At 70.8% G+C, this 228898-nt stretch carries 200 protein-coding genes and 1 pseudogene (2 of these 201 only partly in view); 112 read left to right on the top strand and 89 right to left on the bottom strand.

Annotation, left to right across the window (positions count from 1 at the left end):
* Nucleotides 1–222, bottom strand: partial view of an alcohol dehydrogenase catalytic domain-containing protein gene (locus tag ACFQVD_RS21195; RefSeq protein ID WP_343966492.1) — the 5' portion only. Its footprint begins 882 nt before the window's first position; 222 of the gene's 1104 nt are visible here — the first part of the coding sequence; it begins with the start codon at nt 220–222; its stop codon lies off the left edge, out of view.
* 270 nt (nt 223–492) lie between these two features.
* On the opposite strand from ACFQVD_RS21195, the gene ACFQVD_RS21190 reads away from it, so the two are divergent.
* The 7 genes from ACFQVD_RS21190 (at nt 493) to ACFQVD_RS21160 (ending at nt 10841) form a co-directional block, all read left to right on the top strand.
* Complete coding sequence (locus ACFQVD_RS21190) at nt 493–1749, top strand: ABC transporter substrate-binding protein (RefSeq protein WP_343966489.1); 1257 nt, start codon at nt 493–495, stop codon at nt 1747–1749.
* 198 nt (nt 1750–1947) lie between these two features.
* Nucleotides 1948–4659 carry an ABC transporter permease subunit gene (locus tag ACFQVD_RS21185; protein ID WP_343966487.1) on the top strand — a complete coding sequence of 904 codons (2712 nt, stop codon included), beginning with the start codon at nt 1948–1950 and terminating at the stop codon, nt 4657–4659.
* 1 nt (nt 4660) lies between these two features.
* Nucleotides 4661–5428, top strand: a complete 768-nt coding sequence (locus ACFQVD_RS21180; RefSeq protein ID WP_343966484.1) for an ABC transporter ATP-binding protein — start codon at nt 4661–4663, stop codon at nt 5426–5428.
* 348 nt (nt 5429–5776) lie between these two features.
* Complete coding sequence (locus tag ACFQVD_RS21175; protein ID WP_343966481.1) at nt 5777–7510, top strand: serine protease; 1734 nt, start codon at nt 5777–5779, stop codon at nt 7508–7510.
* A gap of 289 nt (nt 7511–7799) precedes the next feature.
* Entirely contained in the window at nt 7800–8945 is a 1146-nt protein-coding gene (locus ACFQVD_RS21170) for an acyl-CoA dehydrogenase family protein (RefSeq protein ID WP_343966477.1), read from the top strand.
* Nucleotides 8942–9940 carry an acyl-CoA dehydrogenase family protein gene (locus ACFQVD_RS21165; RefSeq protein WP_343966474.1) on the top strand — a complete coding sequence of 333 codons (999 nt, stop codon included), beginning with the start codon at nt 8942–8944 and terminating at the stop codon, nt 9938–9940. Before ACFQVD_RS21170 ends, ACFQVD_RS21165 begins: the two co-directional genes overlap by 4 nt.
* A gap of 79 nt (nt 9941–10019) precedes the next feature.
* Nucleotides 10020–10841, top strand: coding sequence for a TIGR03619 family F420-dependent LLM class oxidoreductase (locus ACFQVD_RS21160; RefSeq protein WP_343966470.1), 822 nt, complete (start codon nt 10020–10022; stop codon nt 10839–10841).
* A 13-nt stretch (nt 10842–10854) separates the two neighbouring features.
* On the opposite strand, the gene ACFQVD_RS21155 is transcribed toward ACFQVD_RS21160, so the two are convergent.
* Nucleotides 10855–12378: a CHAP domain-containing protein gene (locus ACFQVD_RS21155; protein WP_386271836.1), complete on the bottom strand. Its 1524-nt coding sequence runs from the start codon at nt 12376–12378 to the stop codon at nt 10855–10857.
* Between the two features lie 528 nt (nt 12379–12906).
* On the opposite strand from ACFQVD_RS21155, the gene ACFQVD_RS21150 reads away from it, so the two are divergent.
* Nucleotides 12907–13116 (top strand): DUF5999 family protein, encoded by a 210-nt coding sequence (locus tag ACFQVD_RS21150; RefSeq protein WP_343966462.1) that lies wholly within the window; start codon nt 12907–12909, stop codon nt 13114–13116.
* Nucleotides 13113–13661, top strand: coding sequence for an ATP-binding protein (locus ACFQVD_RS21145; RefSeq protein ID WP_343966460.1), 549 nt, complete (start codon nt 13113–13115; stop codon nt 13659–13661). Before ACFQVD_RS21150 ends, ACFQVD_RS21145 begins: the two co-directional genes overlap by 4 nt.
* 157 nt (nt 13662–13818) lie before the next feature.
* Here the strand turns inward: ACFQVD_RS21145 and ACFQVD_RS21140 are convergent, their stop codons facing one another.
* From ACFQVD_RS21140 to ACFQVD_RS21110, 7 genes are all read right to left on the bottom strand, one after another.
* Nucleotides 13819–16215 carry an ATP-binding protein gene (locus ACFQVD_RS21140; protein ID WP_343966458.1) on the bottom strand — a complete coding sequence of 799 codons (2397 nt, stop codon included), beginning with the start codon at nt 16213–16215 and terminating at the stop codon, nt 13819–13821.
* 128 nt (nt 16216–16343) lie between these two features.
* A complete protein-coding gene (locus ACFQVD_RS21135; protein WP_343966456.1) occupies nt 16344–17093 on the bottom strand; it encodes a glucose 1-dehydrogenase in 750 nt (249 codons plus the stop codon).
* A gap of 1 nt (nt 17094) precedes the next feature.
* On the bottom strand, nt 17095–19296 hold the full coding sequence (locus ACFQVD_RS21130) for an acetate--CoA ligase family protein (protein WP_343966454.1): 2202 nt from the start codon (nt 19294–19296) through the stop codon (nt 17095–17097).
* Nucleotides 19293–20882 (bottom strand): class I adenylate-forming enzyme family protein, encoded by a 1590-nt coding sequence (locus ACFQVD_RS21125; protein ID WP_343966451.1) that lies wholly within the window; start codon nt 20880–20882, stop codon nt 19293–19295. Before ACFQVD_RS21125 ends, ACFQVD_RS21130 begins: the two co-directional genes overlap by 4 nt.
* Nucleotides 20883–20908: 26 nt before the next feature.
* Complete coding sequence (locus tag ACFQVD_RS21120; protein WP_343966449.1) at nt 20909–21250, bottom strand: VOC family protein; 342 nt, start codon at nt 21248–21250, stop codon at nt 20909–20911.
* Entirely contained in the window at nt 21247–21621 is a 375-nt protein-coding gene (locus tag ACFQVD_RS21115) for a Zn-ribbon domain-containing OB-fold protein (RefSeq protein WP_030904339.1), read from the bottom strand. The genes ACFQVD_RS21120 and ACFQVD_RS21115 overlap by 4 nt, the downstream gene beginning before the upstream one ends.
* A 31-nt stretch (nt 21622–21652) precedes the next feature.
* Nucleotides 21653–23761 (bottom strand): serine/threonine-protein kinase, encoded by a 2109-nt coding sequence (locus ACFQVD_RS21110; RefSeq protein WP_343966445.1) that lies wholly within the window; start codon nt 23759–23761, stop codon nt 21653–21655.
* A gap of 175 nt (nt 23762–23936) precedes the next feature.
* Between ACFQVD_RS21110 and ACFQVD_RS21105 the strand changes: the two genes are divergently transcribed.
* Both ACFQVD_RS21105 and ACFQVD_RS21100 read left to right on the top strand, forming a co-directional pair.
* Nucleotides 23937–24557 carry an isochorismatase family protein gene (locus ACFQVD_RS21105; protein WP_343966442.1) on the top strand — a complete coding sequence of 207 codons (621 nt, stop codon included), beginning with the start codon at nt 23937–23939 and terminating at the stop codon, nt 24555–24557.
* The gene (locus ACFQVD_RS21100) at nt 24557–25348 is read left to right on the top strand and encodes an SDR family NAD(P)-dependent oxidoreductase (RefSeq protein ID WP_343966550.1); all 792 of its coding nucleotides are present in this window, start codon (nt 24557–24559) and stop codon (nt 25346–25348) included. Before ACFQVD_RS21105 ends, ACFQVD_RS21100 begins: the two co-directional genes overlap by 1 nt.
* Before the next feature lie 125 nt (nt 25349–25473).
* Here the strand turns inward: ACFQVD_RS21100 and ACFQVD_RS21095 are convergent, their stop codons facing one another.
* The gene (locus tag ACFQVD_RS21095) at nt 25474–26832 is read right to left on the bottom strand and encodes a serine hydrolase domain-containing protein (RefSeq protein WP_386271827.1); all 1359 of its coding nucleotides are present in this window, start codon (nt 26830–26832) and stop codon (nt 25474–25476) included.
* A gap of 36 nt (nt 26833–26868) precedes the next feature.
* Here ACFQVD_RS21095 and ACFQVD_RS21090 point away from each other — a divergent pair, with 36 nt between their 5' ends.
* The 3 genes from ACFQVD_RS21090 (at nt 26869) to ACFQVD_RS21080 (ending at nt 30984) form a co-directional block, all read left to right on the top strand.
* Nucleotides 26869–27792, top strand: coding sequence for a cyclase family protein (locus ACFQVD_RS21090; protein WP_343980426.1), 924 nt, complete (start codon nt 26869–26871; stop codon nt 27790–27792).
* Between the two features lie 94 nt (nt 27793–27886).
* Complete coding sequence (locus ACFQVD_RS21085; RefSeq protein WP_343980429.1) at nt 27887–29500, top strand: carboxylesterase/lipase family protein; 1614 nt, start codon at nt 27887–27889, stop codon at nt 29498–29500.
* A 254-nt stretch (nt 29501–29754) separates the two neighbouring features.
* Complete coding sequence (locus tag ACFQVD_RS21080; RefSeq protein ID WP_343980433.1) at nt 29755–30984, top strand: ROK family transcriptional regulator; 1230 nt, start codon at nt 29755–29757, stop codon at nt 30982–30984.
* Nucleotides 30985–31157: 173 nt separating this feature from the next.
* On the opposite strand, the gene ACFQVD_RS21075 is transcribed toward ACFQVD_RS21080, so the two are convergent.
* The 3 genes from ACFQVD_RS21075 to ACFQVD_RS21065 all read right to left on the bottom strand — a co-directional run bounded on the left by ACFQVD_RS21075 (nt 31158) and on the right by ACFQVD_RS21065 (nt 35463).
* On the bottom strand, nt 31158–32543 hold the full coding sequence (locus ACFQVD_RS21075; RefSeq protein WP_343980436.1) for a GH1 family beta-glucosidase: 1386 nt from the start codon (nt 32541–32543) through the stop codon (nt 31158–31160).
* 270 nt (nt 32544–32813) lie between these two features.
* Nucleotides 32814–34331: an AMP-binding protein gene (locus ACFQVD_RS21070; RefSeq protein ID WP_343980439.1), complete on the bottom strand. Its 1518-nt coding sequence runs from the start codon at nt 34329–34331 to the stop codon at nt 32814–32816.
* Between the two features lie 73 nt (nt 34332–34404).
* Nucleotides 34405–35463 carry an LLM class flavin-dependent oxidoreductase gene (locus ACFQVD_RS21065; protein ID WP_343980442.1) on the bottom strand — a complete coding sequence of 353 codons (1059 nt, stop codon included), beginning with the start codon at nt 35461–35463 and terminating at the stop codon, nt 34405–34407.
* 167 nt (nt 35464–35630) lie between these two features.
* Between ACFQVD_RS21065 and ACFQVD_RS21060 the strand changes: the two genes are divergently transcribed.
* Nucleotides 35631–36890: an alpha/beta fold hydrolase gene (locus tag ACFQVD_RS21060; protein ID WP_343980446.1), complete on the top strand. Its 1260-nt coding sequence runs from the start codon at nt 35631–35633 to the stop codon at nt 36888–36890.
* Between the two features lie 33 nt (nt 36891–36923).
* On the opposite strand, the gene ACFQVD_RS21055 is transcribed toward ACFQVD_RS21060, so the two are convergent.
* From ACFQVD_RS21055 to glnII, 4 genes are all read right to left on the bottom strand, one after another.
* Nucleotides 36924–38345, bottom strand: a complete 1422-nt coding sequence (locus ACFQVD_RS21055) for an ATP-binding protein (RefSeq protein WP_343980449.1) — start codon at nt 38343–38345, stop codon at nt 36924–36926.
* 16 nt (nt 38346–38361) lie between these two features.
* Nucleotides 38362–40008, bottom strand: a complete 1647-nt coding sequence (locus ACFQVD_RS21050) for an FAD-dependent oxidoreductase (protein WP_343980452.1) — start codon at nt 40006–40008, stop codon at nt 38362–38364.
* Between the two features lie 87 nt (nt 40009–40095).
* Nucleotides 40096–41004 (bottom strand): TrmB family transcriptional regulator, encoded by a 909-nt coding sequence (locus ACFQVD_RS21045; protein ID WP_343980455.1) that lies wholly within the window; start codon nt 41002–41004, stop codon nt 40096–40098.
* 395 nt (nt 41005–41399) lie between these two features.
* On the bottom strand, nt 41400–42413 hold the full coding sequence (gene glnII / locus ACFQVD_RS21040; protein WP_343980458.1) for a glutamine synthetase: 1014 nt from the start codon (nt 42411–42413) through the stop codon (nt 41400–41402).
* Between the two features lie 446 nt (nt 42414–42859).
* On the opposite strand from glnII, the gene ACFQVD_RS21035 reads away from it, so the two are divergent.
* The gene (locus ACFQVD_RS21035; protein ID WP_343980461.1) at nt 42860–43942 is read left to right on the top strand and encodes a thiolase C-terminal domain-containing protein; all 1083 of its coding nucleotides are present in this window, start codon (nt 42860–42862) and stop codon (nt 43940–43942) included.
* A 55-nt stretch (nt 43943–43997) separates the two neighbouring features.
* On the opposite strand, the gene ACFQVD_RS21030 is transcribed toward ACFQVD_RS21035, so the two are convergent.
* Nucleotides 43998–44366: a hypothetical protein gene (locus ACFQVD_RS21030; protein ID WP_343980463.1), complete on the bottom strand. Its 369-nt coding sequence runs from the start codon at nt 44364–44366 to the stop codon at nt 43998–44000.
* Nucleotides 44367–44555: 189 nt separating this feature from the next.
* Between ACFQVD_RS21030 and ACFQVD_RS21025 the strand changes: the two genes are divergently transcribed.
* The 5 genes from ACFQVD_RS21025 (at nt 44556) to ACFQVD_RS21005 (ending at nt 49595) form a co-directional block, all read left to right on the top strand.
* Nucleotides 44556–45440, top strand: a complete 885-nt coding sequence (locus ACFQVD_RS21025) for a MurR/RpiR family transcriptional regulator (protein WP_343980466.1) — start codon at nt 44556–44558, stop codon at nt 45438–45440.
* A gap of 2 nt (nt 45441–45442) precedes the next feature.
* Nucleotides 45443–46207: an SIS domain-containing protein gene (locus ACFQVD_RS21020; RefSeq protein ID WP_343980469.1), complete on the top strand. Its 765-nt coding sequence runs from the start codon at nt 45443–45445 to the stop codon at nt 46205–46207.
* Nucleotides 46208–46246: 39 nt separating this feature from the next.
* Nucleotides 46247–47656, top strand: a complete 1410-nt coding sequence (gene ngcE / locus ACFQVD_RS21015) for an N-acetylglucosamine/diacetylchitobiose ABC transporter substrate-binding protein (protein ID WP_343980472.1) — start codon at nt 46247–46249, stop codon at nt 47654–47656.
* 125 nt (nt 47657–47781) lie between these two features.
* Nucleotides 47782–48684, top strand: coding sequence for a carbohydrate ABC transporter permease (locus ACFQVD_RS21010; RefSeq protein WP_343980474.1), 903 nt, complete (start codon nt 47782–47784; stop codon nt 48682–48684).
* On the top strand, nt 48684–49595 hold the full coding sequence (locus ACFQVD_RS21005) for a carbohydrate ABC transporter permease (protein ID WP_386368610.1): 912 nt from the start codon (nt 48684–48686) through the stop codon (nt 49593–49595). The genes ACFQVD_RS21010 and ACFQVD_RS21005 overlap by 1 nt, the downstream gene beginning before the upstream one ends.
* Nucleotides 49596–49774: 179 nt before the next feature.
* Here the strand turns inward: ACFQVD_RS21005 and ACFQVD_RS21000 are convergent, their stop codons facing one another.
* Nucleotides 49775–50458, bottom strand: a complete 684-nt coding sequence (locus ACFQVD_RS21000) for a DNA alkylation repair protein (protein WP_343980481.1) — start codon at nt 50456–50458, stop codon at nt 49775–49777.
* A gap of 84 nt (nt 50459–50542) precedes the next feature.
* On the bottom strand, nt 50543–51232 hold the full coding sequence (locus ACFQVD_RS20995) for a TetR/AcrR family transcriptional regulator (protein WP_343980484.1): 690 nt from the start codon (nt 51230–51232) through the stop codon (nt 50543–50545).
* 123 nt (nt 51233–51355) lie between these two features.
* On the opposite strand from ACFQVD_RS20995, the gene ACFQVD_RS20990 reads away from it, so the two are divergent.
* On the top strand, nt 51356–52507 hold the full coding sequence (locus ACFQVD_RS20990) for an acetyl-CoA C-acetyltransferase (RefSeq protein ID WP_343980487.1): 1152 nt from the start codon (nt 51356–51358) through the stop codon (nt 52505–52507).
* A gap of 66 nt (nt 52508–52573) precedes the next feature.
* On the opposite strand, the gene ACFQVD_RS20985 is transcribed toward ACFQVD_RS20990, so the two are convergent.
* Nucleotides 52574–53254 (bottom strand): hemerythrin domain-containing protein, encoded by a 681-nt coding sequence (locus ACFQVD_RS20985; RefSeq protein WP_343980491.1) that lies wholly within the window; start codon nt 53252–53254, stop codon nt 52574–52576.
* Between the two features lie 111 nt (nt 53255–53365).
* Between ACFQVD_RS20985 and ACFQVD_RS20980 the strand changes: the two genes are divergently transcribed.
* From ACFQVD_RS20980 to ACFQVD_RS20970, 3 genes are all read left to right on the top strand, one after another.
* The gene (locus tag ACFQVD_RS20980; RefSeq protein ID WP_343980494.1) at nt 53366–54460 is read left to right on the top strand and encodes a helix-turn-helix transcriptional regulator; all 1095 of its coding nucleotides are present in this window, start codon (nt 53366–53368) and stop codon (nt 54458–54460) included.
* A 332-nt stretch (nt 54461–54792) separates the two neighbouring features.
* Nucleotides 54793–56313, top strand: coding sequence for a glycoside hydrolase family 3 protein (locus ACFQVD_RS20975; protein ID WP_364149330.1), 1521 nt, complete (start codon nt 54793–54795; stop codon nt 56311–56313).
* Nucleotides 56314–56391: 78 nt separating this feature from the next.
* Nucleotides 56392–57093 carry a pentapeptide repeat-containing protein gene (locus ACFQVD_RS20970; protein ID WP_343972237.1) on the top strand — a complete coding sequence of 234 codons (702 nt, stop codon included), beginning with the start codon at nt 56392–56394 and terminating at the stop codon, nt 57091–57093.
* Nucleotides 57094–57105: 12 nt separating this feature from the next.
* On the opposite strand, the gene ACFQVD_RS20965 is transcribed toward ACFQVD_RS20970, so the two are convergent.
* From ACFQVD_RS20965 to ACFQVD_RS20950, 4 genes are all read right to left on the bottom strand, one after another.
* Complete coding sequence (locus ACFQVD_RS20965) at nt 57106–58248, bottom strand: NAD(P)H-dependent flavin oxidoreductase (protein ID WP_343972234.1); 1143 nt, start codon at nt 58246–58248, stop codon at nt 57106–57108.
* 74 nt (nt 58249–58322) lie between these two features.
* Nucleotides 58323–59087, bottom strand: coding sequence for a CoA-transferase subunit beta (locus ACFQVD_RS20960; RefSeq protein ID WP_343972231.1), 765 nt, complete (start codon nt 59085–59087; stop codon nt 58323–58325).
* Entirely contained in the window at nt 59084–59929 is an 846-nt protein-coding gene (locus ACFQVD_RS20955; RefSeq protein WP_343972246.1) for a CoA transferase subunit A, read from the bottom strand. The genes ACFQVD_RS20960 and ACFQVD_RS20955 overlap by 4 nt, the downstream gene beginning before the upstream one ends.
* Before the next feature lie 82 nt (nt 59930–60011).
* Nucleotides 60012–60779, bottom strand: coding sequence for an enoyl-CoA hydratase family protein (locus ACFQVD_RS20950; protein WP_343972228.1), 768 nt, complete (start codon nt 60777–60779; stop codon nt 60012–60014).
* Between the two features lie 172 nt (nt 60780–60951).
* On the opposite strand from ACFQVD_RS20950, the gene ACFQVD_RS20945 reads away from it, so the two are divergent.
* The 7 genes from ACFQVD_RS20945 (at nt 60952) to ACFQVD_RS20915 (ending at nt 67299) form a co-directional block, all read left to right on the top strand.
* A complete protein-coding gene (locus ACFQVD_RS20945; RefSeq protein WP_386271813.1) occupies nt 60952–61791 on the top strand; it encodes an SDR family oxidoreductase in 840 nt (279 codons plus the stop codon).
* Between the two features lie 44 nt (nt 61792–61835).
* The gene (locus ACFQVD_RS20940) at nt 61836–62741 is read left to right on the top strand and encodes an SDR family oxidoreductase (protein ID WP_343972225.1); all 906 of its coding nucleotides are present in this window, start codon (nt 61836–61838) and stop codon (nt 62739–62741) included.
* A gap of 447 nt (nt 62742–63188) precedes the next feature.
* Complete coding sequence (locus tag ACFQVD_RS20935) at nt 63189–63728, top strand: hypothetical protein (protein WP_343972223.1); 540 nt, start codon at nt 63189–63191, stop codon at nt 63726–63728.
* 135 nt (nt 63729–63863) lie between these two features.
* On the top strand, nt 63864–64232 hold the full coding sequence (locus ACFQVD_RS20930) for a YciI family protein (RefSeq protein WP_343972221.1): 369 nt from the start codon (nt 63864–63866) through the stop codon (nt 64230–64232).
* Between the two features lie 7 nt (nt 64233–64239).
* Entirely contained in the window at nt 64240–64578 is a 339-nt protein-coding gene (locus ACFQVD_RS20925) for a YciI family protein (protein WP_343972219.1), read from the top strand.
* Nucleotides 64575–65831, top strand: coding sequence for an RNA polymerase sigma factor (locus ACFQVD_RS20920; protein ID WP_343972217.1), 1257 nt, complete (start codon nt 64575–64577; stop codon nt 65829–65831). Before ACFQVD_RS20925 ends, ACFQVD_RS20920 begins: the two co-directional genes overlap by 4 nt.
* Before the next feature lie 103 nt (nt 65832–65934).
* A complete protein-coding gene (locus tag ACFQVD_RS20915) occupies nt 65935–67299 on the top strand; it encodes an MFS transporter (RefSeq protein ID WP_343972215.1) in 1365 nt (454 codons plus the stop codon).
* 158 nt (nt 67300–67457) lie between these two features.
* Here ACFQVD_RS20915 and ACFQVD_RS20910 read toward each other — a convergent pair whose 3' ends face one another.
* Nucleotides 67458–67955, bottom strand: a complete 498-nt coding sequence (locus tag ACFQVD_RS20910) for an ATP-binding protein (RefSeq protein WP_343972212.1) — start codon at nt 67953–67955, stop codon at nt 67458–67460.
* A complete protein-coding gene (locus tag ACFQVD_RS20905; RefSeq protein WP_343972209.1) occupies nt 67952–68239 on the bottom strand; it encodes a hypothetical protein in 288 nt (95 codons plus the stop codon). Before ACFQVD_RS20905 ends, ACFQVD_RS20910 begins: the two co-directional genes overlap by 4 nt.
* Nucleotides 68240–68518: 279 nt before the next feature.
* Between ACFQVD_RS20905 and ACFQVD_RS20900 the strand changes: the two genes are divergently transcribed.
* The 4 genes from ACFQVD_RS20900 (at nt 68519) to ACFQVD_RS20885 (ending at nt 70148) form a co-directional block, all read left to right on the top strand.
* Nucleotides 68519–69379, top strand: a complete 861-nt coding sequence (locus tag ACFQVD_RS20900; protein WP_343972205.1) for a helix-turn-helix domain-containing protein — start codon at nt 68519–68521, stop codon at nt 69377–69379.
* A gap of 28 nt (nt 69380–69407) precedes the next feature.
* On the top strand, nt 69408–69641 hold the full coding sequence (locus ACFQVD_RS20895; protein ID WP_343972202.1) for a DUF397 domain-containing protein: 234 nt from the start codon (nt 69408–69410) through the stop codon (nt 69639–69641).
* Between the two features lie 70 nt (nt 69642–69711).
* Nucleotides 69712–69921, top strand: a complete 210-nt coding sequence (locus ACFQVD_RS20890) for a DUF397 domain-containing protein (RefSeq protein WP_343972199.1) — start codon at nt 69712–69714, stop codon at nt 69919–69921.
* A 92-nt stretch (nt 69922–70013) separates the two neighbouring features.
* Nucleotides 70014–70148 (top strand): hypothetical protein, encoded by a 135-nt coding sequence (locus ACFQVD_RS20885; RefSeq protein ID WP_343972196.1) that lies wholly within the window; start codon nt 70014–70016, stop codon nt 70146–70148.
* A gap of 428 nt (nt 70149–70576) precedes the next feature.
* On the opposite strand, the gene ACFQVD_RS20880 is transcribed toward ACFQVD_RS20885, so the two are convergent.
* Entirely contained in the window at nt 70577–71482 is a 906-nt protein-coding gene (locus ACFQVD_RS20880) for a hypothetical protein (RefSeq protein WP_343972193.1), read from the bottom strand.
* A gap of 325 nt (nt 71483–71807) precedes the next feature.
* Between ACFQVD_RS20880 and ACFQVD_RS20875 the strand changes: the two genes are divergently transcribed.
* Together ACFQVD_RS20875 and ACFQVD_RS20870 are read left to right on the top strand one after the other, a co-directional pair.
* Nucleotides 71808–71993, top strand: a complete 186-nt coding sequence (locus ACFQVD_RS20875; protein WP_343972189.1) for a Scr1 family TA system antitoxin-like transcriptional regulator — start codon at nt 71808–71810, stop codon at nt 71991–71993.
* Nucleotides 71990–72214 (top strand): DUF397 domain-containing protein, encoded by a 225-nt coding sequence (locus ACFQVD_RS20870; RefSeq protein WP_343972186.1) that lies wholly within the window; start codon nt 71990–71992, stop codon nt 72212–72214. Before ACFQVD_RS20875 ends, ACFQVD_RS20870 begins: the two co-directional genes overlap by 4 nt.
* 84 nt (nt 72215–72298) lie before the next feature.
* Here ACFQVD_RS20870 and ACFQVD_RS20865 read toward each other — a convergent pair whose 3' ends face one another.
* Both ACFQVD_RS20865 and ACFQVD_RS20860 read right to left on the bottom strand, forming a co-directional pair.
* Complete coding sequence (locus ACFQVD_RS20865) at nt 72299–72856, bottom strand: hypothetical protein (RefSeq protein WP_343972183.1); 558 nt, start codon at nt 72854–72856, stop codon at nt 72299–72301.
* A gap of 565 nt (nt 72857–73421) precedes the next feature.
* A complete protein-coding gene (locus ACFQVD_RS20860; protein ID WP_343972180.1) occupies nt 73422–74084 on the bottom strand; it encodes a TetR/AcrR family transcriptional regulator C-terminal domain-containing protein in 663 nt (220 codons plus the stop codon).
* 60 nt (nt 74085–74144) lie between these two features.
* Here ACFQVD_RS20860 and ACFQVD_RS20855 point away from each other — a divergent pair, with 60 nt between their 5' ends.
* On the top strand, nt 74145–74876 hold the full coding sequence (locus ACFQVD_RS20855) for a DUF998 domain-containing protein (RefSeq protein ID WP_343972177.1): 732 nt from the start codon (nt 74145–74147) through the stop codon (nt 74874–74876).
* Between the two features lie 26 nt (nt 74877–74902).
* Nucleotides 74903–75736, top strand: a complete 834-nt coding sequence (locus ACFQVD_RS20850; protein ID WP_343972174.1) for an ATP-grasp domain-containing protein — start codon at nt 74903–74905, stop codon at nt 75734–75736.
* A gap of 77 nt (nt 75737–75813) precedes the next feature.
* Here the strand turns inward: ACFQVD_RS20850 and ACFQVD_RS20845 are convergent, their stop codons facing one another.
* Together ACFQVD_RS20845 and ACFQVD_RS20840 are read right to left on the bottom strand one after the other, a co-directional pair.
* Nucleotides 75814–78345, bottom strand: coding sequence for a M14 family zinc carboxypeptidase (locus ACFQVD_RS20845; RefSeq protein ID WP_343972171.1), 2532 nt, complete (start codon nt 78343–78345; stop codon nt 75814–75816).
* Nucleotides 78346–78476: 131 nt separating this feature from the next.
* On the bottom strand, nt 78477–79238 hold the full coding sequence (locus ACFQVD_RS20840; protein ID WP_343972168.1) for an SDR family oxidoreductase: 762 nt from the start codon (nt 79236–79238) through the stop codon (nt 78477–78479).
* 242 nt (nt 79239–79480) lie between these two features.
* Here ACFQVD_RS20840 and ACFQVD_RS20835 point away from each other — a divergent pair, with 242 nt between their 5' ends.
* From ACFQVD_RS20835 to ACFQVD_RS20815, 5 genes are read left to right on the top strand one after another with little or no spacing between them, the layout of a single operon-like run.
* Nucleotides 79481–81340 carry an ABC transporter substrate-binding protein gene (locus ACFQVD_RS20835; RefSeq protein WP_343972165.1) on the top strand — a complete coding sequence of 620 codons (1860 nt, stop codon included), beginning with the start codon at nt 79481–79483 and terminating at the stop codon, nt 81338–81340.
* A 6-nt stretch (nt 81341–81346) separates the two neighbouring features.
* Nucleotides 81347–82381, top strand: coding sequence for an ABC transporter permease (locus tag ACFQVD_RS20830; protein WP_343972162.1), 1035 nt, complete (start codon nt 81347–81349; stop codon nt 82379–82381).
* Between the two features lie 5 nt (nt 82382–82386).
* Nucleotides 82387–83259: an ABC transporter permease gene (locus tag ACFQVD_RS20825; RefSeq protein ID WP_343972240.1), complete on the top strand. Its 873-nt coding sequence runs from the start codon at nt 82387–82389 to the stop codon at nt 83257–83259.
* Nucleotides 83256–84236, top strand: coding sequence for an ABC transporter ATP-binding protein (locus ACFQVD_RS20820; RefSeq protein ID WP_343972159.1), 981 nt, complete (start codon nt 83256–83258; stop codon nt 84234–84236). Before ACFQVD_RS20825 ends, ACFQVD_RS20820 begins: the two co-directional genes overlap by 4 nt.
* On the top strand, nt 84233–85231 hold the full coding sequence (locus ACFQVD_RS20815) for an ABC transporter ATP-binding protein (RefSeq protein ID WP_343972156.1): 999 nt from the start codon (nt 84233–84235) through the stop codon (nt 85229–85231). The genes ACFQVD_RS20820 and ACFQVD_RS20815 overlap by 4 nt, the downstream gene beginning before the upstream one ends.
* Nucleotides 85232–85300: 69 nt before the next feature.
* Here ACFQVD_RS20815 and ACFQVD_RS20810 read toward each other — a convergent pair whose 3' ends face one another.
* On the bottom strand, nt 85301–86599 hold the full coding sequence (locus ACFQVD_RS20810; protein WP_343972153.1) for a DUF2252 domain-containing protein: 1299 nt from the start codon (nt 86597–86599) through the stop codon (nt 85301–85303).
* Between the two features lie 172 nt (nt 86600–86771).
* Between ACFQVD_RS20810 and ACFQVD_RS20805 the strand changes: the two genes are divergently transcribed.
* Complete coding sequence (locus tag ACFQVD_RS20805) at nt 86772–87515, top strand: glucose 1-dehydrogenase (RefSeq protein WP_343972150.1); 744 nt, start codon at nt 86772–86774, stop codon at nt 87513–87515.
* A 300-nt stretch (nt 87516–87815) separates the two neighbouring features.
* On the top strand, nt 87816–90383 hold the full coding sequence (locus ACFQVD_RS20800; RefSeq protein ID WP_343972148.1) for a glycosyl hydrolase family 18 protein: 2568 nt from the start codon (nt 87816–87818) through the stop codon (nt 90381–90383).
* 204 nt (nt 90384–90587) lie between these two features.
* Here ACFQVD_RS20800 and ACFQVD_RS20795 read toward each other — a convergent pair whose 3' ends face one another.
* The 6 genes from ACFQVD_RS20795 to ACFQVD_RS20770 all read right to left on the bottom strand — a co-directional run bounded on the left by ACFQVD_RS20795 (nt 90588) and on the right by ACFQVD_RS20770 (nt 96475).
* Entirely contained in the window at nt 90588–92327 is a 1740-nt protein-coding gene (locus ACFQVD_RS20795; RefSeq protein WP_343972145.1) for an ABC-three component system protein, read from the bottom strand.
* The gene (locus ACFQVD_RS20790) at nt 92317–92577 is read right to left on the bottom strand and encodes an ABC-three component system middle component 6 (RefSeq protein ID WP_343972142.1); all 261 of its coding nucleotides are present in this window, start codon (nt 92575–92577) and stop codon (nt 92317–92319) included. The genes ACFQVD_RS20795 and ACFQVD_RS20790 overlap by 11 nt, the downstream gene beginning before the upstream one ends.
* The gene (locus ACFQVD_RS20785) at nt 92574–93614 is read right to left on the bottom strand and encodes an ABC-three component system protein (protein WP_343972139.1); all 1041 of its coding nucleotides are present in this window, start codon (nt 93612–93614) and stop codon (nt 92574–92576) included. Before ACFQVD_RS20785 ends, ACFQVD_RS20790 begins: the two co-directional genes overlap by 4 nt.
* 272 nt (nt 93615–93886) lie before the next feature.
* A complete protein-coding gene (locus ACFQVD_RS20780; RefSeq protein ID WP_343972136.1) occupies nt 93887–94666 on the bottom strand; it encodes an SDR family oxidoreductase in 780 nt (259 codons plus the stop codon).
* Between the two features lie 26 nt (nt 94667–94692).
* A complete protein-coding gene (locus tag ACFQVD_RS20775) occupies nt 94693–95838 on the bottom strand; it encodes an acyl-CoA dehydrogenase family protein (RefSeq protein ID WP_343972133.1) in 1146 nt (381 codons plus the stop codon).
* Nucleotides 95839–95854: 16 nt separating this feature from the next.
* Nucleotides 95855–96475 (bottom strand): flavin reductase family protein, encoded by a 621-nt coding sequence (locus ACFQVD_RS20770; RefSeq protein ID WP_343972130.1) that lies wholly within the window; start codon nt 96473–96475, stop codon nt 95855–95857.
* Between the two features lie 226 nt (nt 96476–96701).
* Between ACFQVD_RS20770 and ACFQVD_RS20765 the strand changes: the two genes are divergently transcribed.
* On the top strand, nt 96702–97859 hold the full coding sequence (locus ACFQVD_RS20765; RefSeq protein ID WP_343972127.1) for a thiolase C-terminal domain-containing protein: 1158 nt from the start codon (nt 96702–96704) through the stop codon (nt 97857–97859).
* Between the two features lie 3 nt (nt 97860–97862).
* Nucleotides 97863–98249, top strand: coding sequence for a Zn-ribbon domain-containing OB-fold protein (locus ACFQVD_RS20760; protein WP_343972124.1), 387 nt, complete (start codon nt 97863–97865; stop codon nt 98247–98249).
* A gap of 185 nt (nt 98250–98434) precedes the next feature.
* Here the strand turns inward: ACFQVD_RS20760 and ACFQVD_RS20755 are convergent, their stop codons facing one another.
* Nucleotides 98435–98788 (bottom strand): hypothetical protein, encoded by a 354-nt coding sequence (locus ACFQVD_RS20755; protein WP_343972121.1) that lies wholly within the window; start codon nt 98786–98788, stop codon nt 98435–98437.
* A 136-nt stretch (nt 98789–98924) separates the two neighbouring features.
* On the opposite strand from ACFQVD_RS20755, the gene ACFQVD_RS20750 reads away from it, so the two are divergent.
* The 3 genes from ACFQVD_RS20750 (at nt 98925) to ACFQVD_RS20740 (ending at nt 101285) form a co-directional block, all read left to right on the top strand.
* Nucleotides 98925–99671, top strand: a complete 747-nt coding sequence (locus tag ACFQVD_RS20750; protein ID WP_343972118.1) for a GntR family transcriptional regulator — start codon at nt 98925–98927, stop codon at nt 99669–99671.
* Nucleotides 99672–99985: 314 nt separating this feature from the next.
* Nucleotides 99986–100567, top strand: coding sequence for a GNAT family N-acetyltransferase (locus ACFQVD_RS20745; protein WP_343972115.1), 582 nt, complete (start codon nt 99986–99988; stop codon nt 100565–100567).
* Between the two features lie 43 nt (nt 100568–100610).
* Nucleotides 100611–101285 (top strand): copper homeostasis protein CutC, encoded by a 675-nt coding sequence (locus ACFQVD_RS20740; protein WP_343972111.1) that lies wholly within the window; start codon nt 100611–100613, stop codon nt 101283–101285.
* A 55-nt stretch (nt 101286–101340) separates the two neighbouring features.
* Here the strand turns inward: ACFQVD_RS20740 and ACFQVD_RS20735 are convergent, their stop codons facing one another.
* Entirely contained in the window at nt 101341–102528 is a 1188-nt protein-coding gene (locus ACFQVD_RS20735) for a DUF6986 family protein (protein WP_343972108.1), read from the bottom strand.
* A gap of 194 nt (nt 102529–102722) precedes the next feature.
* Here ACFQVD_RS20735 and ACFQVD_RS20730 point away from each other — a divergent pair, with 194 nt between their 5' ends.
* Nucleotides 102723–103229 carry a hypothetical protein gene (locus ACFQVD_RS20730; RefSeq protein WP_343972105.1) on the top strand — a complete coding sequence of 169 codons (507 nt, stop codon included), beginning with the start codon at nt 102723–102725 and terminating at the stop codon, nt 103227–103229.
* Between the two features lie 50 nt (nt 103230–103279).
* Here the strand turns inward: ACFQVD_RS20730 and ACFQVD_RS20725 are convergent, their stop codons facing one another.
* The 5 genes from ACFQVD_RS20725 to ACFQVD_RS20705 form a co-directional block, all read right to left on the bottom strand.
* Nucleotides 103280–104608, bottom strand: a complete 1329-nt coding sequence (locus tag ACFQVD_RS20725) for an FAD-dependent oxidoreductase (RefSeq protein WP_343972102.1) — start codon at nt 104606–104608, stop codon at nt 103280–103282.
* 290 nt (nt 104609–104898) lie between these two features.
* Nucleotides 104899–106488: an AMP-binding protein gene (locus ACFQVD_RS20720; RefSeq protein ID WP_343972099.1), complete on the bottom strand. Its 1590-nt coding sequence runs from the start codon at nt 106486–106488 to the stop codon at nt 104899–104901.
* A 21-nt stretch (nt 106489–106509) separates the two neighbouring features.
* Nucleotides 106510–107658 (bottom strand): hypothetical protein, encoded by a 1149-nt coding sequence (locus tag ACFQVD_RS20715; RefSeq protein WP_364149260.1) that lies wholly within the window; start codon nt 107656–107658, stop codon nt 106510–106512.
* Nucleotides 107655–108722 (bottom strand): LLM class flavin-dependent oxidoreductase, encoded by a 1068-nt coding sequence (locus ACFQVD_RS20710; protein WP_343968942.1) that lies wholly within the window; start codon nt 108720–108722, stop codon nt 107655–107657. The genes ACFQVD_RS20715 and ACFQVD_RS20710 overlap by 4 nt, the downstream gene beginning before the upstream one ends.
* Before the next feature lie 121 nt (nt 108723–108843).
* The gene (locus ACFQVD_RS20705) at nt 108844–109839 is read right to left on the bottom strand and encodes an acyl-CoA dehydrogenase family protein (RefSeq protein WP_343968944.1); all 996 of its coding nucleotides are present in this window, start codon (nt 109837–109839) and stop codon (nt 108844–108846) included.
* Nucleotides 109840–110026: 187 nt separating this feature from the next.
* Between ACFQVD_RS20705 and ACFQVD_RS20700 the strand changes: the two genes are divergently transcribed.
* Both ACFQVD_RS20700 and ACFQVD_RS20695 read left to right on the top strand, forming a co-directional pair.
* Entirely contained in the window at nt 110027–110593 is a 567-nt protein-coding gene (locus ACFQVD_RS20700; protein WP_343968946.1) for a hypothetical protein, read from the top strand.
* A 77-nt stretch (nt 110594–110670) separates the two neighbouring features.
* Nucleotides 110671–112416, top strand: coding sequence for a proline--tRNA ligase (locus ACFQVD_RS20695; protein ID WP_343968948.1), 1746 nt, complete (start codon nt 110671–110673; stop codon nt 112414–112416).
* An 88-nt stretch (nt 112417–112504) separates the two neighbouring features.
* Here ACFQVD_RS20695 and ACFQVD_RS20690 read toward each other — a convergent pair whose 3' ends face one another.
* The 4 genes from ACFQVD_RS20690 to ACFQVD_RS20675 form a co-directional block, all read right to left on the bottom strand.
* Nucleotides 112505–112708, bottom strand: a complete 204-nt coding sequence (locus tag ACFQVD_RS20690; RefSeq protein ID WP_343968950.1) for a DUF4236 domain-containing protein — start codon at nt 112706–112708, stop codon at nt 112505–112507.
* 73 nt (nt 112709–112781) lie between these two features.
* The gene (locus tag ACFQVD_RS20685; RefSeq protein WP_343968952.1) at nt 112782–112976 is read right to left on the bottom strand and encodes a DUF4236 domain-containing protein; all 195 of its coding nucleotides are present in this window, start codon (nt 112974–112976) and stop codon (nt 112782–112784) included.
* A 174-nt stretch (nt 112977–113150) separates the two neighbouring features.
* Nucleotides 113151–113621 carry a ferritin-like domain-containing protein gene (locus ACFQVD_RS20680; RefSeq protein WP_343968954.1) on the bottom strand — a complete coding sequence of 157 codons (471 nt, stop codon included), beginning with the start codon at nt 113619–113621 and terminating at the stop codon, nt 113151–113153.
* Nucleotides 113618–114100, bottom strand: a complete 483-nt coding sequence (locus ACFQVD_RS20675; protein WP_343968956.1) for a hypothetical protein — start codon at nt 114098–114100, stop codon at nt 113618–113620. The genes ACFQVD_RS20680 and ACFQVD_RS20675 overlap by 4 nt, the downstream gene beginning before the upstream one ends.
* A gap of 192 nt (nt 114101–114292) precedes the next feature.
* Here ACFQVD_RS20675 and rimP point away from each other — a divergent pair, with 192 nt between their 5' ends.
* The 15 genes from rimP to ACFQVD_RS20600 all read left to right on the top strand — a co-directional run bounded on the left by rimP (nt 114293) and on the right by ACFQVD_RS20600 (nt 129485).
* Nucleotides 114293–114793: a ribosome maturation factor RimP gene (rimP, locus tag ACFQVD_RS20670; protein WP_343968958.1), complete on the top strand. Its 501-nt coding sequence runs from the start codon at nt 114293–114295 to the stop codon at nt 114791–114793.
* Between the two features lie 11 nt (nt 114794–114804).
* Nucleotides 114805–115812 carry a transcription termination factor NusA gene (gene nusA, locus ACFQVD_RS20665; RefSeq protein ID WP_343968960.1) on the top strand — a complete coding sequence of 336 codons (1008 nt, stop codon included), beginning with the start codon at nt 114805–114807 and terminating at the stop codon, nt 115810–115812.
* On the top strand, nt 115796–116098 hold the full coding sequence (locus tag ACFQVD_RS20660) for a YlxR family protein (RefSeq protein ID WP_343968962.1): 303 nt from the start codon (nt 115796–115798) through the stop codon (nt 116096–116098). Before nusA ends, ACFQVD_RS20660 begins: the two co-directional genes overlap by 17 nt.
* Before the next feature lie 143 nt (nt 116099–116241).
* Nucleotides 116242–119394 carry a translation initiation factor IF-2 gene (gene infB / locus ACFQVD_RS20655; protein WP_386271791.1) on the top strand — a complete coding sequence of 1051 codons (3153 nt, stop codon included), beginning with the start codon at nt 116242–116244 and terminating at the stop codon, nt 119392–119394.
* A 108-nt stretch (nt 119395–119502) separates the two neighbouring features.
* Nucleotides 119503–119802: a DUF503 domain-containing protein gene (locus tag ACFQVD_RS20650; RefSeq protein WP_030904200.1), complete on the top strand. Its 300-nt coding sequence runs from the start codon at nt 119503–119505 to the stop codon at nt 119800–119802.
* Nucleotides 119803–119869: 67 nt separating this feature from the next.
* Complete coding sequence (gene rbfA / locus ACFQVD_RS20645) at nt 119870–120352, top strand: 30S ribosome-binding factor RbfA (protein WP_030904199.1); 483 nt, start codon at nt 119870–119872, stop codon at nt 120350–120352.
* Entirely contained in the window at nt 120349–121347 is a 999-nt protein-coding gene (locus tag ACFQVD_RS20640) for a DHH family phosphoesterase (RefSeq protein ID WP_343973853.1), read from the top strand. The genes rbfA and ACFQVD_RS20640 overlap by 4 nt, the downstream gene beginning before the upstream one ends.
* A gap of 33 nt (nt 121348–121380) precedes the next feature.
* Nucleotides 121381–122280 carry a tRNA pseudouridine(55) synthase TruB gene (gene truB / locus ACFQVD_RS20635; RefSeq protein ID WP_343973850.1) on the top strand — a complete coding sequence of 300 codons (900 nt, stop codon included), beginning with the start codon at nt 121381–121383 and terminating at the stop codon, nt 122278–122280.
* 136 nt (nt 122281–122416) lie between these two features.
* Nucleotides 122417–123370 (top strand): bifunctional riboflavin kinase/FAD synthetase, encoded by a 954-nt coding sequence (locus ACFQVD_RS20630; RefSeq protein WP_343973847.1) that lies wholly within the window; start codon nt 122417–122419, stop codon nt 123368–123370.
* 258 nt (nt 123371–123628) lie between these two features.
* Nucleotides 123629–123898, top strand: coding sequence for a 30S ribosomal protein S15 (gene rpsO, locus ACFQVD_RS20625; RefSeq protein WP_030904195.1), 270 nt, complete (start codon nt 123629–123631; stop codon nt 123896–123898).
* A gap of 318 nt (nt 123899–124216) precedes the next feature.
* Complete coding sequence (locus ACFQVD_RS20620) at nt 124217–126541, top strand: polyribonucleotide nucleotidyltransferase (protein ID WP_343973843.1); 2325 nt, start codon at nt 124217–124219, stop codon at nt 126539–126541.
* A complete protein-coding gene (locus ACFQVD_RS20615) occupies nt 126541–127854 on the top strand; it encodes a M16 family metallopeptidase (RefSeq protein WP_343973866.1) in 1314 nt (437 codons plus the stop codon). The genes ACFQVD_RS20620 and ACFQVD_RS20615 overlap by 1 nt, the downstream gene beginning before the upstream one ends.
* Nucleotides 127855–128007: 153 nt before the next feature.
* Complete coding sequence (dapB, locus tag ACFQVD_RS20610; RefSeq protein WP_343973840.1) at nt 128008–128745, top strand: 4-hydroxy-tetrahydrodipicolinate reductase; 738 nt, start codon at nt 128008–128010, stop codon at nt 128743–128745.
* Nucleotides 128746–128824: 79 nt separating this feature from the next.
* The gene (locus ACFQVD_RS20605; RefSeq protein ID WP_343973837.1) at nt 128825–129007 is read left to right on the top strand and encodes a hypothetical protein; all 183 of its coding nucleotides are present in this window, start codon (nt 128825–128827) and stop codon (nt 129005–129007) included.
* Nucleotides 128976–129485, top strand: coding sequence for a GNAT family N-acetyltransferase (locus ACFQVD_RS20600; RefSeq protein WP_386271787.1), 510 nt, complete (start codon nt 128976–128978; stop codon nt 129483–129485). Before ACFQVD_RS20605 ends, ACFQVD_RS20600 begins: the two co-directional genes overlap by 32 nt.
* A 48-nt stretch (nt 129486–129533) precedes the next feature.
* On the opposite strand, the gene ACFQVD_RS20595 is transcribed toward ACFQVD_RS20600, so the two are convergent.
* From ACFQVD_RS20595 to ACFQVD_RS20580, 4 genes are all read right to left on the bottom strand, one after another.
* Nucleotides 129534–130403: a 1,4-dihydroxy-2-naphthoate polyprenyltransferase gene (locus ACFQVD_RS20595; RefSeq protein WP_343973831.1), complete on the bottom strand. Its 870-nt coding sequence runs from the start codon at nt 130401–130403 to the stop codon at nt 129534–129536.
* Nucleotides 130404–130428: 25 nt separating this feature from the next.
* Nucleotides 130429–131040: a GNAT family N-acetyltransferase gene (locus ACFQVD_RS20590; RefSeq protein WP_030904184.1), complete on the bottom strand. Its 612-nt coding sequence runs from the start codon at nt 131038–131040 to the stop codon at nt 130429–130431.
* A 132-nt stretch (nt 131041–131172) separates the two neighbouring features.
* A complete protein-coding gene (locus tag ACFQVD_RS20585) occupies nt 131173–131730 on the bottom strand; it encodes a CGNR zinc finger domain-containing protein (RefSeq protein WP_343973828.1) in 558 nt (185 codons plus the stop codon).
* A gap of 224 nt (nt 131731–131954) precedes the next feature.
* Nucleotides 131955–133352: an aminotransferase-like domain-containing protein gene (locus tag ACFQVD_RS20580; protein WP_343973825.1), complete on the bottom strand. Its 1398-nt coding sequence runs from the start codon at nt 133350–133352 to the stop codon at nt 131955–131957.
* Between ACFQVD_RS20580 and ACFQVD_RS20575 the strand changes: the two genes are divergently transcribed.
* The gene (locus ACFQVD_RS20575; protein ID WP_343973821.1) at nt 133351–134325 is read left to right on the top strand and encodes a DMT family transporter; all 975 of its coding nucleotides are present in this window, start codon (nt 133351–133353) and stop codon (nt 134323–134325) included. The two genes, ACFQVD_RS20580 and ACFQVD_RS20575, sit on opposite strands and share 2 nt — an antisense overlap.
* Nucleotides 134326–134471: 146 nt before the next feature.
* Nucleotides 134472–134942 carry a peroxiredoxin gene (locus ACFQVD_RS20570; protein WP_343973863.1) on the top strand — a complete coding sequence of 157 codons (471 nt, stop codon included), beginning with the start codon at nt 134472–134474 and terminating at the stop codon, nt 134940–134942.
* A 51-nt stretch (nt 134943–134993) separates the two neighbouring features.
* Here the strand turns inward: ACFQVD_RS20570 and ACFQVD_RS20565 are convergent, their stop codons facing one another.
* Nucleotides 134994–135719, bottom strand: coding sequence for a GntR family transcriptional regulator (locus tag ACFQVD_RS20565; protein ID WP_343973818.1), 726 nt, complete (start codon nt 135717–135719; stop codon nt 134994–134996).
* 540 nt (nt 135720–136259) lie between these two features.
* Between ACFQVD_RS20565 and dapA the strand changes: the two genes are divergently transcribed.
* The 6 genes from dapA (at nt 136260) to ACFQVD_RS20535 (ending at nt 142135) form a co-directional block, all read left to right on the top strand.
* Nucleotides 136260–137186 (top strand): 4-hydroxy-tetrahydrodipicolinate synthase, encoded by a 927-nt coding sequence (gene dapA / locus ACFQVD_RS20560; protein WP_343973815.1) that lies wholly within the window; start codon nt 136260–136262, stop codon nt 137184–137186.
* Between the two features lie 164 nt (nt 137187–137350).
* Nucleotides 137351–139036, top strand: coding sequence for a ribonuclease J (locus ACFQVD_RS20555; protein WP_343973813.1), 1686 nt, complete (start codon nt 137351–137353; stop codon nt 139034–139036).
* A gap of 459 nt (nt 139037–139495) precedes the next feature.
* Nucleotides 139496–140308 carry a 5-dehydro-4-deoxy-D-glucuronate isomerase gene (kduI, locus tag ACFQVD_RS20550; protein ID WP_343973810.1) on the top strand — a complete coding sequence of 271 codons (813 nt, stop codon included), beginning with the start codon at nt 139496–139498 and terminating at the stop codon, nt 140306–140308.
* The gene (locus ACFQVD_RS20545; protein ID WP_343973807.1) at nt 140308–141045 is read left to right on the top strand and encodes an SDR family oxidoreductase; all 738 of its coding nucleotides are present in this window, start codon (nt 140308–140310) and stop codon (nt 141043–141045) included. Before kduI ends, ACFQVD_RS20545 begins: the two co-directional genes overlap by 1 nt.
* Nucleotides 141046–141062: 17 nt before the next feature.
* On the top strand, nt 141063–141830 hold the full coding sequence (locus ACFQVD_RS20540) for an IclR family transcriptional regulator (RefSeq protein ID WP_343973804.1): 768 nt from the start codon (nt 141063–141065) through the stop codon (nt 141828–141830).
* 86 nt (nt 141831–141916) lie between these two features.
* Nucleotides 141917–142135: a tautomerase family protein gene (locus ACFQVD_RS20535; RefSeq protein ID WP_343973801.1), complete on the top strand. Its 219-nt coding sequence runs from the start codon at nt 141917–141919 to the stop codon at nt 142133–142135.
* A 115-nt stretch (nt 142136–142250) separates the two neighbouring features.
* Here ACFQVD_RS20535 and ACFQVD_RS20530 read toward each other — a convergent pair whose 3' ends face one another.
* On the bottom strand, nt 142251–143747 hold the full coding sequence (locus ACFQVD_RS20530) for a sodium:solute symporter family protein (protein WP_343973798.1): 1497 nt from the start codon (nt 143745–143747) through the stop codon (nt 142251–142253).
* A 219-nt stretch (nt 143748–143966) separates the two neighbouring features.
* Between ACFQVD_RS20530 and ACFQVD_RS20525 the strand changes: the two genes are divergently transcribed.
* From ACFQVD_RS20525 to ACFQVD_RS20500, 6 genes are all read left to right on the top strand, one after another.
* Nucleotides 143967–146495, top strand: coding sequence for a DNA translocase FtsK (locus ACFQVD_RS20525; RefSeq protein ID WP_343973795.1), 2529 nt, complete (start codon nt 143967–143969; stop codon nt 146493–146495).
* Complete coding sequence (locus ACFQVD_RS20520; RefSeq protein ID WP_343973792.1) at nt 146492–147349, top strand: helix-turn-helix domain-containing protein; 858 nt, start codon at nt 146492–146494, stop codon at nt 147347–147349. The genes ACFQVD_RS20525 and ACFQVD_RS20520 overlap by 4 nt, the downstream gene beginning before the upstream one ends.
* 216 nt (nt 147350–147565) lie before the next feature.
* Nucleotides 147566–148975, top strand: a complete 1410-nt coding sequence (gene rimO / locus ACFQVD_RS20515; RefSeq protein WP_343973789.1) for a 30S ribosomal protein S12 methylthiotransferase RimO — start codon at nt 147566–147568, stop codon at nt 148973–148975.
* 25 nt (nt 148976–149000) lie between these two features.
* Complete coding sequence (gene pgsA / locus ACFQVD_RS20510; RefSeq protein ID WP_343973786.1) at nt 149001–149606, top strand: CDP-diacylglycerol--glycerol-3-phosphate 3-phosphatidyltransferase; 606 nt, start codon at nt 149001–149003, stop codon at nt 149604–149606.
* Nucleotides 149603–150106: a CinA family protein gene (locus ACFQVD_RS20505; RefSeq protein ID WP_343973783.1), complete on the top strand. Its 504-nt coding sequence runs from the start codon at nt 149603–149605 to the stop codon at nt 150104–150106. The genes pgsA and ACFQVD_RS20505 overlap by 4 nt, the downstream gene beginning before the upstream one ends.
* A 207-nt stretch (nt 150107–150313) precedes the next feature.
* Nucleotides 150314–150661 carry a helix-turn-helix domain-containing protein gene (locus ACFQVD_RS20500; protein WP_030904158.1) on the top strand — a complete coding sequence of 116 codons (348 nt, stop codon included), beginning with the start codon at nt 150314–150316 and terminating at the stop codon, nt 150659–150661.
* Here ACFQVD_RS20500 and ACFQVD_RS20495 read toward each other — a convergent pair.
* The 3 genes from ACFQVD_RS20495 to ACFQVD_RS20485 all read right to left on the bottom strand — a co-directional run bounded on the left by ACFQVD_RS20495 (nt 150658) and on the right by ACFQVD_RS20485 (nt 153665).
* Nucleotides 150658–151452 carry a DNA-formamidopyrimidine glycosylase family protein gene (locus tag ACFQVD_RS20495; protein WP_343973777.1) on the bottom strand — a complete coding sequence of 265 codons (795 nt, stop codon included), beginning with the start codon at nt 151450–151452 and terminating at the stop codon, nt 150658–150660. The two genes, ACFQVD_RS20500 and ACFQVD_RS20495, sit on opposite strands and share 4 nt — an antisense overlap.
* Nucleotides 151453–151530: 78 nt before the next feature.
* Nucleotides 151531–151980, bottom strand: coding sequence for an RrF2 family transcriptional regulator (locus ACFQVD_RS20490; RefSeq protein WP_326637143.1), 450 nt, complete (start codon nt 151978–151980; stop codon nt 151531–151533).
* Nucleotides 151981–152000: 20 nt separating this feature from the next.
* Nucleotides 152001–153665: a condensation domain-containing protein gene (locus tag ACFQVD_RS20485; RefSeq protein WP_343973767.1), complete on the bottom strand. Its 1665-nt coding sequence runs from the start codon at nt 153663–153665 to the stop codon at nt 152001–152003.
* A 347-nt stretch (nt 153666–154012) separates the two neighbouring features.
* Between ACFQVD_RS20485 and ACFQVD_RS20480 the strand changes: the two genes are divergently transcribed.
* Nucleotides 154013–155191 carry an ROK family transcriptional regulator gene (locus tag ACFQVD_RS20480; protein WP_343973764.1) on the top strand — a complete coding sequence of 393 codons (1179 nt, stop codon included), beginning with the start codon at nt 154013–154015 and terminating at the stop codon, nt 155189–155191.
* A gap of 114 nt (nt 155192–155305) precedes the next feature.
* Here ACFQVD_RS20480 and ACFQVD_RS20475 read toward each other — a convergent pair whose 3' ends face one another.
* On the bottom strand, nt 155306–156817 hold the full coding sequence (locus ACFQVD_RS20475) for a glycoside hydrolase family 3 protein (RefSeq protein WP_364149222.1): 1512 nt from the start codon (nt 156815–156817) through the stop codon (nt 155306–155308).
* A gap of 169 nt (nt 156818–156986) precedes the next feature.
* Between ACFQVD_RS20475 and ACFQVD_RS20470 the strand changes: the two genes are divergently transcribed.
* Nucleotides 156987–158108 (top strand): condensation domain-containing protein, encoded by a 1122-nt coding sequence (locus tag ACFQVD_RS20470; RefSeq protein WP_343982549.1) that lies wholly within the window; start codon nt 156987–156989, stop codon nt 158106–158108.
* Between the two features lie 16 nt (nt 158109–158124).
* Here the strand turns inward: ACFQVD_RS20470 and ACFQVD_RS20465 are convergent, their stop codons facing one another.
* From ACFQVD_RS20465 to ACFQVD_RS20450, 4 genes and pseudogenes are all read right to left on the bottom strand, one after another.
* Nucleotides 158125–159579 carry a glycoside hydrolase family 3 protein gene (locus ACFQVD_RS20465; RefSeq protein WP_343982546.1) on the bottom strand — a complete coding sequence of 485 codons (1455 nt, stop codon included), beginning with the start codon at nt 159577–159579 and terminating at the stop codon, nt 158125–158127.
* A gap of 108 nt (nt 159580–159687) precedes the next feature.
* Nucleotides 159688–160568 (bottom strand): annotated as a pseudogene (locus tag ACFQVD_RS20460) (carbohydrate ABC transporter permease).
* Nucleotides 160565–161578: a carbohydrate ABC transporter permease gene (locus ACFQVD_RS20455; RefSeq protein WP_343982541.1), complete on the bottom strand. Its 1014-nt coding sequence runs from the start codon at nt 161576–161578 to the stop codon at nt 160565–160567. Before ACFQVD_RS20455 ends, ACFQVD_RS20460 begins: the two are co-directional and overlap by 4 nt.
* Nucleotides 161579–161580: 2 nt before the next feature.
* A complete protein-coding gene (locus ACFQVD_RS20450) occupies nt 161581–162918 on the bottom strand; it encodes an extracellular solute-binding protein (RefSeq protein ID WP_343982538.1) in 1338 nt (445 codons plus the stop codon).
* A gap of 207 nt (nt 162919–163125) precedes the next feature.
* On the opposite strand from ACFQVD_RS20450, the gene ACFQVD_RS20445 reads away from it, so the two are divergent.
* Together ACFQVD_RS20445 and ACFQVD_RS20440 are read left to right on the top strand one after the other, a co-directional pair.
* Complete coding sequence (locus tag ACFQVD_RS20445) at nt 163126–164298, top strand: ROK family transcriptional regulator (RefSeq protein ID WP_343982535.1); 1173 nt, start codon at nt 163126–163128, stop codon at nt 164296–164298.
* Nucleotides 164299–164469: 171 nt separating this feature from the next.
* Entirely contained in the window at nt 164470–165114 is a 645-nt protein-coding gene (locus ACFQVD_RS20440) for a M15 family metallopeptidase (RefSeq protein WP_343982532.1), read from the top strand.
* Nucleotides 165115–165177: 63 nt separating this feature from the next.
* On the opposite strand, the gene ACFQVD_RS20435 is transcribed toward ACFQVD_RS20440, so the two are convergent.
* From ACFQVD_RS20435 to ACFQVD_RS20415, 5 genes are all read right to left on the bottom strand, one after another.
* The gene (locus tag ACFQVD_RS20435; protein WP_343982529.1) at nt 165178–167016 is read right to left on the bottom strand and encodes a N,N-dimethylformamidase beta subunit family domain-containing protein; all 1839 of its coding nucleotides are present in this window, start codon (nt 167014–167016) and stop codon (nt 165178–165180) included.
* Between the two features lie 112 nt (nt 167017–167128).
* A complete protein-coding gene (locus ACFQVD_RS20430) occupies nt 167129–168487 on the bottom strand; it encodes a condensation domain-containing protein (RefSeq protein ID WP_343982526.1) in 1359 nt (452 codons plus the stop codon).
* A gap of 29 nt (nt 168488–168516) precedes the next feature.
* Nucleotides 168517–168813, bottom strand: coding sequence for an acyl carrier protein (locus ACFQVD_RS20425; protein ID WP_343982523.1), 297 nt, complete (start codon nt 168811–168813; stop codon nt 168517–168519).
* 2 nt (nt 168814–168815) lie between these two features.
* Nucleotides 168816–168989 carry an MbtH family protein gene (locus tag ACFQVD_RS20420; protein ID WP_343982520.1) on the bottom strand — a complete coding sequence of 58 codons (174 nt, stop codon included), beginning with the start codon at nt 168987–168989 and terminating at the stop codon, nt 168816–168818.
* 1 nt (nt 168990) lies between these two features.
* Nucleotides 168991–175245 carry an amino acid adenylation domain-containing protein gene (locus ACFQVD_RS20415; RefSeq protein WP_343982517.1) on the bottom strand — a complete coding sequence of 2085 codons (6255 nt, stop codon included), beginning with the start codon at nt 175243–175245 and terminating at the stop codon, nt 168991–168993.
* Between the two features lie 366 nt (nt 175246–175611).
* Here ACFQVD_RS20415 and ACFQVD_RS20410 point away from each other — a divergent pair, with 366 nt between their 5' ends.
* Genes ACFQVD_RS20410 through ACFQVD_RS20380 form a run of 7 tightly spaced genes read left to right on the top strand, consistent with a single transcriptional unit; the run spans nt 175612 to nt 187282 of the window.
* Nucleotides 175612–177078: a class I adenylate-forming enzyme family protein gene (locus ACFQVD_RS20410; protein ID WP_343982514.1), complete on the top strand. Its 1467-nt coding sequence runs from the start codon at nt 175612–175614 to the stop codon at nt 177076–177078.
* On the top strand, nt 177078–178367 hold the full coding sequence (locus ACFQVD_RS20405) for a condensation domain-containing protein (RefSeq protein WP_343982510.1): 1290 nt from the start codon (nt 177078–177080) through the stop codon (nt 178365–178367). The genes ACFQVD_RS20410 and ACFQVD_RS20405 overlap by 1 nt, the downstream gene beginning before the upstream one ends.
* Nucleotides 178346–178585, top strand: a complete 240-nt coding sequence (locus ACFQVD_RS20400; RefSeq protein ID WP_343982507.1) for a phosphopantetheine-binding protein — start codon at nt 178346–178348, stop codon at nt 178583–178585. Before ACFQVD_RS20405 ends, ACFQVD_RS20400 begins: the two co-directional genes overlap by 22 nt.
* Entirely contained in the window at nt 178578–179501 is a 924-nt protein-coding gene (locus tag ACFQVD_RS20395; protein ID WP_343982504.1) for a thiamine pyrophosphate-dependent dehydrogenase E1 component subunit alpha, read from the top strand. The genes ACFQVD_RS20400 and ACFQVD_RS20395 overlap by 8 nt, the downstream gene beginning before the upstream one ends.
* A complete protein-coding gene (locus ACFQVD_RS20390; protein ID WP_343982501.1) occupies nt 179492–180475 on the top strand; it encodes an alpha-ketoacid dehydrogenase subunit beta in 984 nt (327 codons plus the stop codon). Before ACFQVD_RS20395 ends, ACFQVD_RS20390 begins: the two co-directional genes overlap by 10 nt.
* Nucleotides 180468–181610 carry a 2-oxo acid dehydrogenase subunit E2 gene (locus ACFQVD_RS20385; RefSeq protein WP_343982498.1) on the top strand — a complete coding sequence of 381 codons (1143 nt, stop codon included), beginning with the start codon at nt 180468–180470 and terminating at the stop codon, nt 181608–181610. Before ACFQVD_RS20390 ends, ACFQVD_RS20385 begins: the two co-directional genes overlap by 8 nt.
* Nucleotides 181607–187282 carry a non-ribosomal peptide synthetase/MFS transporter gene (locus ACFQVD_RS20380; RefSeq protein WP_343982494.1) on the top strand — a complete coding sequence of 1892 codons (5676 nt, stop codon included), beginning with the start codon at nt 181607–181609 and terminating at the stop codon, nt 187280–187282. The genes ACFQVD_RS20385 and ACFQVD_RS20380 overlap by 4 nt, the downstream gene beginning before the upstream one ends.
* A gap of 191 nt (nt 187283–187473) precedes the next feature.
* On the opposite strand, the gene ACFQVD_RS20375 is transcribed toward ACFQVD_RS20380, so the two are convergent.
* Both ACFQVD_RS20375 and ACFQVD_RS20370 read right to left on the bottom strand, forming a co-directional pair.
* Nucleotides 187474–187623 carry a hypothetical protein gene (locus tag ACFQVD_RS20375; protein ID WP_343982491.1) on the bottom strand — a complete coding sequence of 50 codons (150 nt, stop codon included), beginning with the start codon at nt 187621–187623 and terminating at the stop codon, nt 187474–187476.
* A gap of 178 nt (nt 187624–187801) precedes the next feature.
* Nucleotides 187802–192844 (bottom strand): ATP-dependent helicase, encoded by a 5043-nt coding sequence (locus ACFQVD_RS20370; RefSeq protein WP_386271775.1) that lies wholly within the window; start codon nt 192842–192844, stop codon nt 187802–187804.
* Nucleotides 192845–193106: 262 nt separating this feature from the next.
* On the opposite strand from ACFQVD_RS20370, the gene ACFQVD_RS20365 reads away from it, so the two are divergent.
* Both ACFQVD_RS20365 and ACFQVD_RS20360 read left to right on the top strand, forming a co-directional pair.
* The gene (locus ACFQVD_RS20365) at nt 193107–193595 is read left to right on the top strand and encodes a VOC family protein (RefSeq protein ID WP_343980012.1); all 489 of its coding nucleotides are present in this window, start codon (nt 193107–193109) and stop codon (nt 193593–193595) included.
* Between the two features lie 164 nt (nt 193596–193759).
* Nucleotides 193760–193954, top strand: a complete 195-nt coding sequence (locus tag ACFQVD_RS20360; protein ID WP_030904097.1) for a DUF3046 domain-containing protein — start codon at nt 193760–193762, stop codon at nt 193952–193954.
* Nucleotides 193955–193969: 15 nt separating this feature from the next.
* Here the strand turns inward: ACFQVD_RS20360 and ACFQVD_RS20355 are convergent, their stop codons facing one another.
* Nucleotides 193970–194248 (bottom strand): hypothetical protein, encoded by a 279-nt coding sequence (locus ACFQVD_RS20355; RefSeq protein WP_343980007.1) that lies wholly within the window; start codon nt 194246–194248, stop codon nt 193970–193972.
* A 325-nt stretch (nt 194249–194573) separates the two neighbouring features.
* Between ACFQVD_RS20355 and recA the strand changes: the two genes are divergently transcribed.
* The 3 genes from recA to rny all read left to right on the top strand — a co-directional run bounded on the left by recA (nt 194574) and on the right by rny (nt 198422).
* Nucleotides 194574–195698, top strand: a complete 1125-nt coding sequence (recA, locus tag ACFQVD_RS20350; RefSeq protein ID WP_343980004.1) for a recombinase RecA — start codon at nt 194574–194576, stop codon at nt 195696–195698.
* 13 nt (nt 195699–195711) lie between these two features.
* On the top strand, nt 195712–196527 hold the full coding sequence (recX, locus tag ACFQVD_RS20345) for a recombination regulator RecX (protein WP_343980001.1): 816 nt from the start codon (nt 195712–195714) through the stop codon (nt 196525–196527).
* 284 nt (nt 196528–196811) lie between these two features.
* Nucleotides 196812–198422 carry a ribonuclease Y gene (gene rny / locus ACFQVD_RS20340; RefSeq protein ID WP_343979998.1) on the top strand — a complete coding sequence of 537 codons (1611 nt, stop codon included), beginning with the start codon at nt 196812–196814 and terminating at the stop codon, nt 198420–198422.
* A gap of 70 nt (nt 198423–198492) precedes the next feature.
* Here rny and ACFQVD_RS20335 read toward each other — a convergent pair whose 3' ends face one another.
* From ACFQVD_RS20335 to ACFQVD_RS20315, 5 genes are all read right to left on the bottom strand, one after another.
* On the bottom strand, nt 198493–200382 hold the full coding sequence (locus ACFQVD_RS20335; RefSeq protein ID WP_343979994.1) for a S9 family peptidase: 1890 nt from the start codon (nt 200380–200382) through the stop codon (nt 198493–198495).
* Nucleotides 200383–200645: 263 nt separating this feature from the next.
* Entirely contained in the window at nt 200646–201590 is a 945-nt protein-coding gene (locus ACFQVD_RS20330) for an amino acid ABC transporter permease (protein WP_343979991.1), read from the bottom strand.
* Nucleotides 201587–202255, bottom strand: coding sequence for an amino acid ABC transporter permease (locus ACFQVD_RS20325; protein ID WP_343979988.1), 669 nt, complete (start codon nt 202253–202255; stop codon nt 201587–201589). Before ACFQVD_RS20325 ends, ACFQVD_RS20330 begins: the two co-directional genes overlap by 4 nt.
* Nucleotides 202256–202314: 59 nt before the next feature.
* A complete protein-coding gene (locus tag ACFQVD_RS20320) occupies nt 202315–203133 on the bottom strand; it encodes a glutamate ABC transporter substrate-binding protein (RefSeq protein WP_386271766.1) in 819 nt (272 codons plus the stop codon).
* 39 nt (nt 203134–203172) lie between these two features.
* The gene (locus tag ACFQVD_RS20315; RefSeq protein ID WP_343979982.1) at nt 203173–203928 is read right to left on the bottom strand and encodes an amino acid ABC transporter ATP-binding protein; all 756 of its coding nucleotides are present in this window, start codon (nt 203926–203928) and stop codon (nt 203173–203175) included.
* 172 nt (nt 203929–204100) lie between these two features.
* Here ACFQVD_RS20315 and miaB point away from each other — a divergent pair, with 172 nt between their 5' ends.
* The 4 genes from miaB (at nt 204101) to ACFQVD_RS20295 (ending at nt 207883) form a co-directional block, all read left to right on the top strand.
* Nucleotides 204101–205594 carry a tRNA (N6-isopentenyl adenosine(37)-C2)-methylthiotransferase MiaB gene (gene miaB / locus ACFQVD_RS20310; RefSeq protein WP_343979979.1) on the top strand — a complete coding sequence of 498 codons (1494 nt, stop codon included), beginning with the start codon at nt 204101–204103 and terminating at the stop codon, nt 205592–205594.
* Between the two features lie 324 nt (nt 205595–205918).
* Nucleotides 205919–206464, top strand: a complete 546-nt coding sequence (locus ACFQVD_RS20305; RefSeq protein WP_343979976.1) for a hypothetical protein — start codon at nt 205919–205921, stop codon at nt 206462–206464.
* Nucleotides 206465–206579: 115 nt separating this feature from the next.
* A complete protein-coding gene (locus tag ACFQVD_RS20300) occupies nt 206580–207269 on the top strand; it encodes a hypothetical protein (RefSeq protein WP_343979972.1) in 690 nt (229 codons plus the stop codon).
* Between the two features lie 98 nt (nt 207270–207367).
* Nucleotides 207368–207883, top strand: a complete 516-nt coding sequence (locus tag ACFQVD_RS20295; RefSeq protein WP_343979969.1) for a methylated-DNA--[protein]-cysteine S-methyltransferase — start codon at nt 207368–207370, stop codon at nt 207881–207883.
* Between the two features lie 36 nt (nt 207884–207919).
* Here ACFQVD_RS20295 and ACFQVD_RS20290 read toward each other — a convergent pair whose 3' ends face one another.
* Complete coding sequence (locus ACFQVD_RS20290; RefSeq protein ID WP_343979966.1) at nt 207920–208195, bottom strand: antitoxin; 276 nt, start codon at nt 208193–208195, stop codon at nt 207920–207922.
* Between the two features lie 74 nt (nt 208196–208269).
* Between ACFQVD_RS20290 and miaA the strand changes: the two genes are divergently transcribed.
* The 4 genes from miaA (at nt 208270) to ACFQVD_RS20270 (ending at nt 213560) form a co-directional block, all read left to right on the top strand.
* The gene (gene miaA, locus ACFQVD_RS20285; RefSeq protein ID WP_343979963.1) at nt 208270–209175 is read left to right on the top strand and encodes a tRNA (adenosine(37)-N6)-dimethylallyltransferase MiaA; all 906 of its coding nucleotides are present in this window, start codon (nt 208270–208272) and stop codon (nt 209173–209175) included.
* A 165-nt stretch (nt 209176–209340) separates the two neighbouring features.
* A complete protein-coding gene (gene dapF, locus ACFQVD_RS20280; RefSeq protein ID WP_343979960.1) occupies nt 209341–210147 on the top strand; it encodes a diaminopimelate epimerase in 807 nt (268 codons plus the stop codon).
* A gap of 222 nt (nt 210148–210369) precedes the next feature.
* Nucleotides 210370–212646: a tetratricopeptide repeat protein gene (locus ACFQVD_RS20275; protein ID WP_386271764.1), complete on the top strand. Its 2277-nt coding sequence runs from the start codon at nt 210370–210372 to the stop codon at nt 212644–212646.
* A 155-nt stretch (nt 212647–212801) separates the two neighbouring features.
* Nucleotides 212802–213560 carry an SDR family NAD(P)-dependent oxidoreductase gene (locus ACFQVD_RS20270; RefSeq protein ID WP_343979957.1) on the top strand — a complete coding sequence of 253 codons (759 nt, stop codon included), beginning with the start codon at nt 212802–212804 and terminating at the stop codon, nt 213558–213560.
* A 77-nt stretch (nt 213561–213637) separates the two neighbouring features.
* Here ACFQVD_RS20270 and ACFQVD_RS20265 read toward each other — a convergent pair whose 3' ends face one another.
* Nucleotides 213638–214087 (bottom strand): peptidase inhibitor family I36 protein, encoded by a 450-nt coding sequence (locus ACFQVD_RS20265; RefSeq protein ID WP_343979954.1) that lies wholly within the window; start codon nt 214085–214087, stop codon nt 213638–213640.
* 296 nt (nt 214088–214383) lie between these two features.
* Here ACFQVD_RS20265 and ACFQVD_RS20260 point away from each other — a divergent pair, with 296 nt between their 5' ends.
* Nucleotides 214384–215058, top strand: coding sequence for an HNH endonuclease family protein (locus ACFQVD_RS20260; protein ID WP_343979951.1), 675 nt, complete (start codon nt 214384–214386; stop codon nt 215056–215058).
* Here the strand turns inward: ACFQVD_RS20260 and ACFQVD_RS20255 are convergent, their stop codons facing one another.
* The 3 genes from ACFQVD_RS20255 to ACFQVD_RS20245 all read right to left on the bottom strand — a co-directional run bounded on the left by ACFQVD_RS20255 (nt 215059) and on the right by ACFQVD_RS20245 (nt 217590).
* Nucleotides 215059–215397 carry a PepSY domain-containing protein gene (locus tag ACFQVD_RS20255; RefSeq protein ID WP_343979947.1) on the bottom strand — a complete coding sequence of 113 codons (339 nt, stop codon included), beginning with the start codon at nt 215395–215397 and terminating at the stop codon, nt 215059–215061. It lies immediately after the preceding gene.
* A gap of 253 nt (nt 215398–215650) precedes the next feature.
* Complete coding sequence (locus ACFQVD_RS20250) at nt 215651–216910, bottom strand: sensor histidine kinase (RefSeq protein ID WP_343979943.1); 1260 nt, start codon at nt 216908–216910, stop codon at nt 215651–215653.
* Nucleotides 216907–217590: a response regulator transcription factor gene (locus ACFQVD_RS20245; protein WP_343979941.1), complete on the bottom strand. Its 684-nt coding sequence runs from the start codon at nt 217588–217590 to the stop codon at nt 216907–216909. The genes ACFQVD_RS20250 and ACFQVD_RS20245 overlap by 4 nt, the downstream gene beginning before the upstream one ends.
* Nucleotides 217591–217683: 93 nt before the next feature.
* On the opposite strand from ACFQVD_RS20245, the gene ACFQVD_RS20240 reads away from it, so the two are divergent.
* On the top strand, nt 217684–218178 hold the full coding sequence (locus ACFQVD_RS20240; RefSeq protein WP_343979938.1) for a hypothetical protein: 495 nt from the start codon (nt 217684–217686) through the stop codon (nt 218176–218178).
* A gap of 133 nt (nt 218179–218311) precedes the next feature.
* Here ACFQVD_RS20240 and ACFQVD_RS20235 read toward each other — a convergent pair whose 3' ends face one another.
* The 6 genes from ACFQVD_RS20235 to aceB form a co-directional block, all read right to left on the bottom strand.
* Nucleotides 218312–219082, bottom strand: a complete 771-nt coding sequence (locus ACFQVD_RS20235; protein WP_343979935.1) for an IclR family transcriptional regulator — start codon at nt 219080–219082, stop codon at nt 218312–218314.
* A gap of 61 nt (nt 219083–219143) precedes the next feature.
* Complete coding sequence (locus tag ACFQVD_RS20230) at nt 219144–220391, bottom strand: (Fe-S)-binding protein (protein WP_343979931.1); 1248 nt, start codon at nt 220389–220391, stop codon at nt 219144–219146.
* Nucleotide 220392: 1 nt separating this feature from the next.
* Complete coding sequence (locus tag ACFQVD_RS20225) at nt 220393–221631, bottom strand: FAD-binding oxidoreductase (protein ID WP_343979928.1); 1239 nt, start codon at nt 221629–221631, stop codon at nt 220393–220395.
* Complete coding sequence (locus ACFQVD_RS20220) at nt 221631–223088, bottom strand: FAD-binding oxidoreductase (protein ID WP_343979925.1); 1458 nt, start codon at nt 223086–223088, stop codon at nt 221631–221633. The genes ACFQVD_RS20225 and ACFQVD_RS20220 overlap by 1 nt, the downstream gene beginning before the upstream one ends.
* Nucleotides 223089–223182: 94 nt before the next feature.
* Nucleotides 223183–223797 (bottom strand): DUF1016 N-terminal domain-containing protein, encoded by a 615-nt coding sequence (locus ACFQVD_RS20215; protein WP_343979922.1) that lies wholly within the window; start codon nt 223795–223797, stop codon nt 223183–223185.
* 109 nt (nt 223798–223906) lie between these two features.
* Nucleotides 223907–225493, bottom strand: coding sequence for a malate synthase A (gene aceB, locus ACFQVD_RS20210; RefSeq protein WP_343979918.1), 1587 nt, complete (start codon nt 225491–225493; stop codon nt 223907–223909).
* Between the two features lie 232 nt (nt 225494–225725).
* On the opposite strand from aceB, the gene ACFQVD_RS20205 reads away from it, so the two are divergent.
* Together ACFQVD_RS20205 and hflX are read left to right on the top strand one after the other, a co-directional pair.
* Nucleotides 225726–226415 carry a DUF4097 family beta strand repeat-containing protein gene (locus ACFQVD_RS20205; protein WP_343979915.1) on the top strand — a complete coding sequence of 230 codons (690 nt, stop codon included), beginning with the start codon at nt 225726–225728 and terminating at the stop codon, nt 226413–226415.
* A 232-nt stretch (nt 226416–226647) separates the two neighbouring features.
* Nucleotides 226648–228015: a GTPase HflX gene (hflX, locus tag ACFQVD_RS20200; protein WP_343980030.1), complete on the top strand. Its 1368-nt coding sequence runs from the start codon at nt 226648–226650 to the stop codon at nt 228013–228015.
* 51 nt (nt 228016–228066) lie between these two features.
* Here the strand turns inward: hflX and ACFQVD_RS20195 are convergent, their stop codons facing one another.
* On the bottom strand, nt 228067–228898 hold the 3' portion of the coding sequence (locus ACFQVD_RS20195) for a fused response regulator/phosphatase (RefSeq protein WP_343979912.1). The gene runs 746 nt beyond the window's last position; only the last 832 of its 1578 coding nucleotides appear in the window; its start codon lies off the right edge, out of view — the gene reads right to left on this strand; its stop codon occupies nt 228067–228069.

Here is a 228898-nt window from a genome sequence, read left to right as displayed (position 1 = left end):
GGCTCCGGTGCTCTCCACGATCCCGGCGCTCTCGTGGCCGAGTACGAAGGGGAGTCGTCGCACCACCGGGCTCTTGCCGTCCAGCGCCTTGATGTCGGACCCGCAGACGCCGGACGCCTTGATCCGTACCCGTACCTCGCCGGGTCCCGGATCGGCGATCTCGACATCACGTACCTCCAGCGCCGTGCCGAACCCGGTGAGTACGGCCGCACGCATCAACATGTCCGCTCCCGTCGAGCCGAGGGCCCCGTGCGCTCCGCGCGTTGGCCCGGAGCGGCATTATAAGCAAGCAATTGCTTGGTTATCTACCGTGCCGGGACGCCGCCGCCCGCCTCTTCCCGTCTTCCGGGGGGTGTGTGGCCCGTGTGGAGGGTGTGGTGATCTTCCATTGACACCCCCGGATGCCAAATCTACGCTGACGAAACCAAGCGAGCGCTAGGCCAAATTGTGTCGGGCGCGCGCCGCACGGCACGGCACGGCAGGGAGCGACCTATGAGACGGCAGGCAGTGCGACTCATCGGCCTGGTGGCCGCGGCGGCGCTCGCCGCAGGCGGCTGCGCGGCCGAGCAGAAGGCCGCGGGGGGCGGTGGCTCCGAGGGGGCGGCGGGAGTGACCGCCACGACGGTCAAGGTGGGCGGAGTGCTCACCAAGACCAGCGCGAGCGGCTACTCCACCAAGGACGCGGAGATCGGGGCCAGGGCCAGGTTCCAGCGCGCGAACGAGGCCGGTGGCGTGCACGGACGCACCATCGAGTTCATCGGGGCCGAGGACGACAACCAGGACGCGGCCAAGGGCGACGCGGCGGCCAAGAAGCTGGTTCAGAAGGACAGGGTGTTCGCACTGGTCCCCGTGCACGCGCCCAACTTCGGCGGCGCGACCTTCCTGGAGCAGCAGGGCGTGCCGTGGTTCGGCTGGGCCACCGGGCCGCAGTGGTGCGGCACGAAGACGGGCTTCGGCTACAACGGCTGCCTGGCGCCGCAGCCGGGCGCGGGCTCGCAGACCTGGTGGGGCAACCAGATGGCCGAGCTCATCGGCGGCTCGGCGGGCAAGAGCGTCTACGTCCAGACGAGTGACTCCAGCGGCAGCAAGTACGGGGGCAAGACCATCTCGCAGTCCTTCGAGGCCGCCGGCTTCGAGCTGGTCGGCCTCAACTCGGGTCTGCCCGCCGCGGCCCCGCCGCCCGACTGGCTCCCGTACGTCAACAAGATCATGACCTCCGACGACGGCGGGCCGCCGGACCTGGTGGTCTCGATCATCGCCGGCACCAAGTTCAACGTCGGCCTGTACGGCGCGCTGAAGAAGGCGGGCTACAAGGGGCTGATCTCCGACGCGACCAGCTACGACGCCGCGATCCTGGCGGACCCGGCGATCGCCCAGGCGCTCGAAGGCGTGATCGCGGCCCCCATGTTCGAGCCCTTCGAGTCGCAGGCCCCGGAGATCGCGCAGCTCAGGGCGGACGTGGAGAAGGCCGCACCGGGGACCCGGCTCACCCAGCATCTGGCCATCGGCTACTGGGCGGCCGACATCTTCCTCAAGATCCTGGAGCAGACCGGTAAGGAGCTGACCAGGGAGAGATTCCTGGCCGCGGCCAACGGCTCCTTCGACTACGAGAATCCTGGCTTCGGCCGGATCCGCTACCCCAAGGACCACACCGAGCCCAACGGCTGCGGCGCCCTGGTCAAGCTGGAGGGGGGCGCCTTCAAGGTGGCCAAGAACATGAAGTGCTTCGACAACGTCCCGCTGAGATAGCGGGCGCGGGCTTGCCGCTCACGCGTCTGGCGGGCCACGTGAGCGGCGAGCCGGGGGCACCCCCGCCATCCGGCCGTCGTCCTCTTCGGGGAGCGGCCCCGGCCCGCGCGAAGGCCGGCCTCACCGGTCCCGCAGGCGAACGGGTCACACCCGTGAGCAGTCAGCAACCAGGCGCGAAATTCCGGGGTGAAGGCCCTTATGTCCGAGCTTGTTGGTTACATTCTCAGCGGCCTCGTCACCGGAGCCGTCTTCGCGGTCATGGCCTCGGGGCTGACCCTGTCCTACGCGGCGACGGGCGTGTTCAACTTCGCTCACGGGGCCATCGGGTTCCTGGCCGCGCTGCTGTACTTCGAACTCAACGTGGGTCTCGGGCTGCCCGCCTGGGCGGCCGGGACGGTCGCGGTGGCGCTCTTCGCGCCGCTGCTCGGCTACCTGCTGCACAGGGTCATGTTCCGGGGCCTCGCCCAGGCGGGGGAGACGGCGCAGATCGTCGGGACCATCGGCCTGACGATCGCGCTCCCGGCGCTCGGGCTGCTGGTCGTCGACCTGGTCGCCGAGCCGCTCGGGCTGCCACGTGCCGACGCGACCTCGCTGCCGCGCGGCCTGGGCCCCTACCCGGCGGTCACTTACGCCTTCGGCGGCGTCCATCTCGATTCCGACCAGCTCATCACCTTCGCCTTCGCGGTACTGGCCGCCGCGGGGCTGTGGGTCTTCATGCGGCACACGCCGTACGGCCTGAGGATGCGCGCCTCGGTGGACTGTCGCGGGCTGGCCACCCTGCGCGGGATAGACGTCGACGCCTCCTCGGCCATGGCCTGGACGCTCAGCTCGACACTCGCCGGGCTCGCCGGGGTGCTGGCGGTCTCGACCCTGGGCCTGGACTCCACCGCGTTCACCGTGATGCTGTTCGTCTCGGCGACGGCCGCGGTGTTCGGCCGGCTCAGGTCGATCCCGTGGACGTTCGCGGCCGGGCTCGGGCTCGGCGTGGTGCAGAACCTGGTCGCGGGGTACGCGGACTTCGCCGAGGACGTCACCGGACTGCGCACGGCGGTACCGGTGATCCTGCTGTTCGTCGGGCTGATCCTGCTCAACCGGTCCAGGGACCGCATCGCGGGGTCCGCCGCCGAGGACGCCCCGCCCCCCGACCACCTGGCCGACCTGCCGCCGTGGCGGCGGCGCCTGCCGTGGGCGCTCGGCCTGGTCGCGTTGCTGGCCTGGACCCTCACCCGCCCGGCCGACGACTTCTACGTGAGCGTGGTGGCCCAGGGGCTCGTCCTCGCGCTGATCTTCTGCTCGTTCGTGGTCGTCACCGGCATCGGCGGCATGGTCAACCTCGCGCAGGCGTCCTTCGCCTCGATGGCCGCGCTCACCTGCGGCTGGGCGTTCTCCTCCGGTCTGCCCCTGCCGGTGGCGATCCTGCTGGGGGTACTCGGTGCGACGGCGGTCGGCGTGCTCGTCGCGTTGCCCGCCCTCCGGCTGGGCGGCCGGATCCTCACCCTGGCCACGCTCGCCCTCGCCCTCCTCGCCGACCAGGTGCTCTTCCAGATCGACGAGTTCAGCAACGGCACGATCGGCTGGCCGCTGCCCGCCATCGGACTGGGGCTCGCCGACACCACCGACCCTCGGGTACGGGTCCTGCTGCTGCTGGCCCTGATCGGGCTGGTCGGGCTCCTGGTTCGGAACCTGGAGCGGTCGGCCTCGGGCCGGGCGGTCCTGGCCGTCCGCTCCGCGCCCGCCGCCGCGACCACCTCCGGCATCTCGGCGCCCCGCACCAAGATCATGCTCTTTGCCCTGGCCTCCGGGATCGCGGGGCTGGGCGGAGTGCTGTTCGCGATCTCCAAGGGGTCGGTGACGGCCACCGACCTGCCGGCCTTCTCGGGTTTCGTCTGGCTGGCCGTGGTGGTCCTGCAGGGCGTCCGCAGGATCGGCGGCGCGGTGCTCGGCGGGCTGATCGCCGCGATCTTCCCCGAGCTGCTGGCCGGGTGGCACGTCTCCGCGCACGTCGGGGCGATCCTCTTCGGGGCCGGCGGGATGATCCTGGCCAGGCATCCGGACGGGGTGCTCGCCCAGCTGGGCGAGGCCCGCCACCGCCGCCGCACCCGCGGCGACCGCGCCGCGGCCCTCCGGCGCGAGACACCCGCCCGCGAGGGGGGCGCTCCGGCGGTGAAGGCGACGAACGGGACCGGCCGCCCCACGGTCACCGCGCCGCCGCGGACACCGGCCGTCGAGGACGCGCTGTTCCGGCTGGAGGGCGTGGTCGCCGGGTACGGGGACGTCACGGTGCTGCGCGGGGTGGACCTCGCGGTACGGCCGGGAGAGGTGGTGGCGCTGCTCGGCGCGAACGGCGCGGGCAAGTCCACCACCTGCGCGGTCGCCGCGGGGGATCTCCGGGTGACGGCGGGGCGGGTGGTCCTGGACGGGACCGACGTGACCTCCTGGCCCGCCCACCGCCGCGCGCGGGAAGGCGTGCTGCTCGCACCCGAGGGGCGCGGTGTCTTCCCCGGGCTGACCGTGGACGAGAACCTGCGGACCTGGCTCGCCGATCCCGGTCCCGTCTACGAGCGGCTGCCGCAACTCGCCAGGCGCCGGGGGCTTGCCGCCGGGGCACTCTCCGGTGGCGAGCAGCAACTGCTCACCCTGGCTCCCGCCCTGGTCAGGCCGCCTCGGGTACTGATCGCCGACGAACCCTCGCTCGGCCTGGCGCCGCTCGTCGTCGAGCAGCTCTTCGAGGTCTTCGCCGAGCTGCGCGAGCGCGGCGTCGCGCTGCTCCTGGTGGAGGAGAAGGCCACCTCGGTGCTCGAACTCGCCGACACCGTCGCGTTCATGCGCCTGGGCAGGGTCACCTGGACCGGCCCCCGGGCCGAGGTGGACGACGCCAGGCTCACCGCCGCCTATCTGGGGGTGTCGTGACATGGGAGACGGAGTGGTGATGAGCGCGGCGTTGCGGGTCGAGGCCGTATCGGTCTCCTTCGGGGGCGTCCACGCGCTCACCGACGTCTCCTTCGAGGTGCCGGCGGGCCAGGTCTGCGGGGTGATCGGGCCCAACGGGGCGGGTAAGACCACGCTGTTCGACGTGATCTCCGGACTGCGCCGGCCGACCTCGGGCTCCGTCTCGGTGACGGGCCGCGAGAGCACGGGGACTTCGGCGGTGCGGCGGGCGCGTGCCGGGCTGCGCCGCACCTTCCAGCGGACCCAGGTGTTCGGCCGGCTGACCGTGGCGGACAACGTGCTGGCCGCGATGGAGTGGAGAGGCGGGGGAGGCGGGCTCCCTGCCGACCTGGTCGGCTGGCGGGGACGCCGGAGGCTGGAGCGGGCACGAGGGGAGCGGGTGGACGAGGTACTGGAGCTCTGCGGGCTGAACGGGCTGCGCGACGCCTACGCGGCGGCACTGCCCGCCGGGGCGCGACGCCTGGTCGAGCTGGCCCGCGCCCTCGCGGACGCGCCGTCCCTGCTGCTGCTCGACGAGCCCACGTCCGGTCTCGACGCCGACCAGACCGCTCGCATCGAGGAGGTCATCGGGGCGTTGGAGACGACGATCCTGCTGGTGGAACATGACATGGGATTCGTGATGGGCACCTGCGACCGTCTCGTCGTCCTCGACCTCGGCCACGTCATCGCCTCGGGCGCCCCCGCCGAGATCCGCGAGGATCCCGTGGTCCGTGCCGCCTACCTCGGCTGACAGTGAGGATGCGGATGAACGTCCGGCCGACCGCGGCGCCTTCGACGGGATCCGCCGGCCTCGGCCGGGAGGTGTTCGTCCGCACTCGTCGGGCGCGGCGCGGGTGGGATTCCGGGGTGATCGGGGGCCGCGCGCCGCATCCGGATTCGGCACTCGCCGTTGTGGGCATATACTCACCCATACCTTGATCGCTTACCGGCGCGGGGCCGTCCCGCCCTTTTGCGCGCCGGGAGGGTTCCAGCACGTCGTCGGACGCTCCCGGCGATCTACCAGTGGCTTCCAAGTACTCCCCAAGTGGTCCCCGTCATGCTCTCGCCTCGGGAAGCAAGTTTTGGGGAGAGTACGAAGATGTGGGGAAGAATCAGCGCCGTCGCGGGCCTGGTGCTGGCGAGCACACTGGCACTGCCGGGTACAGCGGTGGCCAAACCCAAAGAGGTCGACGTCCCCGTCGGGACGTGGCTGGCCGCCAGGACGCACCCGTCCGTCCAGCTGACCTCGGTGTCCTACACGGCGGACGTGGCCGTGCCGACGCCCGAGGCGAACCTGGAGGCGATCAGGACCCTGACCCAGCAGGGGATCAACGCCGTGCAGAGCGGCAAGATCTCCTCCGACGAGAACAGCATCTACCGCTGGGTCGTGCAACAGATGGCCAAGGACCCGGGTCGCTACTTCTCGCCCGGCGGGCAGGAGCGGGTCGTCGAGGCGACGGCGGGCGGGCTGTGCACCGGCTGGTGGGTCACGCCGGACGGCTACATGGTGACCGCGGCGCACTGCGTCGGCCAGGAGGACACCGAGCTGGCCCAGACCTTCGCGGCCCAGGCGCTGACGAAGATCAATGAGAAGGACGCCGCGGACCTGGTCGCCAGCCTCGGCGACATCGCCTCCGACGAGGAGATCCTCCGGACCGCGACGAAGATCTTCCAGGTCTGGAACGCGGACAACATCAAGATCCGCAATGTCCAGAGCTCGCTTTCGCTGCTGCAGAGCCTGCCGGGCGGCGGTGTCGACAAGACCACCAAGACGGTGCCGATCGAGCTGGTCGCCAAGGGCACGGTCTACCCGGGCAAGGACGTCGCGATCCTCAAGGCCAACGGGCAGAACAACCTGCCGACCGTGCCGCTGGGCGAGGACTCGGACGTGCGCGTCGGCGACACCCTCTACATCAGCGGGTTCCCCGGCACCGTGACGCAGACCTCGATCTTCAACCTTGAGTCCAAGCTCGACCCGGCGTTCACCGAGGGCCCCTACAACGCCAGCCGCCAGACCCCCGAGGGGGTGCCGTACATCCAGACCCAGGCGCCCTCCTATCCGGGCAACTCCGGCGGTCCGGTGTTCAGCAAGGACGGCAAGGTCATCGGCATCCTGGTCGGCGGCCTGATCCAGCAGGACGGCGGTTCCACCGAGGGTGAGAGCTTCGTGCTGCCGGTCAGCATCGTCAAGGAGAAGCTGAACGAGAAGAACATCAAGCCGGCCGAGTCGACGACCACGAAGGCCTACAACGAGGCGCTCGACCTGTTCTTCCAGAACAGATATTCCGACGCGCTGCCCAAGTTCCGCGAGGTGCAGGCACTGCAGCCGAACCACCCGTACGTCGCCAAGTACATCAGCGACTCCCAGCAGGCCATCACCGCGGGCAAGGACGAGAGCGGCACCCCGATCCTGCCGTGGCTGCTCTGGGGCGGCGGCGGCCTGGTCGCCGCGTTCGTGATCGGCACGATCGTCGCGGTCGCCAGGGGCAAGCGCCGTAGCGGGGGACCGGCCTCCTTCCCGCCCGCTCCGTACGGGGGGCAGCCCGGCTACCCGGCGCAGTTGCAGGGCGGCCAGCCACCGTACGGCCAGCCGCAGTACGGCCAGCAGGGGCAGCCGTACGGTGCGCCGCAGCAGTACCAGCAGCGGCCGCCCTACCCGCTCCCGGCGGGGCAGGGGGAGACCCGGGCGGTCCGCCCGCAGTCGCCGTACGGCCAGCCGCAGCCCCAGCAGGGGGCTCAGGGACCCGGGGCGAACACCCGGATCGCAGGTCTGGAGGCGGAGCTGGAGCAGCTGCGCCGGAACATGGGGCAGCGCCCGCCCGAGCAGCGCTGAGTACGTCCGCCCGGGTGGAGCCGCATCCCTGGGGAGCGCCGGCGGCGCTCGCCCGGGCGGAATCGGGGTCACCTGCCCGAACGCGCCGGACGGTCGTCCGGCCAACGGCGTCCGGACAACGGCGTCCAGGCGGCGGCGTTCGGACGGGTGACGCCGGGCGATCACCCGAATGCCGCCCTTCGGGCGAGGGGCGGCGTTCGGGTGCCGAGGCCCGGAGCGGACCACCGCTCCGGGCCTTTCGCGGTACGGCCCGCTGTACGCCTACCCAAGCGTGCGCTAGGTTGGTGTAGTGGATCTGGACTTCACTCCCGCGGAGCGGGAATTCCGGGCCGAGGTGCGGGACTGGCTGGCCAGGCATGTCCCGGCCGCCCCGCTGCCCTCGATGGACACGAGGGAGGGCTTCGAGGCGCATCGCGAGTGGGAGCGCCTGCTCGCGGCCGACAGGCTGTCGGTGGTCTCCTGGCCCGTCGAGTACGGCGGGCGGGGGGCGAGCCTGGTCGAGTGGCTGATCTTCGAGGAGGAGTACTGGGCGGCGGGCGCCCCCGGCAGGGTCGGCCAGAACGGCATCTTCCTGCTGGCCCCCACGATCTTCTCGTACGGCACGGCGGAGCAGCGGGAGCGTTTCCTGCCCGCGATGGCCAGGGCCGACGAGGTCTGGGCGCAGGCCTGGTCCGAGCCCGAGGCGGGCAGTGACCTGGCCGCCCTGCGGTCCCGCGCGGAGCGGGTGGAGGGCGGCTGGCGGCTGTACGGGCAGAAGACCTGGAGCTCCCGGGCCTGCTACGCGGGCTGGGGCTTCGGCCTGTTCCGGACCGATCCCGCCTCGGCCAGGCACCGGGGCCTGACCTACTTCATGTTCCCGCTGGCCGATGTCACCGTACGGCCCATCGCCCAGCTCGACGGCGAGCACGGGTTCGCCGAACTGTTCTTCGACGGCGTCGAGGTCCCCGACGACCTGGTGCTCGGTGCCCCCGGCGAGGGCTGGCGGATCGCGATGGCGACCACCTCCTCGGAGCGGGGCCTCACCCTGCGCAGCCCCGGCCGGTTCACGGCCACGGCCGACCGGCTGGTCCGGCTGGCCCGCTCGGGTGGCGTCGATCCCGCCCTGGCCGATCAGGTCGCCCGCGCCTGGCTGGACGCCGAGGCCTACCGCCTGCACACCTTCGGCACCGCCCGCCGTCTGGCGGCCGGGGAGGAGATCGGCTCCGCCTCCAGCATGGGCAAGGTCTTCTGGTCCGAACTGGACGTGCGCATGCACACCCTCGCCCTGCGGCTACTCGGCGAGCGCGGCCTTCTGGACGGCGCTGCCCCCGAGGCCGAGGACGGCGGGCGCTGGCTGGACGGCTTCCTGTTCTCCCTGGCCGGACCGATCTACGCGGGCACCAACGAGATCCAGCGCAACATCATCGCCGAACGCGTCCTGGGGCTTCCACGATGAACTTCGCCTTCACCGATGACCAGCTCGCACTGGCCGCCACGGTCAGGGAGGTACTCGCCGCGCACTGCCCGGCTCGGGCCGCGCGGACGGAGCGGACCCCCGCCTGGTCACGACTCGCCGAGATCGGACTGTTCGGGCTGCTGGTCCCCGAGGAACACGACGGCCTCGGGCTGGGACTCCTCGACGCGGTGCTCGCCTTCGAGGAGACGGGCAGGGTCGCGCTCCCCGGCCCGGTGGCCGAGACGGCGGTGGCGGCCCCCGTGCTGCTGGCCGGCGACCCGGTGCTGGGCAAGCTCGCCGCGGGCTCGCTGCGGGTGAGCGTGCGCATCGGCGACCAGGTCTACTCTCCCGACGCGGACCTGGCGGACCTGCTGGTCGTCGAGCGCGACGGTGTCCCGTACGCGGTGACGCCGGGGCGGGCGCGGCTCACGCCCCAGCCGGGGGTCGATCGGAGCAGAAGGCTGTTCGCGGTGGACTTCGACGCGGAATCCGGTGTGGGGTCCGACGGTGTGACCCGGCTCACGGCCCCGGTGGCCCCCGCGGTCCGCGCGGTCACCGTGGCGGTCGCCGCCCAGCTGGTCGGGGCGGCCAGGCATCTGCTGGAGACGAGCGTCGGCCACGCGCTGACCCGCAGGCAGTTCGGTGTCCGGATCGGGTCCTTCCAGGCGGTCAAGCACCTGCTCGCCGACGTGGCGGTGGCCGTCGAGTTCGCCGCGCCGCTGGTCTACGCCGCGGCCTTCGCGGTGGACAGGGAGCTGCCGACCGCCGGCCGGGACGTCGCCGCGGCCAAGGCCGCCGCGGGAGAGGCCGCCGAGCTGGCCGCCAGGACCGCGCTTCAGGTGCACGGCGCGATCGGCTACACCGAGGAGCTCGACCTGCACCTGTGGCTCGCCCGGGTGTGGTCCCTCTCCGCCGCCTACGGCGGCATCGCTCTGCACCGCTCCCGGCTGAGAGCCGAGATCCTCGGTTCCGCCGGACCGGTGAGGTGGCCGTGAGCAGGGAAGTCCCGGCCGGTCACGGGCGGCGCCGGTCACCCGGGAGCGCGCCTCCCCCACGGCCACCGAGGGAGGCGTCGTGAGGTTCGGGGTCCCGCTGGGGCTGATCCATCCGGACGCGTGGCGGGACGTCGCGGTCGCCGCCGACGAACTGGGGTTCGAGTCGGTCTGGCTGCCCGAGCACCTGGTGTTCACCACCGACCTGTCGCTGGCCGTCTATCCGGGAACCGACAGGCCTGGCATCTCCCCGGCCACCCCGCTCTTCGACGCCCCCGCCTACCTGTGCTGGCTGGCCGGGCTGACCTCGCGGATACGGCTCGGCACCGCCGTGCACCTCTACGCGCTGCGGCATCCCTTCGCCGCCGCCCGCGCCTTCGCCACCCTGGACAGGGTCTCGGGAGGGCGGGCGATCTGCGGGGTCGGCGCCGGTTGGTACGAGGGGGAGTGGCTGGCGGCCGGGGTGGACTTCGCGACCCGGGGCCCGCGCCTGGACGAGGCGATCGAGGTGACCCGGCGGCTCTGGTCCGAGCCGGTCGTCGCGCACTCGGGACGCTTCTACCACTTCCCCGAGGTCGCGTTCGAGCCCAAACCGGTCCAGGAGCGGCTGCCGATCCTCGCCGGGGGCGAGTCGGGCGCGGCCCTGCGGCGGGCCGCCCGGCTCTGCGACGGCTGGATCAGCATGCCGCACTCCCTGGAGACGATCCGCCCGCAGCTCGACAGGCTCGCCGCGCTCCGCGACGACCGCCCCTTCTCGGTCACCGCGCACGCCTACGAGCTCGGCGGTCCCGCCGAGATCCCGCGCTGGGAGAGGCTCGGCGTGGACCGCATGATCGTCCGCCCCTGGCGACGTAGCCGCGACGCCGTGGCCGCGCTGGCCGCCTTCGCCGCCGACCATCTCTAGACCCATCGGGTCCCTAGGCCGGCACCCCTGTCCTGCGGCGGCGTCCCCGGTAGCCGCTGTGCACCAGGACGTCGCCTGGTTCGGCGGGTGAGGTGAGGGGGCCGGCCAGGGTGGCGGTCCCGCCCTGGCCGCTCCGGGCGCTCCGGACCACGGGGAGAGAGGCGGAGACGGTGGCCGTTCTCGGGCCGGTGGCCAGGTGCGCGGGCATGGTGGAGCGGGCGGGACGGGCGGAGTGGGCCGGGGTGGCCGGGATGGTGGTGGTGATCACGGAGTCGGCCCGGCGGTGGCGGCGGCCCCGCAGCGGGGCGTCCTGCACGAAGGTGGACGACTCCACCACGGGACGCTCGTGCAACCGACGCCTGCCCCGGTAGGGCGCGCTGGAACGGCCGGCGGCGCCGGTCCGGGCGGGGGTAGCGGTCCGCCCTGGGGCGCGGCGGCGGCCCGGAGCCCTGCGGGACGGGGTGACCGGCGCGGTGCGCTCGGCGGCAGGCGCGAGCCGTACCCTCGACTGCTTGGCCCTGGCGTGCGCGATGATCGCCGCCGCGGCGAGCAGCACCGGCGCGAGCACGGCGGGGCTGCCGAGCTCCGGGGGATGCACGGTGAGGTCACGGACGGTGGCGGTCGGCGAGACGGCGAGCGCGCTGGTGTCGGCGGTGGCGGGCTTGGCGTGCTTGCCCGGCGAGGTACGGGGCCGGGCCTGACCGGGCGTTCCGGCGGCCGCCCGGTCACCGTCCGAGGTGTTCGCGGTGCCGCTCTGCCGCGACGCGGCGGCCCCGTCGCCGTTCCCCGATATGGTCCTGCCGTCGTTTCCCGAGGCGGTCTCGCCGCGGCTCCCCGAGGTGGACTCCCGGCCGTTTCCGGCGGTCGGCCCGGTGGCGTGCCCGGGGGTCTGCCCGGTCTTGCCGGGGCCCGCGGACGCCGGGGTCTTTCTCGCGGGGACGGGGACGGGGGCGGGGACCAGGTCGAGCAGGTCGGGCCCCGGATCGATCGCCACCAGGTTTCCCCCGCCGCCCCCACCCCCGCCGCTCGCGGTGGCGGCGGCGGGATCGAGAACCGTCTGCTTCTCGGTGGCCTCCCGGTCCAGCCGGGCCTTGATCTTCTCCGGGTACCCGTAGCCGACGACCTTGCCGGTGTCGCGCTCCTTGCGCTTGGCGATCCCCCCGTCGATGTTGCCCTCGATCGTGTGGATCCTGTTCCCCTCGACCCGGGTGACGATCCCCACGTGGTCGATGCCGTCGATCCTCTTCGAACCGCTCCAGTCGAAGAAGACGATGGCTCCGGGCTTGGGAGTGGTGCCCCAGGCGTCCTGCTGGCGGAACCACCGGGCGTGGTAGACGGTGTAGGCGAACTGGCCGATCCACTCCTCGTAGCCCAGCTCGGCGGCCGCCCAGGAGAGGTACATGTCGCACCAGGGGGCGGCGGTGTAGTCGGCGTCGAACTCGACGGTCCTGCCGTACCAGTCGCCGAACTTGGTGTAGCCGCCGCTCTTCTCGGAGTATCCGAGCTGGCTCTCCAGCAGCTTGATGAACTTCTGCATCTCAGGGGTCATATGAGGTTTCAGGGGGACCCCCGGCGGCCATGCGGGCATGGTCGCTCCGCCTTGCGACCTGGCTGCCGGGAGACGGGGTTGAGCGACGGCGCGTTCACGCGAGCTTCCCGGGGGACGGGCGAGACGCGTGCGGCGGCACCACTGGCCGGTTGTCTTCCGTGACGAGGGAGGTTACCCGGCCTCAAGGATAGGTCACGACAGTCTAAAGCGCGCGCAAAGTCACTCGACGTCGTATACCTAGACAAAAGGCGACGTCAGGGGGCTTTCATGCGATCTTTCGCGGGTAAACCGTCTGGCGAAAAGATCTACGGGGCGTCCGCAACCGGCGCCGGGAGCGCCTGTCTCCGTGCGGATCGGCCCCGTTGACCATCCTCCCTGCCGAGGGCCGACCTCTTTACCATCGGCGAAATGGGTATGGATATGGGTATTTATCCCGATATGACGGGATCGGCGCTGAGGGATGCTCGTCACATCGAAGGCTCAACTGCAACCAATGAAGGATCAAAGGTACGAGCCATGTGTCAGCATCAACCGCGATGTCCTCTCGCAAGCGCCCCCGATCACGAAGCCGCGTCCCTCGTGGCCTTCCACCCCGAGCAGGGGTGGGGTCTGCTCTGCAACGGCGTCGTGGTCTTCGATGACACCGGGGCGCTCCTGCCGGACGGGCGGAGCACCCCCGTCCACGACATGCCCGCTCACCGCGTTCCGATGAGGCAGGCGGCATGAGTCCGGTCCGCGTTCCCACCGACCAGGGACCGGGGACGCCACTCCAGCAGGTCACCCAGCCGTGGCCGGTCGCCTTCGGCGACGACCACGTGTGCGGGCCGCACCCGGTCGAGGTGGCGCCCATGGCCCCCCTCCCCGAGGGGCCGGACGCGAAGGAGACGTCGTTCTCCTTCACGCCCGAGTCGTCGTCCGTGCCCCGGGCCCGCCGGATGACCCGCGCCTGCCTGGCGGACTGGGGCCTGCGGGAGGAGCACAGCACGGTCGCCGAGCTGCTCGTCAGCGAGCTGGTCACCAACGCGCTGCACCACTCGCGGGGGACCATCAGGCTCGCCCTCTCCTTCGAGGACGGCCTGCTGCGCTGCGAGGTCGAGGACGCGGACACGGACCCCTCCCCGATCCGGGTGTACCAGGCGCGCGAGGACGACGAGCGGGGCCGCGGGCTGTACCTGATCGACCTGCTCTCCTGCTGCTGGGGTAGCGACCGCACCTGTGACGGCAAGGCCGTCTGGTTCGAGCTCCCCGCGCACGCCGCCGCCGAGCGCTGACCGCGGGCCCGCCGTACGCGCCGGTCGCCCCCGCCGGGAGCCGAACCCACATACCACCTCCGAAGAGCGGAGGGCGAGTCCCCCGACTCGCCCTCCGCCCTCCGCCGGAGCCGACGAGATCGCCGCACTCGTCGGCTCCGGCGTCCCCCTCCGCCCGTCAGGTGCCGGGAGGGTGGCTTCCGTCCGTGTCGCGGTTGCGCTCGCCGATCCAGACGGCGATCTGGGCCCGGGAGTGGAAGCCCAGTTTGGTCATGATGTGTTCGATGTGCCCCTCCGCGGTGCGCTGGGCGATCGTCAACGAGGCCGCGATCTCCTTGTTGCTCAGTCCCCGGGCGACGAGCTGGGCGATCTCGGTCTCCCTGCGGGTCAGCGGGGACGGCGACGGCGACGGCTCGGCCCTGCCGGGATGCCTGCCGGGGCGGGTGCCCTCGTCCAGGGCGAAGGCCAGCGCCTCGTCGCAGGGCAGCTTCGCGCCCCGCCTGACGGTCGTGTCGAAGGCCGCCTTCCCGAGGGCCTCACGCGTACGTGCCTCGCACTCGTCGTGGTAGTGCATGAGGTGTCCGAACCCGGACATCGGTGCCCCGACCGCCTGCCAGATCGGCTCCAGGATCCCCAGCAGTACGGCCGCCCGCCGGTGGTCTCCCTCCGCGGCGGCGATCCAGGCCAGCACCTCCAGGTTGACGCCGATGCCCAGCAGATCGTCGAGCGAGCGGTTGAACCTCAGGCTCTCCTTCTCCAGCTCGATCGCGCGCCGGACGTCGCCCCGGGACCAGACCCCGATGCCGAGCGCCATCATCGCGTAGGCCCGGTGCCAGCCCTCCCCGTGGGCTTCGCAGAGCGCGAGGCACTCCTCGCCCGCGGAGACGGAACTCTCCCAGTCGCCCAGGAAGGAGTGGGCGAGGCAGAGCCGGATGAGCGTCAGGGCCAGGCCCGTCGGGTCGTCGTCGGCCCGGTGACGTGCCGCCGCCTCCCGGTAGAGCTCGATCGCGGCTCCGATGTCCCCCCGGAACATGGCGATCATCCCCGAGTAGAGCGCGACATAGCCCAGGATCGGCTCGTGTCCGGGCCGGTCTCCCAGCGCCCGGGCCTCCTCCAGCATCGCCGCGGCGGCGGTGACGTCGGCCTGGATGATGGCCAGCCAGCTGTCGGACCACAGCGCGCGGCCCCGGATCTCGTCGGGCCCGGTGACGGCCGGCAGGCTCCGGTCCAGCCAGTGGCGTCCCTCGCTGAGATAGTGGCTCGTGATCCAGTGGTAGAGCAGGTCGGTGGCCATGCCCAGGGCGGTGTGGATCCCCTCGGGGTCGGTGAAGCAGTACTCCAGCGCGGTGCGCAGGTTGGCGTGTTCGAGATTCAACCTGCCGAACCAGGCCACCTGGAACGGGCCGAACCGCTGCGCGTACGCCTCCGCGGACAGCCGCCGGTAGTGGTCGCGGTGCAGCCGCCGGAGCGCGGTCTCCTGTCCCAGGTCCACGAGCCGCTCCCGGCCGTACTGCCGGATCGTCTCCAGCAGCCGGTAGCGGGTCACCGAGGGGGTGGCGGGGGAATCCTCCTTGATCAGGACGGACTTGCCCACCAGCCCGATCACCAGGTCGATCACCTCCTCGCGATCGATGCCGTCCCCCGAGCAGACCGCCTCGGCCGCCTCGAGGTCCAGGCCGTCGGCGAACACCGAGACGCGCGCCCACAGCAGCTGCTCCTTCTCCGTGCAGAGGGCGTAGCTCCAGTCGATCAGCGCGCGCAGTGTCTGCTGGCGGGGCAGCGTGGTGGGCGAACCACCGGTGAGCAGCCGGAACCGGTCGTCCAGCCTGGCCAGCAACTCCTCGGGAGAGAGCGCGCGCAACCGCGCGGCCGCCAGCTCGATCGCCAGCGGGATGCCGTCCAGCCTGCGGCAGATCTGCTCCACGGCGGGCCGGTTGGCCTCGGTGACCGTGAAATCCGGTAGGACGGCGCAGGCCCGCTCGGTGAACAGCCGTACCGCCTCGGACTGCGTGGCGGGCTCGGCGGGCAGCCTCGGACGGTCGGAGTCGGGTGCCGGCGGCGGCAACGGCAGCGTCGGCACGGCCAGTGTCTGCTCGGCGGCGATGCCCAGCGCCTGCCGGCTGGTGGTGAGGATCTGCAGGGCGGGGGCCGAGCGCACCAGGATCTCCACCAGCACGGCGCAGTCCCGCAGGAGGTGCTCGCAGTTGTCGAGGATCAGCAGCGCGTGCTTCTTCCTGAGGTGCTCGACGACCACCTCCACCGGAGGGCGGGTCGAGGTGTCCCTGATCGCCAGGGCCTCGCCCACCGATGTGCCGAGCAGTTCGGGGTCCTTCAGCCCGGCGAGCTCGACCAGCCACACCCCGTCGGGAAAGGCCCGCTGGACGTCGGCCGCGACGCGCAGGGCCAGCCGGGTCTTGCCTACGCCGCCGGGGCCGGTGAGGGTCACCACGCGGGCTCTGGACAGCAGGCGCTTGACCTCGGCCACCTCATGCCGACGTCCTACGAAACTGGTCACCTCGGGTGGCAGCCCCGGTGTCCGCCACCGTTTCGGGGTGGCCGGTGCCACCTCATCCATCAGCGCCTCACGCCGGCCTCGGCAGGTGAACCGTCACAGGTTCGGGTCCGGCCGGCACCATCCACACTATGCGCAGGGGGGGTCGCCCCCGTACGCGCCGTGACCGTGACCGGATGGGCGCCGGTGGATCAGTAGCCCGCGCCGGTCAGCAGGCCGCCGTCCACCGTGAACTCGCTGCCGGTGCAGTAGCTCGCCCGGTCGGAGGAGAGAAAGGCCACCACGTGGGACACCTCGACAGGCTTGGCGAAACGCTTGATGACCATGGACTTCATGAACGCCTCCGCGTCCACCTTGGCGATGATCTCCGGATCCAGCACCATGGAGGTGTTGATCGCGCCGGGGTGCACGGAGTTCACCCGGATCTTGAACTGGGCGAGTTCGCGGGCCGCGGCCTTGGTCACCCCGCGTACGCCGAACTTGGAGGCGGAGTAGGCGGACATGCCCTCGGCGCCGATGAAGCCCTCGACCGAGGAGATGTTCACGATCGAGCCCCGGCCGGCGGCCCTCATCGGCTCGATGACGGACTTGACGCCGAGCCAGGTGCCCTTGAGGTTGACGTCGAGGACGCGCTCGAATTCCTCCAGCGCCATATCCTCGATCCGACGAAATTTGAGGATTCCGGCGTTGTTGACCAGGACATCGAGCTTGCCGTAGGTGTCGACGGCGGCGCCGACCGCGCGCTCCCAGTCCTCGGGTCTGGTCACGTCCTGGTGGACGAAGAGCGCCCCGGTCTCCTCCGCGAGCGCCTTGCCCTCCTCGTCGAGCACGTCGCCGAAGACGACCCGCGCCCCCTCCTGCAGGAACAGCCGTACATGGGACTCGCCCATGCCCCTGGCGCCACCGGTGACCAGCGCGACCTTGCCGTCCAGAAGACCCATGTCAAGCTCCTCGGATGAAACGTGCGGCGGCGGCGACGGCCACGGCGGCCGCCTCCATCGAGCGGTAGACGGGGATTCCCGCACCGGCGGCGATCGCGCGGACCTCGTCCTCGACCCCGGGCGGCGCGCACTCGCCGTTCCTGGTGACCAGGGTGATCCTGGTTCCCGGCAGGTCCCGCTGCGCCCGGGCGAGGTTGTGCGCGTACGCGTAGAGCGGGTCGGCGGAGGTTCCGAAGGTGAAGAAGCTCTGCACGTTCACGTGCGCCACGACGTCGGGGTACGGCCGGCGCGCCACGATCGCCCCGATGACCTCCCTGACCAGTTCCGGCCGGCCTCGCGGACCCACCGGGACCTCCAGCGGATTGGCCGGAGAGGTACCGGCGGCCCCCGCGCCCAGGGCCTTCAGCACCTCCCGCGTCTCGTCGGGCAGCGCCGCCAGCGCCAGCCCCGCCGCGTCGAGGACGTCCGCCGCCAGCACGCTCGCTCCGCCGCTCGGGCCGATCACCAGTACGGCGGGAAGGCCGTCCCCGTCGCGGCCCGTCCGCGGCCCCCGCGCGGCCCCCGGAAGGGGTGGCCCCGCGACGGGGGGGATGATCCTGGAGGCGTGGGACTGGAAGAAGGACAGGGCGCCGATCAGGTCGTCCTGGCTGCCGACCAGGACGGCGCCGGTCTGGTCGGCCAGGGCCCGCCAGACGCGGCCGTCACCGACCATGCCGCCGGTGTGCGAGGCGGCCGCCCTGCGCCCCTGGCCGCTCCGGCCGCCCACCAGCAGGACGACCGGGAGCCGTCCGCGTACGGCCATCAGGGCCTCGAAGAGGGCGTGGCCGTCCCGGGGGTCCTCCAGGTACATGCCGACGACCGAGGTGTGCTCGTCACCGCCGAGCCAGCCGAGCAACTCGGCGGGGGTCACGTCGGCGGAGTTGCCGACCGTGGCCACGCGGCTGAACGCCAGCCCGCGCCGCTCGCCCACCCTGACCACCTCTCCGGCCAGGCCGCCGCTCTGCGAGATCAGCGCCACGTGACCCGGAGGCCCCGGCTCGCCGCCGATGAAGGTCTGCCCGCCGCGCGGGCTGTAGACGCCCATGCAGTTCGGCCCGAGCAGCCGGGCCCCCGCCTCCCGTGCCGCCCTGACCAGGTCGGTCTCCAGCCCGGCGGCTCCGGCCTCGCCGAACCCGCCGCTCATCACCTGGACGAACGAGACGCCCTTCGCCTGGCGTACGACCTCCGCGCAGCGGTCGGCCGGTACGGCGACCAGCGCGTAGTCGGCGTCCGCCTCCGCGAGGGACGGCACCGTGGGCACACCGTTGATCTCGTCCGCCTCCGGGTGCACCGCGACCAGCGGCACGCCGGTGGCCTTGTAGAACTCCAGGAACATGTTCCCGAAGTTCGGCCTGCTCGCGGACGCGCCCACCACGGCCACCGCCCTGGGCTCGAACAGCGCGGTGAAGTCCTGCCCGGACCCGTCCCGTCCCGGGGTTCCCGGCCCCGGCCCGGTGGGCTCCGCCGTGCCGGGAAGGTAGCGCGCGTCCACCGCGACCACGCCCTCCTCGGTGGCGATCACCGGGTTGAGTTCGAACTCGCCGAGATCCAGCCGTTCCCACAGCCCTTCGGACCCGCCGATCGCGAGCAGCAGCCCGACCAGGGCCTCCGAGTCCACGGCGGGCCGGCCGCGGTGGCCGTGCAGCAGCGGCGCGCCGCGCAGCGAGGCGAGCATCCGCCGGGCGTCGGCCTCGGAGGCGGGGCAGAGGCAGAGCGCGGTGTCGCGCATGACCTCGGTCCACACGCCACCGAGCCCGGCGAGCAGGACGGGGCCGAACCCCGGGTCGCGCACCACGCCGATGATCAGTTCGACCCCCGGCGGAGCCTGCTCCTCCACCAGGAACCCGTCGGGGGCGATGCCCTGGGAGAGGAGTCCGGCCAGCATCTCGGCGGCGGCGGACTCCGCCTCGGCCGGTCCGGACAGCCCCAGCCGTACCGCCCCCGCGTCCGACTTGTGCACCAGGCCGGGGCCGTGGGCCTTGAGCACCAGGGGAGGCGCCAGTCCCCGGGCCGCCGCGGCGACCTCGGCGGGGGAGGTGGCCGTGGCGCCTCGAGGCACCGCCACCCCCCACTCCCGCAGCAGGGCCTTGACCTCGTGCTCCGCGAAGTGCGCGGGGGCGGGCTCCCGCGATGTCCCGGAGGGGCCGCCGACGGGTGCGGTCACGCCTCGTCCATCCGGCTCTGGTACCTCTCCCGGATCTCCCGCCTCAGCAGCTTGCCGGGTCCGCCGGAGGCGTCCTGGAAGTGCGGGAGTTCGGCGGCGACGACGACGTGGTCGGGGCGCTGGTGCGCGGGCAGTGTCTCGGCCAGGGCGAGGGCGATCTTGGCCGGGTCGGCCGGGTGGCCCGCCCTGGCCACCACGGCGAGCAGGACCCGCTGCTCGACCGCCTCCTGCCCCTCGGCCTGGGCGGGCACGCCGACCGCCCCGGCCTCCGCCACGCCGTCCAGCGCGACCGCGGCCTCCTCGATCACCGAGGGCTGGGACCAGACGCCGCCCTTGAACACGGACTCCTCGCGGCGGCCGAGCACCGTGAGGTTTCCGTCCTCCGACAGGACGCCCAGGTCGCCGCCGACGTACCACTCGCCGCGCAGCACCTCGGCGGTCTTCTCCGGCAGGCCGTCGTACCCGGTCATCCGGTGCGGCCCGGCGAGGTTGATCTCACCGACCTCGCCGGCCGGCCGGGCGCCCGAGGGGCCGGTGATCCGCACGGCGTTGCCGGTCCGCGCCCTGCCCGAGGAGCCGAGCGGCGTGCTGCCGTCGTCGACCCGGCCGAAGCAGGTGTAGGGGGCCTCCGTCTGGCCGTAGTAGCAGTAGACACCGGCGTCGGGCAGCCGCTTCTTCATCCTGGCCAGCAGGGCCGCGGGGAGCGGCTCACCGCCCAGCATGATGACCCGCAGGGACGACAGATCGGCGCCCGCGTGGTCGTCGGAGCCCAGCAGCGCCGCGTAGAAGGAGGGGATCTGCGAGACGTGGGTGACCTTCTCCCGGGGGACCACCCTCAGGAAGTTCGCCGGTCCCCAGTCCTGTTCGAGCACCAGCCGCATGCCCGCGTAGAGCGCCGGGCCGACGAGGGCGGGGAAGCCGATGCCCCAGATGATCGCCCCGGTGCCGAGCACCGAGTCCTCGGTGCGCGGCACGTCGAGCCAGATCTGCGCGGTGGCCAGCGACGAGGCGTGCGTGTGGACCACCGCCTTGGGCAGGCCCGTCGTCCCGGAGGTGTAGTAGAGCGCCAGCGGATCGTCCCAGCAGCCGCCGAGGGCGGGCTCGTCCTCGGCGGCGTCCGAGGTGAGCGCGTCCAGGTCCACGGCGTTCTCGCCGGGGCCGCCGACCCTGATCCAGCGGGTGATCTCCGGCAGCCGGGGGCGGATCTCCGCGACGGCGGCCTCCACCGTGGAGTCGTACACGAACGCGGTGGCGCCGGAGTGCGCGACGACCGCGGCCAGGGTGTCGGCGGGCCAGTACGGGTTGAGCGCCGCGGTGACGGCGCCGAGCTTCGCCGCGGCCAGGTAGACCTCGGCCACGTGCAGGGTCTCGTTGAGCAGCGCGGCCACCCGCTGCCCGGGGGCGACTCCGGCCTCCGCCAGCGCGTGGGCGCGCCTGTTGACGAGCCGGTCGAGTTCCGCGTAGGTGAAGCTCTGCTCACCGCAGTAGGTCAGCGCGACCCGGTCGGGGGTGCGCATGGCGTTGGCGGTGAGAATGGCGTGGGCGTAGTTGCCGTACGGGGTGCCTGCCGGGGTCGGGCGCGCCATCTCTGGCCTCCGTTCGGAGCGGGGGATCAGTGTGAGGAGTAGAGGACGAAGACGTTTCCTGACGGGTCGCGCAGTACGGCTCTGATCTCGTGCGGCCCGGCCTCCGGCTCCCGTACGAGCTCGGCTCCGGCCCCCGTCAGCTCGCCGGCGGTCCGTGCGACGTCGTCCACCCGGTACGAGGGCGCGGTGACCTCGCCCGCCACCCGCTCCTCGGCCGCGACCAGCGCGACCGTGGCGCCCCCGCCGTCCAGGGCGGCGAACCGGTCGCCGTCGCGGAACCTGACCGCCAGCCCGAGCGTCCCCGAGTAGAAGGCGATCGCCGTCTCCAGGTCGTCCACGGGGATCAGGACGTTGCCGAGCTTGCTCACGCGGGCCTCCACTGGGGCAGGTCGTCGACGAAGGTCACGCGCACCGGCATGCCGATCCGCACCAGGTCCGGCGGGCACTCCACGACCTGCCCGAACGCCCGTACCCCTTCGGGAAGGTCGATCCAGGCCAGCACGTACGGCTCCCGCCCCCGGAACTCGGGCACGAACGAGCGGTGCACGACCGTGAAGGTGTGCACCGTGCCGTCGCCGGAGACGGGTTCGTAGGGAAGGTCGGTGCCGCCGCAGCCGGGGCACTCGGGGGCGGGCAGGTGCACCCGCCGGGCGCAGGCGGCGCAGCGTTGGACGACCAGCTCGCCGCGACGGCAGGCGTCCCAGTAGGCGAGCGTGTCGCCGGTCATCGATCCGGTCATCGATCGCCAAGCTAGCGCACGCTTGGTTACCTCACAAGATGCCGTCCACGCCGGTTCGCCCGGGGCCGGGCCCGTCCACGGTGGGCCGCTCGGAGTCCTGCGGTCTCTCCGGGGCAGGGTCCGGGGTCGCGCTGGAGGTGGGAGCGCAGGAGGGCAGATCGATCCGGACGGTCCGGGAGGGCATGTCGCCCGCGGGGACCGTACTGACCGTCACCAGCCGGGTGACGCGCTCCCCGCAGCGGGGCAGCTCGGCGAACTCCCCCCGCACCTCCCGCGTGTACTCGGTGGCGCCGGACAGCTCCAGCTCCCGGGTGCCGCCGGTCACCGCGCCGTCGAGCCGCTGGGCGAACCCGAGCCGCACGGTCACCGGCGCGGTGCCCGAGGTCCTGACCAGGAAGCCGACGGTGGTGCCGTCGAAGGCGGTGATGGAGACCGAGGGCGGCGGACACGGCTCGCCGTGGACCTCCTGGGTGCGGACGGCGGTCCCGCCCGAGGAGCGGGGCGAGGTTTCGGCCGTGACCCGGCGGTAGAGGGTCTGCCCGCAGGCCGGAACCGTGAAGGCGTGCGGGACGGTGTACGAGTAGGCCGCGGACCCGTCGAGGACGGAGGTGCGCGGGGGCGCCTGGACGAGCCGGTCGCGCTCCGGCCCCTCGGCGAACGTGACGGTCACCGCGACGCCCGCCGCGGTGGAGGCGCGGAAGGCGACCGTGGTGCCGTTCGCGTCGATTCCCACGATCCGCAGCCCGCCGACCGTGTGCGCGGGCTCCGGCGGCGTCACCGTCACGGTCGGCGCGGGTGTCGGGGGGCGCGTGGCGGTGGGCGTCGGCGGCCTCGGCGTGGGGGTCGGTGTGGCTTTCGGCGTGGCCTTCGGTGTGGGCTTCGGGGTGGGCTTCGGCCGGGAGGTGGAGGACGCGGGGTCCACGGTCCGGCTCGGCATCGGCGAGGGGAACGTGACGGGGGCCGTGTTCTCCGCGGGGGGCACGGGCCGCCCGACGGCGGCGCTTCGCGAGGGGCTCGGCCCGACGGACGGCTCCGGCGGCTCCGGCGCCCTGCTCCGTCCCGCCGGGGTCTCCTCGGTGACCACCGAACCGGGCGGCGGGGTGAAGATCGTGTCGGCGGAGAGCCGGTCATGCGGCCGGTTGGCCGCGACCACACCGGCGGCCATCGCCACGGTGACCACCCCGAGCCCGGCCAGCGTCCTGGGGCCCAGCCGGGGACGGCGCACCCGCCCCATCCGGCCGAGCACGGTCTGGGCCACCGAGGAACTCGCCCCCGGCGCGGGCTTGGCCAGCGGGAACGCCAGTGCCAGCAGCGTGGCGAGCTCGGCCAGGTGCCGCCGCCCGCGCTGCTCCCACTCCGGCCCGTACGCCGACAGCGCCGCGGTCTCCAGCTCCTCCAGGAACGCCCGCGCGCTCTGCGGCCGGTCGTCCGGGTTCTTGGCCATGCCCCGCATGACCAGGGCGCGGACCGAGCCGGGCACCTCCGTCACCGGGATCGGCGCGGTCAGGTGCCCGTGCATCAGCGCCGCGCGGTGATCCGCCAGGTACGGCCTGTGCCCGGTGAGGCACTCGAAGAAGACGCAGGTGGCCGCGTAGACGTCGGTCGCGGCACTCGCCGCGGCTCCCTCCCACTGCTCGGGAGCCATGTAGGCGGGGGTGCCGGCGGTGATGCCGGTCTCCCCGACATGGGCGGCGATGCCGAAGTCCGCCAGCTTGCTGCCGCCGTCGGCCTGGACCAGCACGTTCTCCGGCTTGTAGTCGCGGTGCACGACCCCGGCCGCGTGCGCGAAGGCCAGGCCGAGCAGCGAGCCCTTGAGCACGGTCAGCGCCGCCTCCGGGCTGGTGCTGCCGTGCTCGGCCAGGATCCGCCTGAGCGCGACCCCGTCGACCAGCTCCATCACGATCGCGGCTTCGAGCACGTCCTCGTAGTACTCGTACAACTGGACCACGTTCGGGTCCTGCAGCTCCACCATGACGCGCGCCTCCGCACGGAAGCGCGCCAGGAAGCGGTGGTCGTCCTTGAGCGTCGCGTTGAGATATTTGATGGCCACGTAGGCACCGGTGGCGGCGTACGTGGCCAGTACCACGCGCCCGCCCCCGCCGACGCCGAGTTCCCGAATCTCGCGGTATCCCGGAACCATCCAGCTCCCTTCCGAGTGCCGTCGACTTGTTCGACGGTCTCACCCATGGGGTTGGTTGTCACGGTTGGTCAACTTTTGCGAAGGGTAACGATCGGGATCGTGCTCGGTGGTCGATCCGGTCGCGTGTTAGGCTCCGATCGTTAACCAAGCAAGCGCTCGGGTTAGTGGAGGTCGCATGGCCGTCGATCTGGGCGCGCTCGCCGCGCCGGACCGCAGCGCGGTGCTGGTGATGGAGATGCAGCGCGGCGTCGCCGGAGATCTCGCGAGGTTCCCGGACCTGGTGGAGGTGTGCGCCCGGCGCGACGTGGTGGCCAACGCCGCCGCGGTCCTGGCCGCGGCCCGCGCGGCCGGGGTGCCGGTGATCCACTGCACCGCGGCCTTCCGTGCCGACCGCGCCGGATCGCACACCGCGAACAGCCCCTTCATCGCGGCCCTGCTCAAGGACCCCGCGCACATGCTGGAGGGCAGCGGGGCGGTCGAGGTGCTGCCCGGCCTGCGCGATCCCGGCGACCTGGAGTCGCGCCGCCACCACGGCTTCTCGCCCTTCACCGGGACGTCGCTGGACATGACCCTGCGCTCGCTCGGCGTCTCGACGGTCGTCGCCGTGGGGTTCTCCCTCAACCTCGGCATCCCCGGGCTCGCCCTGGAGGCGGTCAACCTCGGCTACCGGGTGGCGGTGGTGACCGACGCCGTGGCGGGAGTCCCCGACGACTACGCGCAGGCGGTGCTGAGGCACACCGTGAGCCTGCTCGCCGCGCGGGTGCGGGCCGCCGACATCGTGGAGGTCTGGAAGTGATCGACGGCCTGAGGCTGGACGGACGCACGGCGGTGGTGACCGGGGGAGCCGGGGCGATCGGCGCCGCGGTCTGCCGCGACCTCGCCGCGCTCGGGGCCGGGGTCGTGGTGGCCGACGTGGACGAGTCCGGCGCCGCGGCGGTCGCCGACGAGCTGAACAGCGAGTCGATCGGCCTGGGCCCCGGGGCCGGGGTGCCGAGGGGGCCGAGGGCCCCGGCCACGGCCCTGCGGGTCGACCTGGCGGACCCGGCGTCCATCGAGGACTTCTGCGGGCGGGCCGGGCCGGTGGACATCCTGGTCAACAACGCCGGGGTGTCGATCGTCGAGCCGTTCGTCACCGGCGACCCCGAAGGCTGGGAGCTGATGTGGCGGGTCAACCTGCGCGCCCCGATGCTGCTCACCCGCCTCCTGCTGCCCGGGATGATCGAGCGCGGCTGGGGCCGCCTGGTCTTCGTCTCCTCGGACGGGGCGCGGGCCGGCTCCGGCGGCGAGGGCGCGTACGCCGCGACCAAGGCGGGACTGTTCGGCCTGGCCAAGACCCTGGCGAGGGAGGCGGCCCGGGGGAACGTCACCTCCAACGTGGTCTGCCCGGGGCCCACCGACACCCCGATGCTCCGCCGGGTGGACGCGGAGAGGCCGGGACTGGTCGACAGGATCGCCAGGGGCATCCCGCTGCGCCGTCTGGGCGCCCCCGAGGACGTCGCCGGGATGGTCGCCTACCTCTGCACCGACAGGGCCGCCTACGTCACGGGCCAGACCCTGTCGGTCAGCGGCGGCGTCACGATGCATTGACACCCCGGACGAGGGGCCGACGGCGGCACCCGGGAACCGGTCCCGCCGACCGGCGGGAGCGTCGCGACACGGCCCTCCCGCCGGGGGCGCCGCCGGAGTCCTCCCCGGAGGCGTCCCCGCGGGGTTCAGCGCGTGGGGCGGCCCTGGGGGAGCGACTCGTAGACGGCCTCGGCCAGGCGGTAGGCGCGGAGGCTGCCGGAGACGGCGCCCGCCATCCTGTTCATCGTGTACGCCATGCCCAGGCCGTGCTCGGCGTCGCCGAGGCCCAGCGACCCGCCGAGACCGGTGTGGCCGAAGGCGGTCTCCGCGCCGCCGGCGGGGGTGAGGAAGGTCATCGCCGGACGCATGTAGCCCAGCCCGAAGGAACTGTCGATGAACATCACCCTGTCCGGGCCGTGCACCCTCCTGCGCGTCGCGTCGCGCAGGGTCTCCGGGCCCACGATCCGCCCCGCCACCAGGTCGCGGTAGAACCCGGCCAGTCCCCGGGCGCTGGTGACGGCGCCCATCGCGGGCCAGCCGGCCCGCAGGACGACCGGATTGTTGGCGCCGCCGGGCAGCCGGTGGATCGGCGGGTTGCCCAGCGCCCGGTTCATCAGGCTGTTCCTGTCGAGCGAGGCCCTGGCCATCTCGTAGACCGGGTCCCCGGGTCCGTGTCCCGGCAACTCCGCCGCCGTGGAGACCGTCGCGGGACCGCCTGCCGCGCCGTCACCGGCCCGCCCGTCCGCCGCGGCCCGCGCGGTGCCGGTGACCTGTCCGGCCTGATCCGCCGCGCCCGCCGGCGCGGATTCGGCGGATGCCGGGGCGGAGGGCCTCGCGCGCTCCCGGGCGGACAGCCGGGCCGCCCGCTCGACCGCGTCGTCACCGGCGCCAACCTGGAGCTCCAGATCGAGCGGCCCGGAGATCTCCGCGGCCACCAGCTCGCCCACGGAGCCGCCCGACACCCTGCGGACCACCTCGCCGACCAGGAACCCGTACGTCAGCGCGTGGTAGCCGTGCGCGGTGCCCGGCTCCCAGATCGGCGCCTGGCCGGCCAGCCGGTCGGCGATGGCGGCCTGGTCGCCGAACTCCTCCACCGGGACCTGCTCCTCGATCACGGGCAGCCCCGCCTGGTGGGTGAGCAGGTGCTCGACGGTGACGCGCTCCTTGCCGTGCCGCGCGAACTCCGGCCAGACGTCCGCGACCGGGGCGGCGACGTCGAGCAGCCCGCGCTCGGCCAGCAGCAGCGCGACCGTCGCGGTCACCGCCTTGGTGCACGAGTACGCCAGCACGGGGGTGTCACGCTCCCAGGGCCGCCCGCTGTGGCGGTCGGCGACCCCGCCCCACAGGTCCACGACGGGTTCGCCGTCCAGGAAGACCGCGAACGCCGCGCCCAGTTCCTCGCCGCCGGCGAAGTGCGCGTCGAACACCTCCCGCACCCGGGAGAACCGGGGATCGCAGTGCCCGTACGTGTCCGCCCGACCCTCGATCACACCGTCCGCAGTCATCGTCCGTCCCCGCATCTTTAGAAAGTGAGCACTTGCTTGGTAGCCGAGCCTAACAACTGGGGCCGATTCGGCCCAGGAGACCAGCGTGGCACCCTCAACCTACTGACCCCCGGCACGGTCCTGGCCGCCCTCGCCTCCGCCGTCACCGGCCAGGTGATCAGCCTGGCCATGCCCATCAGGGGCGCCACCTCCTCGCCCGCCCCCACGACGGTCCCGCACCTGCGGGGCCGCCCGCTGCCGCAGCACTTCATGTCCGTGGACGGCGGCGACTACGCGGCCGGCACCCGCCCGATCGGGGCCGGGCTGCGGATGGCCGACGACGCCCTGATGGTCACCCAGCACGGCACCACGACCCATATGGACGCGCTCTGCCACATGTGGGCGGGGGAGGAGCTCTACAACGGGCACCCCGCCGCCAGGGTCAGGTCCTACGGGGCCACCCGCTGCGGCATCGAGACCGCGGGCGGGGTCGTCGCCCGGGGGGTGCTCTTCGACGTCCCCCGCCATCTCGGCCTCGACCACCTGCCGGTGGACTTTCGCGTCTCCGGCGACCTGCTGGCGGAGATCCACGACGATGTGCGCCCCGGCGACGTGGCGGTGGTCCGCACCGGATGGCCGCTGGTCTGGGAGGGGTCGCCGCAGGACTACTGGGCGGGCCAGCCGGGCCTGTCCGCGGACGGCGGCAGGTGGCTCGCCGCCCGCGACGTCGCCGTGGTCGCCTCGGACAACGCCGCCATCGGGGGCCTCAACGCCCGCCAGCTCGCCGACGAGGACCTGGCGGACGATCTGCACCTGATCCTGCTCTGGCGGCACGGCATCCACCTGGCCGAGATGCTCTCGCTGGAGGAACTGGGCGCGGCCTGCGCCGGCCGCGGCGGCGGGGAGTTCGTCTTCGTCGCGGCCCCGCTGAGGATCGAGGGGGGCACGGGAAGCCCGATCAACCCGCTGGCGATCCTCTGAGGGGGCCGTTTCCCGGGCACCGGGACATTTGTCGTCGAGCATTCCGTACCGATGGATCTGCCCGGTCCGGCCGGCCCTTGACAGCGTGGAGGGCATGACAGGAAAACTGACGGCCGCCCTGGTGGCGGCGGTCCTGCTCTCGGCGTGCGGGGGCGCACCGAGGGCGGGGACGCCGGAGAAGGACGGCGGGAACGGCGGGAACAACGGCGGGAACACGGTGCGGACCGATGCCGGAGCCGTGCGGGGTACGGTGACCGCCGAACACCGGATCTTCCAGGGCATCCCCTACGCGGCCCCGCCGGTCGGCGAACTGAGGTGGAGTTCTCCCCGGCCGGTCGCCCCCTGGCCGGGAATCAGGGACGCCACCCGGCCGGGCGGCAGGTGCCCCCAGGTCGGGAGCGACTACGCGAAGGTCGCCGGCTCCGACGAGGACTGCCTGTTCCTCAACGTGACGGCGCCGCGCACCCCGGCCCCCTCGGGCGAGGGCAGGCCGGTCATGGTGTGGATCCACGGGGACGGGGCCCTGGGCTCGGGAGACCTCACCGACGTGCGGGCCATGGTCACCAGGGGGGACGTGGTGGTCGTCACGATCAACTACCGGCTCGGGGTGTTCGGCGGGTTCGGCTACCCGGGGCTCGCGGGTTCCGGCACCTACGGGCTGCAGGACCAGCAGGCGGCCCTGCGCTGGGTACGCCGCAACGCCGCCGCGTTCGGCGGGGATCCGGGGAACGTGACGGTGTTCGGCGTCTCGTGGGGCGCGCTGAGCATCGGCGGGCACCTGACCTCGCCGGGGGCCGAAGGGCTGTTCGACCGGGCCGTCCTGCAGAGCGGCGAGGGGATGATGGACATGCTCGCCGGGAGCATGGGCGAGGGCGTGCCCGGCTACCCGGCCTTTGCCTGGCGCACCGCCGGAGAGGTCGAGGAGATGGGCGGGTACGTGGCCCCGATGCTCGGCTGCGAGGACCTCCGGTGTCTGCGCGCCCTGCCGGTGGAGCGGATCCTCAAGGTCCCGCAGATCATGAACATGTTCCAGAGCTACGCGTACGGGAACGAGACGCTGCCCCGGTTGCCGTCCGCGGAACTGCGGGCGGGTCGCGGGCACCCGGTCCCGGTGATCTCCGGGGCGACCCGCGATGAGCATCGGCTCTTCGTCGGCATGCGGTACGACCTGGCGGGCAGGCCGATCACCGCCAGGGGTTACGGCAGGTTGCTGCGCACCGCCTTCGGCGCGGACGCGGCGCGGGTGGCCGCGGAGTACCCGCCCGCCGGGTACGGCTCGCCGTCGCTGGCCTGGGCCGCCGTGATCACCGACAGGATGTGGGCTCGCGCGACCTTCGAGCAGAACAGGCTGCTCAGCCGGAAGGCCCCCCTCTACGCCTACCGGTTCGCCGACCGGCGGGCCCCGATGTTCCTGCCGCTGAGGACGGACTTCCCCTTCGGCGCCTTTCACGCGGCTGACCTGCCGTACCTGTTCGCCGAGCGGAACGTCACACTGACCCCGGCGCAGCGGAGGCTGTCCGACCAGATGATCGCCTACTGGACCAACTTCGCCCGCACCGGCGATCCCAACGGCGCGGGACTGCCCCGCTGGGAGCGTTTCGACGGCGCCGCGCGCGTCCCGTACACCCAGTCACTGGAGCCGGGCGCGGTGTGGCCCGTCGACTACGCCGCCGACCACAACCTCGCCTTCTGGCCGTCACCGTCCTGACCGTCACCGTCCTGACCGTCACCGTCCTGACCGGATCAGGCCGGGAGGGCGGCGGGCGGAGCGGTGCCTTCGAGACGGTTCCACGGGTCTGTGCCGGACGTGGCGATTCCCCGTGCGACCTGGGAAACTCTCCTCGCGTCCGGCGCGGGTGCGGCGCGCCCCCGCCGGGCAGGAGTGTGCTCGGTGGGCATTGTCCGCGAGTGGCTAGAGTAGTAGTTGTACTAACATTTGAAATTACTTCCCCGGGGAGAAGCATGAGCCGTCCACAGCGGGGGACCCTCCGTGATGTGCGGAAGGGCAACCGGTCCGTGGTCCTGTGGACGTTGTATTTCGCCAACGAGCTGAGCAGGCACGACCTGGCCCAGGCCACTGGTCTCAGCGCCGCGACGGTCAGCAACGTGATCGGCGGCCTCATCGCGGACGGCATCGTGGTCGAGACCGGTTCCGTCGACTCCGACGGCGGGCGGCCGCGGATCATGCTCAGGGTCGACCCCTCGTACGGGTACGTGGTCGGGGTGGGGGTCGGGGAGACCCGCGTCCGCGTCGAGCTGTACGACCTGGCGATGCGGGAGCGGGCGAGGAAGGAGTTCGCCCTCGACCCGAGCCACCACGAGCCCGCCGTGGTGGCCCGTCACATCCTCGACGGGCTGGAGGCGGTCCTGTCGGAGGCGGGGGCGGACGAGTCCGAGGTGCTCGGCATGGGGCTGGGCGTCCCGGGTGTCGCCGAGCAGGGGCCGGACCTGCTCATCCACGCCCGCGCGTTCGGCTGGGACGGCGTACCGCTGGGCGCGCTGCTGCGCGAGGGCACCTCGATCCCGGTCTTCGCCGACAACGGGGTCAAGACCACCGGCCAGGCCGAGCTCTGGTTCGGGGCGGGCAAGGGCGCCCAGCACCTGGTCATGACCTTCATCGGCACCGGCGCCGGGGCGAGCGTCATCAACGGCGGCGTCACCTACCGGGGAACGGCGAACGGCGCGGGGGAGTGGGGCCATACGAAGATCGTCCTCGATGGGCGCCCCTGCCGCTGCGGCAGCCAGGGCTGCCTGGAGGCGTACGTCGGCGCCGAGGCGATCCTCGCCGGCGCGGGCAGGGAACTGGGGGACGACGACGAGGAGAGCGTCTTCGCCGCGCTTCTCGCCGACCCGCTGGCCAGGCCCGCGTTCGAGGAGGCCGTCCGCTGTCTCGGGGCGGGGCTGGCCGACCTCATCAACCTGTTCAATCCCGAGCGCGTCATCCTCGGCGGCTGGGCCGGGTCCCTGCTCGGGCGGGAGTTCCTCACCGAGATCCGTGCCGCCGCCGCCAGGTACGCCCTGCCCCTGCCCTTCTCGCAGGCGTCGATCGAGCTGGGCCGGCTCGGCCCCGAGGCGGTCGCCCTGGGCGCGGCCACCCTGGTCGTCGAGGACTTCCTGCTGCGCAGCCACGCGGTGCGCCCCGCGGGGCGGGACGAGACCCCGGCGCGGGCGGCCGGGCCCGCGCACGGCTGACCGGTCTCCGCGCCGGGTGCCGCGACCGTCGACCCCGCCCGGTACTTTTCCGGCGGCGATCACCGGTCCGCGGACCTGCGGCACCCACCGAGTACGAGCCCACCCGGGGCCCGACGCGGTGTCCCCGGGTTCCCCGGGCCTCTCCCGGGGACGGAGACGCGGGGAACGTCGCCTCAGATCCCGTTCCTGCCGATGACACCGCTGTACCACAGGGCGCTGTCCTTGGGGATGCGGCGTTGGGTGTCGTAGTCGACGCGGACCAGCCCGAACCGCTTCTCGTAGCCGTACGCCCACTCGAAGTTGTCCATCAGCGACCAGGCCAGGTAACCGCGCAGATCGGCTCCCTCGCCGATCGCCCGGTGGGCGGCGAGCAGATGGGTGCGCAGGTAGTCGACGCGCTCGGCGTCGGCCACCCGGCCGTCCTCGGCGGAGTCGTGGTAGGCCGCCCCGTTCTCGGTGATCATCAGCGGGGTGGCGGGATAGTCCCGCGCCAGCCGCACGAGGAGCCTGCGCAGGCCGTCGGCCTCGACGGGCCAGCCCATGGCGGTCACCGGCAGGCCGGGGTCGAGGTGTTCGACGCCTTCGGTGCCGGGGAAGCGGTCCGAGGAGGGCGTGCCCACCTTCGCCGCGACGAGGGTCGGCGCGTAGTAGTTGACTCCCAGCAGGTCGATCGGGGCGCCGATCAGCTCCTCGTCGCCGTCGGCGATGTGCTCCAGAGTGGTGAAGCGGGCCATGTGCTCCAGCATGTCGGCGGGGTAGCGGCCGTTGAGGATCGGGTCGAGGAAGATCCGGTTGTGCAGGCCGTCGACGAGCCCGGCCGCCGCGACGTCGTGCCGGTCCTGCGGGTCGCGGGGGGACACCGGGGTGAGGTTGACCGTGATCGAGATCTCCCGGGCTCCCGCCGCGCGCAGGGCGCGGGCCGCCAGACCGTGGCCGAGCAGCAGGTGGTGCGCCGCACGGAAGGCCGCGTCCGGCTCGGTCCTGCCGGGCGCCTGATCGCCGGTGGCGTACCCGAGGAAGGCCGAGCACCACGGCTCGTTGAGCGTGGTCCAGGTCCTGACCCGGTCTCCGAGCCGGTCGTACACCGCTCCGGCGTACTCGGCGAAGTGGTGGGCGGTCTCCCGCACGGTCCAGCCACCCCGGTCCTCCAGGCACTGTGGCAGGTCCCAGTGGTACAGGGTGACCATGGGCGCGATGCCGGCGGCCAGCAGGGTGTCCGTCAGCCGGTCGTAGAAGTCCAGGCCGAGGGGATTGACCGGCCCCGTGCCGTCGGGCCTGATCCGGGGCCAGGAGACGGAGAAGCGGTAGGTGTCGATGCCGAGGTCCCGCATGAGGGCCACGTCGTCGGCGTAGCGGTGGTAGTGGTCGCAGGCGATGTCGCCGGTCTGCCCGAGGTGCACCCGGCCGGGGGTCCTGGCGAAGGTGTCCCAGATGGAGGGGGTGCGGCCGTCCTCCGCGGCGGCGCCCTCGATCTGGTAGGCCGCGGTGGCGACCCCCCAGCGGAAACCGGGGGGGAACAGGGCCAGGCCGGTGCCGGTCCGGTCGTCGGTCTGGGTCATCCTTTGACTGCTCCTTGCGTGGTCACGCGGATGGGGCGCCTGTCGGGCGGCGTCGGGTCGACGATCGACGGCAGGGGTGCCGTTCCACCCTCCCGCGCTCTTCGGGCGCCCGAGGGGAGTGGTGGCCGCTCAACTTTGAATCTTAATTCATAATGAAATTTAAGTGGAAAAGCTCCGTCCGCGTCAAGACGGAGTCGCCGAGTCGTGCCGGAACGGCCGACGAGAGCCGGCTCCGGGGAGCCGGCTCTCGTCGCGGACCGCGCGGGACCGTCAGGTGCCGGGGTAGCCGCCCCCGCCGTGGGCGGCGTCGAGGGCGTCGTAGTCGGGGGTGAAGCCTTTCTTGGGAATGGCCGCCACGAAGTCCACCTGCCGTGGCTTCTTGTACGAGGCGAGGCCGCCCCGCACATGCTCGACGAGTTCCTCGGCGGAGGCGTCGGCCCCGTCCCGGAGGACCACGACGGCCTTCACCGCCTGCCGCCACCGCTCGTCGGGGACACCGATGACCGCGGCGTCGGCGACGGCGGGATGGGTTTTCAGCACCCGCTCGACCTCGGCCGGGTAGATGTTCTCGTTGCCGGACTTGATCATGCGGAGCCGGGGGCCGATGAAGGTGATCGTGCCGTCGGCCTCGCGGCGGCCGAGGTCGCCGGTGTGGTGCCAGCCCCCGCGGCTCTTCGCCTCATTGAGCTCAGGTCTGTTGAAATATCCGGAAAAAAGGGACTTGCCGCGGGCGCAGATCTCGCCCACCTCTCCCGCGGGCACCTCGTCGCCGTCAGGGGCGAGGATGCGCACCTGGACCAGCGGTGACGGCCGTCCGGCGAACCCCGAGGCACCCGGGGCGAGACCCAGGAAGGTCAGCATCCCGGCCACCTCCGTCTGCCCGTAGCCGCCCATCTTCGACCGGCACCAGGGGGAGTCGTCCACGCTCGTCATGGCGTCCCACTCGGCCGAGTGGGAGACGAAGCGGAGCGACGTCAGGTCGTACTTGCCGCCCTCGTTGGCCTTCACCACCGCGTCGATCATCTGCCCGAACAGGAACGCCTGGGTGACCTTCTCCGCGTCGACGAGGCGGCAGACCTCCTCGGCGTCGAAAGCCGGCGTGAACACGTTCGTCCCGCCGATCTGGAGTGTGGCCAGGCAGAACATCATCGTGCCCACGTGGAACAGCGGGCCGCTGTTCAGGAAGGTGAAGCCCGGCTCCATCTGCCGCACCACCAGCAGCGAGGTGCTGTGCGCGACCAGGGCGGCGCTGCTGAGCAGCGCCGCGTTGGGGCGGCCGTCGAAGGCGGCGGTGTAGAGCGCGAGCACCGGCGCAGTGTCGTCGGCGTCGTCGGCGTCGTCGGCGCCGTCGGCGAACCCGTCCGGCACGGCGTCCGGGGACCCGCCGGCCAGGAACGCCTCGTAGCCCGCCCCCGCGAGGATCCAGTCCTCGCCGCTCAGCGGGGCGGCGACCTCGGACTCCTCCCAGACGACGACCTTCGGAGCGAGGTCGGAAAGGACGAAGGAGAGCTCTTCGGCCGACTGCCGCCAGTTGGCCGGGCAGAGGATCGCGCCGAGCCTGGACGAGGCGAGCAGCAGTTCGAGCACCGCGTGGTCGTTCCTGCCCAGCCAGAGCACCCGCTCCCCGGCCGTCACGCCCCGCGCGGCCAGCGCGCCCGCCAGGCGGGTGACCCGCGCGTCCAGTTCGGGATAGGTGAGCCGCAGCTCGCCGTCCACCACCGCGGTCACCCCGGGGCGGCTGCGGGCGTGTTCGGCGAGGACGTCGGACAGGGTCAACTGGTGGATCATCGCGCCTCCTGGTGGGGGTGGCGTACGGCCCGCGCCCTCCCGCCTCGGCCGGTGCGAGCCGTACGGGGACGGATCATTTGAAGGCCGGCATGACCTCGGCGGCGAAGAACCGCATGACCTTCTTCATCTTCTCCAGCGGCATCGGCCTGGTGCTGCCGAAGTCACAGAGCAGGTTGGCGAATCCGGCGTCCCGCAGCAGCCGGATCTGGCCGATCACCCGCTCGGGGTCGCCGATGACCTCCAGCTGCTCCCAGCGGAAGTCGTTGGAGACCGAGCCGCCCTTGAGGTAGCGGTCCTGGTAGTACTCGAAGCCCTGTGCGGCCTTGCCGGTCCTGGGGTCGATCGGGGCGCTCTTCTCGTTGAAGATCCGGCTTCGGTCGAACCCCGCCTCGAACCTGGCCTGGTCCTCGCGGGCCGCCTCCGCCGTGGCGGCGACGTAGACGCTGCGCGCGACCACCAGCTCGTGCCCGGTCACGTCGTGCCCGGCCAGTTCCGCGGTCGTCCGCCAGGTCTCCGCCGCCTTGACCACCTTGCGGAACGGCGCCGCCGGGTCGGCCAGGATGGGCAGGCCGCGCTCGGCGTACATGGTCACGGTCTCCGGGGACACGGCGGCCACATGGATCGGCGGGGACGGGGTCTGGAGCGGCCGGGGGACGAGTTCGACCTCGGTGCCGGTCCGGTAGAACTTGCCCTCGTGCCGGAAGGCGGGGCTGCCCCAGAGGCCGAGGACGACCTCCAGCGCCTCGTTGAACCGGTCGCGGGCCTCGGCCAGGTCGATGCCGAAGCCCTCGAACTCGAAGCTCTGGTAGCCGCGCCCGATGCCCAGCTCCAGCCGCCCGCCGGAGAGCACGTCCACCATGGCCGCCTCCTCGGCGACGTGGATCGGGTTGTGCAGCGGCAGCACCACGATGCCGGTGCCCAGCCGGAGCCGCTCGGTGCGCGCGGCCATGTTGGCCAGCATGGTGAACAGGTTCGGGACCACTCCGTAGTCGCGGAAGTGGTGCTCGGCCAGCCGTACGCCGTGGAAGCCCAGCTCCTCGGCCAGCTCGACCAGTTCGAGATGGTAGTCGTAGACATCCTTGAAGCTCTGGCCGTCGAACCGGTGGAAGAGATGGAAGGTCGAGAACTTCATCGGCTTGTCCCCTGGCGGTCGTCTCCGGCTGTCCCGTTCCGCGGTCTCGGTCGCGGCAGGCCGCGCGAAACCAAGCGCTCGCTTGGGAAGCGTATCAGTTCTCCGCCTCCGGGGAAGTGCCGCGCCCGCCAGGAAACGACGGCCACGGGGTCGGGTAGTTTTCCGGGGTGACTGTCCTTCTGCCCGGTGTGGCGCTCACCGACCACGTGTTCACCGTTCCCCTCGACCACGCCGACCCCGGTGGCGAGACGATCGAGGTCTTCGCCCGGGAGGCGGTGGACCCGGCCAGGCGGCGGGATGACCTGCCGTGGCTGCTCTTCCTGCAGGGCGGTCCCGGCGGCAAGTCGCCGCGCCCGACCGCCGCGGAGGGGTGGCTGGGGCAGGCGCTGAAGACCCATCGCGTCCTCCTGCTCGACCAGCGGGGGACCGGCCGCAGCACCCCCGTCACCGCGAAGACGGTGCGCGGCACGGACGCCGAGCTCGCCGCCCGCCTCGGGCACTTCCGCGCCGACTCGATCGTGGCCGACGCCGAGCTGATCCGGCGAGAGCTCGCCGGTGACCGGCCGTGGGAGACCCTCGGCCAGAGCTACGGTGGCTTCATCACGCTGACCTACCTCTCGCTGGCCCCCGAGGGCCTGGCGACCTGCTACGTGACCGGCGGCCTGGCCGGGCTCGACGCCACCGCCGACGACGTCTACTCCCGCACCTACCCGCGGGTCCTGGACAAGGTGCGCCGCTACTTCGCCCGTTACCCGCAGGACTCGGGCCGCCTGGACGCGATAGCCGCCCACCTGCGCCTGCACGAGGTCTCGCTCCCCGACGGCGACGTGCTGACCGTACGCCGCCTGCAGACCCTCGGCATGTGCCTGGGGATGAGCGACGGCGCCGAATACCTGCACTGGTTGCTGGAGGAGGCCTGGACCGGCGGCAGGCTCTCCGACCTCTTCCGGTACGAGGTCATGATGGCCACCGGTTTCGTCGGCAACCCGCTCTACGCGGTCCTGCACGAGTCGATCTACGCCCAGGGCGCCGCCACGGACTGGGCCGCGCACCGGCTGCTGCCCGAGGAGTTCCACGAGGACGCGGGACCGACGCTCCCCACCGGGGAGATGATCTACCCCTGGATGTTCGACGAGATCGCCGCGCTCCGCCCCTTCAGGGGCGCCGCCGAGATCCTCGCCACCGTCTCCGGCTGGCCCGCCCTCTACGACCCGGCCCGGCTGGCCGCCAACCGGGTCCCGGTGGTCGCCGCCGTCTACTACGACGACATGTACGTCGACGAGGGGCTGTCCATGCGCACCGCGCGCGCGGTGGGCAACGTGCGGACCTGGGTGACCAACGAGTGGGAGCACGACGGCGTCCGGGTCTCCGGCGGCAAGGTCCTCGCCCGCCTGATGGACATCGCGGGCGGCGTCCACGGCTCCTGAGGCCCGGCGACCCCGGCGCCCGGCGGTGCCGGATCAGGCCGGGACGGACGTCTCGGTGACGGGGAGGCGCACCTGGAAGCGGGTGTCGCCGGGCTTCGACTCCACGCGCAGGTCGCCGCCGTGACGACCGGCGACGATGCGGAAGGAGATGTCCAGGCCGAGCCCGGTGCCCTCGCCCACCGACTTCGTGGTGAAGAACGGCTCGAAGATCCGCTCGCGCAGGGCCTCGGGGACGCCGGGGCCGGTGTCGCAGATCTCGATCAGCGCGATCGTGTCGTGTTCGAGGCGGGTGCGGACGGTCAGGACACCGCTGCCGGTCATCGCGTCCAGCGCGTTGTGGATCAGGTTGGTCCACACCTGGTTGAGTTCCCCCGCGTAGGCGGGGATGGGCGGCAGCCCGGGGTCGTAGTCGGTGGCGATGGTGATCCCCGGCGGGATCTTGCCGCGGAACATGGTGAGGGTGCTGTCGAGCAGCTCCCGCACGTCCACCGTCTGGTAGGGCGCCCGGTCCATCTGGGAGTACTGCTTGGCGGAGGCGATCAGCGAGGAGATCCGCTCGGTCGCGTCCGTCACCTCGTTCAGCATCTGGGAGATCTCGGTGGCCTCCGACAGCCAGTGCATCGCCGCGTCCAGGTGCCGGTCGCCGATCGCCTCGCGGACGGCGTCGAGCCTGCCGACCTCGAACCCGGCCGCCACCAGCGCCGGCGCGATCTCCCAGGCGTCCGAGACCCCGGCCTCCTCCAGCGCCTCGGACAGCTCGTCCTCGGCGTCGGAGGTCTCCAGCGGCGAGCGGGGCGGCGCCTTCGAGGTGCTGTCGGCGCACGCCTCCTGCAGGTCGACCAACTCGCGCAGCCGCTCGGGCTCGATGCCCTCCTCCGCCAGTGCGGCCAGCCGCCTGCGCGAACTCCGTACCTTCACCCGCAGGTCGTCCACGGCCCGTACCGCCGCCGCGGCCGGGTTGTTGAGCTCGTGGGTGAGCCCGGCGGTGATCGTGCCGAGCGCGGTCAGCCGCTGCCGCCGGTCGATGAGCTCCCGCTGCGCCAGCCCGCCCAGACGGGCCCCGTCCAGCAGATGCACCGCCATCGGGAACCACTCGGCCATGATCATGCCGTACTTCCTGGCCGGGAGCATGAACATGCGGGTCGGTTTGGTGGCGCGCAGCGAGTGGGCGTAGGTGGCCGGGGCGCGGTCGCCCAGGTAGGCCAGGACCGCGCCGGCGTAGACGCCGGGCTGCGAGGTCGGGGTCATCGTGACCGGTCCGGCGGGGGTCTCGGTGACCATCATCACCTCGCCGTCGATGAGCACGGCGAAGCAGTCGGCCGGATCACCCTGCCTGACGATCGGCTCGCCCGCCCCGTACTCCTCCTCGGTCCCGTGTTCGGCGAGCCAGCGGAGCTTGTCCTCGTCGAGCCTCTCGAAGAGGAACAGCCCGCGGAGCACATCCGTGTCGATCATGTGACCTCCTTGCCGATCAGGTCTTCTCCAGGTAGCGGTGGACGAGGGCCACGGCCATCGCGCCCTCGCCGACCGCGGAGGCGACCCGCTTGATCGAGTCGGCCCGGACGTCGCCGGCGGCGAACACCCCGGGAACGTTCGTCTCCAGGTGGTACGGCTCCCGCCGGAGCGGCCAGTTGCGCGGCCTGCTCTCGTCGGCGGTCAGGTCGGGGCCGGTCAGCACGAAGCCCCTGGCGTCGCGCTCGACGGTCTCGCCGAGCCAGTCGGTGAACGGCTCGGCGCCGATGAAGACGAACAGCCACTCGGCCCCGACCGTGCGCTCGCCGTCCGGGCCCTTCAGCGTGATCCGCTCCAGGTGCCCCTCGCCCTCGGCGCCGACCACCTCGGTCTCGGTGAGCACCTCGATGTTCGGGATCTGCGAGATCTGCTCGATCAGGTAGTGCGACATGGTCCGCTCCAGCCCGTCGCCCCTGACGACCAGGTGGACCTTGCTGGCGTACCCCGACAGGTAGACCGCGCCCTGCCCGGCGGAGTTGGCGGCGCCGACGATGTAGACCTCGCGGTCGGCGCACTCGGGTGCCTCGGTCACGGCCGCGCCGTAGTAGCAGCCGGAGCCGATGAAGTCGTCGAGGCCGGGGGCGTCGAGCCGCCGGTAGGAGACGCCGGTGGCCAGGATGACGGTGTGCGCCGCGATCGTGCCGCCGTCGGCGAAGCCGACCACCCGGGCCTGCCCCTTGACCTCAAGGCTGGTGACCGTGCGGGCGGTGAGCAGCTCGGCGCCGAATTTCAGGGCCTGGCGCCTGGCCCGGTCGGCGAGTTGCGCGCCGGAGACGCCGTCGGGAAAGCCCAGGTAGTTCTCGATCCTGGAGCTCTGGCCCGCCTGCCCGCCCGAGGCGTGCTGCTCGACCATCACCGTGCGCAGTCCCTCGGAGGCGCCGTAGACCGCGGCGCCCAGCCCGCCGGGGCCGCCCCCGATCACGATCAGGTCGTAGAAGTCGGTGGCCGGCGCGGTGGACAGCCCGACGGCCTGGGCCAGCTCGGACAGGCTCGGCGCGCTGAGTTTCGCGCCGTCGCCGGTGACGACCAGCGGCACCCTGGCCGGACCCGTGTCGGCCTTCTCCCCGGCCGCCGCGAGCAGCTCGGCGCCCTCGGGGGAGTCGTCCAGCATCCAGCGGTAGGGCACCTGGTTGCGCGACAGGAAGTCCCTGACCTCGTACGAGGGAGCCGACCAGCGCGCGCCCACCACCCGCAGCTCGTCGGACTCGCGCCGGTCGGTGCGCTGCCAGGCGTCGAGCTGGGCGTCCAGCACCGGGTAGAACTTCTCCTCCGGCGGATCCCACGGCTTGAGCAGGTAGTGGTCGAGGTCGACCACGTTGATCGCCTGGATCGCGGCCTCGGTGTCGGCGTAGGCGGTCAGCAGCACGCGGCGGGCGTACGGGTACAGGTCCATGGCCTGTTCCAGGAACTCCACGCCGTTCATCTGGGGCATCCGGTAGTCGGCGAGAATCGCCGCGACGTCGTCCCCGCGGAGCCGAAGTTCGCGGACGCTCTCGATGCCCTGGGCAGCGGTGTCGGCCCGGACGATCCGGTAGGAATGGCCATAGCGGCGCCGCAGGTCGCGCGCGACGGAGCGGGATACCCCCGGATCGTCGTCGACCGTCATGATGACCGGTTTATCCATCTGCTGTCTTCCCCCAAGATAGCGGCCCTCGATATGGGGATAATCCCTCCGAAGGATGTCATATTCGTGTTAAAGCAACCGTCCATCGGGCGTGGAATCGGGAGCACCGGGCATCCCGGCGGCGTGTAGCAGCGCGGTGGCGCAGCCGTGTCCGGTGAGGAAGCGCCTGAGCTCGGGGTCGCCGGCACAGAGCTCGCGCATGTTCTCGTGACCGATCCGGTCGGCGATGATCTGCAGGGCGATGTCCTGCCTGACGTACTGGACGGCCATCGCGACGACGGCCGGGTCCTCGGTGTAGACGCCCCACACGGTGCCGCCGGAGAAGCCGCCGACCAGGGTCTCCCGCCGGTCGCCGGTGACGACCAGCAGCCGGTGGTCCTGGCCCGCCTGGCCCGCCTGCCCCTCCTGCTCCTCGGCGGTCGCGCACGGGGAGGGGAAACGGTGCTCGTAGAAGCCGCCGACCGGCTTCCGCGCCGATCCGAAGTGCACCACCGCGGTCTCGACCCCGCGCTCGACGGCCCGCCCGACCAGCGGGGAGAGCCGCTCCATCTCCTCGGGCCAGATCGACAGGAACAGGTCGGTGCGCGCCTCGGCCACCACGTCCTCGGCCCGCGCGAGCAGTGCCTCCGAACCCTTGAGGCTGTGGATCAGGTGGGCCCTGGGGGACGCCACGATCACGGGCAGCGAGACCTCCAGCGACTCGATCGAGTCGTCGAACTCCCGGCGCATGCGTTCCAGCAGGGAGCGCGGTGGCAGCGGCAGGTAGTCGACGGTGTCGTCGGCGCCACGCAACTCGTAGGCCGCGCTCTTGGCCACCAGCTTGCCCAGGGTCGCGTAGACCATGCTGCGTGGCACGCCTGAACGCTTGGCGACCTCGTAGCCGTTGAGAGGCTTGCCGGCACCGACCAGGGTGACGTACGCCTTGGCCTCGTAGCCCGACATCCCCAAACGCTGTAATTGCTCCACTACGTCCTGCATCGCAGTTATGGTACGGCGCAAGCTACCCCTTTAGCGCTGTCCTAAAGCAGCTGTTTCGTGGGATTTTCGTCACGCACCCGGGTTGGCGGCCATCGGGTTTACCCGGCCGGTGAATCGCCTCCCCGTTTGTGGTTCCCACGTTCGAGACGGTCGCGGGCTTGGCGCCCGCCTGTATCGGCAGGGCGGGGCGAGAGGCCGTTCCCGCCGGGGTGGTAGGGGCGCGGAACCGGACGACGGACCGACCCGAGGGGCGGTATGCCGACATTTTGCTTTTATTTGGGGTTTGATATTTCGGTCCACCGGCGCCGGCCACCGTGCGGTCGCCGCCGGGGAAAGCGGAAGGCCGCGGACGCCCCCGGCAGGACGTTCGCGGCCTTCGCGTTCTTCGGTCGGGATCAGACCTGCTCGGCCTTCTCCAGAGCGGAACAGCAGGTGTTCACGATGAGGCGGGTCACCAGGTAAGGGTCGACGTTGGCGTTCGGACGCCGGTCCTCGATGTAGCCCTTCTTCTCCACCTCGACCTGCCAGGGGATGCGGACCGAGGCGCCGCGGTCGGAGACGCCGTAGCTGAACTCGTTCCAGGGGGCGGTCTCGTGGAGGCCGGTGAGACGGTCCTCGATGCCGGCGCCGTAGTACTTGACGTGCTCCAGGGCGTTCGCCGCGAGGGCCTCGCAGGCGGTGATGATCGGGTCGTAGCCCTCGCGCATCGCCTTGGTGGAGAAGTTGGTGTGCGCGCCCGCGCCGTTCCAGTCACCCTTCACCGGCTTGGCGTCCAGGGTGGCGGCGATGTTGAAGTCCTCGGCGGTGCGGTAGAGCAGCCAGCGGGCGATCCACATGTGGTCGGAGACCTCCAGGGGGCCGGCCGGGCCGATCTGGAACTCCCACTGTCCGGGCATGACCTCGGCGTTGATGCCGGAGATGGCCAGGCCCGCCTCGATGCAGTAGTCGAGGTGCTTCTCGACGATCTCGCGGCCGAAGACCTCGTCGGCGCCGACGCCGCAGTAGTAACCACCCTGCGGAGCGGGGAAACCGCCGAGCGGGAAGCCGAGCGGACGACCCTCCTTGAAGAAGGTGTACTCCTGCTCGATGCCGAACCACGACTCCTGGGCGGCGTACCTCTCCGCGACCTCGGCGAGGGCCGCGCGGGTGTTGCTGGCGTGCGGGGTCATGTCGGGGTTGAGCACCTCGCACAGCACCAGCACGTTGCCGCCGCCGCGGATCGGGTCCGGGCAGGTGAACACCGGCTTGAGCACGCGGTCCGAGGAGGAACCGTCGGCCTGGTTGGTGCTGGATCCGTCGAAGCCCCAGATCGGGAGTTCGGCACCGTCCGCCATGACCTTGGTCTTTGAGCGGAGCTTGGCGGTCGGCTCGGTACCGTCGATCCAGATGTATTCGGCCTTGAAGGTCATCGGCGGAGTCCTTGAGGGTGGAGGTGTCTGCTGCCACCAAAGACTCGCAAGTCGCGATTTCGCAGCTGTTGCCCGTATGTGAACAGAGTGTTACCCGGCTTCATCCGGGCAGGCAGCGGCCGCCCGGAAAACCGCACATGCCGCTCTCTGCCCCTGTGAGCTGCCCTTTTGCCGGACGATCGGCGCGATGTGGCCGTCCACCGCGCGGGAGACGGCGTGCCGCGGAACGGCGGGCGGAGGTCGAGGGCGGCCGGCCCTTCGCCTCCGGGCCGGTCCGTCGCCCAGTTAACCGAGCAAGCGCTTGCCTAAGAGCGAGGGCCGCGTTACCGTGACGGGCGATGGCCGAGATCCGCCCGCGTCCACGACGTCCCGGCGGTCCACGGACGTCGTCCGCCGGGACGGATCGCGCCCCGTCTCGGCGGGCGACCCGATCTGTCAGGAGTCGGATGCGAGGTAGGGCGGCCGTCGCGGGCCTCGGGATGACGGCCCTGACGCGGGCCTCGGGCAGGACCGAGCTGGAACTCGCCGTCGAGGCGTCCCGCGCCGCGCTGGCCGACGCCGGCCTGGCGGCCGGGCAGGTCGACGCGGTCCTCAGCTACCACATGAACGACTCGGTCCCCGTGGTCGGTGTCGCGAGGGCACTGGGGATCGAAAGGCTGGGCTGGCACAACGACATCTCCGGCGGCGGCACCCAGGCGGCGTCCATCCTCGGCGACGCGGCGATGCTCATCGCCTGCGGCGTCGCGAGCAGCGTGCTGGTCTACCGGGCGCTGAACGGCCGCTCGGGCAGGCGCATGAACACCGTCTCCACCGGCCCGCAGGAGCGCTTCACGATCCCGTACGGCATGGCGGGACCGATCCCGATGTTCGCCCTGGCGGCGCAGCGCTACCTGCACGAGACCGGTCTGGGAGAGGAGCATCTGCACGCGGTGGTCGCCCAGTCGCGCGACAACGCCGCGGCCAACCCGCGTGCCCTGCGGCGCGATCCGCTCTCACTGGAGGAGTACCTGGCCAGGCCGTACGTCTGCGCACCGCTGCGGACCGTCGACTGCTGCCAGGAGACGGACGGCGCCTGTGCGCTGGTGATCCGCGACGCGCGGCTCGCCCCTGAGGCTCCCCGGATCCACGCCGTGGTCAGAGGAGGAGGGCCGGGCTGCTCGTCCATGGACCGTTCGCCCGACGTCACCGCGGTCTTCTCCGCCCATGTCGCGGCCCCCCTGTGGGAGACGTCGGGCATGCGGCCCCGGGACGTGGACGTCGCCCTGCTCTACGACGCCTACTCCTGGCTGGTGCCCCGGCAACTGGAGGACTTCGGCCTGGCCCGCCGGGCCGAGCTGGGCGAGTTCCTCCTCGCCCGCCACCACGCCCGGGTCAATCCGCACGGCGGCCTGCTGTCGGAGGGGTACGTGCACGGGCTGAACAACGTGGCACAGGCGGTGAGGGAGCTCAGGGCGGGTCGCGAGACCGCGCTGGTGACCGGGTTCGGCGGCAGCTACGGCAGCGCGGCCCTGCTGGTCCGTCCCGGCTGAGGTCACGTCGGGTCGACCACTCGGCGGAGCATGGCGGGCGCGGGGCCGGACGGGCTCAGCTGGACTCGTCCCAGTCGTCCTCCCGAGACCTGGCGAGCTCGGCCTCCATCTCCTCCAGATCCCGCATGAACCCCTGGAACCCCCTCGGGCCCAGGCGGCGCCAGACGAGCAGCTGCAGGGAGCGCGTCTCCTCGTCCAGCGTCGGCTCCTCGTGGCGCGGCGCCCGCGTCTCCTGGGCCTGCCGGTCCGCGGCCTGGAGCTCCTCGACCGTGAAGCGGACTCCGTGCTCGCGTTCGAGCAGCCGGAGGTGCGGGTCGTTGCGCAGTCTCTGGTCCCGGGCGCGCCGGGCGCGCCGGGCGGCCAGCTCGTCGTGGACGTGCGCACCGGAAACCTGATGCGGCGTGTCGGCCGGACGTGGAGTCATCGTGGGGTTCGCCTCCGTCGGGCGGCTCCTTTTCTGGAACCTCTGCCATGAACGACGCTCGAAAGGCGGCGGAGGTTGTCGGAACTTCTCCACGGGCTCCGGAGCCACCGGTGTCACGCCCTCCACTATGCCCCCGATGGTCTTGACGTGGCCCCGAGTTGAGAATAATTTTCACCCAGATGATTCTTGATGAAAGGAATGCTTGTGGCCGCAGGTGCGCTCGGACGCATCCAGACCGAGACGCCCGCGCTGCCGGAGGCACTGCGCCGGGTGGGGGAGGCGATCCTGGCCGACCCCGCGGAGGCGGCACGATCCACGATCATCACGCTGGCCGAGCGGAGCGGCAGCTCGCCCGCCACGGTCACCCGTTTCTGCAGGGTGTTCGGTTTCGCGGGGTACGCCGGGCTACGGGTCGCGCTGGCCACCGAGACCGGCCGTGCGGCGCAGGCCAACTGGGACATGGGGGTGGGCCACGAGATCGGCCCCACCGACCCGCTCGACGCGGCGATCGGCGTGATGGCCGCCGCCGACTCGCGGCTCATCCAGGAGACCGCGGCCCAACTCGACGCGGGCACCGTCGCCAAGGTCGCCGAGGCCATCGTCGCGGCCCGCCGCGTCCTCATCTTCGGGGTCTCCACCAGCGGGGCGGTGGCCGGGATGATGGGCGGGCGGTTGCGCCGCATCCGGGTCCCCTGCTGGAGCCACGCCGACGCGCACGAGGCGCTCGCCGACGCGGCGCTGCTCGGCGAGGGCGACGTCGCCATCGGCATCTCCCACCAAGGCCGCACCCGCGAGGTGCTGGAGTCCCTCGGCGAGGCCGGGGACCGGGGCGCGCTGACCGTCGCTGTCACCTCCTTCGCCCGTTCCCCACTGGCGGAGTTGTCGGAGCTGGTGCTGACCACCGCCAGCCGCGAGACCACCTTCCGGCTGGGCGGCCTGGCCGCCGTCCACTCCCAGCTCTTCGTCCTCGACACCGTCTACGTCGCGGTCGCGCAGCGCACCTACGAGCAGACCAACGAGGCGTTCGAGCTGACGATCCGGGCTCTGGAGAGCCACCGCGTGGAGAGGAACTGAGTGTGGACATCAATATCGGGGCCGCCGAGTACGTCCATGAGGTGAAGGCCCTGGTGGACGAGGTCTCCCGGAGCCAGGAGAGCGCGGTACGGGACGCGGCCGCGTTGATGGTCACCTCCCTGCTCGACGGCGGAGTGATCCAGGCGTTCGGCTCCGGGCACTCCGAGGCGATCGCCATGGAGATCGCCGGGCGCGCGGGCGGCCTGGTGCCCAGCAACCGTCTGGCCCTGCGTGACGTCGTCCTGTACGGAGACGCCCCGGTCGGCACCCTCCTCGGCGCTCCCGGCGAGCTGGAGCGAGACCCGTCGGTCGCCCGGCGGATCTACGACCTGGCGCCCGTCCGGCCGCAGGACGTGTTCGTGCTGATCTCCAGCTCCGGGGTGAACGGCTCGGTGGTCGAGCTGGCCTCGATCGTCAAGGAGCGGGGGCACGGCCTGATCGCCCTGACCTCCGTACGGCACAGCACCGAGATGACCTCGCGCCACCCCTCGGGCCGCAAGCTGCTCGACCTCGCCGACGTGGTGCTCGACAACCGCGCCCCGTACGGCGACGCGGTACTCCCGCTCCCGGACGGCGGCACGTTCGGGGCGGTCTCCACGATCACCTCGGCGCTGCTGGCCCAGATGGTCGTGGCCGAGGTGGTGCGCACGCTCGTCGAGGCGGGCCACACTCCGCCGATCTACCGCTCCGCCAACGTGACCGGCGGAGACGAGCACAACCGTGTTCTCGAGAACCGCTACGCCGGAAGGATCCGGCGAGGTGCCTGACCACTGCCTGCCACTTCCAGGCCACCCCCAGGAGGAAGCATGACCCAGCTATCCAGGCGCGAGCTCCTGCGCAGCGCGGCCCTGGCCGGCCTCGCCCTGCCCGCCCTGTCCGCGTGCGCCACACCCGCGGGCAACGGCGGCGCCGCGTCCTCGGCACCCGCTCCCGGGGCCACCAGCGCGGCCAACCCGCTCGGCTTCGCCGAGGACAGGCCCCTGGAGATCTGGATCTTCGACGGCGGTTTCGGCGACGGCTACGCCAAGGACGTCCACGAGAAGCTGCTCCAGGCCAAGCACCCCAAACTGGAGATCAAGCACAACGCGACCAAGGAGATCGCCAAGACCCTCCAGCCGCGTTTCGCCGGCGGGAACCCGCCGGAGTTCATCAACAACTCCGGCGCCAACGCGATGGACTTCGGCGCCCTGGTCCAGGACGGTCAGCTCGCCGACCTCACGCCGCTGTACGACGCGCCCAGCTGGGACGACCCCGCGGTCAAGGTACGCGACACGATCGACCCGAACGCGATCGAGCTGGGCAAGTACGACGGCACGCCCTACGTCCTCAACTACGCCACCACCGTCTGGGGCATCTGGTACTCGCAGAAGCTCTTCGAGGCCGAGGGCTGGCAGGTCCCCAAGACCTGGGCCGACTTCCTGGCCCTGTGCGAGACCATCAAGAAGGCGGGCAAGATCGCGCCCTTCACCTACGCCGGCAAGCACCCCTTCTACATCTACGAGACCATCCTCACGCTCGCCGCGAAGATCGGCGGCAAGGACGTGCTGAAGAACATCGACAACCTCGAGGACGGCGCCTGGAAGGCCGAGCCGGTCAAGCAGGCCGCGACGGCCTTTGCCGAGCTCGGGTCGAAGTACCTGCTCCAGGGCACCGCGGGACTCGACCACGTGCAGACCCAGACGGCGCACAACAAGGGCCAGGTCGCCATGTTGCCCTGCGGCTCCTGGCTGGAGAACGAGCAGAAGGACTCCACCCCGGCCGACTTCGGCTACGCGATGTTCCCGCTGCCCGACTTCGGCTCCTCGGACGCCCTGCCGTACGGCACCCTGCACGCCCGGCCCGGTGAGGAGTACGTCGTCTCGGCGAAGTCGGCCAACCCCAACGCGGGCCTGGAGTACATGCGCGCCATGCTCTCCAAGGAGGGCGCGGGCAAGTTCATGGAGCTGGTCTCCACGCTCACCGTCGTCAAGGGCGCGGGGGAGGGCAACACGCTCAAGCCCGGTCTCAAGAGCGCCGCGGCCGCGCTGAACGCGGCCGGCGACAACGCCGTCTGGTTCCTGTTCCGCAAGTGGTACGTCGAGCTGCACGACGAGGTGGCCGCCGCGACCGGGCAGCTCATGGCCGGCAAGCTGACCGTCGACGCGTGGGCGGACCGGGCGCAGCAGAAGGCCGACGCGATCAAGAAGGACACCTCGGTGAAGAAGTTCAGCCGCTGACGTCCGCCCCCGTCCGACAGCGGGGGACGCCGGCACCGACCACCCCCTAGGCAGGAGATCGCGTTGAGGTCCACGGTTCACCGGCCCGCCCGGCGGCGCGCCGATCACCGAACGGCGAGTCGCTCATGAACCACGGCCGGACACGGTTCGTCGCGGGATTCCTGGTGATCCCGGTGGCCCTCTACGTGATCTACGTGATCGCGCCCTACGCGCAGGCCTTCTACATCGCGTTCACCGACTGGCGCGGGGTGAACGCGAGCCCGCGGCTGGTGGGCCTGGAGAACTTCCAGCGCCTCGGAGCCGACAACGTGTTCTGGAAGGCCGTCGGCCACAACCTCATCCTGCTGGTCCTGATGCCGATCCTGACCCTGGGGATCGCGCTCTTCTTCGCCTTCCTGCTCAACGCGGGCGGGCGGGGCGGCACCGGGGGCATCTGGGGGTCGAAGTTCTACCGGGTGGTGTTCTTCTTCCCCCAGGTGCTGGCCGTAGCCGTGGTCGCCGTACTGTTCCAGCAGGTCTTCAGGCCCGACCGCAGCGGGATGCTCAACGCGCCGCTCATCGCCCTGGGGTTCGAGCCGATCGGCTTCCTGTCGGACACCAGGGTCGCGTTCTGGTCGATCCTCGCCGTGCTGGTCTGGCAGGCCGTCGGCTTCTACGTCGTGCTCTTCTCCGCCGGCATCTCCTCCATCCCCCGCGACCTGTTCGAGGCGGCGGCGATCGACGGCGCGGGAGGGATACAGCTGTTCCTGCGGGTCACGCTGCCGCTGCTCTGGGACACCATCCAGGTCGGCTGGGTCTACCTCGGCATCGCCGCGCTGGACGTCTTCGCCATCGTGTGGGTGATGACGGCGGAGCACGGCGGTCCTGACCACTCCACGACCGTGATGGCGGCGGAGATCTACCGCACCGCCTTCCAGTACTTCAAGTTCGGCTACGCCTCCGCGATGGGCGTGGTGCTGTTCTTCTTCACCATCGGGTTCGCGACACTGGCCCTGCGCCTGTCGCGACGTGAGCGGATCGAGTTCTAGTGGCGGACGCCGTGATTCCCCGGAGCCGGGCCTGGGCCCGCGAGGAGCGCAGGAGGCGGCTCGGCCCCCTGTCGGCCCTGACGCACATCGCACTGCTGGTCTGGACGGTCCTGGTCGTCGTGCCGATCGTGTGGACCTTCCTCGCCTCGGTGAAGAGCGAGGACGAGATCTTCGGCGACGCCTGGTCGCTGCCGGCCTCCCTCCGCTTCGACAACTGGGCTCGTGCCTGGGAGCAGGCGCACATCGGCCAGTACATGATCAACAGCATCGTGGTGGTGGCCTTCGGCACCTTCGGCACCATGCTGTTCGGCTCGATGGCCGCGTACGTGCTGGCCCGCTACCGCTTTCGCGGCAACCGGGCGATCTATCTGCTGTTCGTCTCCGGCCTGGCCTTCCCGGTCTACCTGGCGCTGACCCCGCTGTTCTTCGTCGTGCAGAACATGGGGACGGTCCCGCTGATCGGCCGGTTCATCGGCCTGAACACGCACGGCGGGCTGGTGCTGGTGTACATCGCCTACTCGCTGCCCTTCACGGTCTTCTTCCTCGCCGCGTTCTTCAGGACGCTGCCGGGCGCGGTGGCCGAGGCGGCCTTCGTGGACGGGGCCTCGCACGCCCGGGTCTTCTTCCGGATCATGCTCCCGATGGCCAAGCCGGGCATCGTCAGCGTGACCATCTTCAACGTGCTCGGCCAGTGGAACCAGTACCAGCTGCCTCTGGTGCTGCTCACCTCGGACAGGGACAAATGGGTGCTCACCCAGGGCATCGCCGACATCTCCACGGCGGCCGGCTACGACGCCGACTGGTCGGCCCTGTTCGCCGCGCTGAGCATGGCCATCCTGCCGATGATGATCGTCTACACGCTCTTCCAGAGCCAGATCCAGAAGGGCCTCACCGCGGGCGCCCTCAAATAGCGCCCACCGGGGTCCCGGCGCCACTCCACCTCGACACTCTCGAATGACGAGAGTGGTCGTCAGCCATACGAGAACGCGGGCTCCCGAGTTCGTACCCGTATCCCATCCGAGAGATCGCGAACGGGCCGACGGTCACCGTGGGGGTTTGGAGGGAGATCGGCGGCGCGGTGGGACGCGAGTCAGCGCACCGGGAGGTTCTTCAGGGCCTCGCGGCGGCTCAGGCCGCTGATGCCGGTGTGGTCGACATAGCGGACGACCTCGTCGGGGTTGGTCTTGGCGTACTCGCGCAGGGCCCAGCCGATCGCCTTGCGGGCGAAGAAGTCGTTGTCCGACAGGCTCGGCTCGATGCAGGCGTACAGCAGGCCGGTGTCGGTGGCGGCCTTGAAGCGGTTCTGGGAGAGGATGGCCGTCCGGCGCTTCCACAGGTCGGTGCCGCGGGCCCAGCGGAGCACGAGGGGGCGCATGGTGTCGGGGAAGGCCGCGAGCAGGCCGCCGACGCGGTGGACGGCGAGATCGTCGACGTAGTCCCACCAGGCTCCGGTGACGATCATCTCCTCGTACATCGGCAGCGCGTCGAGCGTCTGGAAGCCCCGGTAGAGACGGAAGCCGGTCAGTTCGATCGCCGCGTAGCGCTCCTCGCGGTACTCGGCCCCGTGCCACAGGGCCAGCGTCGCCTCCCGCCAGGCGGGCGCCGTCTCCATGTAGTACTCGGTGAACACCCGCTTCAGCGCCGCGCGGCGAGGTGCGGCCTGCACCCCGAGGAAGGGCATCTCCGACTTCATGTAGGCCCGCATGACCGGGGCCTTGGCGGAGTCGGCCACCTCGGTGAGTGCCATGCGCACGGCCTTCTGCAGTATCTCCACGCTCGCCCACCACTTCCGTTCGCTTCGCGGACGGCTTGATTCTCACAGGCCGGGTCGCTCTCCGCGCGGGGTTCCGCTCACGCGTCAGGCCTTCTGGCTGCTCCGCTCGCCGGTCGCCAGGCCGTCGAACAGGACGGTGATGTAGTGCTCGGCGAGACCCGCGGTGTTGAGGCGTCCTCCCGGGCGGAACCAGCGCACCGCCACCCAGATGGTGTCGCGGATCATGCGGTAGGTGAGCTTGGGATCGACGTCGGCGCGGAACAGGCCGGCGGCCTGGCCGAGCTTGATCTGCCCGACCCACATCCGCTCGACCTCGTCCTCGGCCTTGACCAGGTAGTCGAAGCGGTCACCGGGGAGCGACTGCAGGTAGTTCCAGTCGTTCTGCATGACGGTGATCGCCGCGCGGTGGGGCTCCAGAGTGCTGAACCCGATGCGCACCATCTCTGAGAGGATCGTGCGGGCGTCGCCGTCCTGCTCCAGGGCGGCGCGGTAGCGGCCGACGAGGTCGTCGAGGAAGGTGGTCAGCACCTCGTCGACGATCGTCTCCTTGGAGTCGAAGTGGTGGTAGAGGCTTCCGGAGAGGATGCCGGCCTCTTCGGCGATCTCCCGGACGGTGGTCGCCTGGAAGCCCTTGCGGGCGAAGAGTTCGGCGGCGAGTTTGACGAGATGGTCGCGGCGCTCTGACGCGGGGCCGGATGCGGCCGCGCGCTTGGTTCCGCCCTGGCGCTTGACCGGGGTCGTGGTCGCGCCGCCGGAGTTCTTTCGCGTGTTCACCCCACCATTATGAGCCCTTGCGCAATCGCTTGTTCACCGAAACGCGCCAGCTCATCCCGGCCCCTCTTTGTAACCAAGCGCTTGCTACCCTTGTCGTCAGGTGAAGACCGAAGGGATCAAGCAATGACCGAGGCATACATCGTCGGCGCGGTCCGTACCCCGGTGGGCCGCAGGAACGGCGGTCTCGCCGACGCGCACCCCGCCGACCTGGGCGCCCACGCCATCCGCGAACTCGTCGGGCGCACCGGCGTGGACCCCGAGGCCGTGGACGACGTCGTGTTCGGGTGCGTCGACACCGTCGGCCCGCAGGCCGGCGACATCGCCCGCACCTGCTGGCTGGCCGCCCATCTGCCCGAGGGGGTGCCCGGCGTCACCGTCGACCGCCAGTGCGGCTCCTCCCAGCAGGCACTCCACTTCGCCGCCCAGGCGGTGCTGTCGGGTACCGCCGACCTGATCGTCGCCGGCGGTGTGCAGAACATGAGCCGGGTCCCGATCGGCTATGCCATGACCGCCGGGCAGGCGCTCGGTTTCGACAGCCCGTTCGCGGGCTCCAAGGGCTGGCAGGCCCGGTACGGCGGACAGGAGGTGTCGCAGTTCCGAGGCGCCGAAATGATCGCCGAAAAATGGGATATATCGCGACTTGAGATGGAGGAGTTCGCGTACGAGTCCCACCGGCGGGCACTCGGCGCGATCGACGAGGGTCGCTTCGCCGCCGAGATCGTCCCTTACGAGGGCGTCTCCGTCGACGAGGGCCCGCGCCGTGACACCAGTCTGGAGCGGATGGCCGGGCTCAAGACCCTGGTCGAGGGGGGAAGGCTCACCGCCGCGCTCTCCTCGCAGATCTCCGACGGCGCGGCCGCGCTTCTCGTCGCCTCCGAGCGGGCGGTCAAGACCCATGGGCTGACCCCACGCGCCCGGATACACCACATCTCCGCCCGCGGCGACGACCCCGTCATGATGCTCTCCGCGCCGATCCCCGCCACCGCGTACGCCCTGCGCAGGGCGGGTATGACGATCGGCGACATCGACGCCATCGAGATCAACGAGGCGTTCGCCCCCGTCGTACTGGCCTGGCTGAAGGAGACCGGCGCCGACCCCGGCCGGGTCAATCCCAACGGCGGTGCCATCGCCCTCGGCCACCCGCTCGGCGCGACCGGCGCCCGGCTGATGACCTCGCTCCTGCACGAGCTGGAGCGGACCGGCGGCCGGTACGGGCTGCAGACGATGTGCGAGGGCGGCGGCCAGGCCAACGTCACGATCATCGAAAGGCTCTAGAGCCGGCGGTTCGTCAAGGCGGGGCGTGGCGGTCGAGGGGCCGCTGCGGTGCTGCGGAACAAGCGGTCACGCATGGAGTTCGCCGCTCGCCGGGGCAGTGGAGACGAGGGCGTGGAGCGCGGCCGAGTCGGCGGCGCCGAGCACGCGGTCGCCGATCGCGAGCACACCCTTCACCACCTCCGGCGGAGCCGTGGCGGCCATCCGCCGGACGAGCCCGGTCCGGGTCGGTCGGTCGAGGGACGGCAACATCAGTTCCAGGCTGATCATCTGGATCTCCGGCGTCATCTCGGCCATGAACGCCGCCCGTGCCGCCGCGATCTCCTCGTCGGTGCAGCGGGCCCAGATGCGTGGCATCACCACGGTCTCCTCCTCGTGCAGGTGCGGGAGGTAGGCCGCGGTGAACCTGGCCAGGTCGCGGTAGAAGGCGAGGCCGGCCGCCGGATCGGGCTTGACGACGAGCGCGTCGAAGCTCTCGGCCAGGTACTGCTCCAGCTCCTCCAGGTCCGTGTGCTGCTCGGCGATCGCGTCGGTGGCCTGGTGCTCGTACGGGTCCAGGACGCGCAGGATGTGCCGGTCCTCGTGTTCGGTGTGCGAACGCAGCAGCGCCAGCAGGGGCTGCCAGCGCGCCGCCAACCGCTCGACGTCGTCGTCGTCGGCCCAGTCGGTGGCGCCCGCCAGCATCGTGACCTCGAACAGGCCCCGGCGCAGTGCCTTGTGAATGTGGGTGAACAGGTCGTCCCGTTCCATGTTCGGCTCCTTCAGATCGAATGCTGAAAAGGCTAGGAAGGGGCCGCCGGGCAGCGGTATCCCATAAACATGGGGGTGGTGAGGAGGCCATGTACGGGCGATCCTTTGAACATGGACCTGCACGAAGGGCTGCGCCGGATCGCGGTGCGGGGTGGTGACCTCACCGAGGTGCGCACGGAACTCGACCGGTTGTTGCGCCGGGTCGTCGGGTACGACATCGCGGCGATCTCGACGGTCGACCCGGCCACCCTGCTGTGGACGAGCTGCTTCGTCACCGGGATCGGGCACGAAGGCGGCGCGGACCGCGAGCGCATCATCTTCGATCTCGAGTTCCGCGACGCGGACCTCAACGGCTATACCCGGCTGGCCAACGCCGCCGTGCCCGTCGCGGGGTTGCACCAGGCCACCGGCGGCCGGGTCTCCGAGGCGGCGCGATATGAACCGCTGCTGCGTGAGCTCGGGATCTGCGACGAGGCCCGGGTGATGTTGCGGTCCCGCAACGGTTGCTGGGGGTCGCTGACGCTCTACCGGTGCACGCCGTCGCCGCCGTTCGGGGCGGCCGAGCTCGCGGCGTTGACCGGGGCGGTCTCCCCCATCGCGGACCTGTTCCGGCTGACCCTGCTCCGTGCCGCCCTGGACGTCGCCGAGGGCATCGAAGATCCTCCGGGGATGTTGCTCGTACGCTCCGGTGGCGAGGTCGAGACGCTCAGCACCCAGGCGCGCACGTGGCTGGAGGCCATCGACGATCGGGGTCGCATACCGAGTGTGGTCAGGTCCGTCGTGGCCGCCGCCCAGGCCGGGAACGGTCCGGCCACTGCCGCGCTGCCGGCCCGGGGCGGACGGTGGGTGGTGCTGCACGGCTCGCCGATCGAGGGGTCGGCGGACCGGGTGGCCCTCATCATCGAGGGTGCCCGTCCCGCCGTGCTCGGTCAGATCATCGCCAGGGCCTACGACCTGACCTCGCGCGAGCGTGAGGTGACGGCGTTGGCCGCGCAGGGGCGCAGCACCCGCCAGATGGCCGCCGCGCTCGGCATCTCGCCGTTCACGGTGCAGGACCATCTGAAGGCGGTCTTCGCCAAGACGGGAACCCACAGCCGGGGTGAGCTGGTGGCCTCACTGCATACCCGCCACTACGCTCCGCGCGTGGCGGCGGGGGCGGCTCCGAGCCCGTACGGCTGGTACCTCGATGACGAATGTTCCATCTAGTAGGACTTGGTTACTTACACCACGCGTCCGACGTCGCCGACGACCCCGGAGCCGTCGGCGAATCCGCGCTCCCCATGCGGGTTCTCGGCACACCGCCCCGGGTGAGTGGCCGGACCCTCGATTCGCTTTCCGTGCCACGCTCCTCACTCCTGGCTCCGGCCCGCGAGCCTTTACTCGAAGACCAATGGTCAGCCCACTAGCAATTAGGAAACTTTCCTATTAGATTTGCGCCAAGCCGCCGTGGGAGCGCTTTCCCCGGAGGTTCTGGACAACGTGGGGTCTGCGCGCCTTCGGCATGGGACGCCGGCCGGTCGTCAGGCGAGGAGTGGTGAATGAAGCGCGGCCCAGAGCTGCTCCGTCTGGCGGAGACCGTCGTCCTTCCCGGTTTCGAGGGCAAGACCCCGCCCGACTGGGTGCGGCGCCGACTCGGTGAAGGGCTGGCCGGGGTGGTGCTCTTCTCCAGGAACATCGCCACCCCCACCCAGGTCGCCGACCTCACCGCCGCGCTCCGCGAGGAGAACCCCCAGGTCCTCGTCGGCATCGACGAGGAGTCGGGCGAGGTCACCCGCCTGGAGGCGGCCGGCGGGAGCACCCGGCCGGGCAACTTCGCCCTCGGCGTGGTCGACGACACCGGCCTCACCGAGGAGATCGCCGCCGACCTCGGCCGTGACCTGGCCCTGGCGGGCGTCAACCTCAACTTCGCCCCCTCGGCGGATGTGAACTCCAACCCCGACAACCCGGTCATCGGCCTGCGCTCCTTCGGCGCGGACCCCGATCTCGTCGCCAGGCACACCGCGGCCTGGATCCGGGGCATGCAGTCGGCGGGCGTGGCGGCCTGCGCCAAGCACTTCCCCGGCCACGGCGACACCTCGGTCGACTCCCACCACGGCGTGCCGCTGGTCGCCGCCACCGCGGGGGAGCTGCGCGACGTGGCGCTGCGGCCCTTCCGCGCGGCCGTCGAGCAGGGGGTGCGCACGGTCATGACCGGCCACCTGCTCGTCTCCGCCCTGGACCCCGTGATGGCCGCCACGCTCAGCCGCCGGGTCCTGCACGACCTGCTCAGGGCCGAGCTGGGTTTCGAAGGCGTCATCGTCACCGACGGCATCGAGATGACCGCGGTCTCCGGCCCGTACGGCATCGGCGGCGCCTCCGCCCTCGCCGTCGCCGCGGGCGCCGACGCGATCTGCGTGGGCGGCGAGCACGCCGGAGAGGAGACCGCGATCGCGATCAGAAACGCGATCGCGGACGCCGTGATCGAGGGCAGGCTCCCCGAGGAACGGCTGGCCGACGCCGCCCGCCGCGTCCGCGAGCTCGCCCTCTGGACCGTGACCGCCCACCGGGACACGCCCGCGCGCGCCGCCTCCGGCGGCTCCGGCGACGCGTCGATCGGCCTGGCCGCGGCCCGGCGCGCGCTGCGGGTCACCCGCCGCTCCGCGACCGCGTCCTTCCCCCTGTCCGCCCCGCCGCACGTCGCCGAACTCGCCCCCGAGATGAACCTCGCCATCGAGAAGGACACCCCCTGGGGCGTCGGCGAGCCGCTCGGCAAGCTCCTCCCCGGCACCACGGTGACCCGGCTGGAGGCCTCCACCGCCACCGGGAGCGCCATCGAGGCCGTACTCGCCACCGCGGCCGGACGCCCCCTGGTCATCGTCGTCCGCGACGCGCACCGCCACCCCTGGCAGACCGACGCGCTCCGGCACCTGCTGGCCGCCCGCTCCGACGCCGTCGTGGTGGAGATGGGCCTGCCCGGACGCTCCGACCTCGGCGCCGTGCACGTCGCCACCCACGGATCCGCCCGCGTCTGCGGCCAGGCGGCCGCCGAACTCCTCGCCGGGGACGAGAGCGCGACCTGATCGGCGGCGCGTCCCGGCGTCGACGTACGGGGCGGGCGGCGCGGTGATTCTGTCGGGGCGGACTGCTTGAATCGCCGGATGGATGTGGCACGGTTGCTGGCGGACCAGCGGGAGATCAACGGGGTCGATCTGGCGAAGCTCTCGCTCGGCGATCACCTGGCCGACGAGGGGCCCTACGTCTTCAAGGAGTGCGACCTCACCGGCGCCGACTTCAGCGGGGCGTCGCTCGTGGGGGCCTCGTTCGAGGGATGCGCGCTGGAGCGGGCCGACTTCCGCCGTACGGATCTGGACGGGGCGCGTTTCTCCGGCGGCGGGGGAGCGGGGCTCAGGTTCGCGAACGCCGAGCTCGTCGACGCGGCCTTCACCGACGTCGACCTGTCCGGTGCGAACTTCGGGCGGGCACTGCTCACCGACGTCGTCTTCACCGGCTGCCGCATGATCGGCGCGGTGCTGACCGGCTGCCGGGGCATCGGCTACCGGTTCGACGGCTCCAACCTGATGCTGGCCGACCTGATCGGCTGCTCGTTCCGAGGCGCACACCTGCGGGGCACCCGCCTCGACGAGGCCAACCTGTCGAGCTGCGACTTCACCAACGCCGTGTTCGAGGACTGCCGCATGATCGGTGCCCGCACCGTCGACACGGTCTTCACCATGGCCGACCTGCGCGGCCTGGACCTCGGCGAGGTCGACGACACCCGGCTCCGCTCGCTGCGCGGAGCGATCATCAGCCCGTCCCAGGCCGCCCTGATCCTCGCCTCCCGAGGGCTGACCGTGAACTGACCCGATCCGGGCTCACTTCGGCGGGGGCACGCTCCTGCCCGACCGATCCAGACGGTCCAAGCGGTCCAGTACGGCGTGCGCCTCCCACATGATCCGGCCGATCAGCTCCGCGCAGGACGGCAGGTCGTCGATCAGCCCGACGACCTGCCCGGAGGCCATGACGCCGAGGTCCGCGCGCCCGTCCACCATGGCGGCCCGCAGCAGCATCGGGGTGTTGGCCGCCTGGAGCACCTGGGCCCAGGTCAGGTCCCGGCCGTGCCGCATCCGGCGGCCCTCGCGGATCATCGCCGCCCACGACATGCCGGACAGCCGCTTGAACCTGGCCCCGTTGGCCACCGCGCGGAGCAGCCGCAGGCGCGAGCGTTCCAGCGAGTCGACGAACGGAGTGCGCAGCACGCGGTGCGGAACGCCGTCCACCCGCGTGGTGACCACCGTCTCGGCGGTGCCGAGGTAGACCTTCTTCACCTCGTCGCCGACCGTGGAGTCCGAGGTCAGCAGGAAACGGGTGCCCATCGCGACCCCGCAGGCGCCGTACGACAGGGCGGCGACCAGCCCGCGCCCGTCGCAGAACCCGCCCGCCGCGATCACCGGGATGTCCACCGCGTCCACGACCTGGGGGAGCAGCACGGTGGTGGGGACGGCCCCGGTGTGCCCGCCGCCCTCACCGCCCTGCACGATCACCGCGTCCACGCCCCAGGCGGCGACCTTCTCGGCGTGCCGGCGCGCGCCGACCGAGGGGATCGTCAGCACCCCGGCGTCCTTCAGCCGGGCGATCAGCTCGCGCTTGGGGGCCAGCGCGAACGACGCGACCCGTACGCCTTCGCGGATCATGACGTCGATCCGCTCGCGGGCGTCGTCGGCGTCGGAGCGGATGTTCACCCCGAAGGGCGCGTCGGTGCGCTCCTTGACCGACCGGATCGCGGCGGTCATCTGCTCGATGGGCATGGTGGCCGCCGCGATGACGCCCAGACCTCCGGCGGCGGAGGTGGCGGCGGCCAGCCGGGCCCCGGCCACGTAGCCCATGCCGGTCTGTACGACGGGATGGCGGCAGCCGACCATCTCGGTGAGCCGTGTCACCAGCCCCGGCGGCTCCTCCGCCGGTGCGGACGCGCCGGTCGCGGCTCCCGGCGGGCCCGGGACGGGGTGCGAGGTCATGAAGGTTCTCCTGGCGGGCGGCCGGAGCCGGGACGCGGGGGGCGAGGTCCCCGGTTCCGGCGGTGGGGAGGAGGTCAGGCGGGGATCTCGCGGTCGCGGAGTGAGCCGGGGTCGAGGACCTCGCGCAGGACGCGGAGTTCCTCGCCGGTCGGCTGCCGGGTCTCGGGGACGTCGCCGGTGACGACCAGCGGGAAGCCGGTCGCCGCCACGACCTCGTCCACGGTGACGCCCGGGTGGACCGAGGCCAGGCGCATCGAGTGGTCGGGGCTCTGGAAGTCCAGCACCGCCAGGTCGGTGACCACCCGGCGCAGGTCGTGGTGGCGGTGGGCGCTCGGCCCCGCCTCGGCCGCGCGGTCGTGGCCGACGCCGCTGACCATGTCCACCCGCGGTACGAACACCCGGGTCGAGTGGCGGGGGATCCAGTAGCTGGTCGGGCAGCACACGGTGTTGCCCGGCACCCCGCGCACACCCAGGAGCTGGGACCTGGGCCGGGACCAGTCGCCGATGCAGGAGATGTTGCTGTTGCCGTACCGGTCGATCTGACTGGCTCCCAGCATGACGTGCCGCCTGCCGTTGAGCACCAGCCACAGGTGGTCCCTGAACGGCAGCCATCCCTCGACGACCTGTGGACTCTGTCCCAGCGGTGGTACGTCGCCGGTCAGCAGGCACACCCCGTCGTGCGTGACGAGGTCGGGTTCGAAGGTGAGCCGGGCCAGCCGGGCGGCCAGCACGGTGATCGCGCCGCCGATGCCCGCGGCCAGGATCTCCCCGTCCCCCCTGAACGCCTCGGCACAGGCGACGACGCACACCTCGGCCCGCGTGGCGACGGTCACCGTCATGACTCCTCCCGGAACCGGCGTACGGCTTCCTGGTAGGCGGCCTCGTCCTCGGACAGGTAGCGGCCGGTGAAGGCCCGCCACGTCTCGGGGCCGGTGGCGGCGCTCGCGTACGCCTTCTGGAACGCCTCGTCGCGGCCGTAGTCGGGCTCGCAGGTGGTGAAGTGGGCGCCGCCGGGGGTCTCCACCACACCGGTCACCATGGACCGGCTGATCAGCAGCGACTGGACCGGCCCCTCCTTGAGCAGGTCGGCGGTGTCCACCACGCGCTCGCAGGAGACGTAGCAGCGCTCGGCCGCCTTGGCGTAGAGGTCGTCGAAGTAGGGGTCGGGGCCGAGATACTGGGCGTTGCCGCGGGAGTCGGCCCGGTTGAGGTGGACGAGCGCGACGTCCAGGGTCAGCGCGGGGACGGCGACCAGCTCCTCGCCTCCGGCATAGGGCGACCGCACGGTCCGCAGTTCGGGGTTGACCCGCATCACATCCGAGCCGAGCCCGGCGCGGGTCGGCAGGAACGGCAGCCGGTGCGCCGCCGCGAGCAGGCCGAACATGAACATGCTCTCGTCGTACTCGGTGAACTCCACGGTCCCGGTCTGCCTGGCGGTCCGGAAGTGCGGTTCGAGGGGGATCGAGTCGAGCGACACGAACGGGGCGACCACCCGGGCGACCTTGCCGTACGCGCACAGCAGGCCGACGTCGGCCCCGCCGTACGAGACGACCGTCAGGTCCTCCAGGGAGGACCGGCAGATCGCCCGGACCAGTGCCATCGGCTTGCGACGCGACCCCCAGCCGCCGATCCCGATCGTCATGCCGCTGCGCAACGACCCGACGACCTCCTCGACCGACATCACTTTGCTCACCGGTCGCCCACCACCCCTTCGCTCGCTCCGCGGATCGTTCCGCCCCGCAACCGTCTGCCGCGCTCTCCGCTCACCGACCGCCCACCTCCTCCGAGCCGTTGTTCCTCGCGATGAACGCGTCGCGGTGCCGGTCGCCGGAGCCCATCAGGTTGAGCTCGAAGGTGAAGCCCTGCTCGAACCGGTAGCTGCGCCTGACATCGACCGGGTCGATGCCGTTCAGCGACTCCTTGGCCCGCCGGATGACGTAGGGGTCCTTTCCGGCGATCTGGGCGGCGACCTCGAAGGCGGTCTCGCGCAGCCGGTCGCGGGGCACGACCTCCAGCACCGAGCCGAAGGCGTGCAGTTCGGCGGCGGTGACGGTGCGGCACGTGTAGACCATGGCCCGCATCAGATGCTGGGGGACCAGCCTGGCCAGGTGGGTGGCCGCGCCGAGCGCGCCCCGGTCCACCTCGGGCAGGCCGAAGTAGGCGTCGTCGGAGGCCACCACGATGTCGGCGTTGCCCGCCAGCCCGACCCCGCCACCGAGGCAGAAGCCGTGCACGGCGGCGATCACCGGGACCTCGCACTCGTAGACCGCCGCGAACGCCGCGAAGCACCCCCGGTTGGCGCCGACCAGCGCGGCGTGCCCGGCGGTGGCCTGCATCTCCTTGACGTCCACCCCGGCGTTGAACCCTCGTCCCTCGGCGCGCAGCACCACGACGCGGGTCTCGGGCGCGTGCCCGGCCTCCTGGACGGCCTCGGCCAGCTCGAACCAGCCGGAGACGGGTAACGCGTTGACCGGCGGCACGTCCACTACGACCTCGGCGACCGCTCCGCCGCCGTGCAGGGTGATTCTCATCGCGCCTCACTGTTCGCACCTAACGCTTGCTTGGTACGGTAGCACGCGACGGCCGGACACAGGAGTGCGCCCGGCGGCTGCCGCCGGGCGTCCTTCCGAGGGCGGTCCACCTGTGACGGCGGCCGCTCACCCGGGTGACCGCTTCGAGAACGAGGGTGCGGAGGCGAGCGCCGTGAACGCTGAGGGCGATGTGGACGGCGCGACGGGTTCCCCTGGCGAGGTGGACGCCGAGGCTCGTGGAAGCGACGGAGCACCTGGCCGGGTCCGCTATGACCACACCGGATCGGTCGTGCTGGTGACCGGGGGCACCAGGGGGCTCGGCGCGGGCATCGCCGACGCGTTCCTGGCCGCCGGGGCGGAGGTGGTCGTGTGCGCCCGCAGGAAGCCGGAGACCCTGCCCGATGGACTCGCGTTCGTCGCGGCCGACGTGCGCGACGCGGCGGACGTGGACCGGCTGGTCACCGAGGTCGAGGAGCGGTACGGGAGGCTCGACACGGTGGTCAACAACGCCGGAGGCTCACCGCGGGCGCTCCTGGCCGGAACCTCCCCCCGGCTGCACGCCCGCGTCGTGGAACTCAACCTGATCGCCCCGCTGCTGGTCGCGCAGCGCGCCCACCCCCTGCTCGCCGCCTCCGGCGGCTCGGTCGTGATGATCGGCAGCTCCAGCGGTACCCGCCCCTCCCCGGGCACCTCCGCGTACGGCGCGGCCAAGGCGGGCCTGCACCACCTGGCCGCCTGCCTCGCCGCCGAGTGGGCGCCGCGGGTGCGGGTCAACACGGTGGTCGTCGGCCTCGCCGAGACGGAGGACTCGGCGGACCACTACGGCGGCCCCGACGGGGTCGCGCGGATGGGCGCCGCCGTTCCCGCGGGCCGGATGGCCCTTCCCGCCGACGTGGCCGGGGTGTGCCTGTGGCTGGCGGTCCCCGGCTACGTGACCGGCGCGGAGATCCTCGTGCACGGCGGCGGGGAGATCCCCGCCTGGCGCCGGATCGCGTCTGGACACGACGGGTGAACAGCCGGGAAACTCTGCATGATCACGATGAAAGGAGCCCTGGCATGGGCGGGATCTGTGACGGGCGCGTGGTGATCGTGACCGGTGCCGGGCGCGGCATCGGCAGGGAGCACGCCCTGGAGTTCGCCCGGCAGGGGGCCAGGGTCGTGGTCAACGACCTCGGCACCGGCCGCGAGGGCGGCGGGCGCTCCGGCGACCCGGCCCTGCGGGTGGTCGAGGAGATCCGCGCCCTGGGCGGCCGGGCCATCGCCAACAGCGACGACGTCACCGACTGGGACGGCGCGGACCGGCTGGTCAAGACGGCGCTGAGCGCCTTCGGGCGGCTGGACGTCCTGGTGAACAACGCCGGTTTCGTCCGCGACCGGATGCTGGTCTCGATGACCGAGCAGGAGTGGGACGACGTGATCCGGGTCCACCTCAAGGGCCACTTCCTGCCGCTCCGGCACGCGGGCGCGCACTGGCGGGAGCTGTCGAAAGCGGGCGAACCCGTGGACGCCCGAGTGATCAACACCTCCTCCGGCGCGGGACTGCTCGGCAGCGTCGCCCAGGGCAACTACTCCGCGGCCAAGGCCGGCATCGTCGCGCTCACCCAGGTCGCCGCCGCCGAACTCGGCCGCTACGGCGTCACGGTGAACGCGATCGCCCCGGCCGCCCGCACCCGGATGACCGAGGAGGTCTTCGCCACCATGATGGCCAGACCCGAGAACGGCTTCGACGCCATGGACCCGGCCAACATCGCCCCCCTGGTGACCTGGCTCGGCTCGGCCGCCTCCGGCCATGTCACCGGCCGCGTCTTCGAGGTGGAGGGCGGCGTCGTCTCCCTCGCCGACGGCTGGCGCCACGGCCCCCGCGTCGACCGGGGCGCCCGCTGGAACCCCGCCGACATCGGCGACGCGGTCGCCGAACTCCTCGCCGAGGCCGCCGACCCCGAGCCGGTCTACGGGGCGTAGCCACCCGCGGCCTTTGATGAGGGACGAGCACTCAACTCACGTCCTCCGGACCGAGCAGCCCGAGGCGGAGTGCCGCACGCTCGTAGACGTCCATCTGGGCGCGTGGGCCGACGGCCAGCACCTGAATCACCGGAAGTACACCTGGACGGGGAGCGGGAAGTTCGCGATAGACGATGCGCCAGCGTGCGAGCCTGGGGATCTCGTCGAAGTAGAGGCGGCGACACCCGGTGAGGTCGGGTTCGGCCGTACCGATGAGTTCCGTGCCGCGTTCGTCGCCATAGACAAGGTTGTCAGCTTCTCGGTCGTTTACGGCCGAGAAGCTGACGAGCTCCCGACTTCGGAGGTCAGCTCATGTCGTCGAGCGGCGTCTCGCGGAACGTGTGGCGCTTCGCATCAGGTGAATGCGTAGACTCAAGATCGACTGAGTCGCACGAACGGGGAACCGCAGTGATCGATCGTCTGGCGCGTGCCGTGGTCGCTTTCCTGGTGTTACCGGCCCTCGGGGCGTGCTCCGCGCCAACCGTGAACCCGCTGCTGAAGAACCCGGCTCAGTGGCCACTGGTCAAGCTGAAGGGCCTGACCGACCACCCGAAATCACTGCCTGATGAGGCGGAGCGGGCACTGGCGCAGATCACGGTCGGCTCTTACGACCTGATCGCGTGGATCCACTCCTCCGGCCTGTGCGGGCTGTCCGGCTCCGACTGGAGCACGTACGTCGACTTGACCAAGTCTGAGGGGCACCCGGGGCGGGAAGAGGGGTTTTCCGGGCCGGTGGAGCCCGCGGTGGGTAGTTCCAGCGAGGGCAAGGTCAGTCTGTTCTGCACCCCCACCAGGATGTTGATCAGGGTCGAGGGGGAGACGTCGAAGCCCTTCGTCTCCGGCGACGCGGTCGCGCAGCTCGTCAACGGCGGGCTCGACGCCGTTGTCGGCTCGCGGGAGGCTCAGCAGGAGTCGCTGCCCGGCGCGACCGTGACTCGGGGGGGATAAAACCCGGAATGCGGGAGAAAAGACACCGCGGGCGGGAGATTCTCGCGGTCCGGTACCGCAAGAATGTGGCACCTGCTCCGACTCCATGGTGAACGGCGCCTTCGGGGGCCGCCCGACCACTGAAGGAGACGACACGTGAAGTTCTTGCTGATCATGCACAACAACCCGCGGATCTGGGACGCGCTGACCGAGGAGGAGCGCAACGAGGTGATGAGCGGCCACGGCCCGTTCATGGAGACCATCAAGAAGTCCGGGGAGCTGATCGGCACCACCGCGCTGGCCGACCCGTCGCAGAGCGCCGTGGTCAGGGTCCGAGGCGGCGTCCCGGCGGTGACCGACGGACCCTACCTTGAGGCCAAGGAGTACCTCGGCGGCTACTACCTGGTGGAGTGCGACAGCAGGGAGCGCGCCCTGGAGTTGGCCGCGCTCATCCCGGACGCCGGCATCGAGGGCCTGGGCGTCGAGGTGCGGCCGGTGCTCTTCTCGGGCACGGCCGACGACTGAGCACGCGGTGAAGTTCCTGCTGAGTCTCTACCTGAGCGCCGCGGCCCTGCCCGGGGAGGGGCTCGACCATGAGGAGTTCCTGACCGCGGCCGGGCAGGCAGGGGAACTGATCAGCGCCCACCTGTTCGCCGATCCGTCCCTCAGCGCCGTCGTACGGGCTCGGGAGGGTGTGCCGACCGTGACCGAGGGCCCGTACCTGCGGACCCCCGATCATGTCGCCGTCCAGTACGTGATCGACTGCGAGAGCCGGGAACGCGCCCTGGACCTGGCCGCCCTGATATCGGGCGGTCAGGCCGGCGGCGTGGAGGTACGGCCGCTGATGGACTCGGCCGGGATGGAGATGTGAGCACGACCGAACACCTCGGGGACCTGCTGCGCGAACTGGCGCCGCAGGTCCTCGGCGTGCTCCTGCGCCGCTACGGCGGGTTCGAGGAGTGCGAGGACGCGGTCCAGGAGGCGCTGCTCGCCGCGGCGACGCAGTGGCCCGGACAGTGGCCCGACGGCGGGGTTCCGGACAGCCCGCGCGCCTGGCTGGTCACCGTCGCCTCCCGCCGCCTGGTCGACCAGGTACGCAGCGAGCAGGCACGCCGCCGCCGCGAGGTCACCGCGGCGGTGCGGGAGGCGCCGGACGCCGACCTCGCGCCGGCGCCCGGCGAGGAAGGCCCTGGCGGCCGGGACGACACGCTCGCGCTGCTGTTCCTGTGCTGTCATCCGGCGCTGACGCCCGCCTCTCAGGTGGCGCTCACGCTGCGCGCCGTCGGCGGGCTCACCACCGCCGAGGTGGCGCGGGCGTTCCTCGTGCCGGAGGCCACCATGGCGCCGCGGATCAGCCGCGCCAAGCAGCGGATCAAAGCCGTCGGCGCGTCGTTTGAGATGCCGGGCGCCCAGGAGCGGGCCGAACGGCTGGACGCCCTGCTGCACGTGCTCTACCTGATCTTCAACGAGGGCTACACCGCCGGCTCCGGACCCGACCTGCACCGCGGCGACCTCACCACGGAGGCGATCCGGCTCACCCGGACGGTGCACCGGTCCTTGCCGGAGGACGGGGAGGTCGCCGGGCTGCTGGCACTGATGCTGCTGACCGACGCCCGCCGTGCGGCCCGCACCGGCCCGGACGGCGCCCTCGTGCCGCTGGCCGAGCAGGACCGGAACCGGTGGGACGCCGCCCTGATCGAAGAGGGTTCGGCGCTGGTCACCGGCGCCATGTCCGTCTCCCCCCTCGGCCCTTACCAGCTTCAGGCGGCGATCGCCGCGCTGCACGTCCAGGCGCGGCGGGCCGAGGAGACCGACTGGGAACAGATCCGCCTCCTGTACGCGATCCTCGGCCGGATCGCGCCGAACCCGATGGTCACGCTCAATCACGCCGTCGCGGTCGCGATGACCCGCGGGCCACAGGCCGGACTCGAACTGCTGGAAAGCCTGGACGGCGATCCCCGGATCGCCCGCCACCACCGTCTCCACGCCGTGCGCGCCCACCTCCAGGAGCTGGCGGGCGAGTACGCCGCCGCACGGGAGAACTACCGGCTGGCGGCCCGGCGTACCACGAGCCTCCCCGAACAGCGCTACCTGCGAGACAGGGCGGAAAGGCTGGAGCGATAGCAACCGGCGAGAACGCGCCCGGTGTCCGCCCGTACCGATGTCAAGAAGCTCCCGACCGCTCCGACTGACCGGTGAGACATCGAGAGAACAGGGAGTTTCGGATATGCGAGTCAACCGGGCCTGGCTGGGACTGATCGTCCTCGTACTGCCGACATTTCTCGTCGCGATAGACATGACGGCATTGCTCCTCGCGCTCCCGCAGCTGGCCGCCGACCTGGGTGCCACCAACGTCCAGCAGCTGTGGATCAGTGACAGTTACGGATTCATGGTGGCGGGTTTCGTCATCACGATGGGTACGTTCGGCGACCGGATCGGCCGCCGACGGCTGTTGATGATCGGCGGAGCGGCGTTCGCGGTGCTGTCGGTCGTGGCGGCCTTCGCGATCTGGGCGACCTGCCAGTTCACCGGCGGCGCGCTCGGACCCGTACTCGCCGGATTCCTGCTCCAGCACTTCTGGTGGGGATCGGTGTTCCTGGTCGCCGTGCCGGCGATGGCGTTGCTGCTGCTCGCCGGGCCGGCCCTGCTGCCGGAGTTCCGCAGTGACCAGGCCGGCCGGCTGGACCTGGCCAGCGTCGGGCTGTCGCTCGCGGCGGTGCTTCTGATGGTCTACGGCATCAAGCAGCTGACCGTCGAGAGCGTGCCGGTCGTGCCGGCGGTGGCCCTCGTCGTCGGCGTAGCCCTCGGATTCCTGTTCGTACGCCGGCAGCTGCGGCTGGAGACGCCGCTGCTGGACCTGCGGCTGCTCCGCAACCGCCCGTTCACGGCCGTACTCGTCGGGCTGACCTTCGCCGGCATCGCCATGGCCGGTACGGGCCTGCTGGTGACCCAGTACCTGCAGAGCGTGCTGGGCTTCTCGCCGCTCGCGTCGGCGGTGCTGTTCGCACCGATGGGCCTGGGCGTGGCGGTCGGCACCATGGCCGCGCCGGCGCTGAGCCGGCGAATGAAGCAGACGACCGTGATCGCCGGCGGGCTGGTGGGGTCGGCGCTGGGCAGCCTGCTGCTGGTCGGCGTCGACGGTGCGCACGCCCTGCCGCTGGTGATGATCGGCATCACCGTACTGGCCCTGGGCACCGGCCCGCTGTTCGCGCTGGGCACCGGGCTGGTCGTCGGATCCGTACCACCGGAACGCGCCGGCTCGGCGGCGTCGATGTCGGAGACCGGCAACTACCTCGGCGGCTCGCTCGGCCTCGCGCTGCTCGGTGTGGTGGCCGCGGTGGTCTACCGCAGCAGGATGGACGGCACGTCCGACTCACTGGCCGGCGCGGTCGCCGCCAGCCGGAACCTTCCTGCCGGCCAGGGCGCGGAACTGCTGCACACCGCGCGGGAGGCGTTCACCGCCGGCCTGCACGTGACCGGTGTCGTCGCCGCGGTCCTCTTCGCCGGGCTGGCCGTACTGATCCTGACCATGCGCCCGGCGACCCGCACCACCCCGGCCGCACTCCCCGACTACGAGGTGACTCGCCCGTAGCACCCCGCCGAGGCTGAGGGCCATCATGGACAAGCCCGACCTACCACGCGACCCCGGCTACCGCCTCGACGACTGACCGCGATGATATGGACAAGCGCCTCCCGGTGGAGTCCGGCCCGGCGGCCGACGGCGCCGAACGCTCCTCACCGAGGCCTGAATCACCGGGAGGAAAGGGGATCGTGTCCTGACGGGTGACCGATCGCGAGCCGGAACCATACGACCCCGCCCACCTCGTCGTCGTGATCGGCGCCCCAGGCGCGGGCCAGGCGGTCCACCCAGCTCAGGCCGCGCCCGCTGAGGCTGTCGTCGTCGGTCGTCCGGATCGCGGGCACGCTGGTCGCCGAGCCGTCGTCGATCACCTCGACCTGGATCAGGCCGCCGCCCAGCCCCACGCGGACCGTGATCAGCCCGTCCGGCCCGGCCGAGTCGCTGTGCAGGATGGCGTTGGTGACCACCTCGCTGACCAGCAGTTCGAGCGTTTCCAGCGTCTCGGTGGCGGTCGGGTGGCCGTCCAGGATTCCCAGCACCCACCTGCGGGCGGCCCCCGCCGACTGCGCGACGCCGGGAAAGTCCCGTTGCCCCACGATCCGAAGCCCGTCCCACCGCTTGATCGCCGCCTCCGTCGCGCCGGGGCCGCCCTGCTCCCGCGTGCTCACGCGGCCACCGCCGATGCGATCATGTCGGCGGCGTTGTCGGCCTCGGCCCAGATCCAGTCGCGCCGCCAGGTCACCGACCACCAGGGACGCCAGACGAAGACCCAGCCGCAGGCGCGACGGGTGACCTGGATCCGGACCCGAACCCCGCTGGGAGACATGATCTCCAGCACCGGAGCCCCCGCGACGGGAACGACCACCGAAGTGGCCACCCCAAGAACCCGCAGGTCCCAGCCGAGTCGTACCAGGTGGATGTACTGCACTTGTTGTGGATCACGCACGTCCATGGCTCGGCTCCCGAGTTCGCTGACATACGGCAGGTTCCACGGGTGTGATCGTCAGCGTGGTGGCGCTGAGAGATCGCAGGTGTAGACGCCCTGGGGCTCTCACCTGGGGCGTGGCCCGATCCACGCTTGGTGCACCGCCATCATGTGGGCAACTCGAAGCAGCTGGCAATACGATTGGCAATATTGACAACATGAATGCCAGAAAGGATCTTCGGTCTCGCTTGCTCGCCACTACTGGTAACGGCAGACTGAAGCGATCTCAACACAGGGGGAACCAGCGTGAGCGCCGAGCAACCGGCCACCATACGAACCCGCAGGCTCGCGGGTGAGTTGCGACGCCTACGCGAGGTGACAGGTCTCACCGGCGACCAGGCGGCCAGGCAACTGGGCTGGGACCCCTCCAAGCTCAGCCGCTACGAGACCGCCCGCAGACGCGTCCAGCCCAAGGATCTGCAGGTACTTCTCGACCTCTACGCGGTCCCTGATGACAGACGACAGGCCCTCGTCGATCTGGCACGCAACGCACGCCTCAAAGGATGGTGGGATGCCTACGGTGACACCCTGCCCACCGAGCTCGCCTCCTATATCGCCCTCGAAGCCGAAGCCGCGTCAATTCGCGGTTTCTCGGCGCAGATCATTCCCGGGATGCTCCAAACAGATGATTACGCGCGCTCCGTCATTCGCGCCGGACTCATGGACCTTCTGCCCCGAGGCGAAGTCGAACGCCGCGTGGAGGCACGCAAGACCCGCCAGCAACTCCTCAGCCGAGCGGCATCCCCTCTCAACTACTGGATCATCCTGAGCGAAGCCGCCCTGCGAAACAGGGTCGGCTCTCCCGAGGACATGCGAGCCCAGTGCCATCACCTGATGAAACTGAGCCGAACCGCGAACGTCACCGTTCAGGTCCTGCCCTTCACCTCCGACACCCATCCCGCAACGGCAGGAACCTTCTCCATCCTCAGCTTTCCGGCCCAGTATGACGATGACGTCGTGTACGTCGAGACGCTCACCGGCAACCTCTGGGTAGAAGACGAAAGGGACGTTCACCGCTATACACTTGCATTTGATCACCTTCGTGCGACCGCATACGAGGTCGAGGAGTCTTTCTCCTTCATCGCCGCCGTGGCCGACGAACTGTGATCGTCGATTCGACGGAAGGAGCCACCGGATGCCCGAGCACCCTCACGCCGTATGGCGAACCAGCAGCCTGAGCGCCAACGGCGCTGACTGTGTCCAGGTCGCCGTCGTCAACGGCTCCGACAGCCACAAGAACCGCGCGAGCCGACTCTTCCTTGTTCGTGACTCCAAAAACCCGGACGGTGGAGTCCTGACTTTCACTCCCGGAGAATGGCATGCTTTTCTCGATGGAGTGAGAGACGACAAATTCAGCGATCTGCCCTGACCCGCCAACCGGGGGGTGACATCGATGTTTCACCGAAGGCCGTACCTGATCTCTTACATGGCGAGGGGCTATGAATAAGATCGATCTGCCGGATGCGGCCTGGTACAAGAGCAGTCAGAGTGACGGGCAAAACAACTGTGTCGAAGTAGCCATGTTGGCCCAGAGATACGTCGCTGTGCGTGATAGCAAGGACAAGAACGGCCCTGCCCTGATTTTTGCCGCAGGTCAGTGGGAAACCTTTATCCGTGGTGTTAAGGGCGGATTTTTCGGCCTGGATTGAAAGTGGACGCATCCCTGTCGTGGCCAACGGGCTGTGGTCGTCAACTCGATGGAAAGAGTCACGGGATGGCACCCCCTATGCACCCTCACATCGTGTGGCGAACCAGCAGCCTGAGCGCCAACGGCACCGACTGTGTCCAGGTCGCCGTCGTCAACGGCTCCGATAGCCACGAGAGCCACGGCGTCGACGATGCCCGCCCCGATCGTCAGCAGGCGGCGACGCGATAAGCGGAATGCGGAGTCAGGTGCCGGCACCCCTTTGACCAGAGAAGTGATGGTTGAGAATCAACATTTACGTCTCCGTGCTCGGACGGCCATGACCATAAAGACGACAGCCGCTGTCAGGGACGTCACTAACACTGGATTGACGTAGGCCGGCACCAGATCGCTCGTCGTTCCATCTTCCCAATGACAGAGATTCCGGAGCGGGAACCACGTCCAGGAAGTAGGCGGGAAGCCCAAAGGCTTGCTGTTGCAATGTTCGCTGAGCGGGCGGAATGTCCAGAATTTCCCACTCCAGAATCCATGCACATAGACGGCACCCGCTACAAGCAGAGCCATACACGACATGGCGGCCCAGCGGCGATAACTCACAGATCATCCCCCGTTACCACGCTGCGGCGATTGAATGCGTGCACTCTCTTCGTTCACCAGCGTCATTCGAGAATCTCGGTGGCGTTGGCGTATCGCGTTTCCATCAAATTCTGCAGCCTTTGAAGCAAGTCTCGATTCTTTATGATGATCGCGTTTTGGGAATCGACATAAGCGGCCCGCCTGACACCGCTGTAGTTCACCTGCAGTCGGCACTGCTCATCGGCAACAGCAGTCTTGATCTCTAGCGTGCTCACGGCACGGCGGCCGCGACCGGAGTATCCCGCCTGCCAAAGCGGGTCACTTTGAGCCTCGAACGGCTCCTTGTAAGAGAATCCCTTGCTCTTCATGCAGTCACTCCACCGCACTGCGGCCTCGGCGATCCGCTTATCCTTAAAACCTGTTACAGCTGCGTCCTCCATCAGAGAATGCAGCCTTTTGAAGTCGTATTCCTTGACAAGCTTGGTTCCGTCCAGGCCGGTTGCTCCAGCGTTTAGCGCCCGCTCGGCTTCGCCCGCACAACCCATCTTGGGAATTTTAATCCCATTGACCCTAGAAGCACCGATCCCTGAATGGGCGGCATCCTGCTCGGCCGGGATCACGAACATGCGAAGCCCATCAAGAGCTGCAAACTCTTCAGCATCTTGATCTTTCGGCCCGAGGTAGCCGTAATGCGCGACGTCTTTCTCGCCCAGCCAACCCAGGTAGGCGGCATTCTTTGGATAACGTATAGGCGTTACATCATGCTTCGGCATCGTGAATCCAAACTTCTTTAGACAGGATCCCAGAACCTTGAAGCGAGCTTCCTGTACATACGCGCGCCGGACATTGTCCAAATCATAAACATCCATCGGCAACACAAAATCCTTCACCGAACCAAAAGGAGGGTAATTGCTTTGGGTCACCCCTTGCTTGTCGTTCCATATGTCGAGGTTGAGCGCAGAACAGCCACTCAGAAGAAAAACAGCCAATGTCGAGAAAGGTAGAAATCTCCTTGTTTTCAATGAATCTCTTATCATGAAGCCCCATTTTAAAAAACATGGCACTGGACACTCGTGTCCAGTGCCATGAATCGTCACCGGACGAGATGGCCACGTCGGCCATACGCGCTCTGGTCGCCTTACCTTGACTCCGTACGAGGTCAGGTTCTGCGGTGATTCGCGCATCCGCTTGGGTGAGCAGATCACCGATCGATGAACGACCGGTTGTCGGACAAGACCATCACGCTCTTGGGTGTCCTCATGGAGGCCACCGTAGTCTCACCAACTGCCTTCATTGGGAGAAAAGAGGATTATCGTGGGATTTCCTGCTCCGAGCGATCTGGGCGTCATCTATCTGGAGAACATGTCCAGCGGTCTGTACCTGGAGGACAGTGCTGACGTCCGGAGCTACGTCGCGGTGCTCGACTCCCTCAGAGCAGCGGCACTCAGCCCGGCGGATACGGCGGTTATGCTGATGAACGCGTCAAACAACCTGGTATGAGTGTCCAGCGGAAGGGCCGTGCGATGTCCAACCCGGTAGACCTGACCAAAGCCGTGTGGCGAAAGAGTTCGCTCAGCGGAGGCAACGGAGACTGCGTCGAAGTCGCGGACCTGGGCGATGCCGTAGCCGTCCGGGATTCCAAGGACCCCGAGGGGCCCAGGCTCGTCTTTGCCCGTAACACCTGGGCGGCATTCGTGGCAGGTCTGAAAAACGGCGCGTAGACCGCGGCGCCACCAGTCCTCCAGGGCTCCGCAGGAGGGCAGGCTGAGGTTCGTGCGTCACACGGTCTGCGCAGGCGGGAGGCATCAGCTGGCGGTGACCCTGCTGTACTCGTAGAAGGTGCGGCCGTTCTCGTCCCCCTGGTGCTGGCGGCCGGTCATGACCAGAGGGGCGAACGCCTGCGAGGAGTGGTTGCTCTCCGTCATGGCCGCGGTCCACTTCCGGGAGGTGAGCCGCACCTGGCTTCCGCGCCAGTGCAGCGTGCCGGCGAGGTACCACGTCAGACCGTTCTCGTCGCCATTGTGCTTCCTGCCGATGAGGACCTGATCGGCAGGGGCGGCGAAGTACGAGTTGCTCTCCTTCATGCCGTAGCTCCAGTTTCCGGTCTGCACGGTGACCGCTTCACCGTCGATGCGGATCTGGCCGCACCGGTATCTGGTCCAGCCGTCCTCGTCCCCCCAGTGAGCACGGTCGATCAGCACCTCTCCGGCCGGGCAGACGAAGGTGCTGTCCGGCTCCCTGAGGGTGACGGTGGGTCCGAAGACGGTCTCGATCATCGGAGCCGCAGACGCAGACGCGGACGCCGGGGCCGACATGGCCAGGACGGCCGCCGCCATCGCGACGGTCAGGGCCTTCTTGTACATTTCCATGTCCTCCGGTTTGCGATCCGCTTCGTCCGATATGCGCCGAGAGCGCATGCGCCGACAGCTCACGCCATCGGGTCTGGGGACAAGGTTGCGGGCGGCACTGAAGATCGTCTTGGAGCCGACTTGCGGGTTTCTGGGAGCGATCCCGCTTCCGATCCCTACGGCATCGACCCTGCGCTGTGTCGGAGAGACACGCGTCAGCTACGGTGATCAGCCCTGAGAGGTCGTCGCGAGAGCTTCAGCGCTGGAGAGATCACTGGGCAGTCGGAGAGTGAGCGACTACGGTCCGCACCCGGTACGGCGGGGCAGAAGGCGCGGAGGTGGGTGGGTGTTCCGGCCGGCGTATAAAAGCCCGCGACCATCGCGCCCGAGCAGGCCGGAGGCCTGAACCACCGGAGAGCGACTGAGACGGCCGGCCGGAGCACCCACCCGCCGGAGCGCGTACATCGGATCCGCGATCAAGGGGCTCTTCGATCTTGAGGGGAAGTGCCCGGGCGTGGCCTGACGGCGTGACCCCGCGACACCGGCCGTTGATCAAAGGACGGTCGCGGTGCTGCGTTCCTCAGTGGGTGTGCGAGCGCTGGAGGGCTGCGGTCGTACCGTCGATCAGGGCGCGGAGGCCGTGGTCGAAGGCTTCCTCGCCCACGGAGCTGCCGCCCTCGCGGAGCGCCCGGAGCAGGGTGGCGTCCATGCCGGCATCCAGCAGGGCCGCCACAGCCGCGAGTCGCTGTGACGGGTCGTCGGAGCTCTCCTGGCGCTCGGCCTGCTCTCGGAGGACGAAACCGTTGATGTAGCTGGTGCAGCCACCGATGGTGTGCAGGGCGAGGGCGGGGGAGAACCCGCAGTCGACCAGGGCGGTGAGCTCCTCGTCGAACAGCCTGATCGTGGCCGGGCTGAGGCTCGCCGCGTTGGCGACCAGGCGGGCGCCGTCGCGGTGGGCGAGCAGCGAGGCGCGGTAGGCGTGAGCTCGGCGGGTGAGCCAGGACTGCCAGGTTTCGCCGGCGCGGGGTGGTCCCATTCCGGCGGCCAGGACGATCGCGTCGGCCATGCCGTCGAGAAGTTCCTGCTTGGTGCGGATGTGCCAGTAGAGCGCGGGGGACCGCACATCGAGCTCGGTGGCGAGGCGGCGCACGGTCAGCCCGTCCAGCCCGACCTGGTCGAGCAGGCGGAGTGCGGCTTCGATCAGAGTGTCCCTGCTGAGCGCCGGGCGCTTGGTCTCACTCACCATTGACACCTTAGCAGCGCTAAGCCAGACTCCTCCTTAGCGCTGCTAAGGAGATAGGGAATGCGACTGACCAGGGCTTTACTGGCGTGCGGTGCCCTCGCCGGCCCGCTGTTCATCGTCCTGGTGCTGATCCAGGACTACACCCGTCCCGGCATCGACCCCCGGCGACAGCCGCTCAGCCTGCTGAGCCTGGGAGACCTGGGCTGGATCCAGATCGGCAACTTCGTGCTCACCGGCGTTCTCTATGTCGCGTTCGCCGCAGGGATGCGACGCGTGCTGGGTTCCGGCCGTGGCGGGACGTGGGGGCCACTGCTGATCGGCACCTTCGGACTCGGTCTGGTGACCGTGGGAATCTTCCGTACCAGCCCCGGGTGGGGCTATCCGCAAGGGGCGCCGGCCGGTCTGCCGACCGACATCGGCGTGAGCTACGTGGTGCACGGCGCCGGCTTCGCGGTGCTGTTCGCCTCGCTCATCGCGGCCTGCTCCGTCTTCGCCCGGCGCTTCGCCGCGCTTGGCGAGCGGCGATGGGCGGTCATCTGTGTCGTGGTCGGGGTGGCGCTGCCGGCGATCTACGTGCTGTCCGGGGTGCTGTCGGAGCGCGGTGAGAACTCGCAGCCGCTGAGTCTTCTGCTTCGCCTCATGGCGGTGGTGGGCTGGGGGTGGGCTTCCCTTCTCGCGGTACGACTACGCCGCGAAACGTGCCCCGCCCGCTGCTCGGCTGGTGAGAGCACGACCCGCGGAGGCCGGCCGGCGGTCGAAAAAACGGCTTTAGGTAAGGTGCCTTATGTCTAATTGATACTGACATAAAGGGATTCCTTATGGGTGCTTCTGCGGCGTACGTGACCTTCGCGGATCCGGACAAGCTCGACGACGAGAAGGGACTCGCCGTCGCGGCCTGGGCCGAGGTGGGAATCACCGGCCACATCGTGCGCTGGGACGACCCCGAGGTCGACTGGGCCGCGTTCGACGCCGTCGTGGTCCGCACCACCTGGGACTATGTGACGAGGCGGGCGGAGTTCCTCGACTGGGCCCGGCACGTGGAGTCCGTCACCCGGCTGCTCAACCCGGCCGCCGTGCTGGAACGCAACACCGACAAGGTCTACCTGCGTGACCTGAAGGCGCCGATCATCCCCACCTCGTGGGTCGCGCCGGGCGAGGCCGCGAACCTTCCGGTCCTCGACGAGTACGTGGTCAAGCCGTCGATCTCGGCCGGAGCCCGCGACACGATCAGGACCGCGGACCGCGAACAGGCCGAGGAGCACGCCGCCAAGCTGGCCGCCAACGGCCGGACCGCGATGATCCAGCCGTACCTGGACATGGTCGAGGGCGAGGGGGAGACCTCGATGCTCTACTTCGGCGGCAGGTTCAGCCACGCCGTCCGGCGCAGCCCGATGCTGACCGAGAGCGCCACCAAGCCGGGACAGGGCGACGGCCACGGGGAGTTCCGCACTCCCGACCCCGACCAGTTCGCGCTGGCCGAGCAGGTGCTTGGCGAGTTTCCCGAGCTGCTCTGCGCCCGGGTGGACCTGGTCCGGCTGGCCGACGGCAGCCCGGCGCTCATCGAGATCGAGCTCACCGAGCCTTACCTGTTCCTGCACTACGCGCCCGACGCCGCCGCCAACCTGGCGAATGCCCTGGCCAAGGTGATCTGAAAGCCCGCGGAGAACAGGCCCGTGGAAGCACACCGGAAACGGCGCGCGCCCCGCGAAGGGACGCGCGCCGTGCCGGGTTACTGCGGCAGTACCACCGCGAGCGGTGAGACCCCCGCGTCACGCAGCGCGTCGGGAACCTTCCGCGCCCAGGGGTGCTCGTGCGTGTCGAGACCCTCGGGGTTGGCCACGACGAACCGGACCGCGCCGCCGGTGGCGGCCTGCTCGGTCCAGGTGGCCCCGAAGCCGTTCAGCGCCGCGGCGGCCTTGTCCCGGTCGGACGCGGGAACCGTGACGCGGATCGGCGACTCGTGCTCCGGGATGGCCGCGGCTGCCCGCGAGGCGTCCGGGGCCGGGGCGAGCGACCGCGCCCGCGCCGAGGCGGACGGCAGGTCGGCGGTGATCGCGTTGGCGACGATCTTCGCCGTGCCGTCGCTGAAGGCACGGAAGTTCGGCTCGGCGGCGAACAGCACCGCGTGGCCGCCTCCCACCGGCTCGTCGACCACCGCCGCCGTTCCGGCGAGTTCCTCGGCGCCCAGCGCGAAACCGGACAGGAACCAGTCGGGCGAGTCGGCGGCCGGGTAGGAGGTCACCACGTGCGAGGGGTTCGAGGCCCGCATGACCAGGTCGTACGCGTAGAACTGCATGACGCTCGACCCGACGTCCTTGCTCAGCGGACCCTGGGCCACGTTCGTCCGGAGGAGCGAGCCGGGGATGTCCGAGGTCGGCTCGGTCAGCGTCACGCTGGAGACACCGGCCAGGGCGGCCAGTCGGGCACCGCCCGCCCAGCCCACGTAGCGCCCGCCGCCGCCGACCCAGTCGCGCAGCGCCGCGCGCCCGGCCTCACCGAGGGCGTTGTTGGCCGAGCCGGCCGAACCGTCCGGCACGAGCAGCACGTCCAGCCCGCCCAGCTTGCCCGCGGCGACGTCGGCCGGCGTGAGCACCTGGTAGGTCAGCTTCCAGTCGCGGTCCAGGCGGTGGCGGAGCCAGCCTGAGGACTCGGCCGCGTTCTGCGCGGTGCCACCGGACAGCTGCAGGACTCCGATCTTGCGGGAGGTGGTGACCTTGACCGAGGGGGCGTCCACCGCCCGCACCGGCGTCGCGACGGGCAGCAGCACCTGGCCCGAGGAGCCGCCGGAGACGTTGCCGAGCAGCGGCAGGCTCCACGCGGTCACGTCGTAGAAGTAGGGGAACGGGGTGTAGGTGTCCTCGTTCAGCATGGCCTGGACCCAGTGCTTCTGCGCCTGGGCCAGCGGGATCCAGTAGGTGCCCTTGGGCAGCGTGGTCTTCGCCTCGGGCCTGCCGTACGCCTTGAAGTCCTTGACCGTCAGCGGCGTGGCCAGTTTGAACACCTGGACGTCCATCCGCTGGAGCCGCCGCACGACGAGGTCGGTCTCCGCCTTCTTGGCCGGGTCGTCGGCGCGCAGGAAGTAGTGGCGCACCTTCCGGTCGGGCACCTGGGTGATGACCTCGTGGCCCGGGTTGTAGACCTGGTTCGGCTCCAGGTGGCCTTCGAGCCCCTGCTTGAGGGCGTCGGCGTACATGCCGTGCCAGGTGGTGAGGATCTCGGTCTTCTTGGCTGCCGCCGCCGAGAGCGAGACCCACTGGGTGAGCCACTGCTCGAAGGTCCGGGCCGCGATCGGCGAGGCGTTCCCCTTCTCGAAGGTCATGCCCGCCGCGTTGAACCCGCCTGCCGGGACCGTGTCGCCGTAGCCCATGTAGAACAGGTCGTAGACGCTGCGGTTGAAGAACGGGATCCCGCGCTTGGTGAACTCGCCGATCATCGCGGCGCCGTAGGTGTTGTTGACCCAGTCGACCGTCGGCTCGGCGATGTCGTGGTAGATCGGGTCGGCGTTCGGCGGGAAGAAGTACTCGGTGCCGCCCATCTCGTGGGCGTCGATGAAGAGCTGCGGCGGGTACTTCCGCATCAGCTCGATCTTGCCGTCGGTCTCCGGCTGGGTCCGCGCGAACCAGTCGCGGTTCATGTCGAAGGCGTAGGCGTTCCGCCTGGTGTCGGCCTCGCGGCCGTCGGGGTTCTGCGTCGGCAGGATCACCACGACGGCGTTGTCCAGGATTCGCCTGGCCGCGCAGTCGTCCCGCCCGGCCAGGTCGTAAAGGGTCTTCAGCGCCGCGTCGGTGCCGCTCTCCTCGCCGCCGTGCACGTTTCCGGCGACCCACAGGATCGCGGGCGTGTTCCTGGCGAGGACCTTCGCCGCGGGGGCGGGAGTGAGGGGGTCGCGCAGCAGCTTGATGGAGTTCTCGATCGCGCGCAGCTTCCGGATGTTCTGCGGGGTGCCGACGATCGCGTACTTCAGCGGACGTCCCTGGGCGGTGGTGGCCAGGGTGCCGGAGACGACCCGGTCGCTGGCCGCGTCGATCGCGGTCAGCAGCGTGTCGGACTCGGCCGAGGTGACCTCCCGCTCGCCAAGGTCGAAGCCGAGGACACTCTTCGGCGTCGGCACCTTGCCGTGGTAGACGGCGGGAGTCTGGGTGGCGTCACAGGTGGTCACGGGTGGTGCGGCCGGAGTGGGGTCCGCCTGGGCGGCACCGGCTGGGAGGGCGATGGCGACGGCCAGAACGGCCGGCGCCACCACCTTGAAGCGCTTCTGCATGAAGTAAAGCTGTCACCTGTGAGAAATGACAGCAAGAGGTAAAATTTTACACTTGCGTTACGAATGGTGCTTTTGGGGCAAAGTGTGATCGAAGGAGTGGATGATCCGGTCGTGGGTGAAGAGTCCGGGAGCTATGCGTGGCCGGAGATGCCGCCGTCCACCGGGATCACGGTCCCGGTGAGGTAGGCGCCGGCGCGTGAGGACAGGAAGATCGCGGTGCCCGCCATGTCGTCGGGGCGGCCGATCCTGCCCAGCGGGACGTGGGAGGCGACCGCCGCGCGCATCGTCTCGTCCTGGAGCGCGAAGGCCATCATCTTCGACTCGAACGGCCCGGGGGCGATCGCGTTGACCGTGATCGACTCCTTGGCGAGCCGCTGGGACAGGTGCCGGGTGAGCATGTGCACCGCCGCCTTGGCCGCGGAGTAGGCGTAGTTCTCCATCGAGGGCACCCGGATGCCGTCCACCGAGCCGATGTTGATCACTCTGGCCGGGTCCTCGGGGCTCGCGGCGGCACGGAGCAGCGGCAGGAAGCGCTGGGTCAGGTAGAACACGCCCTTGACGTTGATCCCCCAGAGCTTGTCGAACGCCTGCTCGGGGTACTCCTCCAGCGGCGCGCCCCAGGTCGCCCCGGCATTGTTGACCAGCACGTCCAGCCGGGACTCCCGCTCCGCGACCGCCTCGAACAGGGTGGACACCCCGTCCTCGGTGGACAGGTCGGCCGGTACGGCCGTGCATCCCAGCTCCGCGGCGGTCTTCTCGACCTCGGCCGCCTTTCTGGAGGAGATGTAGACCGTGGCTCCCGCGTCGACGAACCCGGCCGCGATCATCCGGCCGATTCCCCTGGAGCCGCCGGTGACGACGACGATCTTGCCTTTCACCGAGAACAGAGTCATGTTCTGTAGCATGCCGCACCCCCGACCGCCTCGTCCATACCGAGCGGTCGGTCCAACATTTCGCGAAATATCCCCTTTTGCGCTTATAAGCACTTTTGTGTCGACCTGTAGCGGAGAGCCTGAAAAATAATGTCGACAAACAAAACGAGAATGAAACAATTTTCCACCACGCGTTGACACGCGCCGTTTATATGGTGTGCCTTCGTTGTCAATAGATCACCGATCCGAAGGTGGGGCACACCATGGTCAGAACGGGGACGCGCCTGGCGGCGCTGAGCCTGGCGCTGTCGATGGCGACACTTCTCGTGGCACACGCATCACCCTCTGCCGCGAAAGCGTCCCAGACCTCCCAGGGGACGGCCGTGCGGTCACCCCAGACTGAGAAGAGGATCGTCCGGCTGGGCGCGACGCAGAGCATGGACTCGATGAACCCGTTCCTGGCGGTCCGGGTGGTCTCCACGTCGATCCACCGCTGGATGTACGGCTTCCTCACGGTGCCCGACTCCAAGACCCTGAAGCCCAGCCCCGACCTCGCCGAGTCGTGGCAGACCTCACCGGACAAGCTGACCTGGACCTTCACCATGCGTGCCGGAGCCACCTGGTCGGACGGCAAGCCCGTCACCGCCCAGGACGCCGCGTGGACCTTCAACAAGATCATGACGGATGACGGAGCCAAGACGGCCAACGGCCCCGCCGTCGAGAACTTCGACACCGTGACCGCCTCCGACGACCGGACCCTGGTCATCAAGACCAAGAAGCCCCAGGCCTCGATGCTGGAGCTGCCGATCCCGATCATGCCCAAGCACGTCTGGGAGAGCGTCCCGGACATCGGCACCTACGAGAACGAGACCTACCCCGCCGTCGGCAGCGGCCCCTACATCGCCGTCGAGCACAAGAAGAACGGCTATGTGAAGCTCAAGGCCAATCCGTCGTACTGGCGCGGCGCCCCCGGCATCGACGAGCTGCACGTCATCTTCTACGAGAACCCCGAGGCGGCGATCGCCGGCCTGAAGAAGGGCGACATCGACTGGATCGGCCGTCTGCAGGGCCCGCAGTTCGAGGCCCTCGCGGGCGATGCGAACATCACCCAGTGGAACACCCAGGGCCGCCGGGCCGCCTACCTGCAGTTCAACCCGGGCGCCGCGACGGCCGGCGGCGAGCCGATCGGTGACGGGCACCCCGCGCTGAAGGACGTCAGGGTGCGCCAGGCCATCCATCACGCGATCGACAAGAAGACCCTCGTCGAGCAGGCGCAGAACGGCCTCGCCGTACCGGCGGACGGTTCGATCGTCCCGCCGATGTACCAGGAGTTCTTCTGGAAGGCCGAGGGCGACAAAGCCGTCACCTTCGACCTGGCTGAGGCCAACCGCATCCTCGACGAGGCCGGCTACGCCAAGGGCGCGGACGGCGTCCGCACCATGCCCGACGGCAAGCGCAGGCTGGAGATGCGCTTCAGCATCCACACCGACGAGCCCGTCGAGGACAAGATCGCCCAGTTCCTCACCGGCTGGCTGAAGGACATCGGCATCCAGCTCACCACCCGCAGGCTCGACTCCAACAAGTTCACCGAGGAGACGGGCAGCACGGCGCTCTACGACATCGCGATCAGCGGCTGGTCGGTGAACCCGGACCCCGAAGAGATCCTGGCCACCCACCTGTGCAGCCGCAGGCCCACCGCGAGCGGGCAGGGCGGCGGCACCGAGTCGTTCTTCTGCGACAAGGAGTTCGAGCGGCTCTACCAGGCGCAGCTGGCCGAACTCGACCGGCCGGCCCGGGTCGCGCTGATCAAGCAGATGCAGGAGCGGCTCTACACCGAGGCCCCCGTCGTCGCGATCTACTACCCCAACAACCTGGAGGGTTACCGCAAGGACCGGATCGCCTCCATCACCCCGATCCCCGAGGACAAGGGCATCCTGTACGGCGGGAGCAGCTACTGGCCGGTCTACTCGCTGCGTGCGGTGGAACGCGCCGCCGCCCCGGCCGGGAGCGGTTCGGGAAGCGGCACCGTGGTGGCCGTCGCGGTGGCCGTCGTGGTGGTCCTCGGCGCTGGAGGCTTCCTCCTGATGCGGCGCCGCCGCGCCTCCGCCGACGACCGCGAGTAGCGGCCGATGCTCACATCGCCGCAACAGGTGAGGGACGACACCGAGGAGGGCGGTGCCCGCCGGGCCGTGGCGCGCTACGCGCTGGTCAAGCTCGGCGGGGCACTGCTCAGCATCGGACTGGTGATCGTCGCCACGTTCTTCCTGTTCCGCCTGATCCCCGGCGACCCCACCATCGCCTACACCCGCGACGTGCCGGTGACCCCGGAACAGCTCGCCCTGCTCAGGCGGCAGATGGGCCTGGACCGGCCGCTGGGCGCGCAGTTCCTGGACTTCGTGGTCCGGACCCTGCGGCTGGACCTGGGCACCTCGTACGAGTACCGCAGACCGGTCGCCGAGCTCATCGGCGAGCGGGTGGGACCGACGTTGCTGCTGGTGGGCACCGGGCTGGCCGTCGCGGTCGGCCTGGGCATGTGGCAGGGCACCAAGGCCGCCTGGCACCACGGCGGCCGCTTCGACCGCCTCTCCACCGGGACCGCGCTGACCCTGTGGTCGGTGCCGACCTTCTGGCTGGGGCTGCTGCTGCTCATGGTCCTCGCCGCGGGGGTAGGCCCGATACCCGGCCTGTTCCCCACCCGGGGCATCCAGGACGTCGACGCCCCCGGCGGGCCGCTCTACCTGCTGCACGTCGCCCACCACCTGGTGCTGCCCTGCCTCACCCTGGTCGCCGTCGTCTACGCGCAGTACCTGCTGGTCATGCGCTCCTCGCTGCTGGAGGAGATCGGCCAGGACTACGTGACCACCGCCCGCGCCAAGGGCCTGCGCGACGACGACGTCCGGCGCCGCCACGCGGTGCCGAACGCGCTGCTGCCGACGGTGACCCTGGTCTTCATGCAGATCGGGTTCGTGGTCGGCGGCGCGGTCTCGGTGGAGTTCGTCTACTCCTGGCCCGGTCTCGGGCTGCTGTTCGTCGAGGCGATCAGGGGACCTGACTACGCCGTCATGCAGGGCACCTTCATGCTCGTCTGCGTCGCGGTGATCGTCATGAACACGCTGGCCGACGTGGTCTACCACATCCTGGACCCGAGGGTGAGGTCGGCTTGAGCACGATGGCCCGTACCCGCCGCCGCGCCGCTCTGACGCGGTTCCGCCGCCGGTACGCCAGGCAGCGGGCCGGGCTGTACGGGGCGGCGATCCTGCTGGTCGTCGTCCTGGCGGCCCTGCTCACACCGTTGCTCACCGACCCGTCGGGGATGGACGTGACGAAGGCGACGGGCGCCAGGATGGCACCGCCGAGCATGGACTTCCCGCTCGGCACCGACGAGTCCGGCCGCTCGGTTCTGCTCATGCTGCTGTGGGGCGCGCGGGTCTCGCTGCTCATCGGGTTCATGTCGGCACTGCTCAGCATGGTGATCGGCACGGTGTTCGGCATCGCGGCCGGGCACTTCCGGGGCTGGGTCGCCGCCGTGCTGATGCGCGTCACCGACTGGTTCCTGGTGCTGCCCGCGCTGGTCCTGGCCATGGTGCTCGCGGCCATCCTCGGCGGTGGCCCGTCCACGATCATCGTGGCGATCGGGGTGACCTCCTGGGCGTCCACGGCGAGGCTGATCCGGGCGCAGACGCTGGCGGTCGAGGCCAGGCCGTACATCGAGAGGTCCAGGGCACTGGGCGCGGGACACTGGCACGTCATGACCCGGCACGTGCTGCCGAACGTCGCCCCGCTGGTCCTGGCCAACACCACGCTCATGGTGGCCAGCGCCATCGTCACCGAGTCGACCCTCGCCTTCCTCGGCGCGGGTTCCGGCCAGGTCTCGTGGGGCACCATGCTGCGCGGCTCCTACGACTGGGGCGCGGCCACCTCGGGAGCCTGGTGGTACGTGCTGCCGCCCGGCCTGTGCATCATCGCGGTGGTCCTGGCGTTCACCCTCTGCGGGCGTGCCCTGGAGACCGTACTCAACCCGCGGCTGGGAGGAGCCTCGTGACCCTGCTCGAACTGCGCGACCTGGCGGTGACCTACCGGAGCACGGCCGGGGACGTGCCCGCCGTGCGGGGCGTCTCGCTCGGCCTGGAGGCCGGCGAGGCGCTCGGCGTGGCGGGGGAGTCGGGGTCGGGCAAGTCGACGCTGGCCATGTCGCTGCTGCGGCTGCTGCCCAGGGACGCGTCGGTGTCCGGGGAGATCCTGCTGGACGGCGAGGACGTCCTGACGATGAGCTGGGGGCGGTTGCGCGCGGTCCGGTGGGCCTCGGCCTCGCTGGTCTTCCAGGGAGCCCAGCACGCGCTGAACCCGGTGCGCCGGATCGGCGACCAGATCGCCGAGCCGCTGCGGGTGCACGGCATGGCCACCGGGGCCGAGGCCCGGCGCAGGGTGGCGGAACTGCTGGAACAGGTCGGCCTGCCGGCCTGGCGGGCGCGCGGCTACCCGCACGAGCTCTCCGGCGGCCAGCGCCAGCGCGTGATGATCGCCATGGCGCTCGCCTGCTCACCCCGCCTGATCGTCGCCGACGAGCCGACCACCGCGCTGGACGTGATGATCCAGGCACAGGTGCTCTCGCTGATCCGCTCGCTCATCGCCGAGCACGGGATCGGCCTCGTCATGATCTCCCACGACCTGTCGGTCCTGGCGTCGACGTGCGACCGGCTGGCGGTCATGTACGCGGGCCGGGTGGTCGAGTCCGGCCCCTCGCGCGAGGTCTTCGCGGGCGGGCGGCACCCCTACAGCAGGGCGTTGGCCGAGGCGTTCCCCACCGTCGGGGACCCCGCCTCCAGGATGGCGCCCAGGGGACTGGGCGGTGATCCGCCCGACCCCGCGCACCTGCCCGCCGGGTGCTCCTTCCACCCCCGCTGCCCGGTCTCGCTCGTCTCGTGCGCGTTGGAGCCGGTCGAGCTGCGGGCCGTGGGAGACGGTACCGAAGCACCGCACACCGCCGCGTGCGTGCACGTCAGCGAGGAGAGCCGATGACCCTGCTCGAAGCACGGGACGTGCGGGTGGAGTTCGCCTCGCGGGGGCGCCGCGCCCGCGCGGTGGACGGGGTGAACCTCGCCGTGGGCGAGGGGGAGATCGTCGCGCTGGTCGGCGAGTCCGGCTGCGGCAAGACGACGCTGGCCAGGACCCTGCTCGGCCTGGAGCGGCCCACCTCGGGATCGGTCCGCTACGGCGGCGTCCCGCTGGCCTACTCGTCGCGCGCCCTGCGGGCCCACCGCCGCGAGGTGCAGCTCGTGCTCCAGGACCCCACCGGATCGCTCAACCCCCGGCACACCGTCTACGAGGCGGTGGCCGAGGGGCCGCGCATCCACCGCCTGCCCGGCGAGGGCGCCCTGGTCGCCGAGGCCCTGTCGAGGGCCGGGCTGCGTCCTCCCGAACGGTTCTTCGACCGGCACCCGCACGAGCTGTCCGGTGGCCAGCGCCAGCGCGTCGTCATCGCCGGAGCCCTCGCGCTGGAGCCCAGGGTGCTGGTCGCCGACGAGCCGGTGGCCTCGCTGGACGCGTCGGTACGCGGCGAGATCCTCGCCCTGCTGCTCCGCCTCCGCGCCGAGCTGGGCCTGTCGGCCCTGGTCGTCACCCACGACCTCGGGCTGGCCTGGAACATCGCCGACCGGGTCGCGGTGATGTATCTCGGCAGGATCGTCGAGTCGGGGCCGGTGGAGCGGATCCTCACCTCGCCGTCGCACCCGTACACCCGGGCACTGCTGTCGGTCCTGCCGGAGTCGCCCTCGCCGGTGGTGCTGGGCGGAGAGCCGCCGGACCCCACCCGGATCCCGGCCGGCTGCCGCTTCCACCCGCGCTGCCAGGTGCTGGCCTCGGGCGCGGCGGCCGAGGCGGGGGTCGACGGGCTGTGCGCGTCCGGGGAACTGCCGGTCCTGCCCTCCTCGGCCGAGGCCCAGGTCGCCTGCCACCACGCCTCCGCCTCCGCCCGGCGCGAGGCGAGGACGGAGACGGAGGCGGAGCGGCTGTGAGGCGGAGAGGGACCGCGCCCAGGCGCGGTCCCTCAACGGCGTGCCCGGAGAACGGTTCCGGAACCCGCCTCAGAGGCCGGGGAGGAGGCCGTTCCTGAACAGGTCGACGAAGAGCCCGTGATCGGCCCTGGCCCGCGCCCCGTAGGCGTGCGCGAAGTCGACCAGGGTGCGGGTGAAGCCCTCGACGTCGCCGCCGATCACGGCCACGATCGCGTCCTCGGTGGAGAAGTCGACCAGGTCGTGGCTGGACTCGTCGTCGGCCACCGAGTGCATCCTGGCCACCGCCCGGCCCAGGTCGCGAATCACCGAGGCGAGCTCGTCCGGCTCGTTGACGTCGCCCCAGTCCAGGTCGGCGGTGTAGGGGGAGACCTCGGCGACCATCTGGCCGACGCCGTTCAGCGTGGTGTAGCCGAGCCACGGGTCGGCGTACGCCTGCAGGGCCCGCTGCGACTCGGCGGTGCGGTGGCCCTGGTGCTTGAAGTAGCCGTGCACCTTCTCGTCCGTCACGTACCGCGCCACGGCCGGTACCTGGGCCTGCTTCATGTAGAGGATGACGTCGTTCTCCAGGGCCTGGGTGTGGCCCTCGAGCAGCATGTTGTACGAGGGCAGCCCGGCCGAGCCGATCCCGATGCCGGTGCGGAGCGCGAAGTCCTTGATCTTGTGCTCGACCGCCGAGACGGTGGGCAGGGTCGTCAGGTAGTCCTGGAAGGCCGCCTCCACCAGCCGCCGGGTCTCCTCGTCTACCGGGTAGCGGCCGTCCATGACGGCGAACCTGCGGTCGAAGTTCTCGACGGTGGTCTCCAACTCCAGCAGCGCCACCCGGGTGTTCAGCCGGGCGTGCTGCAGCACCCGGTGCAGCACGCCGGTGGTGGTCTCCAGGGTCAGCGAACCGATCGCGTCGTCCCCGCCCTCCGAGATGCCGGTCAGCTCGGCGTGGTAGGCGCCGGCGAACTCGGTCACCAGGGCGCCGATGACGTCGTCGGACAGCGCCTTGGCGTACCCGATGAGCGCGATGCTGGCGGAGAGGCGCCGCAGGTCCCAGATGTACGGTCCGACGTAGGCCTCGTCGAAGTCGTTGACGTTGAAGACCAGCACGCCGGAGGCGTTCATGTAGGTGCCGAAGTTCTCGGCGTGCAGGTCGCCGTGGATCCAGACCCGCCTGGTCTGGTCGTCCAGGAAGGCGTCGTCGGCGAACTCGCCGGTCATGTCCGCGTAGAACAGGCAGGCGCTGCCCCGGTAGAAGGCGAACGGCGAGGCGGCCATCTTCCGGAACTTGCGCCGGAAGGCGGCGGGGTCGCGCTTCATGGAGTCGCCGAACTCGGTGATCAGGACGTCGAGAATGTGCGCCGAGCGCCCATCGATGGTCATGGTCCGCACGCTAGGGCGTACGACCGAAACTCCGCCAGTTCCCCAAGATTACAGATCTGGAACGCACCAACGGCCGGGTGCGGCTCGCACGGCGTGGCGGGTGTCGACAACCGCACCGCACGATCATAGGTTCGACGATGAGACGAGGTCCGCGAGGGGAGTGGAGACCGGCATGGCGGTGCTGGCGGGCAAGGCGGCGGTGGTCACCGGAGGGTCGCGGGGCATCGGCCGGGCGATCGTGGAACGCCTCGCCCGCGACGGGGCGGACGTGCTCTTCGGCTACGCGAGCGACACCGGCGCCGCGGCCGAGGTCGAGCGGACGGTCAAGGAGGCGGGTGGGAGCGCCCGCGCCGTCCAGGCCGACCTGGCGGAGCCGGGCGCCGCCGAGCGGCTGATGGAGACCGCCGAGGAGCTTCTCGGCGGCCTCGACATCCTGGTCAACAACGCCGCGCTGAGCTTCACCCCGACCCCCATCGCGGAGACCACCGAGGAGTCGTACGACCGCGCCATGGCGGTCAACGCCAAGGCCGCCTTCCTGACCATCCGGTACGCCGCCAGGCACATGCGCGACGGCGGGCGCATCGTCAACATCTCCACTCTCAACACCGTCCGCCCGGCACCGGGCATCGCCCCCTACGCGGCGAGCAAGGGCGCGCTCGAACAGCTGACCGCCGTCACGGCCCGCGAGCTCGGCGGCCGGGGCATCACCGTCAACACGGTCTCGCCCGGTGCCACGGACACCGATCTGCTGCGCGGCACCAACCCCGCGGCGGCCCTGGCCCAGGTCGCGGGCATGACCTCGCTCGGCCGCCTCGGCGAGCCCTCGGACATCGCCGACGTCGTGGCCTTCCTGGCGGGCCCGGACGGCCGCTGGCTCACCGGCCAGAACCTCCGCGCCGACGGCGGCCTCGGCTGAGGACGTAGGCGAGCGTCTCCCACCCGGTCGAGACCACTGCCGGCGGCCGGACCTTCCCGTGCCGTGTCGTGCCTCGCGGCCGGCCGTCGCGCCGCCGGGTTGTTCCGCCTGATCGTCCGACCGCCCCTGCCCGCGGCCGGTGGCCTGACCTGACAGGCCTTCCGTTCCTGGGCGTCCGAGCGGGCGGCCGCACGGTCCGAGCCGGGCGAGAGGCGTTGTTTTAGGCCTTGTCGACCTGGGGCGCCGGAGTTACGATCCGCGTAATTATTAGGAAACTTTCCTAAATGGAAAGGTGTTCACGTGCGCCGATTAGCCTCCGCGCTGCTGGTTCTCGCTCTGGCAGCCACTTTCGCCGCCCTCTCGTCCCCCGCCTCGGCCGCCGCCCGGCTCACCGCGGCCTTCATCCTCACCGGCACCCAGGGCAAGTTCGTGGTGAGCAACCCCGGCACCACTCCGGTCACCGGCTGGTCGATCACCTTCGACCTGCCCGCGGGCATCACGGTCGGCGGCGCCCAGAACGCCACCACCACGCAGAACGGGACGCGGGTCAAGCTGACCCCCGCCTTCTACATCAACACGGTGCGGGCGAACGGCGACACCGAGCCATACAGCCCCACCTTCACCCTCAGCGCGGCGGCCCAGCCGGTGAGCTGCACGATCAACGGCGCCAACTGCGACGGCAGCGGCGACCCACCCCCGCCGGACGCGCCGGTCACCGCCACCTACTCCGGTAGCGGGACGCAGGGCAGGTTCGTGGTCGCCAACAACACGGACGCCGCGCTCAACGGCTGGTCGATCACCTTCGACCTGCCCGCCGGAGTCACCGCGAGCGGCGCCCAGAACGGATCACTGAGTCAGAGCGGGCGCCAGGTCACGCTGAGTCCGGCCCACTACAACACGACGGTGGCGGCACGCGGTACCACCGAGCCGTACAGCCCCGCGTTCACGCTCAGCAGCGCGTCCGCCGAGCCGGAGAACTGCAGGATCAACGACGTCAGGTGCGACGGCGCCGCCGACACGCCGCCCGGCGCGCCCGGGAACCTGCGTTCGCCGGTCAAGACCACCAGAACCGTCTCGCTGGCCTGGGACGCCGCGATCCCCGGAAGCCTCCCGATCTCCGGCTACCAGGTCTACCGGGGCGCCGACCTCGCCGCGACGGTCACCGGGACGAGCACCACCGTCACCGGCCTGACCTCGAACACCGAGTACACGTTCACCGTGAAGACCAGGGACCGGAAGGGAACCCTCTCCCCGGCGAGCGCCGCGCTGAAGGTGACCACCAACAACGCCGGTGACGACACCCAGCCGCCGACCGTGCCCGCGAACCTGCGCGTCACCGGCAAGAGCTCCTCCGGCGTCTCGCTCGCGTGGGACGCCTCGACCGACAACAGGGGCATCGCCGGGTACGAGGTCTACACCGGCGCGACCCTGGCCACGACGGTGACCGGCACCTCGGCCACGGTCGCCGGGCTCTCGCCGTCCACCGAGTACACCTTCACCGTCAAGGCCCGCGACGTGTACGACAACACGTCGGCGGCGAGCGACGCGGTGAAGGCGAGCACCGACGACATCATCGGCAGCGGATACGCCAGGATCGGCTACTTCGTCCAATGGGGCATCTACGGCCGCCAGTACTTCGTGCGCAACCTCGACACGACCGGCGCCGCCGCGAAGCTGACCCACCTCAACTACGCCTTCGGCAACATCGACCCGGTGAACCTGACCTGCCTGCAGGGCGTCACCAAGGGCACCACCGGCAACCCGCAGGACCCGAGCCAGGGCGACGGCGCCGGTGACGCGGACGCCGACTACGGAAGGCCGATGAGCGCGGCGCAGTCGGTGGACGGCGTCGCCGACACCGGCTGGGAGAAGCTGCGCGGCAACTACAACCAGCTCCGCAAGCTCAAGGCGAAGTATCCGAACCTCAAGGTGCTGATCTCACTCGGCGGCTGGACCTACTCCAAGTACTTCTCCGACGTGGCGGCCACCGACGCGGCCAGGAAGAAGTTCGTGAGCTCCTGCATCGACACCTACATCAAGGGAAACCTGCCGCTCTACAACGCCGCGGGCGGCCCCGGCAGCGCCGCCGGGATCTTCGACGGCATCGACCTCGACTGGGAGTGGCCGGGCTCGGAGGGCCACGCGGGCAACCACATCGGCCCGAACGACAAGGCGAACAACACGCTGCTGATCGCCGAGTTCCGCAAGCAGCTCGACGCCCTGACCCAGGAGACCGGCAAGCGCTACCAGCTCACCGCGTTCACCCCCGCCGACCCGGCGAAGGTCGCCGCGGGCTGGGACCTGCCGGAGATCGCCAAGTCCCTGGACATCTTCAACATCCAGGGCTACGACTTCCACGGGGCGGGCAGCGACAACTCCTGGGAGCCCAACCGGGCCGGCCACCAGGGCAACCTGTACACCGACACCGAGGACCCGTACCCGTTCAAGTTCAGCGTGGAGAACGCGGTCGACGTCTACCTGCGGGCCGGGGTGAACCCGCGCAAGCTCACCATCGGACTCGCCTACTACGGCCGGGGCTGGCAGGGCGTCGCCGACGGAGGCCGGTCCGGGGAGTGGCAGTCGGCCACCGGCGCGGCACCGGGCCAGTTCCAGGACGAGGCGGGCACCCGAGGGTACGCCAACCTGCTGGCCGGCGTGCCGGGATGCGCTGTCAAGCACGACGAGCAGTCGGTCTCGACCTACTGCTTCACCGGCAACGGCGGCCAGTGGTGGACTTTCGACGACGCCTGGTCCATCGGTAAGAAGACCGCGTGGCTGCGGAGCAAGAACCTGCTCGGCGCGATGATCTGGGAGATGTCCGGAGACCCCGGCACCCTGACCACCGCCCTGGACGCGGGCCTGCGGTAACCGTTTCGGCGGCGTTCCCAGGGGGACCATTCCGGAGGATCGTCTTCGCGGCGTCCGATGTCGCGAAGGCGGTCCTCCCCGGTGCCCCGAACCCGTGTCGCGGTGCACCCCGGACTGACTCTCGGCCGGAAGCCTGAGCTGCCAGAGCGGCCCCGACGAATTCGACATGACGGATAGGGGGCGATCCAGAACGGGGAGTGGCCGTTAAAATCTGAAGCCGAACAGTCCGCCGTCCGGCTGGTCGGTCAGATGAGGCTCGATGATGTGAGGAATCGCGTCGAACCCCACTGAAACCGCCTTGTTCAAATCGTCGGAGTTCATGGCGACGATGTATTGCATCCGCTCGGTCTCGGTAACCTCGGCCGCCAGTTGAAGGGCTCGTGCCGCCTGACGTTCGTCCACACCGTCGTACAGATGGCTGTCGTGAACGAGGAAGTCCGGACCCCGGCCGGCACGGTGGGCGATGACGGCGGCGGTCAGGTCAAAGCAGAAGATCACCATGTTGTGGATCCCCCTGCTTCCGTCATCCTCGATCCTGGGCTCGATCTGCATTCGCTGCCTACCCGGGCTAAAGGCCAGGTAGGGATTTTTTCCGTCGCCGTACAGGCGCCGAGCGTATGTGTTGAAGAGGCTGTTTGCCTCGCGGGTGGCGAAATTCCGATCTTCGAGGTCGGTCACCATCTCCTGTTCGAGCTCAAGGCGTTTCACCTCGATTTCTCGCCGACTGGCTTCGAGTGCCTGCGCGGCTTGGAAACGGTGCCGGAGAGACTCAAGGTGAGCCTGCTCGCGAGCCAGGGCGTATTGTAGGGCATTAAGCGCGTCAAGTGCGCCCCCTGAGTTCAGCGTGCGCAGCAGGGCAGCCTGTCGTTCGCCGAGTCGCGCGCGCGTCCGAGCGCGCTCCTCCAGGAGTTGGCGGAGCCGGGATATCTCCTCGTGTAGTTGCTTCTCGCGGTTCCGGACCACCGTCTCGTGGAAGGCGCGCACATCGTCGAATCGACGGCGGACCTCCTGGCCGAGAATCAGGTTCAACTGCTTGTAGGCCGCCTCCAGATATCGGTCCTCTGGTTCGGCCACCTCGTCCACGGACTGTTCCATGTCCTGGAGGTTGCGCCGGTCGACCGCGTCGGATGCCCGGAGTGACCGGATACGCCGATCGAGCTCGTCGGCCTCCTGGCGAATTTTTTCGTATTCCGGAACAACCTGAAAATCTGCGATCTGGCGGCCGAGCTCATTTACCCGTTGTTCTATGGCGCCGATTTCCCCCCGGATCTCGGCGGAACGGCCCACGATTTTCCCCCAAACGGGGTCTTTTGCGGCCTCGACGAGTTTCTTTCTCATCGTCTCCTGGTTGGACAGGAGGCGATACCGTGCGGCCAGGGCAACGTCCAGGCCGAAGAGATGGCACAGGTTGACCATCGCGTCATGGGGTGACTGCTGCGCGAACGTCCTGGTGGGTTCGAGGAACCCCCCGGCGTCGACCCGGCGAATCGCGAATGACAACAGTGTTCGACCGCTGGCCTCTGCTCCGTCGGCGGTAAGACCGTAAAGATCCCGCTCTATCGCCCACTGCCAGTCTTTTGTCGACACTTCGGTAGCATGTTCGAATAAGCCGTCGAAGGTCTTTCGGGTTATGTCCGGATCGAGCACCACTCTGTTCGGTCGCGTCGTTGAGCGCGTCACCGTCAGTGGCTTCGATCGACCTGGCCAGTCCAGTTTCAGGGTGAATGTATGCTCACGAAGCTTCTCGTTCGCCCAGACGGCATCGGCATCATTGCGGGCACCCAGCAGAAAATGCAGCAACTCGACCATGCTCGACTTACCGGCGCCGTTGCGGCTGTCGGTGTCAGTGGAGGCGTCGGTGCGTTCGGCGACCACGAGGTTCAGGCCGGGGCCAAAGCGAATCGTTCGGAACCTGCGGTCGTCGCAGATCAGGTCATGCAGCATTGTCACGAGCCTGGAAGATCAGTATGTCCTGTTCGAGCTCGACCAGGCCCAAGGCGTAGAGCAGGTCGAGCGCGAGGGCGAACCACCAGAACGTCACGGGTGCACGGTGGTTGTTGTCCTCGCGCCAGGTCAACAGGCGCTGCCATGCCTGGGTGACGGTCACCGGCTGACGATCGGTGGCCATGACGATCTGAGCCCCTACCGCCAGCAGAGCGCGTTGAGGAGCGACTCCCTTGGTCGGCACGATCACGTGGCGACTCCCATCTCGGTCTCCGGGATCCAACCCGGGGGCGGCACCTTGAAGATCTCACACTCACCGAAGAAGTACATCAGGACAACGAGCGCGTTCAATTCCAGGGGGGATTGTTGAGATGCGTTGCCGAGGACGTGTCGCTCAAGCTGCCAGAGGATGTCGTCGGAGTCTTCGCACGTCTGGGCGATCATCTCGTAGTGCTCGCGAAAGCCCGCCGCGACCTCGTCCCGTTCGTTGGGATCTAGCCTGCTCCGGTAGTAGTCCTCCACGTGGTTGACGTAGGACAGAGCAAGCTTCATGCGGTGTCGAATATCCCAGGAGAACCCGTTGTATTCCATTTTCGTGAGCGGAGGCCTGGGGATGGCAGGCAGGTCTTCGAGGGGGCGCCGGTAGATGGTGAGGTGGTCCAGGAGCGGAATCAGCTCTTCGAGCACGATGCCGACAATCACCGGCTCTGCGGGGAAGGGGCCAAGGAAGTCCTCGACCTGCCACTTTTCCATCTTGCAGAACTCGGTATAGAAGTGACGCCGAGAGAAGTTCTCGAAAGAGAGTTCGGGGTGATCATCGTGTGCGGTCATCAGTAGCGAGGTCAGCTTGGGGTGGATGCCTCTGCGGTCGTTGTGTACGAAAACGAAGGTGTCGAACTCGCCCTTGCGCTTCGTGATGGCCTTGTCGAGGTCGCTCCGGAACTTGCGGGCGACCGCCGAGGGAACAACGGTCTGGGGCGCGTAACATGCGTACAGCTTCTTTCCGACAAGGAGAAGGCCGTCCGCCCCCTGGTCTCCATGACATCCGGCGGTTCGGACATCAAGGAATCCAGGGTTTGAAATAGACATGACGCCATGGAAGAAATCCTCGAACCCTTCGCCGTGAAGTTCGTCGAGCTTCACATTGAGCATGAAGCGAATCGATGAACGCTCCCATATCTCCAAGTGCTCCTCCGCGTACCTCGTCCGGACGGGCCCGTCGGGTTCGAACTCGATGAGCCTGAAGGAGAATAGTCCGAGTAGGTCGGGAACGTGAAGGGAATGCAATCTTTGGGGTGTGGAGATCCAAGGTGCGAAAATCTCGTTCTACCGATTTGATGGCATGTGTCGTGGTATCTGCGAATTTGGGCCACCCGGTGGTTTCCGCTTCGCGCCTCGCTGGTCGCCGGGGCGCACACCGGTAAGCAGGGCAGTGCCCCTAGCCTCGTTTTCCGCACGCGCCGCGTCGTTGCCGGTCAGCAGCTATATCCGATCCAGTTCCGTGGGTAATCATCCCAGGTCGACCAGGGTCACGTGCGGAATGCAGGCCTAGCTCTTCGCTAAGGGTGCCGGTTGGAGACCGAGACGACCTCGCCGGTCATGTAGGTGGAGTACTCGCTGGCCAGGAAGACGATCACGTTGGCCACCTCCCACGGTTCCGCCGAGCGGCCGAAGGCCTCGCGGGAGGTCAGTTCGGTGAGCAGCTCGTCGGTGGTGACCTTGGCCAGGAAGGGGTGCATGACCAGCGAGGGGGCCACCGCGTTGACCCGGATGCCGTGCGGGGCGGCCTCCAGGGCGGCGCACCTGGTCAGGGCCATCACCCCGGCCTTGGCGGCCGCGTAGTGCGACTGCCCCTCCTGGGCGCGCCAGCCGATCACCGAGGAGTTGTTGACGATCACCCCGGAGCCCCGGGGGACCATCCGCCGCAGGGCGGCCCTGGTACAGCGCATCGTGCCGGTGAGGGTCACCCCCAGGACGGCGTCCCACTGCTCGTCGGTCATCTCCACCAGCCGCGCCGTACCGCCCAGGCCCGCGTTGTTGACCACCACGTCCACCCGCCCGTGCGCCTCGGTCACCGCGTCGAACATGGCGCCCACCTCGGCCTCGGAGGTGACGTCGCAGGGCACCGCGAGCGGCTTGACCCCGCTCAGCTCGGCCAGTGCCTCGGCGGCCTCGCCGAGGCGCCGCTCGTGCCGGTCGGAGACGACCACGGTCGCGCCCTCCTCGGCGCAGCGCCTGGCGGTGGCGTACCCGATGCCCGTCCCGGCCGCCGCCGTGACCAGGACGACCTTTCCGTCGAGCAGGCCGTGGGCGCGGGGGTAGGGGGGAGGTGTCGCCATACGGGCTCCGTTCCGGTGGTCGTGTCTCAGCCCTTGGGCAGACCCAGGGTGCGCTCGGCGATGATGTTGCGCTGGATCTCGCTGGATCCGGCGTAGATGGTGTCGGCGCGGCTGAACAGGTAGAGCCGCTGCAGCGCGTTGAGGTCGTACGGCGGGGCGTCGGCGACCAGGCCCGCGCGCCCCTGGACGGCCTGGGCCAGCTCGCCCAGCCGCCGGTGCCACTCCGACCAGTACAGCTTGCCGATCGACACCTCGGGTCCCGGCTCGCCCGCCGACAGCGAGGTCATGGTGCGCAACGCGTTGAGCCGCATGACGTCCAGCTCCAGCCAGGAGCGCACCAGCCGGTCTCGGAGCACCGGGTCCTCGGCGGCTCCGGTGCGCCTGGCGGTGGCCACCACCTCCGCGAACTCCCGCTGGAAGCCGATCTGCTGGCCCAGGGTGGAGGCGCCGCGCTCGTAGCCGAGGGTGGCCATCGCGATCCGCCAGCCCTCGCCGGGGGCGCCCAGGATGTTGCCCGCAGCGGTGCGGGCGCCGTCGAGGAAGACCTCGTTGAACTCGCTGGTGCCGGTCATCTGGAGGATGGGCCGCACCTCGATCCCCGGCTGGTCCATCGGGACCAGCAGGTAGGACAGGCCGCGGTGGCGTGCCGAGCCGGGCTCGGTCCTGGCGAGCACGAAGCACCAGTCGGCCACGTGGGCCAGCGAGGTCCACACCTTCTGGCCGGTGATGACCCACTCGCCGTCGTCCAGGCGCGCCCGCGTCTGGACGCCCGCCAGGTCGGAGCCCGCCTCAGGCTCCGAGTAGCCCTGGCACCACAGCTCCTCGCCACGCTGGATGGGCGGCAGGAAGCGCCGCCGCTGCTCCTCGGTGCCGTGCTCCAGGATGGTCGGCCCGATCAGTCCCTCGCCGATGTGCCCGACCCGCGCCGGGGCGGCGGCGCGGGCGTACTCCTCGTGGAAGGCGACCTGGTCCTCCAGGGTGGCGTCCCGGCCTCCGTACTCTCCGGGCCAGCCCAGGCAGGTCCACCCGGCCTCGCCCAGCCGCCGCTCCCAGGCGAGCCGGACCTCGTGCCCCTCGTGCTCGCGGCCGGGCCCGCCCAGTCCACGGGCGTGCGCGAACTCGCCCGTGAGGTTCTCCTCCAGCCAGGAGCGTGCCTCCTCGCGCAGGGTCATGGGGTGCCTCCAGGCATCAGGCGTGGAAACGGCCGTAGCCGCCCCTGAAGAAGAGCAGCGGGCCGCCGTCGCCGTGGACACCGAGCCGGTGGACCCTGGCGACGACGATGACGTGGTCGCCGGCGGGGTGCTCCGCCTCGATCGAGCAGTCGATCCAGGCCAGGCTCTCCTCGATCACCGGGTTGCCGCCCGGGGAGACCGTCCAGTCGAGCCCGGCGAACTTGTCGCCGCCCCGGCCGGCGAGCGCGGCGCAGACCGGTTGCTGGTGCTCGGCGAGCACGTTGATCGTCTGGGTTCCGGCGGCGCGCAGGCGCGGCCAGCTCGTGCTGCTGTGGGCCACGCAGAAGGCCACCAGCGGCGGGTCCAGCGACACCGAGGTGAAGGAGTTGGCAGCCAGGCCGCACGGCTCGCCGGTGTCGGGGTCGATGGAGGTGATGGCCACCACGCCGGTGGCGAAGTGGCCGAGAACGGAGCGGAACCACCGGCCGTCCACGGCCCCGTTGCTCTCGGCTCCGCTGGACGGGCCCTGCGAAAGGCCACTCTGCATGGCGACTCCGTTGGCGGTGGTGCCGCACCCGGCCAAGGTGGCGCGGGGGTGGCCGGCGGTCTCCAGCAGCCGGGCCGCGTGAGTGGTCATGGTGCTACTCGCCTCCTCAATCGCGCCCGATCGGCCTCCGAGGGGGGTTCGGCGGCGGACGACGTCCTCCGCCGTCTGGCGCCATCTTACCAAGCGCTTGCTTGGATTGTAGGGGAGTGCCGGAAAAAGTCCCCGGCGGCCGTGCGGCCCGGGTCCGTCGTTGACATCCGTGATCGGCCCGGCCTAGCCTCTGGCCAAGCGCTTGCTTGTGATCGGAGGGTGGTACGTGGGCGGTTTCCGGGACCGCACGGCCGTCGCGGGCGTCGGGTACACCCGGTTCTCCAAGGACTCCGGGGTCAGCACCCTCACCCTGGCCTGCGAGGCCGTTCTGGCGGCCCTGGACGACGCGGGCCTGACCGCCGACGACGTCGACGGCATCGCCACCCACCGGGTCGGCGACTCCGCCGCGCCCTGCCTGGTCGGTCCCGCGCTCGGCATCCACGAGCCCTCCTGGTACCTCGACCAGTTCGGCGGCGGCAGCGTCTCCCACTCGGTGGTCGGCCAGGCGGCGCTCGCGGTCGCGGCGGGCGTCGCCGAGACCGTCGTCTGCTACCGGGCGATCAACGCGCGCTCGGAGTTCCGGATGGGCGGCACCGGCCGGGGGCTGCCGGTCAGTCCCGAGGTCCAGTACCAGGCGCCGTACGGCTACTTCGCGCCGCCACAGCAGTACGCGATGTTCGCCCGCGCCCACATGTCGAGGTACGGCACCCGTCCCGAGCACTTCGGCGCGCTGGCGGTCGTCCAGCGCGCCAACGCGGCCAAGAACCCCCGGGCGCTCATGCGCACCCCGATCACCCTGGACGACTACCTGGCGAGCCGGTGGATCGCCGAGCCGTTCCGGCTGCTCGACTGCTGCCTGGAGACCGACGGCGCCTGCGCGCTCGTCGTCACGAGCGCCGAGCGGGCCGCCGACCTGCGCAGGCCGCCGGTGCTCATCTCCGCCGCCGCGTGGGGAGGCGGCGACTCCTTCCTGTCCGGCGGCCGGGCGGACACCACGGTGACCAGCGCGGCCGAACTGGCCCCGCGCCTGTACCGCCAGGCGGGCATCGGGCCCGCCGACGTCGACGTGGCCGAGATCTACGACTGCTTCACCTACTCGGTGATCGTGCAACTGGAGGACTACGGCTTCTGCGCCAAGGGCGAGGGCGGCCCGTACGTCGCCTCGGGTGCCGTCGCGCCGGGTGGTGAGCTGCCGGTGAACACCCACGGCGGGTTCCTGTCGGAAGGGTACGTGCACGGCGTCAACCACATCGCCGAGGCCGTCTCACAGCTGAGGGGGGACGCGGGGGACAGGCAGGTGGCAGGGGCCGAGGTGGCGCTCTCCACGGCCCAGCCCGGCTACATCCTGCCCGCCACCTCGGCGCTGATCCTGCGGAAGGGGTGAGGGGTGCGTCCGGTTGCCGATCGCGACTCGGCGGAGTGGTGGAGGCGGACCGCCGGCGGGGAGTTCGTGCTCCAGCGGTGCGACTCCTGCGCCACGCCGCGCTTCCCCGCCCGCGCCTACTGTCACCGCTGCAGGACCCGCGAGTGGCACTGGGAGCCCGTCGCCCCGGCCGGCCGCGTCGAGAGCTGGATCGTCAGCCACCAGCCCTTCCTGGCCGGGGTGAGCGAGCCGTACACGGTGGTGATGGTGCGGCTGGACGAGGCGCCCGAATGCGTCATGTACGGCAACTGGCGCGGTGCGGAGCCGCCGGTCGCCGGCCTGCCCGTCCGGGCGTGCTTCAGAAAGGTGGACGAGGAGCTGTCGCTGATCGACTGGCGCCCGCTCGGCTGAGGCGCGTTCGCGGTGGGTCCCCTCATCAGGGCCGCGGCACGGGCGCGCCCCGGCGGGCCCCGTTCCCGTCGGTCGCGCTCCGGAGATGGGGAGCGCGCCCTGGCGGGCGTGGGGGACCCGCCAGGACGCGTTCCGCTCCGGCGCGACGGCGGAGGACCCCGGCGAGGGGTGGGGTCCTTCGCCGGCTAGTCGCGCTCGGAGTCTGTGTCGGCGAAGGCGCGGACCTGGTGGTCCGCCTCCTCCTCCGCGAGGTCGTCGTCAGGCGTGGGCCGCCGGTAGTGCTGCGAGATGAGGCGGGCCGCCCCAGCCGGGTCGTCGGCCGGATGCGAGGACTCAACGCCGTCCTCGTTCCAGATGAAGAACCCGTTCTTGCACCAAACGGTTAGATCGGTCAGCACCGAGAGCACGGACATCCCGCTTCCGTTGCTCTGGTAGGTGTGGGTGAACCCCTGGCGGTGCAACGCGTAGCGCAGCAGACGCGTCGCCTCGCGGGGGTCGCGCCAGGGCGGGTACGGCGCGTCCACACGGACCGACAGCACAGGCCTCCACCCCCTCGCTGGCCTTTCGATGGATTTGTACCAACGATTGGATGATGCGGGTCTTGGGAGGTTGGGTCAAGGGGCTGTTCCCCGCTAGAACCAGATCGTCTAGTTTTGTTGGCACAAAGGGGACTTAATGGCGCGGTCAACGCTGTATCAACTGGTGGCCTCCGATCTGAGGAGGACCATCTACTCCGGTGCGCTCGGACCGGGGGATCAGCTGCCGACCGAGGCGGAGCTCATGCTCGTGCACCAGGTGAGCCGGAACACCGTGCGGCTGGCTCTCGGCGAGCTCGTGAACGAGGGCCTGGTCACCCGCACCCCCCGCAGGGGCACCGTCGTGCGGGAGCGCCGTCCGCTGCTCATGTACCCCCAGCGCGAGCTGCAGCCGCGGGGCGAGGAGACCCTGGAGGCCTTCGCCTGGGCCGTCTCGCAGGAGGGGCGCGCGCCGAGCCAGGAGATCGAGGTCTCGATCGTGCAACCGGCCGAGGAGATCGCCAGCAGGCTGGAGCTCTCGGACGACGAGCTCGCCGTGGTCCGCCGCAGGCTGCGCTTCGTGGACGGCCAGCCGTACAACACCAACGACTCCTACTTCCCGCTGGCCCTGGTCGCCGACTCCGAGATCACCCGTCCCGGCGACATCAGGCGCGGGGCCAACAAGGTCCTTGAGGAGCTCGGCCACCGCCAGGTGCGGATGGTGGACGACATCTGGGCGCGGATGCCCAACAGCGCGGAGACCGAGCGGCTCCAGCTCCAGCTCGGCACGCCGGTCGTCGTCTACGTCCGGGTCGGTTACGACGCGGAGGACGTCCCCGTGCGCGTGGCGGTGTCGGTGCTGCCCGCGGACAAGCACCTGATCAGGTACGAGCTGGAAAGCCGTTGACATCTCGGTAACCGCCCTGACGGGCCGGCCTCCACTCCGTCCGCGCCGCGGACGCCCGGCGGGCCGCGCCTTCGGGGCGGCCGTTCCTCCGCCGCCCGGCGGTTTTCCGGCCGGGTGTTCTCTCACCCCGGCCGTCTCGCCCGAGGCCCTCCGGCTCGCGGCCCTCCCGCCCGCGCCGCTCACCCCGACCGGCGTCTCCCCGCCGCTCGCCCCCAGCCCCTAGGCGCCCGCCTAGCCCGACATGGGTGCCGTGCGCCACCAGGTGAACACGCTCCGTGTCAACTCGCGTACCGAACGCAACGAAGGGATGAACCATGCACTCGAACACCGCCAGTCCCACCACCGTGCGCCCGTTCACGCTGCGCAGGGCCACGGACGGTGATCTCGACGGGGTGCTCGCGCTCCTCGCCGAGACCGCCGGATGGCTGAACCGCCGCGGCGTGCGGCAGTGGCCCGCCGCCGGCTTCCCCGCCGAGCGCATCACCCCGCTGATCGACGAGGGCGTCATGTACCTGCTGGACGGGGAGGACGGGCCCGCCGCGACCCTCGCCTTGGACGCCCACGCCGACCCCGAGTTCTGGGCTCCGGGAGACGACCCGGGCTCGGCGCTCTACGTCCACAAGCTGGCCGTGGCGCGTGCCCACGCCGGCCGGGGGCTGGGAGAGGCGCTGCTCGACTGGGCGGGCCTGCGGGTCCTGGCCCTGGGGAGAAGATGGCTCAGGCTTGACTGCTCCAAGGACAACTCGCGGCTCCAGGACTACTATCGGGGACAGCGTTTTGCGCACCTCCGCACGGTCGACCTGTCGCATCGCGCCTCCGGTGCCCTGTTCCAGCGGCCGGGGGGCCTGCGCGTCCACGCGTCCGGTCTCGCGCTGTCCGTCCCCGAGCATGTCTGAACCACGGCGATCCCAGGGCAAACCCATCCGATAGCCTCCATTCATGACCGGATCCTTGCTTGAGGTGATCACGCTTGACGTGCGTGATGCCGTCGCGGCCGAAGCCGGTGGCGCCGATCGCCTGGAGGTCGTCGCCGACATGGCCGTAGGCGGGCTCACCCCGGCCGCGGAGACGGTCGCGGCGATCTCCAAGGAGTGCGCGCTGCCGCAGATGGTGATGCTGCGTGACGAGGCCTCGTTCCTGGCCACGCCCGAGTCGCTGAAGACCCTGAGCCGCGAGGCCAGGGCACTCGCCGACGCGGGCGCGGCCGGGTTCGTGTTCGGGTTCCTCGACCGGGCGGGGGCGGTCGACCTGGCCGCCACCGAGGCGCTCATCCACGCGGTCGCACCGCTGCCCTGGACCTTTCACCGGGCGGTGGACCACGCGGCCGACACCCAGGCGAGCTGGCGTGCCGTCCGCCTGCTGCCCAATCTCGCCACCGTGCTCACCTCGGGTGCGCCCGGTGGCGTGGCGGACGGGCTGCCGCTGCTCAAGACCCGGTGCGAGGCGGGCGACGGTCCGCTGATCATGGCCGGGGGCGGGCTGAGGCCCGGCCACGTCGGGGCGCTGATGGAGTACGGCGTGCGGGCCTTCCACGTCGGCAGCGCCGTGCGGGCGTCCTGGTCGGAACCGGTCGACGAGCGCCGGGTCCGCCAGTGGCGGGCCCTGATCGACTGAGGCGCACCAGGTCTCGCGGTGATCGGCCGGGAGTGCCGGGAGCCGGCGACCGAGGTCAGGCCGGTGGAGCCGGGTCGGCGCCCAGGGCCAGGTCGGCGCGGCGCAGGGCGGCGGTCATGGTCTTGATCGTGGCGGGCTCGTCCATCACGCCCTCGCCCGCCTCGCGCCGCTCCTGCCAGGCGCGCACCCGGTGGGTGTACTCCCGGTAACGGGACAGGTGGAAGGCGTAGACCGTCGCGTACCGGCTGACCAGGTGTGACGGGTGCATGTCCCAGCCCTGGTAGAAGCCCTGGCCCAGGGAGTGCCCGACCAGCTCCGCGTGGCGCCGCCACAGCTCCTGCACGGCACGTCGGTCATCCGAGGCAGGGGAGGCCGCCAGCGAACCGTCCGACAGTTCCACGCCGGTTCCGGCGAAGACCGTCCGCATGACGTTCCTGGCGTGATCGCAGACGGGATGGTCCAGCCGCTGCTCGTGCGGGGGCAGGGCGCAGCTCGCCGTGTAGTCGAAGACGCCGAAGTGCGCCGCGGCCAGCCTGCCCCGCAGGGAGGCGACCAGACCGGAGTCGAGGAACAGCACCGTCTGCGGCGCCTCGACCTGGATCTCGAACCGGAGCGCGCCCTCGTCGAGGCCCAGCCCGTCCTCCAGTGCCCGCAGGCAGTCGGCGAACTGGTGAAGGTAGGCCCTCATCAGCACCTTCGGGAAGGTGACCACGAATCCCCCGGGCAGCCGCCCGACCCGCTCGACCACACCGGTGAGAAAGCCGTCCAGCGTCCTGAGGGAGCGGACCGGGTCGCCGTCGGCGAACGACTTCACCCGTAGACCCCAGCGGCGGGGGAGCGTTCCGGCCGCGTGCATGGCCGCGATCGCCTCGGCGGCGGCGGAGGTGTGACCGTCCTCCTCCGCGGGGCGCTGCCCGTACCCGTCCTCGAAGTCGACGCGCAGGTCCTCGACGGGCTCCGCACCGAGCTTGGCGGCCACCCGGCCGTGGACGGCGTCGGCGAGGTCCCCGCCCACGCCGAGGATCGCGGCCAGCTCGCGTTGCGGCAGGTGTCGCCGCATCAGCTCCAGCGCGGCGTCACCCCAGGCCCGCACCGTCCCGGCGTCGAACCGGTCCGCGGGGACGTAGACCGTGTGCACCGGCTGCCAACCGACCGGCCCGTACGGGTACAGCGCCGACTGCTCGAGGTGGACCCGCTCGAAGCCCGGGATCAGGGCGGACGGGTCGGCGAGCGTGACGCGCATGCTGGTGCTCCTCTGCGGACGTGTCGCTGTGGACGTGCCGTTTCGAACGCACCTTAGCCGCAGCCGTTCGCCGCCGGTCACCCCCGTCACCGTCGCCCCGAACCGATCAGTGGTCTCAGCCGGTCCCAACCGGATCACAAGTCACCATGGTTAAACTTTGCCGTCGAAGTTCGATCACTCGGCGATGGGATGACATGAACAGACTCAAGGGACTCTCCGCGCTGGCCGGGTCCCTGCTGGCCGTACTGCTGATGACGCAGGCGGCTCCGGCCGCCGCGGCGGCCGCGCCCGCGAAGCCCAAGGTGGCCGTGGCGGTGAAGGCGGGTCCGGCCAAGCACACCGGTAAGTGCCCGGTGACCGTCGGCTTCACGGCGAAGATCAAGGTGAGCGCGCCCACCGTGGTGGCCTACCGCTGGCTCAGGGGCGACGGCTCCTCCAGTGCCGTGAAGACCGTCAAGGTGAGCGGGACGAAGACCCTGAAGGATCGCGCCACCTTCCGCGGCGACCTGAAGGGCTGGCAGGCGCTCCAGGTGCTGAGCCCGCGCAAGGTCGTCTCCAAGAAGGCGAACTTCGTGATCTCCTGCGCGCCGCAGAACGGCGGCGGCGACGGCGGTGGCGGTGGCGACGGCGGCGTCGACCCGCAGGGCCCGGCGGAGGGGCAGGGCCCCGACGCCTCGGGTGGCGAGCAGAGCGGCGAATAGCGTTCTGGCCGCGGCCGCGCCCCGGTCCTCCGGGCGCGGCCGCGGCCGCGTCATTGACGGCCGCAGGCGGTGAGCATGGCGGCGAGACCGAGGAGTTTCACCCGCTCGCCCCGGTCGAGGGACCTGGCCAGTGTCGCCTCGGCGGCCTCGATGTCCAGCCAGTGCTCGTAGGTGATCGGCGAGATGCCCCGGGAGGCGAGAAGCTCGTCCGGGTCCGTACGGTGTACCGGATCGCGGCCGGCGAGATCGGCGAGGAGGGTGCGGACCGTCTCGGCGGCGTCGGACTTGTTGGTGCCGATCACACCACTGGGACCACGCTTGAGCCAGCCCGCCACGTACTCGCGGTCGCGGACCCGGCCGGCCTCGTTCGGCACGGTCATGGTGGCCTCGGAGAAGGGAACGCCGGGCAGCGGCACGCTCTGGTAGCCGACCGAGCGCAGCACCATGCCGACCGGGAGGGTCTCGAACTCGCCGGTACCGACCACCCGGCCGTCCAGCAGCCGGGTTCGCTCCAGCTTGAGCGCCTCCACCCGTCCCTCGCCGAGGATCTCCACCGGACGCATCCAGAACCGCACGTCCAGCCGCCGGGGACGGCCCGTCAGGCCGCGGGCCGCCCAGCTCTGCAGGACCTCGACATTGCCCCTGATCTGCCGGGACGCCGTCGAGACGTCCGCTGCGCTCTCCTCGGGCCGCACCCGCACGTCCGCGTTGGCCAGCTCGCCCAGCTCCCTGAGCTCCTTCAGGGTGAACTTGGCGTGCTCGGGCCCCCTGCGGCCGATCATGTGGATGGCCTTCACCTCGCTGGCGGCCAGCCGGTCGAGCACCTCCTGCGGCACGTCGGTGGCGCGCAGCTCGTCGGCGGTCTTGGCCAGGACGCGCACCACGTCGACCGCCACGTTCCCCACGCCGACCACCGCGACCTCGGGGCTGTCGAGGACGAAGCGGTCACCGGGCATGTCGGGATGGCCGCAGTACCAGTTGACGAAGTCGGTGGCGGCCACGCTGCCCGGCAGGTCCTCGCCGGGGATGCCCATCCGCCGGTCCACCATCGCGCCGGTGCAGTAGACCACGGCGTCGTAGCAGTCGAGCAGATCGGTGACGCCGATGTCCTTGCCGAACTCGACACCGCCGAGGAACCGCACGTCCGGAAGCTCCAGCACACCGCGCAGGTAGCCCGCTATCGACTTGATCGAGGTGTGGTCGGGGGCGACCCCGTAGCGCACCAGCCCGTACGGGGTCGGCAGCCGCTCCAGCACGTCCACCCGCAGGGGCACGGTGGCCTGTTTCCGCAGGGCCTCGGCCGTGTAGATCCCGGCGGGCCCCGACCCCACGATCGCGACTCTCAGCGACACATCGCCTCCCAGGGTGCTGGCGCTCATGACGCGATTCTCCATTACCGGTGCCCGCCGGGCCAGTCTCGGCGGTCCGTTGTGATCGAACCGGTCATCCGGCACGGGGCACCCGGCGGATACGTTTCCAATATCTCCGAACATTCCCTGCGCACACGGTGTTCCCGGTGTTCCCGGTGTTCCCGGCGGGCCCGGTCTCCCGCGGGAGCACGTGCCCCGGAGGTTCTCCGCATTCCCCGGGAAACTCCCCGCGAGGACGTGCCGCCGAGACGCCCGCTCCCGTGCGCCGGACCCGTCCCCGGGGCCTGCTCGCACGCTGTCTACGGGGTCGTCCGCGCGCGCAGGGCGCGTTTGTCTATCTTCCCGTTGCCGGTGACGGGAAGGGCGTCGACCACGATCACCCGCCTGGGCACCTTGTAGTTGGACATGTTGTCGCGGGCCCAGGAGATGACCTTCTCCGGCTCGACGGCCGCCCCCTGCCTCGGGACCACGAACGCCCAGCCGACCTCGCCCATCCGCTCGTCGGGCACCGCGACCACCGCGGCCTGGTCCAGGGAACCCTCCCGCAGCAGGAGTCCCTCCACCTCGGCGGGGGAGACGTTGAACCCCCCGGCGATGAACAGTTCCTTCTTGCGGTCCACGATCGCGAGGTCGCCGCGGGCGTCGAGGGCGCCGATGTCGCCGGTGTGCAGCCAGCCGTCCCTGATCACCTCGGCCGTTCTCTCCGGCTCGCCCCAGTAGCCGCGCATGACCCCGTACCCGCGGACGAGGACCTCGCCGCGCTCGCCGCGCGGCACCTCCCGGCCGTCGTCGTCGACGATCCGCACCTCCATGCCCGGCACCGGGCGGCCCGTGCTGCCCGCGATGACCTCGACGGGGTCGTCGGCCCTGGTCATGGAGACGACCGTGCCCTCCATCAACCCGTACGCGTTGATCATGCGTTCCAGGCCGATCCGCTCCAGCAGCCTGCGTATCAGCTCGGCGGGGACGGAGGCCGCACCGCAGATCGCCACGCGCACCGAGTGCTCGCCGATCTCGGTCTCCTCCAGCAGCCGGTGGAACAGCGTCGGAGGCCCGGCCAGGATCGTGACCCCGCCGTCGCGGATCAGGGCGGCCAGCCGGTCGGGGCCGAACGTGGCGATCGGCATCATCGTGGCCCTGCGCATGACCGAGGCCAGCAGCCCGGCGTTGAGCCCGAAGCCGTGCGCGAACGGGGCGATCACCGGGTAGCGGTCGCCGGGGCCGAGCGTCACGATCTCCGCCCAGTCCCAGTAGCCGCGCAGCATCCGGCCGTGTTCGAGCATCACGCCCTTGGGCGTGCCCGTGGTGCCCGAGGTGGAGATGATCTCGCACAGGTCGTCAGGTCGTACGGCCAGCGCGCGCTCCTCGGCCTCGGCGCGCCCGATGAGGGAACCGGCGACGAGCACCTGCGAGGGCTGCGCCGAGCCGGGCCGCTCCAGTCCCTCGGGCACGATCGAGTGCCGCAGGTCCGGCAGGCCGGCGAAGGGCAGGCCGCCGCCCGTCTCACCGGCGGCCTCGGCCAGCAGGTCGGCCGGCACGGCGCCGTCGTGACCGTGCCCGGTGATCAGCACGCTCGCCCCGGTCGAGCGGAGCGTCGCGGCGGCCTCGATGCCCTTGTAGCGCGACGACAGCGGCACGAGCACCGCGCCGGCGTCCCAGACGCCGAACGCGGCGATCACCCAGTGCGCGTCGTTCGGGCCCCAGACGGCGACCCGGTCGCCCGGCAGCACGTCCAGTGCGATCAGGCCCCTGGCGACCTCGCCCGCCCGGTCGCGCAGCTCGGCGAGGGTCAGCCGGACCGTCCCGTCGTCCACGACGACGTCCGAGGGATGATCGTCGGCCAGGGCGCGGAGCATGCGGGGAATCGTCCGCCAGTCGGGTACTTCCATAGCGGTCGCGCCTTTCGTGGATCAGCGGGCGATGGCTGTGCGATCCCTGCCCAGGTGGTGGCCTCGCGTGTCGTTCACCACGCCGGGGGAGACCGTCTCCGAGATCCGGTCGGAGATCTCGACGGCGATCGTGACCGGGGTGAGCGCCTTGAGCGACTGCTGCAGGCGCGACCTCCACATGGGATTCCCGACCAAGCTCTCCCGCTTGAAGGTCACGGTCAGGACCGCGGCGTCGAGCGTGCCCTGCCGCGAGACGCCCAGCTCCCAGCCGGAGACTCCGTCGATCTTGTTGAGCGCCCGCTGGATCCGGTTCAGCGACACCCACACCCCGCGTACCAGCACGTGGTCGCCGACCGTGTGCTCGGGGGCGGGGATCGCCTCACCGCCGGAGACCCGGACCACCTGGCCGGTGCGCACCGCCTCCCCGGCCCGCGCGCCGGCGACGACCAGCTCGGCCGGCCCCGAGGCGTACGGCGGTGCCTGCAGCTCGTCCTTCTCCAACGGGGCCAGGCCCACCGAGCCGGGCACGAGCAGGGTCAGCGGCGCCGACTCCGAGGACCGCCAGCCCAGCGGCACCGCGGTGAACGGCGAGCAGTAGACCTCCGTCACCCGGGCCCCGAACTCCGTCGCCAGATGCGCCATCGTGCGGCGCGAGGCGATCTCCCCGGTCAGCACGACGTGCCGCAGGCCCAGGTCCAGCGGGTCCAGCAGGAACTCCAGGTGCAGCCGGGCCAGCAGGTCCATCGCGCCGGTCGGTGTGATCACCAGGGTGGTCGCGCCCAGCGACTCCAGCGCGTGGTGCAGCCTGAGCCTGCCCCGGGGGCCGACGGAGGCGCCCGCCGCCGCGACCTCGGCGGCGGCGCGCGCCCACTGCGGGCCCGCCAGCTCGCCGTCGCCCGACAGCGCCGCCACCACCCGGTCCCGCCCGTCCACGCCCGCCGCCCGCAGTGCGGCGGCGTAGGCGGCGGTCAGCTCGCCCACCTCGCCCGCGGGGGTCACGCTGCCGGCGTCGGCGGAGACCAGCAGCAGCCCGGACGCGCTACGGCCACCGGCGGCGAGGTCGTCCCTGGTCAGCCATACGGAGGGCGCGCCGAGCGGGACGGTTCCCACGGGCGCCGCGTTCGAGGCGGGCGCGGCACCGTCGTCGCGGGCCGCCGGGTTCGTCGTCAATTGATCACCTCGGTCATGAAAAGCCGCATCGACTCGCAGACGTGCTCGTGGGAGAGGCCGCCCACCTGTGCCTGCAGGATCAGGTCGGTGGCTCCGGCCTCGGCGATGCGGGCCGTGGCCTTCCGGGAGCCCTCCACGTCGTCCACCACGACCATGTGGTGCTCGCGGAGCGTGGCCATGGCCTCATCGGGGGGCATGCCGGCCGCGAGCTGACCCAGGACCTTGTGGGTGGCGTGCCGGGCGTCGTAGTAGTCGGGAGGGGTGACCAGGTTGACCTGGCGCCGGATGTACCACAGGACCGGGTCGGAGGCGATCTCGAACGCCCGTTCCTTGGTGCCGCCGACGAACCACGGGATCATCAGCGCGACCCGCCGGCTGTCGGGGTCGAAGCCGTTGTCGGCCAGGCACTGCCGGTAGCTCGCGATGTCCTCGGCGACGTCGTCGAGGCCCTTGAGCATCGTCATGCCCAGCAGGTTGTAACCGTGCCTGGCCGCGGCCAGGTAGCCCTCCAGGGAGGTGGACGCCACCCACACGGGAGGGTGCGGCACCTGGGCAGGCCGGGGGTAGACGGAGACGTCGGGGATCTCGAAGAACTCGTTGGACCGGCTGATCGGCTCGCCGTCGGCGTTCCAGATGGCGAGGGTGGCCTCCAGCGAGTCCTCCCAGATCTGCCGCGACTTCTCGAAGGGCTTCTGGAACGCCTGGTACTCCAGCGGAGACGCGCCCCGTCCGGTGCCGAACTCCACCCGGCCGCCGGAGATGACGTCGAGGGTCGCGACGCGCTCGGCGGTCCTGATGGGCGACTGGAAGGGCAGCAGCACCACGCCCAGGCCGAGGTGGATCCGCTCGGTGCGCTGGGAGACGGCGGCCAGCACGAGGTCGGGGGCCGACGAGTGGGAGAAGCCCCGGGTGAAGTGGTGCTCGACGAACCACGCGGTGTCGAACCCCAGCCGGTCTCCGAGGACCACCTGGTCGATCACGTTGCGGAACGCCTGCTGTTCGACCTCCCGGGAGCGTCCGCGGACCTCCAGCTCGTAGCCCAGGCTGATCCTTAGGGACGTCATCCACGCCTCCGTTGTGTGTCCATCCGACCCCCGGCCGAGGCCCCTCACTTAACCAAGCGCTCGCTTGGCGAGATTACCAGCATGCCGGGACCTCAACAAGCCGACGCGTGAGGCGCCCTCCCTACAGGCCCGCGGCGGCGGCCAGGCGGGCGCGGTGCGTCTGCGGGGTGCCGAGGAGCTGGGCGTCCGAGGTGGCCCGCTTGAAGTAGCGATGGGCCGGATGCTCCCAGGTGACGCCGGTGCCGCCGTGCACCTGGATGTTCTCGCCCGCGGCGGCCAGGTAGGCCTCCGTGCAGTAGGAGCCCGCGACGGCGGCCCGGACGGGAAGTTCCTCCAGCGGGGCGCGCGCGGCGGCCAGGGCGGCCGAGCGGGCCGACTCGACCAGCAGGAGCACGTCGGCGAGCTTGTGCTTGACCGCCTGGAAGGAGCCGATCGGGCGGCCGAACTGGTGGCGCCGTCTCGCGTGGGCCACCGCGGTCTCCAGGCAGCGGTCCGCCCCGCCCACCTGCTCGGCGGCCAGTGCGGCGACCGCCAGGTCGCGGACCCGCTCGTGCGCCGCGCCGGAGCCGATCCGGACGGCGGGGACGGCGTCGAAGGCGAACGCGGTGAGCGGGCGGGTCTGGTCCAGGGTGGGCAACGGCGTGCGAGAGGAGGGGGCGGCCTCGAAGAGCGCGCCGCCCGCGTAGGCCAGCACCAGCTCGCCGTCCAGGGCGTACCGGGCGACCCCGGTCAGCCGGTCGCCGTCCAGCGCCAGCTCGGCGTCGCCGGGGAGCAGCACGGTCGCGGTGACGGTGCCTTCGGCGATCCCGGGGAGCAACCTGGCCATGGCCGCCCGGTCGCCGGCGGCCTTGATCGCCTCCACGGCCAGCACCGCGGTCTGCAGGTAGGGGTGGGGCGACAGGGCGCGGCCGATCTCCTCGCACACGACGGCCGCCTCGGCCATGCCGCAGCTCGCGCCGCCGTACTCCTCGGGGACCGCCAGGCCGGCCACGCCCAGCTCGGCGGCGAACCGGACCCAGGGGGCGTCCGGGTGCCGGGCGAGGAAGGAGCGGACCGCGTCGCGGAGCTCCAGCCGCTCTTCGGAAAGGGGTGGGGAAACGCTCGCGAAAAGACTCACGGCAACAGCATAACCAAGCGCTCGCTTGCCTCGCGAAGTTTGCCTCCCCCTGGGTGTTAGCGCAGGTCAGATATACTGCCGGTGGCCACGAGTACATGTGATCGGGGGATCGGTGGCTTTGGTAGAACGCAACTACACGCTTGACTTCGTTGCGGGGGACCGACGGGATCGCGCCATTCTCCGGCACATGGTCCTCTCGCTCTTCGTGGGGATGCTGCTGGGTGGCGTCGGAGCGCTGTCGGCCTACGGGCCCGGCCTGCCCAACGCGATCTACAACCCGTACGCGTACGTCCTCCTCGCCGTCGTCGTGGGCCGGACCGCGGCCGGTTTCGGCTGGGCGGTGCTCTCCAGCGTGCTCGCCGCGTTCGGAGTGCTGCTCTCGACGCTGAGCGCCACTCTCTTCGAACCGGGGGACTGGCTCACCGGCCTTGGCGACGACGGCGCCACGATGAATCTCACGGTCGTCAATCTCGTGACGATCGGGGTTCTCTCCTACCTCACCAAGCGCCCCGACCGCTGGGGAGGTCTCGCGGCCGGAGGGGCGGTCGGGCTGGCCCTGTTCGAAGGCATCGACAAGTTGATGCCCGGCCCCGAGTTCGTGCCGGGCTTCTGGCCATGGGGAGCGGCGGTCATGCTCGTGCTCGCGGTGGGAATGCTGATCTCACTGGCCCGCAGGCGTGACCGGATCTGCGCCGCGCTGATCGCGCTGGCCCTCGGGGCCTTCCACTTCGTCTTCTTCACCACCGGAATCTAAAGCGGTCGATGGCAGACAATCGGCTTGCCGGACTCGATAGCCTGTAGAGCATCGATCCCCACTAGCTAGGAGTAGCCGTGCTGCTGCGCATGTCGTCGCTGTTTCTTCGAACGCTGAGGGACGACCCGGCAGACGCGGAAGTCCCGAGCCACAAGCTGCTCGTCCGCGCCGGTTACGTCCGCCGCGTCGCCCCCGGCGTCTACTCCTGGCTCCCCCTCGGCAAGACGGTCCTGGAGAACGTCACGCGCGTGGTGCGTGAGGAGATGAACCGCATGGGCGGCCAGGAGGTGCTCTTCCCCGCGCTCCTGCCCCGTGAGTACTACGACGCGACCGGCCGCTGGACCGAGTACGGGGACACGCTCTTCCGCCTCAAGGACCGCAAGGGTGCCGACTACCTGCTCGGTCCCACCCACGAGGAGATGTTCACCGACATGGTCAAGGGGGAGTACTCCTCCTACAAGGACTATCCGGTGACCCTCTACCAGATCCAGACGAAATATCGGGACGAGGCCAGGCCCCGGGCCGGCATCCTGCGCGGGCGCGAGTTCGTCATGAAGGACTCCTACTCCTTCGACCTCGACGACGAGGGTCTCAAGCACTCCTACGAGCGCCACCGCGAGACCTACATCAAGACCTTCGACAGGCTCGGCATCGCCTACAAGATCTGTTTCGCCACGTCAGGCGCGATGGGCGGGTCGGCCTCCGAGGAGTTCCTGGCCCCCGCGGCCACCGGCGAGGACACCTTCGTGGCCTGCCACGACTGCGGCTACGCGGCCAACGCGGAGGCCGTCGTCACCCCCGCCCCGGCCACCGAGGGCGCCGGCGAGCGCCCCGCCATGCGGGTGCTCGACACCCCCGACACCCCGACCATCGAGTCGCTGGTCAACCACGTCAACGAGCACCACGGCCTGGGCATCACCGCCGCCCAGACGCTCAAGAACATCGTGGTCAAGGTGACCGTCCCGGGCTCCGGCAAGACCGAGACCCTGGTCGTCGGCGTGCCCGGCGACCGCGAGGTCGACTTCAAGCGGCTGGAGGCGTCCCTGGCCCCCGGCGAGCCCGCCATCTTCGAGGCCGAGGACTTCGCCAGGCACCCCGGCCTGGTCCGCGGCTACATCGGCCCGCAGGTCCTGCGGGATCTCGGCATCCGCTATCTCGTCGACCCCCGCGTGGTCGACGGCACCGCCTGGGTGACCGGTGCCAACGAGCCGGGCAAACACGCCGCGGACGTCGTCGCGGGCCGCGACTTCGTCGCCGACGGTACGATCGAGGCCGCCGAGGTCCGCGCGGGCGACGCCTGCCCGGTCTGCGGCTCCGGCCTCTCCATCGACCGCGGCATCGAGATCGGCCACATCTTCCAGCTCGGCCGCAAGTACGCCGACGCCGCGAAGCTTGACGCCCTCGGCCCCGACGGCAAGCCGATCCGCATCACCATGGGCTCCTACGGCGTCGGCGTCTCCCGCGCCGTGGCCGTGCTGGCCGAGCAGCGGCACGACGAACTCGGCCTGCGGTGGCCCCGCGAGATCGCCCCGGCCGACGTCCACATCGTGGGCACCGGCAAGGACGGCCAGATCGAGGCCGCTGTGGAGATCGCCGAGGAACTGGAGGGGCGCGGCCTGCGCGTCCTGGTGGACGACCGCCCCGGTGTCTCGCCGGGCGTGAAGTTCAAGGACGCCGAGCTGCTCGGCATGCCGACGATCCTGATCGTCGGCCGGGGTCTCGCCCAGGGCGTCGTGGAGCTGCGTGACCGCGCCACCGGCACCAAGGAGGAGATCCCGCTCGCCGAGGCGGTCGACCGCGTCGTCGCTGCCTGCCGGGAGTGACCCCGCGGGCCCGTCCCGCGTCACCGCGCATGTGAAGGAGCGGCCCACCCGCGCGGGTGGGCCGCTCCTTCGTGTCCGTGGTCCCGTCTCAGCGGTGACGGTAACGGGAACTCCGGCCGATCGTCCTGCCCACGTGGAATCCGCCGGGCAGGTTGACGGTCACGTGTTTGCGGCCGTCGGGAGTTCTCGCGATATGGAATCTGCGATTACCGAAGCCGTGGCCGACCCCTCGTGGAGACAGGTCGATCCGGAAGGGACCGATTTTGATCGACTTTCTGTATCCCCAGCCCATTGTTCTCTCCCCGAACCTCGTGCCGTGTCAGGAGAACGACCGGCGTTCGCGTACGGTTCCCGGGAAACACCCGTCAGCGACGCGCACCGCCGCCGATCGTCTTGCGCCAGTGGAATCCGCCGGGCAGGTTGACGCTCAGCGTGCGGCGCCCATCTGCCGTCTTGGTGACTCTGAAGGCGCGGTTTCCCCAGCTGTGACCCACTCCACTCCGCGAAAGGTTAAGACGGAACGGACCGAACTTCATGGATTTCCGGTATCCCCAGCCCATTGCTCCTCCTCAGGCGTGTTTCACGGAGATTCAGCTACCCGGCAGGCACCGTACAAACATGCTCGAAAGCGGGTTTGAATCTCATTTCACGAACGCCGGGGCCGTAATCAGGCGTCGATACCGCGCTGACCAGCTCGTCACTCCGGGAAACGGGAAAGCGGCCATCGGTGAAAGTCAATCGGTGGCGGTCGCCGGAGGGGAGACGGTGGGTGAGGAGCCCGGGGAGGCGGCGGGCGCGGGCGGCATGCCGGGGAAGGTGTCGATCTCCGGGCGCAGGCTGTAGGAGCGGGTGACGCACTCCTGCATGGCCAGCGCGGCCATCTTGCGCAGCGCAGTGTCGGCGGAGGCCGTCAGCTCCAGGTAGGTGCCGGTCACCCTCCGCTCGACCAGCACGGCCAGCTCCACCGCCTGCGCCGCCGTGGACGGCGTGACCGGGAGCTCGTAGACCGCCGCCGGCTCGGCCGGGGTGCCGCCCATCTTGATGATCATGGCGCGGAGCTGGTCACGGCGGGCGCGGTGGGCGTTGTAGGCCGCCGTCATCTCGGTGCGCAGCCTCCCCGTGCTCCTGGCTCCGATGACTCCGTACGCGTACACGGCGGCGTGCTCGGCCGCCAGCGCCGCTTCGAGTCCCCGGTCGGCCCTCACAGTGATCTCGACAGGGCCAGGGCGTGCGCGGCCTCGCAGGCGCCGATGGACGCGATCAGCTGGGCCAGCGGGGGCGAGGCCCCCTCGACCTGCCGGGCACGGAGCGCGGCCGCCCTGCGCTCCAGATCGCGAAGGGCCCGCACCGACACCTTGCCGCCCGCGGACGCGCCGCCGGAGAGCGAAGGCGAAGGGGTGGGTGTCGCGGAGGCGGAGGCGGCGGGCGGGAGGCGGCGGCGGAGCTCGGCCAGATGGGCCTCGTGCCGCCGCCTGAAGGGCACGAGCCTGGCCGAGGAGGCCGAGGCGTACAGGGCCACTGTCCGCTCCTTGCCCGCGATCAGCTCCCGCAGGAGCACGGTCTCGGGATCGGGACGCTCGGCCACCGGAGGCACCCGTTCCTCGGCGGCGCAGCCCGCGGCGGCCACGGCCGCCACCCCGAGAGCGCCGCCCCGCAACAGGGCGCGCCGGGAGACGGAACGCACGGACGACCTCCGGTTCTGTGTCGGCAGCTGACGCACCTAGCATCGTACGGGCTTGGAATAATGGCACCCACCTCGCTTCTCGGACGGCTCCGCCACACCGAGTGGCGCTGTTTCCACGCCCTGGTGTGGATAGGCTGGTTAATCGCATGGGCGAGGTCCGCCCGGCTGAGATCGTGACAATGGGAGGTCGGCATGGGCAACGCCACATCCCGCGACCGCCTGATGAAGCTTCTGGAACCTGTCGTCGGAGCCGAGGGGCTCGACTTGGAGGACGTCACGGTCACCCCCGCGGGCAAGAGGCGGCTGCTGCGTGTCGTCGTCGACCGTGACGGCGGCGTGAGCCTCGACGACGTCGCGGAGGTCAGCCACGCGGTCTCCGCGACGCTGGACGCCGACGACGCGATGGGAGGCGCCCCGTACGTGCTGGAGGTCTCCTCCCCGGGGGTGGACCGCCCGCTCACCGAGCCGCGCCACTGGCGCCGCGCGGTACGGAGGCTGGTCAAGGCCGACCTGAGGGACGGCACCGCCGTGGAGGGCCGGATCGTCGCCACCGACGAGACCGGCGTGGAGCTGGACGTCGACGGCGCGCCGCGCCGCATCGACTATGAGGACCTGACCCGAGGACGGGTTCAGGTGGAATTCCGCCGGCTCGACGACGCCGAAGACGACGGCGAAGACGGCGACGAGGGCTAAGGGGGAGCCTCGTGGACATCGACATGAGCGTCCTGCGCAGCCTGGAGCGGGAGAAGGACATCTCCTTCGACCTGGTCGTCAAGGCGATCGAGGACGCGCTGCTGATCGCATATTTCCGGAGCGAGGGCGCGGCGGCCAAGGCGCGCGCCGAGCTCGACCGCAAGTCCGGGCACGTGACCATCTTCGCCGCCGAACTCGACTCCGAGAGCGGGGAGGTGCTCAGGGAGTTCGACGACACCCCGGGCAACTTCAGCCGCATCGCCGCGACCACCGCCAAGCAGGTCATCCTGCAGCAGCTCCGTGACGCCGAGGACGAGATCAACTTCGGGGAGTTCGCCAGCCGCGAGGGCGAGCTGGTGGCCGGCGTCATCCAGCAGGGCAAGGACCCGAGGGTGGTCCTGGTCGACCTCGGCAAGATCGAGGCGGTGCTGCCGCACAGCGAGCAGGTCCCGGGTGAGGAGTACGTCCACGGCGAGCGGATCCGCTGTTACGTGGTTCAGGTCAAGAAGGGGCACAAGGGCCCCTCGGTGACCCTGTCGCGCACCCACCCCGGGCTGGTGAAGAAGCTCTTCGCGCTGGAGGTGCCGGAGATCGCCGACGGTACGGTGGAGATCGCCGCCATCGCCCGCGAGGCCGGTCACCGCACCAAGCTCGCGGTCAGGTCGCGGCGGCCGGGGGTGAACGCCAAGGGCGCCTGCATCGGCCCGATGGGCTCGCGCGTGCGCAACGTGATGACCGAGTTGCACGGTGAGAAGATCGACATCATCGACTGGTCGGAGGACCCCGCGGAGTTCGTGGGGAATGCCCTGTCACCGGCGCGTGTTTCCCATGTAGAGGTGATCGACTCTGACGGCCGTGCCGCGCGGGTGACCGTGCCGGACTACCAGCTCTCCCTCGCCATCGGCAAGGAGGGGCAGAACGCCCGGCTGGCCAATCGCCTCACCGGCTGGCGCATCGACATCCGCCCCGACACCCAACCGGGGGACGCGGCAGGTTCCGCAGATGCGTCCACACGGTAAGCTGGAATATGGTGGCCAGGCTGCTCCACTGAGAACGTGTGTGGGGTGCCGGGTTCGCACGGTTTCCTCCGAGCTGCTCCGCCTGGTGGTGGTCGAGGGCGTCATAGTCCCCGACCTGCGAAGACGGCTCCAGGGGCGTGGTGCTTCACTGCATCCAACCCTGAGCTGTCTCGAACTCGCAGAGCGTCGCCGAGCGTTTCCGCGTGCGTTTCGCGTTGCGGTTCCGCTCGACCTGTCGCGGCTGCGTGGCCACCTGGAAGAGCAACAGGCTGAAAGGATCGGGTGAAATGGTTACCGACTGTCATGTAGGACGCCGATTTGATGGGCTGGTCAGATAGCTATGAGCGCCTGATGAGCATGCGGCGATGAGTACGTCAACGTAACGACGGTCCGGCGGCACCGCCTCCCGGGCCGAGACAAGGGAGTGCAGTGGCGAAGGTCCGGGTATACGAGCTCGCCAAGGAGTTCGGTGTGGAGAGCAAGGTCGTCATGGCCAAGCTCCAGGAGATGGGCGAGTTCGTGCGTTCGGCGTCCTCGACTATCGAAGCACCGGTAGTCCGCAGGCTCACGGAAGCGCTGGGCGGCCCCAGTAAGGGTTCGTCCGACAGGGGCAGAGGCCCCAGGCCGCCTCAGGCGGCACCTCGGCCGGGTGACGGCCAGCCGAACGGCGTCTCCTCGGCGCCGACATCCATCCCCAAGCCGGGACCGGCCCCTCGGCCGGGACCGCGACCGGGTCCCGTACCGGCTCGCCCCGCGGCGCCCGCGCCGCAGGCCCCGCCGGTCGTTCCCAGGCCGGAGCCCCAGCAGGCGCAGCCTCCGCAGCCGCCGCGGCAGCAGCCGCCGCAGGTGCAGCCGCCGCGCTTCGAGGCGCCCCGCAGCGACAGCGGCCGCCCGGCGGCCTCCGGTCCCAAGCCGGGCCCGCGGCCCGCTCCGCGCCCCGGTCCGGCGGCGCGCCCCGAGGCACGTCCGGAGGGTCGTCCCTCGGGTGGCCCCGGCGGAGCGCCCTCGGGTCCCAGGCCCGGTGCCGGCGCGGGTGCGCCCAAGCCGGGTCCGCGTCCGGGCCCGCGTGGTCCGCGCCCCGGTAACAACCCGTTCTCGTCGAACGCCAGCGGCATGGGCCAGGCCCGTCCGCCGCGTCCCGGCGGTCCCGGCGGTCCCGGTGGCCCCGGCCGCGACGGCGGCCCCGGCGACAGGGGGCCGCGCCCAGGTCCGCGTGAGGATCGCGGTCCCCGCGAGGGTCGCGACAACGCCGGTCCCCGTCCGCCCGGCGCCCGTTCCGGTCCGCCCGGTGCGGCCGGCCCGCGTCCGGGTCCCGGCGCGGGTGGCCCGCGTCCCGGTGGCGGTGCGGGTGGCCCCGGCGGTCCGCGTCCCGGTGGTCCGCGACCCAGCCCGATGATGATGCCGCAGGGCCGGCCCGCCGGTCCCGGTGGCGGCGCGGGCCGTCCCGGTGGCGGCGCCGGTGCCGGTCGTCCCGGTGGCGGTGCCGGTCGTCCCGGTGGCGGCGGCGGTCGTCCCGGTGGTGGCGGCGGTTTCGCCGGCCGTCCGGGTGGCGGTGGCGGCGCTGGTCGTCCCGGCACCGGAACCGGTGGTCCCGGTGGCGGTGGCGGCGGTTTCGCCGGCCGTCCCGGTGGCGGTGGCCGTGGCCGCGGTGGAGGCACCGCGGGCGCGTTCGGCCGTCCCGGCGGACGTCCGACCCGCGGTCGCAAGTCCAAGCGCCAGCGGCGTCAAGAGTTCGACAACATGCAGGCCCCGGCGATCGGCGGCGTGCAGGCTCCTCGCGGCAACGGGCAGACGATCCGCCTGTCGCGTGGCGCCTCCCTGTCGGACTTCGCCGACAAGATCGGCGCGATCCCGGCGTCCCTGGTGCAGATCATGCTGCACCTGGGCGAGATGGTGACCGCCACGCAGTCGGTAAACGAGGAGACGCTCCAGCTTCTGGCCGCCGAGCTCGACTACAACCTGCTTGTGGTCAGCCCGGAGGAGGAGGACCGCGAGCTCCTGGAGACCTTCGACATCGAGTTCGGCGAGGACGAGGGCGACGAGTCCGACCTGGTCGCGCGCCCGCCGGTGGTGACCGTCATGGGTCACGTCGACCACGGTAAGACCAAGCTGCTCGACGCCATCCGCAACACCAACGAGGTGGCGCAGGAGGCGGGTGGCATCACCCAGCACATCGGTGCCTACCAGATCGCCGCCGAGCACGAGGGCGAGGACCGGAAGATCACCTTCATCGACACCCCGGGTCACGAGGCGTTCACCGCCATGCGTGCCCGAGGTGCCAAGGTGACCGACATCGCCGTCCTGGTCGTCGCGGCCGACGACGGTGTGAAGCCGCAGACCATCGAGGCGCTCAACCACGCCCAGGCGGCCGACGTGCCGATCGTCGTCGCGGTGAACAAGGTCGACAAGGAGGGGGCGGACCCGAGCAAGGTGCGCGCCCAGCTCACCGAGTACGGCCTGGTCGCCGAGGAGTACGGCGGCACCACGATGTTCGTCGACATCTCCGCCAAGAACGGGACCGGCATCGAGAACCTGCTCGAGGCCATCCTGCTCACCGCGGACGCCGAGCTCGACCTGCGGGCCAACGACACGATGGACGCGCAGGGCGTCGCCATCGAGGCACACCTCGACAAGGGCCGTGGTCCGGTCGCGACCGTGCTGGTCCAGCGCGGCACGCTCCGGGTCGGCGACTCGATCGTCTGTGGCGAGGCCTTCGGCCGCGTCCGGGCGATGCTCGACGACAAGGGCGAGGCGATCCAGGAGGCCGACCCGTCCCGTCCGGTGGCGGTCCTCGGTCTGACCGCGGTGCCGGGTGCCGGTGACAACTTCATCGTCGTCACCGACGACCGGATGGCACGCCAGATCGCCCAGCAGCGCGCGGCGCGCAAGCGCATCGCGGACATGGCCAAGTCCGGCCGTCGCCGTACCCTCGAAGAGCTCTTCAGCGAGATGGAGAAGGGCCAGGTCGACGAGCTCAAGCTCATCATCAAGGGTGACGTCTCCGGTTCCGTCGAGGCTCTGGAAGACGCGCTGCTCAAGATCGACGTCGGTGACGAGGTGCGCCTGCGGGTGCTCCACCGCGCCGTCGGTGCGATCACCGAGTACGACGTCAACCTGGCGGTCGCCGACGACAACGCGGTCATCATCGGCTTCAACGTGCGTCCCGAGGTCAGGGCGCGCGACCTGGCCGAGCGCGAGGGCGTCGACATCCGCTACTACTCGGTCATCTACCAGGCGATCGAGGAGATCGAGGCGGCCCTCAAGGGCATGCTCAAGCCGGAGTTCGAAGAGGTCCAGATGGGCACCGCGGAAGTCCGCGAGGTCTTCAAGGTGCCGAAGATCGGCAACATCGCCGGTGCTCTGGTCCGCTCGGGCACGATCGTCCGCAACAGCAAGGCCCGTCTCATCCGCGGCGGGGTCGTCATCTCCGACAACCTCACCGTCTCCTCGCTGCGTCGCTTCAAGGACGACGCGACCGAGGTGCGCGAAGGGTTCGAGTGCGGTATCGGTGTCGGCTACAGCGACATCAAGATCGACGACGTCATCGAGACCTTCGAGATGCGGGAGAAGCCGCGCGCCTGATGCCAGGACAAGGCGACAGGGCCGTCCCGCCGGCCGCCCCCTCCGGGGCGGCCGGCGGGCGGTCGGCCTCTGAGGTGGCACAGTGACGATCGTGGCGGGTGATCCACTATGTATGTAGGTGCCCTGACATTGGACATCCTGCTCGGCGAGGTCCACTCGCTGAAGCAGAAGCGCTCGGTGGTGCGTCCCATCGTCGCCGAGGTGCAGCGACGGTTCCCGGGCGTGGCCGTGGCGGAGACCGGTCATCTCGACCTGCACCGCCGTACCGAGATCGGGATCGCGGTCGTCTCCGCCACCGCGGCCAACTGCGGTGCGGTGCTGGACGACTGCGAGCGGCTGATCGCCTTCCGCCCGGAGATCGAGTTGCTGTCCGCCAGACACCGGCTCTACAACGAGGACGAAGACTAGGTGTGGAGACGGCCGGCGGCGGAGGCACCCCTCCCGCTCCGGCCGTTCCCACAAGAAGGGGGGAGCTATGGACGCCGCACGAGCACGCAAGATCGCCGACCGGATCCAGCAGGTCGTGGCGGAGATGCTGGAGCGCCGGATCAAGGACCCCAGGCTGGGGTTCGTGACCGTGACGGACACGCGGATCACCAACGACCTGAGCGACGCCACGGTGTTCTACACCGTTTTCGGCTCCGAGGCGGAGCGAGCCGACTCCGCCCTGGCGCTGGAGAGCGCCAAGGGGCTCATCCGTTCGGAGGTGGGCCGCCAGACGGGTCTGCGGCACACGCCGACGCTGACATTCACCCACGACCCGCTCCCGGACACCGCCCGTCACCTGGAGGACCTGCTCGCCGAGGCGAAGGCCAGGGACGTGGAGATCGCCAAGCGGGCCGAGGGGGCCCTGCACGCGGGGGACGCCGACCCCTACCGCAAGCCCGAGGACAGGGACCACGATTTCGAGGACGAAGAGGACGAATCCTCGGAGCGTGCGGGACGCTCCGCGACGTGACGCCCGATCCGCGTGACGACGGCCCGGTCTCCGGTCAGGACTGGGACCGGGCCGTCGAGCTCATCTCGGCCGCGGACGAGGTCGCGCTGGCCTGTCATGTCTCGCCCGACGGTGACGCGCTCGGTTCCACGCTGGCCGTCGGGCTCGCGCTGCGCGCGGCGGGCAAGCGGGTCACCGCGTCCTTCGGTGACCGGAGTTTCCAGGTGCCCAGGCTGCTCCGCTTCCTGCCGGGGCAGGACCTGCTGACCGACCCCGCGCACTATCCCGCGGTGCCCGAGGTGATGGTCACCTTCGACGTCCCCACCGTCGAGCGCCTTGGCACGCTGGCCGGAAACGCGGTCAGGGCACGAGAGCTGATCGTGCTGGACCACCACCCGTCCAACACCGGGTTCGGCACGCTCAACCTGATCGATCCCGCCGCCGCCGCCACCGCCGTGCTCGCCGAGGAGTTGATTCGCAGGCTCGGCCTGCCGATCGACGCGGCCATCGCGACCTGCCTGTACGTCGGGCTCGTCACCGACACCGGCTCGTTCCGGCACTCCTCCACCACCCCGCGGGCGCACGCCATGGCCGCCCGGCTGGTGGCATGCGGGCCTGACCCCGAGCAGATCGCCCGCGAGCTGTGGGACCGCTCCCCGTTCGGCTACCTGAAGGTGCTCGGTGCCGCGCTGGAACGGGTTCGGCTGGAGCCCGAGGTGGGCGGTGGCCTGGTCTGGACGTTCGTCACCCGGGCCGACCGGGCCGCGCACGGGCTGCCGTACGACGAGGTGGAGGGGATCATCGACGTGGTCCGGCGCACCAACGAGGCGGACGTCGCCGCGATCCTCAAGGAGGACGACGAGGGTGCCTGGCAGGTCTCGACACGCTCCAAGGGCGGGGTGGACGTCTCGCGCGTCTGTGCCGAACTGGGCGGCGGCGGGCACGCCAAGGCGGCGGGTTTCACCTCCCACCTGCCCGTCGAGGAGACGATCGCCAGTCTCCGGGCACTGCTGTAGAACTCCCCTGACACGTCTGTCAAAGGAATCCCATTGAGCACGGCTCGCGCCAAGCGCACCCCGCCGCCGAGCGGGCTGATCATCGTCGACAAGCCCGCCGAGTGGACCTCGCACGATGTCGTGGCCAAGCTCCGCGGCATCGCGGGCACCCGCAAGGTCGGCCACGCGGGCACCCTCGACCCGATGGCCACCGGGGTGCTGGTGGTCGGCGTCGAGAAGGCCACCCGGCTGCTCGGCCACCTCGCGCTCACCGAGAAGGGCTACGACGCCACGATCCGCCTCGGCCAGACCACCAACACCGACGACGCCGAGGGGGAGATCATCGCTACGGCGTCGGCGGCGGGTGTCGCCGAGGAGGACGTCCGCAAGGGGGTCGCCGCACTGACCGGTCCGATCATGCAGATCCCGCCGCAGGTCAGCGCCATCAAGGTGAACGGCGAACGAGCCTACAAGCGAGCCAGGGCGGGGGAGGAGGTCGCGCTCAAGCCGCGCCCGGTGACCGTGTCGGGTTTCGAGATCACCGCGGTGCGACGGCACGGTGACCTCGTCGACGTCGACGCCTCGGTCTCCTGCTCCAGCGGCACCTACATCCGCGCGCTCGCCCGCGACCTGGGCGCCGGCCTGGGCGTCGGAGGTCACCTGACCGCGCTGCGCCGTACCAGGGTGGGCCCCTACGACCTGTCGGCGGCCCACACCCTGGAGGGGCTCGCCGCCGAGTGCGTGATCCTGCCGATGGCCGACGCCGTCGCGGCGGCCTTTCCCCGCCGGGATGTGACCGCGGCGGAGGCGGGCTCCGTCGCGCACGGTGGCCGGCTTCCCGCGCTGGGCATGGGGGAGGGGCCCATCGGGGTGTTCGGCCCCGACGGCACGCTGGTGGCGCTGGTGGAGGAGCACGGCAAGATCGCCAAGTCCCTGGCGGTGTTCGTCCCCTGACGGCCGTACCGTGGTGGGTGCGCCTTCGACCGACGTCAGGGGGCGCGCCGACGCCAAGGGGCTCCCCGATTGGGGAGGAAGTCCAAGAGCATGGCAGGCTTTAGGGGTCGATCCGCTACAAGGGGAAGAGGCTGCGGTGCGAGGCTGGCACGGATTGGACGACGTGCCCGAGGACTGGGGCAGGTCCGTCGTCACGATCGGCGTCTTCGACGGCGTTCACCGCGGGCATCAGCAGATGGTGGCTAGAGCCGTCGCGATGGCCGCAGATCTTGGTGTGCCCTCGGTGGTGGTGACCTTCGACCCGCATCCGGAGGAGGTGGTGCGGCCCGGCACGCACCCTCCGAGGCTGACGACGGCCAGGCACCGCACCGAGCTTCTGGCCGGGCTGGGGGTCGACGCGGTGTGCGTCCTGCCGTTCACCCTGGAGTTCTCCCGGATGAGCCCCGACGAGTTCGTGCAGACCGTGCTCGTCGACCGGCTGCACGCCGCCGGGGTCGTGGTGGGGGAGAACTTCCGCTTCGGCCACAAGGCCTCCGGCGACGTGGAGACGCTGCGCACCCTCGGCGAGAAGTACGACTTCGTGGCCGAGGCGGTCCCGCTGGTCAGCGACGGTGAGACGATCTCCTCCACGCTGATCCGCGAGCAGATCGCCTCCGGTGACATGGAGGCGGTCAGGCTGACGCTCGGCCGCCCGCACCGGGTCGAGGGTGTGGTGGTCCGCGGCTACCAGCGCGGCCGGCAGCTCGGTTTCCCGACGGCCAACCTGGAGTCGCCGGAGTTCACCGCGATCCCCGCCGACGGTGTCTACGCCGGTTGGCTGCAGGGCGTCGAGACCGGCAACCTGCCCGCCGTGTACGGGGGCGAGCGCTGGCCCGCGGCGATCTCCGTGGGTACCAATCCGACCTTCGAGGGCGTGCCCCGAACCGTCGAGGCGTACGCGCTCGACCGTGACGACCTCGACCTCTACGGCGCGCATGTGGCCGTCGACTTCGGGCCGAGGCTTCGCGGCAACACCAGGTTCGACTCGATCGAGGCGCTCATCGAGCAGATCCACGCGGACGTGGACGAGGTGCGGCGCCTGACAGGCTGATCTCTCCCGTGCCGGTCCCCGTGCCACAAGGCCGTCACCGTCCCCGTGGGGCCCCTTCGAGGGGCGGTTCCCGGGAACCGGAACCATGGTGCTCCCGCATGATGTGCGGGGGCTGCGAGGCCGATGGTAGCCTGGCATGTCAGCTCTGTAATCGGTGTTCTCGTGATCCCGATGCTGATCTCGCCACGGCGACTGTAGGCACGCACGGTCGTTCGGGGAGCCGGAATTGCGCGTGCCCGTAGAGGTTCAAGGAGAGAAGTGTCGCTCGACACCGCCGCAAAGAAGCAGATCATCGGTGACTACGCCAAGGGTGAGACCGACACCGGTTCCCCCGAGGTGCAGATCGCGCTGCTGAGCAAGCGCATCAGCGAGCTCACCGAGCACCTGAAGGTGCACAAGCACGACCACCACAGCCGTCGCGGTCTGCTGCTGCTCGTCGGCCGCCGCCGCCGGCTGCTGAAGTACCTGCAGAGCAAGGACATCGCGCGCTACCGTTCGCTCATCGAGCGGCTCGGCCTGCGCCGATAGAGTCATGAGGGAGCGGCCCGCGTGCCGCTCCCTCATCTCATATGGCTCGGTGTCGGCGCGTCGCGCCATGAAGACACCGTTCCAGTGAGCAAACTGAATAGCCGAGACAGTGCCCCGCGTCCGCAAGCAAGCGCGCCCCACGGCGTCGGAGGGCCGGTCCTCGGTAGTGGCCCCCGGTCATCTTGGCACAAGCCATACGGAACCGGGCGCTTCGATCGAAGACCGGCGCTGCACCTACGGGGAGCCGGCAACACGACGAACCAGGCGCGCACGTGCGTCTGGCCGGACGCGGGCGACCGACCCACAAGGAGGTCCCCCGTGGAGGGTGTCCACAGCAGCGAAGCCGTTATAGACAACGGTTCATTCGGCACGCGTACCATCCGGTTCGAGACCGGGCGGCTCGCGCGCCAGGCGGCGGGTTCCGCCGTCGTCTACCTCGATGACGACACGATGGTCCTCTCCGCGACCACCGCGTCCAAGAATCCCAAGGAGAACCTCGACTTCTTCCCCCTCACGGTGGACGTCGAGGAGCGGATGTACGCCGCGGGCCGCATTCCCGGCTCGTTCTTCCGGCGTGAGGGCCGTCCCTCCGAGGACGCCATCCTCACCTGCCGCCTGATCGACCGGCCGCTGCGCCCCTCGTTCGTCAAGGGCCTGCGCAACGAGATCCAGGTGGTCGCCACCATCATGGCGCTCCACCCCGAACACCTGTACGACGTCATCGCGATCAACGCCGCGTCCCTCTCCACCCAGCTGGCGGGGCTGCCCTTCTCCGGCCCGATCGGCGGCGTCCGCGTCGCGCTGATCGAGGGCCAGTGGGTCGCCTTCCCGACCAACTCCGAGCTGGCGAACGCCACCTTCGACATGGTGGTCGCGGGCCGCGTGCTCGACGACGGCGACGTCGCGATCATGATGGTCGAGGCCGAGTCCACCCGCGACACGCTCAAGCTCGTCGCCGAGGGGGCCACGGCGCCGACCGAGGAGACCGTGGCGCAGGGCCTGGAGGCCTCCAAGCCGTTCATCAAGGTGCTCTGCGAGGCGCAGGCCAAGGTCGCGAAGGTCGCCGCCAAGGAGACCGCCGAGTACCCGCTCTTCCTCGACTACCAGGACGACGTCCTGGAGGCCGTGACCGGCGCGATCAAGAGCGAGCTCGCCGCCGCGCTGACCATCGCGGGCAAGCAGGAGCGCGAGACCGAGCTCGACCGGGTCAAGGCCCTGGCGATGGAGAAGGTCGGACCCGACTTCGAGGGCCGCGAGAAGGAGATCAGCGCCGCCTTCAGGTCGCTGACCAAGAAGCTCATGCGCGAGCGCGTCATCGCCGAGGGCGTCCGTATCGACGGCCGTGGAGTCAAGGACATCAGGCAGCTCAGCGCCGAGGTCCACGTCGTGCCCCGGGTGCACGGTTCGGCCCTGTTCGAGCGCGGTGAGACCCAGATCCTGGGCATCACCACCCTCAACATGCTGCGCATGGAGCAGATGATCGACACGCTCAACCCCGAGCGCACCAAGCGCTACATGCACAACTACAACTTCCCGCCCTACTCCACCGGCGAGACCGGCCGGGTGGGTTCTCCCAAGCGGCGCGAGATCGGCCACGGCGCGCTCGCCGAGCGGGCGCTGCTGCCCGTCCTGCCGCTGCGCGAGGAGTTCCCCTACGCGATCCGTCAGGTCTCCGAGGCGCTGGGTTCCAACGGCTCGACCTCCATGGGCTCGGTCTGCGCCTCGACGATGGCGCTGCTCGACGCGGGTGTCCCGCTCAAGGGCATCGTCGCGGGCATCGCGATGGGGCTCATCAACGAGGGCGACCAGTACGTCACGCTGACCGACATCCTCGGGGCCGAGGACGCCATGGGCGACATGGACTTCAAGGTCGCCGGCACCAAGGACGTCATCACCGCGCTCCAGCTCGACACCAAGCTGGACGGCATCCCGGCCTCCGTGCTGGCGGCCGCGCTGAAGCAGGCCAAGGGCGCCCGCCTGGCCATCATCGACGTGATGCAGGAGGCCATCGACTCCCCGGCGGAGATGAACGTCACGGCCCCGCGCATCATCACGATCAAGATTCCGGTGGACAAGATCGGAGAGGTCATCGGCCCGAAGGGCAAGATGATCAACCAGATCCAGGACGACACCGGCGCCGAGATCACCCTCGAGGACGACGGAACCATCTACATCGGCGCCACCGACGGCCCGTCCGCCGAGGCGGCCAGGTCGGCGATCAACGCCATCGCGAACCCGCACATGCCGGAGGTCGGAGAGCGCTACCTGGGCACGGTCGTCAAGATCGCCGCCTTCGGCGCCTTCGTCTCCCTCATGCCGGGCAAGGACGGCCTCCTGCACGTCTCCCAGATCCGCAAGCTGCACGGTGGCAAGCGCATCGAGAACGTCGAGGACGTCATGAACGTCGGTGAGAAGATCCAGGTGGAGATCGCCGAGATCGACTCGCGCGGCAAGCTCTCCCTGGTGCCCGTCGAGGTCATCGAGAAGGAGGCCGCGGCCAAGGCCGAGGCCGGCGACTCCGACACCTCCGCGGCCCCGCAGGCCGAGGCGCCCGCCGACGACCGGCCGCGCGAGGAGCGGCCCCGCCGCACCCGTACCCGCAGCAGCGGCAGCCGTGGCGGAGGGGAAGACCGCAACTCGTGATCACCACCACTCTGCACCCCGGTAAGGACGGCGCCGGGGTGGTGAAGCGCACCGTCCTCCCCGGTGGGCTCCGGGTGGTGACCGAGTCCATGCCGACCGTGCGTTCCGTCGCGGTCGGCATGTGGGTCGGCATCGGATCGAGAGACGAGTCCCCCCGGCACATGGGCTCCTCCCACTTCCTTGAGCACCTGCTGTTCAAGGGGACTCCCACGCGGGACGCGCTGGAGATCTCCGCGGCCATCGAGGGTATCGGCGGCGAGATCAACGCCTTCACCGCCAAGGAGTACACCTGCTACTACGCGCGGGTCCTCGATGAGGACCTGCGGGTGGCGATCGACGTGCTCGCCGATGTGGTGACCTCCTCGCTCATCACCCCCGAGGACGTCGAGGCCGAGCGGGGCGTGATCCTGGAGGAGATCGCCATGCACGACGACGACCCCTCCGACGTGGTGCACGAGCAGTTCTCCGCCGAGCTGTACGGCGACACGCCCGTCGGCAGGCCGATCCTCGGCACCGTCGAGTCGATCACCGCGGTCACCCGCGACCGGATCGCCGAGTACTACCGGCGCTACTACCTGCCCACCCACACCGTGGTGTCGGTGGCGGGCAACATCGACCACGAGCGGGTCGTGGCCCTGGTCGCCGCGGCCTACGAGCGGGCGGGGGCCCTGGGCGGGGACGCCTCGCCGGTTCTCCCGCGCCTGTCGGGGCCCGGTGTCGAGGCCCGCTCGGGTATCCGGGTGGTGCACCGGCCGACCGAGCAGGCCAACCTGGTCCTCGGTACGACCGCGCTGACCCGCACCGACGATCGCCGCTTCGCGCTCGGCGTGCTCAACGCGGCGCTCGGCGGCGGCATGTCGTCGCGGCTGTTCCAGGAGATCAGGGAGAAGAGGGGGCTCGCCTACTCGGCCTACTCCTACACCTCCGCTCTCGCCGACACCGGCCAGTTCGGCATCTACGTCGGCTGCCTGCCGTCGAAGATCGACGACGTGCTGAAGATCTGCCGCGAGGAGGTGCTCCGCGTGATCGCCGACGGCATCACCGAGGAGGAGATCGCCCGGGGCAAGGGGCAGATGCGCGGTGGTCTCGTGCTCGGCCTGGAGGACACCGGCTCCCGGATGTCCAGGATCGGCAAGGGCGAGCTGGTCTTCGACGAGCTGCTCTCGGTCGACGACCTGCTCGGCAGGATCGACGCGGTGACCCCTGAGGAGATCACCGCGGTCGCCGCGGACGTCCTCAACCGCCCGATGTCCCTCGCGGTCATCGGCCCCTACGACGAGGACAGGGACTTCAGCGAGGTTCTGGCCGGCTGACGACCCCGTCTGCGAGCGGCCCCGGCGTTTCCCACGCCGGGGCCGCCCGCGTCTCCGAGACCGCTCCCCGGCCCCCGTACGGCCCGTCCGGCGCGGGGGGCGGACGGTGGTCCGCGACGGCCCGGCGGGCCCGCACGGTATAGCCTTGGGGCCGTGATCAGGGTTGGAGTTCTCGGCGCCCGAGGGCGCGTCGGTGTCGAAGTGTGCAGGGCCGTCGAGGCGGCGGACGATCTGGAGCTGGTCGCGGCGGTCGACCAGGGCGACCCGATCGAGGAGCTGGAGCGCGCCGAGGTGGTGGTCGACTTCACCCACCCCGACGTCGTCATGGACAACCTCAAGTGGTGCATCTCTCACGGCGTCCACCCGGTGGTCGGCACCACGGGCTTCGACGCCGGGCGGCTGGCGACGGTCAGGGGCTGGCTGGACGCCAACCCGGGCGTCAACGCGCTGATCGCCCCCAACTTCGGCATCGCGGCGGTGCTCATGATGCACTTCGCCCAGCGGGCCGCCCGCTACTTCGAGTCCGCCGAGATCGTCGAGCTGCACCACCCCAACAAGGCGGACGCACCCTCGGGCACCGCCCGCCACACCGCCGAGCTGATCGCCGAGGCCCGGCGTAAGGCCGGTTCCGCGCCGATGCCCGACGCCACCAGCACGGAGCTGGACGGGGCCCGCGGCGCCGACGTCGACGGGGTGCGGGTGCACGCGGTACGGCTGGCCGGGCTCATCGCCCACCAGGAGGTCATCCTGGGCGGCGCCGGCGAGATCCTGACCATCCGTCACGACACGATGAACCGCTCGTCGTTCACCCCCGGCGTGCTCCTGGGCGTGCGCCGGGTCCGCGAGCTCCCCGGCCTGACCGTCGGGCTGGAGCCCCTGCTCGACCTCTGACGGCTGCGAGACGGTCCGTCGTTCCGGTGAGGTCCCTCCGGGACCTCACCGGAACCCCTGCGCGGGAGCCGTTCGTTGCGTGACCATGACGGAATCCAAGCTTTCCTGCCCGCTCTGCCATGGCACCGAGTTCCAGAAGGAGAAGGGCAGGCTCGACAGCCGCTGGGGCGTCACCTCCCACCGGGTAACGCTTATGATCTGCGCACGGTGCCGCTATATCCTCCAGTTCTATGACAAGCATTCGATCTTCGACTTCGACTGAGGTCCGCTGGGCGCGGTCGGAGGAGTTGTCCGGGCTGGCGGCGGTGGAACTCGCGGCCGACGGGCTGTTCGCCGAGGTCGGGATCACCTTCCCGCCGGGGACCACGATGATCGAGGAGACCGAGGACCCCGGCCGGGTGCTCGTCGCGGGTGACCCGCCGATCGGGTTCGCCATGGTCGGCCTGGTCGACGGGCAGCTCCACCTCGACCAGCTCGCCGTCCATCCCGGCCACGGGCGCAGGGGAGTCGGCGGGCGCCTGCTGGAGGCCGTCTGTGACCACGCGGTCTCGGCCGGTCTGGCCGCCGTGACGCTGACGACCTACCGCGACGTGTCCTGGAACGCTCCCTGGTACGCCCGGCACGGCTTCGCCGTGCTCGACCCCGCCGAGTGGGGTCCGGAGCTGGTGGAGCTGGTGCGCCACGAGCGGGAGTCGGGCATCGAGATCGCTCCCCGCGTCGTGATGCGCCGCGTCCTCTGAGCCGCCCGCCGCCCCTCCGGCAGAAGCGGGGAGGCGTCCCAGGGTGGGTCAGAGCGCCAGGCCGATGGTCAGCAGCAGCCCGTACCCGAGCTGGAAGCGGCCCGTCTGTTGGAGCGTCGTGATGAGCGCCGGGCCCGTGGCGCCCGCCCGGACCGCCTTCACCGGGGCGACGGCGAGCGGGGCGGCGAGCAGCGCCAGCGCCGCGAACGGCTGCCAGGGCGCCAGTGCGGGGGCGATCAGCAGGGGCAGGACCAGGCAGAGGGTGTAGAGGACGCGGGTGCGGCGATCGCCGAGCACCACGGCCATGGTGCGCTTGCCCGCCGGGCCGTCGGTCACGATGTCGCGCAGGTTGTTGACCACGAGCATCGCGCAGGCCAGCAGGCCCGCCGGGACGGCCGCCGCCACCGCGAGCGGGGGCAGGTACTCGAGCTGGACGTACGTGGTGCCCGCCACGGCCACCAGACCGAAGAAGACGAACACCGAGATCTCGCCGAGCGCGCGGTAGCCGTACGGTTTGGAGCCGCCGGTGTAGAACCAGGCGGCGGCGATCGCCGCGGCGCCGACCAGCAGCAGCCACCACGCCCCGGTGGCCACGACGAGCACCAGTCCCACCAGCGCGGCGGCGAGGAAGCAGGCGAGGGCCGCGGCGAGGACCTGGCGGGGCGGCGCGGCACCCGAGCCGACCAGGCGCATCGGGCCGACCCGGCCCTCGTCGGTGCCGCGCACCCCGTCGCTGTAGTCGTTGGCGTAGTTGACGCCCACCTGGAGGGCGAGAGCCACGAACAGGGCCAGCAGGGCCCGCCACCACACCCCTCCGCCGTATCCGATCGCGACTCCGGTGCCGATGGCGACGGGGACGACGGCGGCGGGAAGGGTGCGTGGACGTGCTCCGGCGATCCACTGGCTCGGGGTGGCCATGGGGGTGCGGTGTTCCTCTCCGGCTCTAGCTGATGTCGGTCGCCAGGCGGATCATCCGCACCGTACGGCCCATGTCGATGACCCGTTCGGCTCCGTCGGCACCCCAACCGGCGGACTCCAGGAAGCCGAGTACCGCGTAGTTGTCGGCGAACACCCAGGTCACGATGGTGTGGTAGCCGTCGTCACGAAGGTAGTCGACGGTGGCGTTGAGCAGCCGGCTACCGTGACCGCGCCGGACGTGGTCGGGGTCGATGAGGAAGGTGAGCATCTCGCCGGCGATGGTCGGGTCGAGGTCGGGGTCCTCTGCCGGGGCGTGCGAGGCCAGGCCCGCGACCTTCTCGGCGCCCTGCATCGCCGCCATGGCCTCGATGCCGCCGGGGCCGAGCGCGGGGAAGGCGTCGGTGTCGAGGACCACCTGCTCCACGGCCACCAGCACGCGGTGCCGGGAGCTGGGTGGCGAGGTGATCGCGTCGTCCCACTGCTGCCGCCACATGTTCTCGGCCGCTGGACCGGTCATCTGCTCCAGCGGTCCTTCGGGAAGGAAATCCCGGTAGCCGTACTTCCAGGCGCGGATCTGGGTGCTCGTCACCGCGGCGACATCCTCGTGCCGAGCCGCCCGCACGCCTACGTCTGCCATCTCGGCCCGCTCCTTCTCTGCCGTCTGCCGTCGCCTCGGAACGCGCTGTCTCGCGGATCTCGTGCCACGCGAGCGGGCATCAGGCGGGTGGATCCGTGAGTCAGGCTCTTACACCGTATCGGGGAATCCGACTCAGAGATGACGTGAACCCGGCTCCGTCTGCCGACGGGCCCGATATGCCCTTGTCTTTGTGCGGTTGCCGCAGACCCTCATGGAGCACCACGACCGTGAACGGTTCTTGGAGGAGTCGACGAACGCCCACTGGCAGGTGCTCTCGGCGCAGACCTTCAGGCGCGGCCACATCCCGCACGCGTGGGTGCTCATCACGGCGGCGGCGATCTCGGCCAGCCCGCCGAGCGCTCCCGTCACGACCGGTTCGAGCACCGGACCGTCGGCGGTCAGGGCGACCCGGAGCGGGAGGGCGGGGAACGCCCGCGGCAGCCCGGCCCCGGGCTCGTGGTCGTTCTCACCGCCGGGACGGTCACGGTCGTGCCGGAGCGCCGCGCGGAGACCCTCGCGAAGGTCTGCGGCCGTCGCCAGGTCCGTCTCGTCGGCCACCTCTCCCGGCCGGATCAGGCCCCGCCCGCCGAGCCAGGCGGCCAGCGCCGCGGGGGTGGGAATCGAGTCGGCGTCGCTCTCGACGTCGTAGGTGTTGACGAAGTCGATCACCAGGTCGGCGGGATTGCCCATGTCTTCACTCCTCTCCGCAACCACTGTACGCCGTTAGGGGGTTGTGATTCCCGGGTGGTGTCTCGAAAAGCGGTACCGCGTGTTCGGGGAGGGCCGCAGGCGCGAGTCGCACCGTGGGAGCAATCATGATCATGGGAGTGTGGAGAGGCCGGAGACGGCCGCTTCCCGGTCGAGGGTGAGTTCACGGCCACCCGTCGTCCTGGTGTCTCCCGCGGGGCGAAAGGTCAGGAGGCGTCCAGGGCGGTGGCCAGTCTGCGAACGCCCTCGACCAGCTCGGCCGTGTGAGCGGCCGCCGAGTGGGTCACCCTGATGCGGGGGCCGGGAGGCTCGGCCGGGTAGTAGATGCGCCCTGGGCTCACCAGGGCGCCCGCCCTCTTGGCCACCTCCACCACGGCGTCCTCGTCCGCCTCGTCGGGCAGCCGCACCCACATGTGCAGGCCGCCGCGGGGGACGAGGTGGATCTCGGCGGTGGGCATGTGGGCGGTCAGCGCGGCGGCGAGGGTGTTCCTGCGGAGCGTCAGCTCGGTGTTCAGCGCGGTCAGGTGGCGTCGCCAGGAGGGCGAGCTGACGAACTCCAGGGCGGTCTCCTGGAGCGGCCTGGCCACGAAGAACGACTCCACGAGCTGGTTCGCCCTCAGGCGCCGGGCGGCGGGGCCGCGGGCGACGACCCCGGCGAGGCGCATGCTGGGAGACAGGACCTTGGTCAGGGAGTTGATGTGCACGACCGTGCCGTGGGCGTCCAGCGCGACCATCGGCGGCGGTACGGGGACCGTGGTGAAGTAACGGGCGTAGTCATCCTCGATCACGAACGCTCCGGCGGCGCGGGCGATCGCCAGCACCTGCTCGCGCCGTTCGAGGGTCAGGGTCGCGCCGGTGGGGTTGTGCAGGGTCGGCTGGCAGAGGAAGACCCGCGCGCCGGTCATGGCGAACGCCTCCGCGAGGAGTTCGGGCCGGACCCCGCCACGGTCCATGGGAACGGCCGTCGCGCGAAGACCGGCCGCCCGCGCCGCGGCCAGCGCGCCCGGATAGGTGGGGGTCTCGACGAGGATGGGGGTCTGGGGGGCGGCGAGGGAGCGGAAGGCGTGGGTGAGCGCCGCCTGCCCGCCGCTGACGACGAGGACGTCCGAAGGGGTGACGTCGCCGCCCAGCTCCTGGGCGAACCACCTGCGCAGCTCCGCGGAGCCGGTCAGCGGTGGCATCTCCCAGACGTCGAGGCGGCGGAGCGCGCGGGAGGCGGCGGCCGACAGGGCCCTGGAGGGGCGCAGAGCCGGGTTGAGGTAGCCGCCGGTGAGCGGGATGACCCCGTCCGGCGGAGGGGTCAGCAGGCCGTTGACCTCGCTGTCGTCCACCACCCGGTCGCCGAGCGCCACCGTCTGCCAGGACATGTCGGCGCTGTCGGCGCCGTGGGCGACCACCGGGGCGACGTAGGCGCCGCTACCGGGCTTCGTGATCACCCGTCCCTCGGCGGAGAGCCTGCCGATCGCGCGCGACACGGTCACCGGGCTCACGTTGTGTAACCGGACCAGCTCACGGCTCGACGGTAGCCTGTCGCCCGGACGGAGCCGGTCGATCTCCTCGCGGAGCGTGGCGGCCAATCGGGCAATACTGCTATCGTCATTCATGAGGGATAATAGTAGCGCTATCGTCTCGGATCGAGTAGCGGTCGACGGCATCGGCGGAGCGGCCGGAGCGGCCGGAGCCCTGGAAGCGGTGCCGCCCGAATCGCGGGGCACGGCGTGGCGGGGGACCCTGCTGGCGGGGCTGGGGGTGCTGGCGTTCTCCGGGTCGTTTCCCGCGACGGTCTTCGCGATGGAGGGCTTCGACCCCTACCTGGTGGCGGTCGGGCGGGCCGCCGTCGCGGCGGTCGCGGCGGCCGCGTTCCTGTTCGCCGCCGGGGTGCCGCTGCTGCCCCCCAGGTCCCGAATCCGGTCCTACCTCGTCATCGTGGCGGGTGTGGTGTTCGGCTTCCCCGTCTTCAGTGGCCTGGCGCTCGACGCCGGGGCCTCCACCTCGCACGCCGCCGTGGTGATCGGGTTGCTGCCGGCGGCCACCGCCGCCTGCGCCGTGTTGAGGGCGGGGGAGCGGCCCAGGGCGCTGTTCTGGATCTCCTGCGGTCTCGGTGCCGTGGCGATCACGGCCTTCACCCTCAGCATGGGGGGCGGTCACATCGCCGGCGCCGACGTGCTGCTCGTCGGCGCGCTGCTGTCGGCCGCCGTCGGCTACACCGAGGGCGGGCGGCTGGCCCGGGAGACCCCCGGCTGGCGGGTCATCTCCCACACCCTCGTCCTCGCCGCCCCGCTGACCGTGCCGATCACGGTGACGCTGGCGCTGACCACCGACGTGCGGCCCGGCGCCGCGTCGCTGGCCGGGTTCGCGTACGTCGGCCTGATCTCGATGTTCCTCGGCTTCATCCCCTGGTACGCGGGCCTGGCCATGGGCGGGATCGCCCGCGCCGGGCAGACCCAGCTCGCCCAGCCGCTGCTGACGCTGCTCTGGGCCTGGTCGCTGCTCGACGAGTCGTTCGGCCCGGTCACGATCGCGGCGGCACTGGTGGTCCTCGCCTGCGTGGCCCTGACGCAGCGATCCCGCTCCTGAGAACCGGGGCGGGCGGGGCCCTGTTGTGCCGTCGGTGATTCACCGGAGAATGGGGGCGGCACAGCGGCTTCCGCTCTGGCCGGGTACGAGGATCCCGGCGGTGCGAGCGGAGGTCCTCCGACGGCGTAGGGAGACGACCCGTGGGCATGAACCTCGCGGTGGGAGACATGGTCGAGGACTTCGAGCTTCTCGACGAGACGGGCACGCCAAGGCGGCTCGGTGAGTTTCTGGCCAAGGGGCCGGTGGTGCTCTTCTTCTACCCGGCGGCCATGACGTCGGGATGCACGGCCGAGAGCTGCCACTTCCGCGACCTGGCGGCGGACTTCGCCGCCGTGGGGGCGACCAGGATCGGAATCAGCCGTGACGGGGTCGACCGGCAGGCGAGGTTCGCCCAGGCCAACCAGCTGGGCTTTCCGCTGCTGTCCGACCCGGACGGCGCGGTCGCCCGGCGCCTCGGCGCCCGCCGCACCGTCGGGGTGGGGCCCTTCCTCACCCGCCGGATGACCTTCGTCATCGGCGAGGACCACCGCCTGCTGGAAGCGATCCACAGTGAGACCCATATGGAGGCCCATGCGGACCGCGCCCTGGAGGTGCTGCGTTCCCGTCCCCGCCCCTGACCTCTCGGCCATCCGGGCGAAAGGCGCGGGCAGGGCGGTGGCCGAGGTCTCTCAGGGGTGCAGGGGGTGGGAGTAGACCAGGCGGAAGCGATCGCCGGGGATGATGATGTCACTGGTCTCCACCGGGCGGTCTCCGGCCCAGTGGGTGCGCTCGACGTGCAGGACGTTGACGCCCGCGGGCAGGGCGAGGGCGTCGCTCTCCGCGGGCTGCGGCACGCGGGTGTGGACCTGCTCGACGACTTCAGTGATCTTGACGCCGAAGGCGGACAGGCGGGCGATCAGGCTGCGCGGGTTCTCCTCGGTGACAGGCTCGCCGAACTCGGCGGGCTCGTAGGAGGTGGTCAGCTGGATCGGCTTGCCGTCGCCGCGGAAGACGTAGCGGGTGCGGGTCAGCGGGGCGGATTCGTCCAGCCGGAGGCGGTGGGCGATGTCGGGGGTGGCGTCGGCGGGCTCGGCCCGCCAGTCCCAGGTGGCCCGGGTGCCCTGCGACTGGATGTCGGCCGCGAAGGGGGCGTGGTGGTCGTGGAAGCGCCAGCGGTGCAGCGGGAGCAGCGCCGGCTGTTCCCGCACGTAGTGACCCGAGCCGACGCGGCCGACGATCAGGCCTTCGGCGGTGAGCACCCGCAGCGCATGCCTGGCGGCGGTCTCGCCCACGCCGTACTTCCTGGTCAGCTGGGCGCGAGAGGGGATCGGGGCGCCGGGGGGAAGGGAGCCGTCGACGATCTGGCGCCGGATGTCGGCGACGACGCGCAGGTAGACAGGATCGGAGCTTGCCACGTGTCCATCCCTGGGTTCTGGGGCGTTGTCCCATCCTGTCGTATTCGATGCGCAACGCAGGGTGATGGTGGAGATTTGGAACTCCAACTTTGCGTGCCGCTCCCAGAAGTGCCCAAAAATATCTCAGAGACCGTGTAACGCCCGCGTAAGGAGCGCCGATTCAACGGTAGAGGTCGTCGATGTGTGTACCCCCGAGCACATATCGGCGGCCTCTTTTCCTTCAAGGAATTCCCCGTCGCCGCCGAAGCGGACAAAAGTATCGTTAACCATGTAACCGGATGCGAAGTCCTGGATGTCGTCGCCGGCCCCTGATCACCCCAGGTCATCCCCGGGTCGATGTGCACGGTTCCGGCCGCGTGGCGGGCCCGGAGCCCCGTGACGAGTGCGGATCGGAGTCCCCCGCCGCGGCGTCGTATATCCGCGTGTACGGTGTGCAGCGGGCACCTTGGGGAGATGCTCACTCTTGGGCCCATCGGTGGACGGAGGTTAGGCGGGGTGGCGGGGTCCACCGTTTCAGCGGATCCAGGTAGCGTTCGGTCTATGGCAGCGCCAACTGGAACCTACGACGCCCCCTTCGGCCGCATGCTGACCGCCATGGTCACGCCGTTCACGAGTGACGGAGCGGTCGACTACGAGACAGCGCGTCGTCTGGCCACCTATCTGGTGGACGAGCAGCGCAACGACGGCCTTGTCGTGAGCGGCACGACGGGAGAGTCCCCGACGACCACGGACGAGGAGAAGGAGCGCCTGCTGCGCGCCGTCGTCGAGGCGGTCGGCGACCGGGCCACGGTCGTCGCCGGAGCCGGCACCAACGACACGCACCACAGTGTCGAACTGGCCCGAGCCGCCGAGCGCGCCGGGGCCCACGGTCTCCTGCTGGTGACGCCGTACTACAGCAAGCCCCCCCAGGAGGGGATCTACCGTCACTTCTGTACAGTGGCAGACGCCACGGCCCTGCCGGCCATGCTCTACGACATCCCAGGTCGCAGTGGTGTGCCGATCCAGCGGGAGACGCTGACGCGGCTCGCCGGGCACGAGCGGATCGTCGCGGTGAAGGACGCCAAGGCCGACCTGTTCGAGGGCTCGCAGGTCATCGCGTCCACCGGCCTCGCCTACTACTCGGGTGACGACACGCTCAACCTGCCGTGGCTGTCGGTGGGGGCCGTGGGATGTGTCAGCGTGATCGGCCACGTCGCGGGCGCGGAGATCGCCGCGATGATCGAGACGTACCGCTCCGGGGACGTGGCGGGTGCGCTCGCCGTCCACCGCCGGCTGCTCCCCGTGGTCTCCGGGATCATGATGCAGGCCGGTGGCGCGATCATGGCGAAGGCGGCGTTGAGCCTGGTGGGGCAGCCCGCGGGACCGATGCGGCCGCCTCTGGTGGAGGCGACCGATGAGCAGCTCGCCAGGCTGCGCGAAGACTTGATCACGGGCGGTGTGAAGCTGTCCGACGAAGTTGTGACATGAGAGCGACGACCGCGGCCCTCACCGGCCGCATACGGGAGGAACGAGAGTTTGCGAGAAAGAAGACACACTGGTCCGCTTGGGGGCGGGGTGCTCGGCGAGAGAGTGGTCCTGCTGTCCACGGGGGCCTTTGTCGCATGTGAGACCGCTGAGAGAGGTGTGGCCCGATGAGTCACCCCCACCCTGAACTCGGGCCGCCGCCCATGCTGCCCGAAGGCGCCCTGCGCATCGTCGCTCTGGGCGGCCTCGGTGAGATCGGCCGCAACATGGCCGTGTTCGAGTACGAGGGCCGTCTGCTGATCGTCGACTGCGGGGTGCTGTTCCCCGAGCCCGACCAGCCCGGCATCGACCTGATCCTGCCCGACTTCGAGTACATCCGGGGCCGCCTGGACGACGTCGAGGCCGTGATCCTGACCCATGCGCACGAGGACCACATCGGTGCCGTGCCGTACCTGCTGCGCGAGCGCCGCGACATCCCGGTCGTGGGATCGAAGCTGACGCTGGCGCTGATCGAGGCCAAGCTCACCGAGCACCGCATCCAGCCGGTCAAGCGCGAGGTCGTGGAGGGCGAGCGGCACAGGTTCGGGCCGTTCGAGTGCGAGTTCCTCGCCGTCAACCACTCCATCCCGGACGCGCTGGCCGTCGCGATCAGGACACCCGCGGGCATCGTCCTGCACACCGGTGACTTCAGGATGGACCAGTTGCCCAGCGACGGGCGGCTGACCGACCTGGGCGGGTTCGCCAGGCTCGGCGCGGAGGGCGTCGACCTGCTGATGTCCGACTCGACCAACGCCGAGGTACCGGGCTTCGTCACCAGTGAGCGGGAGATCGCGCCGGTCATCGACGAGGTCGTCCGTACGGCGGGCAAGCGCGTGATCGTGGCGAGCTTCGCCTCCCACATCCACCGTGTCCAGCAGGTCATCGACGCGGCTGAGAAGCACGGTCGCAAGGTCGCGCTGGTCGGTCGCTCGATGGTGCGCAACATGGGCGTCGCCCGTGACCTGGGCTACCTGAGGGTCTCGCCGGGGCTGATCGTCGACTCCAAGGAGATCGAGGGCTGGCCGCCGGAGGACGTGGTGCTGATCTGCACCGGATCCCAGGGCGAGCCGATGGCGGCGCTGTCGCGGATGGCCAACCGCGATCACCCGATCCGGATCGCCGAGGGCGACACGGTTCTCCTGGCGTCCTCGCTGGTGCCGGGTAACGAGACCGCGGTCAACAACGTGATCAACGGCCTGTCCCGCTGGGGCGCCCGCGTGGTGCACAAGGGCAACGCGAAGGTGCACGTCTCCGGGCATGCCGCCGCGGGCGAGCTGCTGTACGTGCTCAACCTGACGCGGCCGTCCAACTTCATGCCGGTGCACGGCGAGTGGCGCCACCTGCGGGCGCACGCCAAGCTCGCCGCGCTGACCGGGGTGCCGGACGACCACATCGTGATCGCCGAGGACGGCGTCGTGGTGGACCTGGTCGACGGCCGGGCCAAGATCGTGGGAGCGGTTCCCGCCGGTTACGTCTACGTGGACGGCACCTCGGTGGGCGACGTCACCGACTTCGCGTTGAAGGACCGCCGCATCCTGGGCGAGGAGGGCTTCATCTCCATCGTCATCGTGGTGGACACCGCCACCGGCAAGCTCGCCGGGGGCCCGGAGATCCACGCCAGGGGGTCCGGCATCGATCCGGCCATGTTCGACGACATCCTGCCGCAGGTGGAGCGGGCACTGCAGGAGAACGCGGCCGACGGGGTGGTGGACATCCAGCAGGTCCGCCGCGTGGTCCGCAGGACCGTGGGGCGCTGGGTGAGCGACACCTACCGCCGCCGCCCGATGATCGTTCCGGTCGTCATCGAGGTCTGATCCTCACCTCCGTACGGCGGCCGCACCGGTCGTCGTACGGACGCGGGTGCCATCCCTTCCGCCGGTCGAGGCGGGCCGGCGGACGCCGCGCGGGAAGCAGGCCCCGCCCGCCGTCCTCCCGGCGTTCCTCGGCGGCTCGGTGAAGTCGCGGTCACGCACCCTCCGGCGGTCGCCGGACCGGAGACGGACGGCCGGGGCGCGGCCCTCGCGAAGACGGCCGCGAGGGGGTGCCCGCCGTCAGGCGGATCGCCGTCCGTGTCACGCCGGTCATGTTTCGCCTCTCGTCCGTTCAGCGGTGGTCCGATACACGTGGGATCCGGGCCGGGTGGGGAAGGTTCCGGCTCCGGAGGGGACCGTTTTCCGGGCGCCGGTGGTGGGCGCGGAGAGGGGCGCCGTTGTATGCTCACATTGTTCTATGTAGCAGCTTGTAATTCCGTGTAATAGAACAATGGAGGGTCGATGGAGGTACGGCACGCCACGGCACCCGACCAGATCACCGGGATGACGACCGACTGGCTGCGCCGCCGGTTCCTGGTGGAGCGGCTCTTCGTACCCGGGGAGGTCCGCCTGCTCTACTCCCATGAGGACCGGATCGTGGTCGGCGGAGCCCTGCCCGGAGACGAGCAGCTGAGGTTGCACTGCCCCGATCCGCTCAGGTCCGCGTACTTCCTGGAGCGCCGCGAACTCGGCGTGGTCAACGTGGGCGAGCCCGGCACGGTGACCGTGGACGGCACCGCGTACCCGCTGGCCCACGGGGAGTGCCTCTACGCCGGCCGGGGGGCCCGCGAGGTGGGCTTCGAGGGGGGCGCGTTCTACCTGGTCTCCACCCCCGCGCACGCGACCTTCCCGACGGCCGCCGCGACCACGCGGGACGCCGAGCCGGTGCGGCTGGGCGGCCGGGACGGTTCCAACGACCGGACGATCTACAAGTACATCCACGCCAAGGGCATCCAGAGCTGCCAGCTCGTGCTCGGCGTGACGGTGCTCGAACCCGGCAGCATGTGGAACACCATGCCCTGCCACACCCACGAGCGCAGGACCGAGGTCTACCTCTACTTCGATCTGCCGCAGGGCGAACGGGTGATCCACCTGATGGGGCGCCCGGAGGAGACGCGCAACCTGGTGGTCGCGGACCGGCAGGCGGTCATCTCCCCGTCCTGGTCGGTGCACTGTGGCTTCGGCACGAGGAGCTACTCCTTCGTCTGGGCCATGGGCGGGGAGAACCAGGCCTTCGAGGACATGGAGCAGGTCGAGATCGGCGAGCTGCGCTGATGTTCTCGCTGGAGGGCAGGACCGCGCTCGTCACCGGCGCGCGGACCGGGATCGGGCGGGCCCTCGCGGTGGGCCTGGCGGCGGCGGGGGCCGACATCGTGCTGCACGGCCGAGACGACGACCTGGACGAGGTGGAGGCCGAGGTCCGCAAGACCGGCAGGCGGGCCTCCCGGTGGATCCTCGACCTGTCGGACCCCGGAGCCGTAGGCGCGGCGGCCGGGCGCCTGGGGCCGGTCGACGTGCTGGTCAACAACGCGGGGATCATCCGCAGGGCCCCGGCCGCCGAGCATCCCTACGGGTCCTTTCGCGAGGTGCTCGACGTCAACCTGGACGCGGTCTTCCTGCTCAGCCAGGTCGTCGGGAAGCGGATGCTCGCCAGGGGCTCCGGGAAGATCATCATGATCGCCTCCATGCTGTCCTTCCAGGGAGGCGTCAACGTCGTGGGCTACACCGCGGCGAAGCACGGTGTCGCCGGGCTCACCAGGGCGCTGGCCTGCGAGTGGGCGGGCTCGGGGGTGCAGGTCAACGCGATAGCCCCCGGCTACATCAGGACCGGCAACACCGAGCGGCTCTGGGACGATCCCGTGCGGGAGGCGGAGATCAGGACGCGCATCCCCGCCGGGCGCTGGGGCGCCCCCGAGGATCTCGTGGGTGCCGCGGTCTTCCTGGCGTCCGGCGCCTCCGACTACGTCAACGGGCACCTGCTGGCGGTCGACGGAGGCTGGTTGGCGCGCTGACCAGTAGGCTCATGATCGTGGTCAGGGAAGGCAGTTCCATCGACAAGGCGCTGGCGGTGCTGGAGGCGATCGCCGAGCATCACCGCGTGACCGACATAGCCGCCGCTACGGGCGTGTCCAAGTCAACGGTCCATCGCATCCTCCAGTCGCTCGTCGAGTGGGGGTTCGCGCGGGCCGACGGCCGCGGGGGCTACGAGCCGGGTCCCCGGATCCTCACACTGGCCGGCCGGGTCATGAACCGCTTCGACCCGGCCCGTCAGGCCTCCGGCGCGCTCAACGCCCTGCACGAGCGGATCGGCTACACCACGCACTTCGCCATCCGCAGCGGGGACGAGGCGGTCTACGTCGACAAGCTGGAGGGGCGCAGGCCCTACCAGATGCCCTCCCGGATCGGCATGAGCCTGCGCCTGCACTGCACCGCGATCGGCAAGGCGGTCCTGGCCCAGCTCGGCGCCGACGAGGTCCGCGCGATCTGCGCCCGTACCGGCATGCCCACCCCGACCGCCAACACGCTGGCGACGCCGGAGGAACTGCTGGCCGACCTGGCGTTGGTACGGTCCCGCGGGTACGCGATCGACGACGAGGAGAACCTGCCCGGCGTCCTCTGCGTGGGGGCCCCGGTCTTCGACCACACCGGTCAGGTGCTCGGCGGCATCTCCATCTCCGCCCTGGCGATGGACATGAGCCGCGAGGACGTCGAGCAGTTCGCGCCCGAGGTCGTCTCCGCCGCCCGCGAGGTCTCCGCGGCCCTCGGTGCCCCCGGCGCGCCGGTGCCCAACGGCTGACCGCGCCGCGCCCGCGTCACCCCTCCGTCCCGCCTGCCCGATACGGCCATGCCCACTTCTTGTTCTATGTAGTGAAATCTGATCTCATGTTATGCAACATCATGAGCCCGGAGGTCAGCATGCCGAACATCACCGTCGAACTCCTGTCCGGCAGGACCCTCGACCAGCGCCGCGAGTTCGTGGCCGCGCTGACCGAGGCGGCCGTGGACATCCTGAAGGCGCGCCGCGAGGCGGTGCGTGTCGTCTTCACCGAGATCGAGAAGTCCGACGTGGCCAACGGCGGCGTTCTGGAGTCCGACAAGTAGTCCGGACCCTCGAAAGCACCGCCGGCTCCCCCGTGCCCTCTCGGGGGCGGGGGAGCCGGCCGGTGGGCGGGCGGGGTCGGAGGAGCCGCCGCGCCCGGGGGTGGTCGCGGGGCCGTCAGCGGGCCGAGTCGGCCCGCTCCGGCTCGGGATCGGTGGACAGCGAGTCGACGAGCGCGTCGCGGTCCCCGCGGTTCTCCGGCTTCAGCAGCCCGATGGCCACGTACAGGATCAGCGAGGTGACCAGCGGCAGGCCGACGACCACGGCCGTGTCCTTGGACTCGACGATCCACTTGACGTACGCCCAGACGCCCAGGCCGGCGGCCCAGGAGGCAATGGCCGCGGTCGGGCCGCTCCGCCGGAACCACGGCAGCATGCCCAGCATCAGCGGGATCGAGATCGGCCCCATCGTCGCCGCGACCAGGTCAACGACGATCTTCAACACGACGCCCTGGCCCTCGGTCAGGATCGCGATCGCCATGCTGACCAGCACGAAGGTGAAGGTGGTGACCCGGGCGAAGGTCAGCTCGGCCCGCTCCGACAGCTCGCGCACCCTGCGGACGATCACCGGGGCGATGTCCCTGGTGATGACGGAGGAGATCACGTTGGCGTCGGAGGCGACCATGGCCATGGTGTGCGAGAAGAAGCCCGCGAGCACCAGGCCGATCACACCCTGCGGCAGCAGGGTCTGCGCCAGCCGCACGTAGGCCTCCTCGGCGTTGGCCAGGCCGGGCACGATGAGCGGCGCGGCGAACATCGGGATGAACAGGACCAGCGGCCAGACGAGCCAGAGCACGCTCGACAGCAGTGCCGAACGCCTGGCCGCCGAACCGGAGGGGGAGGCCATGTAGCGCTGGGCCAGGTTCCACATGCCGCCGTTGTACTCGAAGGTCTTGATGAAGAGCAGCGCGAGGAAGAACGTCATGGTGTACGGCCCGGCGAACGGGTCGCCGTGGCCGGGCGGCAGCTTCTCCCACATGGTCCACAGCGTGGCGACGCCGTCCAGGTGGGCCATGATCGCGACGAACATGGCGATCCCCGCGACCCCCTGGATGACGAACTGCCCGAAGTCGGTCAGCACGTCCGCCCAGAGCCCTCCCGCGGTGATGTAGACCATCGTGACGGCCCCGGTGACCAGGATGCCCCACTGGATCGGGATGCCCGCGAAGCCCCTGAGCAGAATGGCGATCGCCACCCATTTGGCGGCGATGTCCACGACCTTCAGCAGCGCGCCGCTGTAGGCCAGCACCTGCTGGGTGGGCAGGTTGTAACGCCGGGCGAGGTACTCCAGCGGGGAGACCACGCCGTGCTTGGAACGGAGCCGGTTCCAGCGGGCCGCCCAGACGAAGGCGCCGATGCCGACGCCGATTCCGATCGTCAGCGCCCACCAGACGTACATCGCGAGCCCGTAGTCGTAGGCGACGGCCGCGAACGCCACGAACATGATCGCGCTGTATCCCGACATGTGGTGGGAGATGCCTGACAGCCACCAGGGGATGCGGCCTCCCGCGGTGAAGAAGTCGATCACGTTTCTGATGCGGCTCTTCGACCACACGCCGATGCCGACCATGACAAGGAAGTACGCGCCCAGAACGGACCAGTCGAGTGCGGACATGTGTCTCCTCCCAACGCCCTGTTGGTGAGGAGGTTCTACTACATGAAACACAATGTCAATACATAGAATGGAATGCGCTTTCCTAGGGATTAATGGGATCTTTAGTGCCCTTCATCACTGTTCACGAGATATCAGCCGATTTTGTGAAAGATTGGGGAGAGGGTGCCCTTCCGGCGAGTCGGCGAGCAATCCACCACCCGTCTCGTTAACCTCCCTAGCATGGCCACCCGTACGTCTAAAGGCTCCTCAGGAAAGCCCCCCGGCAAGGGCTCCCCCGGTCGTTCGGGCGCCTCCCAGGCCCGTACGGCCCCCGCTCGGCGGACGTCCGCCAACCGGGGGAGGGGAGCGGGTGCGGCCCGCAGGCCGGCCTCGCCGCAGCACGACCCGATCAGCTGGGTGCTCACCATGATCGGCAAGCTGTTCATGGGCATCTGGATGCTCCTCGCGGGAGGCATCGGCAGCGCCGCGCGGGCCCTGGGGCAGAACGCGCGCGAACTCGACCCCGTCCACCGCCGCGACGGGCTGGGCCTGGCGGTGTTCGCCGGGGCGATCGTGCTGGCGGCCATGACCTGGCGGGAGAACACCGGCACGGTCTCCACGGTGGTCGACGAGGTCATGCGCGCCGTCTTCGGATCGCTGACCTGGCTGGTCCCGATCCTGCTCGTGCTGCTGGCCTGGCGGCTGCTGCGGCACCCCGACCAGAACGCCGACACCGGCCGGATGATCATCGGGTGGTCCGCCCTCACCATCGGTGTGCTCGGCGTCGTGCACGTCGTTCACGACACGCCGTACCCCTCGGGGGGCGGCTCGGACGGCATGGACAAGGTGGCGGCCGCCGGAGGCATGATCGGCTTCATCGTCTCGGCGCCCCCGGCGAGCATCCTGCCCCCCTTCATCACCATCCCGCTGCTGCTGATCCTGTCGGGCTTCGGCATTCTGGTGATCACCGCCACCCCGGTGCACCGGGTTCCCGAGCGGCTGGCCGAGATCAGGCACATGCTCTTCAACCGGGACCTGCCCACCGCGCCGCGGGCGTCCAAAAAGCGGTCTCCCGCCCGCAAGAAGCCGGACCCCGGCGGGACCGAGCCGGGCGACCACGTCAAGCCCTACGACACGCCCGTGGTCGCCGAGTCGCCGGGAGGGCTCGGAGACCACTCCCCGGAGATCGTGCCCGGCCTGGTGGACGAGGCCGAACCCGCGCAGGTCAGGGCCGACACGTCCGAGCCTCCCGCTCCGACCCCGGCACCGCGCAAGGTCGAGCAGCTCGTCCTGTCCCCGCAGGCGGGCCCCTACACCCTGCCCGAGTCGCAGCTCCTGCGCCCCGGCACCGCCCCCAAGCCGCAGACGAAGGCCAACACGGTGGTCGTCAACGCGCTGACCAGCGTGCTGGAGCAGTTCGCCATCGACGCCCAGGTGATCGGCTTCACCCGGGGGCCGACGGTGACGCGCTACGAGATCGAACTCGGCCCGGCGGTGAAGGTCGAGAAGGTCACCGCGCTCACCAAGAACATCGCCTACGCGGTCAAGTCGGCCGACGTCCGGATCCTGTCTCCGATCCCCGGCAAGTCGGCGATCGGCGTCGAGATCCCCAACACCGACAAGGACCTCGTCTCCCTGGGCGACATCCTGCGCTCCCCGGTGGCCCAGGCGGACCACCACCCGATGATCGTCGGGCTGGGCAAGGACGTCGAGGGGCGCACGATAGTGGCCAACCTCGCCAAGATGCCGCACCTGCTCATCGCGGGTGCCACCGGTGCCGGAAAGTCGGTCTGCGTCAACGGCCTGATCACCTCGATCCTGATGCGGGCCACCCCCGACGAGGTCCGCATGGTCCTGGTCGATCCCAAGCGGGTCGAGCTCAGCGTCTACGAGGGCATCCCGCACCTCATCACGCCGATCATCACCAACCCCAAGAAGGCCGCCGAGGCCCTGGAATGGGTGGTCGGGGAGATGGACCGCCGCTACGACGACCTGGCCGCCAGCGGCTTCCGGCACGTCGACGACTTCAACAAGGCGGTGCGCACGGGCAAGCTGGTGCCGCCACCGGGCAGCGAGCGGGTCTACCAGCCCTACCCCTACCTGCTGGTGATCGTCGACGAGCTCGCCGACCTGATGATGGTCGCCCCGCGCGACGTCGAGGACTCCATCGTCCGCATCACCCAGCTCGCCCGCGCGGCCGGCATCCACCTGGTCATCGCGACCCAGCGCCCCTCGGTGGACGTGGTCACCGGGCTGATCAAGGCCAATGTCCCCTCCCGGCTGGCCTTCGCCACCTCCTCGCTGGCCGACTCCCGGGTCATCCTGGACCAGCCGGGCGCGGAGAAGCTCGTCGGTCAGGGCGACTCGCTCTTCCTGCCGATGGGCGCCAGCAAGCCCATGCGACTGCAGAACGCGTTCGTCTCCGAGAAGGAGATCGGCGAGATCGTCGGGCACTGCAAGGCCCAGATGACCGTCGAGTACCGCGAAGACGTGGCCGCCGCGACGACCTCCAAGAAGGAGATCGACGAGGACATCGGCGACGACCTCGACCTGCTGATCCAGGCGGCCGAGCTCATCGTGACCACCCAGTTCGGCTCGACCTCGATGCTCCAGCGCAAGCTCAGGGTGGGCTTCGCCAAGGCGGGCCGGCTGATGGACCTGCTGGAGAGCAGGAACGTCGTCGGGCCCAGCGAGGGGTCGAAGGCCCGGGAGGTCATGGTCAAGCCCGACGAGCTTCCCGGTCTGCTGGCCGACCTGCGTGGAGGATGACACACCGGGAGGGAACGGACCCCCGCCGCACACCTTCCGTCCGGTTACTGATTGAATGGGAACCGCTACGCAACGTCGGGGGCTGGGGGGCGTGCGCTATGGGCATTGGAAGCGATCTGGCGGATGCCAGGCGGTCTATGGGGATGACCGTTGGGCAGTTGAGCGCGCGGACACGCATCCGCGAGGTGCTCATCCAGGCGATCGAGAGGAACGACTTCTCCCAGTGCGGAGGTGACTTCTACGCGCGGGGACATATAAGGAACATCGCCAAGGTCGTCGGGCTCGATCCGGAGACGCTGGTGCACCGCTACGACGAGCAACACGGGGGTGTCCCGCTGCCGGTGCGGGCGTCCAGCGTCTTCCAGGCCGACATGCCGTTGAAGATCCGTGAGCGTCGCTCGCCCAACTGGACGACGGCCATGGCGGTGGCGCTGGGCATCGTGGTCATCTTCGGAGTGGTACGGACCATGGGCGGGGGCGACACGCCCATAGCGGACGTCCACCCCGCGCCGGTGCCGGCCGCGCTGCCGCCGCCGGTCGGCGGCGTTCCCGGCTCACCGGGCCGGGCGGCGTCCCTGGCCGAGAAGAAGCGCAAGGACATGGTCGTCCTCCAGGTCAGGGCGGAGCGCACCTCCTGGCTGGACGTGGAGGACGCGGGCGGCAAGAGGCTCTTCTCCGGAACCCTCAAGGAGGGCAAGACCTCGACCTGGAAGGCGAAGGACAGGATGAGGGTCACCTTCGGCGACGGAGGGGCGTTCACCCTGAAGGTGAACGGCAAGAGCCTGGGCGCCCCGGGGAGTCCGGGGCAGATCGTCAACCGCTCCTACGAGGCCCCCGCCGCCAAGGAGCGCTGAGGTGGCGACCGGGAGTTCCGCCGGGGCCGCGGTGACGGCTCCGGCCGGGCCCGGGGGTCACCCGGCCGGGTGAACGTCCCTGGTCGGCGCGGTGCTCCTCGCCTTCCGGACCCCCGTCCTCACGGCGGGACACCCGGGGCGGACGGGGATGCGGCGGTGCTGGAGTGGGGGAGGTGCATCGGGTAGTGGCCAACTCCCGATACCGTAGTGTTCACCATGTCATCCCGCCGAACCGCATCGCTGATCACACTTGGTTGCGCACGCAACGAGGTCGACTCCGAAGAGCTCGCCGCTCGTCTTGAGGCTGCCGGTTGGCAGCTGGGCGACGACGATCCCGACGTCGTCGTCGTCAACACGTGCGGCTTCATCGACTCAGCGAAAAAGGACTCCATCGACACGCTGCTCGCCGCGGCCGACTCCGGGGCCAAGGTGGTCGCCGCGGGTTGCATGGCGGAGCGGTACGGTGACCAGCTCGCCGAGGCGCTGCCCGAGGCCGCGGCGGTCATCTCCTTCGACGACTACACCGAGATCGGCACCCGCCTCGACGACGTGCTGGCGGGCAGGCCGCTCGTCCCGCACAGCCCCCGTGACCGCAGGACCCTGCTGCCCATCTCCCCGGTGGAGCGTGCCGCCGCCCCCAAGACCGCCATTCCCGGCCACGGCGAGCTGCCCGAGGGCCTGGCACCCGCCAGCGGTCCCCGGCCGCTCCGCAAGCGCCTGGGCGAAGGGCCGGTGGCCTCGCTGAAGCTGGCCTCCGGCTGTGACCGGCGCTGCACCTTCTGCGCCATCCCCGCCTTCCGCGGGGCGTACGTCTCGCGCCGCTCCGAGGAACTCCTCGGCGAGGCCGCCTGGCTGGCCGAGCAGGGCGTCAAGGAGCTGGTGCTGGTCAGCGAGAACTCCACCTCCTACGGCAAGGACCTGGGCGACCTGCGGGCGCTGGAGAAGCTGCTGCCCTCGCTCGCCGCGACCGAGGGCATCGAACGGGTGCGCGTCAGCTACCTGCAGCCCGCCGAGCTCCGCCCGGGGCTGCTGGAGATCATCTCCTCGACGGAGGGGGTGGCCCCCTACTTCGACCTGTCCTTCCAGCACGCCAGCGGTCCCGTGCTCCGCCGGATGCGCCGCTTCGGTGACCCCGCGCGCTTCCTCGACCTCCTGGAGTCGATCCGCGCGCACGCTCCCGAGGCGGGCGTGCGCTCCAACTTCATCGTGGGCTTCCCCGGCGAGACCGAGGAGGAGTTCGGCGAGCTGGTGGGCTTCCTGGAGAAGGCCAGGCTCGACGTGATCGGCATCTTCGGTTACTCCGACGAGGAGGGCACCGAGGCGGCCTCGCTCCCGGGCAAGCTCGACCAGGAGATCGTCGACGCCAGGGTGTCCGCGCTCACCGAGCTGGCCGAGGAGCTCATGGCCCAGCGGGCCGAGGAGCGGATCGGCACCGAGGTCGACGTCCTGATCGAGGAGGACCTGGGCGACGGCGGATACGAGGGCCGCGCCGCCCACCAGGGGCCCGAGGTCGACGGCTCGGTGACGGTCCAGGGCATCGGACTGGTCCCCGGCCAGATCGTCCGGGCCGTCGTGGTCGACTCGGAGGGGGTCGACCTGATCGCCCGTATCAAGGCGGCCCCATGAACGCGCCACCGGGCCGGGAGAGCGTATGACCAACACGCCAGAGACCGGCACCGACTCGACAGCGGCACCCGCGCGCCCCAAGGTGAGCGCCTGGAACATCGCCAATGTCGTGACGGTGATACGACTGGCGATGGTTCCGTTCTTCGCGGCCTGCCTCTTCCTGCCGGGATCCGGCTGGAGGGTCGCCGCGCTGGTGGTCTTCATGGTGGCCTCGCTCACCGACCTGCTCGACGGCGAGCTGGCTCGCCGCTACGGCCTGATCACCGATTTCGGGAAGATCGCCGATCCGATCGCCGACAAGGCCCTCATCGGTGCCGCACTGATCAGCCTGTCGGTGCTGGGGGAGCTGCCCTGGTGGGTCACCGTCGTGATCCTGGGCAGGGAGCTGGGCGTCACCGCGCTGAGGTTCGCGGTCATCCGGCACGGCGTCATCCCGGCCAGTTACGGTGGGAAGGTGAAGACCGTCCTGCAGATCACTGCGATCGTCTCCTACATCTGGCCGGGCGTGCCCGACCCGGTCCGCTGGGTCGTCATGGGAGCGGCGGCCGTCGTCACCGTCGGCACCGGCCTTGACTACGTGATCCGGGCGATCAAGCTCAGGCAGGTCGCGAAGCGGGCGCGGGCCGTATGAACCACCGCCTGCTCGCGACCACCACGGTCCTCTCCCTCCTCATCCGCAGGGGCGAGACGGTGGCGGTGGCCGAGTCACTGACCGCAGGGTTGATCGGTGCGGCCCTCACGGAGCCGCCGGGAGCCTCCGCGGCCTTCCTGGGAGGGGTCATCTCCTACTCCACCGAGCTCAAGCGGCGGCTGCTGAACGTTCCCGCGGACCTGCTCGACCGTGAGGGCGCCGTGCACCCGCGGGTCGCCGCCGCCATGGCGACCGGGGTGCGCCTGCTGGCCGGCTCCACCTACGGTCTGGCCGTCACCGGTGTGGCCGGTCCCGAACCACAGGATGGTAAAACGGTCGGTACGGTTCATCTGGCCGTTAGCGGTCCGGACGGACGGGTATGGCACCGGGACCCGCAACTCGCGGGAACTCGTGAGCAGATCCGGGAATCGACGGTGAATGAGGCCGTAGACCTTCTTCGAGGTGTGCTGGAGGCGAACGTGGGGGAACATTCCGGGTGATTACCGCGTTACGTCCCCAGCGAACATGCTCACCATGGTCTGCCGCGGCGTCGGTGGATACAGGTACGGTGGAACTGTGAGTGAGGTAAAGGTCAAGCGATGATGACGGCGAGGAGTATGTACCAAGGGTCGCGTTCGAAGAACGGGCGGCACGAACCGATAGCGCGGAGTGTCGCGAAGGCATCCGCGCCGGGGAGGGAGCGACAGATGGTCCTGCTGCGTCAGCTGCTCGGTGACGTGCTGCGGCGGCTGAGGGTGCGGCAGAGTCGCACCCTGCGTGAGGTGTCCACACTGGCTCGGGTTTCTCTTGGCTACTTGTCCGAGGTGGAGCGTGGCCAGAAGGAGGCCTCTTCAGAGCTGCTCGCGTCGATTTGCGGTGCCCTGGGCGTGCCGCTTTCACAGGTTCTCCGTGAGGTCTCCGACCAGTTCGCGTTGGCCGAACTCCAGCACGCCCCGGTGCTGGCGGGCGATGTCCCCGAGCGGGAGCGTCTGCCGATTCCCGAGACCGTGCCCGACTCCGTCTTTCCCGAGGTCAACGACATGGTCGCCGCCTAGCCGGTCGGTTCTTCCGGCTGGCAGTGACGGCACCAGACGATCAGCCGTTCCTGCGGCTGTGCGCCCATCTCCCCGCGACTGATCCGATGCCCGCAGCGCAGGCAAGGCCGCCCGGCCCTGCCGTAGACCCAGGTGCCCCGTCCCGGACGGGGGTCGCCCGTCGTGGTCCTGTTCGGGCGCTCCTTGTTCGCGTCCATCAACCGTCGCGCTAGCGAAACGATCGCCTCCAGATCCTTTACCGCACCCACCGGTCGCCACGGCCACACCCCGGTGAGAAAAAGCGTCTCGGCGCGATAGATGGTGCCGATTCCCGCCAGGTTGCGCTGATCGAGCAGCGCGACCCCGATGCTCGTCTCAGGCCGCCGGGCCAGCCGCCGTACGGCTTCGGCCTCGTCCCAGTCACCTCCGAGCAGGTCGGGTCCGAGATGCCCGACGAGTCGTTCCTCCTCCTCGGCGCGTACCAGGTCGACCATGCCCAGCCGGACCCCCACCGCCTGCCACTCCGCGTTGGCCAGCACCAGGCGGACGACGTCGCCCCGGGGCAGTCCTCCCCGCCCCGAGGGCGAGATCTGCCAGCTCCCGTCCATCCTCAGATGGGTGTGGACGGTCAGGCCGCCTTCGACGCGGGTGAGTAGGTGCTTGCCGCGTGAGACGGTCTCCAGCACCGCACGCCCGGTGAGATCGGCCGTGGAGTGGCGCGGCACCCGGAAGTCCGAGCGGATCAGCGTCCGCCCGTCGAGTGCCCGGCCGAGGCGCAGTGCGGCCTGGTGGACGACATCACCCTCGGGCACGGCACCCGCCGGGAGACACGTGCCGGCCGCGGGCGGGCGGTACCGGCACGATCACGGGGGATGTCGCGGGCGGCACGGTCAGTCCCAGGCCGCGGGGTCGGCTGACAGGCTGCGAACCCGCTCGGGCAGGGCCCCGGTGGCCACGTTCTCAAGCGTGACCTCCTCCAGGATCGCCCGCTCACTGGCGCGCAGTGCGATCCAGACCTGCTGCAGCGACTCGGCGGGACCCCGGTAGCCGACGTGCTCGGGCCGTTCCCCCCTGACGTTGGCGAGCGGGCCGTCAACGGCACGGATCACATCGGCCAGGCTGATCTCGGCGGGCGGGCGGGCCAGCACGTAGCCCCCCTCGGGACCGCGCTGGCCGCGGACCAGCCCGGCGCGGCGCATTTGGAGCAGGATGTTCTCAAGATACTTGGGAGGCATGTCCTGCTCTTTGGCCAGCTCCCCTACCGTGGTGGGGCCGTCACCTGCGGCGGCGAGTTCGGCGGCGGCACGGAGGGCATAGTCGACACGAGCGGATAGGCGCATGTAACCGATTATCCCGCCTGCTATTGGTTACTTACGCGCGAGGGGCACCGAGACGTCGAAGGACGTCCGTCGCCCTCGGTGAGGACGGGGCCGTAAGGCGACGCGCCGGTGGGTGCCGGGGCGTGCACGACGTAGCGGTGGGGGGCCATCGCGGCGGTGCGGCCCGGCAGCAGGGCGAGGCAGGCCGCGTGGATCTCCTCGGCGGTTCCCGAGGTGACGTGGCAGGTCAGGAGCCCGTCCGGGGTGTGTGTCACGAGATGAGGTCCTCCCTGGACCGCCTCACCGACGAGCCGCTCCACCGCGCGGAGGCTCACCCAGCAGGAGTCGGTGTAGATCCAGTCCGCATCACGCTCGATAGGCGAAATTCCCGATATATTCGTAATGTCGCAAGCTTGGACGTCCCCATCTCCGGCCGCGATCAGGAGCCGGGCGAGCCCGGTCCCGAAGCCCTCCGCCTGCTCCCGGTTCATCACTCGCGGATCGATCCAGAGCGTCAGGTCCACCACCTCCGTCAGCTGGTTGGCCCAGAGTGCGAGGTGTGCGGGAAGCGAGGCCTCCGGTAGCCAGTCGCACTCGACCTCGGCGGCGGGCGCCGGTTCCGGCGCGGAGCCGGTGACACCGCTCATGTCGTTGAAGACGCAGTCACGGGCGAAGTTCACACCCCGCTCGGCGTTGACCGCCTCGATCACCTCCCAGAGCGCCGTGGAGTCGAAACGGCTGTGCTGGTATCCGGAGAGGGAGGCGCCGCGGAAGCGGCGGACGGCCTCGTCGAAGGTGCGGACGTCCAGCTCCGCGGTGATCAGCGCGTCCTGGGCCAGCGGCCCGACGTAGTCACGCAGCTCGGGCCGTACCCGGTTGCTCGCCAGCGACGCGATCACGCAGGTCCGCTGTGTGTTCCACAGGCCGATCAGGACGCCCAGCGCGGCGAGTGTGATCGCCGAGCGGCTGGCCCCCGTGCGGCTCGCGACGGCTTCCAGCGCCTTGGCCGCCGGCGCCGAGCGGACCCGCAACCGGGGCCGGATCGCGTCGGCGTCGGCGGTCTCGTCGACCGTGAACATCGACTGCGGTGCCCGCCGCAGGCCGTCCTCCCAGTGCCGCAGCGCCGCCTCGGTCCGGCGCAGGGCCACCGGGGTGCCCTCGGCGGTCGCGAGGTCCAGCGGCTGCATCGGGTACGGCGCCGGTACGGCGACTCCCCGGATCAGGCGCTCCCACTCCCGCATGAGGATGGCCAGGCCGATGGCGTCGACCGAGGTGTGGGGCAGGACGAACACCACCAGGCGAGGCTCCCCGTCCTCGGTGATCACGGCGACCCTGATCGGAAGCTCGCCCTCCAGATCGAATCGGGTGCCCTGCATCCGCAGGCCCACATCCTCGGCGACCTCGTCCGCGAAGCCGGTCCCGGCGCCGTGCACCTCGACGGGCAGCGAGCCGGAACCGGCCACGACCTGGACGCCGGAGTGAATGGTGGCCCGCAGTCCCTCGTGCCGGGAGAGTAGCCGTCCGATCGCCTCGGCGACGGCGGGCAGGGACCTCCTCCCGGGGACGCGCTTGGTGACGCGGAAGTTCATGTGCAGCGGTGGGTCGCGGAGCACGCAACGCGCCATGTTGGCCTGGCCCATGGTCACGGGCCCCCGCCGGGCCTGTGGCCCCGTGTAGTCGGCCGTGATCCTCGGGACGGTATCCATGTCGAGACCTGCCTCGTCACCGGTCGGCAAGGGGCTTACTGAAAAGAAGCTTTACCATTTCTGGGAGTGTTCCACGCACCGTGTCGACGTCGCAAGCCCTTGATTTTCTGGATTCGCGGTGGTTCGCCACGCCTGGGCGGCGGTGCGCGGGCGGCGTGCGAAAACCGGAGAGGCCCGTCCTGGAGGACGTGACCGCGAACGGGGGTGCGGCGCGGCGGGGGCCCTCGCGGCACCTCCGCCGGGCCTCCGCCGGGCTAAACTATCGGGAAGTCTTATTAATGAATAGAACCGTTATTCTTGCTTGAATGTAATTGCGACGGGGAAACGGCGAACAAGAGAGCATGCGTATGGAGCGACGTCCTGGCGTGCCCAGGCTATTGAGGGAGATCAACGACAGGGCCGCCCTGGAGTTGTTGCTCGCCTCCGGGCCGCTGACACGGGGGCAGATCGGGGAGCTCACGGGTCTTTCCAAGGTGACGGCCTCCCAGACGCTCGCCCGCCTGGAAGGCCGCGGCCTGGTGGAGGTGGCGGGGGAGCAGGCGGGGGGACGCGGGCCTAATGCCGCGCTTTATGGGATTATTTCCTCCTCGGCCTATGTGGCGGGCCTGGATGTCGGCCCGGAATTCGTCACGACCGCCATCGCGGATATCCATGGGGAGATCATCGCCGAAGTGCGGGTGGCGCCGAACGGGCATGAGGATCCGGTCGCCCTCGTGCACAGCGGGGTGGTCAAGGCCTGCCGGTCCGCCAAGGTCGCGCTCTCCAAGCTGCGCGCGGTCGTCATCGGCACTCCGGGCGTGGTCGACCCCCGCACCGGCGACGTGCGGTTCTCCTTCGACCTGCCGGGCTGGCACGAGGGCATCCACGAGGCGCTCGCCCGTGACCTGCGCCGCGACGTCAGGATAGAGAACGACGTGAACCTCGTCGCCATCGCCGAGCGCACCCTGGGCGCCGCCCGGGAGGTCGACGACTTCGTGCTCCTGTGGGTGGGCCGCGGCATCGGCCTCGGTGTCGTGCTCGGCGGGCGGCTGCACCGCGGCCGGTCCGGCAGCGCGGGCGAGATCGGCTATCTGCCGGTGCCCGGCGTGCCGCTGGCCGAGGACGTGCGGGCCGTGCCGGGCAGGCTGCCGTCGCTCGCCGGTGGCCTGCAGTCCCTGGTCAGCGCCGAGGCGGTCGCCGAACTCGCCGCGACGTACGGTTTCGAGGGGGAGAGCGCCGCCGAGTGCGTCGCGGCGGCGGTCGCGGCGGGGGAGCGGGGAGAGCCTCTGATCGACGACATCGCCGGGCGGCTGGCGCTGGGCGTGGCGTCGGTGTGCGTCGTGCTCGACCCCGGGCTCGTGGTGCTCGCCGGCGAGGTCAGCAGGGCCGGAGGTGACGCGCTCACCTTCAGGATCGAGGAGGCGGTGGCCAGGAGCTGCCCGGTCCGGCCGCAGGTGGTGGCCAGCGAGGTGACCGGCAACCCGGTGCTGCGCGGGGCCGTCATCGCGGCTCTGGAACAGGCCCGGGAAGAGATCTTCGCCTCCTGAGACGGGTTTTGTGGATCTTCACCCGCGCTGCGGACCGGCCGGACGGACGTCCCGCGAGGCGGAGGAGGAGCTCATGACGGAGTCGCGGGCGACGACAACGCCGCAGAACGCGCTCTAGTCCCGCGGCCGGTGGTGGCCCGCCAGGATTTCGGCGGCGGCCCGGCCCGAGGCGGCGGTCGCACCGTGGGTGGTGATGTGCGTGGCACCGGGGGTGGCCGGACCCGGCAGGCCCATCTCCACCACGATCGCGTCGGGGCGGCGTGACAGCAGGGCGCCCAGGCGGTCCGCGACCCAGGCGTGCCGGTGGGCGTCGCGGACCACGACCACCAGCGGGCGCCCGGCGGCGGGAGGCGGGAGCGCGTCTTCGGCGCCGAGCCGGAGAGCCGTCGTGCCCGGCAGCAGTGCGGCCAGCGGCGAGGCGACACCCCACGGGGTGGCACGGTCGACGGCGATGTTCGTCTCGGAGACGAGTTCGATCACCTGCGGCGCCGAGGGCAGCGGGAGCCCGTCGCCGCGGACCCGCAGGGCCCGCCTGGCCGCGGCGAGGCCGGCGGGTCCGCCGTCCGGGGCCGCCGCCCCGGCCGTCCGGCGCCGCGCGGCGGACCAGGCGGCCAGGCTGCGAACCCGGGAGGCGGCCTCGGCCAGGCGTTCCTCGGGAAGGGTGCCGTCGGCCACCGCGGTCATGATGGCGTTGCGGATGAAGCCGACCACTCCGGGCCCCTTGCGCTCACCGCCCACACAGATCGCGTCGGCCCCGGCGGCGAGGGCGCGGACCGCCGCCCCGGTCACGCCGTACCGCCCGGCGACCGAGGGCATCTCCACGCCGTCCGTCACGATCAGCCCGTCGAAGCCGAGTTCCTCCCTGAGCAGCCCGACCAGGATGCGGCCGCTCATGGTGGCGGGAGAGTCGGGGTCGTAGGCGGGGACGAGCAGGTGGCCGGTCATCACGGCCCGTACCCCGGCCTCGATGACGGCCCGGTAGGGCGGGAGCGTGGTGGCCGCGAGTTCCTCGGCCGAATAGGCGACGGTCGGCAGGTCGTGGTGCGAGTCGACGGCGGTGGCGCCGTGGCCGGGGAAGTGCTTGGCGCAGCCGGCCACCCCGGCGGACTGGAGGCCGGTGACCCAGGCGCGGGCGTGCCGGGCGACCAGCCAGGGGTCGGTGCCGAACGCGCGGGTGCCGACGACGGGGTTGTCCAGGTCGGAGTTGACGTCGACCACGGGGGCGTAGTTGAGGTCGATGCCCGCGGCGGCCATGTCCAGCCCGACCTCCCGGGCGATGAGCTCGGTCAGCTCGGGGTCGTCCACCGCGCCGAGTGCGAGGTTGCCGGGGCGCGAGCTGCCGGTGAGCGCCTCCAGTCGGGTGACGTCGCCCGCCTCCTCGTCGGTGGCGATCACCACGTCGGGGTTCTCCGCGCGCAGCGCGGCGGTCAGTGTTCTGACCTGCTCGCCGTCCACGAGGTTCCGGGAGTAGAGCGCGACCCCGCCGAGCCCTTCGGCGAGCCGCCTCCGCAGCCAGTCGGGCGCCTCCACGCCCACGAATCCGGGTTGCAGCACGGTGTCGGCAAGCCGGGCCAGTTCGGGGCTCGCACCATTGGGCCCGCCCGTCCGGCCGCCACGAACGATCATCAACGCCTCCGGCTCGGTTCGTCACACGTCGCTTGTCTCAGGCGTACCACATGTGTAGCATTCAGGATGCATAAATAAACAAGAAACTTTCCTAATAATTTTCTGCCGGGCGTGACCCGCGCCCCGGTGCCCACCCGAGGAGAGATCACCTGCGAGGGAGCAGGACAGGATGGCGCACACCCCCTTCGACCTACGGGGAATCCCGTTGGCGCTGCACCTGAACGGCCCCGTCGACACCCCGGCGCTGCTGGGCGCGTGCGCCGCCGTGGCCGGCAGGCACCCGGTGCTCGGCCGGGTCAGGGTCACCCGTACGGAGTCGACCCCCGAGGGCTACCCCGGGGTCGCGACGGCCGAGGCCACCCGCCCGTTCGACCTGGAGCGCGGTCCGCTCGCCCGGTTCACGCTCGTCAGGGTGGGGCACGAGCGCGTCCGGCTGCTCTTCACCGCGCACGCGCGGGTGTTCGACGCCGGTTCGAAGGACCTCCTGGTCCGCGACCTGGCCGACGCCTACTTCTCGCGTGCGCCCCTTCCGCCGCCGGACGGTACGCCGTCCGCGACATGGGACCCGGCGCCGCCCGACGGTGCCGAGGAGTTCTGGAGGAGGCGCGAGCGTGAGCCCGTCGAACCGGTCCTGCCCGGCCTGCGCACCGTCCCGCACGGCACCGGTCCCGGTGAGATCGTCGAGATGGTGCTCGGCGCCGCGGAGTCCGGCGCCCTCACCGAGGCCGCCGCGACTCTCGGCGCGACCAGGTTCGAGCTGCTCCTGGCGGCGGTGGGCGTGCTGCTGCGGGGCTACGGCACCGTCGTCTCGCCGCTCGCCCTCGACCTCGGGACCCGCACCTGCCGGACGCGCGAGCGCATCGGGCCGTTCGTCGCGCGGGTGCCGTTCGCCCCGCATCCCGGCCCCGACGAGGAGTTCCCCGCCTACCTGCGTACGGTCCGGGCCGAGCTCCACGCCATGTACCGGTTCCGGCACGCGCCGCCGGAGCCGCCCGCCGCACCGGTGCTGTTCAGCTACCGCAGGAGGGCGGCCGTCCCGGAGTTCCCTGGTATCGGGGCGGGGGTGGAGTGGACCGTCTTCAACGGGGTGGCCCACGGCGCGCTGCACGTCCAGGCCGTGGACGCGGCGCGGAGTCTCACCCTCGGCCTCCGTTTCAACCCCGCCGTGATCGGTCACGACGATGTGTCCCGGATCGCGGGTCACCTGCGCGCGCTGCTGCGCGCCCTCGCCGTGGAACCCGGCGCGAGGGTCTCGGAACTGCTGGAGCCTTCCCGCCCCGGGCCATCCTAGGGCCCGGGACGGGCGCTCAGACGCCGAGGAGCTCGGCGGCGGCCTGCGCGTTGGCGCGGGCGGCGCCGTAGGTGGCCACGTAGGTCACGCCCTCGGGGCGCCAGATCGGCAGGCCCATCTCGACCACCGTGGTGTCGGGGCGGGCGGCCAGCAGCGCGGAGATCACCGACTTGCTGGCCTCGTAGCGATGGGCGTCCTTGACGACGACGATCAGGGAGCGGCCCGAGGCGCGTTCCAGGATGCCCGGCACGTCGGCGGCCTCCGGTTTGACCCGCAGCACCTCCGCCCGCGGCAGCAGCGGCGTGAAACCCCACGGCACGTCGCCGACCGCGATGGTCGGCGGGGTGTCCACCTCCACCACCAGCGGGTCGACCGGGGGAGGCGCCGAGCCGGTGAGGCTGACCGCGCGGCGGGCGGCGGTGAGGCCGATCACGTCCCGCTCGGCCTCACCCGTGCGGGGCGTGCCGAACCAGGCGCGCAGGGCGGAGGTCCGCTCGGCGGCCTCCTCCAGGCGGGACGTGGGCAGCCGCCCGTCCAGTACGGCGGCGACGATCTCGTCCAGGATCCGGCGGACGTCGTCCTCGGTGGGGATCGGGCCGAGGCAGAGCAGATCGGCTCCGGCGGCGAGGGAGAGCACCGAGCCGCCTGCCAGGCCGTAGGTGTCGGTGACGGCCCGCATGTCGAGGGCATCGGTGACGATCACACCGTCGTAGCCCAGCTCGCCGCGGAGCAGACCGGTCAGGGTGGCGGGGGAGAGCGTCGCGGGAAGCCCGCCGGTGACGGCGGGGACCCGCACGTGCGCGGTCATGATGGACCTGGTTCCGGCCTCGATCGCGGCGCGGAAGGGCACGAGTTCGCGCTCGCGCAGCAGTTCGGCGGAGGCGTCGACGAGCGGGACCTCCAGATGGGAGTCCTGCCGGGTCGCGCCGTGGCCCGGGAAGTGCTTGACACAGGCGGCCACACCGGCCGACTGCAGGCCGTGTACGGCGGCGACGGTGTGCCGGGCGACGAGCGCGGCTTGGGCCCCGAACGAGCGGGTGCCGATCACCGGGTTGTCCTCGGCGGTGTTGACGTCCGCGGACGGGGCCATGTCCAGGTTGACGCCGCACCGGGCCAGGTCGTCGCCGATGGACCGGTAGACCCGCCGGGTGAGCTCGACGTCGTCCACGGCGCCGAGGGCGGCGTTGCCGGGATACGGGCTGCCGACGTGGTAGGCGAGCCTGGTGACGTCGCCCCCCTCCTCGTCCAGCGAGATGACCGGGTCGCTTGTCTCACGCAGCCGGGAGGTGAGGGCGGACAGTTGCGCGGCGTCGGCGACGTTGAAGCCGAAGAGCGTGACGCCGCCGAGACCGTTCGCCAGCTCCCGCAGGACCCACTCGGGTGCCTCGGTGCCCTGGAACGCGGCGAGCAGAGTGCCGGCCGCGAGACGACGCAGCCCCTGATCGCCGCGATCCGCGATGAGCTCAGACATGGCGGTAGGTGTTCCTTACCTGAGATGTAGGGGGAGCGGACATGGAACAGGCAGGGCTGGTACGGCTCGCGCCTTGTGGGTGCGAGCCGTACCAGCACCGATGGGGGATCAGCCCTTGACGGCGCCAGCGACGAGTCCGGAGACCATCCGCCGCTGCACCAGGAGAAGAAGACGATGACCGGGATGGTCATCAGGGTGGAGGCGGCCATGATGCCGCCCCAGTCCACCGACCGCTGGCTGACGAAGTAGCGCAGCGCCACCGGCATGGTGTAGCTGCCCTGGTCGCCGATGAGCGTCAGCGCGAACACGAACTCGTTCCACGCGGTGATGAACGAGAAGATGCTCGTCGCGACGAGGCCGGGGGCCACCAGCGGGAACAGCACCCGCCAGAAGGTGCTGAACCGGCTCGCGCCGTCGATCCAGGCGGCCTCCTCCAGCTCCTTGGGAACCGCCGCGACGAAGGTGCGCAGCATCCAGATGGCGAACGGCAGCGTCATCGCGACGTTCACCACGATGAGGCCGAGGAGCTGGTCGTACAGCCCGGCCCGCCTGACCATCATGAACAGCGGGATGAGCAGTGCCTCGCCGGGGACCATCTGCACGATGAGCAGCAGGATCAGGAACGAGGTGCGCCCGCGGAAGCGGAAGCGGGCCACCGCGGTCGCCGCCAGCAGCGAGAAGACCGCGCCGATGAGCACGGTGCCGAGGGCCACGATGGAGCTGTTGAGCAGGTAACGCCAGATGGAGTGGCCGGCGACGCCCTCGGTGAAGACCCGCCGCACGTGTTCGAGGGTGGGATCGGTGGGGAAGGGGATGAAGTCCGTCGTGAAGATCTGCTCGCTGCTCTTGAAGGCGGTGCTCACCATCCAGTAGACGGGGAAGACCGCGAACAGGAACACCAGGACGGCCGCGGTGTTCAGGCCGATGGTGCCGAGTCGCTTACGCCGCCGGAGAGCTCCCTGCGGCCCGCGCCTGCCGTACGTCGTCATCGCACGTCCTCCGTCTTCACGATCTGGCGGACGTAGAAGAAGGTGATGAAGAGCAGGATCAGCGTCAGCACCACCGCGATGGCCGCGCCCATGCCCATCTTGGGCGGTGCGCTGAAGGCCTGGGTGAAGGCGAACAGCGACAGGTTGAACGCCTCCCGGTTGGAGGTGCCGCCCGCCAGCACGAACAGCTGGGTGAAGACCTTGAAGTCCCAGATCACCGAGAGCACGGTGAGCACCGCGAAGACCGGCTTCAGCAGCGGGAAGGTGATCTTCCAGAAGATCCGCCATGCGGAGGCGCCGTCCACCCTGGCCGCCTCGTACAGCTCCTTGGAGATGCTCTTCAGCCCGGCCAGCACCGAGACCGCGATGAACGGGAACGACGCCCAGACCACCGCGATGATCAGCACCAGGTAGATGGTGAACGCGTCGTTCAGCCACGGCTCGCCGGTCCAGTCGGAGCGGCCGAACAGCAGGGAGGAGAGCCAGTCGGGCAGCGCGTTGAGCGCCCAGTTGATGACGCCCGACTCCGCGTCGAACAGCCAGCGCCAGATGATCGCGGTGGCGATCTGCGGGGTGGCCCAGGCGGCCATGATGCCGATGATCAGGAAGGTCGACATCTTCTTGCCCAGCTTGTGCAGGAGCAGGCCGACCAGCGTGCCCAGCAGCAGGGTGAGCGCCACCGTGACGACGGCGAAGACCACCGTGTTGCGCAGCGAGGTCCAGAACAACTCGGACTCGATGAGCTTCTGGTAGTTCTCCAGGCCGACGGACTCGGCCGGTACTCCCCGGATCTGCCGCAGTCCCACGTTCTGGAAGGACATGACGACCATCTGGAAGAGCGGGTAGAGCAGCAGGCCCGCGATGACGATCAGGCCGGGGACGAGCAGCGCGTAGGGGACCACCCGGACGGGCAGCCCGCTGGACCTGCGCGGGGGCTTGGCGCCTCGGTGCCCCCGCGCCGGGACGGAGGGGGAGCCCCCGTCCCGGGCGATGGTTGAGGTGTTCGCCATGACTACTGGTTCAGGATCTCTTCGAGTTCCTTGTTGGCGTCGGCCAGCGCGGTGTCGACGTCCTTCTTACCCTCGATGACCGAGCGGGCCGCGCTCTGCAGGACCGCCTTGGTGTCGTTGGCCTCGGCCCAGTTGGTGTCGTTCGGGAAGCCCTTGGCGACCTTGAAGGTCTCGGCGAACGGCGCCTGCACCGGGTCGGACGCGTACTCGGTCAGGGCCTCCGGGTAGAGCGGCAGCAGGCCGCCCTCCTTGGCGTAGCGGGTGCCGAACTCCTTGCCGGCGGCCAGCTTGACGTACTCGGCGGACAGTTCGAGGTTCTTGGTGTCCTTCCAGATGGCGATGTCGTTGCCGCCCTGGAAGGCCGGGGCCGGGCCGCTGCCGTCCTTGGCCGGGAGCGAGAAGAAGGCCATCTTCGAGTCGTCGACCTTGCCGCCGCTCTGCTCCTTGATCGTGGTGATGTCCCAGCCGCCGGTCACGTACATGCCGACCTTGCTGTTGGCGAAGCGGGTCGCGATGTCCACCGAGTTCTGGGTCAGCGCGGACTTGCGCGAGACGCCGTGCTTGGTGACCAGGTCGGTGTAGTACTGGAAGCCCTCCTTGAACCCGGGCTCGGTCAGCTTGCCGACCCACTTGCCGCCCTCGAACGCGGCGAAGTCGCCGCCGGCCGACCAGACGAACGGGGAGAGCGACATGTTGGCGTCGGAGCCGCCGTTGAAGGCGAAGCCGTCGACGTCCTTGCCCTTCTCGGCGACGATCTTCTTGCCCGCCGCGACGAGTTCCTCCCAGGTCTTGGGCACCTCGATCTTCAGGTCCTCGAACCAGTCCTTGCGGTAGAGGACGGCGCGGGTGCCGCCACCCCACGGGGCGGCGTAGATCTTGCCGTCCACCGTCTCGTAGCCCCACAGGTTCTGCGGGATCTGCTGGAAGTCGGGGTTGGCCTTGACGATCTCGGTGATGTCGGTCAGCGCGTCCTGCGCCACCCAGGCGGCGACCTGGTCGTTGCCGAACTCGGTGACGTCGGGGCCCTCGCCGCCGGCGAGCGCGGCGGTCCACTTGGCCTGCGCGTCGGGCCACGGCACCCACTGGAGCTTGACCTCGGCGCCGGTGGTCTCCTTGAACTTGGCGTTCAGGTCGCCCATGAGCTTGTCCTGCTTCTCGTCCGGAGCGCCGAGGCGCCAGACGGTCAGGGTCTGACCTGCGAACTTGGGGCCGGACGCGGCGGGTGCCGACGCGTCGGAGCCGGCGGCCGGGGTGGCGGGCTCGTTGCTGCCACACGCGGCGAGACCCAGGGCGAGGGCGGCCGTGGTGGCCGTCGTGGTGGCGATTCTCGCGAACTTCACTGGAGTTCTCCCTTTCAGGCTTTCGCCGGAGTTTGCACTCATCTGTTATGGCCGGGGCCCCCGCGACCCGTTGCACTCACTGGGAGCTGTCGGAACTGTCGCAACCCGCGGTTCCGATCACTTGCCTGCGGGCTGGCTAGGGTTAAACTAACAAGAAACTTTCTTAAAAGAAACGATCGTTAGCGGATCGTGACGGGGAGGACGGCCTTGTCCACACGCCCGGGAACACCCCGGCTGCTGCGCCAGCTCAACGACCGCGCGGCGCTGGAGCTCCTGCTGTCCAGCGGCCCGCTGACCCGGGCTGAGCTGGGAGAACACACCGGGCTCTCCAAGGTGACCGCGGGTCAGCTGCTCGCCAGGCTCCAGGAGCGAGACCTTGTCGCGGTGGTCGGCGAGCAGGCCGGCGGGCGCGGCCCCAACGCCGCGCTCTACGGGGTGGTGCCCTCCTGCGCGTACGTGGCCGGGCTTGACGTGCTCCCCGACCGGATCAGTGCCGGGATCGCCGACATCACCGGCACACTCGTCGCCGAGGTCTCGGCCGACCCCAGCGGGCACGACGACCCGGTACGGCTGGTGCGCGGTGCGGTCGGCCAGGCGTGCGGGGCCGCGGGCATCGCCGCGGACCGGCTCCGCGCCTTCGTGATCGGCACCCGGGGCGTCGTCGACCCCGGCACCGGCGACGTGCGCTTCTCCTTCGACCTGCCCTCCTGGCACAACGGCGTGCTCGCCGAGCTCCGTCGCGACCTCGGCGTCCCGGTGACGATCGAGAACGACGTGAACCTGGCCGCGCTGGCCGAGCGCGCGCACGGCGCGGCGCTGGGCGTCGACGACTTCGTGCTCGTCTGGGCCGGGGTCGGCCAGGGGCTCGGCGTCATGCTGGGCGGGCGGCTGCACCGCGGTTTCACCGGCGGCGCGGGTGAGATCGGCTGGCTTCCCGTCCCGGGCGAGCCGCTCCCCACCGACGTGAGCGAACCCCAGTCGGGCTCGTTCCAGCGCCTGGTCGGCGGCGACGCCGTGGCCGGGCTCGCGAGCGCCTACGGCATCGGTTCCGTCACCGAGGCGACTCCGGTGGGGGAACGTGTCCGCACGGCCGTCGCGGCGGGCGCCGAGGCGTTCCTGGACGAATTGGCCGGACGGCTGGCGGTCGGCGTCGCCGCGGTCGCCGTGGTCCTGGACCCCGGGTTGATCGTGCTCAGCGGCGACGTCGGCAGGGCGGGAGGGGACGCGCTCGCCGCCAGGGTGCAGGATGCCGTGGCCCGGGTCTGCCCGAGCCAGCCCAGGGTCGTGGTCTCGCGGGTCAGGGGCAACCCCGTACTGCGCGGCGCGCTGGTGTCGGCGTTGCAGCAGGCTCGGGAGCAGGTGTTCTCCGACACTGTCTGATGTCACCGTCTGATGTCACCGTCTGACGTCCTTCCACCCGGAGGACGCCGGCGGCCGACTGAGCTCCGCTCTGCCGGGAAGGCCGAAGTTGACGATCCGCCGACCGGGCCGTGCCCTCCTTCTGGAGAACCGGGTCTCCAGCCGACGGGTGTTTGGTGAAGAATTGCCGTCATGCGTGACATCGTGCTGATCTCCGACGCCAGAGTCGCCTCGATCCCCGTCGAGGAGTCCGGTGAACCCTTGATCGACGTGCGGGGGCGGTTGGAGACGGACCGGCGCCTCGCCGACGCCGAGGGGGCCTTCGCCCACCTGCGGCTCGGGCTGCTGGACCGGCTGGAGAAGGCGCAGGCGCAGCTTCCTGGGGGATACCGGCTGCTGGTCGTGGAGGGCTACCGGCCACCGGCGACCCAGAAAAAGATCTTCGATGACTACTCGGCGGAGTTGCGGGCGACATTTCCGGAAATGTCGCCCGCGGAGCTCCGGAGCGCGGCGAGCCGCTACGTCTCGCCCGTCGAGATCGCCCCGCACACCGCGGGAGCGGCGGTCGATCTGACCCTGTCCGCCGAGGACGGGACCGAGCTCGACATGGGCACCCCGCTCAACGCCACCCCCGAGCAGAGCGGCGGCGCCTGCTACACCGAGGCCCCGGGCCTGTCCGCCGAGGCCCGTCACCACCGCAGGATCCTCGGTACGGCCCTGGAGACGGCCGGCCTGGTCAACTACCCCACCGAGTGGTGGCACTGGTCCTACGGCGACCGCTACTGGGCCATGACCACTGGCGTCCCCTGCGCCGTCTACGGCCCGGTCTCCGTCTGACGGTCGAAAGGTCCCGCGCGCCGGTGAGGCGCGCCCTACGCGCCCCTTCCGCGGCGGAAGAGGCTACCGGTCCGGCAGGGGCGACCGCCAGCGCAGGTGCCCGCCAGGGGCGGTGCCGATCAGGCGGCCGGCGTGGGCGGTGAGCGTGGTGCTCCCGTCGGCGGGGCAGAGGTCGGCCCACTCGCCGGGGCCCGGCAGCGGCAGCCGGGTGCGGACCCGACCGGCGAGGTCGACGGCGTAGAAGCGGCCGTTCATGGCGGTCATGGCCACCGCGCCCGGGAGTTCGCCCATGTTCTCGTCGGCCGGGATCCACTCCGCGGCGTCCGGGGGCAGGTGCCACAGCCCACCGGCGGTGGTGACGGCCCACAGGTCGCCGTCCACCAGGGCCAGCCCCACCCCGCCCGGCGGGGCGTCGCCGAGGGTGACCCATGGGGCCCTCGTGCCCGGGTCGCGGTAGACGAGACGCCCGTCGCCGGTCAGCCCGTACAGGCCGACGGGCCTGGTGCCGGACGCCTCGCGCGGGGTGGCCATGGCCACGACGCCGCCGCCCGAGTCGATGCGGCGCCAGCGCAGGTTCTGGCCGCCGACGTCCCTGCGGTACAGCGCGTCGTCGGTGCCCACCCCGTACAGCCGCGAGTCGCACGCGGTCAGCGCGCGGATCGAGCCACCGGAGCCGATCACCTCCCAGCCGGAGACGCGGCGGGAGAGCCGGTCGAGCACGTTGCGGGTGATCCGCTCCACCGCCGGGTCGTGCAGGGTGTTTCCCCAGTTCACGGTGGAGGCGGTGAACACGGTCCCGGCGCCGAGGCCGAAGACGCCCATGGTGGCCATGCCGCCCTGGCCGTACCGGTGCCAGTGCCGCAGGTCGGCGGTGGCCAGGATGACGAAGGAGGGCGGGGTGCCGTCCCGCCCGGTGGCCACCGGCACGCCGTCCACCTCGGTGAAGTCGCAGGCATCGGTCTCGTAGCCGATGGCGCCCCTGCCGAAGGTGTCGCCCTCGCCCAGCTTGGTGCCCTCGAACACCCAGTGTTCGGGGAAGCGGACCGTGTAGGACTCCTCGTGCATGAGCCGCATGTACGGACCCCAGGTCCCCGCGCCGTGCCGGAAGCTGACCCCGGTCAGGCCGTTCTCGGGACGGTTCACCGGCGCGCTGGACCACTCGACGGTGGTGAGGGCGGGATTCACCGTGGCCATCGGATCGGCGACCGCGTCGCGGTAGCAGACCATGGTGCGCCCGTCGTCCTCCAGCCGGAACTGCCACCAGCAGGTGTTGCCGGAGAAGACGGCCAGGTTTCCGCCCCGGCCGACGAACTCCTCGACGCTGTCGCGCATCCCCGCCGACCAGTACTCGTCGTGCCCGCTGACCATCAGCAGCCGGTAGCCGGCCAGCAGTTCGCACCCGGAGTGCAGGTCCAGGGCGGAGCAGTAGTCGACGTCGTATCCGGCGGGGCCCAGCCAGCGGATCATGCCCTCCTCCCAGCGTTCGGGCGGCGGCCCGCCGCCCGGCCGGTCGAAGGAGACGCGCGAGGCCCGGGTGGCCTGCTCGGTCCAGTAGATGGACTCGCCGGGAATGCCCGCCCGGTTGTAGGCCTGCCAGGTCGGGAACGGGATCGACAGCAGGATCGGCGAGCCGGCCCTGGCGGCCCGTACCACGAAGTAGACCTCGCAGACACCCTCGTCGGCGGTGAAGATCGCGCGGTAGAGCGAGCTGGGCCAGCCGGCGGAGACGTCGAGCGTCCAGGACGGGCCGGTGAACCCCCCTTCGAGCACCGCCAGGCCCGTGGCCACGTCCTCGATCAGCACCGAGCCGCACAGCGGGGCCCGGGAGGCGCGGGCGAGGTGGAAGCGGAGTGAGCCGCCCTGGACGCAGGACGTCGACTCGGCGTAGGCGTGGACCGTCATCGGGCTCCGGTTCCGGGCAGGAGGCCGGGCGGTGGGCGCCGGCCGGGGTGGGCGTGGACCGTCGTCGGGCACCTCCGGCGGGGAGCGTCCGGGTTCCGGTCCGGGAGAGGAGTCAACCGACGGGCTCCAGCACCTCGCGGAACGCGGCCTCGACCAGCAGGGACTCCAGATCGAGGAGATAGCGTTCCATCGCGGGGCGGGACAGGTGGCGGGTGTCGGCGGTGAGCGAGACGCCCAGCCCGCCGGGCTCGCCGGTCACGTGCAGGCAGAACCGGCAGTTGAGCTTCTCCTGGCTGAGCGGCCAGCCGAGGGTCGTCTCCGCCAGCGCGTCCCGCACGGTCCGCTCGTCGGGGGAGGCGTCCACCTGGTCGGCGAAGCGCATGTCGTTGAAACAGCAGTACGGGTGGATCGGCGTGCCCCGCTCCCGGCTGACCCGCTCGGTGATCCCGTCCCGCTCGGCGGGGTCGTGGTAGGCGGATCGGTAGGCACGCAGCGCGGCGGGCCTGGCCGCGCGCAGCAGCCCGGTGAAGTCGCCCCGGCGCAGGTCCAGCACGAACAGGCCCTCCTGGGAGAGCGTGGTGACGGTGCCGGCCGTGTCGCCGCGGAAGCGGTTGCCCACGATCGGCAGCATCGCGCACACGTCGTGGCCGCTCACCTTCCCGGCGAGTACGGACGCGGCGGCCAGCAGGACCGTCGAGGTGCTCGTGCCGCGCACGGCGGCGATCCGCCGCACCGCCAGGTCCATCGCCCGCGAGACGAGTCGCGCCCGCCAGATCGGCGGATCCGCGGGTGCCTGCTCGCGCCGGTCGAACATGGTCGGCGGGATGCGCCGGTACTCGCTCTCCCAGTGCTCGGCGGCGATCCTCGCGACCTTCAGACCTCGCTCGGAGCCCTGCCAGCGGGCCAGATCCAGCGGTGAGGGCGGGGGCGGGCCCGGCAGGGAGCCGCGCAGCAGGAGCAGCCGCAGATCCGTGACCGCCACCTCGGCCCCGAGGCCGTCGGCGGCCAGATGGCAGAAGACGAGCACGATGTGAGTGACCTCGCCGCGCTCGACGACGAGCCCGATCCGCAGCGGCCACTCGTTCCGGTAGTCGAAGGCGGTCTGTGCCAGCGCGTCCCGCAGCCGCTCGGGGTCGCCCTCGGAGACGGTGACCGGGACGGCCCCGCCGGTCTCCAGCACCTGCCACGGCTCCGGGCCGCCGCTGTCTCCGTACCCGCGAGCGTCCGGGGTACCGTACGGGGGCTCGCCCAGCCTGGTGCGCAGCGACTCGTGCCGTTCCACCAGCGCGCGCAGCACCTCGGCGGCCCGCGCCACGGTGAGCGGTCCGGCCCGCCGGGGCACGGCGAGCACCCGGCCGAAGTTGAAGTAGTGGTCGTCCGGCGCCGTCCTTTGGATCGTGTCCCAGATGGCGCGCTGCCCCCAGGTCAGCGGTGCCGTCCCCGACCGGCTCCCCGAGAACCGGATGTCCATGTGCTCCCCCTGCTGTTAGGAGTCGGAGGTCAGGAGTGCGAGCGCCGTGCCTCGTCGATGTGGCGCTCCAGCGCGCCCAGGTCGTCCAGCAGGTCGAGCCCGTCGTCCGACAGGTCGATCTCCACTCCGAACTCGGCCTCCACCGCGTCGATCAGCCGCATCTGCGCCAGGGAGGTGACCCCCAGCGCGGACAGCGGGACCGTGGCGCTCAGTGCCTCCCCGGCCGTGACCGCACCGTCGGACGCCGAGGCCACCATCGCCGCCAGCCGTTCCCTGACCATGACGGTCTCCTCTCGTACGCTCCCCGGCACCACTCGGTCGGACATCTTCAGGACCTCCGCGCGCTGAGCGGGCACAGGTCGGTCCAGACCCGGTCGATGTGGGCGAGGCAGTCCTCCCTGGTACCCCGGGCGCCCTCGTGCCGCCAGCCGTCCGGCAGGTCCCGGCCGTCCGGCCAGATCGAGTACTGCTCCTCGTGGTTGACCACGACGTGGTAGTCCATCTCAGCTCCCGGTCTCCATGAGGCGCGCGGCCTCCTCGTCGGACAGTTCGGCCAGTTCGGCGACGAGCAGTTCCTCCACCGCCGCCGCGAGGTCGGCCACGGTGCTCCGCGCGAACAGGGTGCGGATCGGCACGTCCACCTCGACGGCGGCACGGAGCCTGGCGACGGCGCGGGTGGCCAGCAGCGAGTGGCCGCCCAGCGCGAAGAAGTCGTCGAAGGCGCCGACCTCCTCGATGCCCAGCACCTCGCCGAAGATCTCGGCCACCAGTTCCTCGGCGTCGCCGCGCGGGGCGGTTCTCGTCCGGGGGCCGGCCTCGGGCGCGGGCAGCGCGGCCCGGTCGAGCTTGCCGTTCCCGGTCAGCGGCAGGGTCGTGAGGTTCACCCAGAGCGTGGGGACCATGTGGGCGGGCAGCGCCCCGGCCAGGTATCCGGCCAGTTCCTCGCCGCCGGCCGTGCCGACGACGTAGCCGACCAGGGTCTCCCGGCGCACCGCCACCGCGGCCTGGCCGACACCGGGGTGGGTCAGCAGCCACGCCTCGATCTCGCCGGGCTCGATCCGGAAGCCGCGGACCTTGACCTGGTCGTCGAGGCGGCCGAGGAACTCCAGCCGCCCGTCGGACCGCCAGCGCGCCAGGTCGCCGGTCCGGTAGATCCGTTCTCCGCGCAGGACGGGGAAGCGCTCGGTGGTGAGGCCCGGCCTGGCGAGGTAGCCGGTGGCCACCCCGGCCCCGCCGACGCAGAGCTCACCGGGGGCTCCCGGCGGGACCTCCTGGCCGGCGGCGTCCAGGAGCAGGACCGAGGTGTCGGCGATCGGGACGCCGATGGGCGGCCGTCCCGGGGAGCCGTCCAGCTCGGCGGCGGTGGCGATGATCGTCGCCTCGGTCGGGCCATAGGTGTTGACCAGCCGTGTCCGGTCGCCGAAGCGCCGGCGCCAGCGGGCCACGGCCGCCTCGTGCACCTGCTCGCCGCCGAGGATCACCAGGCGCAGGGTCGGCGGCCAGGCGATCTCGTCGATGTCGTCGACCAGCGCGTGCCAGTAGGCCGTGGGCAGGTCGAGCACGGTGACCTGGTCGAGGTGGTCGGGCAGGGTGACGCCGCCCTCGGGCAGCAGCTCCAGCCGGGCCCCGGCGGCCAGCGCCGGGTAGATCTCCTCGGCGTGGGTGTCGAAGCTCAGCGAGGCGAACTGGACCATCCGGTCGCCCGGACCCAGCCCGTACGCCTCGCGCATCCATGCGACGCGGGCGGCCAGGTTGCGGTGCGAGACCACGACCCCCTTCGGCGTTCCGGTGGACCCGGAGGTGTAGATCACGTAGGCGGCCCCGCCGTCCGGTGCCGCCGGATCGGCGGGCCGGCCGGCCTCCGGAGCGGGGGGCCGGTCGTCCAGCTGGACGACCGGGGTGGTGGGGGGCAGCCGGTCGCGCAGGGCCGCCGAGGTGAGGACGAGGCGGGTGGCGCTGTCGTCCAGCATGAAGGCGAGCCGTTCGGCGGGGTGGTCCGGGTCCAGCGGCAGATAGGCCGCCCCGGCCCGCCAGACCGCGAGCAGGGCCGCGACGGCGTCGGGCGATCTGTCCAGGCAGACGCCGACCACATCGCCACCGGTGACGCCGTGCCCTCGCAGCAGCGCGGCCAGCTCGTCGGCGCGGGCGTCCAACCCGGCGTAGCCGAGCGTGGCACCTCCGCAGCCGATCGCGACCGCGTCCGGCGTGTCGCGTACGGTCGCCGCGAACAGGTCGGGCACCGAGGCGGCGGTGGGCCGCACCGGGCCGCGGGAGAGGCGCAGGAGCAGGGCGTCGTCGTCCTCGGTGCGCAGCGGCAGCTCCGAGACGCGGTCGCCGGACGCGCCGGGCAGCGCGGTGAGCAGCAGGTGGAACCGTGCGGCCATGGCCTCGACCGTGGCCCGGTCGAAGAGCTCGGCGTCGTAGGCGAAGCTGAGCATGAGCTCGTGCTCGTCCTGCCATGCCTCCAGCATCAGCTCCAGCTTGGCCTGCCGCATGCCGTGCTCGAACACCGTGGCGGTCAGCCCGCCGAAGGCGTCGCGGGCCTGCCCGGAGTCCTGCGTGTGCAGGATGAGCATGGTCTGGAACAGCGGTGTGCGGGTGAGGTCGCGCTCGCCCCCCAGGGCCCGCACCAGCTCCTCGAACGGCACGCCGCGGTGCGAGAAGGCGTCCAGGACACCGGTCCTGGTCTCCCGGAGCAGGTCCGAGAAGACGGGGTCGGCCGACAGGTCGCCGCGCATGACCAGGGTGTCGCTGAGATAGCCGACGACCGGTTCGAGCTCGACCCGGTCCCGGCCGGCGGTGGCCGTACCGACGAGGATGTCGCTCCGGCCGCTGTGCCGGGACAGCAGAACCTGGTAGGCGGCGAGCAGGACCATGAACATGGTGGCGCCGTGCTCCCTGCCCAGCCAGGCCAGGGCGGCGGCCTCGGCCTCGTCCAGCCGGACGGTGACCACCTCGCCGCGCCTGGCGGCCCCGGCGGTGCGCGGCCGGTCGACCGGCAGGTCCAGCGGGGTGGGGCCGGCGAGCCTGTCCCGCCAGTAGCCGAGCAGGCCGCCGAGGTCGCGCTCGCGCTGCCAGCGGGCGACGTCGCCGAACTGGAGCGGGACCGGGGGCAGGGCGGTGTCGCCGGAGTACAGGCGTGACACCTCGTCGAAGACGAGGTTGAGCGACCAGCCGTCGCCGAGGATGTGGTGGAGCACGACGCACAGGACGTGGTCGTCCTCGGCGATCCGGATCAGCGCGACGCGCAGGGGCGGCCTGGCGGCCAGCTCGAAGGGCGCGTTGGTCAGCGCCGAGACCAGTTCCTGTGCCTCGGCCTCGTCCGCGGCGTTCGTCTCGTCGAGGGCCACGGGACCCGGTGGATCGATGACCACGACCGGCACGCCGTCCACCTCGGGGAAACGGGTGCGCAGGCTCTCGTGGCGGGCGACCGTGCCCGCCAGGGCGCGGGCCAGGGCGTCCCGGTCCAGCGGCCCGCGCAGCCGCCTGACCAGGCACATGTTGTACGACGCGTCGTCTCGGTCGAGCCGGTTGAGGAACCAGAGCCGTTCCTGGCCGAAGGAGAGCGGCGGAGCGGTTCCCTCGGGCCTCGGGCGCGGCCCGTCGCTCTCGCGGGCCGCGACGCCGAGGCCGGACCCCGCTTCCGCGACCGGGACGCCGAGGTCGGGCAGCAGTTCCGCCAGCCCGGCGACCGTCGGCCGGGTGAACACCTCGCGGACGGGAATCTCCGTTCCGGACAGCGCCGCCAGCCGTGAGGTGACCATGGTGGCCAGCAGCGAGTGCCCGCCCAGGGTGAAGAAGTCGTCGTGCGCCCCGACCTTCGCCGTCCCGAGCACCTCGGCGAAGACCTGGGCGACCATCCGCTCGGCGGGGGTACGGGGGGCGGTCGTGTCCCGTGCGGGCGTCCCGTCCACCTCGGGAAGCGCGTTGCGGTCGACCTTCCCGTTGGGGGTCAGCGGCAACGCCTCCACCTCGACGAACACGCTGGGCACCAGGTAGCCGGGCAGCTCGCGCGCGGCGTGCTCCCCGAGACCGTGGAGCGCTCCGCGGCCGTCCGCTCCTGGCCGCGCGGGCGATGGCGCGGCGGGCACGGTGAAGGCCACCAGCCGGTCCCCGCGCACCGCGACGACCGTCTGCCGCACGCCGGGGTGGGTGTCGAGCACCGCCTCGATCTCGCCGAGTTCGACGCGGTGACCCCGCAGCTTGACCTGGTCGTCGGTACGGCCGAGGAACTCCAGGGTGCCGTCGTTGCGGAGACGGACGCGGTCTCCCGTCCGGTAGTGCCGCGAGCCGCCGGGGGCGGGGACGAAGCGCTCCGCGGTCAGGGCCGGGCGGCCCAGATAGCCGGTGGCCACCCCCGTGCCGCCGATGAGCAGCTCTCCGGCCACCCCGATCGGGCACGGTTCGCCGGCGGGGTCGGTGACCTGGACGACGGTGTTGGCGATCGGGCGGCCGATGACGATCTCGCCGGGATGTTCTGGAACGTCCCAGGCGGTGGACCAGACGGTGGTCTCGGTCGGGCCGTAGACGTTGACGAGCCGGTCGAGGCGCGGGCGGAGCTCGCGGGCGAGCCGGGGCGCGAGCGGCTCACCGCCGGTCAGGCCCACCACGCGCGGCAGGTCCCCGGTGAGCAGGACCCGCCAGCCCGATGGGGTGGCCTGGACGTGGGTCACGCCCTCGTCCCTGATCAGGCGCGCGAGCCGCGAGCCGTCACGGGCCGTCTCCGCGTCGGCGACGACCACCCGGCCACCGGTCACCAGTGGCAGGTAGAGCTCCAGGGCGGAGATGTCGAACGACAGCGAGGTCAGCGCCAGCCACACGTCCCGGGGCTCGGAGCGCAGCAGCGCGCGCATCGCCAGCAGGAGGTTGGTCAGCGCCCGGTGGGGCACCGTCACCCCCTTCGGCCGCCCGGTGGACCCGGAGGTGTAGAGCACGTACGCGGTGTCGCCGGGGCGTGGTCGCGTGATCACAGCAGGGGGCACAGCGGGGGGCACAGCAGGGGTCGCGGTGGGGGCCGCGGTCGCCGGGGGAAGGTCGTCGAGGCCGGTCAGGACCAGCGCGGCCGCGGAGTCCTCGATCACGTACGTGACGCGGGCCTCGGGGTAGTCGGGGTCGACGGGCAGGTAGGCCGCGCCGCTCATCGCCACGCCCAGCAGGGCGACGAGCATGTCGGCACCGCGTTCCATCCGGACCGCGACCAGCGAGCCAGGCCCGATCCCGGCCGCGCCCAGCCGCCCGGCGAACTCCGCCGCCCGCCCGGCCAGTTCCGCGTACGTGAGTTCCTCCGCTCCGGATCCGGCCGCCGGCGCGGTGCCGGCGGGCACGGCCCGTACCGCGATCGCGCCCGGGGTCGCCGCGGCCTGTTCGAGCAGCAGGTCGACCAGCGTGATCTCGGGCGTTTCGGTCCCGGTGTCGTTCCACTCCGCCAGCAGGGCGAGCTCGGCGTCCGGCAGCATCCGCAGCGAGCTCACCGGCGAGCCGGGGGCGGCCACCACGGCCGCGAGCAGTTCCTGGAAGCGGGCGACCAGCCGTGCCACGCTCTCGCGGTCGAACAGCTCGGTGCTGTAGATGACGGTGCCGTACAGGTGGCCGTCGTCGCCGGGGGAGAGGTCCATGGACAGATCGAGCCGGGCACGGGACCAGCCGTTGGGGAAGGGCGTGGCGTCGAGGCCGGGCAGGGGCTCGGCCCACTCGCCGTGGGTGTGGAAGGCGAACATGGTCTGGAACAGCGGCGTGCGGCTGAGATCACGTTCCAGGTCGAGGTCCGCCACCAGGCGCTCGAAGGGGATCTCCTGCCGCGAGAGCCCGTCCAGCACCATCCTGCGGGTGCGTCTGAGCAGGTCGTCGAAGGTGGGGTCGCCGGACAGGTCGCAGCGGAGGGCCAGCGTGGTCGCGAGGAAACCGATCATGGTCTCCAGTTCGGTGCTGCCGCGACCGGCCGAGGGGGTGCCCACGCAGAAGTCGCGCTGGCCGGTGTGCCGATGGAGCAGGACCTGGTAGGCCGCCAGCAGCACCATGAACGGCGTGCACCGGGCACGCCGGGCGAGGGCGCCGATCGAGGCGGCCACATCGGCCTCGATCCGGAAGTCGACCTCGGCGCCCTCGCCGGTCCGCCGGGCGGGGCGCGGCCGGTCGGTCGGCAGTTCCAGGGCGGGCACCCCGGCGAGCCGCTCGGTCCACCAGCGGAGCTCGGAGTCCGCGGGGCGCAGGTCGCGCGCGTACTCGCCGTACTGCAGGGGAAGCTCGGGCAGCGGCGCGCCGCCCCGGCTGCCGTAGTGGACGGCGACCTCGGAGCGGAGCACGTTCAGCGACCAGCCGTCGCCGTTGATGTGGTGCAGGACGACGCAGAGCACGTGCTCCTCGGGGCCGAGCTCGATCAGCGAGACCCGGAACGGCGGCGCGGCGGTCAGGTCGAAGGCCGTGTTGGTGAGGGCGGAGACCAGCGCGGCGGCCTCCCGCGCGTCCCGGGCCGCCAGCCGCTCGACGGATACCGGCGCGGGCGGGTCGACGATCGCCAGGGGCTTCCCGTCCACCTCGCGGAACCTGGTCCGCAGGCTCTCGTGCCGGGTGGCCACGGCGGTGAACGCGGCCTCCAGGGCGGTCCTGTCAAGGCGACCTTTCAACCTGTAAACATAGGATGTGTTGTAGGTCGAGTCGCCTGGGTCGAGCCGGTGCAGAAACCAGAGCCGCTGCTGGCCGGGTGACAGGGGGTACTCCGTCACCGGCCGGCCGGTTGGAACGGTCTCTGATTGGAACACGCAGGGCTCCTTTTTCGGCCGCGGGCCCGGTCGCTCACGCAATCGCGCTGGAAATTGGTACGCAAAAGGCCCACTCCGCGCATATTTACCCAGTTGGGTGGGCCTCGGGAAAGGTCACTTTCTGGAAAGAAACCTTTCAGTTAGTTCTGGGTGGTCAGTGTTACACCTCCACTCCGAGGGCGCAAGGCCCACTCTTGCGAGGGTTTCGTCCCTCCGGTGAACCTCCGCCAAAGGTCTTGCAAGGCTGTGGCGATCATGTAAGACTGGCGCTCGATTTTGAATAGTAAAGATTCTTTCCTGTATTGCTCTCAATGGCCACTCGCCCTGATTGCATATACATCCGATCTTTAGTGGGAGGTTCACCCGGTGAACCTGACCGTCCCCCAACTGCTCAGAGACCGGGCGCTCGCCGACCCCGACGGGATCGCGCTGATCGTGCACGACTCGGCCCGGCTCACCTATCACCAGTGGCACGAGCGGTCCCTCGCGCTCGCGAACGGCCTGCTCGCGCGCGGTGTCACCTCGGGTGACCGGGTGGGCCTGGTGTTCGGGGCCGCCGACTGGACGGACTACGCCGTGGCGTTCTGCGGGGTCCTGGCGGCCGGGGCGGTGGCCGTACCGCTCTCCGACCGCCTCGCCCCCGATGACCTGCGTCTCATGCTGGCCGGCTGCCGTGCGACCGGGATCGTCCACGCGACCGGCCACACCGCCGACCTCGCCGTGCCCGAGGCCGGCTGGAGCGCGACCGTCGACCGCCTGAGCGCCGAAACGTCCTATGAGAAAGCCGACCTCGCGGCACCGGAGCCGGGAGATCTCGCCCAGATCCTCTACACCTCCGGCACCACGGGCCGCCCCAAAGGAGTCTCGGCCACCCATGCCAACCTGACCTACGGCTGCGGTTCCGGACGCCGCCCGTTCGCGCACTCCCGGCATCTCGTGCACGCCTTCCCGATCGGCACCAACGCCGGGCAGACGATGCTGATCAACGCGCTCGACGCCCGGCCGGCCGTCGTGACGCTGCCGCGCTTCACTCCCGGCCGCTTCGCGTCGCTGATCGAGTCCTACCGGGCGGGGACGGTCTTCCTGGTCCCCGCGATGGCCATCGAGCTGATCAACGCGAGAGTGGCCGAACGGCACGACCTGTCCAGTGTGCTGCTGCTCGGCTCGGCCGCCGCGCCACTGCCCTCGGCCGTCGCCCAAGCGCTGACCACGGCCTTCCCCAGTGCGACGATCGCCAACTACTACACCTCGACCGAGGCGGCCCCGGCTCAGACGATCATGATGTTCGACCCGGAGCGGCCGGGAAGCGTCGGCCGTGCCATCGCCGGAGGACGGGTCAGGATCGCCACCGCGACGGGCGAGCCGCTGGCGCGGGGGGAGACCGGAGAGGTCTGGATGCGATCCCCCGCGGTACCGCGCGCCTACTACGGCGACCCCGGCAGCGAGACCTTCCGCGACGGCTGGGTGCGGATGGGCGACCTCGGCTACCTCGACGCCGACGGCTATCTCTACCTCGTCGACCGGGAGGGCGACGTGGTGAAGTCCGGGGCCTTCAAGGTCTCCACGATCCACGTCGAGGAGGTCGTCCACCGGCACCCGGCGGTGATCGAGGCGGCCGCGTTCGGGGTTCCGCACCCGGTGCTCGGAAGCGTCGTCACCGTCGCCCTCGCCACCTCGGAGCCCCTCGCGCCGGAGGAACTGCGGATCTTCCTCAAGGACCGGCTGGCCCCGCACGAGTTGCCCGCGCACGTCGTCACCGTCGGCGCCCTGCCGCGCAACGCCGGCGGCAAGGTCGACAAGAAGGCGCTGCGCCGGACGATGGGGAGCGTGTGATGTCCGGGTCCGAGGTCACGTTCACCCAGCAGGGGATGTGGGTGACCGAGCAGGCCGCGGGCGGCGGCACCGCCTACCACATGCCGTTGATCGTTCATCTCCGCGGCGCCCTGGACACCGGCGCGCTGCTGGCGGCCTGCGCCGCGGTGGTCGACCGGCACCCGGCGCTGGGCGGCGTGGTGGCGGAGGTGGACGACGAACTGCGGCTCGTGCCCGGCGCCGAGGTTCCGGTACGCCGGGCGGCGGCCTTCCCCGCTGATCCCCCGAACGACGTCCCGGGAGGTTCCCCGGGGAGCCCGGACCATGGGCCGGGCGTGCGCGCGTCGGTGCGGGAGGAGATCATGCGCGCCTTCGACCTGGAGAAGGGCCCGCTGGCCCGCTTCACCCTGTTCGAGACCGGCCCTGAGCGGCACCTGCTGCTCTTCGTCGCCCATCACCTGATCTTCGACGGGCAGTCCAAGGACATCCTGGTGCGTGACCTGGCCGCCTTCCACAACGGCGAGCCGCCGCCCCCGCTGCCCGGGATCGACCACGGCAGGGCCGAGCGCGACCGGGTGGCCGCCATGCTTCCCGCCGCGCGCGAGTTCTGGAAGCCCCGCTGGCGAGATCCGGGCGAGACCGTCGTGCTCGGCCGGGCGCTGAGGTCCCGGCGGGCGGGCGAGGGACGGGTGCTCCGGTTCACCCTCGGCCCACAGGTCCCCTCGGTGCCCGGCCTGACCCGGTTCGAGGCGCTGCTGGCCGCGCTGCACGCGCGGCTCCTCGGCTACGGCAACGCCTCGGTGACCACCGCCGTCGACCTGTCCACCCGGCCCGAACAGGCCGTCGGCCACATCGGCCTGTTCGTCAACGAGCTCCCGGTCGCCTCCACCCCGTCCGGGCGGCAGACCTTCCGCGAGTTCGCGACCGCGCTCCGCGCCGAACTGCGCGAGGTCTACCGGTTCCGCCAGGTGCCGCTCTCCCGGGCGCTGCCCCGCATCCGGCCGCACGCCGCGCTGGTGCCCGTCTCCGTCAGCTACCGTGTCCGCCGCGACGCCGACCCGGTCTTCACCGGCCTCGACACGTCCGTGGAGTGGACGGTCTTCAACCACGGGGTACGCGGCGCGCTGCACCTGCAGTGCGTGGACGGCCCCGGCGGGCTGGAGATCAGCCTGCGCCACGACCCCGAGACGGTGCCCGACGCCGCCAGGGTGGCCGAGGACCTGCGCCTCCTGCTGGAACGCGCCACCGATGACCCCGACCTGCCACTGCACGAACTTCTGGAGAACGAATGGGTTCCGTCACCACGCTGACCGACCAGGTGCGCGAGATCTGGGAGGAGGTCCTGGGCATCTCGCCGATCGAGGACGACGACGACATCTTCGACCTGGGCGGTCATTCGCTGACCATCACTCAGATCATCGCCCGGATGCGCAAGCGCCTGGACATCGAGGTCTCCCTGGACGACTTCTTCGACAATCCGACGATCGCCGGGATCACCGGGATCGCGAGCTCCCTCGGCGATGACTGAGACCCTCGACGGGCTCCGTCTCTCCCGCCTGGCCGACGACGACCTGGAGCTCCTGCTGCTGGTCAGGCATTTCGAGCTCAAGCTCCTGGAGCTGTACGGCAGGGGTGAGCTGGGCGGCACCACCCACACCTGCCTCGGCCAGGAGTACGTCCCGGTCGCGCTCCGCCCCCTGCTCGGCCCGGCCGACCATGTCTTCAGCAACCACCGGGGCCACGGCCACTACCTGGCCAGGTTCCGCGACCCGCACGGCCTGCTCGCCGAGATCATGGGCAGGCGGGGCGCGGTCTGCGGAGGCGTCGGCGGCAGCCAGCACATCCACCGCGACCGCTACCTGTCCACCGGGGTGCAGGGCGAGAGCATGCCGGTCGCCGCCGGTGTCGCGCTCCATCTCAAGCGCGCCGAGCCGGGGGCCCTGGCCTGCGTCCACATCGGCGACGGCACCTGGGGCGAGGGAGCGGTCTACGAGGCGCTGAACCTCGCCGCGCTCTGGCGGCTCCCGCTGCTCGTCGTGGTGGAGAACAACGGCATCGCCCAGTCCACCCCGACCGCGTCGCAGATGGCGGGCACGGTGGCCGGGCGGGCGGCGGCCTTCGGCATCCCGCACCTGCAGGTCGTCTCCACGGACGTCAACGAGATCCGCCTCACGCTGGAGGAGGAGGTGGCGCGGGTGCGCGAGGCGGGGCCGCTGGTGGTCGAGTTCGTCACCCACCGCCTCGGGCCGCACAGCAAGGGCGACGACGTGCGCCCGGCCGACGCCGTACGGGCCGCCAGGGACAGCGACTGGTACGGCCGCTACGCCCACCACCATCCCGAGCAGTTCCACCGGATCGACGGCGCGGTCAGGGCCGAGGTCCAGGCCGTCGCCGACGAGGTCGCGGCGCGCCCGCTCTCCCGCTGGGAGGCACCGTGCGCGTAGCGGAGAACCTCAACGCGGCACTGCACGGGCTGCTGGACGACGACCCCACCGCCTACGTCCTCGGCGAGGACATCCTCGATCCGTACGGAGGCGCCTTCAAGGTCACCAAGGGCCTGTCCAGCCGCTTTCCCGGACGCGTGATCGGCACTCCGATCAGCGAGGGCGCGCTGACCGGCGTCGCGGCGGGTCTGGCGCTGACCGGCAACACGGCCGTGGCCGAGATCATGTTCGGCGACTTCGTGACGCTCGCCTTCGACCAGCTCTGCAACTTCGCCGCCAAGTCGGTGTCGATGTACGGCGGGCGGCTGCCGCTGCGGATGGTGGTGCGCTGCCCGACCGGCGGCGGCCGGGGCTACGGCCCGACGCACAGCCAGAGCCTGCAGAAGCACTTCGTCGGCATGCCAGGGCTGTCGCTGTACGAGATGTCACCCTTCCATGACAACCGCGCGGTGCTCGCGGCGATGCTGGAACGGTGCGAGCCGTGCGTGTTCTTCGAGGACAAGATCCTCTACACCCGGCCGATGGGCCGGGTGGATCCGCCGTTCCTCCTCCGCCGCGACGGAGACCTGGCCGTGGTGGACATCCGCGACTCCACAGAGCGCCCCGACTGCGTGGTCATCGCCCCCGGCGGGATGGCCCACCGGGTACTGGCCGCGATGCGCTCCCTGCTGGTGGAACAGGAGATCTGCACCCGGCTGCTGGTGCCCTCCCGCCTCTATCCGCTGGACGCCGACGCGCTCCTGCCGCACCTCGCGGACGTCGTCGTGGTCGCGGAGGAGAGCACCGCCGGGGGTACCTGGGGCAGTGAGGTGGCCCACCTGCTGCACGCCCGCGTCTGGGAGCGCCTGCGCGGTCCCGTCCGCCTCGTCCACTCGCGGGCCGCCGTGATCCCCACCGCCGCGCACCTGGAGAACGAGGTCCTGGTCGGGGAGTCCACGATCCACCGTGCCGTACGGGAGGCCCTGCGTGGCTGACATCCGCGTCCCCAAGCTCAACAACAACGACACCGAGTACCTGATCGTCGAGTGGCTCGTCGAGGACGGCGGGCCCGTCGTCGCGGGGGAGGCGGTCGCCGTGCTGGAGACCTCCAAGGCCGCCGACGAGCTGGAGGCGGAGGAGTCCGGCCACCTCTACCACGCCGCCGCTCTCAACACCTGGATCGCTCCCGGCGCGCTCCTCGCCCGCGTCACCGCCGAGGCCGTCCCCCCGGAGGGTCCCGCTCCCGTTCCGTCCGGTGCCGAGCCGGCGCTCCGGCCGCTCGTCACCGATCCCGCCCGCGCCGCCATGGAGGAGCTCGGGGTCTCCGACTCCGACGTCGCGTCCCTGGGCCTGGCCGTCGTCCGCCGGGCCGACGTGGTGGCCCTGGCCGCCCGCAGTACCGGGGCGGCGACCGGCACCGTGCGGGCGGACGCGCCGGGACCCGGTAAGGACCCGGACAAGGCCAACGGGCGACAGGCGGGCACCCACCGCCTGTCGCGGGTGCAGCGCGCCGTCGCGCGCGCCGTCACCGTCTCGCACGCCGCGATCCCCGCCGCGTACACGGTCGTGAGGTTCGAGGTGGGCCCGCTGCTGGCGCGGACCGGGGAGCTGAGCAGACAGGTCCGCAGGCCGGTCGGCCTGGCGGAGCTGTTCGTACAGGCCGTGGCGGCGCTGCACCCCGCCTTCCCGCTCTTCTTCGCCTCGATCGACGGGGACGAGGCACGGCTGGCCGACGCGCCGCGCGTCGGCGTCACGTTCGATCTGGGCGAGGGCCTGTACGTGCCGGTCGTCCGCGACACCGGGTCGCTGCGGGAGATCGCCGAGGCGCTCATGCGCTACCGGCTCGCCGCGGCCGAGGGGGACTTCCGCGAGAAGGACCTCACCGGCGCCAACATCGCCGTCACCCTGCACACCGACGCCGACGTCGTCCTCGCGATCCCGCTCGTCTTCCCCGGCACCGTCTGCGCCCTCGCGATCACCTCGCCGCAGTCCGAGCCGGTACTCGCCGAGGACGGCACGGTGACCGTGCGAACCGTCGCCAACATCGGCCTCGCCTACGACCATCGACTGATCAACGGCCGGGACGCCGCGCTCTTCCTTGCGGCCCTCAGAACGGAGCTGCGGGCTTGAGCGAGACAACGCTGTCGGACGCGAAGAAGGCACTGCTCGCGAGAAGGCTCCGGAACCGGGGGGAGTCGCGGACCGTCGTCGCCCGCGCTCAGGGAACCGTCCCGCCCCTGTCCCACGCGCAGGAGCGCCTGTGGTTCCTGGAGCAGTACCGCCCCGGCACCACCACCTACACGGTCCCCGTCGCGGTGCGCCTGCGCGGGAAGCTGGACGCCGACGCGCTGCGCCGGGCGCTGGACGAGATCGTCGCGCGCCACGAGGCCCTGCGGATGCGGTTCCTCACCACCGAGGACGGCACCCCCGAGCTCGTCGTCGACGAGCCGGGCCCCGCCGAGCTGCGTGTCACCGAGGCGGCCGACGCGGACGCCGCGATCGAGCTGCTCGACGCCGAGCTCGCCGTCCCGTTCGACCTGGAGCGCGGCCCGCTCTTCCGAGCGGTGCTGGTCCTCCTGGCGCCCGACGACCACGTGCTCCTGCTCGCCGCCCACCACACGGTCATCGACGGCTGGTCGAGCGACCTGCTCATCCGCGAGCTGCTCGCCCTGCACGACGGTGAGACCCCGCCGCCCGCGCCGGTCGGCTACGGCGACTACGCCCGCTGGCAGCGGGGCCGGGACCACCGCCGCGAGCTCGGTCACTGGCGCGACCGGCTCGCCGGGTTGCCCGCACTCGAACTGCCCACCGACCGGCCGCGTCCCGCCGAGCAGTGCCACGAGGGAGCCGCGCTCGACGTCCGGGTGGACGCCGACCTCACCCGGCGGCTGGCCGAGCTGGGCGCCGCGTCCGGCGCCACGCCGTACATGACGTTGCTGGCCGCCTTCCAGGTGCTGCTGGCCCGCTACTCGGGGCAGGCGGACTTCGCCGTCGGCTCCCCGGTCGCCGGACGCGGGCTGCCCGAGCTGGACGGTGTCGTCGGCATGTTCGTCAACACCCTGGTCCTCCGCGCCGACCTGGCGGACGACCCGCCGTTCACCACCTTCCTGGCCCGTACCCGGGAGAGCGCGCTGGACGCCTTCGCACATCAGGAGCTCCCGTTCGACCAGCTGGTCAGCGAGCTGAACGTGGTCCGCGACGTCAGCCGCTCGCCGCTCGCGCAGGTCATGTTCGCGCTGCAGAACTTCAAGGCGGGCCAGGAGGACGGGCGTCTCTCCTACCTCACCCTCCCGGCCAGGACGACCCGGTTCGACCTCGGCCTCTACCTGTTCGAGAGCCCGGACGGGCTGGTCGGTCACCTCTCCTACAGCACCGCGCTGTTCGACCCCGAGACCGTGGAGCTGCTGGCGGCGCGGTTCGAGACGCTACTGCGCTCGATCGTGGCGGATCCCGGTGCGCGGGTGGGCGAGCTCTCGCTGCTCGGCGAGGACGAGCGGGACCTGGTCCTGGGCTTCGGGGCCGGTCCCGCGCTCCGGCCGTCCGGCCACGACCTGCTCCACGACCTCCTCACCGCGCAGGCCGCGCTGACCCCCGGCGCGACGGCGGTGGTCCACGACGGCTCGCCGGCCTCGGGTACGGCGTCCGTGACGTCCGGGGGCCGCGGCGGCTCGCTGACCTACGCCGAGCTCGACGAGCGCTCCACCCGGATCGCCGCCCTGCTGAGGAACCGCCACGGCGTGGGCCCGGACAGCAGGGTCGGTGTCCTCCTGGAGCAGTCCACGGATCTCGCGGCGGCGGTCATCGGCGTGCTGAAGGCCGGTGGCGCGTACCTGCCCCTCGACCCCAAGCAGCCCCGCGACCGCCTGGCGTACATGCTCGCCGACGCCGGGGTCGTCGCCGTCCTCACCGCCTCCGCCCTGTGCGACCTGGTCCCCGATCTCCCCGGGGCGCCGGTGATCCGCCTGGACTCCGAGGCGCTGGACGAGACCGGGTTCGAGCCTCCCGGAGTCTCGCCGGACCACCTGGCGTACGTGATCTACACCTCGGGGACCACCGGGCGGCCGAAGGGCGTCGGGGTGCAGCACCGGCAGGTGCTCAACTACCTCACCGGGGTCAGGGAACGTTTCGAGGTCGAACCCGCCTCGGTCCACACGCTGCTGCAGTCGCTCTCGTTCGACTTCGGGGTGACGATCCTCTACCTGTCGATCATGACCGGCGGTGAGCTGCACCTGGCCGACCCGCAGGCCCCGGCCGAGGAGCTCGCCGGGCAGCTGAGCCGCACCGACTATTTGAAGATGACCCCCTCCCACCTCGCCTCGCTGCTCGCCGCGGTGGACGACCCCGCAGAGCTGCTCCCGCGCAGGCTCCTCGTCCTCGGCGGCGAGGCCTCGGGGTGGAGCTGGGCCCGCGGGCTGGCCGCGCACACCACGGTGGTCAACCACTACGGCCCCACCGAGGCCACGGTCGGCGTCTCCACCCACGCCGTCACCGGCGAAAAGGAGCGGGCGCAGAACCTGCCGATCGGCAGACCGCTGCCCGGCGCCCGGGTCTACGTGCTGGACGAGCACCTGCGGCCGGTCCCGCCGGGCATGACCGGCGAGATCTACCTCGGCGGTGACCGGCTCGCCCGCGGATACCTCGGCCGCCCCGGGCTGACGGCCGACAGGTTCCTGCCCGACCCGTACGGCGAATCCGGCGCCCGGATGTACCGGACGGGCGATCTGGGCCGCTGGCTGCCCTCGGGTGACCTGTGCTTCCTCGGCCGCCGAGACCTGCAGGTCAAGGTCAGGGGCTACCGGGTGGAGCTGCCGGAGATCGAGTCGGTACTCGCCGACCAGCCGGGGATCGCCCACGCCGTCGTCGAGCTGCGCGCGGACCGGCTGGTCGGGTACGTCGTCGCGGCGACCGCCGGCGACCGGAGCAGCGTCAGCGAGCTGCGGGCGAGGCTCGGCGAGCGGCTCCCCGAGTACATGATCCCCGGCCGGTTCGTCTGGTTGGACGAGCTGCCGCTGAAGTCGCACGGCAAGGTCGACCGGGCAAGGCTGCCGGAACCCGACGAGGCGCGACCCGACCAGGAGGCCGGGTTCGTCCCGCCGGGAACGCCGCTCGAAGAGGCGATCGCAGCGGTATGGGCGAAGGTGCTGGGACTCGTCCAGGTCGGCGTGCTGGACGACTTCTTCGACCTGGGCGGGCACTCGCTGCTCGCCGCGCAGGTGGTCGCCCGCCTCAGAAAGACCCTCCCGGAAGGCGGGCGCCAGGTCACCATCCTGGACCTGTTCAAGAACCGGACGGTCCGCGAGCTCGCCCGGCTCGTCGAGACGGCCGACGACGGCCCGCGCATGCTCCTGCACCGGCTCACCCCGGCCCGCGCGGCCACCTCGACCCTGGTCTGCGTGCCGTACGGCGGTGGCAGCGCGGCCATCTACCAGCCGCTGGCCGACGCGCTGCCGGCGAACTGGGCACTGCACGCGGTCGCCGTCCCCGGCCAGGAGATGGGGCTGATCGAGGAGACCCGGCCGGTGGAGGAGGTCGCGCTGGGTTGTGTGGCGGAGATTCTCCGGGACGTCCGGGGGCCGCTCGCGCTGTACGGGCACTGCGGGCTCGGCGTCATGCTGACCGTGGAGATCGCCCGTCACCTGGAGGCGGCGGGCCGCCAGGTCGAGGCGATCTACCTCGGTGGCATCTTCCCCTTCGCACGTCCCGACTCGCTGCTGGCCCGGCTGTCGAACCTGACCGACCGCCTCCGCAGCGACCAGGTCTGGGCCAACGCCCTGCAGGCCGCCGGTCTCGACGTGGAGGACCTGGAACGCGACCAGCTCAAACTGATGATCGACAACCGCCGCAAGGGCACCAGGGAGGCGGAGCGCTACTTCACCCGCCTCTTCACCGACGGCGTCGAACCGCTCAGGGCGCCGATCATCTCCGTGGCGGGCGACCGCGATCCGGCCACCGAGTTCTACCAGGAACGCTACCGCGAGTGGCACCTGCTGACCGGCTCCACGGCCGTGGTCGTTCTCGACGAGGCTGGGCACTTTTTCCTGAAATATCGGGCGGCGGAGCTCGCGGCCATCGTCACCGGCACCCACGGGGCCATCGCCTCCGGCGACACGGCGAAGCTGGGCCGCACCGACAGGTCCACCTGGTGGCTCGACGGTGTCTCCGTCCAGGACGCCCGCGCTCGTGACACATCGGCCGGGGCCGCCCACGCCGACCCGGCCCTCGTCCGAGCCGTCACCGTCCCGGCCGGTCCGGTGAAGGACGCGGAGAGCGGAACCGGTCAGGACCCCGGCGAGCGGTCCGTACCCGCCGGAGCCGTCGTCCGGGCCGGGCGGACCCCGGCCGTGCCCGCTCTCGCCGGTCCCGGCACGGGTGGCGTGCCACCGGCGGCCGGGCCCCCCGGAACGGCGGTCTCCCCGGTGAGGCCCGGCCCCCAGCCGAGCATGAGGCGGTTCGCCACCGTGGCCGCGGGCCAGCTCGTCTCGATCGTCGGGTCTTCGCTGACCGAGTTCGCCGTACCGCTGTGGATCTACATCACCACCGGCTCGCTCGCCAGGTTCGCCCTGTTCTCAGTCCTCGCACTGGTCCCGGGCATGCTGGTCTCCCCGCTGGCCGGTGCCCTCGTCGACCGTTACGACCGGCGCCGGGTCATGCTCGCCGGAGACATCGGCGCCTTCGGCACCCAGCTGGCACTCGGCGTCCTGCTGTGGACCGGCAACCTCCAGGTCTGGCACATCTACCCGCTTCTGGTGCTGCTGTCCGTGGCGCTGACCTTCCAGCGCCTCGCGTACAACTCGGCGGTACCGCAACTGGTCCCCAAGCGTTTCCTCGGCCACGCCAACGGGGTGGTCCAGATGGTCACCGGCACCGCACAGCTGGTCGTCCCGCTGCTCGCGGTCGGCCTGATGGCGGTGATCGGCCTGGAGGGCATCCTCGTCCTGGACGTCGTCTCCTACGTCTTCGCGATCGGGGTGCTGCTCTTCGTGCGCTTCCCGAAGGCCATGGCGTGGAAGCGCAGGGAGTCGCTGGTCGCCGAGATGGTCGAGGGCTGGCGGTTCTCCTGGGGCAACCGGGGCTTCCGCGGCATGCTGTTCTTCTTCGCGGTGCTGAACATCTTCCTGTCCCCGCTCTTCCTGCTCATCTCACCGCTGGTCCTGGGCTTCGCCACGCTGGAGGACGTCGGCAGGATCTCCTTCTTCGGAGGCCTCGGTGTCTTCCTCGGTGGCCTGACCATGACCGTCTGGGGAGGCCCAAGGCGGCGGCGGCTGCGCGGCGTCATGCTCTCCACCCTCGTACTGGGCGCCTTCTGCCTGGTCACCGGCCTGCAGCAGAACCTGATCCTGATAGGGATCGGTGCCTTCGGGATGTCGTTCTGGCTGACCATGCTCAACGGCGTCTACGCCACGATCATCCAGGTCAAGGTGCCGCAACGGTTCCACGGCCGGGTCATCGCGCTCAACACGCTCATCGCCTGGTCCACGCTGCCGATCGGGTTCGGTCTGGTCGCGCCGTACGGCAGTGCCCTGTTCGAGCCGCTGCTCGCGCCAGGCGGGCCGCTGGCCGGAACCGTCGGCCTCGTGCTCGGCACCGGCGAGGGCCGGGGCGTCGGACTGATGTACGTGCTGTTCGCGGTCGCCATCGCGGTCACGGCGCTGGTCGCGATGCGGACCCGCACGCTGTCCAGGTTCGACACCGACGTCCCCGACGCGCTCCCGGACGATCTGGTCGGCTTCCAGACCATCCGGAGGCGTCAGGAGCGCGAGCGCGACGAGCCGACCACCGAGGTGATCTCAACCCGGAGTTGACATCCTCTCCACGCCTGAAGGCGGGGGGTCCCCACGCCGAAAGGAACACGATGACCCCGTCCTGACCGGCGGAACCCCGGAACACCGGCCCCCTCCGGGAGGAGGCCGGGAGAACAGGTGAAGAGAGCATGGACGGGGCGCGCTCGACGGCCGCGCCCCGTCCTCTCACGTCTGTCCGGCTACACGCGGCGTCAGGGACGGTACGCCCAGCCACCGGGGGCGAAGTCCTCCCAGTGGTAGAAATCCCAGTAGTAACCACCGTTGACCTGCGCGAGCTGGCTCTCGTCCAATTCGGTGCCGATCTCGGACAGCGCGGACAGCTCAGGCTTGGCCTTGGCCATCGTTGTTTCCCCTTTCAATCTGACAACGTGGCCAATGTCCCAACCTCCGGTTGCGAACCAGTGGTGGGCGACTGCAATCGCCTCGCCGAGCACGCGCGTCAACACGGGCGGGACCGGATGACAGGTCATGGGCACGCGCGTCGAGGCGGAGCCGGACCGGACGACAGGTCACGGCGCGCTACGCCCGCAGGCGCAGCCCTCTCGGGGTCGGGTGGAACCCGGCGGACTCCAGGGCGGCGGCCAGGGGGGAGTCGTTGACGGCGGTGCCGTCCGCGCGCTCGACGGTCAGCTTGCCGAGGGCGCCGTCGCGTACGGCGAGCGCGAGGGCGTCGACGGCGGGCCGGAGGCGGTCGTCTCCGGAGAAGGAGAGCAGGCTCTTGCCGCCGCGCTCGACATAGAGGATCAGGTGCCCGTCGACGAGCACGACCAGGGATCCGGCCTTCCTGCCCGGTTTGTGGGTCACCTCGCCAGGGTGGGCGGGCCACGGCAGGGCCGCCCCGTACGGGTTGGCCGGGTCGGTCGCCGCCAGCACCACCGCTCGGCGGCCGCTCTCCCCCGTGCCCTCGGGCTTCCGGGAGCTCCACGGGTCGGGCACCGGTGCCGCGCTCGGCGGTGCGGCGAGTGAGACGGACATGGCGCGCATCCGGTCGACGGCACCGGGAAGGGCGAACTGGGCGCCGCCCAGCCCCTCCACGAAGTAGCCCCTGCGGCACCGGCCGCTCTCCTCGAAGGCGCGAAGCACCTGGTAGACGGCGGCGAACCCGCCCGGCAGCCGCTCGGCGGTCACCGCGCCCCTGGTCACCACGCCGTACCGCTCCAGCAGCACCTCGGCCTGGGCGTGGGCGCGCTGGGTGGCGTCCTCGGCGGGGGCGGGCAGCGTCCACCAGCGCCCGCCCACCGTGGGCGGGCCGCTCCGGCTCGGCAGCACCGCCCGCCGACGCCGGGTCGGCGCCGGGCGATGCGCGGGGCGTCCCGTCCCGAGCGTGGCCCGCAGCGGCGCCAGCGTGTCACCGGTGATCCGGCCCGACCACACCAGGTCCCACACGGCGGCGGACAGGGCACGGTCGTCCGGGACCGAACCGGCCAGAAGAACGCCGGCCCGGCTCGCCAGCTCGCGGAAGAAGAGCGCGCCCCCGCCGCCCAGCACCTCCAGCACCGCCCCGTGCACCGGGGTCAGCGTGATGTCGGCGGGATCGGGCATCAGCAGCGGCGCGGTGTCGGCGAAGTAGAGCGACACCCAGCCGTCGCCACCCGGCAGGGACCCCTGTCCCGCCCAGATCACCTCGCCGGAGGCCGTCAGCTCGTCCAGCAGCGACGGGTCGTATCCGGGCACCCGCGAGGGCAGGATCAGCGTCTCCAGTGCCGAAGCGGGCACCGCCGAGCCCTGCAGCTGCTCGATCGCGCTCACCAGTGCGTCGATCGGCGGCCTGCCCCGCCGCGGGGAGTCGGTGATGCCGTGCCAGGCGGGGGCGAAGACGGCCAGAGTCTCCGCGGAGACCGGCTCCACCTCCTTGCGGAGCCTGGCCAGGGATCTGCGGCGCAGCATCCGCAGCACTCCGGCGTCGCACCACTCCTCGCCCCGGCCACCCGGCCTGAACTCCCCGCTCACCACCCGCCCGGAGGCCGCCAGGCGGCGCAACGCGTCGGTGACGACCGCGGTGCCGAGGCCGAACCTGGCCGCGGCCGTGCTCGCGGGGAAGGGGGCGCGGGTGTGGGCGTGCCTGGCGAGCAGGTCGCCCAGCGGATCGTCCACCGGTTCCAGGAACACATGCGGCACCCCCACCGGCAGCGGCACGCCGAGCGCGTCGCGCAGCCGGGCGGCGTCCTCGATCGCCGCCCACCGCTCCTGCCCGGCCACCCGAACCCTGATCGCCCGCCGGGAGCCCTCCAGCATGGCCAGCCACGCCGGGTCACCCTCGCGCACGCTCACGTCCTCGGCCACCAGGGGGCCGTGGGAGCGGAGCAGGTCGGCCAGATCCTCGGCGTCGCGCAGCGGCCGGTCCAGCCGGGCCAGCTCCCGCTCGGTGTCGGCGATCACATCGGGGTCGAGCAGCTCGCGCAGGTCGGCCTGGCCCAGCAGCTCGGCCAGCAGACTCGTGTCGAGCGCGAGAGCCTGGGCGCGGCGCTCGGCCAGCGGAGCGTCCCCCTCGTACATGAACGCGCCGATGTAGTTGAACAGCAGCGACGCCGCGAACGGTGACGCCTTCCCGGTCTCCACCTCCACCAGCCGGACCCGCCGCGCCTCGATGTCGCGCATCAGCCGGACCAGTCCCGGAACGTCGAACACGTCCTGAAGACACTCGCGCATCGTCTCCAGCACCACGGGGAACGACGCGTAGCGGCCGGCCACGTTCAGCAGGTGCGACGCGCGCTGCCGCTGCTGCCAGAGCGGCGACCGCCTGCCCGGCACGCGGCGGGGCAGCAGCAGGGACCGCCCCGCGCACTCGCGGAACCGCGCCGCGAACAGCGCCGAGCCGCCGAGTTCCTCGGTGACGATCCGCTCGATCTCGTCCGGGTCGAAGGCGGCGACGTCGGACGGAGGTTCCGCGAGCGTGTCGGGGATGCGCAGCACGATCCCGTCGTCGGAGTGCACGGCCTGCACATCGACGCCGTGGCGCTCCCGCAGCCGCCGCCCGATCGCCAGCGCCCACGGCGCGTGCACCCGTGCTCCGTACGGAGAGTGCAGCACCACCCGCCAGTCGCCCAGCTCGTCATGGAACCGCTCGACCAGCAACGTCCGGTCGTCCGGCACATAACCGGTCGCCTGCCGCTGCTCGGCCAGGTAGGCGAGCAGGTTGGCCGCGGCGAACCCGTCCAGCCCCGCGGCCCTGATCCTCTCCAGCGCCCCGTCCCGTGCCGCGTTTCCGGCCTCGGCGTCTTCCGTCCCGGAGCTCCCCGCTCCCGCCTTCGCCTTTCCCGCCTCCGGGTCTCCCGTCCCTGAGCCCGGTGTCTCCGGGCGCGCTGTCCCCGTGCTTCCCGTCCGTGCGTTCCCCGCCGTCGAGCTCGGCGTCGTTCGGGCTCCCGCCCCCGCGTCCCTTGGCCGCGCGCTCTCCGCGGCACCGTCTCCCGCCTCGGCGTCCGCGCCCGCCGCGGACATCTGGCGGAGGAACGCGCCGATGGCCCTCCCCAGCTCCGCCGGGCGCCCCGCGGTGTCGCCGTGCCAGAACGGGAGCTTTCCCGGCTGTCCTGGCGCCGGAGTGACCAGCACCCGGTCAGCAGTGATCTCCTCGATCCGCCAGGAGGTCGCACCCAGCACGAACACGTCACCGGCCCGCGACTCGTAGACCATCTCCTCGTCCAGCTCGCCCACCCGGGAGGACTTCTCCCCGACCAGGAACACACCGAACAACCCCCGGTCGGGGATCGTGCCACCGTTGGTGACCGCCAGCCGCTGGGCTCCGGGACGGCCCCGCAGGGTGCCGGCCACCCGATCCCAGACGATGCGCGGTCGCAGCTCGGCGAACTCCTCGCTCGGGTAACGCCCGGCGAGCATGTCGAGGGTCGCCTCCAGCGCGCTTCTGGGCAGCGTCCGGTAGGGGGCGGCTCGCCGTACGACCTCCTCCAGCTCGTCCACTGTCCACTCGTCCAGCGCGGTCATCGCCACGATCTGCTGGGCGAGGACGTCGAGAGGATTGCGCGGATAGCGCAGTTCCTCGATCTCCCCGCTTCTCATCCGTTCGGCCACCACGGCCGTCTGGACCAGGTCACCCCGGTACTTGGGAAAGATCACACCACGTGAGACGGCTCCCACCTGGTGACCGGCCCTGCCGATCCGCTGCAGGCCGCTGGCCACGCTCGGCGGTGCCCCCACGCAGGCCACCAGGTCCACCGCACCCATGTCGATGCCGAGTTCCAGGCTGGAGGTCGCGACCACGGCGGGCAGTCGCCCGGACTTGAGCGCCTCCTCGATCTGGGAACGCTCCTCCTTCGACACCGACCCGTGGTGGGCCCGTACGATCTCCGGGACGACCCCCTTGGCCGAACCGGCCTGCGCCATCATGGCCGCCGGGGTGGAGAGGGAGGCGGGAGGCTCGGGGAGGCTCTCGGCCCGGTGCGCGGGATCCGCCTCCGTGCCCGCCCCGGACCGCTCCGTCTCGACGGCCCGCCGCTCCCAGGCCAGCTCGTTGAGGCGGGTGCAGAGCCGTTCGGCCAGCCGTCGTGAGTTGGCGAACACGATCGTGGAGCTGTGCCCCCCGATCAGGTCGAACAGCCGCTCCTCCACATGCGGCCAGATCGACCGCTTGGCCGGGGACTCGGTCGGCCACCGGTCGTCGTCGAGGGCGGGGGAGACGGGCGGCGTGTCGAGCTCCGTCATGTCCTCGATCGGGACGACCACCTCGACCTCGATCTCCTTACCCGCGGGCGGCTGGACCACGGTCGCCGGACGGGACCCGCCCAGGAAGGCGGCGACCTCGCTCACCGGCCGTACGGTCGCCGACAGGCCGACGCGCTGCGCGGGCCGGGCCAGGAGGGCGTCGAGCCGCTCCAGACTGAGTGCCAGGTGCGCGCCGCGCTTGGTGGCGGCCACCGCGTGCACCTCGTCGACGACGACCGTCTCCACGCCGCGCAGTGCCTCGCGGGCCTGACTGGTGAGCAGCAGGAACAGCGACTCGGGGGTGGTGATCAGAATGTCGGACGGCCTGGCCGCGAACCGGCGCCGCTCCTCGGGCGAGGTGTCGCCCGAGCGGATCGCCACCGAGATCTCCGGCACCGGCAGGCCGAGCCTTCTCGCGGTCTGCCTCAGCCCGGCCAGCGGCGCCCGGAGGTTGCGCTCGATGTCGACGGCCAGAGCCTTGAGCGGCGACACATAAAGGACCCGGCACGGCCTCGGCGGCTCCTCGTCCCGTCGGGAACGGCTCCGCCTCCCCCCGGCGCCCGTGCCGCCCGTCACGTCCGGGCCGGTGGCGCCCGCCGGGGCGTCCGTGATCGTGGTGGTGTTCCGGGCGCTTCCGGGGAACCCGGCGTCCCCCGAAGGGGTGGCGTTTCCGGGAGGCCCGACGGCCGAGCGCCCGGCCGCCAGCCGGTCGAGCGACCACAGAAAGGCGGCCAGCGTCTTGCCGGAGCCGGTGGGGGCGACCACCAGGGTGTTGTCACCCCGGGCGATCGCCGCCCACGCCCCCTCCTGTGCCGCGGTCGGCGCGGCGAAGGCCCCGGTGAACCAGTCCCTGGTCATCCGGGTGAAGTGCCCCAGCGCCCCGTCCGCGCCCGCCGTCTCGCTCATCGCGCACCCCCTCCTCCCGGCTCGGCCGACCAACCGGGCCACCGCCCATACTGCACGGCGCCACCGACAGAACCCGTCACCGCCTGCCGGCTCATCACCTGCGGATACGTGATCCACCGGTGCCACGGCCAGATCACCGGGCCTGTACGCCGGACACGTTCGAGGGGGCGTCGCCGGCACGGCCCGCCCCAGGAGTAGGTTGGCTCCTGTCGCCACTGGCATGCTTTGGCGAACACAGGACGCATTGAGTGGTGAGCTGACGATGAGCATCGACTACCAGGCCATCGAGGCGAAACGCGAGCGGATCAAGGCGGAGCACCTCAGGGAGAACCGTCCGCCGAGCAGCGCGAGGGGACTGCACCACTTCGCGCTGATCTCCTCGGACGTCGAGGCGACGATCAGGTTCTACCAGGACCTCCTGGAGTTCCCCCTCACGGAGATCTTCGAGAACCGCGACTACCAGGGGTCGAACCACTTCTTCTTCGACATCGGCAACGGCAACCTCCTCGCCTTCTTCGACTTCCCGGGGCTGGACCTCGGTCCCTACCGGGAGGTCCTCGGCGGGCTCCACCACGTCGCCGTCTCCGTGGACCCCTCCACCTGGGAGCGCCTGCGCGGCAAGCTGGCGGCGGCGGGCGTGCCGCACCAGGTGGAGAGCGGTACCTCCATCTACTTCACCGACCCGGACGGGGCGCGGGTGGAACTGCTCGCCGACCCCCTCGGCGAGATGTACGGCTCCCGCGTGCTCTGACGGGCCGCCGCCTCTCAGCCGGTCGCTCCCGGCGGGGTTCCCGCGGGCGTGCGAACCCCGCCCCCGCGTCTCCCTCTCACCCGGACCGGGCGACCGGCACGCCGCCGGCCCGCGGCGTGCCGGTCGCGGGCCGCGGCACGCCGGGGTGGTCTCATACTTGGGGCATGCGCCTGTCGGATTTCTGGAAACGGATGAAGCTGCACTTCGGCGACCAGTACGCCGAGTCGTGGGCCCATGACTACGTCATCGCCGACCTCGGCGGCCGGACCGTGATCCAGGCGCTGGCCGAGGGGGTCGGGGCGAAGGAGGTCTGGCATGCCGTGTGCGGGGTGACCGACGTCTCTCCCCGGCTCCGCTGAGGGGCGGGCCGGGGGTCAGGAGGGTTCCGCGGGCGGAGCGAGAAGTCTCTCCACCGAGCCGGCCGCGAGCGCGGGGTCGTCGGCACTCTCCTCGCCGTCCGGCGACCACAGAAACAGCCAGCCGTCCTTGACGGGGGTGGCGAAGACGATGGTCTGCCGGCCGCTGTCCGGATGCCATACCCACAGCACCGGAGCGGCGCCTCCGAGGGTGCGGCTCACCAGCCCTCGTTGTCGCAGTTCGGCGGCCAGGGAGTCGAGATGGGCTAGGCGTTGCTGCGTGAACGTGTTGGGCACGTCGGGCACCTCGGGTCGTTTCCCCTCAGGATCACCCCAGGTCAGCCTGGTTACAACAGGCTCAGGACAATTCTCGGAAATGTCGCCTCCCGGATGGGTCCGCGCTCCTCGCCACCATGGCCCCGCGTCTGTGGCCGACCCCGTACGGGAGAGTCCCGCGGTGGATCACGGTTCCTGGAAACGTGATGCCAACGGGCCGCGATCGAACAGTCGTTCGGCTATATTGAACGGGCCGTCACTCCTGGCGTGCCCTCCCGAAATTGTCGGCGGCACCCCGTAGCTTTCTGGCAACCGATCCAACCCGCGACCCTCCAGGGGGGCTCCCATGGCAGCTAACGACCGCGAGAAGGCGCTCGAGACCGCCCTCGCTCAGATCGAGCGGCAGTTCGGCAAGGGCTCCATCATGCGCCTGGGCGACGAGACCCGGGCGCCCATCGAGGTGGTCCCCACCGGCTCCATCGCGCTCGACGTGGCGCTCGGCATCGGGGGCTTCCCGCGCGGCCGCATCATCGAGGTCTACGGTCCCGAGTCCTCGGGAAAGACCACGATCGCCCTGCACGCGGTGGCCAACGCCCAGCGTGGCGGCGGCATCGCCGCGTTCATCGACGCCGAGCACGCGCTCGACCCCGAGTACGCCCAGAAGCTGGGCGTCGACACCGACGCGCTGCTCGTCTCCCAGCCGGACACCGGTGAGCAGGCGCTGGAGATCGCCGACATGCTGATCCGGTCCGGCGCCGTCGACCTGCTGGTCATCGACTCGGTCGCGGCCCTGGTGCCCAAGGCCGAGATCGAGGGCGAGATGGGCGACAGCCACGTCGGCCTCCAGGCACGCCTGATGTCCCAGGCGCTGCGCAAGGTCGCGGGCGCGCTCAACAACACCGGCACCACCGCGATCTTCATCAACCAGCTCCGCGAGAAGATCGGCGTCATGTTCGGCTCGCCCGAGACCACGACCGGTGGAAAGGCGCTGAAGTTCTACGCCTCGGTCCGCCTCGACATCCGCCGTATCGAGACGCTGAAGGACGGCACCGAGGCGGTCGGCAACCGCACCCGGGTAAAGGTCGTCAAGAACAAGATGGCCCCGCCCTTCCGGGTGGCCGACTTCGACATCCTCTACGGTGTCGGCATCTCCCGCGAGGGCGGCCTGATCGACATGGGCGTGGAGCACGGCTTCGTCCGCAAGTCCGGAGCCTGGTACACCTACGAGGGCGACCAGCTCGGCCAGGGCAAGGAGAACGCGCGAAACTTCCTCAAGAACCACCCGGACATGGCGAACGAGATCGAGAAGAAGATCAAGGAGAAGCTCGGCGTCGGCCCGCGCGTCGACAGCCCGGCCACCCCGCCGCCTGCCGCTCCGGCGACCGCCGCGCCCGGCCGTGGTTCCGGTCCGGCGACCGCCGCGTCCGGTCGCGGTTCCAAGGCGGCCACTCCCAAGCCGGGTGACGCCTGATTCGGGCTGATCGATGATGACGGGAGCCGACCTTGGTCCGCCCGGTGAGGGCGGGCCGAGAGACTGGGGTGCCTGGCCCGACGAGCCCCGGGGCGGCTCGCCGGGCAGAAGCGGGCGAGGGCGCGGGCGCGGCGATGCTCTCCCCGCCTCCGAGGGAGAGGGCGCAGGTCCCACCGCCGACGAGCCGCGAAGCCGGCGGGGACGTGGCTCCCGGCGTGGTGAGCGACGCTCCGGGGTCGGTTCTTCGGGCACCCATCCCGATGGCCTCCTTCCTGGCGGGCCGGCCGAGGGAGCTCCCGCGAGCCGGGGGGCCGGGACCGATCCGCAAGCGGTGGCGCGGGCGATCTGCCTGCGGCTGCTGACGATGGCGCCGCGCACCCGAGCTCAGCTCGCGGAGGCGTTGCACAAGCGTGAGGTGCCCCAGGAGGCGGCGGACGCCGTGCTGGAGCGCTTCTCCGAGGTCGGGCTCATCGACGATGAGGCGTTCGCCGCGGCATGGGTGAGCTCTCGCCATGCCGGGCGGGGGCTTGCCAGAAAGGCCCTTGCCTCCGAGCTCCGGCACCGGGGGGTGGACGAGGAGACCGTGAAGGACGCGGTGGAGCAGCTCGACCCCGAGCAGGAGGCGGAGACCGCCCGTCGCCTTGTGCGGCGCAAGCTCTCCTCGACCCGCGGTCTGGACCCTGCGGTCAGGACCCGCAGGCTGGCCGGCATGCTCGCTCGAAAGGGATACGGTCCTGGCCTGGCGTTTCGCGTTATCCGCGAAGTGCTGGAGGATGATGAGGCAGAAACAGCGCCATTCATGGAAGATTCGGGCTATCCCCTCGACTAGCTCAAAGCAGCCTGACGCCAGGTCTTTGCTTGCTCGTTACCTCTCTGACGCTTAATCTCAACGGCAGTGAGGAGTTACTCCGCGCAGTGCGGATTGTCATAGCGGTGTATACGGACAAACAGGCTTGGCGGATGAGGGCGGGAGAGCGGGCCGGCGGGAAAAGCCGGTGAGTGATCCCTCTGGGTTCACTTCTGTCCCGGCAGCGCCGTCTCTTGGGCTTTCCGTGCCGTGCGTGTGACCCCTCGCGTGCTTGATATTTGCGACGCGAGGAAGGTGAGGCGCGCATGGATCCGGTCGTGGTCGTCATATTGGCAGTGGCGGTTGTGGCTCTTGCCGTGATGACGGCCGTGCTGGTCGTGTTGCTGCGTCACATCGGAGGAGCCGGACCGAAGGGCCTCACCCCGGAGCAGGAGGCCGAGGTTTCGGCCCAGCTGGAGGAGGCCAGGCGTGAGGCCGCCGGTATCCGGGCGAAGGCCCAGGACGACGCCGGAGAGCTCCTGCGCAAATCGGAGGCGGCGGTCGAGGCGGCGGCCGAGATGCGCAAGGAGGTCGAGGCCGAGGGCAAGGTGCTGAAATACGAGCTCAAGGAACTCCGGGCGGACCTCGAACGCAGGGAGAACCGGCTGGCCGAGCGGGAGCAGCGCCTCGACGATGAGGCCAGGCGCCAGGCTGACCGGGCCCGCAAGCTCGCCGAGACGGAGACCGAGCTGGCCGATCGCCGCGAGGATCTCGAACGGGTGGCCGAGGAGCGCAAGGCCATCCTGGAGCGGGTGTCCGGGCTCACCGGCGACCAGGCCAGAGCCGAGCTGGTCCGGGAGATCGAGAACCAGGCCAAACGCGAGGCAGCCCTGATCGTCAGGGAGATCGAGAGCGAGGCGCGCAAGGAGGGCGAGAAGCGCGCCACCAAGATCGTTACATTGGCGGTCCAGCGGGTGGCCACCGAGCAGACCGCCGAGTCCGTCGTGAGCGTCCTGCACCTGCCGGGTGACGAGATGAAGGGGCGCATCATCGGCCGCGAGGGCCGTAACATCCGTGCCTTCGAGTCGACCACCGGAGTCAACCTGATCATCGATGACACGCCGGAAGCCGTGTTGCTGTCATGCTTCGACCCGGTCCGCCGCGAGACCGCCCGGCTGACCCTGGAGAAACTCGTCCTCGACGGCCGTATCCATCCGCAGCGCATCGAGGAGGCCCACGAGCGCAGCAAGGCCGAGGTTCAGGAGCTGTGCGTGCGGGCGGGGGAGGACGCCCTGGTGGAGCTCGGCATCACCGACATGCACCCTGAGCTGGTCACCCTCCTCGGCCAGCTCCGCTACCGCACCTCCTACGGTCAGAACGTGCTCGGCCACCTCATCGAGTCCGCCCACATCGCCGGCATCATGGCGGCCGAGCTGCGGCTCGACACGACGCTGCTCAAGCGCTGCACGCTCCTGCACGACATCGGCAAGGCCCTCACCCACGAGGTCGAGGGCAGCCACGCGCTCATCGGCGCCGAGATCGCCAGGCGGTACGGCGAGCACGAGGACGTGGTCCACGCCATCGAGGCCCACCACAACGAGGTAGAGGTCAAGACCGTCGAGGCCGTCCTCACCCAGGCCGCCGACGCGATCAGCGGCGGCCGTCCGGGCGCGCGCCGAGAGTCGCTGGAGGCCTACGTCAAGCGACTGGAGCGCCTGGAGGAGATCGCCACCTCCTACGAGGGGGTCGAGAAGGTCTTCGCCATGCAGGCGGGCCGTGAGATCAGGGTCATGGTCAAGCCGGGCTCGGTCGACGACATCCAGGCTCAGGTGATCGCCCGCGACGTCGCCAAGCAGATCGAGGAGGAGCTCACCTACCCCGGCCAGATCCGCATCACGGTCGTCCGTGAGTCCCGGGCCACCGAGTTCGCCCGCTGACGCCCGGCACTCGAAAGGTCGCCCGCCGGCCGGACGCTCGCGCCGGGGGCGGGAAGCCGCGGGTGAGCGTTCAGACGTGGAAGATCTGCTGATAGAAGGCGAGTTCGGTGGCCAGTGCCGCGCTGCGGGTCTCGGCGCGGCGGAAGCCGTGGGCCTCGCCCTCGAACGTGAGATAGGTGCAGGGAATGCCACGCTCGGCGAGAGCGTCGACGAAGGCCTGTGACTGCTCGGGGGGGACCACGGGGTCGGAGAGGCCCTGCAGGAGCAGCATCGGGCAGCTCACCCCCGCCACCTGGCCGAGAGGCTCGCGCGAGGCGTACAGAACGGGATCTTCCGGTCCGATCAGCCATTCGATGTAGCGCGACTCGAAGTCGTGGGTGGTCGCGCTGAACGTGGCGAGCGAGCTCACACCGTAGTAGGAGACGCCTCCGGCGAACACGTCGGACGTACAACAGGCCGCCATGACCGTCCAGCCGCCCGCGCTGCCGCCCCGGATCGCGATCCGTGCCGGGTCGGCCAGCCCTTCCGCGGCCAGCCATTCGGCCGTGGCGATCGAGTCCTCGACGTCGACCACACCCCACTGGCCGCGCAGCCGCTCGCGGTAGGCGCGGCCGTAGCCGGTGGAACCGCCGTAGTTGACGTCGATCACCCCGATGCCCCTGCTGGTGAAGAACGCCTTCTCCAGGTCGAGTGCTCCGGCGCTGTGCCCGGTCGGCCCGCCGTGCACGAACACGACGTACGGCGGAGGGCCCTCGCCGCGTGCCAGGGGGTTGGACGGCGGATAGAGGAACGCGTGCACCTCGCGTCCGAACCGGCTCTCGAACTCCACGGTTCTGGGGAGCGGCAGGTAGGCGGTGTCGGGCAGCTCGTTGATGTCCCTGCGCAGCTCCTGCGCGCTGCCGGTCAACGTGTCGACCCGGACGATCGAGCGGGGCAGCGCCGGGCCGTACCCGATGCCGACCAGGGCGTGCCCGTCGGTGGCCAGCACCGGATCCCAGCCGTCGTAGGGCACGTCCAGGTCGCTCAGCAGGCCGCTGTCCGGGTCGAAGACGCCCAGCCGCAGGCCGCCCAGCCCGTGCAGGACCGCGAGGCTGCCGTCGGCCATCGGCGCGTACGGTGTCGCGCCGAGCTGCCACAGCGGGCCCGCGAACTCCTCCTCCATCGGGTAGAGGGCCCGGGTCGCGGTGCCGTATATCCCGACCAGGTAGAGATTCCACCAGCCCGACCAGTCGGAGATCGCGTAAAGGTGTCGCTCGTCACGCCACCGCGGGGCGAGCACCGACTCGGAGATGCCCCCCTTGACCTTCCAGGAGGTGCCGTCGGCCAGCCGGCAGACCCGCAGCTCGGTGCCGTTCCACGGCATCTGGGGATGGTTCCAGCAGATGAAGGCCAGGTGCTCGCCGTCGGGGGAGACGGTGGGGGAGGCGTAGAAATCATGCCCGCTGATCCGCTCACGGGGCTCGGCCCCGCCGGAGGGGGGGCCGGAGAGAGGGATCGACACGATCGACCGGCTCACCTCGCCGTCGGCGTGCCGCTCCCTGACGCACCAGATCTGACCGTCGTGGACGAGGAGGTCCGCGTAGCGCAGGGCGGTGGGGTGCTCGGGCTCGGGGGTGAGCGGCCGGGGCTCGCCGCCGGTGGGCAGCAGGTAGAGCCGCTGGTCTGTGAAGTTCGTGAACACCAGGCCCTCGCCGGGCACCACCGCGTACGACCGCCCGCCGTACTCGTGGACCCTGGTCCTGGCGCTCCACGGCGCGCTCAGCAGATCGTGCTGCGTGCCGTCCGCGCTCTGGTGCACGATGGTGGTCCGCCCGCCCTCGGCGGGACGGTCCTCGGTCCACCAGACCTCCCCGCCGAGCACTGTCGGGAACCCGAGGCGCAGCCCGGAGCGGGCGACGTCGGAAGTGGAGATCGGCGAGGGCCAGGTGGCGTACGGCAGGATGGCCTGCTCGGGGGACATGGCGCAATCCTGCCCGATAACCCGCTCCGTGTCGCCGGTATCACGCTCGCGTCACCAGAGATATGCCGCCGACGGTCGGCACGAGCCGCAGGATCGGGGGGAATGAGGGGGTAGAGGTGGTTGATCCGACCTCTTCCACAGGCCGGGTTTCACCGGCTACGGGAGCCTCGCCTGCCTCGGAGCGCCCGGCCAACCGGTCCGGGGCCCGGCATGGGAGGAGGGCGGCCACCGGACCCGGTGACCGCCCTCGACCGCTGTGCTTCCTACGGTGCCGGATTTCCCAGGCCGCCCTCGACCGCGGTCGGTGAGTCGGGCCGGGCGATCGGCTGGGCCGCCGTCTTCCTGCTGCGACGGCTCCGCATCTCCAGCCAGGTGGCGATGGTGCCCACCATCACGTTGATGATGATGTAGATGATCGCGATGACGATCACTGCGGGAATGATGTTGTTGAAGTTGGAGGGCAGCACGCGCGCCCCCGCGTTGAGCAGGTCCTCGAACGACACGATGAAGCCCAGGGCGGTGTCCTTCAGCAGCACCACCAACTGCGCGACGATCGCCGGCATCATCACGGTGACCGCCTGCGGCAGCAGGATCATCCGCATCACCTGACCGGGACGCAGGCCGACCGCCAGCGCGGCCTCGCTCTGCCCTCGGGGGATCGACAGGATGCCCGCCCGTACGATCTCCGCCAGCACCGAGCCGTTGTACAGGACCAGGCCGACGACCACCGCGGCGAACGGCGTCACGGTGAGCCCGAAGACCGCGCTCCCGCCGAACATCACCGCGAAGATCATGATCAGCAACGGGATCGCCCTGAAGAACTCGACCACCGCGCCCGCCGCGAGGCGGATCCAGGCCCGTTCCGAGAGCCGGCCGATGCCGAAGACGAAGCCGAACGGCACCGCGATCACGGCGGCGACCGCGGCCGCGCTGAGCGTGTTCAGCAGGCCGGGCAGGATCAGGTTGAGCCACACGTCGCCGCGCAGGAACGGCGTCCACATCTCGGCGCTGAGCTGGTTCTTCTCGTCGAGCTTGGTCACCATCACGTACACCGCGAACAGCGTGGCGGCGATGACCAGCACGGTGAGCACGTTGTTGCGGATCCTGGCCTTGGGGCCGGGAATGTCGTACAGGACGCTGACGCGCTCGGAGCTGTCGGCGCGCCCGCGCGCCGGGCGCCGGGTGCGCTCGGTGGTCACCGCGGTCATCGGACCACCGCCAGACGCTTGGCCAGCCAGCCGAACAGCAGTCCGGTGGGCAGGGTCAGGATCAGGAAGCCCAGCGCGAACCCGGCGAAGATCTGCACGACCGCGTCGCCGTGCGCCTCGAAGAGCGTCTTCATCGTCAGGGAAGCCTCTCCGACCCCGATGGCGGCGGCGATCGTGGTGTTCTTGGTCAGCGCGATCAGGATGCTGCCCAGCGGGGCGATCACCGCGCGGAACGCCTGGGGCAGCACGATCAGTCTCAGGTTCTGACCGAAGGTGAGCCCGATGGCGCGGGCCGCCTCGGCCTGGCCGACCGGCACCGTGTTGATCCCGGCCCGGATCGCCTCACAGACGAACGCCGCGGTGTAGGCGGACAGGCCGATGATGGAGAGCCACATGTAGTTGGTGGACAGGCTCGGGGAGAACGAGACGTCCAGGACCAGTCCGAGGCCCAGCCCGCAGAACACGATCACCAGGGTCAGCGGGGTGTTCCGCAGGACGTTCACGTACGTCGTGCCGATTCCGCGCAGCACAGGCAGCGGGCTGACCCGCATCCCCGCGAGGATCGTCCCGAGCACCAGCGCCACCAGCCCGCTGGCGAGGGTGAGCCGGATCGTCAACCAGAAAGCTTCCAGAATGACCCGGAATTCTTCGGAGAGTGCCTGCACTCGTTCCTCCAGTGGTCACCGGCCGAGGCGTCCGCGCGCCCCGGCCGAGGTGTGACCGGTCAGTAGCGATCGACAGCCGGCGGGGTGGTGAAGAACTTCCCGAACTCACCGAAGTTGGCGTCGACGGCCTTCTTCCAGCTGCCGTCCTTGAACATCTTCTCCACCGCCGCGTTGACCTTCTCGCGGGTCTCCTTGTCCTCCAGCTTCAGGCCGATGCCGTACTTCTCCTCGGAGAAGGGCTGGCCGACGAGGCGGAACTTGCCGGGGGACTGGGCGGCGAAGCCGGCCAGGATCGTCGCGTCCGTGGAGATCGCGTCGACCTGCTTGTTCTCCAGCAGCGGCAGGCAGGCGCCGTAGCCCTGCTGCTCGGTGAGGAAGCCGCTCTTCCACTCGTCGCCGAACTTCTCGACCAGGCGCGCGGGAGAGGACGAGCCCTGGGCGCCGCAGACCTTCTTGGTCTTGAGGTCCTCGACACTGTTGATCGTGGTGTCGTCCGCCCGGGTCAGGATGTCCTGGCCGGTGACCAGGTACGGACCGGCGAAGGAGACCTTCTTCTTGCGGTCGTCGGTGATCGAGTAGGTCGCGATCACCGCGTTGACCTGGCCCTGCTGGATGAAGGACTCACGGTTGGCCGAGATGGCCTCCTTGAACTCAATCTTGTCGTCGGCGTAGCCGAGCTCCTTGGCGACATACCTGGCCACGTCGACGTCGAACCCCTTGAAGGAGCCGTCGGGCTGCTTCTGCCCGAGCCCGGGCTGGTCGACCTTGATACCCACGACGAACTTGTCGCTTCCACTGCCGCCGTCACCGCACGCGGTCAGGCCGGCCATCGCCGCGGCGGCTGCGATCACCACGGCTCCAATACGACGTACACGCATTCTTGCTACCTCGTCTTTCGTCAGGGATGAGCAGAGCCGTCAGTGAGTGAGGATCTTGGAAAGGAAGTCCCTGGCCCGGTCGGTCCGGGCGTTGGTGAAGAACTCCTCTGGGGTGTTCTCCTCCACGACCTGGCCCTCGGCCATGAAGACCACGCGGTCGGCCGCGCGGCGGGCGAAGCCCATCTCGTGGGTGACGACCATCATCGTCATGCCCTCCTGGGCAAGGCTGATCATGACGTCGAGCACCTCCTGGACCATCTCGGGATCCAGCGCCGAGGTCGGCTCGTCGAACAGGATCATCTTCGGGTCCATGGCCAGGGCGCGGGCGATGGCCACGCGCTGCTGCTGGCCTCCGGAGAGCTGCGCGGGGTATTTCGACGCCTGCGCGCCGATGCCCACCCGCTCCAGCAGCTCCATGCCCCGCCGCTCGGCGTCGGCCTTGGCGATGCCGCGGACCTTGATCGGCCCGAGCGTGACGTTCTCCAGGATCGTCTTGTGGGCGAACAGGTTGAAGGACTGGAACACCATCCCGACCTCGGACCTGAGCTTGGCCAGAGCCTTGCCCTCGACGGCGAGCGGCTGGGAGTCGAAGGTGATCGTCCCCTGGTCGATCGCCTCCAGCCGGTTGATCGTCCGGCAGAGGGTCGACTTGCCGCCGCCTGAGGGGCCGATGACGACGAGGACCTCGCCACGGGAGATCGTCAGATTGATGTCCCGAAGGACGTGCAGGCTGCCGAAGTGCTTGTTGACGCCTTCGAGCACCACCAAAGGAGTCTTGTCCCCGTTCTCCGTCATGGAGGACAACGTAATTCTGTAAAGGGCACCCCGCGCTAACCCTGCGGTACCGATCAGATCACGGCCCACTTACCTCTTGGTCATCAACGCGGAGTGACCCGCCCGTCACGCCGGGGTCGACGGCTTCCGGGCCGTACTCGAAGGTCCGGCGAGCGCCTACCCTTGTCTTGAGATGACTGCCACCGTGGAGAGCGCCCGCACGTACGAGGTCCGTACCTATGGGTGCCAGATGAACGTGCACGACTCCGAGCGCCTGTCTGGTCTGCTGGAAGACGCCGGATACGTTCCGGCCGCCCAGGGGGAGACGGCCGACGTGGTCGTGTTCAACACCTGTGCCGTACGGGAGAACGCCGACAACAAGCTCTACGGCAATCTCGGGCACCTGCGTCCTTCGAAGGTCGGCAATCCCGGCATGCAGATCGCCGTGGGCGGCTGCCTGGCGCAGAAGGACCAGGGAGAGATCGTCCGCAGGGCACCCTGGGTGGACGTGGTGTTCGGCACCCACAACATCGGCTCGCTGCCGGTGCTGCTCGAGCGCGCGCGCGTCCAGCAGGAGGCCCAGGTCGAGATCAAGGAATCCCTGGAGACCTTCCCGAGCACGTTGCCGACCAAGCGCGAGTCCGCCTACGCCGCCTGGGTATCGGTCTCCGTGGGCTGCAACAACACCTGCACGTTCTGTATCGTGCCCGCCCTGCGCGGCAAGGAGAAGGACCGCCGCCCCGGCGACATCCTCAACGAGGTCCGCACCCTGGTCGACCAGGGCGTGCTGGAGATCACCCTCCTCGGCCAGAACGTCAACACCTACGGTGTGGAGTTCGGAGACAGGCTTGCCTTCGGCAAGCTGCTGCGGGCCTGCGGCGAGGTCGAGGGGCTGGAGCGGGTCCGCTTCACCAGCCCGCACCCGGCGGCGTTCACCGACGACGTCATCGTGGCCATGGCCGAGACGCCCAATGTGATGCACCAGCTCCACATGCCGCTGCAGTCGGGCTCCGACCGGATCCTCAAGGCGATGCGCCGCTCCTACCGGGCCGAGCGCTACCTCGGCATCATCGAGCGGGTCCGCGCCGCCATGCCCGACGCGGCCATCTCCACGGACATCATCGTGGGCTTCCCCGGCGAGACCGAGGAGGACTTCCAGGGCACCCTCGACGTGGTGCGCGAGTCGCGGTTCGCCAACGCCTTCACCTTCCAGTACTCCATCAGGCCGGGCACCCCTGCCGCCACCATGGACCACCAGATCCCCAAGGAGGTCGTGCAGGAGCGCTACGAGCGACTCGTCGCCCTGCAGACCGAGATCTCCTGGGCGGAGAACAAGAAGCAGGTCGGCCGGACCCTCGACGTGCTGGTGGCCGAGGGTGAGGGCCGCAAGGACGAGGCGACCAGGCGCATGTCGGGGCGGGCCCCCGACAACCGCCTGGTGCACTTCACCCCGGGGGCAGAGGTCCCGCGCCCCGGCGACGTGGTGAGCGCCGAGGTCACCTACGCGGCGCCGCACCACCTGGTGGCAGACGGTCCCGCGCTGAGGCTCCGCCGTACCCGCGCGGGCGATGCCTGGGAGGCCCGCCAGGGCGCTCCGGCGGGCTCCGGCTCCGGTGTCATGCTCGGCATGCCCTCGATCGGCCGCCCGGCCCCGCTCCCGGACACCTCGGGCTGCTCCGTCTCCTGAGGTCCCGCGGGAGGCTTCGGGTACGCCTCCGCTGAGATTTTTTCGGCTCGATCCTCCCCGGGACGCCCCATTCGGAGGTGGCCGTCCCGGGGGCGTGCGCTCATGATCGAATAGTTGGAATCCCCTGCGGGAGCGGGGATTCCGGTGCCGCCACCTTCTCTGCCAGGGCATATGCCCACGATGACACTACGCGTCCTCTAAGAGACGATATTTCGTGATTCATTTGTGATTGGTGTGCGAGCATTTCCCCATTGTGGCTACTGTGGTTCGGCACCCTTCGGAAACCGAGGAGGTTTCCCCCCGAGAACCGCAGGGAGTTTTCCCATGCATGTCCCTTCTTCTCCGGGCAGTACCGGAGAAACAGAGATCCTCACCGGTCCCGCCGGTGAGCCCGGCAAGCCACGCAGGTCCCGCAGGTCACAGCGGAGAAGCGGCCCGGCCATAGCCGTCTTCTCCGTCCTCGCCGCCGCCCTCCTGGGCGGGGGCGCCGTCTTCGCCTTCGTGAACGGCGACCAGGACGACCCTGGAGCACCGCCGCCGAAGGCGCCGGAGAGCGCCCAGGAGGCCGCTCAGAATCCCGAGCCCGACCAGAACGCGCCGCAGGAGGAGAAGCAGAAACCGGAGAGGAAGACGGACACCGCCTCCGGCGGCGGTGACACCTCCACCGGAGGCACGGGTAGCGACGCGGGCACGGGCGCCGACCGGACGAGCCGGAGCGAGCCGGGAGCCGATTCGGCCGCGGGGAAACCCTCGGCGAACAAGCCGTCGCCACAGCAGAGCGGTCCCCAGAAGCCACAGGAGGTTCCGGACGACCCCCGCGCCGACGGTGCCACCGGCTACGTGCACCCCCAAGGCCCGAGCGGCGGTTGACAGCCGTACCTCCTTTTCGGTGATGAGCGGGATGCCGGGGCGCGCCGAGAGGATCACCGTGCCCCGGCGCTCTTCTCCGGGGCGGTTCCCGGGAGGACTCGGTTAGTCTGGCCGGGTGCTTGTCGCCGCGGCCGTGTGCCCGCATCCCCCGCTGCTGCTCCCCGAACTGGCCGGGGCGGCGGCTGTGGAACTCGACGACCTCAGGGCGGCCTGCGCGGCCGCGCTCGGCGCGTTGCGCGATGCCGGCGCCGACACGATCGTGGTGGTCGGCGGCGCGGACCGGACCGCCACGTACGGCGCGGACGCCGCGGGAGGTCTCGCTCCCTGGGGCGTCGACGTGCGAAGCGGCGAGGGGGAGCCCGTCCTGCCGCTGTCGCTGTCGGTCGGCCGCTGGCTGCTCGACCGGGAGCACCTGACCGCCTCGGCGTTCCACGCGATCTCCTTCGACGCGCCCCCGGCGGAGTGCGCGGCCCTGGGCGAGCGGCTGGCGGCCACGGCCGGTCGCGTGGCGATGCTCGTCATGGCCGACGGCTCGGCCTGCCTCACCGAGAAGTCCCCCGGTTATCTGGACTCGCGCGCCGAGCCGTACAACAGGGCGATCGCCCTGGCGCTGGCCCGCGCCGAGATCCCGCCGCTCGACCCCGGAGAGGCCGCCGAACTGTGGGTCGCCGGCCGTGCGGCCCTGCAGGTCCTGGGCGGCTGCGGCGGCACCCTGCGCGGAGAGCTCCTCTATGACGACGCGCCCTACGGTGTCGGCTACTTCGCCGCCCGCTGGACGGAACGGACGGCCTCGCCGACGGACTGACGCGCGAGATGGCAGTGAACAGGTGGACCGCAGTGGTCACGGCGACGGATGGGTGCCGGGCCCGAGGTGACGGGGATGCGAGGTCGATGGTGGGAACCGTGGCGTTCGGGAGTGTCGCGACGCAGTTGGGGGACATGGTCGTCGCGGTGACCGAGGAGGGCGTGGCGAACGTGGGCTGGGGTGATCCGGTGGCGTTCAGGACCCGCGCGCTTGAGCGGCTGAGGCTGGACGAGGTGAACGATCCCGCCAGGACGGCCGGGGTGGTCGCCGAGCTGGGCGACTACTACGCGGGCAGACTGAAGGTCTTCGGCGTGCCGGTGGACTGGCGGCTGACCTCGCCGGTGCAGCGCAGGGTGCTCGGCACACTGTACGAAACGGTGCCGTATGGCAAGGCGGTGACCTACGGAGAGCTGGCGGCCCGGAGCGGGACGGGCGTCCCGGCACGGGCCATCGGGTCGATCATGGGAGCCAACCCGATCCCCGTCATCGTGCCGTGCCACCGGGTGGTCGCCGGAAACGGCCTCGGCGGGTTCAGCGGGGGCGAGGGCGTGGAGTCGAAGCGGTGGCTGCTGACCCTGGAGGGCTATCTGCAGCCGACGCTCGACTGGGACTGACCGGGATCGGGATCCGCTCCATCTCGCGGCCGGTGCCTACGGGCCGTAGCGCGGAGGTGTGTCGGGCCGGCCGCTCTGACCGGGATCGGGCACGGCACCGCCCTGGTCGGTGCCGGGCGTCGTGCCCGGCTGGTTGTCGATCTTGTCGGCCATCTCCCTGGCCTTCTGCGCGGCGGTGCTGATCTGCTGGTCGTGCTTCCCTCCGGTCTTCTCCCTGGCGATCTGCTCGGCCTTGTCGATGCCCTTCTTGACGAGCTCCTCGGTCTTGGCATCGCCGCCCAGCATGTTCTTGACCTTGTCGAAGATGGACATGATGTGTCCCCCAATCCCGATGCACGGGATGCATCGCCTCTCCCCCATACCCAGCGAGTTGGCAGAATTACCCCGTGCCTCAGCTACCCGTCATAGCCGTCGTCGGCCCGACCGCCGGCGGAAAGTCCGATCTGGCCGTGGATCTCGCCCTCGAACTGGGGGGCGAGGTGATAAACACCGACTCGATGCAGCTTTACCAAGGCATGGACATCGGGACGGCGAAACTCTCCATGGGGGAGCGGCGGGGGGTTCCCCACCACCTGCTGGACGTCTGGGACGTGACCAGAACCGCCAGCGTGGCCGAGTACCAGTCGCTGGTCCGGCCGCTGATCGACAACCTGCGGGCCAAGGAGGTGGTGCCGATCCTGGTGGGCGGGTCCGGGCTGTACGTGCGGGCCGCCCTGGACGACCTGGAGTTCCCCGGTACCGACCCGCGGGTCCGTGCCCTGCTGGAGGCCGAGCTCGACCTGCACGGCCCCGCCCCGCTGTACGAGCGGCTCCGCGAGCGCGACCCCAAGGCGGCCGAGACGATCCTGCCGAGCAACGGCCGCAGGATCGTCCGCGCACTGGAGGTCATCGAGATCTCCGGGCGGCCGTTCTCGGCCACGATGCCGTCGTACGACGCCGTCTACGACAGCGTTCAGCTGGGGGTGGAGGTGCCGAGGGCGGTGCTGGACGCCCGGGTCGAGGCGCGGGTCGAGCGCATGTGGCGGGCCGGGCTGGTGGACGAGGTCAGGGAACTCGCCGCGCATGGGCTCGCCGAAGGCCGTACGGCCAGTCGTGCCCTCGGGTACGCGCAGGTGCTGCGCTTCCTCGGCGGCGAGTGCACCGAGGAGGAGGCGAAGGAGGAGACGGTACGGGCGACGCGCAGGTTCGTCCGCCGTCAGGAGTCGTGGTTCCGCCGCGACCCCCGGGTGATCTGGCTCCCCCAGCAGGAACCCGACCTGCTGGGACGGGCGCTCGCTGCGATTCGCGGCTGACCGCTCTGACCTCCCCGGCCGGGCGGGACCGGGAACCGCACCGAACCGGCCCGATTTGCTCTGACGCGCCGGTCGGCGATCCGGCGGTTCCCAGGCCGACGTGCCGGAGGACGGGGCCGTTCCCCGGGGCGCCGGGGCGGACACGGGCCTGGATAGAGTTGGGGCATGCGATTCGCGAAGGGGCACGGCACCGAGAACGACTTCGTCATCCTTCCCGACCCGGACGGTGAGCTGGAGTTGTCCGCGACACTCGTGGCGGCGGTGTGCGACCGGCGCGCCGGGATCGGCGCGGACGGCGTGCTGCGGGTGACGCGGACGAAGCTCAGCCCGGAGGTGTCCGGCCAGGCCGGCGAGGCCGAATGGTTCATGGACTACCGCAATGCCGACGGCGGCATCGCCGAGATGTGCGGCAACGGGGTGCGGGTCTTCGCCCGTTACCTGGTCGAGGAGGGGCTCGCCGCGCCCGGGGAGTTCGGCATCGCGACACGCGGGGGGATCAGGCGCGTACGGCTGGCGGAGACAGGTGACGTGACCGTCGACATGGGGCCGCCCCGGGTGCTGGGGTCGAGCCGCGCGATCGTCGCGGGCCACGAGTACGAAGGCGTCCACGTCGACATGGGAAACCCCCACCTGGCCTGCGTCATCGGCGACCCGGTGGCCCAGCTCGACCTGAGCCACCAGCCCGCGTTCGACCCCGAGGTGTTCCCCTCCGGGGTCAACATCGAGCTGCTCAATCCGGTGGGTCCGCGCCGGGTCGTCATGCGGGTCTTCGAGCGCGGGTCCGGTGAGACGCGCTCCTGCGGCACCGGCGCGGTCGCCTCGGCGGTGGCCGCCGCGCGGCTGGCCGGTGAGACCGGTGGCACCTGGGCGGTCGAGGTGCTCGGCGGCACCGTCACCGTCACCCTGGACGAGCGGACCAGCTACCTGGCGGGGCCCGCCGTCCTGGTCGCGTCCGGTGAGATCACGCTCTGACCCGCGCGGCACCGTCGCGGGCGTGCCGGGTCCGGTGAGACCAGGCCCCGGACGGGACGAGCGGGTCCTTCGCGATCCGTGCGGCACCGTCGCGGGTGTGCCGGGTCCGGTGCGGTCACGTTCCGAGCCGTGCGGGCGGGAGCCGTAACGCCGCCCCTCTGGACCGTGCGGGATCGCCAAGTCGTTTGGGGCATGCTTCCCGACCTGGCAGACTGACGTCTCATGGACGTGGACATCTGGGCCTGGGTGGGCGACACCCAGCGGCAACTGCACGAAGCAGGTAACACCGGTCTGGCTATGGTGATCGGAGATGTGCCCGCGCAGGCGCTGGAAGGCCGATACGCGCAGCTCGACGTGCTCGCGCCCGCGATCGCGCAGCAGGCGGAGAACCTGCAGATGCCCTGGCTGGAGTTCTACGCCCGCTACTGGCATCTGATCGGCCGTATCGGCGACCGCGCGCAGGGGGCGGTCGCGATCGCCGACGCCGAGGCACTGGTCGAGTTCACCAGGCGCGAGGACGTTCGCGAATGCCCGGCCGCGCCCGGTGCCGTCGTGGCGCTGGCCCTCGCCCAGGCGAACGCCGACGGCCCCGGTTACGCCGCCGAGCGGCTGGCCGCGCTCTCGGCACTGGAGGTCGAGCCCGGCTCGCTGGCCTTCGCCTCCGTCGCCGAGCACTATGTCGCGGCGCTTCTCGACGCGGGGCGTGTCGAGGAGGCCGTCTCCCACGCGGAGACCGCCGTGGCGGCGCTGGGCGGCGCGGGCCGTGAGGCGAGCTGGGAACTGGGGGCGGCCTCGGCCCGCGCGCTGCTCGCCGCGGGCCGCGCCGAGGACGCGCTCACCGCGCTCGACGCCGCGGCCGGTTTCAAGCCGGACGACCCGGTGGCCAAGGGGTATCGCGAGGGAGTGCTCCGTGCGCTCGTGCTCGCGACCCTCGATCGCGTGCAGGAGTCCGTCGACGCCCTGCCCGATCTCGACGTGGTCGGCGAGCACCCCCGCGCCTGGGTGGAGTGGTCGTACGCCGTTCGCGCGCTCGCCGGGTCGGCGCAGATCACCAACACCTGGCAGCTGGGCCGGGTGCTCAAGCAGTGGATCGACTACTTCGCGATGATGGGCGGCTACCGCGCCCGGGTGGAACTGGCGCTCGTCGCAGGGCAACTGGCGGTCGCCCGTCAGGGAATCTGGCAGGCGCGTCTGCTGGCCGACCTGGCGGAGTCGGCGGCGGGAGAGCTCAGGAACTCAGGTGACGTCGCCGAGCGGATCGCCGCGCTGCGCACCGCCGCCGACGAGGCCACCGCGCTTCCCGCTCCGGGGCCCGAGGCCGAGCTGGTCGGCTACTTCGACGCCGCCGACGGCTTCAACGCCGACCCGGAGCGCTGGGTGGGCTGGCTGACCCCGCTGTCCGGCCACGATGTGGAGGCCACCCGGCGCCACACCACCACGCTGGGCTTCCTCGGCTATCCGGCGAGGGGCGCCGACATCTACTGGACCATGCTGGTCGAGTCCGGCGACATCGAGAGCGCCGACCCGCAGGACTCCTTGTACCTCAGCAGCCTGCTGATCGAGGCACGTCAGGACGAGCGCCTGGAGCAGCTGGCCGAGCGGCTGCCCACCGCGCAGCGCCACATGGCCCTGGGGCGCCTGCACACCGCGCGGGAGCGCTGGGAGCAGGCGGCGGCCGAGGGGGAGGCGGCGGTCGCCGCCGGCGGCGGTATCGACGCGGCCAGGCTGTGGTCGGCCGCGGTGCAGCAGCTCGGCGACAACGCCAAGGGCGCGGGCATCCTGCGCGATCTCCTCGACTCCGAGGAGATCGAGCAGCAGGACCTGTGGAGGATGGTCGTCATGGCGACGGCCGCCGAAGACTGGGAGACCGTCCGGCTGGGTGCCGCCAGGATCGGGATTCCACTGCAGTCGAGCGAGGGACCGATCGAGGAGGAGATGGGCCTGGTGCGCATCATCCTCCCCGCCCCCGACGGCAGCCAGCGTCAGGTGTTGAGCGTGCGCACGGGCCCCGCGACGGCGCGCCTGGCCATTCCCCAGCCTCCCGGCATGGAGTACAACGCCGGTGACCTGGTCGTCTTCGAGCCGCAGTTGCTGGAGCCGATTCCGGAGAACGCCGAGGAGCAGGAGAAGTTCGTCCCGCCGTTCGCCGCGGTGAGCATGCTCCGCCCCGGTGGTTACACCAGCTGGTTCTTCGACGGTGCCGCGCCCAGCCAGGCCGACTGGACGGAGTTCAACGAGGTCATGGCCGAGCGCGGCTGGCCGATGTGGGTCTACAGCGACGACAACTACACCGTGACCCACCCGACCACGGGTGAGCCGCTGCCCGGCGTGTTCGGCTGGATCGCGGTCCCGCCGGACATCAGCCCGGTCGAGATCGACGCGCTCCTGGACGACGCCACCGAACGCTGGGTGCACCCGCTGGCCTGGCTCGACCTGGCCAAGGCCGTCGATGTCGAGGTGGAGCGGCACGAGCGGATCACCAAGGAGTACGGACTGTAGGACGGATCGCCGCGGGTCGCTCTCGAAGCCCGCGGCGCCGCTCGGAGCCTTGAGCCAGGAAAACCGCACCGCCCGTGAGGAGGCCCCTCACGGGCGGTTCTTTTCCTGGTCATTAGAATCTGATTCGGCATATGGGGTGGACTGGGGAGGATCAAATGCTGGACCGATTCCGGCTGGACGGCAAGGTCGCGATTGTCACCGGCGCGTCCTCGGGGCTCGGCGTCGCGTTCGCCAGGGGTCTGGCCGAGGCGGGTGCGGACATCGTGATCGGCGCTCGTAGGAAGGACCGCCTTGAGGAGACCCGCGCCCTGGTCGAGGAGACCGGCAGGCGGTGCGTGGCCCTCGCCACCGACGTGGCCAAGCCAGAGGACTGCCAGGCCCTGGCCGAAGCCGCGGTCGCCGAACTGGGTGCGGTGGACATTCTGATCAACAACGCGGGTGTGGGCACCGCGGTCCCGGCGCTGAGGGAGACGCCCGAGCAGTTCCGGCAGGTGGTGGAGATCAACCTGTACGGCACCTACTGGATGGCGCAGGCCTGCGCCAGGGTCATGAAGCCCGGCTCCTCGATCGTCAATGTCGGTAGCATCCTGGGCGAGACGACCGCCGGGCTGCCGCAGGCCGCCTACAGCGCGTCCAAGGCGGGGGTCGTCGGCCTCACCCGTGACCTCGCCCAGCAGTGGACGAGACGTCGCGGCATCCGGGTCAACTGCGTCGAGCCGGGTTTCTTCGCCTCGGAGATGACCGATCAGTACGCGGAGGGCTACATGGCCTGGCAGCTTGAGCACCGGGTGCTGATGAACCGTCCCGGAGATCCGGCCGAACTCGTCGCGGCGGCGATCTTCCTCGCCTCGGACGCCGCCTCGTACGTCACCGGTGCGGTGATCCCGGTCGACGGCGGGATCCTGATCACCTGACCGGGACGGTCGCGGAGACCTTCTCCCCGGAGCCCGGACGGGCGGGCGCGCGGGGAGAAGAAAGGGGGGCGGGGGGGTCAGTAGCGCCAGTCGACGGCGTCGACGCTGTCATTGGTCTCGGGGGGCTCTTCGAAGGAGTAGCCCGGATACAGCGTGCGCTCCTCCCCCTCGTAGTCGATCAGCAGGACGTAGTAGCCGGTGTTGTTGATCCACGACGAGACGTTGTTCGCGGCGGTGGAGGAGCCGCCCACGCCGCCCGGCATCGGCACGTTGTTCAGATCGGTCGGGTAGCCCGCGGGGATGCTGTATCCCGGCCCGTTGAAGCCGTGGTCACGGTAGAGGCAGAGGCTGTTGAAGGGGCAGCTCGCGTTCTCCGCGAGCTGGACCACCCTCGGCGGCTGGTTGGAGGCCTGCTGCGCGGCCGCCGCGGTGGAGCCGGTGGAGGCCAGGAGCAGGGCGGCCGCGGTGCTGAACAGTCCTGTCGCGGTCCGTGCGAGGTGGGGATGACGCGATGAGATCTCACCCATGCGAATCCTCTTCGTAGTTTTTCGCTCACCCATTGTGAGCACTCTTGGCCATTAGAGCACCGTTACTTTAGGTAGTCGATAGTCGCGTTGAGTAAAAATTTCGAGGCGTGCTTCCGGTAGGGCGGTGTTCGCAATGTATTTGTGCAGGTCAGATGTAAGACGTGGTTAAGGTGCGGATTGACGCACCGAAAAGCCTTCCGGTCTCCCAGAGACCGCTTGAGGCTTTTAGGATTGAAGGAGGTATCTGGAATAATTTGCCGCTTCAGAGGTAGTGAACGCGCGGGAGAGGTGGCATAGTGCGGGCTGCGCTGGCACGAGGGATGGTCATCGCGACGATCGCGTTCACGGTGGTGGGCTGCGGCCCGATTCCGGACGGTCTGGACGACGGTACGAAGTCCTCCGGCGGCGGGCAGTCCGCGTCCGAGGCGCTCCAGGACCTGAAGAAGCTAGAGGTCAAGGGCCGCGCCTCGATGACCGGTTTCGACCGTGACGAGTTCGGGTCCGCGTGGTCGGACGTCGACAAGAACGGCTGTGACACCCGCAACGACATTCTCATCCGCGACCTGAAGGATGTGACCTTCAAGGAGGGCGGCAAGAAGTGCATCGTCCAGTCCGGCGTTCTCGACGATCCCTACAGTGGCAAGACCATCAAGTTCGAGCGTGGGACACGGACCAGTTCGGCGGTGCAGATCGACCATGTGATCGCGCTCGCCGACGCCTGGCAGAAGGGCGCCCAGGCGTGGACCGAGACCAAACGCAAGGAACTGGCCAACGACCCGCTGAACCTGCTGGCCGTCGACGGGCCGCTGAACAGCCAGAAGGGCGCCGGTGACGCGGCGACCTGGCTCCCGCCGCGTCACGCTTACCGATGCCCCTACGTCGAGCGCCAGATCAAGGTGAAGGTCAAGTACGGCCTGTGGGTGACCTCCGCGGAGAAGGACGCCATGCAGGCCGTACTCAAGGCCTGCTGATCAGTCGTCGTACTCGCGCTTCAACTTGATGATCTTTCCTGTCCTCGCCGACACGTAGACGTCGTACTCCCAGGCGCCCTTGCGCAGCTCGATCTTCCAGGCGCGCTGGCCGTGCTCCCACTCGCGCTCGACCTTGGTCACCCGCGCGCCGGGGACGCGCTTCTTGGCGATCTGTACGGCCTTGCGAGCGGAGATGTCCGCCGCGGTCGTGTCGGCGGCGGCGGTGGTGGTGATCGCCGTGCTGCCCGTCTGGTGCGCGGCGAGGGCGACGCCGCTCCCAGCGGTCAGCAGGGCGGCGGTTGCGAGGGTTCCGACGGTGATTCTGGTGATTCGCTTCATGGGTCAAGATTTGCGGAGATTTTGATAGGGGCATGCTAAGAGATCGTTAAGCGAGGGAAACCGGTTCTCGGATCTCACCCCTGGGCGGGCCGGATCGGGCTTCCCGGCTGTCCGGGATGTTCCCTGAGCCGTTCCCCGAACGCGGCCGGACGCCCGTGGAGGACCCGGTGCTCGTGCACGACGAGCCCCGCCGGAAAGGCGGGAACGTCTCCGCGGCGACCCGCTGAGTCTCTCAGGCGGAGGCCGAGGATCCTCAGGGCGTGGCGGCGGGCAGGAACAGGATCACGCCCGCCCCGCCCGCGGCAGAGGTCCGCAGGGACAGCGAGCCACCCGCCGACTCGGCGGTGCGGCGGGCGATGTCGAGGCCGAGGCCGGTCGACCCGGCCCCGCTCTCACCGCGCTGCAGCGGGTCGGAGGTGGCGAAGCCGGGGCCTGCGTCGGCGACGGTCAGCAGCACGCCGCCCTCGGCCGGCTCCAACCGTACGGAGAACGAGACCCCCTCGGGCGTGTGCGCGAACACGTTGCCGAGCAGCGCGTCCACGCAGGCGGCCAGCTCGTCCGCAGGGACGGAGACCGGCAACGGGCCGGGGGCCAGGTCGAGGGTGAAGTGCCGCGCCTGATCCTCGGCGAGCACCGACCAGAACGCGACCCGGGCCGCGGTCACCGCCGCCGCGTCGCACTCGGCCCGGTCCCGCACCCGCCGTCTGGCCTCGTTGATCACCGAGGTGACGGCGCGTTCCAGGGCGTCCACCCGGGCCTCGATCCTGGCCGACTCCTCAGGGTCGGTCAGGGACTCGGCCTCCAGCCTCAGCCCGGTCAGCGGGGTGCGCAGCCGGTGTGACAGGTCGGCGGCGCTCTCCCGCTCCTCCGCCAGCAGGCCGGTGATGCGCTCGGCCAGATGGTTGAGGGCGATGCCGACCGCGTGCACCTCGACGGGGCCGTCGGGCACGGTTCTGGCGGACAGGTCGCCCGCGGCGAGCCGGTGTGAGACTCCCGCCAGCGCGGTGATCGGCCTGATCACCGCGCGGGCCAGCCGGTCGCCGACCAGCACGCCCAGCCCGACCAAAGCCAGGCCGAGCGCCGCCAGTCCGGCCCAGACCTGGGGCACCCCCCTGGTCAGCCGGTCGTCGTCCAGGAACACCCGGACCACCGCGGTGCCCCCGGGCGCCCCCTGGACCGAGACCAGGATCTCCCTGCCGCCGGGGGCGGCGGCGGTGACACTGCGACCGAGGAAGGCCAGCTCCACAGCGGTGGAGCGCGGGGCCGGGGCACCGATCAGCCGGCCGTCGGAGAGGAAGACGGTGACCGGGTGCGAGGTCTGTTCCGTGGTGAGCCGCAGGGTCTCGGCGTCCACGGCGCCGACCGCGACGGCCACCGACTCGGCCTCGCTCTCGGCCTCGCTGACCGCCCCGCTCACCGCCACCGTGCGGACCAGGAGCGCCAGCGGGACCATCAGCGCGATCAGTACCAGGGAGGTGGTCGCCGCGACCAGCAGGGTCAGCCAGCGCCTCATGCCGGGGCGGCCAGTCGCACGCCGACGCCCCGGACGGTCTGCAGGTAGCGGGGCTCCTGGGAGGTCTCGCCCAGCTTGCGGCGGAGCCACGACAGGTGGACGTCCACGGTCTTGTCGGCTCCGCCGTAGGGGATCTGCCAGACGTGGGTGAGCAGTTCCCGCTTGGTGACCACCTCGCCGGGGCGGGCGGCCAGGTAGTGGAGCAGGTCGAACTCCCGGGGACTCAGATCCAGCGGCGCCCCGTCCAGGGTCGCCTCCCGGGTACGCGGGTCGATCCGCAGGCCCCCGACGGTGACCGAGCTGTCGGCGCGGTTCTCGCCGGCCACCCGCCGGAGCACCGCCCGGATCCGGGCGTCGAGCTGGGTCGCGCTGAACGGCTTGACCACGTAGTCGTCGGCGCCCGCGTCCAGCAATCTGACCATCTCCGCGTCCCCGTCCCGCGCGGTCGCCACGATCACCGGGACCCGGCTCACCGCCCGGAGCATCCGAAGGAGGTCCAGCCCGTCCATGTCGGGCAGGCCGAGATCGAGTACCACCAGGTCGGGGCGTTCCTCAACGGCCAGCCGGAGGCCGTCGAGAGCGGCGGGAGCGGACGACACGGCGTGACCGCGGTCGCGCAGGCCCCGGGTGAGGGAGGTGCGGATCGCGGCGTCGTCCTCGATGAGCAGTACGTTCGACATTTGCCGCCACGTTAGCCTCCTTCCACACCACGTCAAAAGCGGGTTATCGGCCCCTTAACCTTGCCTTATCGTTTCAGGTGGCACAGTGAACGCATGCGCAAGCGTCTTCCCCTGGTCGTGGCCGGATGGCTGGTCACCGGACTCCTCGCGACCGGAGCGGGGGTGGCGGTGATCGACCATATCAGCGAGCCGCTGACGACCGCCGGGCTCCGGCCCCTCTCCGCGGCCGAGGTCGACGAGGCTCTCGTCCTCGCCTCGTCGCTCCCCGGCGCTCCCTCCACCGCTCCGACGGTGGTCGGCGGGGCCGGGAGCACCCCGAGCCCCGCTCCGACGGCTTCCGCCACACCCGCCGCGGACACCGGCAAGAGCCGGGTGATCGCCACGATGGGCGGGAGGGTCATCGCCCGATGCGAGAACGGCCTGGTCACGCTCCGCTCGTGGAGCCCGGCCCAGGGTTTCCAGGTCGACGACGTCGAGCGCGGACCCGACGCCCGGGCCCGTGTCGAGTTCGAGTCGGAGGAGACCGAGGTCAAGGTCGAGGTGCACTGCTCGGCCGACGGACTGCCCGTCCACCGCGTCCACACCTGATCGGCCGAGTCGGGGAGCCCCCGCCCCGAGTGGAGCGACATGCCGCCCCGGTGTGCCGAGTCGCCGGTGGCTTCACCAGCCATGATCCGGAAGCGGTCGCCTCCCGTCACGCCCGCTCGTGGGGACGAGCGGCTCACACCGTGCCGTCCGCCTGGGCGGACGTGGCCGGACCCAGTTCGGCGCCGAAGTCGCGCGCGATTCTGCGCATCCCCTCGGTGAGGTCCCGCCGGTCGAGCGCGGAGATCCGCTCGGCGGGCCCGGAGACCGACAACGCGGCGACGGTCCGCGCCCCGTCGTGTACGCCCACCGCCAGGCAGTGCACGCCGATCTCCTCCTCGCCCAGGTCCATCGCGTACCCGTGCTCGCGCACCCGCTCAAGCTCGGCGAGCATCCCCTGCAGGTCGGTGATCGTGTTGGCGGTCCGCCGGGGCATGCCGGTGCGCTTGACCAGCGACGCCACCTCGGTGTCCGGCCGGTCGGCCATCAGTACCTTTCCCACCGCCGTGCTGTGCGGCAGCACCCGCCTGCCGACCTCGGCGAACATCCGCAGCCGCCGCGGCGAGAGCGCCTGGGCGACGTAGACCACGAAGTCCCCCTCCAGCACCGCCAGGTTGGCCGTCTCGCCCCACAGTTCGACCATCTTCGTCAGGTGGGGCTGCGCCCACACGCCGACCATGCGATCGGCCACCCCGCCGAGCCGTACCAGCGCGCCGCCCAGGGCGTAGCGGCGGTCGGACTCCTGGCGCACGTAGCCCCGCGCGAGCAGGGTGCGCAACAGCCGGTGGATCGTCCCGTAGGGCAGGCCGGTCCTGGCCGCGATCTCGGAGAGCCCCGCCTCCCCGCCCTGCTCGGCCAGCGCCTCCAGCACGTCCAGTGCCCGGTCGACCGACTGCACAGCGCTCATGTGACCTCCTCGCCGGGCGACCCCGGATCCTTGCCTGTCCCGTGGCCGCCGGACGGCTCGTTCACGGCACCTCCGTGAGCCCGCGCAGCGAGGCGTCGAGGACCTGGGCGGTGTGCGCCACGGGGATGGGCGCGTCTCCCCGGCGGCGGATCGCCGAGGCGATCTGCATGGTGCAGCCGGGGTTGGCCGAGACCAGCAGGTCGGCGCCGGTGGCCAGCACCCGCTCCGCCTTGCGGTCACCGAGATCCCTGGCGGCCTGGGGCTGGAACAGGTTATAGGTTCCCGCGGAGCCGCAGCAGATCGCCGACTCGGCGATCTCCTTCAGCACCAGGCCGGGCACGCCTTCCAGGAGCCTGCGAGGCTCGGACCTTATCCCCTGCGCGTGGGCCAGGTGGCAGGCGTCGTGGTAGGCCACGGTGAGCGGCAACGGGTGCCGTTCGGCCACCGGCCCGAGCGCGGCGAGATACTCGGCCAGGTCGGCGACTCTGATCGCCCGTGCCCTGTCGGCCCACTCGCCTCCCTCGGCTTCGAGGATCTCCGCGTAGTCCTTCATCGTCGATCCGCAGCCGGCGGCGTTGACCACGATCGTGTCGACGCCCGCCCGCTCGAAGGTGGAGATCGTCCGCTTCGCGAATCGCAGGGCCTGCCTCTCCTGGCCCGAGTGCAGTGACAACGCCCCGCAGCAGCCCTGCGACGGCGGGATCACCACGTCGCAGCCCTCCATCGAGAGCACCCGGGCCGTGGCCGCGTTCACCTGAGGGAAGAACTCGCCCTGCACGCAACCGGTGAGCATCCCGACCGTCGCCCTGCGCGGCCCCCGCGCCGGGAGCACGCGCGGCAACTCCTCCCTGGCGGCGGCCGGAGGAGCGAGGTCGGCCATCGCGGCCAGGGACGGGTTGATCCGCTCCAGCCTCGGGGCGATCGCGCGGCGCAGTCCGGCACTGAGCCGCAGCGGCAGTCGCATCGCCCGTAGTCGCCGGGGGTAGGGGAACAGCTGGAAGACCAGCGCCCGCAGCGCCCGGTCATCGGGCTTCCGCACGTGTACCTGCTCCACCTCGGCGCGGGTCTGCTCGATCAGCCGGTCGTACCTCACCCCGGACGGGCAGGCGGACACGCACGACATGCACCCCAGGCACGCGTCGAAGTGCCCGGCCATCTCAGGTGTCAGCGGTGTGCCCTCGACGTGCTGCTTCATCAGATGGATCCGGCCGCGGGGGGAGTCCATCTCCTCGCCCCACAGGACGTATGTCGGGCATGAGGGCAGGCAGAAGCCGCAGTGCACACAGTCATTGATCAGCTTCGGGTCCATGTCAGATCCCTCCCGCGAACCGGCCGGGGGACATCCTCCGGTCGGGGTCGAACCGTTCCTTGATCCGCCGCATCAGCGGCAGCGCGCCCGACGGGCCCCAGCGATCCACCCGGCGGGCGATCTCGGGAGGCGCGGTGAGCACGGTCAGTCCGCCGCCGAGCCTGCGGAGGTCGTCGCGCAGGCCCGCCACGAACTCGGCGAAGGCCGCCTCGTCGACGTCCGCGGGCAGGGCGACCCGCAGGACCGCCGAGGCCACCGAGCCGCGTACCCGCGCGGGCAGCCTGCGCGCGGCGACCGCCCGCAGTGCCAGGTGCGCGGCGGCGGGCGGGACCCGCAACTCCAGCAGTACGTCCGCACCGGGCGGTACCGCCCACCAGGCGGGCGCCTCCGCGGTGATCAGCGCGCTCCCGTACCCGTCCATGAGCCGGCGCACGGTCTCCGCCCGGGCACCTGCGGCCACCCCTTCGACGAGTGCGGACACGGTGGGCGGGCCCAGCGGGTCCGGCCAGTCCAGCTCGATCGCGCTCGGCTCGGCCAGGGCGGCCGCGAGCTCGGTGACCAGCTCGGTCGTTCCGTGGCCGGCGCCGGCCAGGGAAGCCGGCTCCACGGTGATCCAGCGGCGGTCGGCCGGGATCGGGTGGAGACGGAAGGTGGCCTCCGTGATGACACCGAGCGTGCCGTACGAACCGGTGAAGAGCTTGCCCAGGTCGTAGCCCGCGACGTTCTTGACGACGCTGCCGCCCGAGGAGGCGATCGTGCCGTCGGCCAGCACGACCGTGATGCCGATCAGCAGGTCGCGGGCGGTGCCGTAGCGGAACCTGCGGGGGCCGGCGACCGCGGTGGCGAGCATGCCGCCGACCGTGCCGGCGCGCGGGGCGCCGTCCAGGGCCAGTTCCTGCCCGAACCGCGAGAGCGTGGAGTCGAGGACGTCGAGGGAAAGCCCGGCGCTGACCCGCGCCACGAGGTCGCCGGCGGAGTGCTCGACCGCCGATCCGTCGCCGAGGAGCAGGCGGCGGGTGTCGATCAGCAGGTCACACCGCTCGGGGGGATTTCCCCAGCCCAGCTTCGTGCCGCCTCCTGCCGGGACCACGGCCAGGTCGTGCGCGGCCGAGACACGCATCAGCGCGGCGACCTCATCGGTGTTCTCGGGCAGGGCCACCCAGCGGGGGAGGATCCCACCCGCTGTCCTGTCGGGTGTCGCCGGGCGGACCGTCACACCCGTCTCGTGCAGTGCCTCCATCAGAAGTGCTCCGCCTGTCCGGACGCGACCAGCGGGTGCACGCCCTTGCGGACCCCGGGGACCTCGCCGCACAGCCGCGGGGTCGGGAAGATCTTGCCCGGGTTCGACAGGCCGCGGGGGTCGAAGGCGCAGCGCACCAACTGCATGGTGTTGAGGTCGTTGTCGGAGAACATTTTTGGCATATATCGGGATTTGTCCACTCCGACGCCGTGCTCACCGGTGATGGAACCGCCGTGCTCGATGCACAGGTCGAGGATCCTTCCCGAGACGATCTCCGCCCGCTCGCCCGCGCCCGGCTCCGCGTCGTCGAACAGCACCAGCGGGTGCAGGTTGCCGTCACCGGCGTGGAAGACGTTCGCGACCCTGATCCCGTACTCGCGGGAGAGCCCGTCGATCCTCGCCAGCACCTCGGGCAGCGCGGTCCGCGGCACGACGCCGTCCTGGACGATGTAGGCGGGGCTGATCCGGCCCACCGCGGCGAACGCCGACTTGCGGCCACGCCAGATGGCCGCCCGCTCCACCGGGTCGTCGGCGACCCGTATCTCGAACGCGCCGTTCTCCCGGCAGATCCGCGTCACCTCGCCGAACTGGTGCGCGACCTCCTCCGCCGGGCCGTCCAGCTCCACGATGAGCACCGCGCCGGCCCCCTCGGGGTAGGCGCACGCCACGGCCGCCTCGGCCGCCTCGACGGCCAGGGCGTCCATCATCTCGATCGCGGCCGGCACGATGCCGCCGCCGATGATCGCCGAGACCACCCGCCCGCCCCGCTCGATGTCCTCGAACGCCGCCAGCAGCGTCGTCACGGCCTCAGGAAGCCGGCTCAGCCGTACGACGACCTTGGTCGCGATGCCGAGCGTGCCCTCCGAGCCGACGAACGCGCCCAGCAGGTCGTAGCCGGAATCGACGTCGGTGAGTTCGACGATGTCGCCGTCGGGGGTGACGATCTCCAGGCCGACCACGTGGTTGACCGTGAAGCCGTACTTCAGGCAGTGCGCGCCGCCCGAGTTCTCCGCCACGTTGCCGCCGATCGTGCAGACCTGCTGGCTGGAGGGGTCGGGGGCGTAGTAGTAGCCCAGGTCGCGGACGGCCTCGGTGATCGCCAGATTGGTGACCCCCGGCTCCACGGTCGCCCGCCGGTTCGGCACGTCGACGGAGAGGATTCGCCGCATCTTCGAGGTCACCACCAGCACCCCGTCGCTCCTGGGCAGAGCCCCGCCGGACAGACCCGTCCCGGCGCCCCTGGCCACGAACGGCAGACCGTGCTCGTTGCAGATCCGCACCACGGCCGCGATCTGCTCGGCGCTCTCCGGAAGCACCACGACGCCGGGAGTGGCTCGGTGGTGGGTCAGCCCGTCACATTCGTAGGTGCGCAGCCGTACGGGGTCGGTGATCACCGACCCGGGGCCGAGGAGTTCCTCGAACCTGCGGGCCGACTCGTCCAGTGTCTTTGTCGGCATCGTTCCTCCTGCGATGTGACCGAGGGCCCGGCGACGACAGGGACGCCGTTGCTGTCGCCCACCGGCCTACATCAGCCGATTAACGACATAACCCTCATCTTGCATTCTCGCTCAGTGCGGGGGCGCCGGCGTTTCTACCGTGCCTGGGGCCCTCGTCCAGCAGGCCGGCGAACTCCCGCTGGACGGACCGGCAGTCGGGGGCCGGCGAGGTACGGGCCGGGCCGGGCGGGGAGTGGCGGATGCGGAGGTGGAGCCGGCCTTTGATCATCGTGATCAGGACGCCCCTGGCCCACCCCTCGTCCGCGGTCTTTCGCGCGTAGAACTCCCTCGTCGCCCGGTTGTCCAGCATGTCCAGCAGGACGATGTGGTGGCCCCACGGGATCGGCCGCCCGGTCTGCGGGACGGAGTCCGGCCAGGCCGCCGCGAACGCCCTCATGTAGAGGAGGTTGGTCCGCGAGTAGCCCATGGCCTCGGGGAAGGCGCCGCGCAGGTCGATCGAGAGCCGGGGCACCGCCTTCCTGCCCCAGTCGTCGTCCGTCTGCCGTTCGAGGATGTGGCGGCCGATCCGCCAGTACTGCCGGATCAGCTCGGCATCGGTGGTGAGCAGGGCCACCCGTCCCCGGCTGCCGGTGATCTCGCGCTTGACGGCGTCGAGCAGCGACCCGTAGTCGCCCCGACCGGCTTCCTCGCCGTTCCTGTCATCACTCATGCACGCAAAGTATCCACTCGGCCCGGCCTCCGCATCCGCCGCCGGTGACCGCCTGGAGTGAGGAATCCTCGTCAGGGGATGAGGATTCCTCACCGTCGGGCCGGTCATGTCATGGCATACGCGCATAGGCAGGGAGAGTAAGGAACTCCGCGAAGTCGTCGTCCAGGGCGACCTCCTTGAACAGCGCGGTCGCCTGGTCGTAGAGGGCCTCGTCGTATCCGGGCTCTTCCTTGATCTTGGCGAGTTCCTCGTCGATGATCTGCTCGACCAGTTCCCTGGTCACCGGGGCGCCGGTGTCGGCGAGCTTGATGTCGTTGTGGATCCACTGCCAGATCTGGGAGCGGGAGATCTCGGCGGTCGCCGCGTCCTCCATCAGGTTGTGGATCGCGACCGCGCCCAGCCCGCCCATCCAGGCGGCCAGGTAGCGCAGTGCCACGTCCACGTTGTTGCGCAGCCCCGCCTCGGTGATGTCACCGGGAGTCTTGGCGACCGCGAGCAGGTCGGCGGCGGAGACGGAGACGTCCTCGCGCAGGCGGTCGAGCTGGTTCGGCCGCGATCCGAGGACGGCGTCGAAGACCTCGCGGCAGATCGGTACCAGGTCGGGGTGGGCGACCCACGAACCGTCGAAGCCGTCGCCGGACTCGCGGGTCTTGTCGGCGGTGACCTTCTCCAGGGCGATCTTGTTGACCTCGGGGTCGCGGCGGGAGGGGATGAACGCGGCCATCCCGCCGATGGCGTGGGCCCCGCGCCGGTGGCAGGTGCTGACCAGGAGCTCGGTGTAGGCGCGCATGAACGGGGCGGTCATCGTCACCGCGTTCCGCTCGGGCAACAGGAACTCGCGGCCGCGGGTGCGGAACTTCTTGATCACGCTGAAGAGGTAGTCCCAGCGGCCCGCGTTGAGGCCGGCGGAGTGGTCGCGGAGCTCGTAGAGGATCTCCTCCATCTCGAACGCGGCCGGGTAGGTCTCGATGAGCACCGTCGCCCGGATCGTGCCCTGGGCGATGTCGAGCAGTTCCTGGGCCCGGACGAAGACGTCGTTCCAGAGGCGGGCCTCCAGGTGCGACTCCATCTTCGGCAGGTAGAAGTACGGGCCCTTGCCCTTGGCGATCTGCCGCTGAGCCGAGTGGAAGAAGTAGAGCCCGAAGTCGACGAGGGAGGCGGAGAACGGCGTCCCGTCGAGGGTGAGGTGCTTCTCCTCCAGGTGCCATCCGCGGGGGCGGACCACGATGGTGGCCAGCTCGGAGTCGGGCTTGAGGGTGTAGCTCTTCTCCCCGACGGAGAAGTCGATGGTCCGGTCAAGCGCGTCGCGGAGATTGAGCTGGCCGTTGACGGTGTTTTCCCAGGTGGGGGCGTTGGCGTCTTCGAAGTCGGCCAGCCAGACCTTGGCGCCGGAGTTCAGTGCGTTGATCGTCATCTTCCGGTCGACCGGGCCGGTGATCTCCACGCGGCGGTCTTCCAGGCCGGGCGCGGGCGGGGCGACGTGCCACTCGGACTCGCGCACGTGCCTGGTCTCGGGCAGGAAGTCGAGGGTGCCGCCCGCCGACAGCTCCGCCTGACGGTCCTGGCGGGCCTGGAGCAGTTCCAGGCGCCGGTCGTTGAACTCGCGCTGGAGGGTGGCCACGAAGGCCAGTGCCTCCGGGGTGAGGATCTCGTCAAAGCGGTCCTGGCCGGGGCCACTGATCTCAACGCCGTCCATGAGCCCTCTTTCCGTATCGTGGAAAATTGTTTCTGAACTGTGGAATAGACGCTACTTGACGGCCGGTTCCCGGTCAAAGGCAGGGTCCCCCTCAGGGCTCGCTCGGGGAATTCCCCGATGATCTGGGGGATGTAGTGGGAGACAGTTGGATCAGCGCCTCCCGGTAGAGGGAGAGGACGGACAAGTCATGAATGGGAAGTGGAGACTTCCCGGAAAGTCGAGGATCGGGCGCATGAAGAGGAACACGATCGTCGCCGGTGGGCTGTTGGGGGCGGTTTTCATGCTCTCGGGATGCGAGTTCGCCCTGGACTTCCGCGACCGGCAGCAGGACGTCGTCTCCTACGACGTCACCGGCAGGGTGACGGCCCTGGACGTCGCCACGGGCTCGGGCGACATCGTGGTCACCGAGTCGGACCGGCAGGCCGTCCACGTGACCGAGACCATCCACTGGCGCGGCGGCGACAGGCCCACCACCCAGCACCCGGTGGACGGTGGCACGCTCACCCTGCGGCACCGCTGCGACGGGCCGAGCTGCTCGGTCGACTACAAGGTCGAGATCCCGCCGGGTCTGACGGCCAAGCTCGACACCGGTTCCGGCACCATCACGCTGCGCGGGCTGACCGGGGGAGTACACGCCGAGAGCGGCTCCGGCGACGTCGAGGCGGGAAACCTGGGGTCCAAGCAGTTCACCGCCGACACCGGCTCCGGCGAGGTCGAGGCGAAATTCACGGTCATGCCCGACAGGGTGGAGATCGAGACCGGTTCCGGCGACGTGGCCGCCTACCTTCCCAAGGGCAGCTACGACGTGACCACCGAGACCGGTTCCGGCGACGAGACCGTGGAGGTGGTCAGGGACCCCTCGGCGCCGCACAAGATCACGCTGAGGACCGGTTCCGGCGACGCCCGGGTCCTGCTCTCCTGAACCGGCGGGCACCGACACCGGCCCCGCGCCGCCCGGCGGACGGAGCGGTGATAACCAGGTGATGACGGAGCGGTTCCCGTGGCACCATCGGGGGGAAGAGACCCGGGGTGTTCGGGCGTTCACTCATATGAGAAGAACGCATACGGACCCACCATCTGAATGGAGCGACGACATAGACACTCGTGAGCCGCTGGACATCGATCGATTCGACGACCTGCTCGACACCGGCGAGATGGATCTGGCCGAGCGCCAGGCGCTGCGCCGGGTGGCGGGCCTCTCCACGGAGCTGGAAGACGTCACCGAGGTCGAATACCGCCAGCTGCGACTTGAGCGGGTCGTCCTGGTCGGCGTCTGGACCTCCGGTACGGCGATCGACGCCGAAAACTCCCTCCTGGAGCTCAAGCTCCTCGCCGAGACCGCGGGTTCACAGGTGCTGGAGGGATTGATCCAGCGCCGCCAGAAGCCCGACACGGCGACCTACATCGGTTCGGGCAAGGCGCAGGAGCTCGCCGACATCGTCTCCGCCACCGGTGCCGACACCGTGGTGTGCGACGGTGAGCTGAGCCCCGGCCAGCTTCGCCAGCTCGAGGAGACGGTAAAGGTCAAGGTCATCGACCGGACCATGCTGATCCTCGACATCTTCGCCCAGCACGCCAAGAGCCGCGAGGGTAAGGCCCAGGTCGAGCTCGCGCAGCTCAACTACCTCCTGCCGCGCCTGCGAGGCTGGGGTGGCAACCTGTCCCGCCAGGTCGGTGGGCGCGCCGCGGGCGGTGTCGGCATGGGCGGTCGCGGTCCCGGTGAGACCAAGATCGAACTGGACCGCCGCCGAATCCGTGAGCGGATGGCCAAGCTACGCCGCCAGATCGGCGGGATGACCACCGCCCGCGAGACCAAGCGGGCCCGACGCCTGCAGCGCGAGGTCCCCGCCGTGGCCATCGCCGGATACACCAACGCGGGCAAGTCCTCGCTGCTGAACCGGCTGACCGGCGCCGGAGTGCTGGTCGAGGACGCCCTGTTCGCCACGCTCGACCCGACGATCCGCAGGGCGCACACGCCCGACGGCCGCCTGTTCACGCTGGCCGACACGGTCGGGTTCGTCCGGCACCTGCCGCATCAGCTCGTCGAGGCGTTCCGCTCCACGCTTGAGGAGGTCGGCGATGCCGACCTGATCCTGCACGTGGTCGACGGCTCGCACCCCGACCCCGAGTCGCAGCTCGCCGCGGTACGTGAGGTGTTCGCCGACATCGAGGGCGTCCGCGACATCCCGGAGATCGTGGTCATCAACAAGGCCGACGCCGCCGACCCGGTGGTGCTGGCCCAGCTGACCGCGCGGGAGAAGCACACGGTCGTGGTCTCGGCCCGCACGGGCGCCGGGATCGACGAGCTGAGGGCCGTGATCGAGCGGGAACTGCCCCGGTTCGACCAGGAGGTCAGGCTTCTGGTGCCGTACGAGCGCGGCGACCTGATCTCCAGGGCGCACGGGGAGGGCGAGGTCCTCGGCATCGAGCACACCGAGGACGGCACGGTGCTGCACGCCAGGGTTCTGCCCGGCCTCTTCGCCGAGCTGGAGAAGACCGCCAAGCCGGTCGAGACCGTCTGATCGGTTCCTTCCGCCGTACCGCCTCCCGAGGCGGTACGGCGGCGTCCTTACTTACCTCTCGCGGCGGAACATGACCAGCGCCACGTCGTCCTCCCTGGCGCCGAACCTCTCGATCAGCCGGTCGCAGAAGGCCTCCAGATCCTCCTCCACCTCCTCGGCCAGGTGCTGTACGATCTCCAGGCTCTCGTCGAGCAGCTTGTCGCGGTCCTCGATGAGTCCGTCGGTGAACATCAGCACCGAGCCTCCCTCCGGTACGTTCACCCGGTCGACCCGGTAGCTCTCCTCGGCCACGCCCAGCAGGAGATTGCCCATGCGGTGGTAGTGGGCCCGGCCGTCGGCGATGAGAAGAGGCGGGATGTGCCCCGCGTTGGCGACCTCCATCTCCCCGGTCACCGGGTCGAGCAGGAGCAGGCAGACGGTGGCCGTCATACCCGGGTGGTAGCGCCGCAGCACGTCGTTGAGCAGGGCCATCGACGTGCCGAGATCCGAGGTGCCGATGATGGAGGCGCGCAGCGCGTGGCGCAGTTCCGCCATGACGGTGGCGGCCAGCAGCGAGTGTCCCTGGACGTCGCCGATGGCGATGAGCACCCGCTCGCCCAGCCGCAGGACCTCGTAGAAGTCTCCACCGACCTCGACGTTGTCGACCGCCGGCTGGTAACGCCAGCTGATCGTGAGCCCGGGGACCTCGGGAATCCGCGCCGGCAGCAGGCTGCGCTGCAGGGTGATGGCGATCGCGTGCTCCTCGGCGTACGCCCGGAGCGCGTCCACGGCGAGGGCGAGGGCCTGGCCGAGCTGGCGCAGCACGTTGGACTCGTCGGCGTCGAGCGGCGGGACCCCGTCCACCCCGAGGTAGACGGGAGGCCTGCCCAGCTTGGTGCGGCAG

The organism is Streptosporangium amethystogenes subsp. fukuiense (assembly GCF_042665875.1).
GTDB classification, from domain to species: Bacteria; Actinomycetota; Actinomycetes; order Streptosporangiales; family Streptosporangiaceae; genus Streptosporangium; species Streptosporangium fukuiense.
This window is presented reverse-complemented; position numbering and strand designations above follow the sequence as displayed.

Coding starts and splice junctions, on each gene's coding strand:
- ACFQVD_RS20870 (WP_343972186.1), top strand. CDS start 71,990: ATGAGTGTCCAGCGGAAGGGCCGTGCGATGTCCAACCCGGTAGACCTG.
- ACFQVD_RS20435 (WP_343982529.1), bottom strand. CDS start 167,016: ATGACGGTCCACGCCTACGCCGAGTCGACGTCCTGCGTCCAGGGCGGC.
- ACFQVD_RS20405 (WP_343982510.1), top strand. CDS start 177,078: ATGTCCGGGTCCGAGGTCACGTTCACCCAGCAGGGGATGTGGGTGACC.
- ACFQVD_RS21010 (WP_343980474.1), top strand. CDS start 47,782: ATGAACCACGGCCGGACACGGTTCGTCGCGGGATTCCTGGTGATCCCG.
- ACFQVD_RS20975 (WP_364149330.1), top strand. CDS start 54,793: ATGAAGCGCGGCCCAGAGCTGCTCCGTCTGGCGGAGACCGTCGTCCTT.
- ACFQVD_RS20275 (WP_386271764.1), top strand. CDS start 210,370: ATGGACGTGGACATCTGGGCCTGGGTGGGCGACACCCAGCGGCAACTG.
- ACFQVD_RS20480 (WP_343973764.1), top strand. CDS start 154,013: ATGGAGCGACGTCCTGGCGTGCCCAGGCTATTGAGGGAGATCAACGAC.
- ACFQVD_RS20780 (WP_343972136.1), bottom strand. CDS start 94,666: ATGGCGACACCTCCCCCCTACCCCCGCGCCCACGGCCTGCTCGACGGA.
- ACFQVD_RS20315 (WP_343979982.1), bottom strand. CDS start 203,928: ATGACGGAGAACGGGGACAAGACTCCTTTGGTGGTGCTCGAAGGCGTC.
- ACFQVD_RS20400 (WP_343982507.1), top strand. CDS start 178,346: ATGGGTTCCGTCACCACGCTGACCGACCAGGTGCGCGAGATCTGGGAG.
- ACFQVD_RS20490 (WP_326637143.1), bottom strand. CDS start 151,980: ATGCGCCTATCCGCTCGTGTCGACTATGCCCTCCGTGCCGCCGCCGAA.
- pgsA (WP_343973786.1), top strand. CDS start 149,001: ATGACCAACACGCCAGAGACCGGCACCGACTCGACAGCGGCACCCGCG.
- ACFQVD_RS20855 (WP_343972177.1), top strand. CDS start 74,145: ATGCGACTGACCAGGGCTTTACTGGCGTGCGGTGCCCTCGCCGGCCCG.
- rbfA (WP_030904199.1), top strand. CDS start 119,870: ATGGACGCCGCACGAGCACGCAAGATCGCCGACCGGATCCAGCAGGTC.
- ACFQVD_RS20650 (WP_030904200.1), top strand. CDS start 119,503: ATGTATGTAGGTGCCCTGACATTGGACATCCTGCTCGGCGAGGTCCAC.
- ACFQVD_RS21150 (WP_343966462.1), top strand. CDS start 12,907: ATGTGTCAGCATCAACCGCGATGTCCTCTCGCAAGCGCCCCCGATCAC.
- ACFQVD_RS20305 (WP_343979976.1), top strand. CDS start 205,919: ATGCATGTCCCTTCTTCTCCGGGCAGTACCGGAGAAACAGAGATCCTC.
- ACFQVD_RS20420 (WP_343982520.1), bottom strand. CDS start 168,989: ATGGACTACCACGTCGTGGTCAACCACGAGGAGCAGTACTCGATCTGG.
- ACFQVD_RS20815 (WP_343972156.1), top strand. CDS start 84,233: ATGACCCTGCTCGAAGCACGGGACGTGCGGGTGGAGTTCGCCTCGCGG.
- ACFQVD_RS21030 (WP_343980463.1), bottom strand. CDS start 44,366: ATGACTCCACGTCCGGCCGACACGCCGCATCAGGTTTCCGGTGCGCAC.
- ACFQVD_RS20965 (WP_343972234.1), bottom strand. CDS start 58,248: ATGACCTCGCACCCCGTCCCGGGCCCGCCGGGAGCCGCGACCGGCGCG.
- ACFQVD_RS20805 (WP_343972150.1), top strand. CDS start 86,772: ATGGCGGTGCTGGCGGGCAAGGCGGCGGTGGTCACCGGAGGGTCGCGG.
- ngcE (WP_343980472.1), top strand. CDS start 46,247: ATGACCCAGCTATCCAGGCGCGAGCTCCTGCGCAGCGCGGCCCTGGCC.
- ACFQVD_RS21075 (WP_343980436.1), bottom strand. CDS start 32,543: ATGACCCAGACCGACGACCGGACCGGCACCGGCCTGGCCCTGTTCCCC.
- ACFQVD_RS20730 (WP_343972105.1), top strand. CDS start 102,723: ATGAACAGACTCAAGGGACTCTCCGCGCTGGCCGGGTCCCTGCTGGCC.
- ACFQVD_RS20370 (WP_386271775.1), bottom strand. CDS start 192,844: ATGAGCGAGACGGCGGGCGCGGACGGGGCGCTGGGGCACTTCACCCGG.
- ACFQVD_RS20545 (WP_343973807.1), top strand. CDS start 140,308: ATGTTCTCGCTGGAGGGCAGGACCGCGCTCGTCACCGGCGCGCGGACC.
- ACFQVD_RS21155 (WP_386271836.1), bottom strand. CDS start 12,378: ATGCAGAAGTTCATCAAGCTGCTGGAGAGCCAGCTCGGATACTCCGAG.
- ACFQVD_RS20775 (WP_343972133.1), bottom strand. CDS start 95,838: ATGACCCTGCGCGAGGAGGCACGCTCCTGGCTGGAGGAGAACCTCACG.
- ACFQVD_RS21140 (WP_343966458.1), bottom strand. CDS start 16,215: ATGGATGAGGTGGCACCGGCCACCCCGAAACGGTGGCGGACACCGGGG.
- ACFQVD_RS21080 (WP_343980433.1), top strand. CDS start 29,755: ATGAGCCGTCCACAGCGGGGGACCCTCCGTGATGTGCGGAAGGGCAAC.
- ACFQVD_RS20365 (WP_343980012.1), top strand. CDS start 193,107: ATGAGCATCGACTACCAGGCCATCGAGGCGAAACGCGAGCGGATCAAG.
- dapF (WP_343979960.1), top strand. CDS start 209,341: ATGCGATTCGCGAAGGGGCACGGCACCGAGAACGACTTCGTCATCCTT.
- ACFQVD_RS21165 (WP_343966474.1), top strand. CDS start 8,942: ATGAACTTCGCCTTCACCGATGACCAGCTCGCACTGGCCGCCACGGTC.
- ACFQVD_RS20465 (WP_343982546.1), bottom strand. CDS start 159,579: ATGTCTGAGCTCATCGCGGATCGCGGCGATCAGGGGCTGCGTCGTCTC.
- rimP (WP_343968958.1), top strand. CDS start 114,293: ATGGGCAACGCCACATCCCGCGACCGCCTGATGAAGCTTCTGGAACCT.
- ACFQVD_RS20960 (WP_343972231.1), bottom strand. CDS start 59,087: ATGACGGTGACCGTCGCCACGCGGGCCGAGGTGTGCGTCGTCGCCTGT.
- ACFQVD_RS20330 (WP_343979991.1), bottom strand. CDS start 201,590: ATGACCGCGGTGACCACCGAGCGCACCCGGCGCCCGGCGCGCGGGCGC.
- ACFQVD_RS20720 (WP_343972099.1), bottom strand. CDS start 106,488: ATGGAAGTACCCGACTGGCGGACGATTCCCCGCATGCTCCGCGCCCTG.
- ACFQVD_RS20795 (WP_343972145.1), bottom strand. CDS start 92,327: ATGCTGCATGACCTGATCTGCGACGACCGCAGGTTCCGAACGATTCGC.
- ACFQVD_RS20430 (WP_343982526.1), bottom strand. CDS start 168,487: ATGGACATCCGGTTCTCGGGGAGCCGGTCGGGGACGGCACCGCTGACC.
- ACFQVD_RS20230 (WP_343979931.1), bottom strand. CDS start 220,391: ATGGACCCGAAGCTGATCAATGACTGTGTGCACTGCGGCTTCTGCCTG.
- ACFQVD_RS21175 (WP_343966481.1), top strand. CDS start 5,777: ATGTGGGGAAGAATCAGCGCCGTCGCGGGCCTGGTGCTGGCGAGCACA.
- ACFQVD_RS20660 (WP_343968962.1), top strand. CDS start 115,796: ATGCGTCCACACGGTAAGCTGGAATATGGTGGCCAGGCTGCTCCACTG.
- ACFQVD_RS20375 (WP_343982491.1), bottom strand. CDS start 187,623: ATGGCCAAGGCCAAGCCTGAGCTGTCCGCGCTGTCCGAGATCGGCACC.
- ACFQVD_RS20250 (WP_343979943.1), bottom strand. CDS start 216,910: ATGAGGCGCTGGCTGACCCTGCTGGTCGCGGCGACCACCTCCCTGGTA.
- ACFQVD_RS20905 (WP_343972209.1), bottom strand. CDS start 68,239: ATGGACGTGCGTGATCCACAACAAGTGCAGTACATCCACCTGGTACGA.
- ACFQVD_RS20980 (WP_343980494.1), top strand. CDS start 53,366: ATGGACCTGCACGAAGGGCTGCGCCGGATCGCGGTGCGGGGTGGTGAC.
- ACFQVD_RS20335 (WP_343979994.1), bottom strand. CDS start 200,382: ATGTCCCCCGAGCAGGCCATCCTGCCGTACGCCACCTGGCCCTCGCCG.
- ACFQVD_RS20850 (WP_343972174.1), top strand. CDS start 74,903: ATGGGTGCTTCTGCGGCGTACGTGACCTTCGCGGATCCGGACAAGCTC.
- ACFQVD_RS20825 (WP_343972240.1), top strand. CDS start 82,387: ATGGCCCGTACCCGCCGCCGCGCCGCTCTGACGCGGTTCCGCCGCCGG.
- ACFQVD_RS21180 (WP_343966484.1), top strand. CDS start 4,661: ATGGGAGACGGAGTGGTGATGAGCGCGGCGTTGCGGGTCGAGGCCGTA.
- ACFQVD_RS20220 (WP_343979925.1), bottom strand. CDS start 223,088: ATGCCGACAAAGACACTGGACGAGTCGGCCCGCAGGTTCGAGGAACTC.
- ACFQVD_RS20235 (WP_343979935.1), bottom strand. CDS start 219,082: ATGAGCGCTGTGCAGTCGGTCGACCGGGCACTGGACGTGCTGGAGGCG.
- ACFQVD_RS20685 (WP_343968952.1), bottom strand. CDS start 112,976: ATGGGCTGGGGATACCGGAAATCCATGAAGTTCGGTCCGTTCCGTCTT.
- glnII (WP_343980458.1), bottom strand. CDS start 42,413: ATGACCTTCAAGGCCGAATACATCTGGATCGACGGTACCGAGCCGACC.
- ACFQVD_RS20580 (WP_343973825.1), bottom strand. CDS start 133,352: ATGAATGACGATAGCAGTATTGCCCGATTGGCCGCCACGCTCCGCGAG.
- ACFQVD_RS20750 (WP_343972118.1), top strand. CDS start 98,925: ATGGCGCGGTCAACGCTGTATCAACTGGTGGCCTCCGATCTGAGGAGG.
- ACFQVD_RS20950 (WP_343972228.1), bottom strand. CDS start 60,779: ATGAGAATCACCCTGCACGGCGGCGGAGCGGTCGCCGAGGTCGTAGTG.
- ACFQVD_RS20265 (WP_343979954.1), bottom strand. CDS start 214,087: ATGGGTGAGATCTCATCGCGTCATCCCCACCTCGCACGGACCGCGACA.
- rny (WP_343979998.1), top strand. CDS start 196,812: ATGGATCCGGTCGTGGTCGTCATATTGGCAGTGGCGGTTGTGGCTCTT.
- aceB (WP_343979918.1), bottom strand. CDS start 225,493: ATGGACGGCGTTGAGATCAGTGGCCCCGGCCAGGACCGCTTTGACGAG.
- ACFQVD_RS20240 (WP_343979938.1), top strand. CDS start 217,684: ATGCGCAAGCGTCTTCCCCTGGTCGTGGCCGGATGGCTGGTCACCGGA.
- ACFQVD_RS20520 (WP_343973792.1), top strand. CDS start 146,492: ATGACACACCGGGAGGGAACGGACCCCCGCCGCACACCTTCCGTCCGG.
- ACFQVD_RS20290 (WP_343979966.1), bottom strand. CDS start 208,195: ATGTCCATCTTCGACAAGGTCAAGAACATGCTGGGCGGCGATGCCAAG.
- ACFQVD_RS20575 (WP_343973821.1), top strand. CDS start 133,351: ATGAGGGATAATAGTAGCGCTATCGTCTCGGATCGAGTAGCGGTCGAC.
- ACFQVD_RS21055 (WP_343980449.1), bottom strand. CDS start 38,345: ATGATCGACACGGATGTGCTCCGCGGGCTGTTCCTCTTCGAGAGGCTC.
- ACFQVD_RS20245 (WP_343979941.1), bottom strand. CDS start 217,590: ATGTCGAACGTACTGCTCATCGAGGACGACGCCGCGATCCGCACCTCC.
- ACFQVD_RS20725 (WP_343972102.1), bottom strand. CDS start 104,608: ATGAGCGCCAGCACCCTGGGAGGCGATGTGTCGCTGAGAGTCGCGATC.
- ACFQVD_RS20770 (WP_343972130.1), bottom strand. CDS start 96,475: ATGACCACTCACGCGGCCCGGCTGCTGGAGACCGCCGGCCACCCCCGC.
- ACFQVD_RS20940 (WP_343972225.1), top strand. CDS start 61,836: ATGGGCGGGATCTGTGACGGGCGCGTGGTGATCGTGACCGGTGCCGGG.
- rimO (WP_343973789.1), top strand. CDS start 147,566: ATGTCATCCCGCCGAACCGCATCGCTGATCACACTTGGTTGCGCACGC.
- ACFQVD_RS20270 (WP_343979957.1), top strand. CDS start 212,802: ATGCTGGACCGATTCCGGCTGGACGGCAAGGTCGCGATTGTCACCGGC.
- recX (WP_343980001.1), top strand. CDS start 195,712: ATGATGACGGGAGCCGACCTTGGTCCGCCCGGTGAGGGCGGGCCGAGA.
- ACFQVD_RS20525 (WP_343973795.1), top strand. CDS start 143,967: ATGGCCACCCGTACGTCTAAAGGCTCCTCAGGAAAGCCCCCCGGCAAG.
- ACFQVD_RS20455 (WP_343982541.1), bottom strand. CDS start 161,578: ATGGCGAACACCTCAACCATCGCCCGGGACGGGGGCTCCCCCTCCGTC.
- ACFQVD_RS20690 (WP_343968950.1), bottom strand. CDS start 112,708: ATGGGCTGGGGATACAGAAAGTCGATCAAAATCGGTCCCTTCCGGATC.
- ACFQVD_RS21135 (WP_343966456.1), bottom strand. CDS start 17,093: ATGGGTCTTCTGGACGGCAAGGTCGCGCTGGTCACCGGTGGCGCCAGG.
- ACFQVD_RS20440 (WP_343982532.1), top strand. CDS start 164,470: ATGCGTGACATCGTGCTGATCTCCGACGCCAGAGTCGCCTCGATCCCC.
- ACFQVD_RS20555 (WP_343973813.1), top strand. CDS start 137,351: ATGAGTCACCCCCACCCTGAACTCGGGCCGCCGCCCATGCTGCCCGAA.
- ACFQVD_RS20585 (WP_343973828.1), bottom strand. CDS start 131,730: ATGGGCAATCCCGCCGACCTGGTGATCGACTTCGTCAACACCTACGAC.
- ACFQVD_RS20600 (WP_386271787.1), top strand. CDS start 128,976: ATGACAAGCATTCGATCTTCGACTTCGACTGAGGTCCGCTGGGCGCGG.
- ACFQVD_RS20255 (WP_343979947.1), bottom strand. CDS start 215,397: ATGAAGCGAATCACCAGAATCACCGTCGGAACCCTCGCAACCGCCGCC.
- ACFQVD_RS20595 (WP_343973831.1), bottom strand. CDS start 130,403: ATGGCCACCCCGAGCCAGTGGATCGCCGGAGCACGTCCACGCACCCTT.
- ACFQVD_RS20970 (WP_343972237.1), top strand. CDS start 56,392: ATGGATGTGGCACGGTTGCTGGCGGACCAGCGGGAGATCAACGGGGTC.
- ACFQVD_RS21035 (WP_343980461.1), top strand. CDS start 42,860: ATGCGAGGTAGGGCGGCCGTCGCGGGCCTCGGGATGACGGCCCTGACG.
- recA (WP_343980004.1), top strand. CDS start 194,574: ATGGCAGCTAACGACCGCGAGAAGGCGCTCGAGACCGCCCTCGCTCAG.
- ACFQVD_RS20895 (WP_343972202.1), top strand. CDS start 69,408: ATGCCCGAGCACCCTCACGCCGTATGGCGAACCAGCAGCCTGAGCGCC.
- miaB (WP_343979979.1), top strand. CDS start 204,101: ATGACTGCCACCGTGGAGAGCGCCCGCACGTACGAGGTCCGTACCTAT.
- ACFQVD_RS20205 (WP_343979915.1), top strand. CDS start 225,726: ATGAAGAGGAACACGATCGTCGCCGGTGGGCTGTTGGGGGCGGTTTTC.
- ACFQVD_RS20990 (WP_343980487.1), top strand. CDS start 51,356: ATGACCGAGGCATACATCGTCGGCGCGGTCCGTACCCCGGTGGGCCGC.
- ACFQVD_RS20590 (WP_030904184.1), bottom strand. CDS start 131,040: ATGGCAGACGTAGGCGTGCGGGCGGCTCGGCACGAGGATGTCGCCGCG.
- ACFQVD_RS20470 (WP_343982549.1), top strand. CDS start 156,987: ATGGCGCACACCCCCTTCGACCTACGGGGAATCCCGTTGGCGCTGCAC.
- ACFQVD_RS21025 (WP_343980466.1), top strand. CDS start 44,556: ATGAAAGGAATGCTTGTGGCCGCAGGTGCGCTCGGACGCATCCAGACC.
- ACFQVD_RS20395 (WP_343982504.1), top strand. CDS start 178,578: ATGACTGAGACCCTCGACGGGCTCCGTCTCTCCCGCCTGGCCGACGAC.
- ACFQVD_RS20845 (WP_343972171.1), bottom strand. CDS start 78,345: ATGCAGAAGCGCTTCAAGGTGGTGGCGCCGGCCGTTCTGGCCGTCGCC.
- ACFQVD_RS21070 (WP_343980439.1), bottom strand. CDS start 34,331: ATGATCCACCAGTTGACCCTGTCCGACGTCCTCGCCGAACACGCCCGC.
- ACFQVD_RS21050 (WP_343980452.1), bottom strand. CDS start 40,008: ATGACGGTCGACGACGATCCGGGGGTATCCCGCTCCGTCGCGCGCGAC.
- dapA (WP_343973815.1), top strand. CDS start 136,260: ATGGCAGCGCCAACTGGAACCTACGACGCCCCCTTCGGCCGCATGCTG.
- ACFQVD_RS20530 (WP_343973798.1), bottom strand. CDS start 143,747: ATGTCCGCACTCGACTGGTCCGTTCTGGGCGCGTACTTCCTTGTCATG.
- ACFQVD_RS20735 (WP_343972108.1), bottom strand. CDS start 102,528: ATGCGCGTCACGCTCGCCGACCCGTCCGCCCTGATCCCGGGCTTCGAG.
- ACFQVD_RS20710 (WP_343968942.1), bottom strand. CDS start 108,722: ATGACGTCCCTAAGGATCAGCCTGGGCTACGAGCTGGAGGTCCGCGGA.
- ACFQVD_RS21105 (WP_343966442.1), top strand. CDS start 23,937: ATGGCCGTCGATCTGGGCGCGCTCGCCGCGCCGGACCGCAGCGCGGTG.
- ACFQVD_RS20700 (WP_343968946.1), top strand. CDS start 110,027: ATGGTCCTCTCGCTCTTCGTGGGGATGCTGCTGGGTGGCGTCGGAGCG.
- ACFQVD_RS20320 (WP_386271766.1), bottom strand. CDS start 203,133: ATGCGTGTACGTCGTATTGGAGCCGTGGTGATCGCAGCCGCCGCGGCG.
- ACFQVD_RS20535 (WP_343973801.1), top strand. CDS start 141,917: ATGTTATGCAACATCATGAGCCCGGAGGTCAGCATGCCGAACATCACC.
- ACFQVD_RS21065 (WP_343980442.1), bottom strand. CDS start 35,463: ATGAAGTTCTCGACCTTCCATCTCTTCCACCGGTTCGACGGCCAGAGC.
- ACFQVD_RS21095 (WP_386271827.1), bottom strand. CDS start 26,832: ATGACTGCGGACGGTGTGATCGAGGGTCGGGCGGACACGTACGGGCAC.
- ACFQVD_RS20475 (WP_364149222.1), bottom strand. CDS start 156,817: ATGATCGTTCGTGGCGGCCGGACGGGCGGGCCCAATGGTGCGAGCCCC.
- ACFQVD_RS20840 (WP_343972168.1), bottom strand. CDS start 79,238: ATGACTCTGTTCTCGGTGAAAGGCAAGATCGTCGTCGTCACCGGCGGC.
- kduI (WP_343973810.1), top strand. CDS start 139,496: ATGGAGGTACGGCACGCCACGGCACCCGACCAGATCACCGGGATGACG.
- ACFQVD_RS20835 (WP_343972165.1), top strand. CDS start 79,481: ATGGTCAGAACGGGGACGCGCCTGGCGGCGCTGAGCCTGGCGCTGTCG.
- ACFQVD_RS21125 (WP_343966451.1), bottom strand. CDS start 20,882: ATGGCGCGCCCGACCCCGGCAGGCACCCCGTACGGCAACTACGCCCAC.
- ACFQVD_RS21110 (WP_343966445.1), bottom strand. CDS start 23,761: ATGGTTCCGGGATACCGCGAGATTCGGGAACTCGGCGTCGGCGGGGGC.
- ACFQVD_RS20485 (WP_343973767.1), bottom strand. CDS start 153,665: ATGGATACCGTCCCGAGGATCACGGCCGACTACACGGGGCCACAGGCC.
- ACFQVD_RS20570 (WP_343973863.1), top strand. CDS start 134,472: ATGAACCTCGCGGTGGGAGACATGGTCGAGGACTTCGAGCTTCTCGAC.
- ACFQVD_RS21115 (WP_030904339.1), bottom strand. CDS start 21,621: ATGACCGGATCGATGACCGGCGACACGCTCGCCTACTGGGACGCCTGC.
- ACFQVD_RS20215 (WP_343979922.1), bottom strand. CDS start 223,797: ATGAGTGATGACAGGAACGGCGAGGAAGCCGGTCGGGGCGACTACGGG.
- ACFQVD_RS20425 (WP_343982523.1), bottom strand. CDS start 168,813: ATGTCCGACCGAGTGGTGCCGGGGAGCGTACGAGAGGAGACCGTCATG.
- ACFQVD_RS20865 (WP_343972183.1), bottom strand. CDS start 72,856: ATGTACAAGAAGGCCCTGACCGTCGCGATGGCGGCGGCCGTCCTGGCC.
- ACFQVD_RS21045 (WP_343980455.1), bottom strand. CDS start 41,004: ATGCAGGACGTAGTGGAGCAATTACAGCGTTTGGGGATGTCGGGCTAC.
- ACFQVD_RS21085 (WP_343980429.1), top strand. CDS start 27,887: ATGACAGGAAAACTGACGGCCGCCCTGGTGGCGGCGGTCCTGCTCTCG.
- hflX (WP_343980030.1), top strand. CDS start 226,648: ATGGATCTGGCCGAGCGCCAGGCGCTGCGCCGGGTGGCGGGCCTCTCC.
- ACFQVD_RS20985 (WP_343980491.1), bottom strand. CDS start 53,254: ATGGAACGGGACGACCTGTTCACCCACATTCACAAGGCACTGCGCCGG.
- ACFQVD_RS21185 (WP_343966487.1), top strand. CDS start 1,948: ATGTCCGAGCTTGTTGGTTACATTCTCAGCGGCCTCGTCACCGGAGCC.
- ACFQVD_RS20225 (WP_343979928.1), bottom strand. CDS start 221,631: ATGGAGGCACTGCACGAGACGGGTGTGACGGTCCGCCCGGCGACACCC.
- ACFQVD_RS20505 (WP_343973783.1), top strand. CDS start 149,603: ATGAACCACCGCCTGCTCGCGACCACCACGGTCCTCTCCCTCCTCATC.
- ACFQVD_RS21145 (WP_343966460.1), top strand. CDS start 13,113: ATGAGTCCGGTCCGCGTTCCCACCGACCAGGGACCGGGGACGCCACTC.
- ACFQVD_RS20360 (WP_030904097.1), top strand. CDS start 193,760: ATGCGCCTGTCGGATTTCTGGAAACGGATGAAGCTGCACTTCGGCGAC.
- ACFQVD_RS20500 (WP_030904158.1), top strand. CDS start 150,314: ATGGTCCTGCTGCGTCAGCTGCTCGGTGACGTGCTGCGGCGGCTGAGG.
- ACFQVD_RS20745 (WP_343972115.1), top strand. CDS start 99,986: ATGCACTCGAACACCGCCAGTCCCACCACCGTGCGCCCGTTCACGCTG.
- ACFQVD_RS20830 (WP_343972162.1), top strand. CDS start 81,347: ATGCTCACATCGCCGCAACAGGTGAGGGACGACACCGAGGAGGGCGGT.
- ACFQVD_RS20810 (WP_343972153.1), bottom strand. CDS start 86,599: ATGACCATCGATGGGCGCTCGGCGCACATTCTCGACGTCCTGATCACC.
- ACFQVD_RS20915 (WP_343972215.1), top strand. CDS start 65,935: ATGCGAGTCAACCGGGCCTGGCTGGGACTGATCGTCCTCGTACTGCCG.
- ACFQVD_RS20740 (WP_343972111.1), top strand. CDS start 100,611: ATGACCGGATCCTTGCTTGAGGTGATCACGCTTGACGTGCGTGATGCC.
- ACFQVD_RS21190 (WP_343966489.1), top strand. CDS start 493: ATGAGACGGCAGGCAGTGCGACTCATCGGCCTGGTGGCCGCGGCGGCG.
- ACFQVD_RS20955 (WP_343972246.1), bottom strand. CDS start 59,929: ATGTCGGTCGAGGAGGTCGTCGGGTCGTTGCGCAGCGGCATGACGATC.
- ACFQVD_RS20890 (WP_343972199.1), top strand. CDS start 69,712: ATGAATAAGATCGATCTGCCGGATGCGGCCTGGTACAAGAGCAGTCAG.